The sequence below is a fragment of the Muriicola marianensis genome (genome assembly GCF_014638095.1).
Lineage (GTDB): Bacteria > Bacteroidota > Bacteroidia > Flavobacteriales > Flavobacteriaceae > Muriicola > Muriicola marianensis.
On record NZ_BMFH01000001.1, the window covers coordinates 461,374 to 692,059 of the forward strand.

The following is a 230,686-nucleotide window of genomic DNA, read 5'->3' on the forward strand; positions in this document are numbered from 1 at the left end:
CCCTTGGCATACCACTGGGCCATCCTGGCTGATGTACCCGTACCACAGGGTGATCTGTCAATGGCTTTTTCTCCGTAAAAGACCGCATTCCGGGCTGTGGAAGTCAATGCAACCGGCTCTCCCGTCCACATGAGATGACTCACATCCCTGATCGTTGGATCTTCCGGATGAACAAACCGATCCGGGTACTTTTCATTGATCTTTTGGCGGATAAGTGGACTGAGCTGGACGAGCTGGCTCGCAGTGAAATGAGATAAGCCTTTATAATTCTCCTGCGGATCTATGATCACATAGAAATTGCCCCCGTAGGCCACATCAAAGATCAGCCTACCCAAGACAGGGCAATCGACCTCTAACTTTTCAGCGGCGAGGTAAGAAGGTACGTTCCTGAGTTTTACCCAGGCTACTTTTCCTTTCTCCATACCGTATTGTGCAACAATGGTACCGGCCGGGGCCTCCATCCTGACCTCCCCCTGGGTTTTCGGAATCACCACCTTTTCCTCTATCGCCATCGTGATGGTCCCAATGGCACCATGGCCACACATAGGCAGGCAACCGCTGGTCTCAATGAACAGGATCCCAAAGTCGTTTTCGGGATTGGCAGGTGGGTAGAGGATACTTCCGCTCATCATGTCATGACCCCGGGGCTCAAACATCAGGCCTTTTCTTATCCAGTCGTATTCCTTTAAAAAATGTTGTCGCTTTTCACTCATGGTGGCCCCCTTGAGGTCCGGGCCTCCTTTCACCACCAGCCTGACGGGATTGCCGCAGGTATGACCGTCTACGCAGTAAAATGTCTGCCTCGCCATGGGGTATTATACTTTGTCCCGGGTAAGTTTTCCATTGACCCGCCTTAGTAAACTTAAGGGGTTCGCATTTTGAAGTGCCGGTGGCAGGAGGGAATCCGGGCAATTTTGAAAACACACCGGCCTTAGCCAGCGATTGATCGCATCTTCCCCAACGGCCGTAAACCGGTTATCTGTAGTGGCCGGGTATGGTCCGCCGTGATGCATGGATGCACAGACCTCTACTCCTGTAGGCACTCCATTAAAGATAAGTCGGCCGACCCTTTCCTTTAGTTGCCTTAACAGGAAATCATATCCTGCCAGTTCCTCGGGAGTCCCGATCACTGACGCAGTGAGTTGCCCTTCGATCAGAGCAACCGAACGTTCAAGGTCCTCGATGTTCTGACATATCACTAATAAGGAAAAGGGACCAAACACCTCCTGGTGCAGCCTTGGGTTCTCCCTGAAATCAGCGGCTTTTACTTTCAGAATGGTAGGTCTGCCCACATTGGGTTTTGCTGTATCACTCAGTTCTGCAATGATGGAGGTACCTTTTTGTTCTCTGGCCTGTTCCCTTCCCCGGTTGTATTTCTCGGCGATGTCCGGGTGGAGCATGGTGGAGGGTGATATCCTGAGTATTTCCTCCGAAAGTAATTCCGTAAAGCGATCCAGGTCCGAATTCTCAATCCCCATCAGGATCCCCGGATTCGTACAAAACTGCCCGCTCCCCAGAGTTACCGAGCCGGCAATGGTCCTGGCCCATGAATCTTTTTCCTTCTTCAAGATCTCCGGCAGAAGGATCACGGGATTGACACTTCCCATTTCAGCAAATACCGGGATGGGTTCTTCCCTCGATGCGGCCAGATTGAAAAGCGCACGCCCGCCCCCGTGGCTGCCGGTAAAGCCAACGGCCTTGACATGAGGATGTTTTACAAGTGCTTCCCCCACCCCATGTCCTTTGCTGTTGAGATGCGAAAACACCCCTTCCGGCAGACCGTGTTTTCTAGCAGCTGCGGCAATGGCTGATGACACTATATTCCCGGTTCCTGCGTGCATAGGGTGCCCTTTGACGATCACCGGACAGCCGGCAGCTAGTGCACTGGCCGTATCCCCACCGGCGGAGGAATAAGCTAATGGGAAATTGCTGGCTCCAAAGACCACAACAGGTCCTACAGGTACCATCATTTTCCTGAGATCCACTCTGGGATTGGGTTCACGATGTGGGAGGGCGGTATCAATACTCGGTTGAACATAGGAACCTTCTTCCACGAGCTTGGCATACAATTCTAATTGTCCGACGGTCCTGCCCCGCTCCCCTCTTGCCCGGCCTTCAGGCAAGCCCGATTCGGAACAATACAGATCGATCAGGTCATCACCAAGAGCCATGATCTCTTCAGCTATGGAGCGAAGAAACCTGGCCCGGGTCTCCTTGCTGGTTTCCGCATAAAAACCGGCAGCACTGTGCGCAAGGCCTACGGCCTCCTCTACCTCCTCCCGCGAGGCTTCGTAAAAAACGATCTCATTCTCCTTATTCAGTATGGGGTTTATCGTCCTGAACGTGACATTTCCCCTCTGGGTCCTGTCATATCCTATTATATTCTTTCCGTCTAACATATCAATGCTTCTATGAATAGGTAAGCTGAGACAAAACAGGCCTGTTGGCGAGGGCCGTCTCTATGATCCGTAATACCCTTTGCCTCTCTTCTCCCTGAAGCGGGAGCCTTGGTGCCCTCACATGCTCACTGCCAAGTCCGGTGGCCACTTCTGCCAACTTGATATTCTGAACGAGCTGGGGATTGATGTCCAGTTCCAGTAAAGGCATGAACCAGCGATAAATAGCCAGTGCTTCCTTGAACTGTCCAGCTTTAGCCAATTTGTAAATGGCAACCGTCTCTTCCGGAAAAGCACAGACTAGTCCGGCTACCCATCCGTCGGCTCCTGCGACCATGCTTTCGAAGGCCAGGGTATCCACTCCGCACAATATCTTTAATCGTTCCCCGAAGCTGTTGCGCAAACGCGTAATATTGGTAATGTCGCGCGTGGATTCTTTAACCGCCTGAATATTCCTGAATTTGAGCAGGGTATCAAACATGTCAAGAGTTACCTCTATCCCATAGTCTACCGGATTGTTATAGATCATGATCGGAAGATCCGTACTGCGTGCAACTTCCGAGAAATAGGTAACAGTCTCATGTGCTGTGGCCTTGTATCGCATTGGGGGCAACATCATCAGTCCGTCCGCTCCAAATTGTTGAGCATTCTCAGCTGCCAGGATAGCTCCTTTGGTAGATTGTTCTGCTATGTTGATGATTACCGGTACGCTCTCCTTCACATGAGCCACCGTTGCCCTTACCAGTTCTTCCTTTTCGCCATCCTCGAGGGTGCTGGCTTCTCCAAGTGTCCCACCGAGAATGATCCCGCTAACTCCCGCCTTTAACTGGGCCTCAATATTCTTCAGAAAGAGATCCAGATCCAGGGTATCTTCTGTTGTAAACTTTGTGGTCACAGCTGGCATGACCCCTTCCCATACTACCTTCATACTGAAAAGACTTAGGCTGCAAAGTACATTTCTTTCTTTGCAAACACAAGGAATCTCCTATGTGAATTCAAATTGAAAAACACAGATAGAAACACTTGATTTTCAGCACCTCACAAGTGATCAGAATTCGAATTTTAATATCCCTTTGATACTTTTTCTGATAGTTTTACCTATTTTTGGGCCACTCAGAAAAATTGTTATGACAAAGTACTTACTTCTAACAGGCCTCCTCTGCGTGGCGGCCTGCAATTCGACCAGCAAAACAGCCAGTGCGCCTGTTGCTCAAACATCTATGGCAGACCCTGTGACCTACGCAGCTACCATCACGGAAAGCGAACTCAAGGATCACTTGTATACCTATGCCTCTGATGAATTTGAGGGCAGAGAAACAGGAACTGAAGGCCAGAAAAAGGCTGTCAATTATCTGCGTCAGCATTATATGGATTTAGGGATTCCTGCAGCCCAGGAAAACGGGGATTACTTTCAGAAGGTTCCTCTCGAAATGGCTAAACTACCCAAAGGATCCATAAAGGTCTCTGGGAAGGAATTTACGCTCGGGGAGGACTTCATTGCCTTTTATCCTTTTGAGGGAGAGTTTGATGAGGTAGTTTATGCCGGGTATGGGATAGATGATGAAAAGTATTCAGACTATCAGGGCCTGGATGTGAAAGGAAAGGTGATCCTTGCGCGCTCCGGAGAACCCATGTTGGAAGACGGGAATTATCTTCTGTCGGGAAATAATAAACCATCTTCCTGGGGAAATATGTCTGAGGGAATTGAAAAGAGAGTCGATGCAGCTCAGTCCAGAGGCGCCAGAGCAGTTCTTCTCATAGATGAAGACAATTTTAAGAGATACCTGAGGTACTACGAAAGGATGAAGGATTCGGACAGGGGTCGTCTCGGTTTTGCAGACGACAAGGAAAATCCTTCCCTCGTCCTGGTGAGCGAGGATATGGCCAAAGCAATTTTTCCAAAACTGGAATCCCTGAAAGGAAGTTATACTGAAGAAGTTGAGCTGTTTGCCAACCTGCAGAATTCCAATGAGCCTATTCCCACAGAAAATGTAGTGGCTTACATCAAGGGATCCGAGAAACCTGACGAATATATCGTGATCTCCTCCCACCTCGACCATATTGGGGTGTCGCGGGACGGAAGCATTAACAATGGAGCAGATGACGACGGTTCTGGATCCGTCGCCATGCTCGAGATCGCGGAAGCATTTCAAAAAGCTGTGGAGGCAGGCAACAGACCTAAACGATCTGTCGTTTTCCTGCATGTTACAGGCGAAGAAAAAGGATTGCTAGGATCTCGGTATTATACAGACTATGAGCCGATTTTTCCGCTGGAGAAAACTGTTGCCAACCTCAATATCGACATGATCGGAAGGATTGATCCGAAGAGGGAAGGTGACCGAAATTATATCTACCTGATCGGTTCTGATAAACTGAGTTCAGACCTGCACCGCCTATCTGAAGAGATTAATGACAGGTATACCAAGATCACCCTGGATTATACCTACAATGATGAAAATGATCCCAACAGATTCTATTACAGAAGTGATCACTACAACTTTGCCAAGAACAATGTGCCCATCATATTCTATTTCAATGGTACACATGCCGACTATCACCGCCCTGGTGACACGCCGGACAAGATCAACTACGATCTGCTTACCAATCGCGCCCGACTGGTATTCCACACGGCCTGGGCTGTGGCCAATCGGGATCAAAGGGTCATGGTAGATAAGCTCTCAAAATAAGGATTCATCGAATCAACAAAAAAACCCCGCTAAACTGCGGGGTTTTTTCTTTACTTCATTTAGGCTGTTGCAAAAAAAAGTCCCGTTCTCTAAAACGGGACTTTGTTCTTTCGGGTGGAAGACCGGGCTCGAACCGGCGACCTCTGGAACCACAATCCAGCGCTCTAACCAACTGAGCTACAACCACCATAGCCAAGCGGTCGCAAAGGTAATTTTTTTTACCCAATGCATCAACATAAAACGATCGTAATTTTCTTCAGATTTTTAGGAACCCCTGATCGAGGTTTACCCTCTAAAGGCCCCTGATCGCGCTAGTTTTTCCGCCCAAACGTTCCTAAACATCGATATAACACACAAAAAACGGCATTTCACAACAATTATTAGAACAGGCTTCACCTCGGAATTATTTTTATAAATGCTTGATAACACAGGTATGAGTCAACGGGACATTTCTCTTTCCAGCCTAGCCGCAAGGTACTTCAGTACTTTGTGCTGTATTCTCGTTATGCTCTCCGGTGTGCAGAGTGAAGCCCAGGAAACCCGTGCAGACGAATTGAACGCCAGAATTAAAAAGCAGAAATCGCGTGCCAATTTCAGTGTTACGGACACCGTCTACATCGATCTGCTAAATGAACTTGCCAGGGAAATCCGATTCTACGATACAGACAGCTTACTGAACCTTTCCAAACGAGCACTTGAATACAGTAAAAAAGCTGAATATGCCAGAGGGCAAAGTGTAGCATACCTCCGTCAGGGGGATTATTTTTCTGATAAGGGGGAACGGGATGCTGCCATCAACAACTTTACAAAAGCACTGGTTCTCGCTAAAAATCTGGATGATAGTGCTCTTACTCTCCGCATCATCAATAACCTGGCGACAGAATACGCCTATAACGGGGATTACGCCAAGTCTTTGAACCACTATCTGGAAGGGGTTGAGATGGCTGAACTTAAGGGCGAGAAGGAAATGCTCTCCATTCTGAATGAGAATATAGCCGGGTTATACGAATCCCAGGAGGATCATGAACAGGCCCTTGTATTTTATCAAAAAGCAAAAAAACTGAATGACGAGCTGGGTGATGACATAAATTCTGCCATGACCATGAGCAATCTGGCCTCCCTTTATGCCGATATGGGTAAACTGGATTATGCCATGTTTAATGTGAATCGCAGTATTTCGATCTTTGAAAAGCATCGAGTCATGGACTGGCTGGCCTATGCCTATGAGACAAAGGGAAAGGTCTACCTGGAACAGGACAAGTATCAATGGGCCCTTTACTGGTACCGGCAGGGTGAATTGCTGCACGAAGACCTGGATGATGACCGGGGTAAGATCGACCTGTACAATGGCATGGCCAAAGCTTACCTGGGAAAGGGAATTGACAGTCTCTCCCAGCGTTATGCCATGCAGGCCTTCGATATATCTAATGACATCAAGTTTCCTGAGGGAACCAGGGAATGTGCTTATACTCTATATCTCGTCAACAAGAAAAACGGTAATTTCCAAAAGGCCCTGGCCTTTCACGAGATCTATGAAGAAATTGCAGAAACCCTGCATCGACTGGAAAACAAAAAGAGTCTTACTCTGTTAAAGACACGGTCTGAATACGATCAGCAAAAACAAGAACTGATCGAAGCCAATGAACAAGCCCTGGCCAGGCAGCGTGGTCTGATCTATGCGGCCATCATCGTTCTTATCATCTTTGCGATCATTACCTTTTTTATCAAAAGGGCTGAAAAGATCCAGAAAAAACTCAATGCCGAATTACAGGCCAAAAAGGAGATCCTGGAAGAGCATGAGGCTGCTTTGGTCGACAGTAATGAAACCAAGACGAAGCTCTTCTCTATTATAGGTCACGACCTCAGGGGGCCTATCGGCTCTCTGCAGGGATTGCTGCAAATGTTCAGTGATGGCGAAATGACCAAGGATGAATTCTTCCAGTTTATCCCCAAACTTAAAAAGGATGTAGACCATATATATTTCACCCTGAATAATCTGCTTTCCTGGGGAAATTCACAGATGAATGGTGCCACCGTAAAACCTTCTGTTTTTGCCTTGGAATCCCTGGTAGACGACAATATCAACCTGCTCTCGGAACTCGCCAAATCTAAGTCCATTAAGATCGTCAGTGAACTGGCCGGGAATACCTTGATCTGGTCAGACAGCAATCAAATTGATATCGTCATCAGAAACCTGATCAGCAACGCCCTGAAATTCACCCCGGAGAACGGGATGATCACCATTAAGGCAAGAGAGAACAACGACCTGTGGGAAGTGTCTGTAAGGGATACCGGTGTCGGTATGGACAAGGTCACAATCGAGAAACTCTTCAAGAAAAACTCCAATATCTCCACCTATGGTACCAACAATGAGAAAGGTACCGGACTCGGTCTTTCACTTTGTAAGGAAATGGTGGAAAAGAACGGGGGTTCTATCTGGGTAGAAAGTGTGCTGAGAAAAGGAAGTACTTTTTTCTTTACGCTGCCTAAAGCCGAAGACAAATACAGCCAGGCGAGCTAGAATATATCGCTTAGACTATTGACACCTACGAACCGTTCGACGGTAAATCCTTCAGCGTGCTCCACCCCGACAATCCTGCCCAAGTCACGAGCCCTGTAAGCTACACTGTCTGTAAAATTCTTGCTGCTGATGGGTGTGCTGGGTTCTTTGCTGTCAGGATCATAGAACTGGGAGGCATATGCCCCGATCGATTCCATTTTTTTGTCGATAAACCCGGTAATATCAACCACGAAATCGGGCTTTAGATTCTTCCATTGTATGTAGTGATAGACCTGTTTCGGACGCCAGGCATCCTGCCACTGATCATCCCCTTCTGCCATGGTATCAATCTTTACCAAACCACTTAAAAAACAGGCATGACTAACCAGTTCGCTGGCCTTCGCATGATCTATATGCCTGTCGTGTACGGCATTGCAAAGGACGATTTCGGGTCGGTAGGTCCTTATTTTCTTGATCAATGCCATCTGGTGCTTCCTGTCATTGACAAAAAAACCATCGGCAAATTCCATATTTTCCCGTACACTCAGGCCCAGGATCTTCGCTGAGGCTTCGGCTTCCCTGTCCCTGATCTCTGCGGTCCCACGGGTCCCGAGTTCCCCACGTGTCAGGTCGATGATCCCTACCTTCTTACCGAGGGATATCTCCTTGGCAATAGTTCCTCCTGCGCCCAGTTCCGCATCGTCTGGATGGGCACCAAATACTAGAATATCTAATTTCATAGATTCAAAAGATTAATGGGAATGAGCGGTCACTCCTTTTTTCCTGACCGCCAGTATGGCCTGTTCAATATCGTCCATCAGGTCCTGAACTTCTTCTATACCAACAGAGAAGCGTATAAGACCATCTCTTATCCCCTGCTTTTCCCTCTCCTCCGGACTCAGCAATGCATGAGAGGTCTGGGATGGGGACAGTACCGTACTCTCAACACCGGCAAGGCTCATAGAAGATTTTATAAGTTTCAGGGATTTTTGAAACAGGGATGCATCTATTTCTTCATGCAATTCAAAAGACATCATTCCCCCAAAGCCGTGCATTTGTTTTGCAGCGATATCGTGATCCGGATGATCCTTCAGCCCGGGGTAATACACCTTACTGATATGCGGATGCCGGTTCAGCCATTCGGCCATTTGCTGCGCATTTTCGTTTTGTGCCTTCACGCGGATGCCCATGGTCTTGATACTCCTTTCAAGCAACCAGACCGTGTAATCACTAAGGCTTCCTCCCAGATTTTTGGCCAGATTAAAGATCCGTTCCATATGAACTGCAGAGCAGGCTACAGCGCCTGCAAGGATATCCGAATGACCTCCCATATATTTGGTGGCGCTGTGAATGACTACATCGATACCAAAATCGACAGGGTTCTGGTTCACAGGGCTTGCAAAGGTATTGTCGATCATTGAGACGATGTTGTTCGCCCGGGCAATATCGGCGAACGCCTTAATATCCGTAATTGTCAACAAGGGGTTGGAAGGAGTCTCAATGTAAACCACACGAGTGGTGGGTCTTATGGCCTTTTTAAAAGAATCCGGGTCTGATCCGTCTATAAAGGTATATTCAATACCGAACTTCTCGAATTGCTCGGTGATCAGGTGATAGGTACCCCCGTAAAGCATGCGCTGCAGGACCACGTGGTCTCCTGCTTGCAAAAAGGCCAGCAATGCCGTACTTATAGCTGCCATGCCACTCCCGAAGATCATGGCTTCCTCAGCGTGTTCAAGGGCCGCGATTTTCTGAGAAAGGGCCATTTGGTTGGGGGTATTGAAATACCTGGGATACCGCTTGATATCCACATCCTCAAAAGCGTAGGAGGTACTCATGTAGAGTGGTGAGACAGCGCCTTTGAACAAGGAATCCTCTAGCTCTCCCACATGGGTACAAATGGTGTTAAGTCCCTTTTTCTTTGTCTTCATATGGCCAATGTTGATGCGGCTAAAGTTACAAAATTAGCTTAAACCACGGTCTGCTTCCAGTATCCTTTCCGGAACCAGATCACGGCCATAATAGAAAGGAGGACTTCGGCCAGAAGGATAGCGAGGTAGACCCCGAGAACCCCCCAATCCAGGTAAAGGGATACGAGATAGGCAAACGGCAGCTGCACGAGCCAGAACGCGATAAAGTTGATCTTGGTCGGCGTCTTCGTATCCCCCGCCCCGTTGAACGCCTGGGTAACCACCATACCATAGGCATAGAACAAATACCCGGTTGCTACGACTTGCAGGCAAAGCGCACCATTCTCTATCACTGGGACCACATCGGAGAAAAGGGCGATGATAGGCTTAGCCAGGAGCAGATATACAAGAGAGATCAGGAACATAAAGATGGCATTGTACTTGCCTGTGATCCAGACTGATTTCTCTGCTCTGTCCGGCTTTTCCGCCCCCAGATTCTGACCTACCAGGGTAGCCGCGGCATTGCTCATCCCCCAGGCAGGCATAAAGGTGAACATCATCACCCGAATAGCGATCGTATAACCGGCCAGTGCTTCACTTCCAAATTCGGACATCAAGCGCATGAGGAATACCCAGCTGGAAGTGCCGATCAAAAATTGGGCGATCCCTCCAAGGGATACCCTGATCAGGTTGAACATGATCTTAACCCTGAGGACCAGATCAGACAGGGCCAGCCGGATCCTGCTCCCTCCCTTAAAAAGAATATAGAGTTGAAACAGTACTGCACTCCCCCTGCCTATATTGGTTGCGATCGCTGCACCCGTGACCCCAAATTCAGGAATGGGGCCTAAACCAAAAATGAAGATGGGATCCAGGATGATGTTAAGCCCGTTGGAAAGGATCAGTGTCCACATGGCGACAGATGCGTCACCAGCTCCACGGAACACGGCATTAATCAGGAAGAGAAGTACTATTGTGATATTCCCTCCGATCAGGAACTTGGTATATCCGTGGCCTTCGGCTATCAGATCAGAGGACCCTCCCATAAGGGACAGTATTTCCCTGGAATAGGTGAGTCCTATCACCCCTATGATCACCGAGATCAGAATTCCAAGGAAAATAGCCTGAACGGCCGCACGGGCAGCTTCTTTTTCGTCCTTCTCCCCTATCCTCCTGGCCACCACGGCCGTTGCAGCCATGCTCAACCCGATGGCAAGGGCATATACCAGGGTGATTACAGACTCGGTCAGGCCTATCGTCGCCACCGCATTCACACTCACGCGGGAGACATAGGCTATATCGACGATGGCAAAGATAGATTCCATCATCATTTCGAGGATCATAGGAACTGAAAGCATGAAGATGGCCCTTCGGATACTTCCACTGGTAAACTCTGTCTGCTTACCCCTTACCGCATCCATGAAGATTTTGAAGAATTCTGTTAAGGGATTGCCGGTTTTGGATTTCGGATCCATAATGAGATCGTACTTGTTTGGTTGATTCGCAAAACCAGATGATAACCGGAATCAAAAGCCGGAGTTCGGGATTGCAAGTTGTAAAGTTGCAAAAAAAAGGGTTAAGAAAGGTTTGTGATGCCTTAATCTGAATAATTTACCCTGTACCTCCAGAAGCTCAAGCCCCCTAAGACCAGTACTCCAAGGAGGGTGTACCAAATAAATGACGGGGTTATCACCTGGGCTCCGCTCGCATAGCTATGAAGGCCGACCAGGTAAAAATTCACTCCAAAATAAGTCATCATGATGCTCGAAAAGGCAATAATACTCAGGAAATTGAATGTCCATCTACCCCTCAGGCCTGGTACAAGCCGCATGTGGATAACGAAGGCATAGACAAAGATGGAAATCAGGGCCCATGTCTCTTTGGGGTCCCAGCCCCAGTAACGTCCCCAGCTCTCATTTGCCCACTGGCCTCCCAGGAAGTTACCAATGGTCAGCATGATCAGACCAACGGTCAGGGCGAGCTCATTGATGATGGTGAGCTCTTTGAGGTTGAGGTCCATTTTGGCCTTGTTCTTTTTGTTAGTAAGGATTATGAGCAGGAGGGAAACCACCCCGAGGATCATCCCCACGGTAAGCGGACCGTAACTTCCCACGATCACCGCCACATGGATCATAAGCCAGTAACTGTCTAGTACCGGGACCAAGTTAGCGATAGCGGGATCTACCCAGCTTTGGTGGGCTATCCACAGAAGCATGGAGGTGACGAAGGTCGATGCCGCAATGGTCATGTCGCTCTTTCTTCCCAAAGAAATACCCATTGCCAGGGTAGCCCAGGAAACATAGAGGATACTTTCGTAAGCATCACTCCAGGGGGCGTGCCCGGAGATATACCATCTCAGGATTAGACCGGCCGTATGCCAGATAAAAAACAGATAGATCACTCCCTTAAAGAAATAGGTCGCGATCTTCCAAATCTCCCTGTCCTTGAAAATCCTGAAGATGAGCACGAAAAACATAAGGATACCCACCAGGGCATAGTACTTGTAAAGTCTGTTGAAGATATCCAGTTTATTGTAAATAGTCTCGGCCTCGATTCTGTTATCAGAGGGTAGCACTTCAGAACCGTTGTTCTTCTGGTTTTGAGTAAAGGCCTTTACGATCTTGTCAGCTTCTGTATAATCCCCAGACACTTTCGCTTCTCTGAGCGTCATCAGGTAGTAGGGAACCACATTGCGGATAAAATTTGCGTAAAGAGTGTCGCCTACCTGGTACTGCCCACTTCGGAATTCGGTAGCCGAGATCCACTTGTTGTTTTCATCATTGAGCAGGGGGAAGATCTTGAGGATCTCACCACTTAAGGTTCTGTCCAGCAAACTCAGCCGGAAATAGGCGTCTTTGAAGTCCTGTTGAAATTTATTAGGGGTATTCGTGGCAAAGGCTTCCTGAAGATAGGGTCCCAATTTATTCCTCCCCTGGGTATCGAAAAAGTCGGTCGCCTTGATATATTTCTGGCCTTCCGGAACGCCTATGATTTTACGGATACTGTCATTCTGTGCTTTTTTATCGAGGGCGATAAAATCCGTATTGTACCACAGGGCCGGATTGAGCATCATGGAAATAAAGACCTGGTCTGCATTGAGGTCTTTATATGAGTCCTTGAGACTCAGCTTCCTGAGCAACTCTGAGGCAAAGGTGTTGATCGGCTTCATCCGCCCTCCTTCATCCTGTATGATCACCTTCCCGAATTTGGCAGCGTGCTCATCCGGGATAGTCGTGGCCCGGAGTAAAGAATCAAGGTCGGCCTCACTCGGCCCGGTAGAATGAATATGCCCGGGGACCTGGGGCGCCTCCTGGGCGTTCAAGGGTAAAAGCATCGCAAAAGCGAAAACCGCGGTCAGGGCTGCTTTTTTCTTCTTTAATTTCTCCAGGGATTTCGCGAGATCTTTGAATCTTGTTTTACCAAAAAACATAATGCCAAGGAGTCCCAGGTACAAAAGAAAGTACCCGGCATATGTTATCAGCGTTCCGGGACGGTCGTGGTTTACCGAGAGTACGGTTCCCTTCTCATCCGGGTCGAAACTCGCCTGGAAAAACCTGTAACCTTTGTGATCCAGGACGTGGTTCATGTAGATGTCGTAGTCAAAAGGCCGCTCGTCCTCCACAGTGATCTTACTCATAAAAGAGGCATAGGCCTTTTCTGTACCCGGGTACTTTTCAGCAATAAAATCGTTGAGTTTAATACTGAACGGCAATTCATAGACCTTTGAGCCATAACCCAGGGTGAAATCGAGGCCTCCCAGGGAGAATTTGTCCATAAAATTGCTGATGCCCTTTCCTCCGAGCACTTCTTTCCTCACGGTTTCACCATTGGTGGTAATATCGAGGATCAGGGCATCCTGGGTGTTATTATCCTGTTCTTCTTCAGGTACCTGCACTACCCCGTAGGAACCTTTGATCACCGGTTCCGGGAAAACGAACTGCATGGTGCCCATGGAGTAAAGGGAACGCAACTGGAGGGTCTGAAGGCTATCTTTTTCAAGGTTTCCCTCGAATTGATCTGCCATGCGCATAAAACTTGCCTCAAAAGGGGATTTGATCTGGTAATTAGCGCCGTCCCAAAAAATATTCACCGCTCCTTCGGTCTCCTGATTGAGCGAGAAAAGAACATTATGTACACTGGTCACCTTTCCTTCTTCCAAATAGTGCTCATGCCTGTTTCCATCACCTGACTCAACGATCTTCAGGAAATTCGCCCCGTTCTCATCCGGTACCAGGCTTTTCTTAGCCCCTTTGATAAATCCGGCGTAAGCGATCTCAAAATCCTGCCCATTGAAATCCTCGCGCCACGGAAGGGTGGATTTCATGCCCTCGGGTGTTACGATCAGGTCGTCCTGCAAGGGCTTTCGCTTCAGCTCTCCTTCCATCTCACCATCTACCAGTACGGTGAGGTAGGTCTTATCTGAGTAGAAAACATTCTCGGTACTCCCTTCCCGTATCGGCATCATTCCTTCAAACCCTATGTAGCGGGTAACTCCGGCGCCAATAATGATGAGGATCCACGACAGGTGCAGGGCAAGCACAGGCCATTTTTTCCATTGAAGGAGTTTATACCTGAACATGTTGCCTATAAAGTTGATCACAAAAAAGACCATAATGATCTCGAACCATCTGGCATTGTAGATATAGATCTTGGCAGTTTCAGTACTGTACATGCTTTCGACGAAGGTACCAATGGCCATGGCGATGGCAAAAACTAGGAAAAGGACGGCCATGAGCCGGGTCGAGAACAGGATCTTCTTCAAAGTCTCTAACATAAATGTTATGCGCTTTATCGGATATTCAGCCGCAAAAATACAGCCTTTTTAGCGTTTAGGCGGTCCTATTTCCCCAGAAAAAGTTAAACATTAATGTTAATTATTTTGAAAGCAACACCCTCCCAAAAAATTGTACTTTTGGGCATGCTCAAACTTATCCTCATAGGGACAGGAAACATTTCCAGGTTTCTTTTTGATGTCCTTGTAGACCAACCCGATGTTTCTGTAGTGCAGGTCCTGGGAAGGAATATTCAGGCACTGGATTATTTCAGGGACAGAGCTAAGGTTAGCAGCGATTTCAAAGCGATAGAACAAGCGGATCTCTATATCCTCGCCGTCAGTGATGAAGCTATCAGCGAAGTTTCTCGCAAACTGCAAATTGAAAGTGGTTTGCTGGTGCATACGGCCGGGAGTATTTCCATGGACGCGCTCCCCAAAGAAATGAGGCGGGGTGTGCTCTACCCTCTTCAGACCCTGAGCGGCATCTTACCGGAGAAGATGAAAGATATACCATTGTGCGTGGAGGCTGGTTTTGAAGAAGACTACCTCCTCCTGGAAAAACTGGCGCGTCTTATCTCTGACAGGGTAGTGCGTATCACTTCCGAAAAGCGGAAATTACTGCATCTTTCTGCGGTTTTCGCAAATAATTTCAGTAACCACCTCTTTTACCTCTCTTCTGAGATCTGCGAGGAGCACGGAGTTGATTTCGACCTGATCAGGCCCCTGATAAGGGAAAGCTGTACAAAAGTGATGAACCAAAATCCCTTTGATGCCCAGACCGGGCCGGCACGCAGGGGCGATCAAAGGACCCTGGAAGAGCACCTTGGGATGCTCACCTCAGCACGACTTAAGGAGATTTACAAAGTATTAACCAAATCAATCCAACATACCTATGGAAAAGAGTTATAAGACTCAGCTCAAGCACATCAACACCTTCGTTTTCGACGTAGACGGAGTACTGACAGACGGACTCGTACTGGTAACCACCGATGGGGAATTGCTGCGGAAAATGAACGTGCAGGACGGGTATTCCATAAAGACTGCTATTCAGAAGGGATACCACATCTGCATCATAACAGGAGGCACTAATGAGGGTGTGAGCAAAAGACTTCGGGGTCTTGGGGTAAAAGATGTCTTCCTGGGGGCACATGATAAGAAAAAGATCCTCTCAGAATACCTCGAAAGGCATTCCATCGACCCGAATCAGGTATTGTATATGGGTGACGACATCCCGGACATCCCTGCCATGCAGATGGCGGGATTGCCCTGTGCACCTCAGAATGCAACGCCTGAGGTTAAAGCGCTCTGCCGCTATGTTTCACATAAAAGTGGAGGCGAAGGATGCGTGAGGGACGTGATCGAGCAGGTCCTGAAAGTCAGGGGGGATTGGTTCCAGAATTTCAGCGCTGCCAATGATTGAGAATCCGCTCAGTGTCAGACTCATAGAATACAGGATACTTCTGGCCTCGGGTTCCCCCAGGAGGCAGGAATTCCTCAGATTGATGGGAATTCCCTTTCAGGTGATCAGGAATGAGGTAGACGAGCATTATCCTTCACATCTCAAGGAGGCTGAGATCTCAGATTACCTGGCTGTTTTAAAGTCAGAATCCCTTAAAAAAAACCTCAGCACCAGGGAAATCCTGATCACAGCAGATACGGTGGTCTGGTATAATGGAACCTCCCTGGCAAAGCCAAAAGACGTGGAAGAGACCTGCAAAATGCTGGAAACGCTTTCCGGTCAATGGCACAAAGTAATCACCTCAGTATGTTTTACCACCCTTGATGCACAGCGAGTGGTGAACTGCACGACCGATGTGCGATTCAGGAAACTGGAAGCAGATGAGATCCGGTATTACGCTGAACACTTCAGTCCGCTAGACAAGGCCGGTGCCTACGGGATACAGGAATGGCTGGGGATGGTCGGGATTGATGAAATCCGAGGCTCCTACACCAACGTGGTTGGCTTGCCTACCCATATAGTTTACAAAACGTTAATGGCCATGGCGAGGTAAATCCTGTTGGGTACCTTCGCGAAAAATTTGACCATGACGCCCATAATTACCAGAATCTCACTTATTTTCTTAAGTCTATTAATTGGATTATCATCCTGTCGGAAAGTAGAAAAAGATGCGGTAAGTGAAGATAAACAAGACATAACACAAAAGGCAGATCCTAAACCGCTGACAAAATCTTTCAAGGATTACTGGTATGCAGGAGAGGCCGAGATCACCTCCTACGAGCTGGAGCAGGCACGATACGGACAGATTCATCCCGGCAAAGCAGTTCTCATTTTTGTGACAGAACCCTTTAATCCTGATAAACAGGTAAAAGCAGACCAAAGCTCCCCTACTAATGTCTCAGTTTTGAAATTGAATGCGACCAAGAATTTCCTGACCGGGATATACCCCTACTCTGTGATGAGCAGCACCTTTTACCCGGTGGGAGACAATCAACACGCTATCAAGGTGACCTCCTCTATACAGGAGTGGTGCGGGCAGGTTTTTGCCCAGTTGAACAACAGGGATCAGTTTGAGATAAGGTCCTTCTCTTATTTTGAATCAGAGGGAGACCAGGATCTGCAACTGGATAAAGCACCACTCGAAAATGAAATCTGGACACAGATCAGGATAAGGCCGGAAAGCCTGCCTACGGGTGAGATTTCTATGATCCCGTCCTTTGAATACCTCAGGCTCATGCACAAACCGGTAATGGCTTACCGTGCGGAGGCTCGGCTCGAACAGGATCAGGGGAACAATACATATATACTCACCTACCCTGAACTGAAACGGGAACTCGTGATCCGTTTTAGTGAAACTTTCCCCTACTCCATCGAAAGCTGGGAAGAGACCTATCCCAGCGGCTTTGGTCCTTCGACCGAGGTACTTACCACAAAAGCCAGGAAAATTAAATCCTTAAAGACCCCGTATTGGCGACAAAATGGAAATGAGGATGTATCTTTGCGCGATACATTGGGAATTTAGAAACATGGAAGAGATTATCCTTGAATACAGCAATGAGCTGCTGAGCTCCGCGATCATTCTTACCGTAGTGGTAATTCTCAGGTTCCTTACCAACAAGGCCGTGAGGAAAGTGGGCAGTATCAGCGATCTTAACGAGGCGCGAACCAGGCTTGTCATCAAATACATCTCCTTCGGTTTTACAGCGCTCGCCATTGTGGCTTTGGTACTGATCTGGGGAGTAAATATCAAGGAGCTCGGATTGATCCTGTCATCCATCTTTGCTGTGATCGGTGTGGCTCTCTTTGCCCAGTGGTCTATTTTAAGCAACGTAACTGCCGGGATCATTCTGTTCTTTTCCTTTCCCTTCAAGATTGGGGATCGCATACAGATCATGGATAAGGATCTGGAAACCTCGGGAAACTATGTGATCGAAGACATCAGGGCCTATCACATCCACCTGAGAAAAGACAATGGACAATTGGTCACCTATCCCAACAACCTTATCCTTCAAAAGGCGGTTTGTGTGATCTCGGACGAAATAATTGAAAATGAGGGAAGTGATGCGGTTTAAGCTGTTAAAGAAGTCGTAAAAACCGATTATAGCTTCCATAACTTTCTATCTTTGGGGACCTGTCAAAACTAAATTTATGGGCCTGAAATTTCGTTTGTTTCTTTCCTTTTTCGCAGTTTTACATCTGATTTACGGCCAAAGCCCGTCAAAACCTTCCTCGACAGACATCTATCACAGCCTTCAAAAGCTCAATTTCCTGGGATCGGCCATGTACATAGCTGCACACCCGGATGATGAAAATACAAGGTTAATATCTTATCTGTCTAACCAGGTCCACGCCCGCACAGCTTATCTCTCCATCACAAGGGGAGACGGTGGTCAGAATCTTATAGGCCCCGAGCTCAGGGAATTACTCGGCGTACTGAGGACGCAGGAATTGCTGGCCGCAAGGCGAGTTGACGGAGGGACGCAATTCTTCACCAGGGCCAACGACTTCGGCTACTCCAAGCATCCGGATGAAACCCTGAAAATCTGGGACAAAGAAGCCGTGCTGGGGGATGTGGTCCATATCATCCGCGAATTTAAACCAGACGTGATCATCAATCGTTTCGATCACAGGACCCCGGGTTCAACCCATGGCCATCACACTTCTTCGGCTGTTTTAAGCGTAGAAGCTTTTGACCTGGTCTCAAATCCTAAGGCTTATCCCGAACAATTGCAGGAGCTGGGAACCTGGTCTCCAAAACGTTTGTTCTTCAACACCTCCTGGTGGTTCTACGGAAGCCAGGAGAATTTTGAAAAAGCGGATAAGTCCAGGTTGATCGAACTAAACACAGGTGTATTTTATCCCGTACTGGGGATGTCCAATAACGAGATCGCCTCCATCGCCAGCAGTCAGCACAGATGCCAGGGATTCGGGAGACCGACCACCAGGGGTAACGAAGGGGAATACATAGAATTATTAAAGGGTGAGATGCCGAAGCAGCAGGCAACAGACCTTTTTGAGGGGATCGATACTTCCTGGTCACGGATCGAAGGGGGTGAAGCTATCGGTAAGATACTTTACGAAGTTGAAGAGAATTTCGATTTTAAGGATCCATCCAAGCACCTGAACTCCCTGTTAAAAGCCTACCAACTTCTGCAAAATGTCAGGGATGAGCATTGGAAAAGCATTAAACTACCCGAGTTAAAGGAATTGATCACCCATATCACCGGCTTGTATCTGGAAGCTTCTTCGGATTTTGCATATTCTAATCCGGAAAGCTCTGTAAATGTGGATATTGAATCGGTTAACAGAAGTGATGCTTCAATTGTTTTGCAGCAGATTTCGATCGGTGATCTCACTCAGATTAATCCGGGTGTCTCCCTTGAAAATAACGACAAAAAGAATTACACCCTTACTTTTGAAGTGCCTCCTTCCACTTCATACTCCAGCCCATACTGGTTGAATAAAAAAGGGAGTCTGGGAATGTACAGGGTTGAGGATTTCGACCTCATTGGGCTCCCCGAGACCCCTCCGGCTTTTGAGGCAAAATTCCTGCTGGAGGTAAACGGTGTTCCCCTTGAGATCACAAGGTCTGTGGTCTACAGATACTCTCGTCCGGAAAAGGGAGAACTCTATAGCCCCTTCAACATCCTTCCTCCTGCTTCTCTGTCGATACGCGACAAAGTACTGATCTTCGACAGCCCGGCTCCAAGACAGATCGATGTCGTCGTAAGGGCGCTCCGAGACAAGATTGAAGGAAGTTTGAAACTGGATGTACCCCAAGGCTGGGGAATAGACAGAAATGATGTTACGGTAAGTCTTCAGAATAAAGGAGAAGAAAGGATCTTCTCATTTATGGTCACCCCACCGGAAGGCGAGAGCGAAGGGATCATAAGTCCGGTTCTGATGCTCGATGGGGAAAAGCTCACTCAGGAACTGGTAACCATTGCCTACGATCATATTCCTACCCAGGAGGTTCTGCTCCCATCAGAGACCAAGGTGGTTAGGCTCGACATAAAAAAGGTCGGGCAGAACATAGGTTATATCATGGGCGCCGGTGATGAGATTCCCAGCAGCCTCGAACAAATTGGCTACACCGTACACGAACTCAAACCTGAGGAAATACAGATGGGAACTCTCGGGGCCTACGATGCCATTGTAGTGGGTATCAGGGCATATAATGTTATTGATGAGATGCGCTTCAAACAAGATGCCCTTTTGGACTACGTGAATCACGGGGGCAATCTGGTTGTCCAATACAATACCTCTGGGAGAAGCGGACTGGATTTTGACAATCTCGCTCCCTATCCAATCCATATTTCCAGAGACAGGGTCACAGAGGAAGATTCACCCGTTGAAATTCTCAACCCTAATCACCCCCTGATGAGTTTTCCAAACAAGGTGACCAAAGCTGATTTCCAGGGATGGGTTCAGGAGCGTGGCCTCTACTTTCCCGATACCTGGGATAAAGCCTTCACTCCTGTCCTTTCTATGGCCGACCAGGGAGAATCTCCTAAAGAAGGTAGTCTTTTGATTGCCTCCTACGGAAAAGGAACGTACATTTATACCGGACTCAGTTTTTTCAGGGAGTTGCCGGCCGGAGTGCCGGGAGCCTTTAAGCTTTTTGCGAATATGCTTTCTCAAAACAAGGCAAAACTCCAACAAGAACCACCAGTAAAGGGCAAGTAATGGAAGAAGTAAGAAAATGGAAAAGGGAATATTCCCTGGTGATCATCCTGAATATCGCCTACGTTCTCATTTTTTACTTCATCATGATATCAAACGCCTGACGCATGGGGAATCTAGACTGGTTCGTACTCTCCGGGACCCTGTTGTTCATTGTATTCTACGGAGTCTGGAAGACCCGCGGAAGTAAAGACGTCAGCGATTATGTCCTCGCGGGGAATCAGGCGCGATGGTGGACCATAGGTTTATCGGTCATGGCGACCCAGGCCAGTGCGATCACCTTTCTTTCTACACCCGGACAGGCCTTCCACGACGGAATGGGGTTTGTTCAATTCTACTTTGGTTTGCCCCTGGCGATGATCGTCATCTGTATGGTCTTTGTTCCGATCTACCACAAGCTCAAGGTTTACACCGCATACGAATTCCTGGAAAAACGCTTCGATCTCAAGACGAGGTCCCTTGCGGCCATCCTGTTCCTCATACAGCGAGGTCTCGCAGCGGGAATAACGATCTACGCCCCTTCAATTATTCTGTCTGCAGTGCTGGGATGGGACCTGTTGACCCTGAACATCATCATCGGGATCCTGGTGATCATCTATACGGTCTCCGGCGGAACCAAGGCGGTCAGCGTAACCCATAAACAGCAGATGATCATCATCATGACAGGGATGTTCATCGCTTTCTTCTTTATTCTCGGTGCCCTGCCTCCTGAACTCAATTTCGGGAATGCCCTCAAGGTTGCAGGAGCCAGTGAAAAATTGAACATCCTCGACTTTGATCTGAATACCTCCAGCCGGTATACCTTCTGGAGTGGGATCACCGGTGGATTTTTTCTGGCCCTCGCCTATTTCGGGACCGACCAGAGTCAGGTGCAGCGTTATCTCAGCGGTAAATCCGTGCGCGAGAGTCAATTGGGTCTAGTCTTTAATGGGCTGTTGAAGATTCCAATGCAATTCTTTATCCTTCTGGTGGGCGTCATGGTATTTGTGTTCTATCAATACCACCCTTCCCCCCTGAATTTCAATCCGGCTGCGAGCATAGCGGTAGAGAATTCCGAATACGCCGATGATTACAGGGAACTGGAAGAAAGACACAGGGAGATCGAGACGGAGAAGATGATGGCTCAGGACGAATTCTACGCCGCCCTGAAGCTCAAGGAATACGCTGCAACGGTAGAGGCAAAACAGCACATTCTGGCCGCCAATCAAAAGGAGAGGGTAAACCGTGAAAGGGCCAAGCTGCTGATCTCACAGGCAGACAGCCTCGTGGAGACCAACGATAAGGATTACGTATTTATACATTTCATTCTCAATAATTTACCCCGTGGCCTGGTTGGTCTGCTTCTGGCCGTCATCCTCTCAGCAGCCATGTCTTCCACGGCATCCGAATTGAACGCTCTCGGTACTATTACTGCGTTAGACTTGTACAAACGGAATAGAAAGGTAGATCTGACACCCAAGCACTACGTACTCGCATCCAAGGGCTTTACCCTGGTATGGGGGATCATAGCAATTGTCATAGCCGGGGTGGCCGATCTCTTCGACAACCTAATTCAACTGGTCAATATCATTGGATCCATCTTCTATGGAAATGTGCTGGGGATTTTCCTGCTGGCCTTCTTTCTGAAATTTGTAAAAGGCAATGCAGTATTTGTTGCCGCCATCATCACGCAGATCGTAGTGATCTTTGGTTTTATGGGCGACTGGATGTCTTATCTCTGGCTGAACGCTTTCGGTTGTACGCTGGTCATAGTCCTCGCAATGATCCTTGAAGGGTTTGACAGGGTACTTCGAAACCCAGCCGTAGAGATATAAAAAACCCCTGCACAAAGGCAAGGGTTTATTGTTTTACCTATTTAGAACTTTACATTGCACCCCATTCCTTCAGGGAATCTTCATTCATCTTTACGTAATCGGCGTTATTTGCTGCCTTGGCGGCCGCCAGGGATCTTTTGGCCGCTTCAATTGCGCCTTTCTTATCCCCCATCTTGGCATAAATGAGTGATTGTGCCCTCATCATCCAGAAGGCATTGCTGTTCATGGACACTGCCTTATCTATCCATTTCTTGGCTTTTTCAAGGTCTTCCCCTTCCTGGAAATAGAAGGTAGCCGCAGCGAAATAATCATTAGCTGATGGCCCGCTCATTACGGACTCTATACTTTTCATGGTCATTTCCTTGGCAGGAACCGTGAACGGTACTCCCACATAGGTGTTTTCCCAGAGCATACCCAGGGTAGCTCCATTGTTGTGAAGATCATCCAGGGTAATAGTAAATGTCTCTACCGGCATTTCCATGGTCATTACCTCAGCCGTGTAAGTGGCTGCAACCTTATCTTCTGCCCATTCCTGAGGTGTTCCCCAATTATTGGTATCTGTGTAGAAATACACTTCCCAACTGGAGGCAGAGGGCTTGGTAAAAACAGCATACGTACCTGCTTTCAGAGTCTTATCCCCTACCATAGCATCGGTACTAAAGGTGATCATGGTGTTTTGGTTGGCACCGGTTCTCCATAATTTGTCGAAAGGCACGAGATTACCCATAATAGTCCTGCCCCTCATGGATGGACGGGAATACTCAACAGTTACATCGGTCAGACCTACTTTTTGCATAAGCTTTGAGGCCGGACTGGGTTGAGGCGACTGGATCTGAGCGATCAATGGAATAGACACCAGCATCGCCAGAGTGATTGCGATAAATTTTTTCATTTTTTGTCGGATTTTAGGTTCTTTCAAAGTTAGGGATAATTGCCTTAAATCCACGCAAAAAAACAGGGTGGTATCCCCCGGTATATTCAAGTTCTGAGAGGCCGAGAATAGAATCATTGTAGACCTAACTTTACTATTTGTTTAACAATAATTATTTTTTATTGAACAAAAATGCCGTTAATTTTGTTAAAATTGACTTCATGAGCATGTATCGCCTTTCGGCAAGCCAGTCTTTCCCCATTTCCAGGGAGATCGCCTGGGAATTCCTCTCAGACCCTGCTAACCTGAAGGTCATAACACCCCCATCCATGGGATTCAATATTCTGAGCGGGGCAGATCGAAAAATGTATCCCGGACAGATCATTCAGTACAAGGTGAACCCCTTTCCCGGTTATAGCACGAAATGGGTCACAGAAATCACCCATGTGGAAGAAGGACGTTATTTTGTGGATGAGCAGCGCTTCGGACCTTACGCGATGTGGCACCACAAGCATTTTATTAACGAGATCGACGGAGGCGTGGAGATGGAGGACGTGATCGACTACAAACTCCCGTTTGGATTTTTAGGGGACCTGGCGCACCCCTTGCTGGTTCGAAAACAACTAGTCTCCATTTTCAGCTACAGGGAAGAACAATTGATCAAAAGGTTTGGTGCCTTTGAAGGCAAATCGAAATCAATAAACATTCAAAAAATATAAACATGAAAAAGAATATAGTATTAATAGGCGGATCGCATGGGATCGGATTGGAACTGGTCCGCCTGCTACACGAGTCACACAATGTCTTTGTGGCATCAAGAACAGCAGATGACCTCGATGCCCTTAATGTCACCCATCTTCCCTTTGACGTGACGAAAGATGAACTCGACTTGACTCAGTTGCCGGAGAAACTTCACGGCTTTGTATATTGTCCGGGCAGCATCAACCTGAAGCCCCTGAAAATGATGAGCATGGATGCCTTCCGGGAAGATATGGAGATCAATTTCTTCAACCTGGTAAGAGTTACCAAAGAGGTGATGCCCAGGATGGCGGAGGATTCCTCTGTAGTCTTCTTCAGTACAGTAGCCGTGGGAATGGGTATGCCTTTCCACACGAGCGTGGCCGCCGCCAAAGGTGCCATTGAAGGATTCGCAAAAGCACTGGCCGCCGAGTACACCCCAAAGGTCAGGGTAAATGTGATCGCCCCTTCCCTCGTAGACACTCCCCTGGCCTCCAGATTATTGAGCAACGATAAGAAAAAGGAAATGATGGCAGAGCGCCACCCTCTCAAAAAGGTGGGTACTCCCGCTGATATTGCGCACATGGCAGCCTTCCTCCTCAGGGATGACAGCGGATGGATGACAGGGCAGATCCTGGGCGTTGACGGGGGCATGTCTACCTTAAACATATCCTAAATGAAAAAAGCTTCAGTATTCTGGTTCAGAAGGGACCTCAGGCTTGAAGACAATACTGGGTTGGTGCATGCTCTAAAGGGAGATGCTCCCGTGTTGCCCGTCTTCATCTTCGATCCTGAGATCCTCCAGGAATTACCGGAAAACGATGCCAGAGTAAGTTTTATTCATTCCACCCTGCAGGATCTTAGAAATCGACTTAAGGAAGGTCACGGTTCTTCCCTCGCCCTTTATCACCAAAAACCCCTGGACGCCTTCAAGGAGCTTTCCGCGCAGTATGACCTTGAGGCCGTGTACACCAACAGGGACTACGAGCCTTATGCAACCAAGCGGGATAAGGAGGTGTCAGAATTCCTAAAATCAAAAAGTATTGCTTTCCACACCTTTAAAGATCAGGTCATTTTTGAAAAGGATGAGGTGGTAAAAGACGACGGTGACCCCTATGTGGTCTACACCCCCTTTATGAAAAAGTGGAAGGAGCATTTTGAACAGGAGCAACCGCTGAAAAACTGGAATCCTGAGTTGGAAGGTTCTAATTTCTTTAGTGATAAAGAACTTCCCAACGTCTCCCTGGCCGAAATGGATTTTGTAGAATCTGAGATCAAAGTACCGGAATACGACGTGTCGACTTCTATGATTAAGGATTATGAAAAGACCCGAAATTACCCTGCAAAGGAGGGAACTTCCAGATTGGGACCCCATTTGCGATTTGGGACGGTTTCCATCCGCAAAATGGTCGACAAGGCCATGGCCGAAAAGAATGAGACTTTCCTCAATGAGCTTATCTGGAGGGAATTCTTTATGCAGATCCTCTGGCATTTTCCTCATACTACTCATAAGGCCTTCAAGGAGAAATACGACCATATCAAATGGCGCAACAAGGAAAAGGAATTTGAAAAATGGAAGTCGGGTCAGACCGGTTACGCCCTGGTGGATGCGGGAATGCGCCAGCTCAATGCCACCGGTTATATGCATAACAGGGTGCGCATGCTGGTGGCCAGTTTCCTCTGTAAGCATTTGCTGATCGACTGGCGATGGGGAGAGGCCTACTTTGCATCCAAACTACTCGATTATGAGCTCAGCAGTAATGTCGGTAACTGGCAATGGGCAGCAGGCAGCGGGGTAGATGCCGCCCCCTACTTCAGGATATTCAATCCAATGACCCAGATCGACAAATTCGACAAGGACAGGAAGTATATCCGGGAATGGGTGCCTGAGGCAGATACGGAAGATTACGTTTCTAAAATGGTAGATCACAAGAAAGCCCGTGAAAGATGCCTTGAAACCTATAAGGCGGCTTTGAACTGATACACTCACCTGAATTTTCATGGCCGATGTTGATCAGGTTTTGCTATATTTAGTACCTAACCTATAAGATTGAGTCCTTCATGAAATACTTCGCTTTATTCGTTTTATCATTATTTGTGATCCCGGTGACCGGACAAAAGGTCAGTGGAAATAAAAAGGCCATCCTCTCGTCCATAGAAAAGCACCAGGACAGGCTGGTCCAGATCAGTGACTCCATATGGGCCCTGGCGGAAACAGCTTTTGAAGAGACAGGATCCTCGAAGATCCTGGCTGATTACGCAGAGGCGAATGGGTTTAAGGTAGAGCGCGGCGTTGCCGGAATGCCCACGGCCTTTGTGGCCACCTACGGATCAGGAAAACCGGTCATCAGTGTGTTGGGAGAATTCGATGCCCTTCCGGGCATATCCCAGAAAGCCCAACCTACCAAATCTCCTCTTGAAGAAGGGGCAGCCGGCCATGGATGCGGCCACAACCTTTTTGGTACTGCCAGCCTGGGCGCAGCCATAGCGGTGAAAGAGCTGATCGCCTCCGGGAAGATCAAAGGCACCGTAAAATTCTTCGGTACACCCGCGGAAGAAAAATTTTTCGGCAAGATCTGGATGGTGAAAGAAGGCTTGTGGGATGATGTGGACGTCAACCTGAGCTGGCACCCCAGTGCAGATACAGAGGCCGATGTACAAAGCACACTCGCTTTGATTGATTTTAAGGTTGAATTCTTTGGCCAGGCGGCCCATGCCTCTGCGGATCCCTGGAACGGACGTAGCGCTTCAGACGCACTGGAACTATACACCACCGGGATCAATTACTACAGGGAACACATCAAACCCACCGTACGAATTCACTACCACATACAGGACGGAGGGCAAGTGGTGAATGTAGTACCGGACTACGCCAGGCTTTGGGTAAGAGTTAGAGACACCAAACGCAGTGGGATGATGCCCGTTTATGAAAGGGTCAGGGCCATGGCCGAAGGGGCAGCCATCATGGCAAACGTTGACTATAAAATTTCACTGATCTCAGGGATCTACGAAGTACTGGTCAACCGGGCCGGAGGAGAGGTCATGCAGAAAAACCTTGAACTGCTTGGGCCGATCACCTACACCGATGAAGAAATGGCCTTCGGGAGAAAAATACAGGAAGAGACCGGTAAGCCCCAGGTTGGTATGGTAAGCGATATCCCACCCCTGAAGGAAACCAAGGAGAATCCCGGAGGTGGATCCACAGATGTAGGTGATGTCAGCTGGAATGTACCCAACATCAACCTCGGAGTGACCGTGGCGCCCAAAGACACCCCCTGGCATTCCTGGGCTGTCGTAGCCTGTGGGGGGATGAGTATAGGGCACAAAGGGATGCTCCAGGCTGCCAAAGCTCTGGGCATGACCATGGCCGACCTGTTCGAGAATCCAAAACTGGTAGAAAAGATAAAAGCAGAATACAGGGACCGCAAAGGCGATGAAGTATATGAACCTATGATCCCTGAGGGTCCGCCCCCCATTGGTAACAATTAAGTTAAAAACTATGTTCGGCCTATTTAAAAAGAAGAGTCCGCTTGAAAAACTGGAAGCGGAATACAAGAAAGTGATGAAGGAGGCCTTTGAGCTTTCCAAGGTAAACCGCAGTGCAGGAGACGATAAATACGCTGAGGCTGAGGAGATACAAAAGAAGATCGAAGCACTGAACCAAAACAAATAAGGCCGTGGCAGAAAGAGAAATTGTCAAAGAATACGGGCGGGAAGACCTGACTGTAATTTGGAAACCCAAAAAGTGTATTCACTCAGAAGTATGTGTAAAAACGCTCCCGGGAGTATACAAACCCAATGACAAACCCTGGATTCGTCCGGAAAATGCTTCGGTTGAAGCCCTGGTCGATCAAATCGACAGATGCCCATCCGGGGCCTTGAGCTACCGGTTGGCAACAAAGGATAAAAAACCTGAATTAAAAACAGAAAATATGAGTCAGAAAGTAGAAGTGACCCCCAACGGGCCCCTGATGGTCCACGGAGAGATTGAGATCAAAATGGTGGACGGATCCACCGAAACCAAGAAACGCGCAACAGCCTTTTGCCGCTGTGGGGCATCAGACAACAAACCCTTTTGTGATGGCAGTCACAAAAAAGTTGATTTCGAAGACTCATAATTCTCACGATCTTTTTACCTCAAGGATAAAAGTCCCTGCAGAAAGTATTTTATGAGATCTCTATGGACCCTTTCCTTACTGCTAACCGCCTTTCTCTATGCCAGGCCTCAAGACCCTTCCGTGATCTCACGTCTGGAAACATATGACCTGTCCACCGGACAGCGTACTGTGGTACTTGAGGAACAGGCCCACTTTGAAGCTCCCAATTGGAGTTCGGACGGTAGGTATTTTATTATCAATCAAAACGGATTGTTGTTCAGGGTATCTCTGGATGGCAACTCGAAAGAGAGGATCCCTTCAGGGGAAATCCGGAATTGTAATAATGACCACGGGATCTCCCCTGACGGTACCCTGATCGCCCTGAGCAACAATGACCCTGATGAGAATGCTCCTTACGGTTCGTCCCGAATCTACTCGATTCCCATTTCCGGAGGTACTCCTAAACTGATCACCCCGAAAATGCCTTCCTACTGGCACGGCTGGGCCCCGGATGGGAAGTCCGTCCTCTATGTAGCCCATCGCGGAGAGGACTTCGACATTTACAGCAAAGACCTCGATAATCCCGAAGAGATCAGGCTTACTTCAGATCCCGGCCTCGATGACGGCCCGGAATACAGCCCGGATGGAAGTTTTATTTATTACAACTCCTTTCGCTCAGGGATGATGGAGCTCTGGCGGATGCGTCCGGATGGTACCGAGAAGGAACAACTGACGGATGACGCGTATTCCAATTGGTTCCCCCACCCTTCCCCGGATGGAAAATACCTTGTTTTTATCTCCTACCTTGAGGATCAGGGGCAGGCTCATCCCCCTATGAAGAATGTAGCACTCCGACTGTACGATCTCGGGAATAAGAAAATACAAACACTGTGTTCATTTACAGGTGGACAGGGGACGATCAATGTGCCTTCCTGGTCCCCTGACAGTACCAAATTCGCCTTTGTATCCTATCAGGCTGTGCATTGAAACCCGGTCCAAATAAAAAACTTCAAAATGAAATACACCTTTTTTATCGCACTGATGCTCTCTATCCAAGTAGCACTAGCCCAGGAAATCTCCTTTCGGATCGACCATTATTCCATGGTGGTGAAGGATCTCGAGAAAACAGGCGACTTCTATGCCTCAGTCCTGGGTTTGAAGGACATCCCCCACCCCACTCGTGCCGAAGGTTTCCGATGGTTCACAATTGACGGTGTAGCCCAGCTGCACCTGATCAGGAAGGAGAGCATTTTGGGGAACCGGTCTAAAAGCGAACACCTGTGCTTGTCCACTGCAGGATTGGATAACCTTATCGAATCTCTGGAGCGTCAAAATATCCCATTCTGGGATTGGGAAGGAAATTCAGGAAAGGTGACGCTGAGAGCAGACGGGGTACGACAAATCTACCTGCAGGACCCGGAAGGAAACTGGATAGAGGTCAACGATGCGGCACAATAGCTGCTGATCCCTTAACATATCTATAAGACTGGGGAAACCCAGCAATACTTAATTTTGGGGCTAAACTGATTGACATGCCCAATTCCATAAAGAAGATATTTCCCCTGGGATTTCCCTGGGAAACCGAAGATCCCTTTCTGTTTTGCGTCTACCATCTGGATCACTATCCCAAAGGCAATGATGAGATGGGGCCAGCGGCCTCCCTGGAGGGGAGAAATCTCGGAAACGACTTTACCCCTAACGCTCTGGGGTGGCGAATGTACCACGGGCATACCGTTCCCGGTTTCCCTTACCATCCCCACAGGGGCTTTGAGACGATCACCATTGTCAACAAGGGCTTCTGTGACCATTCGGATTCCCTGGGTGCTGCCGGTCGTTTTGGACAGGGAGACGTTCAGTGGATGACAGCCGGCAGAGGCGTACAGCATTCCGAAATGTTCCCCCTGCTCAGACAAGACAAAGACAACCCACTGGAACTCTTCCAGATCTGGTTGAACCTGCCGAGGGAGAAGAAAATGGTAGATCCTCATTTTAAAATGCTGTGGCATGAAGACATCCCCGAAATACACGAAAATGGAACACGGCTAAAGATCATTGCCGGAAGATACTTGGAATCGAATGCTCCTGCACCAGCCCCGGATTCCTGGGCGGCTTCTGAGGAGAACCACGTGGCCGTTTGGAACCTCCACCTCAACCCCGGGTCGAGTTTTACGTTCCCGGAGATTCCTGACGGCGTGAATCGGACCTTGTATTTCTATGAAGGAGATTCAGCCGTTATAGAAAGTACCCGTATCAGGCCCGATCACGGCATCACTTTGAATACAAATGCTGTTGAGTTGACCAACAACGGACTGGAAACGGGTCATTTTCTTTTGCTTCAAGGAAAACCCATAGGAGAACCAGTGGCCAAATACGGCCCCTTCGTCATGAATACAGAAAGGGAAATACAGCAGGCCATGGATGAGTACAGGCTGACACAATTCGGAGGTTGGCCCTGGCCCTATCCCGACAATGTTCACGACAGGGACAAAGGAAGGTTCGCCAAATATCCCGACGGTACACTGGTAGAAAAGTGATCATGGCAGACGTAACTCGACTACTCCTGGATTTTGGTCTTTTCGTGCTGATCTGGATGGTACAACTGATCGTGTATCCCAGTTTTATCCATTTCTCTAAAAATGGTCTGGCTGAGTGGCATAAAAAATACACCCCGCGCATTTCCTTTCTCGTCATACCCCTGATGCTTGGTCAGCTTATGGTCTACGGTGCATTATTGCAGGAAGCAAAGACTTTTTACACCATTTCCTGCTTCATCCTGGTCCTGTTGGTATGGCTGGTGACATTTACCGTTTTTGTCCCCCGGCACAAAGCGATTACTGCAGGGAATTACACTGATAAAACCCTTAAAGAGTTGGTGAATTTCAATTGGGTGCGTACCGTGATTTGGTCTGCACTCTTCTTCTGGACCTACGCCATTCTCTAGAGATTAGGAGCCTATTTGAAACCCCGGAGCTAGTAAGCCTTCGGCTTTTTTGGGATGCCTTTTAAGAAAGGCTGCGATGAAAGGACATAAGGGCGCCATCTTAAGTCCTTCGTTCCTGATATGATCCAATACCTTGTTTACAAGTGCACTCCCTACACCTCTCCCTTCTAGTGATGCCGGCACCTCTGTATGGGTCAGATAGATTGTCCCCTGTTGATTTAACAGGTACTCCACATAGGCTGTGCCCTCATCGAGGCGCAATTCAAAACGGTGCTGATTTCCTACCTTATTCTTGACTATAGGAATGTCACCTGCCAAACCCTTCATCAGACTCTGGTAATATGGGCTCCGATGGCCCTTAATCGGGTATCTATGGATTCGTATCCCCTGTCTATCTGTTCGATGTTGTGTATGGTAGAGGTCCCCTTGGCAGACAGTGCAGCGATCAGCAGGGAGATCCCTGCCCGGATATCGGGAGAGGTCATGACGGTAGATTTAAGGGTCGACTTAAAATCGTGACCGATCACTGTAGCCCGGTGTGGGTCACACAGGATGATCTTTGCTCCCATGTCAATGAGCTTATCCACAAAGAAAAGTCGGCTTTCAAACATCTTCTGGTGGATCAGCACCTCCCCTTTCGCCTGGGTAGCGACCACCAGGATGATACTGAGCAGGTCCGGGGTCAGGCCCGGCCATGGAGCATCAGCAATGGTCAGGATGGACCCGTCTATGTAATTGTGGATCTTGTATCCTTCGGTATGGGCGGGAATATGGATGTCATCTTCTCGCCTTTCAAGGGTGATTCCCAACTTGTGAAAGGCGGTAGGGATCTGTCCCAGATTTTCCCAGCTCACATCCTTTATAGTGAGTTCACTTTTGGTCATGGCGGCCAGGCCGATCCAGCTACCGATCTCGATCATATCGGGTAACATGGTGTGGGTAGTCCCCTTCAGGGAATCTACCCCTTCGATGGTCAGCAGATTGGAGCCAATACCACTGATCTTTGCTCCCATCCGGTTCAGCATCTTGCAAAGCTGTTGCAGATAGGGCTCACAGGCTGCGTTGTAGATGGTAGTTGTGCCTTCCGCCAGCACGGCAGCCATCACGATATTGGCGGTTCCTGTAACCGAAGCCTCGTCCAGGAGCATATAGGTCCCTTTGAGTTTTTCCGCTTCCACGCCGTAAAAATGTTCTTCTCTGTTGTACCGGAATTTGGCACCCAGTTTAATAAAACCTTCAAAGTGCGTATCTAAACGTCTTCGACCGATCTTATCCCCACCGGGTTTGGGGATATACCCTTTCCCAAATCTGGCCAGCAGGGGCCCTACTAACATGATGGAACCCCTTAATCCCCTGCCGTCTACCTTGAACTGGTCTGAGAGCAGGTAATCGAGGTTTACATCATTGGCCATAAACGTATAAGATCCTTTTCCCTTTTTCTGGATCTTGACACCCAAATCCTCTAAAAGAGCAATTAGTTTATTGACATCTACGATGTCAGGAATGTTGTTTATGGTGACCTTTTCAGGGGTGAGCAGAACCGCACACAAGATCTGAAGTGCTTCGTTTTTAGCTCCCTGGGGCGTGATGCTTCCGTGTAAGCTGTGCCCTCCTTCTATAGTAAATGTACCCATGAATTACGCAGGAATTAATAGCGTTTTTTACCTCTATTGCTGCGCTGTTTCTTGCCGGATCCCCCGGATCGGTTGCTTTTCGCCACCCTTTGTTTGAGAAACTGACCACTTTCGGTGAGGTTCTCCCCATCAGAGGCCAGATCGATCTGACCATCGCTCAATTCATACAGGTGCTGGAAAATCGCTTTGTCATCCACGGTGTCCTTGTTCCAGTTCAGGTAGCACTTCTTCATGTGGTTTGCAATAGCGTATTCGAGTCCATCGCGCTTGTCGCCTTTTTCCCATTTTACGGCCACGTCTATCATCCTTTTGATGTTGTTGCCATAAAAGCGGTATTTCGGGTGGTTCTGAGGATACTCAAGGGGTTCAGGACGAGCCTGAAGCATCTCTTTGCTCGTGATTGGAAAAGGAGAATCGACGTCCAGCTTGAAATCGGACATGATAAACAGCTGATCCCACAATTTATGCTGGAAATCAGGTACGTCGCGCAGATGGGGTTGAAGATTTCCCATGACGGAAATGATGGACTGTGCCACCCTGTTCCTTTCCTCCCTGTCCTCGATGGACACGGCATAATCCACCATTTTCTGAAAATGCCTGCCGTATTCGGGAATTATCAGATGCGGACGTTCAGTGTTGTATTCTAGATTTTCTACAGAATTCAATGTAAAATATTTAAGTTGATGATCGGGTCTGGAAGTAAATGATTTCGAGGGCAAATTACTAAAATTCCAGCAGACAACCTACCTCAGAGGGAGATTACCCCTTCTACCTTGGCCACTTCCTTGTAATGGCTGATCACGGCATCCGGATCAGGAAGGTTGACGGTTACGGAAAGGCTGGTGTATTTCCCCTTGCTGGATTTTCGGGATTCAATGACAGCTCCTGTGTTATCAAAAATGACCTGAATAGCTTTGATCTTCTCCTCATCGGTCGGTACGATAAATTTATAGAGATAATCAGAAGGCCAGGAAGACGTTCTCAAAAGCTCTTCCTTTAACCGCTTGTAAAATTCATCGCTACTGTCGTTATTCATGCAATGTCTTTTTGCAAATATAATGGGATTCATCCTATTTTACTGCGAGGCAGGTAATGATTACTTTTGTTTAAGAATAAAGCGGAAACATGCCAAAGAGGATTGTGATAACAGGCGGACCAGGAACCGGGAAGACATCGGTGATCAGGGAACTCGAAGAAAAGGGATTTTTCTGTTTTCACGAGGTAATCCGTGACCTGACATTGGAGGCCAAGCGTAACGGCGACCCTAATTCCATCCATTCAAATCCGCTTGCTTTTGTGGATGATCCGTTCAGGTTCAACCTCTTTCTGCTGGAATCCCGACTGGAACATTTCAGGGCCGGAGAGGACATGGATCACAAGGTGGTTTTCTATGACAGGGGCCTGCCAGATGTATTAGCCTATATGAAGTATTTCCGGCAGCAATATCCGGATGAATTCGCAGCCTATTGCCAGGAGTACAAATATGACAGGGTAGTGGTTCTGCCGCCCTGGGAGGATATTTATACCCAGGATGAGGAACGCCTTGAAAATTTTGACCAGGCCCTGGAGATCCATCAGGAACTCGTCAGGACCTATACAGAATTCCAATACTCTTCAGTGACAGTCCCCAAGGGCACCGTGGAAGAGAGGGCTTCATACATCATAGAACAAGTCATCCCGGAACTATGAAAACATCACCGGCAGAGGTCCTGAGTAAACATTGGGGGCATACTTCCTTCCGGGGTTCCCAGGAGGCGATCATTGAGGCCGTCCTGAACGGAAAGGATGTTCTGGCAATGCTTCCTACAGGAGGCGGGAAGTCTGTTTGTTACCAGATCCCTGCTATACTCCAGGACGGGATCTGTATTGTAGTGTCTCCCCTCGTGGCCCTGATCAGGGATCAGGTAGCAGGGCTGAAAAGGAGGGGAATCAAGGCCGTGGCTCTCACCGGGGGTATTTCTTTCAACGAGGCGAGTACCTTGCTGGACAATTGCCTATATGGAGGGTATCGCTTCCTTTACCTCTCACCTGAAAGATTACAACAGGATTGGGTACAGGAACGTATCAGTCATATGAATGTGAACCTGATCGCCATAGATGAAGCCCATTGCATCTCACAGTGGGGAATAGATTTCCGACCTGCCTATCTGAAATGTTCTGTACTGAGGGAACTTCATCCCTCTGCACCCTGTATCGCATTGACGGCCACGGCTACCGCGCGAGTAGCCGGGGATATCCTAGAAAACCTTTGCATGACATCTCCTGAGGTATTCAAGGATTCTTTCGAGAGAAAGAACCTGATCTACCGGGTGATCAAAAAAGAGAATAAACTGCAGCAGGTCCTGCAACTGTGCGAAGGAGTTAAAGGATCTGTCATCATCTACGTAAGGAGCCGGAGAAGAACTCAGGAGCTAAGTCGGGAACTGACCCGGCACAGTACCGAGGCTATGGCATTTCACGGAGGCATGACGCGTAACGAAAAAGACGACCGGCTCAGGGACTGGCTGCGTGACCGGGTCCGGGTGATGGTTGCCACCAGTGCCTTTGGCATGGGGATAGACAAGGCCGATGTGGATCTGGTGATCCATTATGAACTCCCTGAAAGCTTGGAGAGTTATTTCCAGGAAGCCGGAAGGGCCGGGCGTAACGGGGAGCGGGCAGATGCTATACTGCTTATCCATCCGGAAGACGAACAGCGGCTGCGCCATCAATTTATTTCCGTTTTGCCCGATGTCTCCTATGTAAGGCTTTTGTATAACAAACTGAACAATTATTTTCAGATCGCCTATGGCGTACAGGAAGAAGGGACCTTCCCGTTTAATTTCAATACTTTTTGCGATACCTATAGCCTGAATCCGGCCCTTGTTTATAACGGACTGCGTTTGCTGGACCAGAATTCTGTCATCGCTTTGACCCAGCATTTTTCTCAGAAGACCACCGTTTATTTTACGGCTACCAAAGGAGAGATTTTCGAGTACCTCGATGCACATCCCGGCAAGGCGGTCATCCTTCAGGCGCTGCTCAGGACCTATGGTGGAGTTTTTGATTTTGAGACTACCGTTAACCCGGTTTTAATAGCCAGAAAAGCAGAAACCACAGAAGATGAAGTGGTTGCCGTTCTTCGAAAGGCCAGGGCGGATGGTATCCTGGAATTTGTCGATGAACAGAGGGATACCGAAATAACTTTTCTGGTGCCAAGGGAAGACGACCGTACCATCAATACCTTTGCCCATAAAATAAAGGAACTGAATCAAATTAAAATTCAGAACGTGGAAGCCGTCCTCGACTACATAAACGACGATTCCCAATGCCGTTCTGTGCAACTCCTCAACTATTTTGGGGAAATTTCGGCACAGGCGTGCGGTTTATGTGATATATGCCAGAGGAAAAAGACCGTTTCAGGTAAGGACCAGGCTGCTTTGGATACTCATATCCTATCTCTTGTCCGCGAAAGAGCCCTCACCTCTCAGAGCCTGATCGATACTCTGGGTAAGGAAAGGGAGATCGTCCTCAGGGAATTGCAGTACCTGCTGGAAGAAGGAAAGATCAGACTCACCAATAACAACGAATACACCGCCTTGTCATGAGAGATCTCAGAATAGTCTTTATGGGTACACCCGATTTTGCCGTGGCCACTTTGGATGCCCTCATCAAAAACAATATCGAGGTAGCAGGCGTGATCACTGCCCCGGACCGGCCCGCAGGCCGGGGTCAGGCCCTTAGACAATCGGCTGTCAAACGCTATGCGATGGAACACGGACTCAAAGTCCTTCAGCCCACCAATCTTAAGAACGAAGACTTCTTAAAAGAACTCCGGGATTTGAAAGCGAATCTCCAGATCGTTGTGGCCTTCAGGATGTTGCCGAGGGTGGTCTGGGATATGCCTGAATACGGTACGTTCAACCTCCACGCCTCCCTCCTGCCCGATTATCGGGGCGCCGCGCCTATCAACTGGGCCATAATAAACGGGGAAACTAGGACAGGAGTCACCACTTTCTTCATCGATGAGAAGATAGATACAGGTGGGATCATCATGCAGGAAGAATGTGCGATCACCAGGGAGGATACGGCAGGGATGCTGCACGACCGACTAATGGTACTCGGAGCCGAATTGGTTCTGAAAACCGTAGACCTGATTGAGCGGGAAGAAGTAAAGGTCATGCCGCAAAAAGAACTCGAGACCGAAAAATCGGCCCCCAAACTGACTCGTGAAAATTGTGAGATCAATTGGAACTTGCCGGGTGGTGAGATCTACGACCACATACGCGGCCTGAGCCCCTACCCCACTGCCTGGACCACACTTCACAACGGAGAGGAAGCTATCTATTTGAAAGTATTCGGGGCGAGTTATATTCCTGAAAGACACACATCTTCTCCGGGCCAGATTGTACCTCATCATAAATTACGGGTGGCGGTGGATGGGGGTTGGATCGATCTCGAAGAAATACAACTCCCTGGCAAACGGAAAATGGCTTCAAGAGAAGTCCTGAACGGGTTAAAATTGGAATCAAATGCACATGTCCGCTAAAGTCCCGTCTTTATTGGGCTCAAAGAATTCCATAAAATATTGCAAGTTTATCAACAAAGCGTTCAAGTTATCAACAAAAACCCTGATTTCCCTTGATTTTACTTGCGTTAACGGCAAATCCGTCTAATTTTGTTTGAGCTTTAAAATATTTAACAACAATTAATTTACTTCCATTATGAACAAAACAGAATTAATCGATGCCATGGCAGCTGACGCTGGTATCACAAAAGCAGCCGCTAAAAAAGCTTTGGAATCTTTTCTTGGGAACGTTGAAAAGTCCCTCAAAAAAGGAAACCGTGTTTCTTTGGTAGGATTCGGATCTTGGTCAGTATCTAGAAGAAGTGCAAGAGAGGGTAGAAACCCTTCTACTGGTAAAACCATCCATATTAAAGCAAAAAACGTAGTTAAGTTCAAGGCTGGTTCTGATTTGAGCAGCGCTGTTAACTAATTTTTGTTTTGTACAATATACCGAAAGCACCCCGCACAGGGGTGCTTTTTTTATTATGGCTTTTTTGTAGTTCTGGACTTTTATTCTATTTTAGAAAAAAGGTTCTTTCCTAATGACCAGTTTAAAACCAAAAAAAGGGAAGCTTTTGATCGCTGAACCCTCATTGACAGGAGATGTATCCTTCAACAGGTCGGTGGTCCTTCTTGCAGAACACAACGAAGAAGGTTCTGTGGGTTTTATCCTGAACAAACCGCTGGATTATGATATCAGCGAACTGGTCACCGAAATTCTGGTCCCTTTTCCCGTTTTTAACGGGGGGCCCGTAGAACAGGACAATCTTTACTTTATTCACAAGGTCCCACATCTGATCAGTGGCAGTATTGAGATCTCAGACGGTATTTTTTGGGGAGGTGATTTCGATATAACCATCAGCCTGATCAACAAGGGAGTGATCACCCCCAAGGATATCCGATTTTTTCTGGGCTACTCGGGCTGGTCGTCATTACAGCTTGACAAAGAACTGGTCTCCAAATCATGGATCGTTGTAAAAAACCAGTACGAAAGCGAGATCATCGAAAAGTCTGCCATTTCCTTCTGGAAGGAAAAGATGATGGAACTGGGAGGCGACTACCTCCTTTGGTCCAATGCTCCTGAAAACCCCAGCCTTAACTGAACCTGGCTGCTGCGTTGAGTTTTCCCAAAATACTTATGGCAATTTCATTTTTGAACTCCGTTCTTCGGTAACGAGATACGGATTGTATCCCACTGGAAATCTCGGTTATAAACAGTTCGTCTGCCTTTTGCAGTTCGAAAGGAGAAATGGATCCTTCCTCGATTTCATACTCCTTCGATTTTTCGATCAGCTCTATCACCTTTTTCCTGAGTACGTTATTATCGCATCCGTCGGACAGTGGCGGGGTTTTTATCTTGTTATTCCCTACCAGAAACAGGTTGCCCTTTAAGGTTTGCACTACATTCTTTTGATCGTTCAGAAGGATGCAGTCGGCATATCCATTCTCCAGAGCATAAACGGTTCCAATGGATTTTAATACAGAACTGACAGTAGGCAGGGTAGACAACATTCCGGCCTGAATGTAAAAGTCTTTGTAGAGGTCAACCTCATAATGGGAATCCTCATGAAGGTAAAAGGGAGAGGAAAGGGGTTTTAACTGGATAAGATAGGTCGCAAGTCGATCCGGATCACCCGGACCGTCACTATTCTTGGGGAAAACGTAAATTCTAGCTATAACGGCCTTGTCGTTTAAACCGGATTGGTCTATGGTCTTTCTTAGTTCCTCTTCGAGAAATTCCATGGTGAAATTCATAGGGATCTCCATCCTTAAAATTCGCATGGATGCCATGAGTCGGAGGTAATGTTCTTCCCAGAAGATCACTTTACCCTGCAGTACTCTTACGGTCTCGACCAGCCCATCTCCACGGGCAAACACACTATTCTCAGCGTTGAGGTAAAAGGAAGAGTCAGCAACCAGCTGACCATCAATATTGATCATAAAAAAGCCTTGAAAAATTCGAGGCCAAAGATAGGGCATCCTATCCGAAAACTCATTTAGAACCGAGCACCTGTTTCAGGTCCGAGATCTGGTTTTCCCATAGCATTTTAGCCTCATCTAATTCGTCCTCTTCAGCAAAGTCCGTTATGAAAAGAGAAACATCCCCGGTGATCTCGTCTACTCTGATACGCATTTCAAAATACGTATCATCCTCGATGTCCTCCCATGCAAATCGAACAAATTCGTCACTCTTGCGTTTTAGAAGTTTTGCCCCCTCTTCTGAACCATCCCAGATAAAATTGAATCGCTCCCCCCTAGAGTTTACGTTGTCCGCAAACCATTCTGAAAGCCCGGAAGGGGTTGAGAGATACTGGAAGAGAAGCTGCGGGGAGGACTGTATGACGAATTCTAATTCAAACTTGATCTTGTCGGACATTTGGGGTATTCTTTAATACGGGTAATATATATATTTCTATATGATAAAAAAATATTCTCCCCCAATTAATTTTGGAACCCGAATTTTGATTCAGCGAAAATTAAAGATTATATTTGCACCCGCTTAAGAAACCAATGGCGAGGTAGCTCAGGTGGTTAGAGCGCAGGATTCATAACCCTGAGGTCGGGAGTTCAAGTCTCCCTCTCGCTACAAAAGAAGACCACGTTTGTGGTCTTTTTTTTACCCTCAACGGTATTTGTTCCATACTTCTGCGCCCTTGCAGAATGCCATGAGCGTCATTCACTTTTTTATTATATATACCGGCTCAGCCGGTAAAAATTCTCCTATCCCTTCACTACGGCCACGGGCCTGAGTTTTGCCACTCTCTTCGCAATGCCGGATTCCCTTACCGTATCGACCACCATGTTAACATCTTTATACGCGATGGGTGCTTCCTCTGCGATTCCTTTAAAAGATCCTGCTTCTATAAATATACCTTCATCTTTAAGCCTCTCCTTGAGAACAGGAGCATTGACCTGCTTCTTTGCTGCTGTTCTGGACAAACGTCTTCCCGCTCCGTGACAGCACGAACCAAAAGTGAGCTCTCTGCTTTTTGCTGTGCCGGCAAGAACATATGAACAAGTTCCCATACTTCCAGGGATGATCACCGGCTGTCCATGATCTTTGTAGATTAACGGCAGTTCCTCGAAACCAGGTCCAAATGCCCTCGTCGCACCCTTTCGATGCACGATCACCTCGGCTTCCTGCCCGTTAACCTTATGTGTCTCGATTTTAGCGATATTATGGGCTACATCGTACATGAGTTTTAAAGGGATATCAGGTCCAAAGATGTTCTGCCACGCTGTTCTGACTTCCCAGGAGATCACCTCCCTGTTGCACCAGGCAAAATTGGCGGCCGCACACATCGCCTTGAAATAATCTTGTCCTTCGGAAGAATTAAACGGAACGCAGCAAAGTTCCCTGTCCGGAACTTCGATATTATAATTTGCCATGGCCGACATCATTTTACGGATGTAATCTGTAGCTACCTGATGTCCGAGTCCACGAGACCCCGTATGTATCAACACCACAACCTGACCTTCGTAAAGTCCAAATGCTTCGGCTATATCATCATCGTAAATTTCCTCGACGTAATCGACTTCTACGAAGTGATTCCCCGATCCGATTGTACCTAGCTGATTCGATCCCCTTTTTTTCGCCATGTCAGAAACCATAGAAGGGTCAGCATTTGGCAGCCTTCCCTTACTTTCCATAAAAGCGAGGTCTTCTTCCGCTCCATATCCATTGGCAACTGCCCATTGAGCTCCTTTTGAAAGTACAGTATCCATGTCCTTAGACGATAGTCTTATTTGTCCGCCCTTTCCCATTCCGGACGGGATCTGAGCGTATAATTCTTTGGCCAGCTCTTCCAGATTATCCCTGATTGTATGAATCTTCTGATCGGAAACCATCAATCGCACGCCACAATTGATGTCATAGCCAATCCCACCCGGAGAGATGGCTCCTTCAGGATAGGAAGTAGCTGCCACACCTCCGATGGGGAATCCGTAGCCTTCATGAACGTCAGGCATCACAAGGGAGGCCCCCACAATGCCAGGCAAGGAAGCCACGTTGACCAATTGTGCCAGAGACCTGTCCTCCATGATGGCATCCAAAAGAGGTTCAGAGGCCAGCACCCTGGCAGGTACCCGCATCTGTGGCTTAAACGACTTCGGGATCTCCCACAAGTAATCCTCCAGTTTATTGATATGGGCTTTAGTGATCTTCATAATTCAGATATCAAATACAACCACGGACTCCCAGAGCCCTTCACACTTATGTACGTCAGCCTCGTGATAGGTGACCGCCTTTATTTCCTCTTCGAAAACTTCTACACGCATACCGTGTATTTCTGCCAATATTTCGGAAGAATCCAGTGTCAAGAAATCGACCTTGCAAAAAATTGACTTTTCAGTATAGGATGCCGATAGTACTTCTGATAAAAAATCGACAAGTAAACAAGTCGTGTCCGACGACTCGACATGAATCTTTAAGCTTAAATCAGAAGACATGCGTTTTTCACAGAACCCTTCTTTTAAGATATGGCCCATCCCTATTATTCCATTGCGGAACAAGGTTTCCAAGGTCTTCCCCCTGATTTTCATTCGAATGTCTGCCGTATGGGGTAAATATTCTATCCACATATTTCCGTTGCTTTGACAACGTAGAGAGTTATTATGTACCCCCACGGGAAACCTACCCAATTCCTGGTCTAAAAGGCTGTTCGTGAATAAGATACCCTCATATTGTCGCCTATCTTAAAGATACACAATTTCCAGGAGGCAAACGATGCTCAATTGCAATAGAGAGAAAATACTTGTCGATCTATAATTGGTGACCAGGGATGGGAGGAGTTAATCTTCCAAACACAAGAAAAAAGACCACAAATGTGGTCTTTATTATTAGGTCCTGCGCAGGATCTAGAATTAATTTATTCTTTTGACAGATCTATTCTAATATCTAGTTTTTCTGTCACTTAAGGAGCTTATAGAAAGTTGAGCACGTTATTTTCAATCCGCTTTTTAATATCACTGATATCAGCGGGACGGAATACCTCACCAGTAATGTTTTCGTACAATTCTATATACCTGTCTGAAACGGTCTTGATGTATTCATCAGACATCTCAGGCACCGTCTGTCCGGCCAACCCCTGAAACCCGTTCTGAATCAGCCACTGCCTGACAAATTCCTTGGATAGTTGCTTCTGGGCCTCGCCTCTGTCCTGTCTTTCCTGATACCCTTCCGCATAAAAATATCGTGAGGAATCCGGGGTGTGGATCTCGTCAATCAGAACGATAGTGCCGTCCTTCATCTTTCCGAATTCATACTTGGTATCTACTAGGATAAGTCCGCGTTTCGCAGCAATCTCCGTACCTCTTTGAAACAGGGCGCGGGTGTATTTTTCCAGCACCACGTAGTCGGCCTCAGAGACAATTCCTCTTCTCAGGATGTCCTCCCTGGAAATATCCTCATCGTGATCCCCTTTCTCGGCTTTAGTGGCCGGGGTGATAATGGGTTCCGGGAAGGGGTCGTTCTCCTTCATCCCCTCCGGCATGGGCACCCCACAGAGTTTTCTCTTACCGCTTTTGTATTCTCTGGCGGCATGACCCGACAAATATCCCCTGATCACCATTTCCACCTTAAAAGGGGTACAGGCATGACCAATAGCTACATTTGGGTCCGGGGTGGCGATCAGCCAGTTGGGCACCAGATCGGAAGTATCGGCCATCATCTTTGTCGCAATCTGGTTGAGGATCTGACCTTTATAGGGAATCCCCTTTGGCATCACCACGTCAAAGGCAGAGAGGCGGTCCGTGGCGATCATGACCAGGATGTCATTCTCCAGAGTATACACTTCCCTCACCTTTCCCTTGTAGACCTTTTTCTGGCCGGGAAAAGTAAAATCCGTGCTGATGATGGTATTACTCATGTAAGATTAATTCTGATGCTCAATGTTCTTGTAGGCATCGATGACTTTTTTGACCAGTTTGTGGCGGATCACATCCTTGTCGTCCAGGTATATCATCTCTATCCCCTCGATGTTCTTCAGGATAAGCAGGGCCTCCTTCAGGCCTGAGATAACCCTTCTCGGAAGGTCGATCTGACCGGGATCACCCGTGAGCAGAAACTTGGCGTCCTTACCCATACGGGTCAGGAACATCTTCATTTGAGCATGAGTGGTGTTCTGGGCCTCATCCAGGATGACAAAGGCATTATCAAGAGTGCGCCCCCTCATAAAAGCCATAGGCGCAATCTGGATGGTGCCGTTCTCCAGGTAATGGGCCAGTTTTTCCGCTGGGATCATATCCCTGAGGGCGTCGTAAAGCGGTTGCATATAGGGATCTAATTTCTCCTTGAGATCCCCCGGCAGAAAGCCGAGGTTCTCCCCTGCTTCCACGGCAGGCCTTGTCAGGATGATCCTTTTCACCTCCTTGTTCTTTAGTGCCCTCACAGCCAGGGCCACACCTGTATAGGTCTTCCCGGTTCCGGCAGGACCTATCGCAAAGACCATATCGTTTTTTGACATGGCATCCACTAGTTTGCGCTGGTTGACGGTTTGCGCTTTGATATACCGTCCGCTGACTCCGTGAACCAAAATGTCGTTGCTGTCCTTGGTTGAGGACAACTCGTCCTTCCCGGTGCTCGTCAGCACCCTTTCAATGACATTTTCATCCAGCTTGTTGTATTTCGCAAAATGGGCAGTCAGCATGCGGAAACGCTTGTCGAATTCGTCCAGCTGTTCATCGTCTCCATAGACTTTGATCTTGCTGCCCCTGGCAACAATCTTCAGTTTGGGGAAGTATTTTTTCAGGAGATCAATATGTTCATTCTGATGCCCAAAAAACTCTCTTGGGCTGATTTCTGTGAGTTCTAGCGTGAGTTCGTTCAATGAAGTTTATCGTTAATTATATGAGCGTATATAAATTTCGCCACCCTGATTTTTTGATTAATTTTGACGTACAAACTTACGTATAAATGAGTTTGGACACCCAAAAAAATATCAACATTGCTGCATGGCGATCATTACCTTAACTACTGATTTTGGCTATAAAGACCATTTTGTAGGCGCCATAAAAGGGACCATTTACTCCGAGCTTGAAGACGCGAAAATTGTTGATATTTCCCACGCCATAAGTCCTTTTAATATCCAGGAATGTGCTTATATCCTTAAGAATTCCTACAAGGCCTTCCCCAAGGGAACTATCCATATAGTAGGGGTAGATGCCGAGTGCACGGAGGAGAACCAGCACCTGGCCGTCTATGTAGACGGGCATTATTTTATCCTTGCCAATAATGGTGTCAGCAGCCTGATCACTTCGGAGATCAAACCCGACAAGATTGTGGAACTCAAGATTCCTAATCCCCAGCCCGGAGCCTTTCCGGTTCTGGAGATCTTCGTGAAAGTCGCTTGCCACATCGCCAGAGGTGGAACCCTGGAAGTGGTCGGAAAGAAGTTCGATGATCTGAAGGAGCTCAAGGAATTTGCACCTCGCATCACTAATGACGGGAACACCATTGCGGGGTCCGTCATCTATATCGACAATTACGGCAATGTTGTGACCAATATTCAGAAAAGCCTTTTTGAAGCTTATCGCAAAGGCAGGAACTTCGAACTACTGGCGAGGAACAAAAAACTGACAAGGATCGAGAATAACTACAGCGACATCATCGACTTCAACCTGGACAGGAATCAGCGGAAAGGCCCCGGTGATTTGCTGGCCCTATTCAACTCGGCTAATTACATAGAATTGGCCATTTACAAAAGCGACCCAAATACGGTAGGAAGTGCTTCCTCCCTGCTCGGCCTGGATTACAGGGATACGGTAACCATTAATTTCCTTTGAATGATCACACGCATCGTTAAGCTCCATTTCAAAAAAGAAAATATTAGTAGTTTTGAGCGCATTTTCGGGGAAACCCGAGATGTGATCAGAAATTTTGATGGTTGTGTACTCCTCGAGTTGTATCAGGATACTGCTGATCCTTCGACTTTCTTTACATACAGCAAGTGGGAAACCGAGGAGGACCTGGAGGCCTATCGCAATTCTGATTTTTTTAAAGTGGTTTGGGCTAATACCAAAAAACTGTTCCGGCAAAAAGCCGAAGCCTGGAGCGTTCAACATGTTCACAAGTAAAACGTAGTCCTATGCTCTCGATCTTAAAAAGGGAGATAACATCATTTTTCGCTTCAGCCACCGGGCCCTTGGCCCTGGTTCTTTTTCTGCTGATAAATGGCCTGGTGCTTTGGGTTTTCCAGGGTTCTTTTAATGTATTCGACTATGGTTTTTCGGACCTGTCGGCCTTTTTTATGGTAGCTCCGTTTGTATTTCTCATCCTGATACCGGCCCTGACGATGAAAAGTTTTTCCGAGGAGAGAAAACTGGGTACCCTTGAACTCTTGCTGATGAAACCCCTTCCCGCCTGGAAACTCGTTCTGGGTAAACTCCTGGGGGTGATCACACTCGGGATCATTGCCCTGATCCCTACCCTGGTCTATGTGTGGTGCATATCCGCACTGGGCACAGAGGCCGGAAATTTTGATCTGGGTCTGGTGTTCGGGGCATATTCAGGGATGATCTTACTCCTGCTCGCTTATACGAGCATAGGGGTATTTTCTTCCTCCCTGACCGAGAATCAGATTGTGGCTTTTCTGTTTGCTGTGATCATTTGCCTCTTTATGTATCTGGGATTTGAAGCTATTTCGGGATTATTCTCTGACGGTATAATCGCTCTCTTTTTAGAGAATTTGGGGGCCATGGCCCATTACGAACGAATGGGAAGAGGGATATTAGACACCCGGGATGTAGTGTATTTACTGTCTATTTCGTTCTTTTTTGGCTTTCTGACTGTGATTCAATTAAATCGACGCGCATAGGGTGAAGAAACGGAGTTTAAAACATTTAGGACTAGGGATCGGGATACTGATTGCGATCAATCTTCTGTCTGGTTTCTTCTACCTGCGAATCGACCTTACCGAAGACAATCGATTCACCCTGAGTGAAGCCAGCAATGATATCCTGGAAAAAATCGATTCCCCGGTGATCGTCGATGTCCTGCTCGACGGTGACCTTCCCCCGGAATTCCAACGCCTGAAACTGGAGACGGAACAACTCTTGGAAAATCTCTATAACAGGAATGATAAAATCAAATACGGATTCGAAGATCCTCTTGAGGATCCAGCTCAGGCAGAGGCCACCATCGCGCAACTCCAACGTATCGGCCTGACCCCAGCCAATGTGACCACGGAAGAAGAAGGGCGGGTTTCCCAGGAACTCGTCTTCCCCTGGGCCATGGTGACCTACAAAGACCAAACGGTGAAGGTGCCCCTTCTCAAAAATAAACTGGGTGCCAATACGGCGGACCGCATCAATAATTCAATTCAAAACCTGGAGTATGCCTTTGCCGATGCTTTGAGCAAACTAGTGGTCACAGAAAAAAAGAGAGTGGCCGTGATCAAGGGGAACGGGGAACTCGAAGATCTCTACCTGGCCGATTTCCTCACTTCTATCAGGGAGTATTACAACATCGGGGCCATCACCCTCGATTCAGTGGAAACAAATCCCCAGAAGGTCCTGGATCAACTTAATTCATACGACCTGGCGCTCATCGCCAAACCTACCCAGCCTTTTACAGAGACGGAAAAATACATTATGGACCAGTTCGTGGTCAACGGGGGTCGATCACTTTGGCTGATAGACCCGGTGGCTATGGAACTCGACAGCCTGTTCAACGAAGAGGGCCGGGCACTTGCTTTGCCACGCGACCTGAACCTGAATGATTTCTTCTTCAGATACGGGGTACGCTTGAACCCGGATCTCGTGGATGATTTATATTGCGCCCAGATCGTCCTGGCCAGCGGTGAGGGAAATGCTTCGGAGTACAACCCCCTGCCCTGGGTGTATTACCCTATGGTGTTTTCACAAAACAACCATCCTGTCAATGTTAATATGGAGGCCCTGCGATTCCAGTTTGCGAGCACCATAGATACACTGGAAAACGACAATAAAAAGACCATCCTGGTCCGCAGCTCACCCTTGTCCAAAAAAGCTATGGCCCCGAGGACCATCAGTTTCGACATCCTAAATTCAGCCCCGGACAGGGACTCTTATATCGAAGGAAATTATCCCCTTGCCGTGCTTATTGAAGGCGATTTTCAATCGGCCTACCGCAACAGGATCAAACCAGTGGATCTGAATGGAGAGAGGGAGCAGGGGGGTGAAAATAAAATGATTGTCATTTCAGACGGGGACCTGATAGCCAACCAACTGAGGAATGGAAGGCCGTTGGAACTGGGGTATGATAAGTGGACGAACAATTTCTTCGGAAACAAGGAATTCCTCATGAATTGCGTGAATTACCTCCTGGATGATACCGGACTTATAAACATTCGAAATCGAAAGGTAGCTGTCCCCGTGCTGGATCCAGAAAAGATCTCAGCTCAAAAAACCCGATGGCAGCTTATAAACATTGGAGTTCCGCTGATATTTGTTGCAAGCATATCCTCCCTTTTCCTCTTCAGGAGAAAGCGGCGCTTTGGCCGTTAGGTGTTAATAAGTAAGTTTTAAGGAAAAGCGCAATTGGAATATATTTGTTTGAATCCAACATCGGGTCGTTTTCAGCTATTCCCGGCCTTTTATGAATGTCATCTTCGGAAGGTCATTCCCTAGGAAATGAGAAGACGAAATCCGACTCAATTAACGAACTAAACAAAAGACTTGTGAAATTCATCGTTTCAAGTACATATCTTTTAAAGCAATTGCAGGTGTTAGGCGGGGTCATCAACAGCAGTAACACCCTGCCCATCCTTGACAATTTCCTTTTTGATTTAAAAAAGAAACAGCTCACTGTATCAGCCTCCGATCTGGAAACCACCATGAGTGCTGAACTCGAAGTAGAATCAGATAATGAGGGCGTGATAGCAGTCCCAGCCCGGTTGCTGTTGGATACGCTTAAGACCTTTCCCGAACAACCCCTGACCTTTGTGGTGGAAGACAACAACACGGTAGAGATCAGCTCAAGTTACGGGAAATACGCCCTGGCTTATGCAGATGGTGCCGAATTTCCGAAGGCTGTGGAGCTCGGTAATCCCAGTTCCACAACTGTAATGGGTGATATTCTGGCCACGGCAATTACAAAGACCATATTTGCAGCCGGCAATGATGATCTCAGACCGGTGATGAGTGGAGTATTCTTCCAGTTTTCCTCTGAGAACCTAACCTTCGTCGCCACCGATGCGCATAAGCTGGTCAAGTACAAACGAACGGATGTCAAAGCTTCGGAGGTAGCAGAATTTATCATGCCTAAGAAACCCCTTAACCTGTTAAAGGGTATCCTGGCAGGAAGCGAGGAAGAAGTGAAGATCGAATACAACGACAGCAATGCCAAGTTCAGTTTTGACAATGTAGAACTTATTTGCAGACTGATAGATGGGAAGTACCCTAATTACGAAGCGGTCATCCCGAAAGAGAATCCGAATAAACTCATTATATCCAGGAACCATTTCCTGAGTTCTGTACGCCGTGTATCCATTTTCTCAAACAGGACCACCCACCAGATCCGCCTCAGGATCGCAGGTGCCGAGCTCAATATCTCTGCCGAGGATATCGACTACAGCAACAAAGCCGAAGAGCGTCTCACCTGTTCTTACCAGGGCGATGATATGCAGATCGGTTTTAACTCCCGTTTTCTCGTGGAAATGTTGGGTAACCTTTCTTCGGAGGAAGTGTCCCTGGAACTCAGCCTGCCCAACCGCGCCGGGATTCTTACCCCGGTCGATGGCCTGGATGAAGGGGAGCATGTGACCATGCTGGTGATGCCGGTGATGTTGAATAATTAGGATAACGTTCTATCCTTTAAACTAATTGAACCCAATTAAGCGGGCTCACCCCTATCTATACATTTTATCCCATTTATCCGCCTTTTATCGAGGATCAGGACTAATTGAATATTCCCGAGCGTTTCCTATGAGTCTATATTGACTCTTAGCCCAAATCTACCTAAATGATGAAAAAAGTAACCCTTAGCCTGTTGGGATTGTTATTAGTGCTTTCCTGTCAGGTCGATGAATTGGACCAAAGCGGGGATGACCTCAACGCCGTCTATTCCAGAACCGATAAAAAGAACCCAAAGGACGAAAAGGAATTAATTTCTATATGTCATAAGCTAAACATCGGTAACGACTGGAAATTCATCACCCTCCATCTGCCCGAAAATGCCATTCGCGCACATTTAAACCACGGAGACTCCTTGGGAGAATGTCCTGAAAATGACTCGGATGTAGATAATGGATTTAATGATTGCAATTGCAGCGGAAATGTCACCCGACTCGACCTGCGGTACAATGGAGCCAGGGATGCCGTGATTAGCGTCAGGGGTGTAACAGGAAACAAAGTACTTTACAAGGAACAACTTCGTCCTGGAGACATGTTTACCCTCCACGGTTTTGAAAAGGACGGTACGATGGGTGCCGAGATTCATCTTTCAGTGGATGGCAAACAAAATGCCGTCATTGATACCAGTTGTACCGAACCGAACATACTGGGATATACCTATAGCGACTTTACTGTAGAAGGGGGTGCAAGCCTCAATGGGGGAGAGTTTTGCCAGGGGTTGGTGATGTGACATTACTTTAGAATTACAATTGATAAAAAATCCAATCTTTAAAGATTGGATTTTTTGCTTAGGGTTTAATTGACACAAGGAATGGTCAAAAAATATTTCTGAGATTTTTGTTTTCTAATCTATTTTAGCAACTTTGATATTGAAAGAGGAGTATGAGAAAGTCTTACCCTTTGAAATTATGGAGGTTGAAATACCGAATAGGATCAGCTTCAAATTCTTGGTTGTAATGATGTGAATCTACCCATCGAATGGGTATACGTGGAAATCAGCCTCTCAAACCGTGTGGTAATCCTAACTCCTGTGTACCGCCTACATAGAATGGTACATTATCCTGCCAGAGATGTTGAATAATTGATTATGAGGTTTCCCGATCTTAGAAAGGAGTATTCCATAAACGCATTACGAGGAGAGTATTTTATAGTAATCTGTGGTATAGTCCTATTACTGCTTTGTGGCTCTATTACTGTCTTCTTTGACGTCCCCTTCAATGTGATGTCTCGGGATCCCCTGGCAGTCATCGATACAGATCTGTTGCCTCATATCGGCATGCTATCTAATATCGGGGCCATCCTATGGAGTGTTGGAGCAGGTATCAGCTTTTTCAGCTATGTCGTTTTTTATGACATAAATGAGGTGACTAACCGGCACTTTCTTTTATACTCCTGTCTCTTTACCTTATTGGTTCTGACTGATGATTTATTTATGCTTCACGATATCATTTTGCCGCAGTTTTTTCAGATTAAGGAGGATTATCTATACCTGTTATACCTGGCCTTGATGGGTATTTACCTGTTTAGATTCAGATCCCTTCACCTGAAGTCAAAATACATCTTATTAATCCTGGCCATCACTTGTTTTGCATTTTCCATATTTGTCGATCAACAATTTCAGGGAAGGTGGCATCCGGCCCGGCATTTTGTCGAAGACGGATTTAAATTCATGGGAATTGCGTTCTGGACCAGTTATCTCTTCAACATTTCTAGGACTTATGCCCTGAGGCAGAAGGAAATTTAATTATATCGAGAACGTCCTTTAAACTCGTCACAAAGTATTTCGGTGATTCCATTCTGTCTTTGTCAAAATTCTGAGGGTGTATATTTCTTTCATCTCCGACCAGACAGATGGTACCCCATCCCAGTAGATTGGGGGCAATGAAGTCCTTGCTCGTATTGTCACCAATGTACCAGTAATCACCGTCTCCGTATAGTTCTGTAAAGTGTAAAAAATTTCCTTTCTCCGGTTTTTCAGAGCCGAATTCCTCAGAAATGATTATCTCGTCGAAAAAATTATCCAGACCCAGTGACTTTATTTTATTTCGTTGCTGAAGAGATCTCCCATCTGTAATCAGACCTATTTTATAAGCGTGATTCTTAATGAATTTCAGAACGTAACTGGCATGTGAGGTAAGTGAAATGTCTGGCAAGTGTTCTCTATACCATGTCAGAAGATCCTGGACTCCCCTTTTCAATTGGAAATGCTCTATAGTATCCTGAAAAACCTCCGCACCCTTCTCGTACCTTCCCATCATATGCAAATAGATGGCGGTAAAATCCAGGTCATTTTCAGCAGCAAGTTTACGTGCGATCTCCATAAATGCAGAATATAAAAATTCGACCTCCGGATAAAGCGTATCATCCAGATCAAAAACGACAATAGTCCTATTTGAATTCATGAATCAGCAACTCACTGTCATACCTCAGCATCAGCAGATTTTCCTCCCAATCTTCAAAATACTCGATCTCCTGATTGAGAATGTATTCCTGTATGGCCCATTTAGGATAGTTTGCCCCTGCAAAATACGATAAGGGATATCCTCCGCCGAATCTTGCGTTGATCTCTACCCCTTTAATATCGGTGTCTGAACTTTTATGCGCGAAAAATTGTGCCGTCAGGCAACCCCTCGCTCCGGGGATGTGAGATAATTTATCTTTCACGAATTGGATTAGATGATTTTTTCTGGTCACACCCTTACTGCTTTCCCCGCTCCGTACTTCCAGCCTGATCCTTGGAACCACACATTTCAGTTCGCCTTCCCGTGAATAATAAAGGTCACAGGTATATTCTTCATAGTCTTGAGGGGAAATATATTCGAAGAATGCGAGTCGGGTGTCCTTTAAAAAATGTTCACAAAGAAAGGCCGGCTCCTTCACTACATAGTTATCCTTAGACGCGCTTCCATCTATGGGTTTTACATACAAAGGAAACTGATACGCGTCCTTGGTATAGATCTTTGGCGCATCGATACCCATCTCATCAAAGAAATTCGTAGTTACGATCTTACTGTCAAATATCTCAATGAGTTTCTGATCCGAAATAAGAATGTGAATACCCGCTTGTTGAAACACTTGTATATGCCTAGATAAAACCAGTAATTCAGGATCCAGCGTTGGGATCAATAATCCAATCTCATGTTCTTCACAAAGGTTGATTAAATAGGGAATAAAGTTTTTTTCCGTAATTCGTGGCGTTTGAAAAAAATCATTCGCCATCATGGATCCGGCAGAGAGCCCTGGATTAGAATCGGTAGCGAAAACCTTGGAGCCGGGTATCAATGCCTTTAATTCGAGCTCAAATGCCTTGATAAGGGTCACACGTCTCCCGGCAGAAGTAATTAATATATTAGTTTTGGTTGGCACAGTATTTTTTCTGGTCAGAAATTGAATCTCATGGACAGGCTTCGATATCCATAAAATACTAGACGTAAAAGATATTTATTATTGATTACAGGAACAAGGATTTTATAACTCAAAGCGGGGTAATCTTCACTGATAAAATTACGCAAGGGGTAGGCATCATACGCTTTTAATCGGTTCAAAATAGAAATAATCTCGTCATAGCTCATTTTAGATCTGAGGGCCCGGATAATTAAAAAGAATGAAAGAGACTCCTGTCTGATTTTTAATCTTTCAATGGTTTCTGCAGAACATGACCTGGCGAGATTTCCCAGAATTTCTGTGTGATAGACCGAAACCGCATGGACATTATCATGAATGACCTTGAGGTAGTGCTTTGTTTCTCTGTTGGTCATCGCTGAAAAGGGAACCCTCACATGGCGGTGAACATCTAAATTCGTTTTTAAAATTCGCTTAGCCTTTAAAAGGATCTGCGCTGTAAGAATGGCGTCTTCCATCCACCGCCCTTCAATAAATCGAAGATCATTCCTGATTAGGAAATCCTTTTGTACCAGATACCACCAAATCTCATTTTTGAATTTGTACTTGGAGATATAGGTGTCTCCATCGATTATCTCCTCGTTTTTTACCTGCTCCCCGGAAATTTGAGAAGCTGACAGGTCATATTCCTTAACAGACTTTGAAGAAAACGTTAAAACTTCAGGACGGTTCTCCTGCAATAACAGGAGCAGCATGCGTAAAGTTCCATCTGCAATATAATCATCGGGGTCTAGGAAATAGACATAGGCTCCTTTAGCCAGACTTAGCCCTCTGTTTCTTGTTGCTCCCACTCCCATGTTGGGGTGCTGGTAATAACTCACAAAAGAATGTGCCTGCTCATATTGTTTGCAAAGTTCACCACTGGTATCAGTAGATCCATCGTTTAACAGGATAACTTCCCACTCCTCGTCTGATAAATTCTGCGCTGACAAACTACCCATGCAGTATGGCAGGTAGTTGGCCGAGTTATATATGGGAATAACCACGCTAAGAATCATACTAAGTCCTGTTTATTTTATACAGACCGTAATTCTTTCGGAAGGATCTTGTCAGCAACCTGGGGCGATATTTACGCAATTTCCTGATCAAGCTCTTAAAGTATTCTTTGCTGAACATTCTGTACTTGGCATTGTAAGCTTTTGCTTGTTGAACGGTCATCAAATGGTTTTCCCCGTTACCTATACTGTATACAACCGCAGGATAAGGAAATGGAAGCAGGTCTGCCTGATCCGTAATCCTTATTTTCTCATGATGGTAGTACTTCAATGGTTCTTCACTGATGAAGGCTTTGAGATACCGGGGTTTTACAATAATACTGCTCCCGCATAGGGTATGGAAATTTTGCAGATTTTGAAAAGCAATATTAGCAGATTCCCGGTAAATGTACCCCTGTTTCATATACCATCCGGGGACGTCCCGTCCGGAATTCAAGGTTCGTTCTACCAGATTTTTGTGAACACAATCATCAGAGTCCAGTACCATCACATATTCCGGATCAAATTTCATTGCGACTGAAAGTCCTTCGAGTATTTTTCGGGCCTTATCATCTTCGCGGGTTCTGTTTTTCTCCTCCGCAGATAATCCATCTAGAACGGGTGATGGAAAGGACACCTGATGAAATATGAGTTTGTCACTACTGTAATCCAGTGTAGGAATCTCATGGCATGAAATAATTACCTTGAAATTGGGATTGGTCTGTCCTACCACAGATCGCAGTGTTCTTTCCAAAAGTTTGGAGAACAGGGCCCAATCATTAGAAACTACTGAGCTTTTTACGGGGATTACAAATACAAACATGAGCTATTTTAGCGCTTAAATATTTTATGTAGTTAAGATCATTGATTAGCCATACGTTGTAAGAAATAATTCTGCAGGTTGGGTACCACAATAATAAAGAAAAACCATCAGTCACCTGATGGTTTTCGAACGAACTATGCTACTTCTAGATAAATCTAATCGTCATGAAATAACTAGGCCCTTCCCCATTGCTCGCCCTGACCGCATTGACGATGGGCAGCACGAAACCTAATATGATCACGCCGATAATTCCGAGGATGCCAAGGCCCAGGAGCAGGATGGCGGGGATGCTCAGGATAAAATACAGGATAAGGCTCAGTTGAAAATTGATGATCGCCTTCCCGTGCTCATCCATGCCCACCACTCTGTCTTTTGAAGTTAGCCATATAATGAGAGGTACGATGAGTCCCCCAAACCCAATGATATAGGATAACAACTGCGTTAGGTGGGTCACAACCAGCAATTGCCGGTCTTCCCTTAATGTAGTAGTGTTGATGACTTCCATGACTGTTGAATTGATGATTATATTTTATATGTCTGATTTTCTTTGAATTTGTTACATCTCTTATATTCCGGATACAACCCTCCTTTTCCCTATTTTTGCAAAAATTTCTCCGTGATCACACAGGATACCATAGTAGCACTAGCCACGGCCCCGGGAATGGGAGCCATCGCCGTGATTCGGGTATCCGGCCCGGAGGCTATTTTGAGAACCTCTGAAGTCTTTACGACCATAAGTGGTAAATCCCTGGAAAAAGCTTCAAGTCATACAGTACACCTGGGGTATATTAAAGATGGAGAACGGACGATAGATCAGGCTCTGGTCACCGTATTCAAGGGGCCCAATTCCTATACCGGTGAGAACGTGACAGAAATCTCATGCCACGGTTCCCCCTATATTCAGCAGGAGATCATTCAGTTGTTCCTAAGAAAAGGATGCCGAATGGCAGAAGCAGGTGAGTTCACTCTCCGTGCTTTCCTGAACGGCAAACTCGATCTGAGTCAGGCCGAGGCTGTGGCCGATCTGATCGCTTCTGAAAATTCGGCTTCCCACCAATTGGCTATGCAGCAGATGAGGGGTGGATTCAGCGATGAAATTTCCAAACTGAGGCAGGAACTCCTCAATTTTGCTTCTCTAATAGAACTGGAGCTCGACTTCTCAGAAGAGGATGTGGAGTTTGCAGATAAGAAGCAGTTCTCAGATTTACTGGATCGGATCCAATCGGTCTTTAAAAACCTCACCGATTCCTTTGCCCTTGGCAATGTGATCAAAACGGGAATCCCCATTGCCATCGTGGGAGAACCCAATGTAGGTAAATCGACCCTTCTTAACGCCCTTTTAAATGAGGAAAGGGCCATCGTGAGTCCTATCCCCGGAACCACCCGGGACACGATCGAAGACGAACTCGTGATCGGGGGCATCGGCTTTCGTTTCATAGATACGGCAGGAATCAGGGATACGGAGGACGTGGTAGAGTCTATTGGGATCCGAAAAACCCATGAGAAAATTGGAAAAGCCCGACTTGTCATCTATTTGGTCGATGCGGAAGAATTGCTCTCCTACCCTTCCAGAAAAGAAGAAATCCAGCAACAATTTACCCGACTTCGCGAACAGTATCCCTCAAAAGAATTATTGCTCGTTATCAATAAGGTGGATGCGCTCAATGAACCATCCTATTCAGAAATTGAGAAAAGTTTTCCTGAGGCCATGATGATCTCGGCAAAGGAAAACAAGGGTCTGGACGCCCTGAAAGACCAATTTCTGAGTTTGGTCAATACCGGGGCCCTCGCCTCGGGAGACACCATCATCTCCAATTCCCGTCACTTCAACGCCCTGGTCAAGGCCACCGAGGAGATCGCTAAGGTAAAGGAAGGCCTGGAGGCCGGTCTTTCAGGCGATCTGCTAGCCGTGGATATCCGACAGGCCCTATATCATCTAGGGGAGATCACCGGGGAGATCACTACAGACGATTTATTGGGAAATATTTTTGCCAACTTCTGCATCGGGAAGTAGGTAGTTTTGGTGTAATAAATCGACCTTCTTTTCGTTCTAACCGTGTATTTTATCGATTATTTCTCACGTTTTGTCGATGTATAATCTGACAAAGCGAAGAAGATCGGACCAAACCAAACTTAACCATGCTTATAAAAATACACCGGATCTGCCTTTTGGCATTCCTTTTTATCTCTGTTTATGGATCTGCGCAGGTACAGGTCACCGCCACAGCAGGAACGGCAAGTGGGAACTACCCTACCCTGAAATCTGCCTTCGACCAGATCAACAACGGTAACCACCGAGGGGATATCACCATTGAAATTACATCAGACCTCATCGAAACAAGCACGGCCACGCTTGACCACAGCGGATCGGGGCCCAGTAATTATTCAAGCATTCTAATCACTCCCTCCGGAGGTGCGACCAGGACCATTTCCGGGAATCTAGGGTCCAGCGGACTCATACACTTCAACGGGGCAGATAATGTGACCATTGATGGACTGAAAGCATCCGGCAATGCCCTAACCTTTAGAAACGACAATACGGGTGCCCCCACTATTCGTTTCTCCAGTACCAACAATGCCACCCAGGATAATATTATAGAAAACTGTACTGTTTTGGGTTCAAATACTTCCTCAAGCTCCGGAGTTATACAACTTCAATGGGCTAATTCCAACCAGATAATCAACAACGAGATAGGACCATCAGGATCCAACTACCCTACCAACCTCATTTATGCCGGTTATTACTATTACGGGGACAGTGACAACAATACAATCTCAGGCAATCATCTGTTCGACTACGGAAATCCCAATTCAACTCAGGCCGCCGCGGTATATGCCCAATATGCTATACATTGGTCCATCACGGACAACCGGATCTACCAGTCAACTCCCAAATCTTTCACTAATACCAATTTCAGGTTGTATTATGGGATCTATCTACGGGACGGGTCAGGACATCAGGTAAATAATAATATTATTGGATATGCTGACGCAAGTGCCAACGGCACCACAGATCTCAACTTCACGGGAGCCAATTCTTCTGTTGACATTTACCCTATCTTCCTGACCTCAGATGGTACCGACCCATCGACCATTGATGGAAATACCATATCCGGCTTTGCGGTCAATGGCAGTACAGAACATATCAACATCTATCCTATTTTTTATGAAGGTACCTACGGATCATCATACACGACGCTCCGGACCGCCTCTATCGCTAACAATATCATTGGCTCTGCCACCAACCCGAACGCTATAACATTGAGCACCACGGGATATATGAGGATCCGGGGGATCATGCTTGGAAATCCCGGCAGTTCCCTGAACTACCTGTACGATGTGGATATTACGGGGAATTCCATTGGAGGAATCAGCATCCCCACTACTGCCAGTCCGCTTGGGTATTTCAACGGTATCAGCACCAAGGGGTACCAGGGATCCACCGTGACCGTTAGCGGAAACACCATAGGATTTCCGGGAGCACCGGTGGAAATTGGGGATACCCCTACAGCCAATCAATTCAGCTATTCCGGGATCTATGTAGCCTATATGGGGTACGAACACGTGACCATTGACCAAAACCTGGTACAAAACCTGAGATCGTATTCCACGACCTACGATTCTAACGGGATCGAACTGTTCAAATACAACCCCTCTAATGCCTATACCATTACGGGCAATACCATCCGCGACCTGCAAGGTGAGGACGACCTGTCCGGGATAAGGTCGCAATACAACCCTTCTGGTAGTCTGTATTCAGGCAACACTGTTTATAATTTATCTTCTACCAAAAACGCCTACGGCCTATACCTGGGAGAAAAAAATTCCATAATCGAGAATAACATGGTCCACAGCCTGGTTACAACCAGTGGAACGGGGGCCGTCGCCGGGATCTATATGCGGTCTTACCAGTCGCCCGTAAATACCGTGAAAAATAATATTGTCAGTCTTGGGCAGGACGTGAACGGAACGCCATTAGAGAACGTCAATATTTATGGGATCTTTGATAATACCAACGGGGCGAGCAGCGATTACTATTTCAATACGGTTTCCATCCACGGGTCCGGGAGTACCGGCAACCTGAATTCCTACGCCTTTTACCGCCTTTACAGCAACTACAACTCCGTGGTAAAGAACAACATCTTTGCCAATTACAGGACCAACAACGGGGGAAGCGGCAAGCATTACGCTATCCGTTTGAGAAACAACATGTCCATGACTTTGGACCACAACCGATATCACGCAGCGAGCCCGGATGGCGTTTTAGCGGATTTCAACGGAACAGACCGGGCTACCCTGGCCGACTGGCAGGGGTCCACCGGACAGGACTCGAACAGCTCGGAAGGAGACCCTCAATTTGTTGAGGAGACCAGTATCGATCCTTTTGATTACTTCCCGGGAAGTGTTCAAGCGGGTGAGACCATAGCGGGTATATCCACTGACTTTAAAGGGGCTCTTAGAAATGATCCTCCTTCGGTGGGCGCAATCGAAGGACTGTATACGATAAACTCGACTATCACGGTAACTCCGGATACTTTGCCGGCAGATGGAAGCAGCACGGCTTTGGTACTTGTCCAGCTTATCGATGAAAACAACACTCCCCTGGCCACAGGAGGAGCGGTTGTGGATGTCACAGCTTCTCTGGGGACGCTCTCACCGGTTACTGATAACGGAGATGGCACCTATACGGCGACCCTTACGAGTCCGCTTACCACAGGGACTGCCACTCTTACCTTTACCGTCAATGGTTTTAAGGGAATGAACTCAGCATCCGCCACATTCACTGCAGGGTCCCCTGATACCGTTACTTCGACAATTACCGCAACCCCAATAAGCGTTCCGGCTGACGGACTTAGCACCTCAAGTATTTTGGTACAGCTATTTGACAGCAACAGCAATCCCATAACCTCAGGAGGGGAAACCGTGGTGGTCTCTTCTACCCTTGGGACCGTGAGCGCTGTGACCGACTTGGGCGATGGATCCTATTCGGCTGTTTTGACGAGCGATACCGTCGCTGGAATTGCAGAAGTATCATTCACTATAAATGGCGACACAGCTAATGCCTCTGCCCAGGTGGAATTCACGGCGGGTACCCCTGACCCAGCTACTGCAACCATTACGGCTAGTCCGACCAGCATCGTGGCGGATGGAATGAGTACTGCAAATATCTTGATCCAGCTTTTTGATACCCACAACAATCCAATCCTTTCCGGAGGGGAAACTGTGGTGGTTACCTCTACCCTGGAAAGCATAAGTGCGGTGACCGACCTGGGTGATGGCACCTATTCAGCCGTCCTAACCAGCGGCACAGCTACGGGTAATGCCGAACTCTCCTTTACCATCAACGGAGAGGCGGCTACGGCCACAACAACCGTGGAATTCACTGCAGGTGCTCCCGATCCCTCGACAGCCACCATTTCGGTCAGTCCGACCAACATCGTGGCAGATGGAATAAGTACTTCAAACATCCTGATTCAGCTCTTCGACAGCAACAACAACCCCATCTCATCCGGAGGGGAAACGATAGCGGTCTCATCAACGCTCGGGACCGTAAGCGATGTGACCGATCTGGGCAATGGTTCCTATTCGGCTGTCCTGACCAGCGGTACAGTAACGGGTAATGCCGAACTCTCCTTTACCATCATCGGAGATACGGCTACAGCCACAGCATCCGTGGAATTTACTGCAGGTGCTCCCGATACCTCGACAGCCACTATTTCTGCCAGTCCGACCAACATCGTGGCGGATGGAACGAGTACCTCCAATATCCTGATACAACTCTTTGACAGCAACGACAATCCCATCTCATCCGGAGGGGAAACGATAGCGGTCTCATCAACCCTCGGGACCGTAAGCGATGTGACCGACCTGGGCAATGGTTCCTATTCGGCTGTCCTGACCAGTGGAACGGTTGCAGGGTACGCCGAGGTGTCTTTTTCAATCAATGGGGACATGGCCACAGCCACCGCAGTAGTGGAATTCATCGCGGGAATACCCGATCCAATGACAGCTAATATCACAGCCAACCCGACCAGTATCACTGCTGATGGTACGAGTACCTCCAATATCCTGATACAACTCTTTGACAGCAACAACAATCCCATCTTATCAGGAGGTGAAAACGTAGTAGTCTCCTCTACCTTAGGGGCCATAAGCGATGTAACCGACCTGGGGGATGGCTCCTACTCAGCCGTACTGACCAGCGGTACAGTAACTGGAAATGCTGAAGTATCTTTTACCATTAATGGGGACCAGGCTACAGCTACAGAATCTGTGGAATTCACTGCGGGTGCTCCCGATCCGACTATGGCCGCGATCTCGGCAAGTCCGACCAGCATCATGGCGGACGGTGTCAGCACTTCTGATATCCTCATCCAACTCTTTGACAGTAATAACAATCCTATTACATCAGGCGGTGAAGCTATGTTAGTCTTCACTACACTTGGTTCCGTAAGTACTGTAACCGATTTAGGTAATGGTTCCTACTCGGCCGTCCTGACAAGCGGAACTGTTGCCGGCGATGCGATCCTTTCTTTTACAATCAATGGTATAAATTCAACCTCTACAGTCACAGTAACATTTACCCCTTACGACAGTGACGGGGACGGGATCCCGGATAGTGATGATAATTGTCCGGATAGCTTTAATCCAGCACAGGAAGACCTCGATGGGGACGGACTTGGGGACGGCTGTGATCCCGATATGGACGGGGACGGAGTACTGAATACAGAAGATGAGTGTCAGGCATCCGCACCAGGTGTGGCGGTAGATGCCCGGGGATGCGAAATCTTTACCCTACCGGTCTCTAACTATCAAATAGAAGTAGCCAGTCCATCCTGCACCCTGGAGGGCGATGGGGCTGTGGAGATCAGGGTTCAGGATACGCAATACACCTATGTGATCACGATATCGGGTAGAACACCTATTCAATTCGATGCCAGCCTTTCTTCTACCCTGCAGGTGAGCGGACTTACTACCGGCACCTACCAGGTCTGTATCGGTGTGATGAGCCAACCTAATTATGAAGAATGTTTTGAGATCACCATACAGGAGCGTTCGCCTTTGGATGTGAGCTACAGCATAGACAAAGACAGCCGGGAACTCTCATTGGACCTTAGTGGGGCCGATAACTATCGCATTCTTATCAATGGCGTGGAAGAGATCTCCACATCTAACCGATTCACTAAGATCCTGCCAAGCGGTTTACATCATGTAGAAGTTTTCACAGACTGGGACTGTCAGGGCAGGTTCGAGGCCAAAGTATTTGTCCCACTTCGAGTTACAGCCCACCCCAACCCTACCAGCGGACCCACCCAGGTCTATATTCCCGGAACGGATACCTCAGTGTCCATCTACGTATACAATCCTGAAGGAGTCATGGTTTCTGGTCGGTCGTACCAGATCTCAACTACGCGATATGTGGATTTGAATCTTGCAGGACTTGCAAGTGGGATCTATGTAGTCCATATCAGAAGCGCTTCTCTGAATCAGAATTTTAAGATCATAAAACAATAAGAATAAAATATTGGTTCTCAGGAACCGGCAACTCACCCCACACGTTTAACAAAACCCCGGAATATATCCGGGGTTTTTAGTTTGATAATAGAGCTGTGTAACCCTTGTCACATTGGCCGTGAACATGATAATTATCATAAAAATCCACTGGTCATAGCTGTAATTTCACCCCTAAAATATGCATCGTGGGATGCTAAGTAATTAAACCATGGAAACAGACACAACAGTGAAAACAAGGGTATACCGATTCGGGGACAAAAAGGCCGATGGGAACAGCAAAATGAAAAACCTCCTGGGGGGGAAAGGAGCCAATTTGGCTGAAATGAGTAGGATAGGAATACCTGTCCCACCGGGCTTCACGATCACCACGGAAGTCTGTACTGAATACAATGAACTGGGCAAATCCAAGGTCATTCCGCTGATCAAACACGAGGTGGAAGAGGCCATTCGTGATATCGAGAAGACCATGAAAACGAAGTTCGGTGACAATGAAAACCCCTTGTTGCTCTCTGTAAGATCCGGTGCCCGGGTTTCCATGCCGGGAATGATGGATACCGTACTGAATCTCGGACTTAATGACGTTGCTATAGAGGGGGTCATCCGCAAAACCAAAAATGAACGCTTTGCCTGGGATTCCTACCGCAGGTTCATACAGATGTACGGGGGCGTGGTCATGGGGATGAAACCCGAGAATAAGGACGATGAAGACCCCTTTGAGGAGATCATAGAACACCTGAAGGAAAAAAGGAAGATCAAGCTTGATACCGAATTTACCGTACAGGACCTTCAGGACCTGGTATACGATTTTAAGGATGCCGTCAAAAAGAAAACAGGAAAGAACTTCCCCACTGATCCCTGGGATCAGCTATGGGGGGCAGTGATCGCCGTATTTAACAGTTGGAATGGGAACCGGGCCATGTATTACCGGAAGATTCACGGGTATCCGGCCGACTGGGGTACGGCAGTGAACGTGCAGGCTATGGTCTTTGGCAACATGGGGACCGATTCCGGTACCGGTGTTTGCTTTACCCGGGACGCAGGAACGGGGGAAAATGTTTTCAACGGGGAGTATCTCATAAATGCGCAGGGAGAAGACGTGGTAGCCGGAGTACGCACTCCCCAGCAAATTACCCGTTTGGGCTCAGAACGCTGGGCAGAGCTCGCCCAGATCACCGAAGAGGAACGGATTGCCTCCTACCCTTCCCTGGAGGAACTCATGCCTGAGATCTTTGCAGAACTCGACGGGTATCAGAGAACACTTGAGGACCATTACCGCGATATGCAGGATATGGAGTTCACCATACAGCAGGGTAAACTCTGGATATTACAGACCCGGAATGGTAAACGAACCGGAGCCGCCATGGTCAAGATCGCCATGGACCTTTTAGAAGAAAAAGTCCTGAACGAAAAAGAGGCCTTGATGCGCATCGATCCTAACAAACTGGATGAGTTGCTGCACCCCATATTTGATCCAAACGCCCTGAAAGACGCAGAGATCATCGCGCATGGATTGCCAGCCTCCCCGGGGGCTGCGACCGGGCAGATCGTTTTCTTTGCGGAGGATGCCAGCAAATACAAGTATACCATTTTGGTACGCACAGAGACCTCTCCGGAAGACCTGGAAGGGATGCACCTGGCCAAAGGGATCCTGACCGCCAGGGGCGGGATGACTTCACATGCCGCTGTGGTGGCACGAGGCATGGGTAAATGCTGTATCTCAGGTGCCGGTGCCCTGAAAATCAATTACAAGTCGCGTACCATGACCGTAGATGGAAAGGTTTTCCACGACGGAGACTGGATCTCCCTCAATGGATCTACAGGAAACATCATCGAAGGAAAGGTCGCTACCCGGGAACCCGAACTAAGTGGAGAATTCGGGGAATTGATGACCCTGGCCGATAAATTCGCGACCATGAAAGTTCGAACGAATGCGGATACGCCCAAAGATGCTTCTGTCGCCAGGAACTTTGGAGCGCAAGGCATCGGCTTGACAAGGACGGAACACATGTTCTTTGAAGTAGACCGAATCAAAGCCATGCGGGAGATGATCCTGGCAACCACTGTCAAAGGCCGAAAACACGCTCTTAAAGAACTCTTGCCTATGCAGCGAAGCGACTTTGAAGGCATTTTCGAGGCTATGCAGGGACTTCCGGTGACCATCCGGTTGCTGGATCCACCTCTTCATGAATTCGTACCTCACCAGTTGGCCACTCAAAAGGAACTGGCAGAAGAATTGCACATCTCCCTGGACGCTGTTAAAAGTAAGGTGGCAGAGCTGGACGAGTTTAACCCTATGCTGGGCCACAGAGGCTGCCGTTTGGGGAATACCTACCCTGAAATTACCGAGATGCAGGCCCGGGCCATTATTGAAGCGGCCCTTAACCTGAAAGAAAAAGGGATAGAGACCCATCCCGAGATCATGATCCCTCTGGTGGGTACCGTCAATGAATACGTTGAACAAGAGAAAGTGATACGGGAAACCGCAGAATCTATCTTTACCAAAAGGAAGAACAAGGTAAATTACTCCATAGGGACTATGATCGAGATTCCCAGAGCTGCCTTGCTGGCCGATAAGATCGCAGAACATGCCGATTTCTTCTCTTTTGGCACCAATGACCTTACCCAGATGACCTTCGGGTACTCCAGGGACGATGCAGGTAAATTCCTGCCTATCTACCTGAAAAAAGGCATACTGAAAGAGGATCCGTTCGAAGTCCTGGACCGGGAAGGTGTGGGTCAGCTCGTGAAGATGGGTACAGAACGAGGCCGACAGACCAAGCCTCACCTGAAAGTGGGTATCTGCGGGGAGCACGGAGGCGAACCCAGCTCGGTGGAGTTCTGCCACCAAATGGGTATGAATTACGTGAGTTGTTCCCCCTTCAGGGTGCCCATTGCTCGTGTGGCTGCGGCACAGGCGGCGATTGTATCAAACCAATAGCCAAATGCCGGCTGTAATATTTAAAAGGGAAGTTTAAGAACCTTGTATCTCACTCCGAGTCGGATAGGGATTAAAGCTCCTAGAAATAACCATTTCCTGTTAAAGAGAAATAAGGATAGTTTGATCTTAGGGTGATGGTACTGCCCCCCAATAAGATTGTCGACGGGATACACCCCGAGTTGCCTTAAATGGGACAAAAGTTCATTGATCCTGGAGATAGGGACCGATGAGCGAATAATTTTAAAAAACATAAAATACACATTCACGCTTTGCACATAACGTATATGCTCACTGACCTCACCAGGGTGGTCTTGGGCGATGGATTCTTTTAAAAGACTGTTTATTCGCTCGATCAAACTTCGATAATCTGTCAGTATTCTCTCCAAATGCTCTGATTCCGTATTATTCATGATCGATTTTGGGAAAAGTACGTACCTATGAATATCCTCGGGCCGGAAAACGATCCGTTTTGAAGCCCAAATCGCCTTTAAGGTAAATATCACATCTTCCATGAATTTACCCTCTTCGAATTTCAGATTGTTGTCCAAAATGTGAGATTTCCTGATCAAATACCACCAGGCTTCAAATCTGTGATACGGATATGCATTAAAAAATTCAGTTCCGGATAGAACAGCACTCGTCCTTCCTTCCGTCTGGGTTTCCGAGGAAAATAAATCTAATTGCCTGGTAACCTGTGTTTTGAAACCAACCATATCGAGATCGTTTTCCTCTGCCAGGCGAAGGATGTCTCGCATTTTTCCATAGGCCAAATAATCGTCTGCGTCAATAAAATAAATGTATTTCCCCTGGGCCAGGGTGATGCCTATATTCCTGGAGGCACCTAATCCTCTGTTTGTTTGATTGACGATTCTAATTTGAGGGTACTTCTCCGCAAGGGCCTCTGCCGTAATTTTGGTGCGGTCTGTGGAACCGTCATTAATTATAAGAATCTCGTATTGATCTGGATTTACATCCTGATTCAGGAGACTTGTAAGGCATCTTGGAAGGTGAGCCTCTCCATTATAAACAGGTACAATGATACTGAGCTTTAATGGCAAATTTATTCTGTATTAAACGATCTTAAAAGATCGGTAAAACCTGATTTATACAAATATGTAGGAGACAGTAACACTGCAATATTCATAATACTTGTTGATCTAACACATTTAATACCTCATTATCGATCTCCTGATTAAATTTTCTGGCGAATAAACAATTAGAAACAAGAAGCTCCTCTAAATTTTTCATTTTAAAAACGACAGGTGACGGAACTTTCTGACCCTCCCACCTCACATGAGTCAGACTGGGCATCACCCACTTTGGGTCGATAAATTCAGCTATGATTGTATGAACAAATATTTCATCCGGTACTTGGGTATATCTATGAAATTTTAAAACATCTGGATGTTCGTTTACGAAGTCGAGGATCTTTCTCAAAGTAGTGAAGGGCAATGCCCACCATTGAGATCCCCCATAGAACTCCCTATGAACCTCCGAGTATTTCCTCTTTGAAAACAGAGTGATACACTCTCCCCTGATCGGTGAAAGCAAGAGTTTCAACAAAGGCTTGATATTCCCAAGCCTGCAAAATTCGGAAGTCCGCAATGAAGGTATCGTGATGGGCGATTTCGATCCCTTATATGGATGGAAATTATAGCATTGTATGCGGTCCCAACCCCCATTACGCCAGGTCTCTATTGGGAATTTCTGGGAGGTAATGAAGTGTATCCCGGCATTTTTGCGAAAGAAATCAGTAATGAATTTATTGCTCTTTATAGGATAATCCTGTCCGCTCATTAAAATTCCATATCCTTCTGCATCGCCGGAAATTTCTAAAGACTTTTTGATTAAGGCCATCGTTGCCTCAACCACGGATACATCTCCCCAGAATACGTCAATCCTGTTTTGATCGCCCACAAAATAAGTTCTCTCTTTCGTTTGAAGCTTTTCTTTAAAGGGAGTACTATCTGTCGATTTATCTACGTGAATAATGAAATTAACATCAGGTGCGCTCAATCTTTCCACGAGTCGGAGTAGCTGTTCGGGTAGCTGATGCACCAACAATAGGTAGTTAATTATCATACTTTATATTCGTCGAATTCGCGATCCAGGGTGATGTAATTTACTGTTTTATCCGAAGCTGATAAGTAAGTCCGACCCTTGGATTAGTAAAATACACAATATCTTCTACGGCCGTATCGGAACAGTGGAAATAATATTACTTTTAAATATCCCATTTTAAGATAAGCAGATGATTCAATGCCTTAAAACTTTAAATACAAGACCTTGTTCGGGGTTTCGGCATAGGTTCCCAATTCCGGATACCTCCACGAGAAAAAAGAGTAACACATGAAGAATTTTCAACGTGATATCAGGTTCAACACTTCGGATAAAGAGGCAAAGGTTGTGTTTTATCTTCCCCTTTGGATCTCGGGAGCCGTATTTCTTCTTTTGCTGATTCCCGTAACCAGGGATTTCGGATTCTGGATGTTAAAGGAAAATCATCCCGTAGAAATTGGCACTTTCCTTTTGTTCTTTTTCGGTGGGCTCTACGGGATCGTAAATTTTATCCGGCACAGAAAAACAATATCAACACCTGCAGTCATCTTTTACTGCCTTTTTGCCTTCTTTTTTGTTTTGTTGGCCATGGAAGAGATCGCCTGGGGCCAATGGTTCTTTAAATTTCAGACACCTGAAAATTGGGCTGCAGTGAATGTACAGAATGAAACTACCCTGCACAACCTCGAGATGATGCAGGAAAACAATGACCTCCTCCGTTTAATCTACGGTGTTGGCGGACTTATCGGCATATTTTTCGGAACTTCTAAATTCTTAAGAGAGCTGGCAGTGCCTAAATTTTTACTGCTCTGGTTTATCATTATTGCAGCACATTCTGTACTGGATATTGTAGTAGATTGGTCCGAAAAGGACTACAGGATCATGAGGCCAATCATCCGTTTTAATGAAGTTACTGAATTCCTGATCGCGTTTAGCGGTGTACTGTACTTGCGCTACAATCTCATCAGGATAAAGGCATCCTCAAAGAGCCTTTGATGCAAAGCAGTGTGAGCTTGTATGGCAGTACGTTTTTGAAAGGTGATTAAGGTCACCTCCGGCCTTCGACTGCCCTGTATACCCGAAACACATAGGCAAAAATCAGGCTCATACTCAGCAATTCTCCCCCGTCCTCCAGCACGCCCATTTTTCCTTTCCAAAAAGGCAGAATAACATGGAACATATCCACCACTACGCCAAAGAATCCCAGTATGAGTACTAAAAACAAGAGTTTTCCGGAGAATGACTTCCCGGATCCATCAGCATTCTTGTAAGCTATCCCGATGATTGAAAAGAAAAAAAGGGCAGCCATGAGGGAAAGTATTAATTCTCCCATATCTTCCTTTCTAAGGCCCAATCGGGAGTCCAACTGCAGCAGATCGGCAAGGTGCGCCCCTATATTTTCGTGAATTGACAAAGAATCATCCATCAAGAAATACAGGAACAGAAATGACCATGCCATAAAGATGAATTGCCTTTTCTTAAGATATAGCCCTCCTAAGATCAAGAGAATACAGAGTTCCTTGCCATATTGATAGAATTCAGCATATCCCCCATCCATTTCGACCGACCACATGGGGTTGCCCAGTAGTCCGTAATAATGAAAACAATGAACGGTAATAAAGAACAGATCTAATAGGATCAGAGTCCATAATAACTTCGACTTGTCAAAAATCCTGATCTTATAAGATGAAACACCTTCGCTCAAAATATTCTTCTTTGCTGTCAATTGCCAGACGCAAGGTAAATAATATGCGATTAGGAATGCTCTGATATCGTTTAGGAACTGTTTTTTACGATTTTATAACAGGACAGATGATGTATCTTTGATTTAAATCTTAACGGGATGTTCACCTTCTTTCAGAAAAAACGTTTCCTGGTCGACGCGTTGGCCGGATATGTTGACATCCACAACCATATCCTGCCGGGCATAGATGACGGGGCCAAGACGGTGGAAGACTCACTGGCCCTTATGAAGGAATTTGACTCACTGGGGATCCGTCATTTCATTGCGACACCCCACATTATGGCAGAATATTACCCGAATACTCCTGAAACGATTCGAAAGTCTCACGAAGTGCTCAAAGCAGCCCTTGTTGAACAGGGAATGACAGAGGTCTCCCTCCTGGCTGCGGCAGAACATATGATAGACCTTAACTACGAGCTTGCCCTGGAGGGCCGTGAGATCATGCCCATAAAAAATGAGTATCTCCTGGTAGAAATGTCATATTTACAACCTTCCCTTAATTTCCGGGAGGCCGTGATCAAAAGCATGAGGGCCGGCTATCACTGTATCCTGGCCCATCCTGAACGCTATGCTTACCTCTATCACCAGAAAAAAAAGTATAATGACTACAAGGCTTTGGGAATACACTTCCAGCTGAATTTATTGTCTCTCGGAGGATATTACGGCAAGCCTGTGGAGAAAATGGCCCGGGAACTATTGCACAGAAACATGGTGGATTTTGTGGCTTCTGATGCCCATAAACTCAAACATCTCAAAGCACTAAAAGAGATCAAACTGGATGCCGGCACCTATGAAAAACTGACCTCAGCTGTCCGGCATACGATCCGCACATTTCTCTAATTCGATCTAAACCACTTTTTCTTTTTGGTAGGGCTGTATCCGTATCCGTATACCCCTCCATAACCAAGGTCGTCTTCGGCTACCCCATTCACGACGAAGGAAAGGTTTTTCAATCTGCCTTCTTCCTTGAGTTTTAATGGGAAATTCAGGACCTTTTTGTCTGTCTTGCCCGAGCGAGCTACGTAAATAATGTGGTCTGCATACTTGGAAAGTACCAGGGTATCAGATACACCAAGCATAGGCGCTGTGTCTACAATAATATAGTCGTACTCCCCGGCTAATTCCTGAAAGAATTCCCCGGTTCGATCTCCCATCAGCAATTCTGTAGGATTGGGCGGGGTCTTTCCTGAAAATACAAAATCCAGGTGGGTCTCATTAATCACATCCGATTTGATGATGTCTTTTACCTTCAACTCGGCACTGTGGAGGAAATCCGTAAGCCCTTTGGGTTTTGTAGTGGAATCCTGTGTTCTGTACTTCTGGTTCTCCGAGAGGAAGACACGAATTTTGGGATTGCGTATATCGGCACCGACGAGCAATACCTTGTGTTTAGCCTTGGCCAGCAGGTAGGCCAGGTTAGTAGACAAAAAGGTTTTGCCCTCATTGGCGATACTGGAGGTGATCATGACCACCTTGCCTTTGTCGCTTTTCTTTCCTCCCGAACTCAGCACGTAATAGAGGTTGGTCCTCAGGATACGCATGGCCTCGGCCAGGACGGAACGATCATCTTCTACCACCAACTTGGATTCTTTTTTAGATAATTTCGGTAACTCTCCAATGATGGTAGCCCCGGTAATGATGCGCTCCAGATCGAGTTTGTTGTGGATCTTGGTATCCAGGAGTTCTTTCACATAGATCACGGAGAACGGAATAAACAAGCCCGCCAGCAAAGCCCCCAGATACAGGGTTATCGGGTCTGCACCTTCCGGATAGTTTTTTAAGGCAAAGGCACGGTCGATGATCTTCAAATTGGGCTCTGCCTGTTTAAAAGCAATCTGGGCTTCCTCCCTCTTTTGCATGAGGTAGAGATAAAGTGCTTCTTTAGTCTCTTGTTTTCGGTTGATATCCCTCAGGGCCCGGGTGTTGCCGGGGGTAGAATACAGGCGGGAATTGATCTCAGAAAGGCGCTGACTAATGCTGTTGGTCTGCAGGTTCAGGTTGTCGGTCATGCTCGAAAGGCTGGCAGTCATACTGCGTTTCAGCGCTTCGAGTTGCTGATCCACATCCCGTACAACGGGGTTGTCCTGATTAGAACTTTCCAGTAAGCGCTTGCGTCGGGAGACTAACGCATTATACTCCGCAGTGGTCGTATTTATGGCTTCATTTTCTATGCCGATATTCGATGGCATAACCTCATAACCACTACTGTTTTGCAGCCTGTTCTTCATGGAATTCGCAATGCTTAGTTGGATCTGAGCATCCCTGAGTTGTGCCTCTATGGCCGAGCTTTCGCTTAAGTTGATCCCACTTTGAGATTCGATATCTGTAAGTCTGCGGGATTGTTTAAAATCCTCTTCCGTCTCGTCCACTGAAGCCAGTTCCGTGTATATCCCATCAATTCGTTCATTGATAAAGGAGGAGGTCTCATTGGCGATCAATTGTCTCTCTTCGATAAAATTGTCAATATAGACATCCACGAGTGTATTAATGACATCCTTTGCCTTTTGCAAAACGGGATCTTTTAGTTTGATTCTGACCACATTCGACCCCTGTTCGTCCGGATATAAATCGATTTTCTCGTAGTATTTCTGTGCGCGATTTACCAGTGAGCTGTTCTCAACCCGATAGGTTCTACCGGCATAGTTTGAAAGGTCTGGCAGATTCGTTGTAATCACCGTCTGCCCTATGGGCGTTTCAAAGCGTTCACCAAACTGAATGGGTTTGAAAGAGCCATCAGGGGAAGTGCCATATCCAAAAGAAAGATTATCACTGATCCGGAGGTAGAACTTACCGCTCGTTGTGTTTACCAGGGAATCGGGTTCCGCAAAATTGACGGTAAAGGGTCGGGGCCGGTAGATCTCCGTGTCCCGTATATTCCCTAAAAGGAACACCTCAAGATTCAGATCCAGGCGATCTGCTACCTCGATGAGATTCGACCTGGATTTAAGGATAAAGATCTCTTCCTCCACCTCCGTCGCATTCTCACCGGAGAATACTTCCAGATCCTGGAAGACATTTAACTCAGACCTTCCCGGAGATTCAATGACTTTTACGCTGGCTTCTGCCTCGAATTCCGGGATTTCATATCGTTTAAAGACATATGCTGCGGCGAGGAAGACCACTGTACTGAGAACAAACCATTTCCAGTTCTTGACATATCCCTTAAGGATAGACTTTAAATCAAAAGGTTCACTAGAGACCTTATTTTCATCAAAATTCATAGGCTTGATTCGTGTAGATCCAGGGGTCTGGTTTATCTTCTTGTTTCAATGATCAAATAGCTGGTGATTGCCAGGGAGATCAGGGAAAAATACAGGCTCACCCTCCTGTCTGTTACGGATTCCACAATAGCCGATTTGTTCGGTTCCACATAGACCACATCATTCTGGTTCAGATAAAAAACCGGAGATTCCATGGCTTTTTTACTGGTCAGATCGATCCGATTATAGACTTTGGCCCCGTTAAAATCACTGATCACCAGAATATTGTCTCGTCTTCCCTTCAACGCCAAATCGCCGGCAAGACCCAGGGCTTCTAAAATGGACACCTGTTCCCCTACCACGGGATAAGTTCCGGGCCGGTTGACAGCCCCCAGGACGGTTACTGTAAAATTACGGAGGCGGATATTGATGATGGGGTCTTTGAGGTAACTGGATAGTCTTCTCTGTAGTAGAGAGCGTAGTTCATCCGGAGTCAGCCCCACCACTTTGATCTTGCCCAGAACGGGAAAATCGATCTCACCCCGTTCATCCACCAGGTAGCTTACCTGGCTGGGTTCTGTCTCGCTTCCACTCTCTCCAATCCTGCGGTACAGGTTAAAAGGAACGCTGGCCTCAGGATTCAGAGTGGAAACAATGATGCTGATCTCATCATCGATCTTAAATTTGGTCTGGGAATTGTTCTGGCTGACCAGGGTCTCAAAATTGGTGGCATCCTGGAAATAGACTACATCTTTTTTTGAACCACAGGAAAAAAAAGTCAGGATCAGAATGGGCAATACTGCGTAAACCAGGGTACTTTTTAACCTTCTTTGAAAACTATAGAACATAAGCCATCGTAATTTTAGTGGTTCTTGATCATTTCTTCCGGTTCAGCTGCTTCCTTTGCCTTGTCAAATTTACTCAACTCGGAATTATTGGAGATGTATTCCGGAACAATTTCTTTCATCAGTACCACCGTATTGCCATTAAAGAACATATTGGTGACACAGAGTTCGTCGATTCGTGTTCGCATTTGCTGGTAGTCCACATCCCGGGTCTTGGAGATCATGATTTTTTTATGGTGGGTAGGCAGGGTGTTCTCTCCATTGGCCAGTAATTCTTCGTATAGTTTTTCTCCGGGTCTCAGGCCGGTTACCTTGATGTCGATATCTTCCGGATACCTCAATCCTGAGAGTTTGATCATGTTCTTGGCCAAGTCGAAGATCTTTACGGATTCTCCCATGTCAAAAATAAAGATCTCCCCTCCTTCTCCCATCACAGCCGCTTCCAGTACCAGCTGAGATGCTTCCGGGATGGTCATAAAGTAACGGGTTACCTCTTCATGAGTCACCGTCAGGGGTCCTCCCTTTTCAATCTGCTTCCGGAACAAAGGGATCACAGATCCATTGGAACCCAGGACGTTGCCAAAACGGGTCGTGATGAATTTGGTCACCCCGTCCTGTTGCTTGCAAGCGGCGTAGATCTCAGCAATTCTTTTAGTGGCTCCCATCACGTTTGTAGGATTCACGGCCTTGTCTGTTGAGACCAGTACAAACTTGCCTACCCGGTGCTGCACGGCCAGATCAGCCATGGCCTTGGTTCCGGCCACATTGATCTTGATCGCCTCATAGGCATTGTATTCCATCAGGGGTACGTGCTTGTAGGCGGCAGCGTGGAACAAGATATCCGGTTTGTGCTCCTGAAAGAGGGCATTCATTCGGTTTTTATCCCGTATGTCTCCCACGATGGGAATAAAATTATGCCGGCCATCCTGTTTGAGTTCCTGCTGCAGGTCGTATAAGGCTGATTCTGCCTGGTCTATAATCACCAGGGACTTATAACGATAGGAGGCGATCTGGCGGACCAGTTCACTGCCGATGGAACCGGCTCCTCCCGTAACCACAATCGTCTTACCCTGCAATTCATTGCCGATATGAGGATTTCGGATATTGATGGGAGTCCGCTCCAATAAGTCCTCGATCTGAACCTTTTTGATCTGGTTGATGTTCAGTTCTCCGTTGATCCAGTCCTGGATGGGGGGGACAATCTTTACCTGCACCGGCAAATCCACCAACTCCTCTACCAACCCCCTTAATTTTTTGGAACTGATATTTTGAATGGAAAAGATGATCTCGCTCACGCCCCTTTGCAGGATAAAGGCTTCGGTGAGGATTTCTTTAGGGAATACGCGTACTCCATTGATCTGCTTGCCGATCTTCCTTTTCGAATGATCGATATACCCCGAAACACGTATATTCTCCCTGGACTGACCTGTAAGGGCATTATAGGTCAGAATACCGGATTCCCCGGCCCCGTATATGATCACATTTTTGGTTGCCGTATTCCGATTAGACAGGCTGTAATACATGCTTTTGAAAACATAACGGGAAGCTACCAGGACCAGAAATGCAATAAGGCTGTGTATAATTATGATTGACAGGGGAATGGTAAACCCATCGATCATTGTCAATTCCTTATTAACGATCAAAAAGGTGATGGTAATGATACTTGCCAGGCAAATGGCGTTAAAGAGGTTGTACACATCCTTTACGCCTGTATGCCGGACCACCCCTTTATAAGAACCCGTAATAAGAAAGGCGATCGTTGAGATGATCATGACCATAGGGAGCTGAAGCACCAGCCATTCTACCTCAAAATCAAAACTCAGGTTAAAGCGAATAAAATAGGAAAGGGTAAATGCGAAAGCAACGATCAGCACGTCGATGGCCAGGACCAGCCATTTGGAAGCGTATTTGATCATTTGCAGGGCGAGGTATCTTCGTATCATACTAAGGCCTTTTTGACGTGATATGCCACCAGTTCCAGGTCTTCTTCCCTCAGGTTGGAACCGCTGGGAAGGCACAGACCGGTGTCAAAGAGTTTTTCAGAAGTGCCGTCGGAAAAATGAAGGGCATCCTGAAAAACGGGTTGCAAGTGCATGGGTTTCCAAAGGGGCCTGGATTCTATGTCTTGCTCCGCCAGAGCTAATCGAATCTGCTCTCGTACCTGATACGAGGGAGTTAATATACAACTTAACCACCGATTGGCATAAAAATCCGGGTGTTCTTTTTGGAATGTAATATCAGTAATATCCTGGAAGGCGTCCTTATAATACGCGTAATTTGAGCGTCTGGCGGCCACCCGCTCGTCCAATACTTCCATCTGTCCCCGACCGATCCCGGCCAGGACATTGCTCATGCGGTAATTGTGCCCTATTTCACTGTGCTGGTAATGAGGGGCTTCATCCCGGGCCTGAGTGGCCAGAAACACCGCCTTTTCCTTCTGCTTTTGATCCCTGGTCAGGAGGGCCCCACCTCCCGAGGTGGTGATAATTTTGTTTCCATTAAAGGAAAGGATGCTGAGATCGCCTAAACTACCGCATTTTTGACCCTTATAGGTACTGCCCAGGGCTTCGGCGCTGTCTTCCAGGACCGGAATATCGTATTTCTCTGACAGGGCCCGGATCTCATCTGCCTTGTAAGGCATACCGTAAAGGTGAACGGCAATGATGGCCTTGGGCTTTTTCCCTTTAGCCAGTCTGTCTTTTATGGCCTTTTCCAGTAATTCCGGAGAGATGTTCCAGGTATCCGTCTCACTGTCAATAAATACAGGGGTCGCCCCCAGATATACTATGGGATTGGCGGAGGCAGAAAAGGTAAAGCTCTGGCAGAGCACCTCATCCCCCCTGCTCACTCCAAGAATTTTTAACCCGAGATGGATGGCGGCCGTACCACTGCTGAGTGCTGCGGCGAACATATCTCCCCCAACATAGTTTTCAAGAGAGTGTTCAAAGGCGGAAACATTGGGACCCAAAGGGGCGATCCAGTTAGAATCAAATGCTTCCTGTACGTACTGCTGTTCGGTTCCACCCATATGAGGGGAAGAAAGCCAGATTTTGGTTTTAGCTATCAAGCGTTTAAGTTTTGCGGTAATTCAGGATGATAAAAGTACAAGCAATCCGTCAATTCTGTAAGAAGCTACTGTTATATTTCGATTAATAAGGTAGTTTATCGGATAATCGGCACTTGCAACATTCTATGCTCAAGGTGACGTTATAATACATCTATTTATTTGACCGTACATCCAGTCTATTTACTACGAGTGTGCCATTGCAAAAAAAATGTCATCTTTGTATACTCATTATCAGACCAGGGAATTCTCGTTAATTAGCATTGCAAATTGATCTGTCATTACCCCTTTGTCTGAATTAGTAATTAGCTGTGAGCGAAATCAAAAACATTTGCTGTATTGGGGCCGGATACGTCGGCGGGCCTACCATGGCCGTCATAGCAGCCCAGTGCCCCCACCTGAAGGTGACCGTAGTGGATATCAACGCAGAGCGAATAGACCGGTGGAATGCGGAAGACCTGGACGAATTGCCCATATACGAACCCGGACTCAAGGAAGTGGTCGGGAAAGCCAGGGGTAAAAACCTCTTCTTTTCCACAGAGGTAGACCGGGCCATTGATGAGGCAGAAATGATCTTTATTTCGGTGAATACCCCTACCAAGACCTATGGGAAGGGAAAGGGACAGGCGGCAGACCTTAAATTCATTGAGCTGTGTGCCCGGGACATTGCGCGGGTGGCCAGGGAAGACAAGATCGTGGTGGAAAAATCTACCCTCCCCGTCAGGACAGCCAGTGCGCTTAAGGAGATATTGCAAAACACCGGCAAGGGAGTACATTTTGAGGTGCTTTCCAACCCTGAGTTCCTGGCCGAAGGCACGGCTATCAATGACCTTCTGCATGCAGACCGTGTCCTAATCGGAGGGGACGATACCGCTTCCGGAAAAAAAGCCAAGGATCAATTAAGTGCTATCTATGAAAACTGGATCCCGAAGGAGCGTATTTTGCAGACTAATGTTTGGTCTTCAGAGTTGTCCAAACTCGTGGCCAATGCCTTTTTGGCACAGCGGGTATCCTCTATAAATTCCATATCGGCTTTATGTGAGAAAACGGATGCTAATATAGGGGAGGTAGCACGGGCGATAGGTTATGACAGCCGGATCGGCCCTAAATTTCTCCAGGCTTCCGTAGGGTTTGGGGGTTCCTGCTTCCAGAAAGACATTTTGAACCTGGTGTATATCGCCCGGAGTTTTGGTTTGGAAGAAGTAGCCGACTACTGGGAACAAGTGATCCTGATCAACAATTATCAGAGAAATCGTTTTGTGGATAAGATGATCACCTCTATGTACAATACGGTAGCAGGAAAAAAGATCCTCTTACTGGGATGGGCTTTTAAAAAAGACACCAATGATACCCGGGAGTCTGCCGCCATATATGTGGCAGATGCCCTGATAGAAGAAAGAGCCTCTTTGGTCATTTACGATCCCAAGGTTTCCGAAAAGCGGATCCTGCAGGACCTGGATGCCCTGGGCACCCGTTCTCCGGAGGAAAACCGCAAGGCCCTCACTGTCATTCAGGATCCTGTCCTCGCCAGTGAACAAAGTCATGCCATCGCTATCCTGACGGAATGGGATGAGTTTAAGACTCTGGACTGGGAGTCTGTGTATAAAAAAATGTTGAAACCGGCCTTTGTATTTGACGGTCGCAGGATTCTGGATACTGAGCAGATGGAGGCCATAGGTTTCTCCTGCTACACCATCGGGCAATAATGAAGATCTTAGTGACCGGGGCAGCCGGGTTTATAGGGTTCCATCTTAGCAAGGCCCTCCTCTCCAGAGGGCATGACGTTGTGGGCCTGGATAATATCAACGATTATTACGACGTAAACCTCAAATTTACAAGGCTGGCAGAACTCGGTATATCCAGGAAGGACAGTGAACGATTCGGCAATCTGGCAGTCAGTGAGAATACAGACCTCCCCTTTCGCTTTGTACGCATAAACCTGGAAGACAGGGAACACCTGCCCCAGTTATTTGAATCGGAGAACTTTGATCTGGTCTGCAACCTGGCCGCCCAGGCCGGAGTTCGGTACAGCCTTGAGAATCCGGAATCCTATATAGATAGCAATGTAGTAGGCTTCCTGAATCTCCTGGAATGCTGCCGCCACCACGCGATCAAACACCTGGTCTATGCCAGTAGTTCCAGCGTATACGGGCAAAATGAAAAAATACCCTTCGAAACCTCAGACCGGGTAGACCACCCCATCAGCTTGTACGCGGCAACCAAAAAAAGCAATGAGCTCATGGCTTATACCTACAGCCACCTTTACGGGTTTCCCACTACCGGACTCAGGTTCTTTACCGTCTATGGACCCTGGGGCAGGCCGGATATGGCGATGTTCCTGTTTACCGAGGCCATCCTGAAAGACCAGCCCATTAAGGTATTTAGCCAAGGAAAGATGGAAAGGGATTTTACCTATATAGATGATATTGTAGAAGGGGTGGTCCGTATCCTGGAAAAAGATACTTCGGCCAGGCATCCCCATGATCTTTATAAATTATACAATATAGGGAACAACCAGAGTGTAAAACTCACCGACTTTATAGAGGCCATTGAGAAGGCCCTGGGCAAAAAAGCCGAAAAACACCTCCTGCCCATGCAGCCCGGAGATGTGGAACGCACCTGGGCCGACGTGGCTGACCTGATCCGGGATTACGGGTATCGGCCCCACACACCTTTAGAAAAAGGTGTAGAGTCTTTTATTACATGGTTTAAAGAATATTACGGCTTATAAAATATCCTTCAAATTATAATCCATAGGGTATTTACTGAATAGTATGAGGATATTCTTTCATCGGGAATTTGAGGAGTTAACATAAAATATTCGGTAAAATCCTACGGATATACCCATCTTTACGGCGCTAAATACAAAACCATGCCAGACACTTACCTCCCTGATCCCTCTCTTGCTGTTCTTGTGACCGGGGGCGCGGGTTTTATAGGATCAAACCTCTGTGAAGCCTTGCTTAAAAACGGAAACAGCGTACGGTGCCTGGACAACCTGGCTACGGGCAAACGCAAAAACCTGGAACCCCTCATGTCCCAAGCCGGCTTTGAGTTTATGGATGGGGATATAAGGGATCACAATACTTGTATGAAAGCCTGTGAGGGCCAGGATATGGTGTTGCACCAGGCAGCTTTGGGTTCTGTACCGAGGTCTATCAAGGATCCTATTACTTCCAATGAGGTCAACGTCAGTGGATTTCTCAATATGCTGGTGGCAGCACGGGACCAGGGTGTTAAGAGGTTTATCTATGCGGCCAGTTCTTCTACCTATGGAGATTCCCAGGGCTTGCCCAAGGTAGAGGACGTAATAGGAAAACCTTTATCACCATATGCCATCACCAAATACGTTAACGAATTATACGCAGATATCTTCCATAAAACATACGGGTTGGACACCATCGGTCTTCGATATTTCAATGTATTCGGCCGAAGGCAGGACCCTAACGGCGCTTATGCGGCGGTGATTCCAAAATTCGTGATGCAACTGATGAAACTGGAGTCGCCAGTGATCAATGGTGATGGCACCTATTCCCGGGATTTCACCTATATAGACAACGTGGTGGAGATGAATCTGAGGGCGATGACCGCTGATAAAAGGGAAGCTCTGAACCAGGTCTACAATGTGGCCTATGGAGAACGCACCAACCTGAATGAACTGGTCCATTTGTTAAAGGAGTATCTGAAAACCTATAATCCTGACATTGGGCAGGTAGCGGTGACCTATGGGCCTCCCCGCCAGGGAGACGTGCCTCATTCTCTGGCTTCTATCGAAAAAGGACAACAATTACTGGGGTATGCCCCAGCATACGATATAAAATCAGGCTTACGGGAAGCCGTGGCCTGGTATTGGAAAAACTTACAATAATTATGGCGGTAAAATCAATTGGCATCATCGGCCTGGGTTATGTAGGCCTGCCTCTGGCCAGGCTCTTCGCAACCCGTTTTCCTGTGGTAGGGTTCGACATCAATCCCAACAGGATCAAAGAATTACAGAGTGGAAAAGACAGCACCCTGGAGGTAGAGGAAAAAGAATTGAAGGAGGTTATTACAAAGGAGATCCCTAAAGGAAAGGGACTTTTCTGCACCGATCAGCTTCCTGATCTCGAAGGCTGTGATGTGTATATCGTGACGGTACCCACACCTGTGGACAAGAACAATCGTCCCGACCTGACACCTCTGATCCGGGCCAGCGAAACAGTCGGGAAGGTGTTAAAGAAAGGAGATATCGTGATCTATGAATCCACGGTCTATCCCGGAGCAACAGAGGACGACTGCGTCCCGGTCCTGGAAAGGATGAGCGGGCTAGTCTTTAACCGGGATTTCTATGCGGGCTACTCCCCGGAGCGGATCAACCCGGGAGACAAGGAACATACCGTGGAAAAGATACTGAAAGTAACTTCGGGCTCTACGCCTGAGGTGGGCAGGGTCATCGATGAGTTGTACAAATCAGTGATCAAGGCCGGTACGCATCTGGCTCCCAGTATCAGGGTAGCCGAAGCGGCCAAGGTAATCGAAAACTCCCAGCGGGATATCAATATTGCCTTTGTCAATGAGCTGGCCAAGATCTTTAACCTGATGGACATCGATACCCATGCGGTTCTGGAAGCTGCCGGTACTAAATGGAATTTTCTGCCTTTTAAACCCGGCCTTGTGGGCGGGCATTGCATAGGGGTAGATCCCTATTACCTGGCCCAGAAGGCACAGGAGTTCGGCTACCACCCGGAGATTATCCTTGCAGGCAGACGTATGAACGACAGTATGGGACAATATGTAGCCTCGGAAGTCGTGAAACTCATGGTACAGCACGATATCAAGATCAAGGGCAGCGACATCCTGGTGTTGGGGATCACCTTTAAGGAAAATTGCCCGGATGTACGGAATACACGTGCCGTGGATGTAGTGAGAAATCTCCAGAGCTATGGGGCTGAGGTGGATATCTATGACCCCTGGGCCTCCCCTGAAGAAGTGATGCACGAATACGGCCTTACGACTCAGGTAAACTTGCCTGAAAAATGTTATCACGCCATCGTACTGACGGTTTCCCACAATGAATTCAAGCAATTATCAATAAAGGACATGCTATGCGAGAGCGGGGTGGTCTATGATGTTAAAGGCGCCCTGGAAACAGCCTATAATAAACGTCTTTAATGAAAATTGATCAGCTAAAAGGGGGAGCTGCCTTGTCGTATGTCAATATCTTTTTGACAAATATCATAGGACTGCTTATTACCCCTTTTATCATACGCTCCCTTGGTAGCGCTGAATACGGGTTATACACCATGATCGGGGCCCTGGTGGGCTATATGAGCGTGCTGGATTTCGGACTGAACAATACGGTGATCCGTTATGTGGCCAAATACAGGTCGCAAAAGGACAGTAAAGGAGAAGAAAATTTTCTTGCTCATAGTCTGATCATGTATGCCTGTATTTCCACCTTAATTGTCGCAATCGGGATTGTTATTTATTCGCAGCTGGAGCTTTGGTATCAGGATACATTAACAATCGAGCAAATTCAGAAAGCGAAGATCATGATGCTGATCCTGATCTTCAATCTTGCGATTTCATTACCTGGAGGGACTTTCCGGGCAATCTGCAGTGGGTATGAGGAATTCATTCTGCCCAAAGTAGTAAATATCATAAGATACCTGCTGAGGAGTATTCTGGTCGTAGGGTTGTTGTATTTAGGTGGAGATTCTATAGGCCTGGTTATCCTTGACACTATAATGAATATTGCTATCATCATAGCGAATGCTTTCATTGTTTTTAGAAAATTAAAAGTGACATTTAAACTGCATCAATTCAATATTCGATTATTTAGGTCCATTCTCGGTTTTTCTCTCTGGATCTTTGTATTTGCCTTGGTACATCAATTGCGTTGGCAGGCCGGGCAAATGATCATAGGTTTGTATTATACTACCTCCATTGTGGCTATATATGCCGTGGGAATTACACTGGGGAATTATTACGGTGCCTTTTCAAGTGCCATCGAATCTGTTTTTTTACCAAGAGCAATTCAAATGACTGTCAGGCAGGAATCCAAGAAGTCTATGACGGAAATGTTTATAAAAGTTTCAAGAGTGATTTTGATTGTATTATTATTCATTTTCGGAGGATTCGTGTTAGTGGGGCGTGATTTTATCTACTTCTGGGTCGGACCGGAATATATGGAAGCCTATTATTATGTTGTTTTGATGATGATCGGCTTAACACCTATTTTAAGTCAAGGGTTCGCGAATAATATATTAGAAGCGAAAAACCTATTGTCTTATCGTGGAAGACTACTCTTAACCCTTACAATAGTAGGAACTATATTAGCTACTCTTATGGTACAGGAGTATGGGGTGATAACATTTATCTGGGTTACGGTTATTTTTATGATTATGGAAAGAATAATCATGATTCCTTATTATACCAAATATGCAAATCTTAACATGAAGAAATACTATAAATCAATATCTCCTCTCGTCATTTATTGTTTTATCCTATTGTTAGTATTTGTACCCCTGAACCAATTTATAACGGAACACAACGTTTATTACTTTTTAGGTAAAATATTAATCTACAGCTGTTTTTATGCATTTTTTTTAAAACAGGTTACAACTTCTTTTGAAAAAGATCTCATAAATAAAGTAAAAATGAGAATACTTACAATTGGTTTGCTTCAACATAAAAAGAAATCTTAAGTCTTCGAGGCATATTTTTAATGATTTTATATGAGTTCTAAACATAAAATAGTAATGCTAGTTGGAAATGACCATAGTTCCTACTACTTCTATAATAGCTTATTAAGAGATTATGATATTTCCGCCGTTATTTTAGAAAATGCACCTGATAAAAAAGCATTTCTGAAACGGAGAATAAAAAAAATGGGGTGGTTCAAAGTCTCCGGACAAGTTTTGTTCAGAATATTAATCGTACCCCTATTAAATATAGAAACCAGAGAGCGCGTCAAAGACATCATAAAGAATAATCAACTAAACAAAGACGATTTTAAAAAAGAACACCTTATACGAGTTCCTTCTGTAAATTCGGAAGAGTGCATCAATTTGCTTAAAGAAATTCAGCCTAAGGTGGTTGTGGTACAGGGGACGCGTATAATTTCAAAGAAAGTTCTCAATTGTATAGATGCCACTTTTATCAATACACATGCCGGAATTACTCCATTATACAGAGGAATTCATGGAGCCTATTGGTCCAAGATCAATAAGGACGGTCATTGTGGCGTAAGTGTTCATCTGGTGGACCCCGGTATAGATACAGGAGGTATTCTTTATCAGGAGAATATAGAGACTATTCCTCAAGACAATTTTATTTCGTACACCTATCTCCAACTTGCCAAGGGCATAGAATTGATGAAGCTCGCCATACAAGACGCCCTAAATGATGACTTGAAGGTGATCACCAATGATCTGGCAAGCAAATTCAGAACGCACCCCACCATCTGGTTCTATATCAGAAATCGAATTTTCAAAGGGGTTAAGTAAATCTCATTACAACATTTTCATTATAATGATTAATATAATAAAACATCTTATTCCCTTCAAAGCAAAAACAAAATTTTGGCTGACAATTCTTTCATTAAAGAATAAGGATGCATTTACATTTATGGCCAAGGGTCTAGAAAGACCTAAGGTATTTATCTTTCTTGCTGCTGACTATGGAAATTTAGGGGATGTGGCCATTACGTATGCTCAACATAAATTCTTGCAAAATTGTTATCCAAATCATTTAGTTACCGAGATCCCCATCAGCAAGACGCTTGATGGTATCGCATTTGTAAAAAAAACAAGGACCAGTAAAGATATCATGACCATTGTTGGAGGTGGGAATATGGGGGACCTCTACCCCATGATAGAACATTTCAGGCAGTTAGTGATCCAAAATTTTCCTGAGAACAGGATCATATGCTTTCCTCAGACCGTCGATTTTTCGGAAACCCCAAAAGGCCAAAAGGCTTTGAAAAAAGCGATACGGGTCTACAGTAAGCACCCCGACCTTACGTTATTGGCCCGGGAAAAGAAGTCCCATCAATTCTTTAAAGAACACTTTCCAAAAAACAAATCCCTATTAAGCCCTGATATCGTGATGGGACTGGACAGGTCCGAATCTAAATTTGGAAGAAAAGGAGCTCTGATTTGTTTAAGGGAAGACAAAGAAAAAAAAAGGACACAGCATGAGGAGCAAGTGCTTTTAGAAATTGTAGACTCATACTTTGGCAATCATATAAACAGAGACACTCATATTGGTGGGAGAGGCTATCCATTAATCGCTCGTGTCAGAGCTCTTTTCAGAATCTGGGAGGATTTTAAAAAAGCGGAACTGGTAGTTACAGACCGGCTCCACGGGATGATCTTCTGTTATATTACACGTACCCCTGCATTGGTATTCCTGAATAACAATCACAAAGTCAAATCCTGCCATGCCTGGATACAAGACGCTCATTGGATCTCCCTTCTAGAAAACTGGGACTCCGAAAATATAAAAAAAGCCATCCAGTCAGTCACATCGGATAACAGTAGTTTCACTGGTACATCCGTTCAGAATAAATTTCAGGAACTGACACGAAATCTTAGAGAGTCATGAATCCCCCCCTTTCCATTGTCATTCCCGTTTACAATGTAGAAGTCTATGTGGAAAAATGTATCCGTAGCTGTTTTGACCAGGATGTTCCCTCAGGGTCCTATGAAGTGATCGTGGTCAACGACGGTGCAACAGATAACAGCTTGGCTATTTGTGAAAGACTGCAACAAGAATTTCCATCCATGATCATCATCAGCCAGGAGAACAGGGGGCTGAGCGGGGCCCGCAATACGGGGATGCGGCATGCAAAAGGCGACTATATTTGGTTTGTGGATTCAGACGACTGGATTGAAAAGGATTGCTTGAAAGAAATCATCAGTAAATTAAAAAACACCAATCCTGAAATTCTATGGATGGGCCATGACGTGATATACCAAGGTGAAACGGTAAATAAATATATCCCTGAAAAAGCGAACCACCCATTAAACGGACCGGAGTTGTTTTTGAATTACTTGAATTACCAGTATTACATTTGGAAGTTCATATATAAAAGTTCATTTCTACATGAACATTCTTTAACCTTCTACGAAGGTATTCTATACGAGGACCTGGAGTTTACACCTCGGGCTTTATTTTTCGCAGATTATTGCATTATTGAACCCAAGATACATTATCATTATCTATTGAGACAAGGCAGTATAGCGAACAAAATACGACCCAAAAACGTTGAACATCGTTTCTGGATTATTGACAGAATGATAAACCAATGGGAAGTAAATAGAGAAAAGTCAACATTTACACAGGCATTATCTCAATCCATTCTTGAATCCTTTAGCAGTACACTGAATACCGCTGCGAGAACAGGAATATCATTACCAAAAACAGGGCTTATGCTTATAAAAAAAATCCGCTCGACGCCCGAATTAAAAAAAAATCTGAGACAATCCGTAAAAATTGGTCTCTACTTTCCTAAATCATATTGTAAATGTTATGGCCTGGCATATAAAGTATATTCTGGTATCAAAAATTTAAGATCATTATGAAAAGAATTCTTCAGGTAGTAGGTTCTATGAATAGAGCAGGGGCTGAAACCATGGTTATGAATTTATACAGGGCTATCGATCGGGAAAAATTCCAATTTGATTTTATTTACTTTACTAAGAAGGAATGTGCATTCGACAAGGAGATAATCAGCTTGGGCGGTAGAATTTTTCATATAAATGAAAAAGATTCAAAATCCCCATTTTTACGAACCTTGCAACTATATAAGATAATAAAAAAGGAAGGACCTTTCCATGCTGTTCATTGCCATCAACTCTTCAGTAATGCCTTTCATTTAATGGCTGCCTATATGGCTGGAATTAAAATGAGGATTGCTCATTCTCACAACACGAGCGATGCAAATAGTAGCAGCATTTTAGGCAGAATCTATCAACGATTATCCAAATGGATCATTAATCTGTTGGGTACGGATTTTGTCGCATGCGGCGATTTAGCGGGAAAGTATTTGTTCTACAGATCGCGAGAAGTCTTGCTCATCCCAAATGCTATTGATATCGATAAATTTATCTTCTCACAGGAAAAGGTCGCAACCGATTATTTTAAGTTGCCTGAAGTAGACGATAATACATTGTTTATCACTCAGATAGGCCGATTGATGCCCGTAAAGAATCATAAATTTTCAATTGAGTTTGCAGATTTTCTAAAGAGTAAAAATATTGATTTCCGAATGCTATTCATAGGGGGTGGTGAACTGGAAAGTGAACTTAAGAATTTAGTAGAGAACAAAGGATTGACCTCAGAAGTTGCTTTCCTGGGTGTAAGAAGTGATATTGATCAAGTTTTAGCGAATTCTGACATAATGATTATGCCATCCCACCATGAAGGATTCCCTGTCATCCTTGTTGAAGCCCAAGTAGCAGGATGTCCTAGTTTGATCTCCAATAATATATCACCTGAGGTAGATCTTAAATTAAATTTGATTGAGTTCTGTGGGCTAGATGAATCAATGGATACTTGGCTCGGTAAAATGAATGAGCTTACTAAGAGACCAAAGACAGACGAGAGGCTTATCCGTGAAACAATGCGCAAAGAAGGGTTTGATATAGACGTTAGTGTTAAGCGATTGGAAAGACTTTATGAAAAAAAGTAAATGATATGGATTTTCTTCACAAATCCATTATCTAGGCACTAAGTATATTCAGCTATTGAATCACAAGAAATTCTACAAAATAAATTGATTTAAATGTTTGATTTTATTTCAGTCGAATTTTATACAGAATTTTACTATCAGGTAATTTTGATTATTTGCCTTATTTCCCTTTTACATACCTCAATTCTGGCCGGAAATGAGCCTCAAATCCAATTTTTAAATAAAACTGGTGCTTTTACATTATTGATGTTTGTAGTCCTTTATATGGGCTTGCGTCCAGTGGACGGCGAGTTTATCGACATGACAACTTACGCCCGAATTTTCAATCGTTATGCAAATGGAAATTTCGAGGTAATTGGAGAGGATATTGGATTCAGTTATTTTGTCTATTTGTGTTCTCAGATCATGAATGAAACCTGGTTTTTCTTTCTATGCGCATGCATTTATACACTTCCTTTATATTTTGCATGTAAGAATTGGTTCCCCAATTATTACTTTTTCGGATTTCTTCTACTTGTCGGGTCATTTTCATTCTGGGGATATGGGGTAAATGGAATAAGAAATGGCATGGCTTCATCCTTATTTCTATACGCCATATCACTTGACAAAAGAAATAATCTGATGATGGGGCTGATGATGTTCCTTTCATATAGCTTTCATTCCAGTATGATTTTGCCAATATTAGCCTATGCTTTGGGATTTTGGATTAAGGATACTAAGAAGTTTATCGTTTTATGGATTTCATGTATTTTCTTGTCCCTGGCATTCGGCGGAGTTTGGGAGAATTTGTTTGCTTCCCTAGGATTTGGAGATGAGCGACTGGCGAGCTATTTGACTACAAGGGCACAAGAGGGTAAGTTTAGCAGCACAGGATTCCGATTTGATTTTTTATTCTACGGAGCTGCTCCTATCGCTTTAGCCTACTATTATAAATTTAAAAAGGGTTTTGAAGATCCAATTTACAACAGAATACTAAACACATATTTAATTGCAAATGCGTTTTGGATTCTCATCATTAGAGCTAATTTTTCCAATCGATTTGCTTATCTATCCTGGTTTTTGATGGCAATCGTTATTACCTATCCTTTATTGAAAAAGCATTTCATTAACAAACAATTCAAGTTCCTGGGTTTGGTGACAATTGTTTATTACGGATTTACATATGCTATGTATTATATTCTAATTAAGGACTAATGATATATTGGATGAATATGAAAATAATAAGCAGTATAATAGAACGTTCAATCAATGAATAATTGACATCTCTAAGACTATGAAGGATAAAATATATGTAACCATAGGCCTCCCATTTTACAACGCAGAGGATTTCCTAGAAATGGCAATAAAATCAATATTTGCTCAAACTTATCCTTATTGGGAGCTGATCTTGATGGACGATGGATCCACAGACGACTCATTGGCGATAGCGAAATCGATCAGTGATTCCAGGGTCAGGGTGATCTCTGACGGAAAAAATAAAAAACTCGCAGCCCGACTCAATGAGATAGTTCGCATCGCAAAATATGATGTTATTATGAGGATGGACGCTGATGACCTGATGAGTACCGAAAGGCTGGAAAGACAAATAGAAGAATTAGAAAAATATCCGGAAGTGGATCTTATAAGTACAGGCACCATTTCCATAACCAATTCATTACAATATATTGGATCCCGAGGGCAAGATATTTCCGATATATCTTTACAGGATTTATTAAGCAGAAGAGCTTCACCTTTGCACGCAAGTATCGTGGGTAGAAAAGCTTGGTTTTCCCGAAATTCGTATGATGAAAAACTGAAAATAGCCCAGGACTATGACCTTTGGCTTAGAAGCAGTGCTAGTGGTGATTTTAATATTAGGATTATTTCTGACCGTTTATATTATTACCGTGAAGAGAATAACGCAACGGCAAAAAAAGTTTTAGCGGCATATAAAAATGAACGTCAAATGTTTAAAAAGTATGCCATAGGGGGACACTTATCTTATTGGCTCAAATCTAAGGTAAAATCCTTTGCTGTGTACTTTATAGCTCTTCTCGGTAAGGAAGATTGGTTGTTAAAGAGAAGAAGCCCTAGTAAGTTTAATGAAGAAGAGAAACGGAAATATTTAATGGAGGTTGAAAAAATTAAAAGGTTTGAACTACCCAAAAAATAGTCACTTAAAGAGATCTTTTAATCTATTTTATATGATTATGATTTTGTATAAATGAAAGGTCAATTTATAATATCACTGGATTTTGAAATACATTGGGGTGTTTACGACGCCCTATCGTTGGATCAATACAGAGAAAATCTACTGGCTGTTCCGGAAGTAATTAAGAGCATCATGACCTTGGCTGAAGAGTATGGTGTTAAACTTACCTTCGCAACCGTAGGATTTCTGTTTGCCAGGAATAAGGAGGAAATTTTGAAATTCAGCCCCGGCAGCAAGCCAAGTTATCAAAATCTTGCATTAGACCCATACTTATTGATCGATGATATAGGTCCTTGCGAAAATGAAGATTCACTGCATTATGCAATTTCCATAATTGATAAGATAGCGAATTCGGAATTTCATGAAATAGGTAGCCACACTTACAGCCATTATAATTGCTTTGCACATGGACAAAGTATTGAACAGTTTGAAGCTGATATCATAGCCGCAAAAAGTATTGCTGAATCCAAAGGGATCGAGCTAAAAAGCATTGTGTTTCCTAAAAACCAGGTGTTGGGCCCTTATTTAAAAGTATGTGAAAAACACGGTTTCACATCATTCAGGGGCAATGAGAACAGTATCTTGTACAATGATACCTTTGGAAAGATCAAGGCGAAATTTCCTCTTTTTAGAATGTTGCGCATGGTAGATGCATATGTTAATATTTCTGGCTACCACACTTATCAGTTATCAATGGTCCAAAAGGATGGCAATCAAATTCTCAATTTACCTTCAAGCCGATTTCTACGACCCTATCTCAATAAATTTTCATTTCTGGAACCCCTTAAGATCCGAAGGATTACTAAAGCCATGGAACATGCTGCCAGAAAGAATGAAATGTATCATTTATGGTGGCATCCTCATAATTTTGGTGTGAATATTCGTGAAAATCTGACCAACCTCAGATATATTTTTGAAAAATATAAAGAGTTGCACGATAAATATGGCTTCCAAAGTGAATCGATGACGGGGCTAACAAATAAATTAATCTCCAAGTCCCAATAATGGTCAAACCAAAATTTCTTCTGGTCTCAACGGTATCTTTGACTTTATACTTTTTTAAAGGACAGGTCCGATTCCTCAACCAATATTTTGATGTGGAGGTTGTTGCCAGCCCTGACGAAAAGCTGGAGAGCTTTGCCAAAACAGAAGGAGTTATATATCATGGACTTCCCATGCGTCGGGAGATATCCTTATTCCAGGATATAATGAGCTTGTTAAAAATGATTCGGCTGGTTCATAAAACAAAACCTGAGATCATACATGGCAACACGCCTAAGGCTGGATTAATTAGTATGATGGCCGGATGGCTTATGAGAATTCCCGGACGTATTTATTACGTCCACGGCCTGAGATATGAAGGGGCTTCTGGTCTGAAAAAACGATTTTTAATGTTGATGGAAAGTCTATCCTGTCATTTTGCAACAGAGATTTTTAGTGTTAGCTATGGTATTAAGGAAAAACTTGCTTCTGATAAGATTACCTCAAAGGAGGTTTCAGTTATATCTAATGGTAGCATCAACGGCATAGACCCCAACTTTTTCAATCCCGCATTATTCTCAAAAAAAAACATAAGGGAAAAATACAACATCCCTTCCACAGCTGTGGTATTGGGTTATGTGGGTCGACTTGTGGGGGATAAAGGAATAAATGAACTGATTGAGGCATTCCTTGGCCTAAAACAAGAAAGAGAAAGACTATACCTTCTCCTCGTCGGGAATTTTGAAGATCACTTAGATCCTTTGAAATCTTCAACCAAAGAAACTATTGAGACCCATCCGAATATTAAAGCTGTAGGATTTCAATCAGATATAAGACCCTTCTTATCAGCAATGGATCTCTTCGTTTTTCCAAGCTACAGGGAGGGTTTTGGAGTTTCTCTTATGGAGGCAGGTGCCATGGGGTTGCCTATAATTTCAACTAATATTACAGGTTGTAATGAGATCATTCAACAAGGATCAAATGGTTTTCTCGTACCCTCAAAATCTAGTTTGGAACTGATAAGTAAAGTATCTGGAATACTCAATGGCACACAAAATGTATCCTGGGATGCGCATCAGATAAGGAACCATATTATCACAAAATACGATCAAAATCGCATATGGAATGAAGCGTATCAATACTATTCCAAGGTACTAGGTAATTAGGAATAAGTGCATGAAGTAAGAACATAAAAAAACCTGTTATCGAGAATAACAGGTTTTCTAATTCTTTAAGAATTCTTCTAATTGGATCTGTTCACTTCATTATTCCTAAGCACTATGTTCTGGCTTTGGACAATTTCAAAATCTGTATTACTCAAATTGTTTTCAAACAAAATGTTTTTTGTATTGTCCAGATAAATATTGAAATTCTGGTTATTAAAACTATTTAATGTGTTACCTGTAAAGGTAATTTGGAATTCAGTTGAAGAACTACCAGCATTAAAATTAATAAAACTAATGGGCCTGTTTCCTACATTAATGTCTTCACCGCTGATTGAAATATTATTTATATTATCCGCGTTTGGTGCATTTTTATATCCGTAACTAATTCCTGCGGAATTTCTTATTGTGTTATTTCTGAAGGTAGTGTTATAAAGGTCACTAGTTAATTGAATACCAATTTCGCAATCTAGAATGGTATTATTTTCAACTAGATGATCCCTTGCAGCCATTTTAATACCATCCTCATAACCTTTAATCGTATTACCTCTGATTACATAATTGTAATTAAATTCAGTATTATTCCTGATATACGATTGAATATTAATACCAAATGAAATATCAGATGATCTTGCTTCAAATACATTGTTGGTTATTTCGACATCGAAAGAGGCAAAATTGGCCACCCATTTATCGAAATAATTATTATCTATTTGGACAGAGTTTGCAGTGTATACAACAATATCTCCTTGTTCATTCCCGGTAAACCTGGAATTTTTAATAACAACGTTTTCAACTTTGTTGATCTCGTTTATAGATCCATCATTGTTTACATATCTTAAAGCTTCAAGATCAATACCATAACGGGGTGCGGTACCAGCGCTTGTAGCAACCAGGTCGCCGTTTGCATCTCTTGTTTGTTCCCCATTTCCACATTTATCAATGATGCAATTATCAATCACTACGCCATTGGCATCTACGACCGCAATATTATTTCTTCTGTTCTCAGAGACAAAACAGTCCTTGATCAAAACATTCTCACTAGTTCTATTTCCGTTACTCAGCGAACCATCAGGGTTCCTTATAGTCTTAGAATGCACCTGAATACCTTCTCCGATCGCTTCTTTAACTGTGACATTCTGAATCAATGTATTATGAGAGCCTATTACCCAGATCACATGACCATATCCATGGGTATCGCGCCTAACACCTACTATATCCACGATTGGAGAATAATCATGCTCAAATCGATCTCCGAATAAATTACCCCCTGAGATAGTAGTATTGTCTGTGGTATATAGAGTAATTAAGGCATAGGCAGGAAAGTTATTTGGCTGAACCCTGAGGAAGGTTTCATCGGACATCTTCAAGTGGAAATTCGATGGAATGCGTATTGACCTTTCTGCACAATATTCTCTATTTACCTTATTCGCCTTTACATTAAAGTAAGCATCCACGCGACCAATATTGAATTCGGTACCACCGAGAGATTTTACCAGTTCAATCGCGGAATTAATATTTTCTCTATTGGTCAATGCGGTTTCCTCAGAAACAATGCCTTCTACTATTTCCCATCTGGCCGGATCAAAAAAGAAATTATCTTCCTTTAGAGAAACATCGCCAATTACATCCAAGGTTATGTTTAAAAGTCTACCGTCTATGGTACCACCGGAAAAATTTAAAGTACCATTGGTAATTTCACCACCGTCGAAATCCAAAGAAATATTGGAAGGTAAATTAATGGTTGATCCATTGAGGTCTAATGTACAATCAATAATGACTGTTGAATTGGCCTCCAGACTTGTAGGATCAAAAGTACATGGGACTTCATTGATGGGGTCGAGGGGTTCACCCACCGAGGTATTCGTAGTATTTTCTTCTATTTCCTGACTAATTGTTTCTTCGAAAAGATCCTCATCAGAACAGGAAAAGGAGAGCACTATTATGAATAATAAAAGCACAGAAGTTTTAGGGAAAGTTACTTGTAATTTGCTCATAGCCGTAGGTTTAGGGTTCTCAAATATGAGAATTTTAAGAATAACAACGTTAAAATGAATGTTTTTTTCGATGAAATACACCCTTTAGCTACGGGTCAAAAATAACTCCGGATTACAATTATAGTTTTTTTAACAAAATAATCGATGAAATGCAGTTTTTCCCCAAATTATAACTGGTAACATGAATATTTACTTGCAGAATATATTTGATTGTAATCAAAAACAATTCGTAGAAGTTTATTCTCAATTAGAAAAAAAGTTCATCATTTCTTTCTAACAATGTCATTAATCGTGATTATTTTCCGAACAGCCGTAAAATTTTATAGCTATTTTAATTCGTGCGATATTTCGAAAAATTGTATCGATACAAGACGGCTCTAAATCTCGAAATCTGCCGGAATGTCTTATTCCTTCTTAATTTTTACCCGAGGAAAGTACAATTTCCTAAGGAAACCTTAACTTTGTTGTGGAAGAACCCAATATATATTGGGTGAAGACCAAACCTACATGGAGACTAAAACAAAAAAAAATCAAATTATAATTTACGGTGCAGGGGGGCATTCCCAGGTGATCCGGTCTGTTCTGGAACTTTCTGATTGCTCGGTTTCCCAGATGTACGACGATAAAAAATCGGGCTGGCACCATGCCGCCACCGATGTGAACCCGGGTATACGAGAAAACCTGGACAATTTTCCTGTTACGGATGCGCCCGTGATTATCGCTATAGGCAACAACCTGGAGCGTTCTGAAATCGCCGGGATGATGGAAGGCAGTAACTTTATCAATGCCGTGCACCCTTCCGTGATCGTAGACAAGACCTCTGTGCTGGGCGCAGGCACAGTGGCCTTCGCCGGTGTCATCGTCCAGGCCAACACCCGAGTGGGCAAACATGTGATTCTCAATACCGGAGCCAGCGTGGACCACGATAACGTCATTGGGGACTATGCACATATCTCTCCCAAAGCCGTATTGTGCGGGCATGTGGAGATAGGGGAAGGAACCCATGTAGGGGCCGGGGCTATTGTGATCCCAAGCGTTAAGATCGGCAAATGGTGTACCATAGGAGCCGGTGCCGTTATTATACGGGATGTTCCCGATTATTGCACCGTAGTAGGTAACCCCGGCAGGGTCATCAAGACCGGAAAGCACAGGTAAGCCCCACATAAATTACCAATCTAAATATCCCAATCTTGAAACATACACCGTACGACATCCTCTATGTAGGCGCCGGAATCGCAACCAGCTTTTCCCTCCTCAAATTATTGGAGAACCTGAAGGAGCATCCGCCTCAATTCCCCATTAGCATTGGGGTTATAGACAAATATTCTGAATTCTTTAAGGGCATTCCCTACGGAAAACGCTCAGGGGATTCCGTGCTGCTGATCAATGCACTGCAAGCCTTTCTCCCCCAGCCTCAGCGCGAGGCTTACGTAGCATGGCTCAACGCCCATAAGGAGGAGCTGGTGTCTCATTTCCTCCAAGCCGGAGGGTCCAGGGCTCAAAAATGGCTGACCGATAACCAGGCCTGTCTCGAGAAAGGCCAATGGGATGAACTCTTTGTTCCCAGAAGCTTTTTTGGGCAGTATATTGAGGAAAAGGTCTTGAATGCCGTTGCTGAAGCTGAAAAGTCGGGCCGTGTCAGTATAGATTATCATGTAGGCGAGGTGTCCGATATTGAAAAAACTTCAGGAGGTTTTGATCTGATCCTGGACAACGGTTCTATGTTACATAGCAGGAAAGTAGTCCTTTCGATAGGGTCTCTCCCCAATACCCGTTTGCCGGGAGTGGAGGTGTCCGACAAGAAAGGGGAATTTATGACGGTCCATAGCATTTATGACTATGAACTTGACCACGTCCTGACAGAACTACAGACATTTTTAGATAACAGGCAATCACAAGAGACGAATGTCCTGGTCATAGGAGCCAATGCCAGCGGACTGGAAACCCTGTATAAATTCACGGATCTTCCCTCTCTGGATGAAAAGATCAGCCGGTATTTTGTGCTCTCCACCCACGGAGTGATGCCCGATGCAGAGATCGACCCCGAGGGTATGGATTCCTTTGTACCCAAGCATCTACAGGCACTTCAATCCAGGGAATCACTTACGGCAAAGGAGATCGCAGAGGCCACCTTTAAAGACCTCGACCTGGCCGAGAGCATCCCCCTGGGTGCTGCTACGACGGTGGGGATCATTTCCCGGGGATTCGGTTCATTATTGTCTAAACTCAGCCCTGAGGAGCTGGCCAATTTCGCCTGCTTTTACGGGAATGAGATCGGCAGGAGACAGCGATGCGCAGGGCAGCATTACATCAGTTCTGTGGAGGAGTTGAAGAAGGCGGGAAGACTTACCCATATTGCCGGCCGATATGAGCGCCTGAAAGGAGACAATAAAGGACATGCCATTCTTACGTATACGGATACACACAGCGGGAAACAAGTGGAACTCGAAGAACCATTGCACCTGGTTATCAACTGTATCGGAAGCACCAATCTCACCAGAGAAGACATCCCTCCCCTGATGTCCAACCTGATCAGAAAGGGGTACATTAAACCCAACGCATCCAACATAGGAATCAGCGTAAATGCCCAACTGGAAGCATCCCGGGGCATCCATGTAATAGGACCCATGCTCGCGGGCAATGTGGTAAAGGGATCAGCCCTCTGGCACCTCGAGCATTGCGGCAGGATCATCTGGACCTCAGAGCTCTTAGCCGACATTGTTACGGAAAAGATGAAGGAGCTGCAGATCAAGTAAATTAAGGGCATTAACTTTTTATTTTTCAGGGTTGATGGTGGTGCATTTCGTCGATTGTGCTTTTTATCGATTGATGTAGGCGTTGAACGTGTAAACGAATCCTGTTTTTTATAAAAACAATATTTTTACTTAAACCGTCGGAAAATTGTACAGAACATTTTTTAAGAGAAGCCTGGACCTTGTTTTTTCCCTGAGTTTGCTGGTAGTATTGTTTCCTGTTATCCTGATCATTTCGGTCATCCTTTTGGTCACAACAGGGGATTCTCCATTTTTTAAGCAAGTCAGGCCCGGAAAGGATGAAGCCCTGTTTTCCATCTTTAAGTTCAAGACGATGAATGACGACAGGGACCGGGATGGGAATCTCCTGCCGGATCGGGACAGACTCACTGTCCTGGGATCTTTCCTTAGAAGATCCTCTCTGGATGAGATCCCGCAATTGTTTAATGTGCTCATAGGAGATATGAGTTTTGTAGGTCCCCGTCCCCTCTTGCTGGCCTATTTGCCGTATTACACGGAAGAAGAACGAAAACGACACCAGATCAGACCCGGAATTACCGGACTGGCACAGGTTTCCGGCAGAAATCACCTCGGGTGGGATGAACGGCTGGCCATTGATGTGAAATATTTCGACAATATGAGTTTTTGGCTGGACGCGAAAATCATTCTGCTGACCATTGGTAAGGTACTGGGCTCTAAAGATATTGTGGTCGACGGCTCCTCCCAGGTACGCCTGGACGACGAGAGACGGCTGACCCTGGTACCAGAAAAAAAAAGTGACGAATACTTCTCAGGAAGTTATTTAAAGGTAGTGTAACCTATGTACGCAACATTTTTTAAGAGGATTCTCGATATCATAGCAGCCCTGGTAGGGCTGATCCTGTTATCGCCCATTTTTCTGATCACCTGGGTCGTCCTCCTTTTTGTCAACAAGGGAAAACCCTTCTTCTATCAGAGCAGGCCCGGGAAGGACGAGGTACTCTTCGATGTGATTAAATTCAAGTCGATGACGGATGAGACTGATAAAAACGGTGAGTTGCTGGATTTTGATAAGCGCCTGACCAAAACAGGGATCTTTATCCGGAAATATTCCATAGACGAGATTCCTCAGCTGATCAATGTCCTGAAAGGAGATATGAGCCTGGTGGGACCCAGGCCCCTTTTGATACAGTACCTGCCGCTTTACAATGAATTTCAGAGGAGACGGCACAGTGTAAAGCCCGGAATTACAGGGTGGGCTCAGGTCAAGGGAAGAAACGCCATCTCCTGGGACGAAAAATTTACTTACGATATATGGTATGTCGACAATATCTCTTTTTTAACTGATATCAGGATCATATTAATGACCATAAGGAAGGTATTGCTAAAGGAAGACGTCAACAGTGCCGAGAATTTAAACATGCCCTATTTTGAAGGGAATTCTTGATAATAAAAGCAGGAGATGACCAAGGTTAATTTACAGGTATTGGATCTGTATACGCTTGACGGCCGTTTGAGGTACAAAAAGGCCTTAAACGAGATCAATCCGGACAATCCGTATTATCGTACGGAGCTGCTTTTTATTGATTGGAACCCACGCAAACACCTCCGGTGCTTCGTCTATGTAGAGGACTATACACCTAAGGTGATTATGCCTTTCTACCTTATTCCTATTCCGGTCATGATAGACTCCCTCCCCTATTTTGATATGGCCAGTCCCTGGGGACATAACGGTCCACTGTACCAGGAGGGAACAGATCCTGTAATTTTTACTAATTTTTGGAAACTGGTAGACGAGTGGTACCGGCAAAACAACGTAATTACAGAATTTATCCGATTTGGATTTAACGGCAACCACACCTATTACAATGGCTCCCTGAAGGAAACACTGATGTGCGTGAATGGGCAGCTAATCGATCGGGAACCGCAATTTGCCAATTTCAAGCCCAAGGTGAGGAACAACTACCGCAAGGCTCTTAAGAATCAATTGACCTTTAAGCTTTTTGTCTCGGAATTCCCTGAAGAGATCACCCGTGCCTTTTACGATATCTTTACGCATACTATGGAACGGTTGCGCGCGGAGGAGCGATATTTTTTTCCTTATGATTTCTTTGTATCATTGGTAGAAAAGAATCCTGACAGTTGTGCCATTGCGATGGTCTATCACGAGGGGACTCCAGTTTCAACAGAACTACTGTTGCTTTCCAAAAGCACTATCTATTCGTTTTTAGGGGGCACGCGGAGCGAGTTCTTTGATTTGAGGCCTAACGACTTTCTGAAGATCAATGTCATGGATTGGGGAAGAGAACAACTTTATGAGAGGTATTTCCTCGGAGGGGGGAAAGAAGACCGGGACACCTTATATCAGTATAAAAAATCTTTCTTCCCCAAAGAGGCCGACAGGCCTTTCTACACGGGGAGGAAGATTATCAATAAGGAAGCCTATGATCACATCCTTAGGGAGATGCCGGTGCAAGGTCATGATGTCATTAAACTAGAACGAAAGAAAGAATCCTATTTCCCTCTGTACAGGACCGTAGAGAAGGCAATTTAAAAATGGAAACCCTGGAGGAAACATATTCGGTACGGTGTATTCAGGATAAACCTGGATGGAAAGAGGCTTTAAAAGAGTTCTCCTGGTACGATTGTTATCATACCTACGATTTCAATCACAGTTCTAAAAGGAGTGACGAAATCCCTGTCCTGTTCTCCTTCTGCCACAACGACGCCTGTATTGCTATTCCCTTTTTGAAGAGGCCGATTCCGGGCTCAAGGTATAATGACATAACTTCTGTCTGGGGCTACGGGGGTCCCATCAGCAAAAACCTCAATGAACTCAGCATCCCCCTTTTTAAAGAGGCTCTTCACGAATTCTTTATCGAACAAAAGGTCGTCAGCGTCTTTTCCAGGCTAAACCCCTATTTGAATAATCAGGAAGAACTATTGGCCGATCTGGGCATTATTGAAGATATCGGTCCGGTCGTCAATATAGACCTTACCCTTCCGTTAGACTTACAGAGACAGGTTTTTTCCAAAACTACCAAGCGTTATATCAATAAGGGCAGGAGGCTGTGCCATGTAAGGCGAAGCAAGGAGGGAAAGGACATCCTGAAATTCATCAATTTGTATTATGAAAATATGGACAGGGTGGATGCCAAGGACTCTTATTACTTCAATAAGGATTATGTTTTCGACCTCTTGTTCAGCAAAGATTTTGAAACAGACCTTTACATAGCCGAATTGAAGGAAAGCGGAGAGATGATCTCCGGTGCCATGATGATCAAAACCAATAACATCATTCAGTACCATATGTCGGGGACGGCAGACAAGTATCTTCACCTCACCCCTATCCGGCTCCTGCTGGATGAAACCCGGCTGGATGGCACTGAAGCGGGTTATACCTATTTTAACCTGGGGGGCGGACTCGGCGGAAGGGATGATTCCCTCCTGCATTTTAAATCTTCGTTTTCCAAGGATCACAAGATGTTCAAGGTGTGGAAATATATCGTGAACCGGGAAGAATATGACCGGCTTTGTTTAAAAAACAAGGGCAGGACATTTAAGATCTCTGAGACTGATTATTTCCCCGCTTACAGAGACAAGGATTAAACACTAAAAAATCCTGTGATTTAGCTAAGAAGTTACTTGCCTGAAGTGATTCATGTGGCCGCTACCCGCGGGTTCAAATCTGATCTTCCGGTTAAAGAGGAGCCACCGTTCGGTGCGAAGGAGATATGGGGCAAACCCTGAACGTTTACACCCTTTTAAGGACGGGATATTGTGAATATCCACAAAGGTAATGATGTAACGGGCTCCGATATCGTTCCCCTTTTCTGCAATCCTCGCCATGGCCGCAGGCATGATCCGTTTCCCCCTGAATTCTGGTCTGCTAAACGCATTTTCCAGCAAGGCCTCATCAGGTGCCAGTACCGGAAATGAACCCTTCCAAAATGCCTTTATTCCCGGATTCTGATCTGATCCCATCAACCATTGCCGATAGGCCGGGATGCCATCTTCATTTGTGGCTACATAGCAGGTTTGCAAATTTGCCGATATGATCCCATGATTATAATTGTCTGCATTGAAATACGCATCATCCTCCTTTTTTGCGCGCCTTATAGAAATAGGAATCAGGGCTTCAGGATTTTTAAACGGAACTGAAAGGTCCCTTTTTAACCCATAGGCCTCGTTCTTTGAATACAATCGTTTCTTAATCCCCTGTAGGATAAAGGAAAAGTTACCCTCCCGGGCATGTTTGATCAATTTAGTGATCCCCTGCATTTTTCTTGGATTGGATTGTTGAATTCCCGAAGAGTCAATATATGACATCTCATACAAATGAGTCGGATTTCCTCTTATTACTTACATTTAATCGTTTATTTTCAACCTTTCTTGGAACAAATCAAATAAAAAGCGTATTCCTTACCCCCGGAAGAAACTTCATTTTGTTTATGGGTAGTAACTATTTCGAATCCTGTTTCTTCTAACATAGGAATGACCATTTCCATTTTAGGCCACCATATCGGGTGTTGGTTCCTGCTAAGAAAACCCTTGTTAAACCTGCCATTTAAGGTGAGTTCAGGCAAATAGTATTTTGATGTTTTCCGGAAGGTGAAAAACCTTACGCTGTTGACGATCAGGCTCAGGAGGGGATTGTACTTACGGGCCCTCCAGTCCATAAAACTGAAGATGTAAATACTCCCCGGCTGACCAATTCGGAAGGCTTCCCTCAGGGCTTCTCCCAATTGATCTTCCGGGATCATAGAAAGTACTTGTTGCAAGTAAACGAGATACTGAAAATGATTATCCGGATACAGGCTCAGGTCACAGGCATCTGCATGCCTGAAGCCGATTTTCGAAGTATTGATCCCGGCTTTCTTCTCAGCTTCATCTATCATGCGTTTGCTGAGGTCGAATCCGTGTATATCTTCAAACCCTTCTTCTTCCAGATAAAAAGCAATCCTTCCTGACCCTGTGCCAGCGTCACATATTTTTGCCTTCTTGTCCTTTAGAAATTTATCTAATAAAACCTTCTCTGCCCCGTACAGGTTTTCTCTGTCCTTCCATACCTTCACTACTTGGTTTTCAAATTCTTCTGAATAGAATTCCGGAGGTTTACGAGGCATGATTCTGTTTATTTGATCATTTTTTAGTCAGCAAGAAATTACCGATTACCAAAGCATCCAGGCCTGTGGAAAAGAAGCATCTTACCGCATCCTGGGGAGATTCCACCACAGGCTCCCCCTGGATATTAAAACTGGTATTCAATACTACAGGGACTCCGGTCTTTTCCCCCAGCTTCTGGATCACTTCGTAATACCTGGGATGGAGTTCCTTACGCACTGTCTGCAGCCGGGCACTGCCATCTACATGGGTTACAGCCGGAATCACGGCCTGTTTATCCGGAAGGACATTACACACCTTAAGCATAAAGGGAGCTTCAACTTCCAGGTCAAAGAACTCATCCTTGGCTTCCAGGATGGATGAGGGGGCGAAGGGTCTGTAAGCCTCCCTGAATTTTACCTCGGCATTGATCTTGTCCTTCATATCAGGAAAGGCAGGGTTGGCCAGGATGCTGCGACTACCCAGTGCCCTGGGGCCTATTTCCATGGCGCCCTGGAACCAGCCGATGATCTTTCCTTCCTGAAGCAGACCGGCTGCCTTTTCTGAGATATCTTCAAAATGTGTATAGTGCAGTTTAGCACCCTTCAGCACCTTCTCTATCTCTTCATTGGTATAGCTTGTGCCCACATAAGGATTCAGATGCACAAAATTCCTGGGGTTTTTCAGGATCCCATTATAAAGATAATAGGCAGCTCCTATAGCCGTACCATTATCTCCTGCAGCCGGCATCACATATACGTCCTTAAAGTTGCTCTCCCTTATGATCCTGCCATTCATCACGCTATTCAGAGAAACTCCTCCGGAAATAACCAGGTATTCTGCCTTTGTCTTTTGGTGAAGCACTTCACATATCTCCAGCACACGATCTTCTAAAACCCGTTGAAAAGCTGCTGCCATGTCTTTATGGCGGTCTTCAAATTCACCTCCCGGTTTTCTGGCTTCCCCGAACCGCTTGTAGAATTTGGGGGACAACCGTTGCCAGTGCATGTTCTGAAAATTGAACCAGCTCAGGTCGAGTGTCAATTTGCCATTCTTATCAACTGCTACCATTCCGGCAACCTCCTCGTAATAGGTCTCAGGATTACCCATGGGAGCCAGGCCCATGGTCTTTCCTTCATCGTAACTGGTCTTAAAGCCGCAGAATTGGGTAACCGCTTCGTAAAACGAGCCCAGTGAATGGGGAAAAAAGCTCTCCCCCAGGCATCGTACTTCATTGCCTTTGCCCTGCCCCAGCCAGGTGGTGGCCCATTCCCCTGAACCGTCAATCCCAAGCAAAGCTGCATCCTCATAAGGGGAAACAAAGAAGGAGCCCGGAGCATGGCTGTAGTGGTGGGGAATAAAGTGAACCTGAGGTCCACTTTTTTTGTCCCCATACTGATATTTATACCACCCCCAAAAGCTCTTTTGCTTGTTATGGGCGTGTACAAATTCGTGGTTGATAAATGTTTTAAAGGTGCCCGGCCTTTTGATCCCATACCACAATTTTTTTCCCAGGTTATGGGTAGGTTTTATGGATACGGCTATATGATCGATATCCTTGTAATGGAGGTTCGCCATTTTCAGGCAGCGCGCAATAGCCTTGTGAGGGAATACCCGGGTGTGCTTGTCCCGGTTTAGCCGTTCCTCCTCAATGGCCGCTACTAACTGCCCATCCACCACAATACAAGCAGTAGAGTCGTGAAAATAGTAATTCAGCCCCAGGATTACCATATAAGATCAGAGTTAAAGTTTGATGTTGAAAGTCGGAGCATTTTCACCTAGTTATCTTTAGAAACAAAGCGGTAAATGTAAACTTTTATAATCATCGATCGAATTAATAACCCTGAATTGCGGAATAAGTCGACAGAAAACCCGCATGAATGAAAGACCAAAGCCAGAAGCAAGTGTGTATTTCCAAAAATCTAACCATCTTTGCAATGCATTCAAACAATGTGAGCCTAATCCATCCAACCATGGGAACACTTAAAGAACTATTACCAGTAATTATTGAATGTGCCCTTAAAGCAGGAATGGAAATCCTAAAGGTATATGACCTGCCCGATTTCGAGACCGCCTTTAAGCAAGATGATTCCCCTCTTACAAAAGCCGACCTCGCCTCTAACAAAGTCATCAACGCCTATCTGGAAAAGACCCCTTACCCTATCATCAGCGAGGAAAACAAACAGATCGAATACCATACACGTAAAACATGGGCTACCTGCTGGATGGTCGACCCCCTGGACGGGACCAAAGAATTTATCAAACGCAATGGGGAATTCACCGTAAATATCGCCCTGATTCAAAAAGGTGCGCCCGTTTTGGGGGTGATCTATGTGCCTGTTACCCGGGAGATCTATTACGCGGATATCCCTTCCGGGAAAGCGTATAAATCTATGGCCGGAAAAGACCACACTTTGCCCGGAACCCTCTTTTCTGAAAAAGACAGGATTTCTCCTACTCCAAAGGCGGGATCTACTGTGAGGGTGGTTGGCAGCCGCTCCCATATGAACCAGGATACCCTGGACTACGTGGATTCAATAAAAGAGGAAGGAAAGAAGGTAGAGGTAGTCTCCAAAGGGAGTTCCCTGAAGTTTTGCCTGGTCGCAGAGGGCAAGGCAGATGTATATCCCCGCTTTGCGCCTACCATGGAATGGGATACGGCCGCCGGGCACGCCATTTGCAGGGCGGTCGGACTTAAGGTCACCGACCAGCAAACGGGTAAAGAACTCATGTACAACAAAAAGAACCTGCTCAACCCTTATTTTCTCGTCTCTCCCTGATGGCAACCTCTTCTTACAAAAGGCACCTGGCCAAGACCATCACCTGGCGGATCGTCGGGACCCTGGACACCATTGTGCTGTCCTGGATCATCACCGGTAACCCTTTAACAGGCCTGAAAATTGGGGCAGCAGAGGTGATCACGAAAATGTTACTTTACTATCTGCACGAAAGGGTCTGGTTCAATATAGGGATCAAGGAAAGCCGGAAAAGGCATATTTACAAGACCTTTACCTGGAGGGCCATCGGCACCCTGGACACCATTTTGTTGTCCTGGTTTATTTCCGGTAATCCGCTTACCGGGCTTCAGATAGGCGTGGCGGAGGTCATCACTAAAATGATTTTGTATTATTTTCACGAACGAACCTGGTACCGGATCAATTTCGGGCTCGACAGGCGGAGGGAACGCAAATCATGGAAAAAAACATCGTAAAACACCTATTCAAAGTCACACCCGAGGATCGCCGTCAGAAAAATGGTCACCATTCTTTTATGGTGCTCTTTACGGGACTGTCAGGTTCCGGGAAATCCACTATTGCCAACGCCCTGGAAATGAAATTACAATCCCTGGGCATACACACCTTTATCCTGGACGGGGATAATATGAGATCGGGGATCAACAAAGACCTCAGTTTTAGTCCGGAAGACCGCTCGGAGAACATCCGTCGCATAGGGGAGATAGGAAAACTCTTTGTAGATGCAGGGGTTGTGGTGCTGGCTGCCTTTGTCGCCCCATATGAAAAAGACCGGAATCACATACGGAATATTGTCGGAGTTGATACCTTTGTAGAGGTTTTTGTAAATACGAGCTTGGAAATCTGTGAGAAAAGAGACGTAAAAGGGCTGTACAAAAAGGCGAGAAAAGGAGAAATAATGAATATGACGGGGATTTCCGCCCCTTACGAGGCACCCTCTTCTCCCGCAGTTACAATCACCGAAGAACATTCGGTGGAAGAAGCTGTAGAAATGGTCTATCGCACCATTGAAACCAAATTAAAACTGAGGACCCATGAGTAAATATTACCTGAGTTACCTGGAAGAGCTCGAATCTGAGGCCATCTTTGTCCTCAGGGAGGTCTGGGCACAATTCCAGAATCCGGTGATCCTGTTCTCCGGAGGGAAGGATTCTATTGTAGTGACCCATCTGGCTAAGAAAGCGTTTTATCCCAGCAAGATCCCTTTTGCCCTCATGCATGTGGATACGGGACACAATTTTCCTGAGACCATCGCTTTTCGGGACAATCTCATAAAAGACCTGGGCGTACAACTCATCGTAGGATCGGTCCAGGAATCCATTGATCAGGGACGGGTGGCAGAGGAAAAAGGAAAAAGTGCCACGCGCAATGCCCTGCAGATCACCACCTTACTAGACGCCATAGAAGAGCACAAGATCGACTGTGCCATTGGTGGCGGGCGCCGGGATGAAGAAAAAGCCAGAGCCAAGGAGCGCTTCTTTTCCCACCGGGATGATTTTGGCCAGTGGGACCCCAAGAATCAACGACCCGAATTATGGAACCTCTTTAACGGAAAATACTTTGAAGGGGAGCATTTCAGGGTTTTTCCGATCAGCAACTGGACAGAAATGGATGTCTGGAACTACATCCTGCAGGAAAACATCGAAATACCGTCCCTCTACCTGGCCCACGAACGGGAAGTGGTCTGGAGGAACAATTCCTGGATCCCGAATTCCGAATTTTTAACACTGGATGATCGGGAGGAAGTGGTAACAAAAAAGATTCGGTTCAGAACCCTGGGAGATATTACCATTACCGGGGGAATCGAATCCGAAGCCGATACCCTGGAGAAGATCGTACAGGAGGTCTCCGCCATGCGACAGACAGAGCGAGGCAACCGTTCGGATGACAAACGATCAGAGAACGCCATGGAGGACCGAAAAAAAATGGGGTATTTCTAAACGAGAATTGAGCGAATGGAAATAGAACGCAACGAATTACTGAGATTTTCTACCGCAGGGAGTGTCGATGATGGGAAGAGTACCCTGATAGGCCGACTGCTCTACGATTCCAAATCGATCTTTGAAGATCAATTGGAAGCCATTGAAAGTACGAGCCGGAAAAAAGGACACGACGGGGTGGACCTCGCCCTCTTTACAGATGGGCTGAGGGATGAACGTGAGCAGGGGATCACCATTGATGTGGCATATCGATATTTCACGACCCCAAAAAGGAAATTTATCATAGCTGATACGCCCGGGCACGTACAGTACACCCGGAACATGGTCACAGGGGCGTCTACGGCCAATGCAGCCATCATCCTTATCGATGCGCGCCATGGCGTCATCGAACAGACCAAAAGGCATGCCTTTATCGCCTCCCTCCTGCACATCCCCCACGTCATTGTCTGTGTCAATAAAATGGACCTGGTGGATTTCTCTGAGGAAGTTTTTACCACCATCAGGAGCCAATTTGAGGCATTTGCAGCCAAACTGCTGATCCGGGACATACGGTTTATTCCGATCAGCGCCCTGCTGGGTGACAATGTGGTGAATCGGTCCGAAAACATGCCCTGGTATCAGGACGGACCCCTTTTGCACACGCTCGAGACCATGCATATCAGCAGTGACCTCAACAAGGTAGATGCACGGTTTCCTGTACAGACTGTATTGAGGCCCCAGCGTGAAGGTTTTATTGATTACAGAGGTTACGCAGGTCGCATTGCCAGCGGATTCTATCGTGTGGGAGATCAGGTGACTGTATTGCCTTCTGGCTTTTCATCCCGCATCAAATCTATCAAGGGTCCGAACGGTGAGCTTGAAGAGGCCTTTGCCCCTATGTCTGTCGCCTTAGAACTGGAGGATGACATCGATGTAAGCAGGGGAGATATGATCGTTCGTTCCAACAATATGCCAGAATCCTCCCAGGATGTGGAGGTGATGTTGTGCTGGTTGAACAACCGACCCGCCCAGCCCAGGGCCAAGTACACCCTCATGCATACGTCCAACGAACAGAAGGCCATGATCAAAGAAGTGATGTACAAATACGACATCAATACTATGGAGAGGATCAAGGACGATGTAGAGTTGAAGATGAACGACATCAGCAAGGTGAAGCTCAGGACCACCAAGCCGCTCCTTATCGACGCATACAAGGACAATCGTTATACCGGAAGTCTGATCCTGATCGATGATCAGACAAATGAGACCGTCGCTGCAGGGATGATTATTTAAATCCTCGTCTTACCTTATCTTTTCCGGGGATTAATCAGATAAAGGGTTGATGATCCGGATGGCGGTAATATCGGATCTGCGATTTTCTCCATGCTGTTGTGCTGAACAAGGAACCCCGTCTACGCAACCATTTTTCAATTTTGATTCCCCGTGGCCAAATCCTGTCAGCCTCGATTCGGATATTCCTTTGGAAATCAAATAGTCAACCGTACGTTGTGCCCTTCTCTCAGACAGCCATTGATTGTAGTTGGCCGGACCTCTGGAGTCTGTATAGGCATGGATCTCGAAATGAAATTCCGGGTATTGGGACATGAGTGTGGCCACCGCATCTAAGGTGCCTTTGGAAGCTTTGTTGAGATAGGAGGAATCAAAGTCGAAATAAACGTCACCAATACTCTCCAGGGATTCCCGAAGAGTATTATATCGTACAGTTTTATTCTTCTCCTCAGTTGCCAGTCTTGCGGCTTCTTTCTCCTTCTCCAGTCGTTCTGCAAGTAACCTGGCCTCTCCTTCAGCTTTTTGCACAGCAAGCATGGAATCTTTTCGCATTTGCTGTTCCTTATCCATCTTCTGCTGCATAAGTAAGGCCTCCTGGTCTTTTTCACTCAATCCCTTTTCCATTCCGAACCGGTACACTACCCCTGCCGAATGCTGTAGCTGTTTTGTAGAACCTTGCTTAATACCCCATTTGCCGACGGTATTAAAATTAAGACCCCAACGGTCGTTAAACCAGGTATTAAAACCAAAACCCCCATTGGCGGTCATCCGACCCAGGTCATCGATGGAAGAGTATCCTGCACCTACATGCAGATAGGGATCAAACCAGCGGGTATCACCAAAAAGAGTATTCAAATCATAGCTGATCTTCGCGTCCAGGGAATAATAGGTCTGTGGGGCGTCTATAATGACCCCATCAACTTTCTTGCCTTCGGGATAGCGATTATAGCTTCCAATGGCTTCCACTCCCCATCCATTGCTGAAGAACCTTCCGATGCTCAGACGGGAAGGATAGGGGGCAAAATTCCAGGTTTCCCGAATTTTCAGGAAATCTTGTCCGAAAGGGGTTGCAGAATCATCCACGATATTCATACCTATCCCGATCACCCAGGAAGAATGGATGATAGAATCATAGGTAGGATTTTCAGCCGGGTTTTGGCCATAGAGGCTGAAGCAGCCGATCAATAGCACTCCCAGGTACAGGGGAAGGTGATTTTTCATGGTGACAAGATTTGGGATCCTGAACCACAAAATTACAGGATATGAGCTCCGGGAACCAATTGCTCCGTCCTACGTCTCGAAGATTCGATCAAAGGCAAAAAATGGATGTTCTTTATAACGATGAAGTACCCGAAACACTAAAGATTCCCCGGTTTCCCAAAATGTTTTATAAGAAAAGTGTAACAACAGCTAAAAATGGCCGTAAATCGTGAGAATTGGCAATAGACCGAAATTCGATACAGAAATTTCCCTCACTGAATTCTAAAAACTAGATTTATGATCCAAAATTCAAAAAAACCTAAATTAGTTTACGAACATCATGATCACAGAAGTAGCCACCAAACAAAAAGTAAAAGACTACATCCTTAAGGAAACCCTCGCGGATGTCGACCATATCTCCGACGATACTTTAATCTTTGAAACAGGCCTCCTGGACTCCATGGGGCTTCTTTTCTTAATCGAATTCCTCAAAGAAGAATTTGGAATAACCGTGGAGGATCATGAATTAGTCGTCGAGAATTTCCAGTCTATTGAGAATATCGTAGCTTTTATCGACAAAAAGCTGTAAAAAAGCTCACAATCCTTAGCCTATGTGCGGAATAGCCGGATTTTACAACGCCGGAGGCCAAACGGACAGCCGGAAGGAGATTCTGCGCCATATGCTTACGCGTATCAAGCACAGAGGTCCGGACGAGAGCGGTGTCTATCTCAACGAACAGGTAGGTCTGGGGAGTGTTCGCCTGAGTATCATAGATCTCAGTACGGGCACCATGCCACTCTGTAATGAAGACCACTCTTTCTGGATCGTTTTCAACGGCGAGATCTTCAACTATATCGAGCTCAAAGAAGAATTGGAAGCTTTGGGTCATCGTTTTGAAACTTCCAGTGATACGGAGGTCATCGTGCATCTGTATGAAGAATTTGGCCCGGATTTTCTGCATAAACTCAATGGGCAATTTGCCATTGCGATCTGGGACAAAAACAGATCGGAGTTATTTCTGGCCCGTGATCGGGTAGGTATACGGCCTTTATTCTACACCACACAGGGTGATACTTTCATCTTTGCTTCTGAGATCAAGGCTTTACTTGAATATCCGGACCTCGAACTGAAATTAAGTCCGAAAGCAATCGCTCAATACTTTACATTCTGGACGGCTTTGACCCCCACTACGGCTTTCGAAGGAGTGTACGAATTACCTCCTGGAAGTTATATGGTTGTAAATGAGCAGGGTAAGACCGTAAGACGTTTCTGGGAGCTCCCGACACACAAGGAGGACTCCTGCGTCTATCACAATGTGGAGGACGCAGCAATTGCCTTTGAAAAAATATTCAGGGACGCCGTGCGCCTGAGGTTGCGCGCTGATGTACCCGTAGCCGCATATCTGAGCGGTGGGATCGATTCAAGCGTAACCACATCGTTTATTAAGAGTATTTCCCCGGATAACCTCAGGACCTTTTCTATCGGGTTTGAAGAGAAAGATTACGATGAATCTTCCTATCAGAACCTGGCATCTGAATATTTTCAGACCGATCATTCCGCGGTTACCTGTTCTTCCAGAGATATTGCACAGGAATTTGAGGTAGTGGTGTGGCATGCGGAGGCACCTCTGCTGAGGACAGCACCCGCACCGATGAGCCTTTTGGCCAAAAGTGTGAGAGATCAGAATATAAAGGTTGTGATCACAGGTGAAGGGGCCGATGAGCTCCTGGGGGGGTATAACATCTTCAAAGAAACCAAGATCAGGAGATTCTGGGCGAAGGACCCAAATTCTAAGTTCAGGTCACTGTTGCTGAAGAAGCTGTATCCTTATCTCCCGCAGATGAAGAATGCGAACAACAATGTCCTGAAAATGTTCTTTGGCTACAGGTTGGGCGAAACCGAACATCCTTTTTATTCACATCTTTTGAGATGGAACAATACAGGGAGGATCAGGAACTACCTTTCTCAGTCCTTTAAGGAAGTATGTGAAGGATATGACCCCATGGACGATATCCAATCACATTATCAGAGTAAACTCGAAGGACTGGATTCTCTGGCAAAAGCCCAGCGATTAGAAGTCGACATCTTTATGTCAGGTTACCTGCTATCTTCCCAGGGTGACCGCATGGCCATGGCTCACTCAGTGGAGGGCCGTTATCCCTTCCTAGATTACCGGGTCATAGAATTTTGCATGTCCCTCGATCCGGACCTGAAACTGAATGGCCTGAATGAAAAATATCTTTTAAAGAAAATGATGAAGAACCGGATCCCCGATCCCATCCTGAACCGTCCCAAACAGGCGTACAGAGCGCCCATCAAGAGCGTTCTGGCTGCTGAAGATGGTCCGGAGTATTTCAAGGAAATGCTATCAGGTCCGGTACTGGAAGATTTTGGCATATTCCATCCTAATTATGTCGATCAGCTCTTGAAAAAAATGAGGACTAAAAGTGTGGTATCGGAAATCGACAATATGGCTCTAACCGCAGTGCTTTCAACTCAAATACTGCATGATAAATTTGTCAAAAAGAATATTCCGCAGTTAAAAACAGAAAACCTGATTACTTTAAATAAATTCATCGTCGAAGACGCAATCGTAAAATCATAAAATATGAAATCAACCGTACAAAAAAAGGCTTTTTCTAAAGATATACTCCACCTTGAAAATATTGAGGAGGTATGTGAGAACATCATGAAAAAATTAAGGACAGATGTCGCCCAGAAACTGCAGCGAAGAGGGGGTGTGGTTGGGATAAGCGGAGGAATCGATTCTTCTGTGGTGCTGGCCCTGACCTCAAAGGCACTCGGTCCGGAAAAAGTCCTTGGCGTGATGCTCCCTGAGCGGGATTCAAGTGATGAAAGCCGGCTCTTTGCTGAGAAACTGGCAGCGAAGTTCGGGGTGAAGACTTTGGTGGAAGACATCACAGGGGCCCTAGATGGGTTTGATTGTTACGGGCGCCGCGATGAAGCTATTGGAAATGTGATCCCCGACTTCGATCCGAAGCGGGATAAATCCAAGATCGAGATCAAACAAAATATCGGACAAAATATCCCGGCTATTTTTTCTATCACAGTGATCAAACCCGATGGAGAGGTGATCAGCAAATTGTTGCCGGCCAAGGAATACCTGCAGATCGTAGCAGCCTCCAATTTTAAACAGAGGAGCCGAATGTCTATGCTCTATTACCATGCCGAGCGACTTCATTATGCGGTTATTGGCACGCCGAACAAACACGAAGTGGAACAAGGGTTCTTTGTAAAATACGGAGACGGCGGGGCCGATGTGATGCCTATCGGGCATCTCTTCAAGACTCAGGTTTACCAGATTGCCAGGTATATGGGGGTACCTGAGGAAATTATTTCCCGTACTCCTACCACAGATACATATACCGCGGAGCAAACTCAGGAAGATTTCTTTTACCAGCTTCCCTTTGAAGTAATGGATCTTATCTGGTATGGATGGGAGAACGGATATCCTGCAGAAGAGGTAGCCCCCGTTATGGACAAAACAGCAGAGGAGATTGAAAATATCTACAAGAGTTTCGACAGAAAGAAAAAGACGACCGAATACCTGAGGATGAAGCCCATTTTTTAATGTTACAGGGATGAATGTTTTTGATTACTTTTTCGATTCGATCAAAGACTGGGAAAAGCCTTTTATTGCAAATGCCAAAAGGCGTGTTACCTTTAATTCCCTCTATCAAAATAGTTCCAGACTGGCCTCATTTCTCTCCAGAGAAGTGGGTTCTCAGCAAAATATCCTCCTGGTCAGTCCTAATTCGGAGTATTTTATTACCGTATATCTGGCTATCCTCAAATCCGGCAATGTCTGTATCCCCCTGAACCAGGGGACCGAACAGGAGAATCTGAATTACATTCTTACCCAGACCGAAAGTCGGATCATATTTTCGGTTCCACAGCTGAAACTCTCTGAACGGGTCCCTGATTCTGTCAGCGTACTTGAAGAAAAGGATGTAGAACAGATTACTACTTCAGAATCTCCTGTCGAGACCCAACCGGCATTTGATCCGGACCGGACCGCCGAGATTATTTTTACTTCCGGGTCCACAGGCGAACCCAAAGGCGTCATGCTCAGCCATGGGAATATCATGGCCAACACGGATTCTATCATCGAGTATCTGAAGCTCGGGGAAAACGACCGAATGTGTGTGGTACTTCCCTTTTTCTATTGCTACGGACTTTCTTTGCTTCATACCCATTTGAGGGTTGGAGGCTCTCTTGTTTTAAATAACAGTTTTATTTTCCTGGGGTCAGTACTGAACGATCTTAAGAACTACCGGTGTACGGGCTTTGCAGGGGTCCCCAGTCATTTCCAGATCCTGTTAAAAAAATCGGACTCCTTCAAAACAACTCAATTCCCTGATCTCAGATATGTAACCCAGGCCGGTGGCAAATTGCACGATGTCTTTGTTCAGGAGTTCGTTAGCGCATTTCCAAAGGTCGAGTTTTACATCATGTACGGCCAGACGGAGGCCACCGCGAGACTATCTTATCTGCCTGCAGAAGAGATCAGGAGAAAACCCGGATCCATTGGGATTCCCATACCGGGAGTAGAGCTAAAAATCATCGATTCCATGGGTAATCCATTGCCGGCAGAAAAAGAAGGAGAATTAATTGCGAGGGGGAAAAATATTATGAAGGGTTATTATAGGGATGAAAAAGAAACTTCAGTGACTCTGAAAGATGGATGGCTTCACACCGGGGATATTGCCAGAGAGGATGCAGACGGTTACTTCTATATCACCGCAAGAAAGAAAGAGATCATTAAAGTAGGTGGGAAAAGAGTAAGCCCCAAGGAGATAGAAGAGGTCATTCTCGGCTTACCCGAAGTTATTGACTGCACCATCTCGGCCCAGGAGGATCCACTGCTGGGGGAATCTATCAAAGCGTCCATCGTACTTGATAAGAATCATGACGAAGAGAAAATGAGGGAAAGAATCACGAAACACTGTTCTCAACATCTCGCCTTGTACAAGATTCCTCAATCTATCGAGTTTCTAAAATCCATGGAATTGAGTGCCACGGGCAAAAAGATCAAACAGTAAAAGCTGTTCCGGGTTTAATATTTGGCGTATTTCATCTAATTTGACCCTGTCCTTTTCTATTTTTGACAGGGGTTCCCTAAATTAGGTCGCCTACCTATGTATTGCATGCTACAAATAACCAACTGAATGCGCTTTTTCAGATTTTCTAAAATTTACTTCTCGCTGTTGCAATTAGGATTCCTGCTCTTCTTTGCTGCGTCTTGGGCCCAGGTAACCTACGAAGAAGCCTTCCCTAATCTCACTTTTCAGTATCCTGTTGAAATTCAGCCCTCTGTGGATGGAACGGACAGGATTTTTGTGGTAGAACAGCCCGGGCGGATCGTGGTCTTTCCCAATGATCCTGGCGTGACAACTGCCCAGAAATCCGTGTTTCTGGACCTTACAGGTGTCGTCAGCTACAGCAGCGGACAGGAGATCGGTTTACTCGGACTCGCCTTTCACCCCAATTACAATGTAAACGGCTATTTCTATGTGTATTACACGGCCCCCAGTTCCGTTTCAGGGATCAACGTGGAAATTGTTCTCGCGAGGTACCAGGTGAGCAATACAGATCCGGACAGCGCCAATCCGGGCAGTGAGCTTATCTTATTCAGTTTCGATAAAAACCAATCCAGTTCTAACCACAATGGTGGTAAGATCGCTTTTGGCCCTGATGGGTATCTGTACATTTCTGTCGGAGATGGCGGCGGTGCAGGAGACCCGAATAAGAACGCCCAGGATCTGGATAATATATTCGGCAGTATTCTCAGAATCGATGTGGACGTTGACGGGAGTAACCCGGTAGAGGCCAATCCCGACCTTCCGGATGGGAATTACGAGATACCTGCAGACAATCCAAGGGTGGGTCTTTCCGGCCTGGATGAACTTTATGCCTGGGGTATTCGAAATACATGGAAGCTGTCTTTTGACCCCCCTACCAACAGACTATGGGGTGCGGATGTGGGCCAGGGGGATTACGAGGAAATCAACCTTATCACCAATGGAGGTAATTACGGATGGGATCGGTTTGAGGGGAATTCCCTGGAAGATACCTCCACCTCTTTGGTGACCACTCCTGACATAAAGCCCATCTTTGAATACGATCATCTCAACGGGGACGTGTCCATAACAGGTGGCTACGTCTACAGAGGTACCAGCACAGATCCTTTGTTACAAGGGAAGTATATCTATGGAGATTACATTTCAGGACGGGTTTGGTCATTGGATTACAATGAATCTTTGGGAACTGCCACATCAACTGAGTTATTCGACCTGAGTGGTCAGTATATCTCGAGTTTCGGACTCGACGAAAGTGGAGAACTCTATTTCAGCAATTATGGAAATTCTGCCAGGATTTACAGGATCACGGGGGGAACCGGAGGGGGAACCAATACTCCCGTTAACGGCTTTGGCAAATGGTATACCCTGGAGAGTGGTGTAAACGGCGTAGTGGAAAGCCTGTCGGTCTTATCGGAGGACGTGGTGTATGTGGGGGGCGATTTTACCTCCGCAGGGGGGATTTCTACTGTGGATATGGCAACCTATTCTCCCCAAAATGGCTGGAATGCGTTTGGGGGAGGAACAAACGGAAAAGTGAATAGCATAGCGACAGACAGTAACGGCAATGTTTATGTGGGAGGAGAGTTTACTCAGATCGGCGGGATCACTGCCAACAACATTGCCTTTTGGAATGGGACTTCCTGGAATGCCATGGGTACCGGCACAGACGGACCGGTTGCCAAAATCGGCGTAGACAGCGCAGACCGGGTATATGTAGGTGGAGTATTTGTTACAGCCGGAGGGATCACAGTTAATAATATCGCTTTGTGGACTGGTAGTTGGTCTGCCCTTACAGACGCCGGCAATAGTTTAATCGGCACTAATAATGAAATCAGAGCAATTGCATTCGATGAGAATGATGTCCTTTATGTCGGAGGCAATTTTGATTCGGCAGGGGGAAATTCAGCTCCGAGGATCGCAACCTGGGATGGAACCAATTGGGGCACACTCGGTCTGGGAACCAGTGGGTTTGTGCAGGCCATAACCATAGATGCCGGTTTTGTTTACGCAGGGGGAAACTTCGCTGAGGCAGGCGGTCTGACAGTTAACAGGATCGCGAGATGGGATAGGAATTTACTGGTATGGGAAGCACTAGGTGTCGGGCTTAGCGGCAATGTACGTTCCCTGATTCAGAATGGATCGTACCTATACGTGGGCGGTAGTTTTGAGACGGCAACCGATATACCGGGAACGAATAAGATCGTCAATAATATTGCCCGATGGAGTGAAGGAACAGGATGGGAAGCCCTGGGCACAAATACGAATGTAGGGGTCAGCACCCAGATCAATGCCCTCGGGTTTTCATCGGAAGGCAATAATCTTTTTGCCGGAGGTAATTTTACTTCGGCAGGTCTCACAAGTGCGCTGAATATAGCCAGGTGGAACGCTGTGGACTGCGCTTCTACTCCTATAACCATCGAATACCAGAGAAATAGTGGCAGTTGGACAGTAGCCGGAAATGAGATTCAGGTTGTGGAAGGTGAGGCCATCGGCCTTAGCACAGTAGAAAGCGATACTGATTTTGAAATCACCCTTCCTGACGGCACGAAAGTCACAGGCAATTATACCATCCCGGGTATTATGGAGTCAGATGAGGGGATGTATCTCTTTACTTTGAGCAATGGTTGTTATGAGGTCTTGTCCATAATCGTCAATCCACCCGGAGATGATGATAACGACGGGGTAGACAATACGGTGGACCTCTGTCCGAACACACCTGCTGGTGAATACGTGGATGCGAATGGGTGTTCCCAAAGCCAGTTGGACGATGATAACGACGGGGTTAGCAACGACCTGGATCAGTGTCCGAATACTCCGGCAGGGGCCTCTGTAAATTCTGAGGGTTGTGCACAAAGTCAGCTTGACGATGATAACGACGGAGTGAACAACGATCTGGATCAATGTCCCAATACGCCGGCAGGAGCCACCGTGAATTCAGTGGGTTGTGCTCAAAGTCAGCTTGACGACGATAACGACGGGGTCAGCAATGATCAGGATCTGTGCCCAAATACGCCGTCAAACGAAACGGCTGATGCAAATGGCTGCTCACCCTCCCAACTGGATGACGACAACGATGGGGTAAGCAATGCTGTGGATCAGTGCCCAAATACTCCGGCTGGGGCTACGGTCGACCAGTTTGGATGCGAGGCGGGCCAATTGGATGGGGACAATGATGGAGTCACTAACGACCTCGATCTTTGTCCGAACACTCCCAACGGAGAATCTGTAGATGCTGATGGATGCAGTCAAAGTCAGCTGGATGACGACAATGACGGAGTCTCCAACGATCTTGATCAATGCCCGAATACTGCTCCGGGTATTGCGGTAGACAGCACAGGATGCCCGGTGACGGGTCTTCCTTCGGATAATTTTGTGATCGCTGTCACCTCCAATTCTTGTCCTGGACAGGCCAATGGGCTTTTGAACATCTCGGCAGTTCAGGCATTGTCCTATACAGCACAGATCACCTCGGCGAGTTATTCACAAACCTTCAATTTCTCTCAGAACCTGGAGGTTACCGATCTGATTGCAGGAACCTATGAAATATGTATTACCGTTAGTGAGATTCCTGCATATGAATTCTGTGGCAGAGCAACTGTCTCGGAACCTGAGGAGCTAAGTGTAGATTCCTCAATCAATTCCATCGACGGTACACTGACCCTTCTTTTCTCAGGGGCGTCTTTGTACACGGTCGAATTCAATTCTCAGATTTTTAAGACAGGATCCGACAAAATGACTCTCGAGCTTAAAAAGGAGGTCAATACCGTAAAAGTATATACAGAACAGGACTGCCAGGGGGAATATATGGAGACCATTTATCTGGCTGCAGATGCGGTAGTATTTCCGAATCCGTTTCAGGATGAGATCCATGTTCAGATCAATCGGCCTGACAGCAGAACTGTCCAAATCGATGTATTCGCAGAAAATGGAAGTCTTGTGGTCTCCCAGGAAAACGAGGTCATTGATGGACTGATCACCCTTAATGCAAGCGCGCTGCCAGGCGGGATTTACTTTATAAAGGTGAGCACACCTAATTTTGTCAAAAACTTTAAAGTGATAAAAAAATGAGGCCACTGATAGGATTCATAGCAAGTCTGATTCTCATACTGGCATCCTGTGGCAAGGACAGGGATCTGGCTTCGCTGCTGATAAGTCCGGATGCCGCCTCTTTAGTATTTCCGGAAAACCTGACCGAATGTTATGAAGGTACGCTGATTTCGGCAACGCTTAGTGAGGTTACTCTTCAATGGAATGCCTCAGCCAATACAGATCGCTATGAGCTTCATATCTCACATCTAATCAATGGCTCCAAGGATATATATACCACTGAAAATGTCAATTTTACAGCCCGTATAGAGAGGGGAGTGCCCTATTCCTGGTATGTAGTGTCATTGGCTGATGGTTCAAACGCCACCGCGACCAGCGATACCTGGTCGTTTTACAATGCCGGAGACGCTATCACTTCATATGTTCCTTTCCCTGCAGAAGCCTTAAATCCGCTGCCTGGAGCATCTTTATCTGGTATGAGCTCGGTCAATCTGACCTGGCAGGCTGCAGATCTGGACGATGACATTGTGGAATATGATGTATATTTTGGAAGTTCAAAGCCTCCGGTAATGTTTGAACAAGATCTTTCGACTGCCTCCCTCACCTCTGTCCCGGTGACTTCGGGCACAACTTATTTTTGGAAGATCGTCACAAGGGACGCAATTGGTAATGAATCCGATTCGGAAGTATTCAGCTTTTCGGTAAATTAACCAGAGGTGGCAATATGTTGAGAAACACCTCCCTTTACTTTCGTGAAGGAGTAATTTTATCGTAGAATTCAATCATGTCAGTAGAAAGATCGCTAAAAGTAACTTTCTTTCTGAACAAGAACCAGTTTTCAGTTCTCATGATATAGGGCTTGAAACCTGCATAATAGCAAGCTTTAATTGAATTGACGTTGTCCTCTGGAGAAAAAGTAATGACGAATCGGGCATTGAATTCTTCAGCCTTTTTTGCAACTAGGTCCATTGCGTGAGGCATGACCCCAAATCCCCTGTATTTAGGTAGTGTAAATGCATTTTCTATAAGAGCCTCATTGCTGGCGAGAACCGGGTAGGAGTCTCCCCAAAAGTCCCTTATCTTATCATTTTGGGATGAACTTATGAGCCACTGACGAAAACATGGGACCCCATCCTCGGTCACTGCGACATAGCAATACGGGATGTTCCGTTCAACAATGCCAAAATTTTGATGATCCATCTCAAAATGGGAATGATGTTCGGGCCTGGCAACTTCGATCCTAACTTTTTTCAGAGATCTCACGGGCTTTATGGGAATCGTAAGATCCCTTTTCATACCAAAGGCACGCTGACTGGATTTAATGCGTTTTGCAATTCCTTTTATCAGAAATTGGAATTCCCCTTCTCGCAGGAGATTATAAATCAATCTGAGTTTATCCAAATGTTTTGAAAATCAGTTTTACGCAATAAAATAAATATCATCACCGTAGAGATGAATTCTTACAGGGTAATAATTCCCTACGTAGGACCAATATTACTGAAATTTTTCGTCCAATCAGTGTGAGCAATGTAAAGTAAATTTACTCAGTGTCGAACAATGATTCGCTATAACGACCAGAATGAAGTTGAATTTCACAATCCAGGACGGATTGTGTTTTGATACCGTCCGAAATTTACGGCGGAATCATTCCACACTTTTGAAATATTCCCTGTAGGCCTTCTCATACAAATCCTCATATAGCGGCAGCACGTGTTGCAGATCGAACTTCAGAGCCGTCTTGTAGGCGTTCATTTTAAAGCCTTCCAGGGTCTTTTGATCTTTCAGGATGTGCAGTGCGTTTTTGACCATGTCATCCACATCCCCAACATCACTCAGGAAGCCGGTTACCCCGTGAATATTGACCTCCGGGATCCCGCCGGTATTGCTGGAGATCACGGGTACCTTATTGATCATGGCCTCCAGGGCCGCCAGTCCGAAACTTTCCGACTTGGAAGGTAGCAGGAAGAGATCTGAGAAACACAATATGCGGTCTATCTCAGAACTCTGACCGAGAAACACTACTTTTTGGGTAATTCCCAATTCATCAACCAGCATTTCCGCCTTCTCTTTTTCAGGTCCTTCCCCTACCATGATCAGTTTGGCGGGCATCTCCTTCTGGATCCCGTAGAATACCTTGATCACATCCGGGATGTGCTTTACCTTCCTGAAATTACTGATATGGGTGATGATCTTTTCATCCTCCCCAGCCATGAGGGAGCGCTGGCAATCGGTAAATTCAGCACTGTACTTACGCGTGTCTATAAAGTTGGGAATAACCTCGATCTCCTTATCAATCTCGAAGAAATCCAGGGTCTTTTGCCTCAGGTCTGCCGAAACACTGGTCACTACCTCGGATTTATTGATACTGAATGTGACTGCCGGCTTGTAAAAGGGATGGTTCCCCACCAGGGTGATATCTGTCCCGTGGAGGGTGGTGATCATGGGAATGTAAATCCCCTCCTCTTCCAATATCTTCTTGGCCATGTAGCCCGCGTAGGCATGGGGGATGGCGTAATGTACATGCAATAGCTCTATCCCGTGTAGTTTGATGGTGTCTACCAGCTTACTGGAGAGGGCCAGTTCATAGGGCTGATAATGGAACAAGGGATATTCAGGGACGTGCACCTCATGGAAATGAATGTTATTACTCAGCAATTCCAGCCTGACGGGCTGACGGTAGGTCACGAAGTGGATCTCATGCCCCCTGTTGGCCAGGGCTATCCCGAGTTCTGTGGCTACTACCCCACTCCCACCAAAAGTGGGATAACATACGATGGCGATCTTCATGACGTAAACTTACATTTAATTTCCCTTCCTAATTGATAATGGAATCATAAATAGCCTGCTGGATACGGGTCCGCAATTCGGATTTGATCAGGAGGTTATTGCTCGATGAGGGATAGGTACGGTTCGACAAAAAGACATAAACGATTTCCTCATCGGGGTCGGCCCAGGTATAGGTGCCTGTGAAGCCACTATGGCCAAAGCTCTTGCGACTTACACAGCCACAGGTGGGCCCGTGTTCTTCGAGCTGTGGTTTGTCGAACCCCACCCCACGTCTGACATCCTCCTTGCAGAAATAACATCTGTTGAATTTCTCGATAGTCCTCGACAGCAGCAGGCGATCCCCTCCGTAATACCCCCCTTGCAGGTACATTTGCATGATCTTGGCCACATCCCTGGCATTGCTGAACAATCCGGCATGGCCTCCTACCCCGCCCTGCATGGCCGCTCCCATGTCGTGCACATATCCCTGTACGGTCTGGTACCTGTAATAATTATCGATCTCCGAAGGTACGATCCGTGCCTTATCGAAATATTCCAGGGGCTTAAAGCGGGTATTGTCCGCCCCCAGGGGTTTGTAGAACTCTTCCGTAGCCAATTGGTCAAGGGTTTCTCCCAGAGTTTGTTCTATGTATTTTTTCATCACGTAATACGCCACATCGCTGTACCTGTAACGATTCGATTTTAGAGACTGTCTCCCTATCCTGTTGTAAATGGAATCCTGGTAGGCATCACTTAGATAGAGATTGTCTGTTACCTTGATGGAATAACCCGGACCCGGACGGGCTCGGTAGAATTCGGGGGAGGGCTTCCGGTTCTTATCCAGGGTTGCCAAATAGAACGCGATCCAGGAAGGCAGCCTGCCGTAATGGCTGAGAGCTTTAAGCACCGTAACATCCTTGAGTTTTGTCGTGTCATAGGCCGGGATCAATTTTCCGAAAGTATCGTTCAGGGAGATCTTACCCTGCTCCTCCATAGACATGACAATAGGAAGGGTAGCCAGGATCTTGGTAAGGGAGGCCAGATCATACAGGTGTTCTGAGGTAATGGAGTCCGCAGAATCATAGGTGGGTTTCCCGAAGTTCTTTTCGTAGATCACCTTCCCTTTGCGGGCCACAAGTACTTGTGCTCCAGGAAACATCATGGAATCTATGCCGTTCTGTACGAGTGTATCTACCCTCGCCAGTGTTTTTCGGTCCATACCCACCCTTTCGGGGATGCTGAAGCCTAACCTACCTAGCGACTTCCCCAGGATACCTGTCCCTGCAGGATGACCAGATCCAAGAGATACCGGTAGCTTCCCTCTGGCAGGAATGGCCCCGAAAATGATCTCCGCTGTCTTTTCCTGTGCGATCTCGCTGTTCTGATAGCTCAGCACCAATGCATCCAGATCGTCATAACTTACCACATCCAGCAATGCATAGGGCCTTGCGAATACGGAAAGTACCAGGTTGAAACTTCGCTGCCTGCCCAATTCTGCCAGCCAGTACAGTTCTTTTTCAGTGAACTTAAAAGGCTTCCAGGGGCTTTCATTACTCTTGTGAAACCCAACGATAACCACATTGTAGGGCTCCAGGTTTTTTTTCAACGTCCCAATATCCTTGCCCTCCACAGGGGTTACCTCTGTATATCTCTTCAGGGCACTTAAAAAAGACTCCCCCGAATCATCCCCCATGGCTACATATGCGATCTTCTTGTTCTCCAGGTTCTTCACCGGCAACAGGTCGACGTTGTTCCTTACCAGGGTGATGGCGTGTTCAAAGGCCTCTTCGTAAAGCAAGGTATCCTCAAGGGCATTGAGGTCATCATTCAGCCCTTCGAGAGGAATGGGTTGATAAGCGTGCAAACCCGATTTGTATTTAGCCATCAATATCTTCCTGACAGAAGCTGAAAGACGGGATTCGGTGATCAACCCTTCCCGATATGCCTTTAACAAGGCTGCTCTTGCCCCCATCAGGTTTGCCGGCATGAGAAGTATGTCATTCCCGGCGAGGAAGGCCTGCAATGCTGCATTGTCTTCCCCTGCAAAGTTGGTCACACCTTTCATATTCAGGGCATCCGTAAGAACCAGGCCCTGAAACCCCAGCTCCTGTTTCAATGTCTGGGAAATGATGTTTTTTGAGAGGGAAGATGGCCTCTTCTCTTCCAGTTCAAGGGCCGTTACATTCAAATGGGCTACCATCACCCCGGAAACCCCCTCCTTTATTAATCTTTTATAGGGATGGATCTCAATACTGTCCAGTCTTTCTTTTTCGAATGGAATCACAGGCAGGTCCTTGTGTGAATCGACCTCCGTATCCCCATGTCCTGGAAAATGCTTGGCACTGGTTAAGACTCCGGCCCTGCTCATCCCTCGGACGAAGGCTGCTCCTTTTTGAGCCACGTTCTGACGCTCTTCTCCAAAAGACCTGTTCCCAATGATGGGATTCCGGGGATTGATGTTGATATCCACATCCGGGGCAAAGTTGATATGCACCCCCAGGCGTTTTGCGTGGGTTCCTATCCTAAAGCCTATCTTTTCGATCACACTTGAATCCCGGATGGCCCCCAGGGTCATGTTCCAGGGATAGGCAAAAGTGGAATCGAGTCGCATAGCGAGACCCCATTCCGCATCCATCCCAATTAGCAAAGGGATCCTGGATATCGATTGATACTCATTGGTGAGTTTAGCCTGCCTTACAGGTCCGCCCGTCGAAAAGATTAGTCCACCGAGATGCTCCTCCCTGATCAGATCTTTTATCCTGTCTGTGGATTCCTTATTCTGATCTGAAGCGACCAACACCATAAACAATTGCCCTATCTTCTCCTCCAGGCTCATTGTACCATAGATTTCGTCAACCCACTGCTGTTGGGCCAAACTGTCTGGCGTAAGCAATGGGTTTCCCTGAGCCAAAATCACAGCCGGGAGAATCAGTAATAAAAGGGAGGATATAATAATTTTCCGCATAGGCGATCTGAACATTGAATCTAACTGTGATGCTTGAGAATTATTGCGTTTTTAACGGTTAACGCCCTGAATTTGTGGTGAATGCACTAAATGAACCGGCCATGCCAGCTTTCTGAGGCAGGTACCTCCCAGTGTTCGAGGTACTCCTGCTTGTTGACCACAAGGTTGTTGAAGACGATGGTGTTTTTTGAGATAGCCTTGGCTTTGGCCATTTTCTTAAAATCCGCCATGGACTTGTACGTGATATAGTCGCCCTGTTTAAAGGATACATTCATCCTGTCGAGCAGCTCGACCCCGAATCGTTTCTCCAGGCCCTGAATGAAGTGAACGGAAGCATCTATACTACACCCGGAAGCTGATGCCTGTGTCTGGTCGAGCCCAAACACAATAAAACGCTTATATCTTATCTCATAACCGGCATGGAGTGACGCTCCATGGGCCGTCCACTGGGTGAGGAATTGCGGAATCAATTCGTTGAGTTCTTTTAACTCGGCTTCGGAAAAATTCCTGTCGGCCTGATAGACCCAAATCCTGGAAGTATCAGGCAATTCTTCAAATGCCACTAACATAGTTGTCCTTTATTCATATTCATCTTCATTCTACACTAAAATCGTTCCAAAAATACCTGGATCAAAGATCCTCGGCCTTAGACATCAACTCTGCAATATCCATCACCGCGATCGCACCTTCTTTCTCCTTATTTTTCACCCCATCTGTCATCATTGTATTACAAAAAGGACAGGCGGCAGCGATAATTTCCGGCTGGGTCTCCAGAGCTTGCTCAGTGCGTTCAATATTCACCTCCTTATCGCCCTTTTCAGCTTCTTTGAACATCTGGGCTCCTCCGGCACCACAGCACAAGCCCCTCTGTTTGCAATTCTTCATCTCCACGAGCTCTGCATCCAGCTTGCGAATAAGCTCCCTGGGGGCTTCGTATACATTATTGGCTCTCCCGAGGTAACAGGGGTCATGAAAGGTGATCCTCTTGCCCCTGAATGTTCCTCCCTGAAGTGTGAGACGTCCTTCCTCCAGAAGTTGCTTCAAGAACTGCGTATGGTGCATCACCTCGTAATTGCCTCCCAGGCCCGGATACTCGTTTTTAAGGGTATTAAAGCAATGCGGACAGGCTGTGACCACTTTTTTGATACCATACCCGTTCATTACTTCAATATTGGTGACCGCTTGCATCTGGAAAAGGAATTCATTGCCGGCCCTCTTGGCAGGATCTCCCGAGCAGCTCTCTTCTGTACCCAGAACCGCAAAGCTTACCCCGGCCTTTTCAAGAAGTTTTACAAAGGCCTTGGTGATCTTTTTTGCCCTGTCGTCAAAACTGCCGGCACATCCTACCCAGAACAGAACTTCCGGTTCTTTGCCTTCGGCGAACAGGGATGCCATGGTCGGTACATTCATTTTATCCTCTTTCTATTGTTATGCTGTTTCACTGGCCCAGTTAAGTCGGTCCATCTGGTTGAAAGGCCACGGGGCTCCGTTGTTCTCTATATTTCCCATCATCGCGTTCAACTCCGCAGGTGCAGCAGACTGTTCCATCACGAGGTATTGTCTCATGTCCATGATGATAGACAGGGGGTCAATGCTCACCGGGCAGGCTTCCACACAGGCGTTGCAGGAAGTACAGGCCCACAGTTCCTCCCGGGTGATATAGTCGTCGAGCAGTTGCTTCCCGTCATCCACAAAGGTTCCCTTATTCTTATCCATATTCCTGCCGACCTCTTCAAGACGATCGCGCGTGTCCATCATGATCTTCCTGGGCGATAGCTTTTTCCCGGTCTGGTTGGCCGGGCATTCGCTGGTGCACCTGCCGCATTCCGTGCAGGTATAGGCACTGAGCAACTGCACCCATTTCAGGTCTTTAACGTCTGAAGCTCCGAACTTATCCGGTGGTGTTGCATCTTCTGCAGGAGCTGCAAACGGATCGGCATTGGGATCCATCATCAACCGCACCTCTTTGGTAACCGCATCGTTGTTGCTGAACTGGCCCTTGGGTTTAAGATTTCCGAAGTAGGTGTTAGGAAAGGCCAGTAAAATATGGAGGTGTTTGGAATAATACAGGTAATTCAGAAAGAACAGTATTCCTGCAATATGCAGCCACCAGGCAGACCTTTCAATCAGGACCACCGTTGAAGCGGACATGCCTTCAAACAAGGGTGTGATCCACTGGCTGACCGGGAATGAACCCGCTTCCGTGTAATGGGCTACTTCCATACGTTGCAACTGAAGGTCTGACGCATTCATGGTCAGGAAGAGCGCCATTAGTATAAGTTCAATATAAAGGATCCAGTTTGCATCATTTTTAGGCCATCCCTTCATTTCGGGCTTTACAAAGCGAGCCAGTTTCAGGGCATTCCTTCGGAGCCAGAACACCACCACCGCCACGATGACCAGCAGGGCCAGGATCTCAAAAGAGGCGATCAGGAAATCGTAGAACCCTCCCATAAAAGCAAAAACCCGATGGGTTCCAAGGAGGCCATCAATGATGATCTCCAACACCTCAATGTTGATGATGATGAATCCCAGATAGACGATGATGTGCATAAGTCCGGCTATGGGTCTGACCACCATTTTGCTCTGACCCAGGGCGATCCGCATCATGTTCTTCCAGCGTTGAGGCTTGTTATCCGACAGGTCTATATCCCTGCCCAGCATAATATTCCTCCTTAGTTTTTTTACGTTTCGTGTAAAATAGCCGATGCCTGCAATCAATAGGACAGCGAAGAGGATATTGGGAAGGTATTCCATTAATTATTCGTTGTTGATTAATGCAGGATCGTTCTCTGGAAGGGAATATTCGATCTGTTTCTTGCCAAAAACCGAAACATTCACATAGCGCTTGGGATTCAGACGGAAATCCTGCAGAAGTAGATCCAGTTCCCTGGATGCCTCGGTCAGATTATTATACAGGTCTTCGTCCTTCATCAGTTTGCCCATGGTGCCTTCTCCTTGCTCGATCTTTGCCAGGATATCGTTGAGATTGTTCATGGTCGACTCAAGGTTTCGAATGGTCTCTCCGAGATTGGCCGCTGCCAAAGAGTCTGAAAGCTGTGCAAAATTGGTGGTAAGTCGGTCTACATTACTCAGGGAGCTGTCTATGTGTGCTTTGTTCTTGTCGAGCATCTCGTTGAGAGTGCCTGCGCTTTTCTGAAAGCTCTCCATTACAGCAGTGAGGCCTTGTATGCTTTCCCTCAGGTTTCTCTTGGTTTTGTCGTCCAGCACCTCATTGACATTCATCAACAGGGTATCTGCATGGGATACCGCCCCTTCTACTTTTAATTGAAGGGGGGTCAGTTTTTGCTGGACCAATTCAGTTAGACCCGGGCGTGTATTGGTTACCAAAGTATCGCCGGACTGGGCCATGGGTGCCCCATCAAACATCGGTACAATCTGTATCCCTTTCCCCCCGATGATCCCGGTATCAAACAGTTCGGCCTTGCTGTTCCTGGAAAATTCAAAACTGTTAGCCACGGAAAAAGTTACGACGAGCTTGCCGCTGTTGTCCTTAAATTGAATGTTGTTGACCTTGCCTACGCTAAAGCCGTTAATGGATACCTGTGTGCCGGTTTGGAGTCCGCCCACATTGTCGTATATCGCATAAAAGGTCTTGCTGTCATCGAACAGGGGCGTGGCTTTGAGGTAACTGTATCCCAGGATGAACAAGAGTATACCTCCGATAACGATGATCCCTGTCTTGATTTCCCGAGATAGTTTCAACTTCACGTTTTTAGGTTCCAAACAAAATTAGAAATAAATTCGGAAGGCAGGTCATTATTCATCCTCGTATTTCAAGGCTTCCTGCAGGGGTATGCGCTTCCCGTCCTTGTAGGCCACAATGTAGGAGGTGGTAAAGCCTTTCATATCGGCGTTATTCTTAAGTAGTTTTGCCCCCATGTAGGTGTCTGTTTCCCCATAGAGGTAACGAAATAAGTTGTTTACCGGTTCTTTGGATATCTTGTTCAATCCCTTGAATTCAGCCGAGCCGGGAGCCAGGTTCTTGGAACTCGCCATGATCTGTACCTTAAAGGTGACTCCCTCACGGGCTACCTGCATTCTCACCGATTGGGACTCCTGTTCCTTCTCTGCTTTTGAAGCAACAACAGTCTCAGATTTGCCGGATCCGGGATTTTCTGTACCCGTCTCAAGGGTCTTCTCCGTTTTCAGATCAGGATCTGCCGGTTTGGGGACGTCCCGTACAACAGGAGGTGTCTTTTGAGGAGTTCCGTTGGAGATCACGGTCTGTTCATCGGGTATGCTGTTGCGGTATTTAAGGATGGCTTCGGCGATTGCCTTGCCCATTTCTGTCTGGCCTTTGGGGGAATTGAGATATCTGCCTTCCTCCTTGTTCGTTAAAAAACCCGTCTCGATGAGGACACTGGGCATAAACGTCTGGTGGAGAACTATGAATCCGGCCTGCTTCACCTTTCGGTCGTTACGTTTTAGCTTTGAAGTGAAATTATCCTGAATGAGTTTCGCGAGGAGGATGCTCTGGTCGAGGAATTCCTCCTGCATGATGGTCATCCCGATCACGGACTCCGGGGAATTGATATCGTAGGCTGCATAACGTGCCTCGTAATTGTCCTCCAGGTAGATCACGGAGTTCTCCTTTTTGGCTACCTCGAAATTCTGTTTGTTGGCATGGAGTCCCAGGACAAATGTACCTGCCCCATGGGCGTTGGAGGTATGGGAATCGCAATGTACGGAAACAAACAGGTCGGCATCCGCCTTGTTTGCGATCTCACCGCGAACGAAGAGGTCTACAAACGAGTCGTCATCCCTTGTATACACCACCTTGACCCCAGGTATTTTCTTGAGCTCCTCCCCTATTTTGAGTACGATATTCAGGGCAATATTCTTCTCCATATAGCCGTTTCCCAGGTTTCCGGGATCATGGCCGCCATGGCCCGCATCAAGGACCACAACAAAACCTTCATCCCCACGGCTTGCCGGAACAGGATCGGAGGCGGAAAGAGAGGCTGTCAAAATGAAAGAAAAACAGACAGCAAAAAGCAATTTTTTATTCATGGCAGTAGGCAAAATAACGCTCCTAATCTTAGGTTAAAAATATCGTTCTCCTCCACGGGCAGAAGAAAAATATATGTAAGTTTGACTTATGAAAATCAAGCCTTATCACTACAAAAATAGGATATATAGCTTTGCAATCAAATAAACGGCTTTTTCTTTTCGCGGGTTTGTTTTTCTCGGTTGTGACCTTGGTTTTTGGACAGGAGGACAAGATCAGGCCCCTACCTATCAGGGCTGTGGAAGACAGCATTCAGGCTCCTCCCCTTCCCCCAACCCTGGCGACAGATACCGTTAAAACCGATACCGTGAACGCGGAATCCGTACCCCAAAAGCCGGCTCTTCTCCTTGATAAGATCAAATATAAGGCCAAAGATTACGTAAAGCTCAGCCAAAAAGACCAGAAAGTCTACCTCTACAATGAAGCTGAGATCTATTACCAGGACACCGAACTCAAGGCCGGGATTATCATTCTGGATTATATAAAGAATGAGGTCTATGCCGGTCGGATAAAGGATACCTTAGGCAATTATTCCCAGCTTCCCTATTTCAAACAGGGGGAGAATGTGGTCATCCCGGATTCCATCCGTTTTAATTTCGACACCGAAAAGGCCGTTATCTGGAACTCCCGGACAGAACAGCAGGCGGGACTAGGCCAGCTGGGCAGCGATGCCATGAAGGTCTATGCCGAGCGGACCAAAAAAGAGAACGACTCGGTCTACTTTCTAAGCGAAGGGAAACTCACCACCTCCAAGGATACGATCGACCCGGATTACTACATCCGGGTGCGCAAGGCGAAGTTCGTGCCTAAGAAGAAAGTGATCGCCGGGTTCAGCAACCTGTATATCGTGGATGTCCCCACACCCATCGCCCTGCCCTTTGCTTATTTTCCGCTTACCGTGGGACGGACTGCGGGGATTATGATGCCCACGTTCGGGAATGACCCGGACCGGGGGTATTTTTTACAGAATGCAGGGTATTACCTGCCCATCAATGATTATGTGGACCTCACTCTTACGGGCGACCTGTATACTAACGGGAGTTATGGGATCAGGGCACAATCTGTCTACGCCAAAAGGTACCGGTACCGGGGTAATATCAACTTCAGGTATGAGAACCAGATTGTTAGTCAGAAAGGCTTCGATGATTACAGCAGGGGGACGATCTACAACATACAGATCTCCCACTCACAGGACCAGAAAGCCAACCCCAACAGCAGACTATCGGCCTCGGTAAACCTCGGGAGCAGTCAGTACTACAGGAATTCCTTATTACAGCAGAACCTGGCCCTTACACAAACCAATAACCTGTCGTCCTCCATCTCCTACTCAAAGACCTTCCCGGCTTATCCTTCGGTGAATATGAGCCTTACGGCCACCCACAACCAAAACACGAACACCAATGTAGTAGACGTTACATTACCCACCCTTCAGGCCGCCATGGAACGGGTCTTTCCGTTTGCCAAAAGGGATGGGATCAAAAAAGGGGCGATCCAGAACATCAACTTCCAGTACGATCTGAATGCACGGAACAGTATCCGTACCAACGACGAGGATTTCCTGACCGCAAAAATGTTTGACGACGCCAAGGTAGGGGCCCGCCACAGGATCCCGATCAGCACCAACTTTAAGGTGGCCAAGTATTTCAGCGTGACTATGGGCGGGAATTATGAGGATATCTGGACTCTGCAAACCTTTAACCAGCGGTTCGATCCGGATACTCAGACGGTGGTCACGGATACCATCAGCGGTTTTGACCGTTACAACCAGTATAATTTCAGTGCAAGTATCGGAACTACGCTTTACGGAACCTTTACCTTCGGAGAGGATAAGAAATTCCAGGCCCTAAGGCATGTCATGAGACCTACCGTAAGCTACGGCTATGCTCCCTCCTTTGAACAGTATTATGACGAATATCTAAATGAGGTGTCCGGGAATATCGTACAGTACTCCCGCTTCCAGAACACTATCTACGGAGCGCCCAGGCTGGGAAAATCCAATGCGCTTACTTTCTCCCTCCAAAACACCCTGGAAGCAAAGGTGAAGGACAAGGACTCCACGGCAACTGAGCCTAAGAAGATACAATTGCTGAACAGTCTCAATTTTTCCACGGGGTACAACTTTGAGGCCGACTCCCTTAAACTGAGTCCGGTAAGTATGAGCGGGGGTACCAACCTGTTTAAGAACAAGATGTCCGTGAACTTCGGGGCCAGCCTGGACCCCTATGCGATCGACAATAATGGACGGCGTATCAACACCTTCAATATTAATAACGGAGGTAGCCTTTTCAGGCTCACCACCGCCAGGGCCAATATGAGTTATAACATCAGCAGCAAGGATTTCGGTCGAAAGGAAGAGGAAGAGGAGGAAGAACAAGACCCCTATGCGGGACAGACCTATGTCGCTGCCAGTGGCGGAAGGACGGACGACCTGTTTGGCTCGGCTGATAATTTCAACGACAGCAGTTTTAAGAACCGGGACCCTGACGATATTGAAAACCCGAGGTACGGCGCAAAGATCCCCTGGGACCTGCGGTTGCAGTACGCAGCCACCTACAGCAACAGCAACAGGCAGAACGAATTTTCCAACCACTCCCTCATGTTTTCCGGGAATATTGAGTTATCTCCCCGCTGGAGGGTTGGAGCTTCCTCGGGATACGATATCAGAAGAAAAGGTTTTACAGTCACCCAGCTCAGGTTTGAGAGGGACCTCAAGAGTTTCGTCATGCGTTTTAACTGGACCCCTTTTGGAGATTTCAAAAGATGGTACTTCTTTATCGGGATCAAGAGTTCCATCCTGCAAGACCTGAAATGGGAGAACCGGAGTCAGCCCGTCAGAAGATAACCCTTTATATAAAATCATATGAGCAGCAGAAAGATCATCCACACGTCTAAGGCCCCATCCCCCATCGGGCCTTACAGTCAGGCCGTCATGGCAGGGAACATGTTATTCATCTCAGGTCAGATCGCCATGGATCCCAATACGGGAGAATTGATCTCGGGCGATATCAAAACGGAGACCAGGCAGTGCATGGAAAACCTGAAAGCTATCCTCACCAAAGCCAGCATGGGGTTTGAGCAGGTTGTCAAAGCCTCAATCTTTGTCAAAGACATGAAGCAGTTTGCTGAGGTAAACGAGGTATATGGATCTTATTTCGACGCCGCCACGGCCCCGGCCAGGGAAACGGTTGAAGTAGCCAATCTCCCCAAGTTCGTGAACGTGGAAATTTCTATGATCGCGATCAGATAGTCTCCTTGTGGAATTCGACAAGACCATCAATAGGTCTTTGGCGGATCACACCCGTGATCAGGTCATTCCGCTCCAGGACCATTTTTAGTTCATCTCGTAGGAACCAGGCGATGCTGCCCACAAAATGGACGGGCACTTTGGTGGCCAGTTCAAACTGCATGATGTAATTGTTCACGAATTGCTGCAGGCCTTTATCGATGACGCCTTTGCAATAAGGGTGGTCCTTGTTTTCGATCAGAAATCGCGCAAAGGTTGCCAGATAGGTATTCGGGTTAGGCTGTTTATATAGGTTCTCCTTGATCACATCCGGATCGAGATTGTACTCACTGGCAAATTTCAGACCCAGTGCCTGTGGCATTTTGTGGAAGTAATAATCACGGATGAGTTTTCTGCCAAAGAAGTTCCCGCTCCCGTCATCCATGGGGATATACCCTAGGGAGATCACTTTCTGAAATAATTGATGGCCGTCGTAATAACTGCAATTAGACCCGGTTCCCAGGATACAGACGATCCCCTGATGGCCAATCTTTGTGGTGGAGTAGATAGCGGCATAAGTATCTTCCTTGACTTCAATTTTTGCCTTGTTGAAAAAAGACTTAAAGATGTTCCGCAGGAATTTCTTCATACGATCTGTACCGCATCCTGCACCGTAGAAGTAGAGTCGGCTGACCTTATGCCTGTTCTTTGAAAGCTCAAAATTGTTTGCGAGCCTGTCTTCAATCACCTCACGTGTAAGTACCTCTGGACTCAGGCCGAGGGTCTGGGTCATAAACATCTCATTCCCCTTCTCATCCAAAGCTATCCAATCTGCTTTTGTTGCTCCGCTGTCTGTAATTAATATCATAACGATCTAAAAAAGGAATCCTTAAAATAAGCAATATTTACCTATTCCAAGGATTCCTCAGCCTTAGTTTTACTACCTAGAGGGAATGGATATATTGTGCCAGGTCTACCAATTTATTGGAATAACCCGCTTCATTGTCATACCAGGATACTACTTTAAAGAATCTGGGGTTGAGTTCAATCCCTGCTCCTGCATCGAAGATGCTGGTCCGTGCATCCCCGATGAAATCCTGAGATACCACTTGTTCTTCAGTATACCCCAAGATCCCTTTGAGTTCTCCTTCAGACGCCTTCTTGAAGGCCTTTTTGATCTCTTCGTAAGACGTTTCTTTTTCCAGTCTTACTGTCAGGTCTACCACAGAGACATCCGCTGTGGGTACCCTAAAGGCCATACCCGTCAGTTTTCCTTCCAGAGCCGGGATCACTTTGGTCACCGCTTTGGCAGCTCCTGTGGAAGCCGGGATGATGTTAAGCATTGCGCTCCTGCCTCCCCTCCAGTCTTTCTTTGAGGGGCCATCTACCGTAAGCTGGGTAGCCGTGGTTGCGTGAACCGTGGTCATCAGGGCCTCTTCGATCCCAAAGGAATCGTGGAGAACCTTGGCGAGAGGAGCAAGGCAGTTAGTGGTACAGGAGGCGTTGGAAACGATCTTATCCGAAGCCTTTACCTTTTTGTGGTTGACTCCCATCACAAACATGGGGGCATCCTTTGAAGGGGCGGAGATCACGACCTTTTTGGCCCCTCCGTCTATGTGGTACTGGGCTGTTTCCATGGTGGTGAAGATCCCGGTACATTCAGCGACGATGTCGGCTCCTACCGCATCCCATTTGATATTTTTTGGATCCCTTTCGGCAGTGATCCTCACGGTCTTCCCATTCACCACGAGATTTCCGTTCTTCACGTCCACCGTGCCGTCGAAGCTACCGTGAACAGAATCGTATTTCAGGAGATAGGCCAGGTGTTCCACATCGAGGAGATCATTGATCGCCACGACCTCAATACCGTCTCTTTTTACAATCGACCTGAAGACAAGTCGACCTATTCTACCAAATCCGTTTATTCCTATTTTCAATGTTGCCATGTTTACTTTTTTTTAAGTGGACATTATATCGGATACTCTGATGAGCTCCTTGTTGATTTTCGTTTTTCCTTTGATCGCTTCACTGAGTGGGGTAAAGGCGATGTCGTCGTCGAGTATCCCCACCATTAGGTTTGTCTTGCCTTCCAGCAAGGCCTCAACGGCTTTAACACCCATCCTGCTGGCCAAGACTCTGTCGAAACAGGTGGGAGCTCCTCCCCTCTGCATATGACCCAGGACACAAACCCTGACATCGTAGATCGGAAGGTGTTCTTCTACGTATTCCTTGAGTTGGAAGACATTCTTTCCTGTGGTTTTATCTCCTTCGGCTACTACAACGATACTGGATGATTTCCCGGTGAGCTTACTTCGCTTCAGGGATTCCAGGAGGCGTTCCAGGCCCAGGTTCTCCTCGGGAATGAGGATCTCCTCGGCTCCTGCTCCTACCCCGGCATTAAGAGCGATGTGTCCTACATCCCGACCCATAACTTCCACAAAGAAGAGGCGGTGGTGAGAACTCGCCGTATCCCGGATCTTATCGATCACTTCCATGGCCGTATTGATGGCCGTGTCGAAACCCAGGGTATATCGGGTTCCAAAAATGTCGTTATCTATCGTTCCGGGAATACCGATGACAGGCATTCCAAATTCTTCATTGAAGAGGAGGGCGCCGGTAAAGCTTCCATCTCCGCCGATGACCACCATGGCGTCTACACCCTGTGATTTCAGCTGATTATAGGCTTTCTGCCTTCCTTCATGTGTTCTGAATTCCGGACACCGGGCAGATTTCAGGATAGTTCCTCCCTTGTTGATAATATTATTCACACTCCGGGCATTCATAGGGAGAAAATCCCCTTCGATCATCCCTTCATATCCCCGGTAAATACCCACGCAATCAATTTTCATGTAGGCGCAGGTCCGAACCACTGATCGAATGGCGGCATTCATCCCGGGTGAATCTCCCCCGGATGTAAAGACCGCAATCTTCTTGATTTTAGTATCCATAAAATTTATCGAATTCCAAAAATAGCAAAGAATTGGCAAATCAGTGTCCCGGCCTGCGTTTAATTGCTTTTTACTGCCTAATCAAACGATGTAGTTTAAAAAAAATCAAATTTCAGGACCTAATTTTGCGAATCCGGTGATGACGGATCCTGGTCCTTTACGGGGAGTGTCTTGGGTTTCTGATAAAATCTAACCACGCTGTCCCTGCCCATAGTCCCCTGAGTGGGACGGGGTCTTGCACCAGACTTCTCGGGTTGTTCCTTAGGCTGAAAAACCTTTCTTAGCAGTTCGTTGAAGGTACTGAAATCTACTTCGTATGACAGTCCCACCCCCTGGGTGTATCCTGTCTGGTTGGCCAGGAATTGCTGGATCTCGTTCTCCCGGTTGAAGATCTTGGCCCTCAGGGTTCCCTCTTCGTTCAGCAGTACCTGCACTTCCACATCCCCGGCTACCACGGTCTCACTCACCCCTCCAACCGGTACCCCGAACCGGCCGTTGAGCAATACACGGTCACTAAGACGGGTCGAAACGGTAACCCCGAGCCTGTTTTCCGTTTGAACCTGACTGGGATCCAGGGTTCCCTGCTCCAGGGAAAAACCAAAATCGAATTTGTCATTTCCGCCTCCCAGGAGGGAATTCACAAGTCCGGATGCGGTCTGGATAAGGTTTCCGGTCACAGCCTGCTGATTAAGGCCGCTGCCCTCATCCACAAAAGTACCCTGAGCAAGGAGGAAAAAGGCATTTCTCTCTTCTACCGTAGGATCCTGGAGCTTGTACTCCAATTCCGATTGTACAATGGAACTCGTCCCCGGAAATTCGATATTGAAATCAATAGTGGGTCTTTCCAGTTCCCCTGTTAGCTGGACCACCACGTTGGTAGGAATGCGCCTGGTGACCCCGGAATTGTCAAGCAGAGGTGCCGGGTTGGCATTGAGGGAATAGACCGCTTCCATATTCAGCTGGGCTGCCAGAGGGGTTCCGTCCCAGACAATACTCCCCCCGGGTTTTACGGTGAAGGATTTGTCGATCACCCCGCCAAAACGGTAGTTGTAGGTACCCGTCACGACGACAAAGTCCCCGAACATATTGAATTTCCCATTGGTATTGATCTCTATCAGCAGGATGCCTTCCCCTGTGCCCCTCAGGGAGGACCCTGTTTTCTGGTCGACCACGATCTCTACCTCAGCATCCGGGGTGACATCCAGGTCGAAGTTCAGCTCCAGCCCTTCATAATCCTTTAAGGTCCGTTCGATTTCAAAGGTCCGCTCGGCTTGCTTATCTATAAAATTGATAAAGGAATAATCCCCTATCGATGCTACGTCGCTCAACGGGATCTTTAGAGAGGTCCCTTCAGCGGTTTCTCCCTCCACTTTGATTGTCAAGGCCCTGGTCGGACCAAAGATGCGACCGGTACCCCTTAAAAATCCGGTACCGTAATAGAGTATCTCTTCCTCAAAGGGCGTATTGAGGATCAAAAGTCGGTCGCCTGCCGTATCCACATTGAGATCCAGGCTCCAGTCGTCCCAATACTGATGCCGGATGGTCCCATCCAGGGTAGCCGTGGTATTCATGGCCACATCCGTAAGCTGTATGTTCTCGAAATCGAAGGTCTGATTGTACAGTCTTACACTCGAATTCGGACCAAAGCCGTAATCTACATTCAGGTAAGGGATCGCAATACCTGCCCGGTCGAGGAACAACTGCCCGCTGATGTTCGGGTTCCGGAGATCTCCCCGGATCTGGGCTGAACCATTGATGAGGCCTCGTATATTGGTGATGACCCCTTCACCAAGGGGGCTAAAAGGTTCCAGGGTAAAATCAGTGAAATTGGCCATCAGGTCTGCCATGGGCACCTCATCCCGATTCGTAAAATTCCCCAGCAGGCTGAATTTTTCCCTACCCTCCTCCGTGATCTGGGTGTTCACCACGTACTCAGTCAGATCGCGGTTACCCACGATCCCAATGCTCAACTGGCCCAGGGTAATATCGTTAACACCGAAATCCGATATCTGCAGATTACAGGAAGGCAGGTATATATCGTCCTTTTGGAGGATGTTGAGGGTTCCGTTGATCTCACCCGAAAGGCTTAGGCTGTCAATGGCCGGGGCGATCTTGTTCAGGGAAACCAGGCGGAAATCAAGCTGTAGATCCTTGTAGGTAGAATCGGCCAACTCCCCCCTGAGCCGGATCTGCTCCCTGTTGTCGTTGTTCATGACAATCTCCTCAATCTGAATGCTGTCCAGTGACCGGTTGATGATCACCTTATTTTTTCGATCCCCATCCTTGTTGAGGACCCAGGTATTTCCCTTAAAGTTTACATCAGACCGTTTGAGGCCGATCACCGATCGGTTCTGGGCGTTAAAGGTGTGGTAGAAATTCAAATTGTAACTGTCATTGTATTCACTACCTCCTTTGAATTCCGTCCTGAAGAAAAGGGTATCCGCCAGGGTGGTATTGATAAGGTTGAAGTCCTTTAAGTCATAATACACGGAATTTACCTCGGCAACCGATACATAGGTATTGAAAAGAGGGTTTTTATTGTCGATCTTCACGTCAATACTGTCAAAGACGTTCTCGTAGGCCGCGATTCGGGGCGACTTAAAATTGAGTTTGAAATCCCCTTCATCTGCAACGATATTCCCACGGATAAAGGTGTTGGGATCAAAGGCGACCTGAGGAAAAAAGACGTCTACGATCTTGTTGTAGATCTTGAAGTTAAAATCGAGCGTCTGCCCTTCGGAGATCTCAAAAGGCCTGAAGTTAGTATAGATACTACCGATTGAGTTCCTGAGGAGTTTGTCGAGTTCCTTTACCTTAAAACGGCCCCTCATAAATCCTGTTATGATGTCCGGAGAATTGATCCTTATGGTTCTAACACTATCAGCATCAAAGGAGGAGACCACATTAAAATCTTCAAAGTAATAGGTATTGTTGATGTTCTGGTAATTCGTGCTATTGAAGGAAATGTTCCCGACCACATCGTCGAGATCACTCCCCGAAATATCCATCTGCACATTCCCTTTGAAGATGGAAATACTGTCGTTGATAAAATTCAGCAGTTTCAGGTCGGCGTATGCAACGGCAGCATCGAAGTTGAAGGTATTCACAGTACCTCCAAAATCTGCTAACCCCTTGAATTCAAAATCAAAATTGGGATCCTTACTGACCAGGGAACCGTCAAAAAGCTGATCCTTCAGGATACCTGAAACCGAAATATCCCTGTAATTGTATTTGTTGAACTCCAGGCTGTACACCTGTCCTATGACCTCCGTATTGAGACTGGCCTGGGCAAATCCCTGTCCTTCTACATTTACGTCCATAGAGGCCAGACCCAGGTTGTCGTCCCCCGCAAACTTGCCGAGATTGAAGTCGATGAGGGATACGAAGCCCTTATATCTGGCATTGTCAATCTGATCTACATCGGTCAGTGTAAGATCTACATAGCTATTTCCCAGGCTGCTGTTGATATTGACCCTGGACTGAACAGAAGTTTCAGTGATCGTGGCATCGCCCCGAATGGTAAATTGTCCCAGCCTTGAAAAGGTGGAGGGTATATTGTTTCCCAGGACCTCTGGCATCAGGGAACGCAATTCATAATAGCTAGTGGTGATGTTTTTGATCCCTGCATTCAGGATAAATGGAGTGTCTTTCGCGAAAAGATGCCTGAAATTAAAATCGCCCCTGATCCCTGTATTTTCCGTGGTGAGTAATACATCGTTCACATTGAGATCGTTGAGGACACCATTGAAGGAGGCCGAAAAGAGCACTTCTTTTTCTGTTCCAAATTGTTTGCTCAAGGTGTTGACCTCGTCCAGGGAAATCCTAGAATCTACAAAATTGGCCGATAGGTTCACTTTGTTCAGGAAGTCGGCGAAGTCTTCCCGATTGTAATCGAAGACCAGGTTGCCCTGCAGGAGGGATTTTGGAGTCTCGATCTGCAGGGAATCGAACCTCATCTGCTGTTTGGTGTACTTAAAGGAAGTGTCGAGCCTGTTGACCTCAATGCCTGATTTACTCACAAATGCGAGATCCCTTATCTCTGTGGTCACTTCAGGCCCCAGGATCTGAAAGTCGCCTGCTTCGAGGTTCAGATTCATGAAATTGAGAGTTTCCTGCGTTTCCAGATTCTCATCAATCAGGCGAAACCTGCTATCGGTGATGTGTATCTCAGAAGAAGAAAGAAAGAAAGGAGGGCTTCCGGGTTCACGGGGTTTGTTGTCGTCTAGCTTGGCGACAAACACATCGAGGTTGGTGCTGGTCTCCCCCTCATAGGTCTTCAGCTTGAAATTGAGTCCATTGAGATCGATATCCCCGAATTCAAGGCGACCTCCGATAAGATTCCTGACACTGAGAATGGAGGTGTTGAGCTCTTCGATATAGATCAGCGTATCCTGGCGGTAATCCTCGATATAGATCCCTTTGAGGGCAGTGTCCCAGGAGATAAGGGAAACGCGCAGGCGGTCAATGTTGATATTGGTCCCGAACTCGTCGTTGATTGACCTTGTGGCGTATTTTGCCAATCGGGTCTGGACAGCAGGTAAGGAGAGAATGATAGAACTCAGGACCAAGACCAGCAATACTGCGAGCAGTACTCTAATCCCTATTTTTCTCAATTTTTTGATAGGACGATATGATTTACCTTTGTGCGACCAATAATTATTCCAAAGCTAGGTGAAAAATCAAAATATATACATACTGGCTATCGAATCTTCCTGTGATGACACTTCAGCCGCTGTGATGTGCAATGACAGCGTGCTTAGCAACGTGGTTGCCACACAAAAGATTCACGAGGAATACGGAGGTGTGGTACCCGAACTTGCATCAAGGGCACACCAGCAGCATATTGTACCTGTGATCCACCAGGCCCTGGCTAAAGCAAATATCGACAAAAATCAGCTCTCGGCCATAGCTTTTACCCGTGGTCCGGGACTTCTGGGATCCCTGCTGGTGGGAACATCCTTCGCCAAATCACTTTCCCTGGGCCTCGACATACCCCTCATTGAGGTGAATCATATGCAGGCCCATATTCTGGCACACTTTATCAAAGATGAAGCAAGCACGAAACCTGAGTTTCCATTTCTCGCCATGACCATCAGCGGGGGACACACTCAGATCGTCCTTGTAAAGGATTACTTCAGCATGGAGATCCTCGGGGAAACCTTAGACGATGCTGTGGGCGAGGCCTTCGACAAGACCGCGAAGATCATTGGCCTGCCCTATCCCGGCGGGCCCCTGGTAGACGCCCTGGCCCAGAAAGGCAACCCAAAAGCTTTCCCTTTTCCCATACCCAAGGTGAAAGGACTGGATTTTAGTTTCAGCGGACTCAAGACCAGCATCCTGTATTTCATCCAAAAACAAACGGCAGAGCAGCCGGATTTTGTCGAACAGCACAAGGAAGATATCTGCGCCTCCATCCAATACACCATCGTTTCCATCCTGATGGACAAACTCAAAAAAGCGGTGAAGCAAACCGGGATCAAAAGGGTAGCTATAGGTGGCGGGGTGTCGGCTAATTCCGGGATCAGGGCAGCGGTACAAAAGGCCGAGAAAGAAAAGGGATGGACCACCTTTATCCCAAAATTTGAGTACTGTACAGACAATGCGGCCATGATCGGTATTGTAGGATTCCTGAAATACAGGGAAGGCGACTTTACGGATCAGAGTATCTCGGCAAAAGCGAGGTACAACATCCCAAATCCATAGGTCTTTGCCAAACAGACCTTTTCTGAAAAAGACCTATCTTTAATTTTCAATAATTTCAGCCTTAGAGAAATGCCTTTTGACGCCACCCTCGCAGAAAGGGTCCGGACTGGTCTGCTAACCCTGCCATTACCTATCCGCACAGACATGACAGAGAAAAACATGTTTGGAGGGATTGCCTTCCTTTTACGTGGTAAGATGACTGTAGGAATCATTGGGAAAGAATTGGTCGTGAGGGTCCTGGCTGAAAAAATGGAAGACCTGCTGAAGATGGATTTCATCCGGCCTATGGATTTCAGCGGGAAGCCCATGAAGGAATTTGTCTACGTCTCTCCGGCCGGACTGGAGAAGGAGGAACAGATCGAACACTGGATCGCCCTGGGCATTGAACACGCACGCTATAAACTCAATATCTGAACACTCATCGTCTCATGCAGCTATTTTATCATCCTGACCTTACAGAGGAAACTAAAGAATTTGAGCTTTCTAAAGAAGAGAGTAAACACCTTCAGAAAGTCCTGAGGAAAAAGGAAGGGGACACTTTCCATGTCACCAATGGCAACGGATGGTTATTTGAAGCCAGGATTGAAAAAATAACCCCCAAGTCCCTGCAAGCTCATGTCATTTACTCCGAGAAAAGACATCGAAAAATGTATTCTCTCCACATGGCTGTCGCCCCGACCAAGAGCAACGATCGATTTGAATGGTTCCTGGAGAAAGCCACAGAGATAGGGGTACACGAGATCACGCCCATCATCTGCAAACGCTCTGAGCGGAAGACAGTAAAAAGAGAACGGCTGCAGCGGGTGATACAGGAGGCCATGAAACAATCACAGAGGACCTACCTCCCAGTTCTTCACCCGGCCGTGACCTATGAGAAGTTTCTGGAAATACCCCATAAAGGGCTTCGTTTTATTGCCCACTGTCATGAGGAGGAAAAAATGGAGTTAAAGCGCCGCATTGCCCCTGACAAGAGGATCACTATCCTGGTAGGGCCCGAAGGTGATTTTACTGAAGAAGAGGTGGATCTGGCCTATGAAAAAGGGTTCCTGCCGGTATCCCTGGGAGACAGCAGGTTGCGGACAGAAACAGCTGCTATTTACGCCTGTACGGCCGTTGCTGTTTTCAATACCAGGTAATTCCCGCCATTCACTCAAGACCGAATCCCATTGTCGGATACTACCAGAAACTCATATTGTGTACCTTTGATTCTCTTTGAAAAACCTTATATGCGCCTACTGCCGGTCCTCATATTGATCATTTCAGCTCTCGTCCCTCTGACTGGGTCCTCTCAGGATATAGCGGTACTGAAGTACAAGGGAGGAGGCGACTGGTATGCGAATCCGACCGCCCTGCCCAACCTGATCCGATTCTGCAACCAGAATATACAGACGAGGATCAATCCCAAACCTCAGACCGTTGAGCCGGGCAGTTCCCTGTTGTTCCAGTATCCATTTGTCCATATGACAGGTCACGGAAACGTCTATTTCAGTGAGGAGGAAGCGAGAAACCTCAGAACCTACCTTCTCGCAGGGGGATTTTTGCACATCGACGATAACTACGGGATGGAACCCTATCTGAGAAAGGAACTCAAGAAAGTATTTCCGGAGAAGGATCTCGAGGAACTGAGTCCGGAACACCCTCTGTTCAGTCAGCAATTCAAATTTCCCGATGGCCTGCCCAAGATCCATGAGCACGATGGCAAAAGGCCTCAGGCACTTGGGATTTTTGACGAAGACAGGCTTGTACTCCTCTTCACTTTCGAAAGCGACCTTGGGGATGGATGGGAAGATCCCGAAGTGCACAACGACCCAGAGGAGGTGAGATTAAAAGCCCTCCGGATGGGTGCCAATATCATCCAGTATGCATTTAAGAACTAGCTTATGAATTCGAGAACGATCGCAAACGGTATTTTGCAGGCAGTAGGCATCCTGGTTGGCCTGGGGGTATTGCTCTACTTTCTCTATGAGATCAGATCGGTGCTTGCTTACCTCGCCATGGCCGCCGTAGTGGCACTCATAGGTCGCCCCGTAGTGCTCTTCCTCCGGAGAAAGCTCAAATTCCCCAATACCCTAGCTGTGATCTTCACCATGGTCCTCATGATAGGAACAATGGCGGGTATCATTGCGCTCTTCTTTCCCCTGGTGGCCGAGCAGGCAGCCAACCTGTCCCTGCTCAACATAGATGAGCTAAAGAGCAACCTGATGACCCTTTATCAGGAGGTCGTTGTGTATTTTGGAGCATCCCCCGACCAGGTCAATGACCTGATCAAAGGTACCGACCTGGAGAAACGCCTTTTCAGCGGACTCGACATAGGCTTTATCCCGAACATCCTCAATACGTTCTTTAATACCCTCAGTGCGGCAGGGATCGGTCTTTTTTCAGTTCTGTTCATCTCCTTCTTTTTCCTCAAGGACAGTTCCCTTTTCCAAAGAGGGTTGCTCACCTTTGTCCCGGATAACAAAGAATCGGGAATCACCAAGTCCATCGATAAGATCAACGGGCTCCTCTCCAGGTATTTCGTCGGTCTCCTTTTCCAGATCCTGATCCTCTTTGTGATCTATACCATAGTACTTCTCATCGTAGGGATCCCCAATGCGATCGTGATCGCCTTTTTGTGCGCCCTGTTCAATATCATCCCCTATGTGGGACCGATTATAGGAGCTGTACTGATGGTTACCCTCTCCATGACCTCCAACCTCGGAGCGAGTTTTACCGAGATCATACTTCCCAAAACGGGTTATGTACTCATCGGATTTGTGATAGGGCAGCTCGTCGACAACTTCTTTTCCCAGCCCTTTATTTTTTCCAACAGCGTGAAATCACACCCCCTGGAGATCTTCCTGATCATCATCATTGCGGGATTGCTTTTCGGAGTGGTGGGAATGATCGTCGCCGTACCCGGATATACGGCTATCAAAGTAATATTAAAGGAATTTCTCTCCGAGAACAAGATCGTTAAGAAACTGACCCATAACTTGTAGTATTAGTTTGAATAAAAATATTTTAAAAACTGGTGTACAGGAATTTATAGATAAATATTACAATACTGACATCATGTCAGTATTGCTATCAAAACCCGCTTTTGACGATATTTCATCCAAAGAACTGGCCCAGCAACTTTCGGGCAAGAAAAAGGCGAAGGACAAACTCCCAACCTGGTTCAGGACACCGGGAATCTACTATCCTCCGGGGATCAACCTGGAACAGACTTCCTCAGAGATCACTGCTCGTTACAAGGCCAGATTGGTAAGTGGCAATAAGATGGCTGACCTGACCGGGGGATTTGGTGTCGATACATTTTTCTTCAGCGAACAGATACCTGATCTGATTCATTGTGAATGTGATGAAGAACTCCACCAGATCGCAAAACACAATGCAGTTGCCCTTTGCCAGAAACAGACAGATTTCCTCTGTGCAGACGGGATGGCTTTCCTGCAGCAAACAGAAAAGACCTTCGATTGGCTTTTCCTGGACCCGGGGAGAAGGGATGCGGGTAAAAAGAAGGTGTTTCTGCTGTCGGAATGTGAGCCGAATGTAACTCTTTATCTCGACCTCCTCCTGAGCAAAGCAGAACGGGTGATGATCAAGGCTTCACCAATGCTCGACCTGTCGGCCGGGATCAAAGAACTACAACATGTGAGGTCCATCCACGTGGTGGCCGTAGAGAACGAGGTCAAGGAGATCCTCTGGATACTACAAAAAGGTTCTGCCCCCGAAGAGATCAGCGTCAAGACGGTCAACCTGACCAAAGACCGGGAAGAGAAATTTGATTTTAAGTGGCAGGAAGAAGCTGTGACGGACGCAGACTTCTCCCCTCCCCTGAACTATCTGTATGAGCCCAACAGCGCCATCCTCAAGGCAGGTGCCTTTAAATTAATTGGCAATAGCATGAGGATTTACAAACTGCATGAACAGAGCCATCTCTACACCTCTGAGCAACTCGTCCCATTCCCGGGCAGGGTTTTCAAAGTGGAGAAAGTGATGCCCGCCAACAAAAAACACCTGGGTCCTTTAAAAGGCCAGAAGGTCAATGTCACCACCCGGAATTTTCCGATGACTGTGGCCCAGATCAGAAAGAAATTCTCTTTCAAAGATGGAGGGGATATCTATTTATTTTTTACTACAGATTACCTGGGTAAAAACATTGCTATTCAGTGCTCTAAGATCATAGAGGAGGACAGTTCCAAGTAAAATTAGCCACAGGATCCCTGGAGGCTTTTCCCAGGTTGTAATGCCACCATTCAGTACGTACAGACCAAAACCCGTGCTTCTCCATGACGCCTTTCAACAGGGCCCTGTTGTCTAAGATCTCCCGGGGTAATTCCAGATTGTCGTGATGCGCCTCCCTTCCGAAAAAATCGAAGTCTGTTCCCATGTCGAGCACTTCTCCCTCCAGGGTCTCCAGGGTAATATCCACGGCACCTCCGCGATTGTGGATTGAACCTTTGACCGGGTTAGCCACGTATTGAGGATTGGGATAGATCTCCCACATCTTGTACTGCACGGAATTTGGCCGGTAGCAATCGAAGAATCGGATGCGATACCCTTTTTCCATGAACTCCCCATTGGCAGCGATCAGTGCCTTTGCCGTTTTCTTACGCGTGTAGCACTCGGCACATTCGTACACCTTGGTCTTCAGAAAATTGTCCTCAGTGGCATACCTCAGGTCATAGGTAAAGTCGGCAGAGTAATCGGCCAGGCGCACGAACACGGTGTCTTCCAATGACTCTAAAGGTGGCACTGGGTCTTTTTCGATTTGTGGAGAAAGGGTATCCCTTTTTACCACAACAGCTTTTTCGGGAGTTTTCTCGATCTGTTTGCGTTCTTTTTCCATGCATCCCACCAGCATGAAAACCAGAAGGATCCCAATCCACGGTTCACAACCGTTCATCTTGATAATGTATTTCATTTCTCCTCAAAGATAGGGCCGAAAATCGTATCTTTTCTCTGTCAAATCCCAGAATAATGAGCCCGATAAGATTCATTTTTGTTGTTCTTGTCTTTTTATACAGCAGCGCGGTAAGCGGGCAAGACCCATGGCTCCTGGGCTTTGAGAAGCCTAAGCAAAATCCCATTCTCACGGCAGACAGTACTGCTGTGTTCACTGATCCGTTGAGTGGATCTGTTGTTCATTGGCAAAAGGCAGATGTGTTCAACCCAGGGGCCATCGTCAGGAATGATACCGTATTCTTGCTGTTCAGGGCCGAGGACGATCCCGATGCCATTCTGGGAGGCAGAACCTCCAGAATAGGCCTGGCATACAGCACGGACGGATTGCATTTCGAAAAATACCCGGATCCCGTATTGATCCCGGATACTGATGAATTCGCGATCTGGGACCAGCCCGGAGGGGTGGAGGACCCCAGGGTGGTTGAACTCCCGGACGGGACCTATCTGATGCTGTACACCAGCTGGAACAGGAAGGTCGCACGGCTCTCAGCGGCGGTCTCTTCAGACCTGAGGAATTGGGTGAAGAAAGGGCCTGTTTTTAATGGGGCCTATGGAGGGCGTTTTATGAACTCCTGGAGCAAGTCGGGTTCCGTAGTCACGGAGCTGGTGGATGGCCGACTCATCGCTAAGAAGATCATGGATAAATACTGGATGTACTGGGGAGAACTTTTCATGAATCTCGCAAGTTCGGAAGACGGAGTGCACTGGACGCCTTTATTGGATGAAAATGGTGAATTGTTAAAGGTCTTCGAACCCACCCTTAATGATTTTGACAGCCATTTGGTGGAGCCGGGTCCGCCAGCCCTTTACACAGAAAAGGGGATCCTGGTCCTGTACAACGGAAAGAACCTCAGCGGAGAAGGGGCTGGTAGTTCGGTGCCTGAAAACACATACTGTGGCGGGCAGGTCCTCTTCGGGAAAGAAAATCCCGCCAAGCTGATCAAGAGGCTTGAAGAACCGTTTATTTGTCCCAGCCTGCCCCATGAGGTAAGCGGGCAATACAAGGCCGGTACTACTTTTATTGAGGGACTAGTGTATTACCGGGATCGCTGGTTCCTTTACTACGGTACTGCGGATTCAATGGTCGGAGTTGCTGTTGCCGGTTTTGAATAGAAGGAGGTTATCTTTTCACTGCTTCCTTTAAAAACGCCAGACTTTGAGGTACCTGTTGCAGGACCCTGGAAGACTCGTCTTCTATAAACATGTATTCAATACCCAGTTCACCGGCCTTGGCAACAATAGTACTTATATCAATTTGTCCCGTCCCTAAAACCACATTGGTTTCCACATCTTCATGACCAGTGTAATTGCCGGTTACCCCTTTCCTCATGTCTTTTAAGTGTAAAAGCACGATCCGGTCTCCGTATCTTACCATCAGATCCAAAGGGTCTGCTCCCCCATGGAAAGCCCAGAACACATCCAATTCAAAGTAAAAATCTTCCGCATTTTCAGCCATATAATCAAAAAGGGTTCCCCCTCCATAAGGTCTGAATTCATAGCCGTGGGGATGATAGACAAGAACAAGGCCTTCCTGACTCAGGATCTTGCCGGCATTGTTGAATACCTCTACCGCCTTCTGTGTGTCTTCTATCGTAAAATTATCGCCATCATGGGGGATCCAGGCACACATGACGTATTTGGCGTTAAAATCCCTGGCCTTTTTTATCACCCCTTTGAGGTCTCCGGACAAATCTTCGTAAGAGGCCCCTATACTGACTACATCGAGGTTATAATCAGAAAGTAGCTTTCGGAATTTTCCCGGAGGCACGTCGTAATAGTCCCCTCCTTCAACCTTGGTGATACCCCAGTCGTGTATGGTCTTCAGGGTGCCTTCCACATCATTTTTAAACTGGTTCCTGAGGCTGTAGAACTGCAATCCGACCTCCTGTGCGATGGTTGACTGAAGGGCCATGCCCGCCATAAGGACCAACACGAGGATGTTTTTTACTTTATTCATTAGTTCTTTTTTTAACTCGATTTTCGAGGATTGATAATTTCACATTCAGGTAAGGAGGTTTCCGTTCTCATCCCACCGGGCGATCTCACCTCTCTTGCTCTGGTCCACACATTTGGCCAGCCATTCTTCGTCGTAGGATACTCCGTGCTGTTCGAGGACGTCTTCCGGCACCCCGTCCCAGATATTGGGCATGTTTCCTTTGTAACCCAGATCCTCTATGCCCACCTTGGAGGTGTAGTACCCGGTGAGGGTCAGGTTGCGCATCAAATTAAAGAACTGTATCTCCAGAGGATGCTCATCCATGGGCACTTCAGAGTCGTAAAAGGCGATCGCATCCAGGATCTCCTTTTGTGAAGCTTCTGGGGTGATTTTGAATTCGGTGCCGTAGTCCGTGTTGCTTTTATGGTCGAGCCACATAAGTCCGCCCCTGAGGGTCGTCTGCAGTTCCGGAATGTCCTTAGCCATGAACTCGATGAAGTCGGGCACGCCCGCCTCGGTGGGCCCACCGTTCTCATTGGGGGGAAGGATCAGATTGCTCAGCACTTCAATGGTCTGCAACTCGTGCTCATTAAAGAACTGTTCGGCGTTGAGTTTGGCGATCTCCTCCAATTCTTCCGGGGTCCGGCCAAAATATTTATCATCCTTCGCGAGCTCCTGGGCGAGGGCTTCCTGTTCTTCGCCCGGCTTACAGCCGTGAAGGGCCAATCCGCCGGCAACGGACCCCAACAGGATTGATTTGATACTTTTTCTTCTGTCCATGGCTTAGATATTCTGTTTCTTCAATTGTTCTACGATATAATCAGATGCCCTCCAGGAAAGGGCCAGGATGGTCCACGTGCAATTCTTGTCGGCTTGTGAAACAAAAGGACCTGCATCCGTGATAAATACATTATCTACATCGTGCAGTTGCTGGTATTTATTTACGACAGACCGCTTAGGGTCATCTCCCATCCTGGTGGTTCCTACCTCGTGTATGATCATTCCCGGGGGTAGCAGGCCGTAATCCTGTTCTTTGGTGGGCGTATCCCCCAGGACCTCCCCTCCCATGCTGTGGATGAGTTCTTCAAAAGTCTCCTGCATGTGTTTTGCCTGTTTTTTCTCAAAATCAGACCATTGATATTTAAAGCGGAGCACCGGGATACCGAATTCGTCCACCGTGGTCGGATCGATCTCGCAATAATTGTCCTCCCGGGCAATGGCTTCTCCCCTGCCCCCGAAACCAATCACGGATCCGTAATATTTCTTGACATCCTTCCTGAGGTCCGGACCATAGCCTCCGGTAGGCAGGCCAAAGAATTTGTTGAAGTCGTTGGGGTTAAAGCCAAAGCCGTAGTTGGGCATGCCTATGCCTCCCCAGACCTCGATATGGTAACCCCGGGGAAAATCCAGATCCTTGTTGTCAAGCCACCAGGGCGTGTATACATGCATTCCACCTACCCCGTCTTCGTTGTACATTTTCCGGTTCATCAGGCCCGGGATAAATCCGGCCCGGCTGCTGCCGGTGGAGTCGTGAAGGTATTTCCCCACCAGGTTGCTGCTGTTCCCCAGCCCATTAGGGTGCTGGGCGCTTTTGGAATTGAGCAGGATGCGGGCCGAGCTGCAGGCCGATGCCGCCAGCACGACCACCTTTCCTTTCAACTTGTATTCCTTCCTGTCTTCCTTATTGATATAGGATACCCCTGTAGCCCTGCCCTCTTCATTGGTGGTCACTTCCCTGACCACGGAATTCACGTACAGGTCTATCTGCCCGCCGCTTTTCTGAGCCGGAAATATCAGGCAGGACCCGGAAGAAAAGTCGGCATACACCTGACAGGCCCTGGAACACTGCCCGCAATAGAAGCAGACCCCCCTCTCATTGTTGATCTTTTTGGTGAGCATGGACATCCGGGAGGGGATTACGGGAATATTCAGGTTGCGTGCCCCTTTGATATAAAAGAGTTCGTGCAGCCTGGGTTTGGGTGGCGGGAGAAAAAACCCGTCCGGGTCATTTGGCAGGCCTTCATTGGTCCCGAAGACTCCAATGAGCTTATCTACCTTATCGTAATATGGTTTTACATCCTCATATCCTATGGGCCAGTTCTCGCCGAGTCCGTCCACATCCTTATGCTTGAAATCCTTAGGTCCAAAACGAAGGGAGATCCGCCCCCAGTGGTTGGTCCTGCCGCCCAGCATGTGGGAGCGGAACCACCAGAAGTTCGTATCGTCTTTCTGAGTGTAGGGCTCTCCTTCGATCTCCCAACCACCGTAAGCCATATCGAACTCACCAAATACCCGTGAAGTACCTGCACCCCTCCTGGGGGATTCATAGGGCCATTTGAGCTGGGTCATCTGTTTCGGGTCCGCAGGATCGAAATATGGCCCGGCCTCCACCACGGCGATCTTGAGTCCGGCATCGGCAAGGACCTTTGCAGACATTCCGCCACCAGCCCCGGATCCGACAATAATGGCATCGTACTGGGTAGCGGTCTCTTTTATTTGCATAGGGAATGAATTATGGATCAGTAGCCAAGGTAAAAAAATAAACAAGACAAAAAATAATCACCTCTAAACGACGGACCTTGATAGTCCACATATACCTTTAAAAGCCCCTTTGAATCCTATGCGTTTACCGTCAACACAAATGTGGAATTTTGAAAATTTTTGTCTCATCCTGTAAAGGCTTTCACATAATTTTATTAATATTATACTTATTTCATAATTTTTTTAACATTTCTTCGAAATCGTTGTAGAAGAATTATGACCCGACTCACGCGAAATCATTAACTAACTAAACGAGACACGATTATGATTCGACGAATTAACCAACGCGGGATAAAGCCCGTAAAGTGGAGATCTTTATTCCACTCCACTGTAGCAGGGGCTTTTTCTCTGCTCTTGTTTTTTTCGGTACTACTGCCGAATGCGGCTTATGCTACTGAAGACAGGGCAGAAAGTGTACAACAAACCATTACGGGAACGGTAACAGACGATCTGGGAGCTCCCTTACCAGGAGCCAACGTACTGGTAAAGGGTACCACGAATGGTACTCAAACCGATTTCGATGGTAACTACACCATCACGGCAGATGCCAATGCGGTTCTGGTCTTTAGTTATATCGGCTTCGCCAGGCAGGAAGTCCCTGTCAATGGCCGAAGCAGGATAGACGTCCAGATGGCAGAAGATGCCAGCCAGCTCTCCGAGGTGGTCGTAACGGGGTATGCTGCCCAGACCCGGGGAGATATCACTGGATCCGTGGCATCGGTAGACATAGCCGAAGCTACCAAGGTACCATTGGTGAACGCCGCCGAAGCCCTCGAAGGTAGGGTTACAGGGGTAACGGTGACCAATGCAGGTACACCCGGTGCTTCTCCTAAAATCGTAATCCGTGGTTTCGGTACCAGCAACAACACCAACCCTCTTTATATCATCGACGGGGTCCAGACGGACAATCCCAATATCCTCAACAGTATTAACCCGGGGGATATTGAGCAGATGAACGTCCTGAAGGATGGTGCTGCCGCGATCTATGGGGCAAGGGCCTCCAACGGTGTTGTGATCATCACCACAAAAAGCGGTAAATACAATCAGGCGGAGCCTACGGTAACCTTTAACGCATATACCGGTGTCTCCAGGGCTACCAACCTGCCCGACCTCCTCAATGTGCAGCAGCACGGGGAGATGATTTTCCAGAGTCTGAGCAATGATGGCGCTCCGGTGACCCACCCACAATACGGAAGTGGAGCTTCACCAGTGGTGCCTTCAACCGTTCAGGGTTATACCCGGGTGGACTCATATGACCCTATTACACGGGCACCCCGGACTGCTACGGTAAACCAGCCTAATGGTACTGATTGGTTCAATGAGATCACCCAGAATGCACCTACTCAGAATTTTGACCTGTCCATCTCGAATGGTAACGAAACAGGAAGGTATTTCCTCTCTGCCAATTACCTGAACAGGGAAGGTATTTTGAATGATACCGGGTTTAAGCAGGGGATCACCAGACTTAATTCCGAATTTAAAATAGGAGAAAGAATTACTATTGGGGAGCACCTCAACGCCTCCTTCTCCCGCCAGCAGGAAGGTACGCTGGAAGCCATCAACATGGCCTACCGCTTTACACCACTGGTTCCTGTCTTCGATGACGAAGGGGATTTTGCCGGATCAGGAGGTCCCGGGCTGAGTAATACCCGGAACCCTGTAGCCTTGTTATCCAGAGGTTCAGACAACTACAACAAGATCTTCCGGGTATTCGGAGATATTTATTTACAGGCCGAATTATATGAAGGGTTAAGTTTCAAGACCACCCTCAGTGGAAATATTGAAAATTTCGCCCAGAGAAGATTCCAGGCATTAGATCCCGAATTCATTGAGCCGCTCTCGACCAATACCCTGTTCGAGCAGGACATCAACAACTATTCCTGGACCTGGAACAACATCGTCTCATATAATGGTGTATTCGGGGATCACAGCATCAATGCCCTTGCCGGGGTGGAGGCTGTTGAAGAAAACAGCAAGGGAAAAGGCCTCAGCAGGAATGGATATCTCTTTGAGACTCCAGATTTTTATTTGCTGAGCAATGGTAGTGGTACCCCGAATGTCGACTTTGCTTTCGACGGCGGGAACACCCTTTTCTCCATCTTTGGTACTGCCAACTACTCCTTCAAAGGAAAATATTTCGCCACGGTAACCCTCAGGAATGATAAGTCGTCTCGCTTCCTGGGTGATAACCAGAGTCAGACCTTCCCTTCCTTCAGTGCAGGCTGGCTGGTCAGTGACGAAGATTTCTTCCCGCAAGACGGGTTTATTAACAGGTTAAGGGTAAAAGCCTCTTATGGTGAACTGGGTAACCAGACCCTGCCCGCCAGTAACCCTACGATCAATATTTCAAACCTTAATGAAACGTTGGCAAACTACAGTTTTGACGGTAGCAGTATTTCAACAGGTGCCATTCTTAGTCAGGTCGGGAACCCCAACCTGAGGTGGGAAACCAGTGTCACAACCAACTTCGGTGTGGAAATGGTCATGTGGGACAATGCGCTCACTTTCTCCTTTGAAGTGTTCGACATCGATACCCAGGATTTGATCACACGGGATTTCAGTCTGATCAGCACCACGGCCATTGATGCCACCGCACCACTGGTCAACCTTGGAGATATTCAGAATACCGGTTTTGACCTGTCTATTGGCTACAACCATGAAACAGATTACGGACTGAACTACGCTATAAATGCCAATATTTCACATTATAAGAACGAGGTGAAAAACCTGATCTCCGACTTCCAGGTAGGTCGAACCGACCTTCGCGGTGGGGCCGTGACCCGTACAGAAGTGGGTCGAGCCATCTCCGAGTACTACGGTAGAAGGGTGACCGGTTTTGACAGCAACGGACGTTTTACGTATGAGGATGTAAACGGTGATGGTACGATCAACGATGAGGACAGGACCTATATTGGTTCACCACATCCTGATTTCACCTACGGTGTGAACCTGAGCATGGGATACAAAGGATTTGATATGTCAGCCTTCTTCTCCGGTTCAAAAGGAAATGACGCCTACAACTATCAGAAGATCTTTACTGACTTCCCTACATTCTTTGATGGGAACAGGAGCACCAGGGTACTTGATTCCTGGACGCCCTCGAATACCAACGCTACCCTGCCGGCCCTGAGCCAGACCATCCAGAACGCAGAGACCCAACCTAATTCCTATTTCGTGGAAGACGCTTCCTTCCTCAGGTTGAAGAACCTGCAGGTCGGATACACTTTCGATGAAAATATAGCAGGAACCCTTGGTTTGGATATGCTGAGACTGTATGTACAGGGAACTAACCTGTTCACTATCACGGACTATGAAGGGCTAAACCCTGAAGTAATTTCAACAGATAACTTATCTTTGGGTGTCGATGGACCAAACCCGGTCTTCCCATTGGCCCAGATACTTACTATAGGTATTAACACAAAATTCTAAAAAAAATGAAAAAGAGATTTTTAGTTTATTTATCCTTATTCGCTATCATATTTGCTTGTAGCGATGACTTTACCGATGTCCCGGCTATCGGGGCACTCAGTGATCAGACCCTGCAGAATGAGCAAGGGGTGAACCTTCTGCTTACCGGAGCATATTCTGTCCTTGACGGAATCAGAAACAACCAACCCGGTGCGGACTGGACTGTGAGCGGTGATAACTGGTGGTTTGATGTTCTGACAGATGATGCTCACAAAGGGAGTACAGATGGTGATCAGGCTGATCTCTACTTATTGGAGATCTACGATTGGACATCAGGCAATCCTTACTTAGCCGTTTGGGATGGACGATTCGCCGGGGTGAACCGTTCCAATGCCGTTATCTCTTTGATCAATAAGATCCCTGAAGGCGATTTTACAGCTCAGCTGGCTGAAGCCAGGTTTTTAAGGGCACATTTCAATTTTGAGTTACAAAAGATGTTCGGAAATGTTCCTTTTATCTCTGTGGAGAATTATGACGCCACGGAGTTCAATCAACCTAACTCAGGACCGATCTGGGATCAGATTGAAGCCGACTTTCAGTTCGCGATAGACAATTTGCCAACTTCGCAGGCCGATGTGGGCAGACCTACTTCCTGGGCGGCTAAAGCCTATCTCGGTAAAGCTCATATGTTCCAGTCTGAATATGCAGCTGCAGCAGCCCTGTTTACTGATGTGATCAACAATGGACCCTATTCCCTCCTGCCGGAGTTCGTGGATAACTTCCGCCTGGCGGGTGATAACAGTTCGGAATCCATATTTGCTATCCAATTCACCACAGATGGTGGCCAGTCTTTGAACGGAAACAGGGGAGGTACGCTGAACTTCCCCAACCCGGGACCATTTGGCTCATGTTGTGGATTCTACCAACCTACCATTGACCTGTCTAATGCCTTTAAGACAGACGGAACCGGGCTACCATTGCTCGACACTTTTAACGACAGTGATATTGCCAATGATTACGGCGTGGAAAGTGCTGATCCTTTCGTCCCTGAGGCAGGGCCACTTGATCCAAGGATAGACTACACAGTGGGAAGAAGAGGGATTGATTACAACGGTTACGGTACCCATATAGGGAAGGACTGGATACGTGCTAGTTTTGCGGATATCTCAGGACCCTACCTGCCCAAGAAAAATGTATACTATGCAGGCGAGGGTGCAAATATCGGAACCGGTGGATGGGGACAGCAACATTCGGGAATCAACTATCATATCATTCGATATGCAGATGTACTCTTGATGGCTGCTGAAGCCGCCGTGGAAACTAATGACCTGGCTACAGCACTGGGTTACGTAAACCAGGTGCGAAACCGGGCAAAGAACAGTTCGTATGTTCAGAACGAATCAGGAACCGGCGACGCTGCGAACTATCAGATTGAACCTTATGCAAGTTTCCCAGACCAGGATTTTGCACGTAAGGCAGTGAGGTTTGAGCGAAGGCTGGAACTGGCCATGGAAGGACACCGTTTCTTCGACCTTACCCGTTGGGGAGTCGCAGAAAGTGTGCTCAATGAATATACGCAGAATGAAGCCCGTGCTATCCCCAATTTCGGAACAAAAGTGGGCACATTTATGTCTAACATGAATATCCTGCCTATCCCGATAAACGCAATCGACCTCAGTGGTGGAGTGCTGACACAGAATCCGGGATACTAGGAACAAACCGACCATCCATCAAAAACAGGGCATGTTAAATGCCCTGTTTTTTGTTTTTTGGCATCATGGCAATGTATATATTTATGGGATGAGAAGAAGTCTGCCCATGCGTTATATTAGTGTTTCCATTGCTTCGGTTTTTCTGTTACTGGCCTGCTCAGAAAGTAAGTATAAGATGCCACCCCTGTTCAGGCAACTCAATGAGCAGCATACCGGGATCGCCTTCGAGAATAAACTCACGGAGAGCGATACCCTCAATTATTTTACCTACGCCTATATCTACATGGGCGGCGGGGTCTCAGCCGGGGACATCAATAACGACGGTCTGGTAGACCTTTTCTTTACAGGTAATATGGTGCCCAATAAACTCTACCTGAACAAAGGGAATATGCAGTTCGAGGATATTTCGGAGGCGGCAGGCGTTTCAGGAGACGACCGCTGGTATACCGGGACCACAATGGCCGATGTAAACCACGACGGACTGCTCGATATCTACTGTTCCGTGGGCGGGCAAAGCGGGAAGCGGATCAACCAGCTCTATATCAATAACGGAGACCTCACCTTTACGGAGAGAGCAGCTGAATACGGCCTGGCCGATCCCGGAAACAGCGTACAGGCGACCTTCTTCGACTATGACAAGGACGGGGATCTCGATATGTACCTGGCCAACTACCCCCCTACCCGTTTCGACGCACCTAACAGCTTTTACCTCTTTAAGCAGCAGTATCCAAAACCTGTTGAGACGGACAAACTTTACCGTAATGACGGAAATACATTTACAGATGTCACCAGGGAGGCAGGGCTCGCCACCTTCGGGCTCTCCCTGAGCGCCACCATCGGGGACCTCAACCAGGACGGCTGGCCGGATATCTATGTCTCAGACGATTTCTCCACCCCTGACTACCTCTTCATCAACAACCAGGATGGGACGTTCTCCGAAGTGGTAAGGGAGGTTACCAAGAACACGGCCTTTTACGGGATGGGTGTGGACATTGCCGATTTCAACAATGATGCCCTCCTGGATATCCTGCAGGTAGACATGACAGCCAATGTCAACCGGCGTTCCAAGGCCAATATGGCGAGTATGAACCCCGACCTGTTCTGGAGTACGGTTAATTCCGGATTTCACTACCAGTACATGCAGAATGCTCTTCAACTCAATAACGGCTTGTTACACGATACCCTGCCCGATTTCAGCAATATTTCCAGGCTGGCCGGGGTTTCTTCCACCGACTGGAGCTGGGGACCCTTATTTGCAGATCTCGACAATGATGGGTGGAAGGACATCTTCATCTCCAACGGTACACGAAGGGAGATCAACAACCGGGATTTCTTCCTCAACTGGGAGAGGGAAGGCAGACCCATGGACAACCTCCTGGAACGCTCCCTGGCCATCCCCTCTGAACCCATAGACAACTTTGTCTTCAGGAACAACAAAGATCTCACGTTCTCACAGGTAAATACGGAATGGGGGATCTCCTTTGAAGGTTTTTCCAACGGGTCAATTTATGTGGATCTCGACAATGACGGCGACCTGGAGATCGTCACCAACAACATCGATGATACGGCTTCTGTGTTTGAGAATCTCGGTTCGCCTGGTTATAGTACCCTGAAGCTACGATTCAAAGGTCCCGAACTGAACCCATTCGGGGTAGGCGTGCAGGTGAGTACCTTACATGAGGGAGAGCAACAGTTCCAGGAAATGACCCTCACCCGTGGTTTTCAGTCCTCTGTAGCCCCTGAATTACACTTTGGCTTCGGGAACCTTGAAAAACTGGACAGCCTCCTTGTGCAATGGCCAGATGGGATGGAACAGGTGCTGACGGGTGTCGACCTGAATGCTGCGCTGACCATAGATTACCGGGATGCAAAACCTGCTTTGGAAAGGGAGAAAACAAATAAAGGACACCTGTTTGCAATGGAAGATCCATCGAAATTGGGAATCGGCTTCAGGCATGAAGAGAATTATTACAACGACTTCCTGAAAGAGATCCTCCTCCCCCACCAGACCTCCATGTTCGGGCCCGGGATGGCGGTTGGGGACCTCAACGGGGATGGAGAGGACGACTTTGTGGTTGGGGGCGCCTCGAATCAGCCTTCAGGGATCTATTTTAAAACATCACGAGGCTTTGAAAGACAGGTCCTGCCCTCTGTCGCCAGAGATAGTGTTTTTGAGGATATGGGCGCCCTTATCTTCGATGCAGACGGGGATGGGGACAACGACCTGTATATGGTCAGTGGGGGGAATGAATTTCCCGCCGGATCCGAATTATTACAAGACAGATTATATGTCAATAACGGCAAAGGCCGACTTGAAAGGGCCGTAAGATCTTTACCCTCCATGTTGAGCAGCGGTTCGCGGGTGAAGGCCGCTGATTTTGACAAGGATGGGGATCTCGACCTCTTTGTGGGAGGCCGGCTTGTCCCCGGACAGTATCCCTTGCCGGCGGCAAGCTATATTCTGGAAAATGTCAGTACTGCGAAAGGAGGCGCCCTGTTCCGGGATATTACGGACGATATCGCCCCTGTACTCAACGACCTGGGAATGGTCACAGATGCCATCTGGACGGATTACGACCAGGACGGGTTATTAGACCTTATGGTTACCGGGGAATGGATGCCCCTGACCGTGTTGAAAAATGAAGGAGGTACCTTCAGGAATGTGACCGCTGAAACCGGACTGGACAATAGTACCGGATGGTGGTTCAGTATTCAGGAAGGAGATTTTGACGGGGATGGGGACCCGGACTACATTGCCGGTAATCTCGGCCTCAATTACAAATACAAGGCAAGCGAGCAGGAGACCTTCGATATCTATTATCACGATTTTGACAGGAGTGGGACTTCAGACATCGTGTTGAGCTATTTCAACGGAGGCAAAAAATATCCCCTGAGGGGAAGGGAATGCTCTTCCCAGCAAATGCCCGGGATCAAGAAAAAATTTGAGGATTACGCCTCTTTTTCAACAGCTACCCTGGAGGATGTGTATACAGAGGAGTACCTGGAGGATGCGCTCCATTACCAGGTGACCTCCTTTGCCAGTGTATATGTAGAAAATACCGGAACAGGGTTTGTGACCCACAACCTGCCCAACCTGGCCCAGCTTTCCAGCATCAATCAGATCCTGGTTGACGACTTTGACGGGGATTCCCATCTCGATGTTGTCATAGCGGGCAATCTATACAGCTCTGAGGTGGAAACACCCAGGAATGATGCCAGTAATGGTTTGTTTCTCAAAGGGGATGGAAAAGGTGGGTTTACAGCCGTCACGAACAGGGAGAGTGGATGGTTCACACCGGGGGACGTAAAAGACATGGCTGAGGTCATCATCGATGGTGATCAGTACGTTTTGGTGGCAAGAAATAGCGATAGCTTGCAGTTGGTGAGAATCAATTCTTCCGGAAGTCCTGCAATTGCTGCAAGGCTTCCATAGTCGTTTTTACAGGTCGTTTGCAGGTATTGTTCGTGCAGACGTAGATCAACGTCTCATTTTCGAAGAACCGGTCCTTGAACAAGGCCAGGTCGCTGGCCACTGAACTTCCTACTACCAAGGCGTTGGGAATAAATTGACCGTGTAACTCTGTGGTCAATGCCTCCGCCTGATTGCCAACAGATACCACTTCGTAAAAACCCCTGGTTTGGGAAAGCAACAGGTTTGCCCATAAGGCGTAATTCACAATGGCTTCGCTCACTCTCGGGCTCAGGGTTTTTATCATTTCATCTGCCCGCTCCAGATAGGTCTTGTCGTATTTCAGGTGTCCCAGTTTGACCAAGGTCTCGGCAACAACCGAGTTGGCGGAAGGAATTACCCCGTCGTCCACTTTGATAATCTTTGAGATGAGAGCAGAACTGTCATTATATTCATACATGCCGGACGCTTCATCATAAAAATCAGACATGATCGTCTCCATCAGCCCGGTAGTAAAGTCGAGGTAAACCGTATCCAGGGTCACTTCAAAGAGCCCAAAACTTGCACGGGCCAGGAAAGCGTAATCTTCCAAGAAACCCTCCTCCCGCGTACTCCCGGTCTTAAAGGAGTGAAGGAGTCGTCCGTTGATGTAGGCATCAGACCTGAGCGTTTCAAATATACCCTTGGCCCGGTCGAGATAGGAAGGGGCGCCGAAAGCCTTGTACGCATCCAGGTAGCCACTGATCAGCAAGGCGTTCCAGGAGGTGATGATCTTGTCGTCCTTCCTGGGGGCCTCCCGTTCGCCCCTCGCCTGCAACAGTAACTCCTCCCACTTGTTAGTCTTTGTACTTAACTGTGAGAGGGAAAGATTGTGTTCCCCGGCAAAGTCAGGGTCTGATTTCCTCTTGTATAGCACATACCGGTCCTTTTCCCAGGCGAATGCAGGCGATACGGAAAAGTAGTCAGCAAACAGCTCGAATTCACTCCCAAGCAACGCTTTAAGCTCCTGCATTTTCCAGGTATAGAAGGCGCCTTCCACTCCCTCGCTGTCTGCATCAATGGCAGCAAAATAACCTCCCTCTTTCCGTTTCATCTCCCGTTCCAGGAAAGCCGCGGTCTGTTCCACCACCTCTTTGTAGGCAGGTTCATTGTAAATGGCATACGCCTTCGAATAAATGCTGAGCAACTGGGCGTTGTCATAAAGCATCTTCTCGAAATGGGGCACCTTCCAGTCGGCGTCCGTGCTGTAACGAAAAAATCCACCCCCCACATGATCATAGATCCCTCCCTGTATTATCTTATCCAGTGTATTTTTTACAAAGACATCCGCTTCCAGGTCATCTTCCAACCTGAAGTAATCCAACAGGAAATCCAGTTTTATGGGAACAATAAACTTCTGCTGCCCCATGTCTCCCCCTTTTTGCATGTCCCACTGCGCCTTCCAGGGCGCAAGTGCAGTGTCAAAATATCCTTCCGGCAAGGGAGTTTCGGAGGTTACTCTCGGGATAAAATTCACTTCTGCCACTCCTTTCGCAACCCGATCCGCATAATTCTCCGCCCCGGCCTTGTCCTCATTATACTTGGTATTGACATTATTGAGCACCTCCATCCATTGCTTTTTGGTGTGATAGGTTCCCCCGTATAAAGGCTTGCCATTGGGCAGGAGGATCACATTCAGGGGCCATCCGCCGTTTCCGGTCATCAACTGTACGGCCGTCATATAAACCTCATCCACATCGGGGCGCTCCTCCCGGTCTACCTTGATGCTGATAAAATGCTCGTTCATAAGTTCGGCCACTTCCTCATCCTCAAAGGTCTCCTCCTCCATCACATGGCACCAGTGACAGGACGAATAGCCTATGCTGACAATGATCAGTTTCCCCTCCTCCCGTGCCTGCTCCAGCGCCTCCTCACTCCAGGGAACCCAGTTTACAGGGTTATGGGCATGCTGTAGCAAATAGGGGCTCGACTCGTTCACCAGGGCATTGGTATAGGCGTGTTCTTCCCCCTTTTCGGCTTTGTCCTTACAGGAGATTCCCAGGACAAAGAGTCCTGATATGATGAAAATGAACAGAAAGTTTCGGGTAATTCGATGCATGATACAATCCCTGTTGGAGTTCCGAAAATACGATTATTCCAAGGATCATCAATCCCGTTTTTGTGAAACCATCCAGTCGTACAGGCCTTCTGTCTGGTACGCCTGTATCCAGGAGTCGTGCCCCACCCCTTCGTAGATCGTAAAGGTGACGTCATAGCCCATTTCCTTCAGGGCGGCTACCATGTTCTCTGATTCTGAAAACGGGATGGAGCGGTCTTCCGTCCCGTGAAAGACCCAGATAGGCAGGTCCTTGTCTATCCAGGAGGCATAAGGAACGGGCGCCATCCCGCAGACCACTGCCAGGGCCGCAAAACGGTCCGGGTATTGCACGGCCAGGTCCCAGGCGGCACTCCCGCCCCTGCTCAAACCGGAGAGGTAGATACGCTTCGGATCCACCCTGTGATGAGCCATCACGGAATCCAGGAGCTGCATCACGGCGTGTACATTCCACCATTTCTTTTTATGAGGATTCTGGGGCGCCAGGACCATAAAGGGAAATGGATAGCCTTCGGCCAGCATTTTTGGCGGACCGTTCTTCTTCAATTCTTCCAGGTTTTCCCCTGATTCCCCTCCCCCGTGAAGGAAGAGCAAGAGAGGGAAAAGCTGATCGGTGTCTTCCTCATAGTCTTCAGGGAAATACAGGTAGTACTGGAGGTTTTCCCTGAGCACTGTTTCTTCTTCAGCCTCAATGAGTTGTTTTTGGGGAATACAACTTTGGGTGATCAATAGAAAAAGTAGAATGAAATGTGGTAGTCCCCGGCAAATCATACGTTGAAATTTTTGTTTAAAGATAGGCAACCAGATGGGGAGATGATATTAGGGTTTAAAAAATTATCAGGATATCCTGGATTTATGCCTGTCACAAAAATTAAAGAGTATTACCTCATAAAAACCAGCCGGAAAGGTAATGGGAAGGGTCGGAAAAGAATTTGGAACCATTCGTCCTTATCCCTATCGGGTATATCTCAAATTCCTTATATTTAAGAATATAAATAACCACTAAAACCAATTCATTATGTCTGCTCACACCATTTACCTATTTGCAACCACCAATAATCCAAGTCCGCCTTATATGTCCCAGGACGGTGGGGCAACCTGGAGTAACACGGACGACGCCGACTTCACGACTGAAGTTGATGCCGGGGATACCGTGCAATGGCGATTTGATCTCAATATGAATGGTCAGACCAATAATATTTCTGCGATTAACAGTATATCCCCGACCACGTATTTCAAACCAAGTAAATCACCAAACGCCAGCAACCAATTTACCGGAACCATAAATAGTGGAAATCCTCCTAATGGGGTTCAGCCCTATACCATCAGATATAACGTCACAGGTGCCGGACCTCAATCCCAGGATCCAAAAATTCAGATGAAATAGACATTCTTTTGAGAGGTAACCTTTCTTATTATCTAGCCTATATTCTTATAGGCTTTTTTTTCATTGGCCCGGTATCCATATTCGGACAGGATCAACAGGTCGCTGACAGCATAAAACAGCTCCTGTCTTTTGAGGGTTCTGTGGACTCTTTGTACCTCCACAGGTTAAAAATTGTCGCTGAGGAAGAGACGGACCCTATTCTCAAAAAAAGTTTTGCCGAGGAGTTAATTCTCTTAGCTCGTGAGAACTCATCACCATCCCTAACCATCGATGGATACCTCCAGAGAGGGAATGCAGAACGACTGCAAGGGAACTATACAGCTGCTCTCCAATCATATTTTGAAAGCCTGGGCTCGGCGAAAAATCTTAATGACCTTTCGGCTGAAGGTAAACTATATACGTCTATTGCAGACGTCTACTCCGAAACCGGAAATACAAAAAACGCAATGGCTTACTATAACAAAGCCATCCAGACACTCAGACAAACTACAGACACCATATCACTCGCAGGAACCTTGTTAAATGCAGGGGATACTTACTTCTATTCTGAAAAATATGATTCCGCATTGATTTACAATCAAGAAGCAGGTCAACTGTATAGAAAACTCCGCTTCGCAATAGGATCGGCTTATACCCTGGGGAATACCGGAATGGTCTATGCGGCCCTGGGCAACAACACTGAGGCAGAGGCCGCCATTAATGAAGCCGTTGAAATATTGATGGAAATGGAAGACTATTACCCCATCACGGTCTATTTGATCTATACGGCAGATATCTACCTGGAAAGAAATGACGTCAAATCTGCCAAGGACTATGTTGAGCGAAGCCTGGAACTAGCCAAAAAACATGGATTAAAAGATCAGATCAGCCTGGCCCATCTCAAACTCTCTGAAATTTTTGATCTTTTGGGAGATACGGCTTCGGCCTACAGCCACTTTAAAGAACATATTGTCTATAAGGATAGCGTAAACAATATTGCGGCGGTCCAGGAAATGGCTGATATGCGCACGGACTATGAGGTATCTCAAAAGCAGATCGAACTGGACCTGACAGAACAAAGACGGATCAACCAGCGGAACATCTCCATTGCTACCGGAGGAGCATTGCTGTTGATCGGATTTCTGGCTTTTGGCCTGTTTAGGAGGAATCAGTTTATCAGGAAGACCAAAAAGATCATCGAAGATGAGAAAGAACGCTCAGACCAGCTCCTGCTGAATATCCTCCCGGAAGAAACGGCTCAGGAACTCAAGGAACACGGAAAGGTACAGGCCCGGAAATACGATTCTGTGACCGTACTCTTCACAGATTTCAAGGGTTTTACGAGTTATTCCGAAAAACTGTCCCCTGAAGAATTGGTGAAGACGGTGGATTTCTACTTTTCCAAATTTGATGCGATCAGCGAGAAATACGAGCTTGAGAAAATCAAAACCATAGGAGATTCGTACATGTGCGTGGGCGGGTTACACGACCGGGATTCGGACCACGCTGTCCGCATGATCTCAGCAGCCCTGGAGATCGTGTCCTTTGTAGAGGAGACCAAAAATGATATGACCGCCAGCGAGCTGAGTTTCGATATCCGCATCGGGATCAACTCCGGGCCAGTGGTGGCTGGGGTGGTGGGCACCCATAAGTTCGCCTATGACATCTGGGGCGACGCCGTAAATGTCGCTGCCCGCATGGAAAACATGTCGGAACCCGGAAGGATCAACATCAGTGAGAATACCTATGAGTTGGTAAAAGAAGAATTCCGGTGCACCTCCAGAGGGGAGATCGAGGTAAAAAACAAGGGCAAGCTGGCCATGTATTTTGTAGAGGGGAGAAAAGAAGCTGTCCGGACCTGAATCAGGTTTAAACCCAAGTATTTAAGTGGAATTACACAATCCGCAAATTCCCGGGAAAGACACCGCAAAATTTAACTTTCCACAGGTACATCAGACTGACAAATATCATTGGAAATCTCATTTCTTGCTGTTACATTATTCCCTGCAGGGTGATTCAGACTAAAGATTCGCCTGTGAGCAACCTTTAAAATATAGAGCCATGAAAAAAGTAGGGATCTGGATGGATAAAGAGAAAGCGCATGTGGTCACTTTGGAAGGTGAAAAGGAATCTTTTAAAACCGTGTTCTCTGACCTCGAATTCTTTAAGGTCAAAGGAGGTTCCCGCTCCAAGACCCGCTGGGGCCCCCAGCAGGTAGTACAGGACAGCAGGTACCTAGAAAGGGAAAAACACCAGCTGAGGGAATTCTTCGGCAATCTGGCAGAAGCAGTAAAAAAAGCCGATGTGATCTCCGTCTTCGGCCCGGCTGAGGTCAAGGAGAAGTTTGCGAAAGAAATGAATGAAAGGTATGCCGATATAGGCGCCAGGATCAAGGCTGTGGAAACGGCCGACAGCATGACGGACAACCAGGTAGTCGAGCTGGTGAAGGAACATTACGGATGGGAAAGGCCATGAGGTCAGACCCTGCCGAAGGCTGTGTTTATAAAACAAAAAGAAGAAAGTCCACCCGGGTGGACTTTCCTCATATAAGTATTGGTCTGGTTTCTGAATAATTAGGTAATACCTGGAGGAGTTACAATCCGCTGATCTTAAAATTCACTCCCCCGTTTTGCTTGAACAGGCTGGTCACCTTTAACCTCTTTTCCGAGGTGGGGTCATCGCAATCCCAGGTCAGCTCAAAGATATCCAGGTTGCGGACGGCGTCATCCACCCAGGTGGTGATCTGCATATTGTTCGCAGTAGAGCCCTCTACATAGGTGTAGTAGTCAAAATCATAAAAGGGGTCGTCTTCGATCAGCTCAAAAGTCCCTTTCAGATTGATGTGCAGATTGCCCCTGTACTCTTCCATACAGAGGTTGGAATAGATCAGGTCCCAGTTTGGAAGTGTGTAGACCTCTACGGCAAAGTCTTTGGATTGGGCCAAAAACTGTGCTTCTCCATTGGGTAATATGTGCAAATCGATGGGAGAGCGGTAGTAACCATTCTCATCGATCTCATAGACACAGACCACGTTTTGGTCGTCTCCCCCGCAGGCTACAAAATCTCCTCCGTTTCTGATAAATATCACTCCATGACCATTGGCCTTAGCTGTGCTTTCTGATTTGAATAAACGCGTTAAAGATTGCCGTCCACTTTCAGTGTCTAGCATGCTCGCCAGGGGGTGTTGGGAGGTGAAAGATTGCCCCTCCTCGATCCGGAGGTCGGTCCCTTCCTCAGTGGAACATGAGAAAATGATCAATAACGTACACAGTGAAATCAGTGCTCTTGTTTTCATAATACAGGTGTTTTAAAAGTTGTTGTGTAAAATTCCCTAAAACCAGAAAAAGAGTACTTCACCCATGTGGCGGATGCTTTAAAATTTTTTTGAAAGCGTTAAATTATGATGTCATTCACTTTCAGGGAGTTGCATTTTTATTAATCAGCCGAAACCTTTAACTTTAAGAAACACCTAATACACGTTTTACCTCGTGAATGCGTCAGATTTTATTTCCCGGGCAAGAGAGATCGTCCTAGAAAACCTCCTGAACCCCCAGTTCGGGGTGGAGATGCTCGCCAGAGAAATGGGAGTAAGCCGCTCCGAGCTCTACAAGCGGATCAAGAAACACGAGAATAAGTCGGCCAGCCAGTTCATCCGGGAGATCCGACTCGAAAAAGCGCTCGAACTCCTTAAGACAGACTCCTATTCCGTCGGGGAGATCGCTTATATGGTGGGCTTTCACAGCCCTACTTACTTTTCCACCTCCTTTAAGGAATACTACGGGTATTCACCCAGCAGTTCCAAGGAAAAAGATCTGGAGCCTGTAATAAAAACAGAACCGCACCCGGGGAGAAGGACCGTCCCTCTGGTCCTCGGGGGTGTACTGATCCTGGCCCTCGTCTTCTGGTCCCTCAGTGCCCTCCAGGGATCACAGGCAACAGGAGAAAGCGTCGACCTTTCCGTAGACCGGCAGACCAGCCTGGAAGCTTACCGCCTATACCTGGGAGCCTATGAACTCGTCGAACAACGAAAAGACAGTGCTTTTCCCGTTGCGGTGGAACTTTTGGAGAAAGCCATTGAGCTCGACCCTTCCTTCGCAGAGGCTTATGCCGAGATGTCTTTTCTGTACGGGCAGTGGCATTATTACGGCAGCCTGAAGAAAACAGACCGGGACAAGATGATGAGGAAGTATCTGGATCTGGCCATTAGCCTCGACTCGGCAAGTCCGGAGGTATTGCTGGCCAGGGCCGATTATAATTGGAAGCATCGAAATTTTCCTGAGGATTCTACCGAGATCCTTTCAGGTTTTCAAAGCGTTCTGGAAAAGGACCCCGAACATGACAGGGCACATTATCGTTTGCACCAGGCAAGGCGGGCCCTGGGTCAATACGAGGTTGCACATGCCCATTTAGAGAAAGCATCCGCACTTAAGCCAAAAAATTACTTCTACAAAACGGTACTGGCCAGAGACTTATTCTGGAAGAGAGGAGAACGAGGAAGGGCGATGGAAATGATAGAAGAGGTAATCAATAACAGTGATCGTCCCGGAGGCGTGTATTTCAAGTCAATGTTTCTGACGGAAAGTTCCAAAGACGGCCATGTGCAGGCTTTTAAGAATTTTCATAAGGCGCTAAAGGATTTTCCCTTCCTGTATGGCTATATGTACTGGAATACCGTAATCTCATTAGACCTGGACCTCCTTCCTCTGGCAGAGCGCTACAGCCGACTGATCCAAACACGTTATCCCGAGAATACGTTCTACACATACAATCACGCCTATGATATATTACTTGCAGAGGAACGATACGATGAGGCCATGGACCTCACCATCATCTGGAATACCAACAAGGGGTTGAATGACAAATCGGCCATTGCTAACATTGCCAGAGCACATTTACTTAAAGGGAATCCGGAAGGCAGCAGACAGATCCTGCTTGAGCAATTCAGTGATCTTTTTGAAGGGATCGCTGGTGGTGGATACCCGACGGTATCAATAACAAATCCGGAGATTCGTGCTATCAGGACTTATATCGATGTGCTGAGAGAAACAGGGGAAAGTGAAATAGCCATACCTCTGGCAGATTTTATCTGTTCCTATTATGAGGAGTTTCATGCGCGAGCATTTTTCGCTAAAAAATTCGATCGGGTCGACTGTTACTATCTACAAAATGATCTGGATGGTTTCGTAAATTCCCTCAGGGATGGGTATTTTAATGGAGGAAACAGGCTAGGAGTATACCGGGACCTGAAGTTAATGAGATACCCTGCCTTTGAAGATAAACCGGCATACCAGGCACTGTTCCGCGAAATTGAAGAAGATACCCACCGCATGCGTGCCCAGGTGATTGAATACCTGAAGGAGGAGGGCGACTGGGATCCCGCATGGGATAAAAGACTCAATCTCGCTGACGAAGACGTTGCCTTGCGTTGATGAGAACCGAGTTTCCTATCATTTGGATACCCCCATAAACGATACTTCCAGCTACGTAATTTAATGCCGATCACAGAATAATTCTCCCCTTGTATTTATCTTTGTCGAGCTAAACGACCTAATGCAGAGATCGATGGAAGTAGCCAACGGCTTGTCACACATCGTATACAACGCCTTATTAGAAGCTGGACTCAGCGAGACCCTGGCATCTTACCTCAACCTGCTCATCCTCCTGTTGAGTTCGGTCCTCTTTGTGTGGCTGCTCGACTTTTTGATCTGGAAAGGCCTGCGGTGGATCACCATAGTAGTCGCCAAAAGATCCAGGACAAATTTTGACAATTTCCTGGTGCTCAACCGGGTGCCCAGGTACATCGCCCATATTATCCCCCTGGTAGTACTGTTCGAACTGATGCCGATCGCCTTTGTCGACTTTGAACTAGGAGCCCTGATCGCCAAAAAAGTGCTCAAGATCCTGATCGTTATCCTGACCATCTTTACAGCCAGGGCCTTTTTAAGAACCATTCGGGATTACCTGAAGACCAAGGCCCAGTACAAGGACAAGCCCATTGACAGCTTTATTCAGGTGTTTATGATCCTGGCCTGGATCGTGGGACTCTTCGCGATCTTCGCTATCATCACCCAACTGGAGATCTGGAAGTTTTTTACAGCCCTCGGAGCCGGATCGGCCATTATCATGCTGATCTTCAAGGATTCCATCCTGGGCCTGGTGGCCAGCATACAGGTAAGCATCAATGACATGGTGCGCATAGGCGACTGGATCACCTTTGAAAAATACGGGGCAGACGGAAATATCATCGAGATCACCCTGGCCACGGTGAAGGTGCAGAACTTTGACCGCACCATCACCACCATCCCCACCTACGCCCTCATTTCGGATTCATTTAAGAACTGGAGGGGGATGCAGGACTCCGGGGGCAGGCGGATCAAAAGGGCAGTGATCATCAGCCAGAAAAGCGTGCGATTCCTGTCAAGTGAGGAAATTGATGAACTCAAAAAGATACAGCTCATCAGCAGGTACCTATCAACACGAAGCAATGAGATCGATGCCCATAACGCCCAGCATGAAATAGATAAATCACTCCCCATCAATGGCCGGAATATGACCAACCTGGGGGTCTTCAGGAAGTACGTCCTGACCTACCTGGAAAACCAGCCCGTGATCAACAAACAGATGTCCCTGATGGTACGCCAGCTGGATCCTACTCCTCAGGGCATCCCCCTGGAGATCTACGCCTTTGTGAAGGACAAGCGGTGGGAGAATTACGAGTACATTGTCTCCGACATCTTTGACCACCTCATATCCGCCCTGCCATACTTCAAGCTGGAGGTGTATGAACTGCCTGTGGCGGTGAACAGGCAGAAGTAGAGAGATTTAGGGGGTTAACGGAGTTGATGAATACAGGATTAACTTTGTTGATGATTACAGGATTAACTTTGTTGATCCTGACAGCGCTCCGCGCTGAAATTCAAAAAAGCCGTTGGAGTAAACTAGGATTACTGTGTTGATAAATACAGGATTAACTGCGTTGATCCTGACAGCGCTCCGCGCTGAAAATCAAAAAAGCCGCAAAATAAAAAAGCAAGCTATTCATTTTGCTTGCTTTTTTGATTTATTCGTGATCGCGCCAGGATTCGAACCTGGGACCGTCTGCTTAGAAGGCAGATGCTCTATCCAGCTGAGCTACGCGACCATAATTTAATTTTTTCTAGTTCAATGCCCTTGGGACCGTCCCGCCAAGGGCGGGATACTCTATCCAGCTGAGCTACGCGACCTTGCCTTGCGAAGCTGCCTGTCCGTCCGAAACGATGTGGAGGCAGAAGCTACGCGACCTGTTTATTTCGCCCGGCAAATATACTAATGTCCCCCGGAGTAAAAAAGGCAATCTGTTCAATATTTGAGGCCTGTGTTCCGGAATCAGCTCAAAATAAACTTCAACGGACTTTTTAAATTTAGTATACGGCATACTAATACGCTATAAATAACGATATATAGTATATGAACTTAACTCAGTGCATACAGGAGAGACCCTATGAAAATAAATAAAACCAAGAAAAAAATCATCCTCGCTGCGGTAGAACTCTTCAATGAGTCCGGGATACACAGCGTAAGAAACCAGGATATTGCCGAAAAAAGCGGGATCAGCCTGAGTAACTTCAACTACCACTACCCTACTAAAAAAGACCTGGTCTTGGCCATATTCGACTATATGACCCATGTACTGGTGGAAGACGTATACGGCAACCGGAAGTTTATCATGGAAGGGGAAGGCCTGTTGATCACCAAGAGCTTTTTTGTTTTCCAGCAGCAATTCAGCTTCTTTTTCCTGGACACTCCCAATATCATCAAGGCCTTTCCGGAGATAAGCAAACTGATCAGAGAACAGGTAGAAGAGGCCTTTAAGATGATCAAAGGCGTGAATTACCTGGCCATTGGAATGGGATATATGAAGCCGGAACCGCCCGAATTTCCAGGACTCTATGATGAATTGGCGGCCCACCAGTGGAGGAATACCCACTTCTGGATATCCTATGCAAGGATCAAGGGAATGGAGGATGACCTTATCCTGAAAGGGATGGAATCCCAGTTTAGTTTGATCTACCCATATCTAACTGAAAAAGGCATTGAGGCCAACAAGAGATTTCTCAAAAAGCTGGAACAAGGTGAGGTCTGAAGCTTATTTCATTGGTCTAAGGCAAACTTCCATTCGTCTACACTTATTTTCCATTCGTCTTCAGTTTGCAAAGCGGAATTATGTAAAACCGGATCTTAGGCAATTACTTAACCCTTACCGCGATGAATATACTCTTCATTGAAGACGATGCTATTGAGTCGTTGAAACTCAACAGGACCATTTCGAAATGGCCCGTCAAACACAAGATCATACAGGCCAAGAACGGGGAAGAAGCTCTGGACTTCCTGAACGGACCCGAAAAGCTTCCCGATATCATTTTGCTGGACCTGAATATGCCCAGAATGAATGGGATCGAATTTTTGCGAATCCTGAAGGACGATGCGGAACTCAGATATTTGCCCACTGTGGTGCTCACCACATCACAGAACCGGGCAGACCTCCTTGAATGTTATCGTATCGGGATAGCCGGTTATATCATAAAACCGCTGAAATACGAGGATTACGAAGACAAGATCCAAAAACTGATCGCCTACTGGGAGATAAACGAACTGATCAAAGCCTAATGAAAATCGATGTTTCACAACATATTTTTTTCATCAGGTCTTAATTTTCCTACATTGTGAAGCATTAGATTAAGTTATGAAAGGCATTGTTTTTACCGAATTCCTGGAGATGGTCGAAGAGACCTTTGGCCTGGAAGTTACCGAACAGATCATTGAAGAATCCTCCCTTCCCTCGGAGGGAATTTACACCTCGGTGGGGACCTACGACTTTAACGAAATGGTCTCCCTGCTTACCAACCTTAGCAAGACAGTGGATATCCCGGCGAATAAATTACTTCATACCTTCGGACTTTATCTGTTCGACAGCCTGGGCAGGGCACATCCAGATATCATCCAAAGCTATAAATCACCGCTTGCCTTACTCATGTCTATTGAGGACCACATCCATGTGCATGTAAAGAAGCTCTATCCCGATGCCGAACTGCCCACCTTCACCATCGTTGAAAAGACAGACAATTCCCTGTCCATGATCTATAACTCTTCCAGGGGGTTATACTGCCTGGCTCAGGGACTGATGGAAAAATGCTTTATTCATTTTAACGGTTCAGCCCGTATCTCCTACGAACTGCTGAAAGAAGACGGGACCCAGGTAAAATTTGATATCCTCCAGCATGGATAACAAGGAAGTCGCCTTGCTGAAAAAGGCGCTGGAACGTCAGAAAAAAGCGCGGCGGCAAGCAGAAAGTATCCTGGAAGAGAAATCCCGGGAACTCTACGAGACTTCACGCCAACTGCAGGAGACCAACGACAGACTGGAAAACCTGCTCAGTGAAAAAACTTCAGAACTCGAAGGTGTATTTGTCAATATCGTAGACCCTTATGTGGTCATGGACCTGGATACCAATGTGATCAGGATGAATTCGGCAGCCGTAGAATTCCTGGGATACGATCACACCAAAGAGCCCCTGAACCTAAGCACACTGGTGCACCCTGATTTCAAGGAATACACCCTGAATTCCTTAAATCAGCTTTTCAGTGCAGGTTCCTTAAAAAATTACCGGGCCAGGATCTTCATCAAGGACGGGTCGACCCGATTTGTACAGATCAACAGCAGTATGATCTATGACAAGGACCGCAACCCCATCGCCGCCCAGGGGATCATTCGCGACATCACTGGAGAAATGGAGGCTGAAGAACAGATCCGGGCCTCCCAGAACCGCCTGTCTACATTGATCTCCAACCTGCAAACCGGGGTACTGCTCGAGAGCGAGGACCGAAAGATATCCCTGACCAACCAAATGTTCTGTGACCTTTTTCAGATCCCGGTACCCCCGGATCAATTGAAAGGGGCCGACTGCTCCAACGCTGCTGAGGAGAGTAAACACCATTTTACGGATCCCGAAGGCTTTGTCAAAAGGATTGATGAGATCCTGAAATCAAAAAAACTAGTGCTTTCCGATGAACTTGAAATGAAGGACGGGAGGATCCTGGAAAGAGACTACATCCCCATTTTCAGTGACGGGAAATACAAGGGTCACCTCTGGACCTACCAGGATGTGACCCTCCGGAAGAACTACAAGAAGAACATCGAAGCTCAGAAAGAGAAGTACTGGAGTATCATCGCCAATATGAACCTCGGGCTTGTAGAGGTTGACAACGAAGACACCATCCAACTGGTCAATCAGAGTTTCTGCTCCATGAGCGGCTACTCCGAAAAAGAATTGCTGGGCTCCAAGGCTGCTGATCTGCTCAAGGTCCACGAAAAAAACCTGATCCAGAAAAAAGGGAAAGAACGCCTTAAAGGCAAGTCGGATTCATACGAAATAAAGGTCCTGTCTAAATCCGGGGAGGAAAAACACTGGCTGGTGAGCGGGGCACCGCGATACGATGAAACCGGAAAAGTGGTAGGTTCCATCGGTATCCACCTCGACATTACCTCCCAGAAAAACCTGGAGATCCAAAAGGAAGAACTGCTCTCAGAACTGGAAGCCAGTAACAAGGGCTTGCAGGAATACGCCCATATCGTTTCCCATGACCTGAAATCTCCCCTGAGGAGTATCAGCACCCTGGCCACCTGGCTTCACGATGATTACAAGGACAAACTGGACGAGGCGGGGATCTACAACCTGCAGATGATGCAGGAAAAGGTGGAAGGCATGGACAAACTGATCGATGGCATTTTGAAATATTCCAGTATCAAGAGCGAGACCCTGGAGAAATCTCCTGTAGACCTGAATACCGTCGTGAATGAGATCAGGGAGATCATTTACATTCCCGAACACGTCAATGTGATCATTATGGATCCCCTCCCCACTCTTGAAGCGGATGCCACTAAGATGCATCAGCTCTTTCAGAACCTCATCGGCAATGCCGTTACCAATATCGACAAGGAAGAAGGGATCGTGGCCATAGGAGTCAGGGAAGAAAAGGATCACTGGGAATTTTATGTCAGGGATAATGGCGTGGGCATCCCTGAAGAATACCATGAGAAGATCTTTAAGATATTTCAATCCATCGGGAACGAAGAACGCTCAACGGGGATCGGATTGTCTATAGTTAAGAAGATCATCGACCTCTACCAGGGCGAAATCTGGCTGGAAAGCGAGGTAGGTCAAGGGACCACCTTCTTCTTTACGCTAAAAAAATAAATATGGAACAACCCAATCTCTCCTATATCAAACAACTGGCCGGAGGTGATACCGCTTTCGAAGATAAATTTATCACTATCTTGAAGGATGAATTCCCGGGGGAGAAAAAGGAGTATGAAAAGGCCTTGCAAGAGAAACGCCTGCATGATACGGCCCTCATAGTTCATAAATTGAAACACAAACTGAATATTCTGGGGCTGGAGCAGGGTTATGGTATAGCTGTTGACTATGAAGAGAGGTTGCGCCGAGGAAATTCTGACCTGTCCGGAGCCTTCCGGGAGATCCTTGAAACCATTGAAAAGTACTTAAAGACCATTTGACCATGACATGCATTATCATTGACGATGAAGCAGCTGCCAGGGCTATTGTCTCCCAGCTCTGTGCCAAAACCCCGGAACTCGATGTCATCGAAGAGTTTTCCAACGCCATCGACGCCATCAAATTCCTCAACCAACAAAATATCGATCTCGTCTTCCTCGATATCCATATGCCGGGCTTTACGGGGATCGACTTTGTACAGACCCTCAAGAATCCCCCAATGGTGGTCCTGACCACTTCCGATACGAATTTTGCCATAGAGGCCTATGAATACGAAGCTATTGTGGATTACCTGGTCAAACCCATCACCCCGGAACGGTTCGCTAAGTCCATCCAAAAAGTAAAGAATTCCCTTACCGCCCAACCGGTGCAGGGTGCTGATACCGCCTCTTCAGGGGTTGGAAATGAACTTTATATCAACATCGACCGCCGCCTGATCAAACTGAAATTTGAGGATATCCTTTTTATTGAAGCCAAGGGCGACTATATCGATGTGAAGACAACGAAGGAAGACTATCGGGTTCACAACACGCTGAAAAAGATCAAGGAGAAACTACCTGCTGAACTCTTTTTACAGATCCATCGGTCTTACATCATCAACTTCACCAAGATCATCGACATTGAGGACAACAGCGTCCTTATTGAGAAGAATGTGATCCCCATCAGCCGATCCAACAGGCCGGAGCTCATGCGAAGATTGAACCTCCTCTGACCCTAAAGACGGGCGAGCATTTTCTTGTAATACAGGGGGACTTCGCTGAGGTTCCACCTGAACGCGATCCCTATCTCTGTAAATTCAAAACCAGCAGCAGTAGCCGAGGCTATATTGCTGTACTTTCCGTACAACTCAGCACCTAACCTCTTGGAAAACCGGTGCTTTACTCCGGCTTCCAGCCTGAAGACCGCGGATTGAGGGTCATCCTCTACCTGCTGCAGCCCAACAGCCCCGTTGAATCTGAAATTTGTCGATTCCGATACAGACCCATTGACTTCCCCGAACACCTCTACAGCCTGGTATTTCTCAGGACTGAAGTAGAGTTCGGGCAGCTGCTCCGCAAATGATATATACTGAAAGTTGATCCCAGTTTTTACAGCCGGGAGCTTCATGAGATTGTAATAGAGGGAGGTAAAAAGCAGGTTACGGCTGTTCCCATCGGTTTGCGCGGTATGCATGATCTGCGTATACCATCCCAGGCCCATCGTGGTACTGAGGTTGTAATTCAGTCCCAGGTGGTTCATCACGATCTCCCGCTCAATGAGATCGGCATTGAAATTCTGCACCTCCCTGCGATATCCGAGCTCCGCATTTTGCAGTCGAAAGGGCTTGAACTGTAAGCGGAGGTCGACCACCGGCTGGGTGTATTCCCCAAGATCAGATCGGGACGTGTTAAAACCGGCATTAGCTTTTATCCGTGTATTGGGCATGAGTGTATAGGTGAGTCCGCCCATAACCACATGAGAAAGGGCCCGGTTTCCGGAAAGTGTGTTCTCGGTCTCCCGGTAGAGGTACGAAAGTTCGGTCGCGAACCTGGTTGAAAATGGGATCTGCAATTGCAGCTGATTCCCGAAAGCAATGTTATTGCCATTGTCAAAAGTGTAGAAGGGCTTGTCTTCAACAGCGGGAATATACTTTTCATTGATCTTTTCGATCAAAGCCTGCGCATCGGCCTGGCCAGGGAAATAGGTCAGGGTCCTGAAAGCAGCCCGGTAAGCCGGAACAGGGCGGTCTGAGGCGAAAAGTGCATTGGCATTGCCCAGATTGCCATCAAATGAGGTGCTGTCATTGAGTAATATATCATTGTACTCGTTTATAGCAACATCAAACTTTCCGGTGTACATTCCCAGGGTGGCTCGAAGGGCCTTAACCCAGCTTTCTTCTGGCATAAGCTGTTCCAGGCTGTCGATCTGTTTTTCTGCCCGGGTATACCTGCCATTCCATATCAATGCCTGCACGTAACGCTCGCGGGAGCGCTGACTGAGTTCCACATCTGTTATACTCCGGGATTTCTCCAATCCTTCAGCGGCAGTTCGGAGGGCCTGTTTTTCGTCCCGATCCAAATGGGCCACCAGGGATAGTCCGCTAAGAGCCCTAACGGAATCCTGAAGAGTAGTTGCCATTTCGATAAATGTCCGCCTGGCCTTATCCGTTTCCTTCTTCATCAGGTAGAGGTTGGCCAGACTGATCAACGTTTCACGGTCTGAAGGGAAATCTATGAAATTCTCCTTGAACAATGCTTCAGCGCTATCATACTCCTTGTCCTTTATCTTTTTGTCTGCATACCCTAGTTTGATATACTTCCTGGAGATCCTGGCACTGGCATTGGAGCTGTCCAGAGCGATGGCCTTATCGATCCACTTAAGGGCCTGGGGATATTCCCCGAGATTGCTGAGTGTATTGGCATATCCGAGGACAGAGGCGAAAGATTCGGGGTATTCCCTGACGAGGGATTCGTAAAGTGGTCTGGCCTTTTCGTATTGGCCATCCCATAAAAAAGCCTCGTTAAAATTAAGGTCGACCTCCAGATCACCAGGGTACTGTTCTTTCAGGGTTTCAAAAAGAGAGATCGCCTTTGCGGGATTTCCGTTGAGTCCGACAGCCCTTCCGTAACAGATCAGGGCCGTTTTGTTCTCAGGTGCTTCCAGGAGATATTCGTCAAAAAATTCCTCTGCACCGGCAAAATCCCCGGAATCCAGAAGGTGGAAGCCCTCATTCATATTCCCCTGCCCGAACAGGGTAAAGGCAGAGATAAGAAGAACTGAAATTGTCAGGTAAAGTCGCATAGGTTAAGTTTTAAAAGTTGGCGCAATCGCTGTTTTGGGTCTTACGCCACAATGGGTTCTTTAAAATGGATGTTCACGATAAAAAATTTTGAAGGGTACCTAAAATGGTCATTGCGTCTAAGATCAATGTCAGGAGGAGCCTCAAGACAAATTGAAATTGCCGCCCCTTGTACAAATACCCCAGAACTACAGATGACATAACGTTCCTTTTTTAGTGAATTAAATTGATATGGTAAAGTTACGGCGACTCCTTCCGCACCGGAAGTGCGAGAATGCCCATTCGTCTATAGTAATCCGCCGTCCGTCTTAGAGGACTAAAAAAAGACGTCAGTTCAGTGGATCTTTGGCATCAAATGTTCAAGAAGTACTTAACCTAAATTCCTATAGTTATGGCTTTAATGATCACAGAAAAGAATAACATGATCAAAGTTTGGGGGCATCTCAATGCCCAGAACATGAACAGTCTCAGCAAGCATCTGGAACAATCAAAAAGAAGGAGTGAGTACCTGGTACTTTCCCTGGATCATGTTGAAAGCATAGACCCGGCAAGTACCAAAGTTCTGGAGAACGCTTATTGTGATACGGCCGCGAATAACCAGGTCCTGACCATCATTGGGAGGCATAATACAGCTGTAAGCTGGGTAATGCGGAGTACTAATACATCTTATATCCTCAGCAATGACCGCGTTTAGACTCATCCTGAAAAAAGTAAGCCCTGAACAACTCTTTATGGGAAGCGTCCTCCTTGTCAACGGAGGCAATTACCTGTACAACCTGTTGTTGGGAAGGATCCTCGGCCCTGAAGCCTATGCGGATGCGGCCCTGCTGGTGACCCTGCTTCTGGTTTTCTCCTTCCTGGGGATGACGTTTCAACTGGCTACCACTAAGTTTGCCGTACTTTTCTCAGGAAATGACTGGGAATCATTCCTCAACAGAACCTATAAACAGGCCATTGCGGTAGGGATTTTTGTCGCGGCGGTCTTTGTTTATTTTGCCAAGGACCTGCAGGAACTCTTCCATACATCTTCTCCCTATATGTTTGTGGCCCTGGGATTTGGCATCCCTCTTTATTTTGTGATGAGTGTGAACCGGGGGACCTACCAAGGAAGACAAGATTTCAACCTGCTCTCGATTACCTACCAGACCGAGATGTGGAGCAGGCTGCTCATTACCCTGGCCTTCGTGATCTTCAGTCCATGGGATCCAGGAATTTCTGTAGCCCTGGGTATCGCATTTTCATTTCTATTTGGTTTGATCCCCTCAAATTTCAAAGGGATCTCTATTGGCAGGCCCTCTCTTTTGGCAAAACCGCTCGCCCTAAATGTTAACCGTTTTATGGTACTGACTCTCGGTTACGAGATCACCCAGATCATCATCAATAACAGCGATGTACTGATGGTCAAACACTATTTCGAAGCTGGTGAGGCCGGTCTATATGCCTCCCTGGCCCTGATAGGAAGGGTCGTCTATTTTGTGGCCTGGATGTTTGTAATGCTCCTTTTGCCTGCCGTAGTCCAGAAAGAGAAAAACAATGAAGCCACAACTCCTATCCTGTTCAGGTATGTGGGCTATGTGGGATTACTTTCTGTTTCGATCATCACCACCTGCTATTTCTTTCCCGAACTGATCATTCAGCTGATGTTCGGAGAGGCCTATGTGTCTATGGCAGACCTCCTATGGCAATACGCCCTGGCCACTGCCCTTTTTGCTATCGGTAATATCTTTACCTACTATTTTTTGTCCCTGGACCGGTATGTTCCCGTGATCATTTCCGGATTGCTGGGACTTTCCCAAATCGCAGGCATCAGCCTGCTCCACCGTTCCCTTGAACAAGTCGTTCACGTTCAGATCGGGATCATGCTATTGCTGTTGGGTTCGCAATTGCTGTTCTTCATTCTGAAGAAGGGATAATAGGGGAAAATTCCCCTTTATGAGAAAGGATCAGTCATAAGGATTGCGGACTGGTCCTTTTTCTTTTTTTAGTAACTGAGTGAAAGTAATATCCAGGAGTTATAAAAACCGTTTACCGACATTGATTTTCCATTCGTCTACAGCAGCCCTGCATTCAACAGATATCGCCCATTTCAATGTTACTTATAAAGGATATTTGTCCTGTAAAAACAAGTAAAATACTTAACCTATGAAACTAGCAATTGTAACCGCCTATCCCCCGAGTAAGGTCACCCTTACCGAGTACGGCTATCACCTGGTAAAGCATTTTCGCCTGCAGGAAGAAGTCGACGAGATCGTACTGATCACAGATCGTACGGCAGAGGAAAAGGACTTATCCTTTGAAGAGGAAGGGTGTAAGATCACTGTCCGGGAAGCTTGGGATTTCAACAACTACTTCAGTCTTTTCGGAATTCTGAAGACGGTGAGGCAGACCAAACCCGATGCCGTCCTGTTCAACCTCCAGTTCCTGAAATTCGGGGATAAAAAAGTACCTGCGGCACTAGGTTTACTGGCTCCCTTCTTTTGCAAGATCCAGGGGATCCCGACCATTTCCCTCATCCATAACATCCTGGAGCAAGTCGACCTGGAAAATGCAGGGATCACCCAGAACAAAATCCTTCAAAAGGTCTATAACTTTATCGGTGGAATGTTGACCCGGTTTGTATTGGCCTCTGATGTTGTCGCTGTGACCATCAGTAAATACGTGACGATTCTGGAGAAGAAATACAAGGCCAGAAATATTGCCCTGATCCCACATGGGTCATTCGAAACTCCACCAGAGCCGGATTACAGCCTTCCCGCAGGGCCTAAACAAGTGATGGCTTTTGGCAAGTTCGGAACCTACAAACGCGTAGAAGTCCTGATAGAAGCTGTGGAAATGATCAGGAAACGAAGTACGGAAGACATTGAGATCGTGATCGCCGGTACAGATAGTCCCAATACACCCGCATATTTGCAGGAAATGGCTGAGCGATATGCACATGTACCTCAACTGAGATTTACCGGTTATGTTGCCGAGGAAGATGTCCCCACCATCTTTGGGGAGAGTGCCGTTGCCGTATTCCCCTATACCTCCACTACCGGTAGCTCGGGAGTACTTCACCAGGCCGGGAGCTATGGCAAGGCTGTTGCCCTGCCCGACCTGGGCGACCTGGGGATCCTCGTACGGGAGGAAGGGTATGCCGGAGAGTTCTTCGAACCGAATAACACAGCCTCCCTTGCCAATGCCATTCAAAAGATCCTGGAAGATGATGCTTACAGGGTAGCCCTTGGAAAGACAAATTACAAGGCTGCCTGTTCCCTGCCCATGTCTGAGATCACAAAGATGTACACGGATTATTTTAAAGCGATCCGATTTAAGAACCTGCCTGAAAAATTATCTCTGGACTCCACTATAAAACAAGAGGAGCTGAAACCGTACTAAACGCAAAGGTTAGGTTAAGTAGAAGTGGGTGTCATTCTAGTAATGGCGCCCATTTCATTTTTGGGAAGAAGATACCAGCGCACCAAAGGCAGGTTTTTCCCTTCCGTTATTGTCTATGAGACCAAAATGACGTTGAGGTGCTTTCCGCCAGGGCAGGCGACCCACCACCTCCGCCGGGACCTGATCAAAATCATAAAGCGTCCAGGAAAGGAAGGGAAGATTCTCCCCCTGAAGAGATATGACCATTTTTTGATAATAGTCTACCTGAGATTCTTCTGAACCTGTAAAGAAATTCCAGATACCACTGTAGGACGAGAAACCGATCTCGCTGATCACGACCTGTTTGTCTCCTATTTTCTCCTGCAGTTTTTCATGATATGAGACAAACATGTCCGGATCTTCGTAAAAATGGTATGAGACAAAATCCAGGCGTTCATGGAGATTATCAGCTGCCGCCGGGGAAGACCACCCGATCGTCAAAGGATGTACTTTATCCCACTTCTTGACTTGCCTTACCATTTCTTCCAGCCAGGCCATGACCTCTGCCCTGCCCCTGGATTTGAAGTCGAGATCAGGCTCATTCTTGATGTCCCACCCCAGCAAGGCAGGGTGCTCCTTCAGGGCCCCTACAAGGGTCTCAGCATGCCTGTGTGTACGAGTCCAGTCCGCCAGGTCGTAATTCCCGTAGAAATCGAAAAGGGTCACCAGAACCTTTAATCCGGCTTCATCAGCCAGGTCCATCAACCTGACCAGCTTTTGAAGTTTTTCCGGCTTTACAGTAGCTGCCCCGAAATCCTCATAGGGAATGAATACTCGGAGGGTGTTGAGTCCCATGGCACTGACCTTTTCAAAATCCCCTGCAAGCGTTTTTGGATCGAAATCATCCCCAAAAGTATCCCAGGGCGACCGGGCAGGATAGTAATTCAGCCCTTTAATTTGCCCTATACTGGCAGGGCCAGTAATTCTCTCTGGAACAGCACCGTTGCTCGGATTTGGTATCTCCTCCATATGCCTTACCCTCCAGAAACCGTCTTCCAGTAGCATCATGACTCGGTAAGAAGAAATGAGTGGTCCTGATGCGAGTTTTTGTTCTCCTTTCCGAATCTCCTGGAACCATTCCATCCCGGTATCTGTAAATACGACTAGCTTTCCATCGAGGCTGTAAAATTCGAGTGACAGGTGATGATTCAGGGTGGAAAGTGAAATCCGCGTATCCTGGTCCTTATTCAATTTAATGATTTCCGTGAGTTTACGGTAAAGACTGTCCGTGTAATAATCCTTCAGCCCATACGGGTCGAGCTGATCAAATGCAATACTGCGTACATACCACGAGCGGATATAGTCCCTTTCTATGTCCTGCAGGGTCTGGGATTCCATGGGCCTCCCGGGATTTTCGAGGTTTCTCCATTCAGTATCAGGAAGATAGGTATCTTCCGTTTCTGAGGCGATATGGAGGATGGAGGTCTTGTCTGCCCCGGAATTCATATACACCCAGACCGCGCCTATCCCAAAAAGGAGGGCTGCATTGACCCCCAGGAAGGAGATCAGCAACAGGGCCCGGTATATGTTCTTATTCCGTGTCTTCATCTGTCAGTTCAATAAGCATTTCATGTGACTGTCCTCCGATCTCTACCCTGGTAAGGTATCGTCCTGCAGACAAGCTAAGATTACCCAGGTCAAAACCTGCATACCCATCAGACAATTCAGCATCTCGATTCATTACATTGACTCCCTTCTCATTGAACAGTGTCAGGGTAACCCTGAGTCCATCCGGTTGGAACTGGTCGAGAAAACCATCGACCGGTCCTACGACCACAGTGCGGGAATCAGCCTTCCATTCCAGGTCGAAGTCCCGGATCACCGGGAGGAATTCTACCTCTAACTCCTGGCTTCCGGCCACTCCTGCTAGATGGGCCGTCACGGTCCACGTATCCCCCCGGTCAGGATGCAACATGCGGGCCTCAGCCACTCCGTTCAGGGTTGTGCCCTGCGTTCTGAGTACCTTGCCATCTGCATCGATAACTGAAAACGAAACCATAGTACCGTCACTGACGATATTCCCATAGGTATCCTTCAGGGTTGAAGTCGAGAAAGTGATCACCTGGTTCCCGTCTGCGTACGGATGGAATCTTGCGTATTCAATCTCAAAGTCTTCCGGCAAGGCCGGGTGAATATCATAGGTGAGTTCTTTGGATGTACTCCCTGCAGCACTGACCGAAAGGAATGCCCTTGAGGCCTTCTCCTCTGCGTAGATGCGATCCCATGCCAGCATTCCCCCGGATTGGATCTCTTTGCTGTCATATTGCTCCGATATCTGCTTTTGAAGCTCCAGAACAGTACCATCCGGCATGGGGTTTCCAAACTTGTCTGAAGGCACGGTTACGAGCATGGTATGGTCAACTGGACCTGCGATTACATTCCGGGGCCCGAGATAGGTCTCTATACGCTCGTCTATAGCCAAAGGTTGAATTTCTATGACACCTGAGCGGAGCACGGAATCTGCCAGCACCAGCGACCAGTGGCAGGGACCTGATTTTTTTGAATACGGTCCCGGCAGGGTGAAGCGGAGGCGTTCACCTTCATCCCGGCCTTCCAGAACACTTTGACCCAGAGAATTCCTCAGAAAGAGTATAGGTCTACCCTTTCCCATGCCTTTGAAATCCAGGGAGATCTGTTCCCCTGCGTTCGCCCGATCAGGAACCTCCATAATCTGGAGGGAATAAGTAGATACGGGCACTGCCGGATCTGAACAGGCCAGCGCGAGAATACAGAGTACTGTGAAGGCGAGTTTTCTCATCTATTTGGGATTACCTATAAAGTGATCCGTTTCTATCTTAATAAACCCATTAACGCCGTTTTTCACGGGTTGCAAGAGTGGCCTTTTGCTGTCCTCTCTTCCTGCCGATAGCCTTTTTCGGGCGATCTCATCATTGGGGAGTCCATTGACAAAGCAATTGGACATATCGGGCGATATCACTTCCAGATCTTCCAGGTTCGGCAGCGGATGTTCAAACGCCTGTACCCGTTGCACCCTGATCCCGTCTTGCACAAAGGACTGGTCTACCCAAAGAAGTTCTCTGTTGTCGTCATAATACGATATGAGCACCAGGGGAATGGTTACCTCCTGCACCCCACTGTTAAAGAGGGTCCCGCGGATTTCCTTTTCCGAAAATTCTACTCTCTGAACAGCCACGTCCTTGTAAAGTTCAGAGGTTGCGATATTGGCAGCAGACTGGAGGTTGAACCTGACGGGGTCTTCCTCAAGGACCACGGGGTCGAACTCGTCCGGGTTAAAGGTAGCCGGCATGGTATCCTCCTTTGTTCGCCAGGAAATCTTTTCAAAATCGATCCTGAAGGAAGTAACCTCCATAGGCATCAGTTTATGCTTCATGTGGTATTTCGCATTATAGGAAGCCAATACTTTGCTCCTTTCATTGTACAAGGTGGCAGAAAGCGTAACGTCTGCCGGAACACGATCGATGTTCTGCACTTCCCCAACGATGGCAAACCGGTCTCCAAACCTTACCAGGCGGGCTGTGAGAATTTCCAGAACCGGCTGTTCGAGCACGTCTTCATGATGGGTTTGCTGGGTGGTGATCTTCCTCCTGCCGTGATTGTAATACCTGGTGACATTCGAGGAAAAGAGCTGATCTGAAGGTATGTCCCTTTGAGGCGGGTCCGGAAGGAGGTACCACAGTCCGTCCTGCTTCACAACCTGTTTCCTGTCTGTTCTCCTGATAGTCTCCAGGGGGGTGATCCAGACGGTCTCTACCTCCAGGGATGTTGTATTTCCGGATCTTGAGAGTTCCTTCACGCCCAGGGAATCTAACTTGGCATAGGAACTCAGGATCCCGTCCGTAACTGCTACCTCCAGCATATACTGTTCCAGGGAGATGGCCTCGGAGGGGGCCAGGTAAGAATGTGCCCTCTCGAATTCCTTGAAATCAAGGGCATCATAATAGGCTTTGACCACATTCTCAGGTGATCGTTGGGTATTGTTCTCCAGGTAAAATTGATATCCGGCATAGGCGAACAACAGGGATAACAGGAGTGCCCATACAGCATTCAGCCTGATGAGCCCAGGCGAAAATCCCCTGAGCGTATTGCCCGATTTCATGTAGGCGGCTTCCGTTTGGGTTGTGAACTTCAGGACCCTCACCCAGATCAATCGGATATTCAGTAAAAACGCGATCAATACTGTCAACACCGGCAGCGTACCCCACATGAGTTTGAGGTAAACCGACACGTCTTCTTTGGGGATTATTGTGGGCAAGGGAGGCACGTTCAGGCGTTCCCAGACCATGATACCGTTTTCGAGTTGTTGCAAACGCTGCCAGCCGCAGAAATAGAGGACGGGATCATAAAACTTGTCATTGGAGAAGATGTACTTCAGGTTGTATTTCTCAGGGACCACCAGGAATTGCTGCAGTGACCCGATGCCTTCGACTCCCCGGAATTTGGAATTTTCCAGTCTTTCAATAGCCTTGGTGGTCAGTTCGGGCAATCTCCTTGCCGAGTGGTAATTTCCATCAACGGTCGCTGCACGGGTCTGGGCAGACAACCAGGCCATCTGATCGCCGAAACCCAGGGTGAGATACCGCCACTGGTCGTGCATGTCCTGATTGAGGAAATTCACGATTGGCAGTATATTGATCTTCTGCGGTTGGGAAGGCCTGAAATATCCGAGACTCATGGAAAAAATGACCATAAAGAGGATGCCTCCTGCCAGGAGACCTCCGGTAATGCGGTGAAGGACCGATCCAAAGCGCTGTTCGAGGCTTTCTTTGAGATCCCCTTCCACGAGGCGGTACATAAATTCTCCAAAGAGCGGCAATGCCATGATCGTCGCCCAGAGCGTAAACCTGTCCAGGGTCAGGATATTGAAGGCCGTTTCCCCCAGGAGCATCCTTGGAATGGGAGTGGTGCCCCCGGTACCCAACAAGGTGAGCAAACTGAAGGACAAGCCGAAGAAAAGGTATCTTTTGCTGAAGAATCGATAAAAAAGGTATGGAAGCAGGAATAGGAGTATCCCCCAGGGAATAAGGAAGAACACGAGGCCCGAGGAGGTCACTTCCAGAAAATTGTCCCTGGATCCATGAGGGATGGGGATCTGGGTGATGGGATTCTCCCTGGAATTGATCCAGTAGGGAAGGATACAGAAAATGATCAGAAATAGGGATCCTGCTCCAAAAGCCACGATCCTCCAAAACAGTTTTTGAAAGGACCGGAAGAATACTTTAAACGTTATCTGCTTACTTTCTGAAACCGTGGTCCGGGCATCATCCATGACGGCCATCCCGATAAGGGGAAAGATAAAGAACACCATCCCGAAGATGGGTGTTACATGGTGCGAAGTCACGGTAACGGCAATCAGGGAGAAGGCCAACCCCAGTTTTATCAGTTTCCCGGTTCTCAGCCATTCGTAAATTTCGGGTAGGGAATGGAGTAAAACAGAGAGGCCAACGATACTAGGAAGCTGTCCAAACAGGTGGAGCGTCTCAATAAAAGTAGATGAAACCACCGCCAGCAGGGCCGCATATCCGGCGATCCTCCGGTTCCCGGTCATAATCAGCCCAAATCGGTACACCCCGGTTATAAAAAGAACTATGGCCGTCAGTGCAACGACGTACAACCCAAATTTGAGTCCGCCCAGCAGAGACAAAAGCGCCATCATCTGGTGTACCAGAGGGGGATATCCCATCACAGTAAATCCTGTGTACCACCTGTAATCCCAGGGTTCCCACCATTGGGTAGCGTAATGATCTGCAAAGAACAGATGGATAAGGGCATCGTAAGTAGACTCCAGGGTAAAGAACAGAGCAGAACCATGGAATGCCAGCCCCAGGAACAGTGCGAGCAACAGCAGTAAATTAGATCTTTTCATGTCTGATCCCTGTAGGAAAATATAACAGTTCAAAGGTAGATATATTGTGGTATTGATCGATAATCGGCCACAGATACTACGGGTCTGTTCGTCTACAGAAATCCGTCATTCGTCTCCGGCCACCCAAAATGAAGGTCTCCCCCGTTTACTTTTGTGTCAGAAATCGGAATAATAGCCGGTCTCTCTTAACCTTTAAACAATAAATACTTAACCTATGAAAATCCTAGCTATTGACGATCAGCAGCTTATCCTGCTATCCATCGAAAAGAAACTCACCGAATCAGGCTTTGATGTATGCATTTCCGATTCCGGAGATAAAGGCATTGTACTCTATGATCAATTTAAACCGGACCTCGTCATTGTCGATATCAACATGCCCGGGATGAGCGGACTGGACGTCGTGAAACACATCCGCCTCAACAAAGCCGATGAGACCCCAATCTTGATCCTGTCCGGCAATACAGACGAACAGGTAATCATCGACGGATTCGATCTGGGGATCAACGACTACATGAAAAAACCGGTCAGCCTCAATGAGATGGCCGCCAGGGTAGACCGCATCCTTGGGATCCGCAATTTACCCGAAAGGAGGATCCCAGCGAAAACCAATCAAATGCTCCAGCAGTATTGCGTGGGTATCGTGATCCCCTGCTACAACGAAGAGGAGCGCCTTACGAGTGCTGCTTTCCAGGAGTTTGCCAACGAAAACCTGGGGTATCACCTGTGTTTCGTCAATGACGGAAGTACAGATAACACCCTGGAGGTCCTGAATAAGCTGAAGGAAGGGAACGAAGACCGTATCAGTGTCTACAATTGCGAGAAGAACGGTGGGAAGGCCGAAGCGGTAAGACAAGGAATGAAGCACCTGGCCAAAGACAAACAGTTCGATTACCTCGGGTACCTCGATGCCGATCTTTCTACGGATTTCAGGGATTTTGATGAACTGGTCAGGACCCTGGAGAATTCAGACTTCAAGATCGTCAGTGGATCGCGAATCAGTCGGATGGGCGCGAACATCACCAAAGAATCTGCCCGAAAGATCATCAGTAAGACCATCAATATGATCATTCAGACCATCCTTGGTATGCCTTTTAAGGATACTCAGTGCGGGGCCAAGATCATGACCCGCGATATGGTGGAACCGATCTTTGAAGATAAATTCATCACCCGATGGCTGTTCGACGTGGAGATCTTTATGCGAATGAAGGGGTTCTACGGGAAGGAAAAGGCGAAAAACCTCATCTGCGAACAACCTTTGAAAAGGTGGATACACGCAGACGGATCTAAACTTTCCATGAAGGATTCGGTCAAGATCGTAGGACAGCTCGGCCAGATCGCGCTCTATTACAAATAGAATAATCAACCTGCTTAAAGGCCCCTTCTCACGAAGGGGTTTTTTATTTGCCTATAACACAGATAAAAACAATGTGTTCCCGGATTTAGTTCTGTTACTGGAATATCCTTAGATCTGCAGCCAAACTTTATAGGTTCAGGTGAGGAGGGTGTCTTTCAGATAAACGATAAAAGGGTCTTTTTCGTTCCTGGTATCAAACAGGGTGTCGTAGATCATCACCGCCCTTTCGTAGCACTGCATCTTGTACCGTATCCCTGCTTTTTCATCTACAACCTGGTAATGGGTTTTTGAAGCTTCGAGGTCGCCCAGATAAATATTGGCCTCGGCCATGGTCACAAACTTGGGCACACTGTCGTAGGGATACTGGTCAGCAGCACTTAAAGCAATGGCTGCGTACTCCCGCATCTCTCTTTTGCTAAGGTCGAGTTTTGCCAGCATAAAGGCGATCTTTCCCGCGTTGGTAAAGACCTGTTCCTCATCTTCGGTCTTCACCGCCAGCGCATAGGCTTTTCGGTAGATCTCCAGGGCTTCTTCCCCCTCTTTCTGCAACCTGTGTTTCAGGTAGTGGTTTCGGTACAGGTCGCCGAGGGTCTCCATCAGGTCGGGGTCTGATTTCGTCCTCTTATTCCGGTTAAGGGCCTCTATGGCATCCTCTACCCTGCCCACGGCCTCCATGGATTTGATCAGTTTGATAAAACTGTCCTCATCCAGGGCCCCTACATTGGGCTCAAATTCTGCGATGATGGATTCGTGATCCTGGGCATTTCTTGGGAAGTGACTCAGGATCAGGTTCTCAGACATCTGGGTTTTGAAATAAGGGGTCTGAACCACGGCGTTTCCCTCTTCATCTTCACAATTAGCGGCCATACGCGGAACTTCGTTAAAGATGTATTCCACCACATCCATCATGCTGACCTCCGGTTCGGTAAAGGGCCTCACATGCCTGCCTGCCAGTACGTCCAGCAAGGCCCGGGTAAAGAAACTGTGATCGCCATAGCCGTACGATTTCTCATTGTCCTGGCAGGATGCCATGATCCAGATGCCCTGCTCATCATTGAGTTTCTGGGCCATGCCGTAAAGCCCCTTGATCCCGCTCTGTACCATCCCTTCTGCGTGGCAGCAATCCAGGAATAACACCAGCTTATTGGAAGGGAGATCGTTGATCTTGTCCCTCAGTTCTTCGGCCGTGATCATGGTCTCCATAATATTGTCTGCTGTCATGTCTGAGGGTTGAAGGAAGAACTTATGGCGGTCGCTGTATTTACCACCATGACCCGAATAATACAGGAGGATGGTAGATTCTTCGTTTGTCTTTTCTTTGAGTTCGTCAAAAGCCTGCAGGATCCCCGCCCTGGTCGCCTCTTTCTCGGTCCTCAGGATCACATTCTCTTCGGGATAGCCAATCAACTTGTCATCGATCAGGCTTTCCTGCAGCATTTTGGCATCGTTGACGGTGTATTCGATCTTATCACCCCCAACCCCAATGATCAGGGCAAAATTGTTCTCTGAATTGTACATCGGTTATTTGTTATCCCCCCGCAGAGGGTGTTGGTTATTCACATTCGAAGACTGCTCGCAGCCTTTGCCCTACCCTTCATTCCAGAAGTTCAGGACCTTCCTGAATTCCGGGGATGCCTTCAGTGGCTGAAAAAGGTAATCATTATGAAAGGTGGTGCTGGTAAAGCGTTTTCCCGCTGCTACTGCCTGTAATAAATACTTTAAAGCCACTTCTTCTTCTCCCTTAAAAGCGTGAAACCGGGCCAGGTTGTAGTCCACTTCTCCAAACTGATATTCTGAACGCATCTCACTCACCTCCAACATAGCGTTCTGTGCTTTTTCCTCTTCCCCATTCTTCAGATAGGCCATGGCCAGATAGGTCTTCATACCGAGGGGATCGTCACTGTCGGGCAGCAAAGCCTCCAGCAGTGCACCCGCCCTGTCATAATCTTCCATGTAAAAAGCTGTTTCAGCCTGTAGTTCCCTTTCGGACTGACTAAGTTGACGGCCCCTCTGTTCCTGAAATGCAGTTACACCGGTCAGATACTTCATGGCCTCAGCCTTATTTCCGGTCTTCATGTATTCCAGTCCGGTTTTCAGCATCATCAGCTGCCAGTACTCTATCCGGCCCAGGAGCCGGATGTGCTCCATTAGGTCAGCAACGGCAGCGTGATCTCCTTCCAGGACATAGGCTTTCATCAACACCTCCTTGATCCACTCCTGTCCGGCTGTGTTGGCATAAGGTTTAAGCATTTCAATGGTCTCGGCAACCCTGCCCAGTTCCAGGTTTGCCATCCCCTGTACAAAGTCGCGATATTCACAGGATATACAATTGTCCAGGTCGAAGTCTTCCTGCGGAATGACGGCGTAGATCGTATCCACAGCCTGAGGCATGTTCACGAATTGCAGAGCCAGGACCATCATGCTGAGGTTCATCTCAATTTCCTTTGGGGCGCTGTTGTATTCTTCCTTATAGGTTTTGAAAGCCGTTCTGTTATCGCCTTTAAAACAAGCCTCGTAATGCTGTATCATATTGAGCTGTTCCCTCTTTGTCCCGGTTTCTGCTGCCAGGACTTGCAGGAGTGAGTCGGCTATGGCAAATTCATCACGGTTGTAGTAATAAGCGACCCTGTCTAATTTAGGTCTGAAGAAACTGCTGTCGGCGGCGATTGCCTCATTGATAGTCCTCAGCTGATCCGGGGACTGGATCTGTTGGAGGTCATAACTTTCCAGCCAGAGTTTATACGCATTAAAGTTCGGGGGTTTTTCTTCGATCCCGATGATCTTTGTCCCTCTCGAGCCCAGATACCCAAGTACCCGCTGCTTCACGTTTTCAATACAATCCAGGGGACTATCGGCATCACACTCTACCTGCTCAAAAGAGACCAGCGTCCGGTTCATATTGCCGTTCATAACCGAACACTGAAGCAAGAGTCGACCGTTATTCAGATAATAGGTACCCTTCACCACCTTGGATGGTCTGAGATACTCTTTAAGGACCCCGTTTTCTTCGCTGGGGATCACAGCTGCTTTGAGGACATTGGTATAATCCTCCACGATCTGGGGGGAGATCACCTGCCCCACCTTATTCTGGGTGATCCCGTGCATGATCCAGTCCACAGCCATATTCCCGATCACATCCAGGTTAGGATCTGCGGTGTTATTTTGAAAAGTAAGGACCGCGATCCGGTCATTATCCGGTTCATCAGGAAAGGTAAAGGCGCTCATGTCTTCCTGTTCGATGAAGTTGGCGCGGACGATCAGGGATGCCGAGAGCAAGACGACCAGGCTGATGACGAAGAGAGCTGAAAAGTACATCCTCTGAAAGGGACTCAACAAACGAACCCCCGGCAGGTGGACCTTCTTTTTTTTAAGCCCGTTTTCATCTTCAGGTCCATCCGAGGATTTTGAAGTCACCTTTATTCCGTCCCGGTTTTTATACCGGGTCTCCAATGGTTTTAGCCGGTAGCGCCATAAAAGGTAAATATAAAACGGAAAACTGATCAGTAATGCTAAAAGAAGATAGGTCATGCTGATCTTCGGTAACCCTATGGGCTCGTAGATCTCAGAGAAAACCTGGATCAGGACCCAGCTGGAAACTATATAAATAGAGAGATTCTTAAAGACCTCTTTCTCATGACATTCCTTGATGAAGTCCTTTAGGTTCATGGATTAGGTACACTATGGGATTTACGTAGAAAGCTTAACTCTATAAGTTAGGAATCCTCCTAGTTTTTCACTAATATAGTGATAAATTAACTCTAAAAACTTTAAGCCATGGGGACCACAAAACCAAAGGTATCATCCAAAGAAGGACATGTACCGAAAACCAAAGCGACTTCTAAAGAAGGTCATGTACCAAAAACAAAGGTTACCTCCAAAGGGGGAGGACACGTGCCTAAGTGATCAAAGAAGTAATAGAAAGTTTTCTGCGATTGTGAGATAATCGCATCAAATCCGGTTGTTTTTCCTCCGGATTTTTTTTGTGCAAGCCACAGGCAAATGAGACCTCGAAATGTCGAAATTTAAGTCCCTCCTGAAGTTATAGGAGTGTTTAATTCTTCCCGGAAGTACTTTCAGGATTCGAAACAGCCCATGCTCGTTCCCGCTGCAAGGCTTTTAGTACATTGACATCAAATCGAACTCCATCCACATGCATATCTGCCAGAGGCAGTTGACTCCTTAAATCTATTCCCTTTTTCATAGCAGTTTTTTACACCCTCAAGATAACGAGTTTTTGTTTAACTATTATATATAAAAAGTTAAACATTTTATAATGTACTCTGTATTTTTTCGATTGTCATCCAATTTTTCTATTGTATAAGTGAGAAGAGACAAACCTTCTATTCGATTCTGTATGAGGTAAGTCAGACCTCTTATCTTCTATAAGGATTTAAGGGGTATTTCAAATCAAAAAAACAATATGAAAAAGAATTTATTTATTAAGTCGATTTTTATTTTCACCCTTATCCTGGTGATTTCGTGTAAGGAAAAAACTCCCAGTACTGAGATGGTCTCAGTTTCCACTTCGTATCGAACATCCCTCGACTACGACCGCACTGTGCTGCAGATCCTCGACCAAAGTCCGGTTTACAACAGTTTTCTCAAATTGGTAAATGCCGTAGAATATTTCGACGAGATCCGAAACATGAACAATGTAATGGTATTTGTACCGACAGACGAGGCTTTTGGACCCAGTAAGTACCTCATCAACGAGTTGAGTTCACCGGAAAATCTGGATCGCCTTGTCGACATCCTTGAATACCATTTTGTCCGCGGAGATCTGGATGCAGAGAATCTGCAAGCCGACCTCTCTGCGGCGAGTGGGCCTATCCGCTTGAAAACGATCAATGGAGGCTATCTCGCTTTTAGAATGCAGAAAGGCAAACTCAGCATTCTGGACGAAAGCACTGGGGTAGCTTTTATTTCTAAGTCGAGCATCCGTGGTAGCAACGGGGTAGTATTTACGATAGACCGTGTATTGCGTCCTAATCGTGACAACACGACCAAGCCGGGTGTGGCCATGTCCCGTAAATAATATGAACTATCCCCTTGGGATGAGGGATTACACTTCCTCTATGTCGTACCTCATTATCGGGCTAAAATCCCTACCCCATGTTCTTAATATTTTATCCAAAAACTCATGAATGTAATTTCCAGCAACAAAAGATTATTAAAAGTTTACATGAACTCTGCGGATCCCAATGACAGGGAGGCCAGAGCCTATTTATCTTCTGTTCGTAAACACATATTATTCGTAGACCTCAGCGTGAGCCCCCTGACCCAGAGGCAATGGGCCGGAGTGATAGAAAAACTGGACCTTCACCCAAGTAAAATAACAGATCCAAATCACAAACTTCTTAAAAACGAACGGGGCGAGCGGGTGTTTCTTTCTATGGATGATTGGCTGAATGTCCTGGCCATCTCCCCGGAGATCGTCATGGGCACCATAGTCGTGGAGGGAGATGAAGTCCTGTACTTCAGGTCCCCCAAAGACCTCATTCAATACGTAGTTGCCAAACCGGTAAGTAAGAATAATTCAAGAGAATAACCCCTTCCGGTCAATGCCAGAAGGTCAGGACGTTTTGAAAAGCATCCAAGTCCCTATAAGGCCTCATTAGCACATCGTCGTGAAATGTCCCGGGGTTGTAGCGCTTTCCGGCGGCAACGGCCCTGATAAGATGCTGAATGGTAAGATCCGTGTTTCCCGTGAAGGCATGGTAACGGGCCTTGGCATAGTCTATGGCACCGTATTGATAATCCGTACGGAGTCCTTCCAGCTGTTCCAGCACCTCTTCCGCTTTTTCCACTCCGCCCGTTTTCCAGAGTGACATAGCCAGAAAGGCATTAAAGTCGATATCATCTGGGTTCAATGAGACAAGCTCCTCCAGATGTTTCACAGCCCTGGGGTAATCTCCCTTGTAAAAATGAGCCATGGCCATTTGTTCTAACTCGACTTCGGTCAGTTCCTTGTCTGACATTTCGAAGGACCCCAGCAGCAAATCCAGGTAGGAATCCGAGACTTCCTTTTTCCCCTGAAGCAGGAATTGTTTGCCTAACAGCAGACATTTATCCCGCCATATTTTATTATTTCCCGTGAGTTTTACGGTGGTAAGGATCTCATCGACCTTATCCCGCTCCCCCGTTCTCACAAAGGCGTACAGCAGGACGTCCTTTACCCAGTAGAATTCCTTGACGGTGCCATATTTACCAAACATTTCAATGGGAACCTCGGGCCTGCCTAAGGCGATGTCGGCCATGCCCTTGGTATAGAACCTGTATTCACATGTAAGGCAGTTCAGGCTGTCTATCTTTTCCATGGCCAATTGTTTAGTGTAAATAGAGTCTACCGCCTCCGGCCTGTTGACGAACTGCAGGGCTACGACCATGGTACTGCTATTGTTGTTCAGATCATCAGGCTCCCAATTGTATTCCTTTTTCAGGTAGGTGAAGGCCTTCTTATTGTCTCCCCTTACCAGGGCATTCCACAGTTTGACGATGTTTTTTTGCCGGCTGCCTTTCAGGTCATCCCTGGCCAATGCCTGTATAAGGGAATCCGTCTTTCCGAACTCTCCTATATTGTAGTAGTAGGTGATCCGGTGCATTTTAGGTTCAAAATAATTGCTGTCCAGGGCTATGGCCTCGTTCATGATCCGCAGGTACTCCGGATCGGTATTGTCAACATTTTCGGCCTCCAGGATCATTTTGTAGGCCTCATAATTGGGGGGTTCTTCTTCATAAAGGGTCCACCTTTCCTTCTCACCCAGGAGAGAACCCAGCAGTCGCTGTTTGAGTTCTTCAATACATTCCAGCGGATTGTCTGTGGCGCAGGAAACAGGCTCTATGGTCTCCAGTGTTTCATTCATATTTCCGTCGAGGATGGCACACTGGATGAGCAATTTGCCGTTACTGAGGTAGTATTTCCCCGTAATCACCTTTCCCGGTTTGAGAACTTCCGTAAGAATGCTGTTCTCGTCATCAGAAACAATGGATGCCTTCATGACGGTATTGTATTGCTCCAATACCTTGGGAGAGATCACCTGTCCCATCTCATTTTGTGTGATCCCGTGGATGATCCAGTCGACCGCCATTTTCCCCACCACATCCAGATCTGCATTCATAGTATTATTCTCAAACGACAGTACGGCTACCTTGTCATTCCTGTCTTCGGATGGAAAAGTAAAAGCCCCCGGATCCGGTTCTGTGATGAAATTGGCCCGCACGATCCAGGAAACGGAGCCCAGTGAAAGGAGGAAGATAAACGTGAGAAAGGCGAAATACATCTTTTGAAAGGGACTGTAGAAACGTATGCCCGGCAGATGTTTCTTAGTTTTATCGGTTGGATTTTCTTTCGGATCAACATCCTCTCCCCTGACTATCTTCAGGTTATTGCTGCGGTCCGAGTCCTGTTCTGCGGGTTTTAGTCGGTACCGCCAGATGAGATAGGTGTAAAAAGGAAAGCCTGCGATCAAAACCAGGAGGAGGTAGGTCATGGAGATCTTTGGCAGGCCAAAGGGTTCACGGATCTCGGAAAAGACCTGTATCAGGACCCATCCGCTCACGATGTAGATGGAGAGATGCTTGAAAACGTCTCTCTGATGACATTCCTTGACGAATTCCCGAAGTTGCATGGTGGTTGGTATTCCTACTCAAGATAAGAATAAATTGAGAAGTAATGTTTGAATCTATTCCATAGAATCCTTAAATCCAAACCATTGAGTCAGAGGTCTCTCTTTTTTTGGTACCTTTCTGAAGCCGGGATTGGTCACCCACCTACTATTCAAATCGAATCACAAAACGCCAAAACACCATGAAAAAATTAAAGAAAGAACAGATCATGCAGGAGGTGTTCGACCTCTACGATGCCTATGCGCATAACAAGCTGCAAAGGAGGGAATTCATAGAAAAGCTGTCGGTGTATGCGGTCGGTGGGATCACGGTGGCCTCCCTGATGAGCTTTCTGATGCCGAATTACAGGGATACCCTCCTGGTAAAGCAGGACGATCCTTCCCTGGATTCAGGTTATATTACCTATAACTCCCCGAATGGCGGAGGCGAGATCCGGGGATTGCTCTCCATGCCTAAGAAGCGGGAGGGCACCCTGGGAGGTATCGTGGTGGTCCATGAGAACCGTGGCCTCAATCCCTATATAGAAGATACCGCAAGAAGGGCCGCCCTGGCCGGGTTTGTGACCCTGGCCCCTGATGCTTTGTGGCCCCTGGGTGGATATCCCGGAAATGACGATGAAGGCAGGGCTATGCAGCGTGAACGCGACCGGAACGAGATGCTGGAGGATTTTATCGCAGCTTTCAATTACCTGAAAGGTCATGAAGCCTGTAACGGGAAAGTTGGCGTTGTCGGTTTCTGTTTCGGGGGATGGATCTCCAATATGATGGCCGTGAAAGTACCCGATCTGGCAGCTTCTGTACCCTTTTACGGGGGGCAGCCCAAGGAGGATATCGATAAGATCAATGCACCTCTTATGCTGCAGTTTGCCGGACTGGATGAACGTGTCAATGCCGGGTGGCCTGCCTATGAAGAAGCCCTGAAAAAGCACGGGAAGGAGTACGTGGCCTATACGTATCCGGATGTAAACCACGGCTTCCACAACACCAGTACACCCCGGTATGACAAGCCTTCGGCCGAACTGGCCTGGGGCAGGACGATCGAATTTTTTAAGGAGAAGCTCCGGTAAGCTAGTTCAGGGACCTGAATTAGTCGGATACTTTATAAGAAAAAAAACCTATCAAAACCAGAATCGGAAGACGGGCATTTATCAGGAACACTTGTCTGGCAGGGGGCGGACTCATGCTGGGAATTAGTTGGCTGAATTAACCCCTATCTTTACATATACCCCGCAGGTATAGGTCTAAGCCTATTCCCCTTATTTCAAAAGATGGGAGATCATTAAACAGGCTGACTTGTACGGCTTGAAATAAGGAAATCATGGTCGTGATCGTATTAGGTTTACCGGGATCAGGCAAGAGCTATTTTGCCGAAAAACTTGCCGGGAAGATTGAGGCAGAATATATCAGCAGTGACCGATTGCGAAAGGAACTATTCGCAGAACGCACGTATTCCAAAGCAGAAAAGGCCCGGGTGTACGAAGAGATGCTCAAGAGAACGGAACTGGCTATTTCTAACAATAAGCCTGTAGTTCTGGATGCTACTTTCTACGAGGAGGAAACGCGGGAAATGTTCCTGGAAAATTTAGGAATACAAACTTTTATCGTTGAAATACAGGCCTCCGAATCCCTTATCAAAGAGCGGCTAAAGAAAAAACGGCTTTACAGTGAGGCGGATTTTGAGGTATACCAGATGATCCGCAACAAATGGATTGAAGTAAAACAGCCGCGTCTCATCTTAAAATCTACTGATACCAACGTTGACGATATGCTCAACAGGGCTTTAGAATACCTGAGTAATGACACCGGAACAGATCCATAAACTAATTACCGAAGGGGAATTCCCTGAATTCTCTTCCGGACGGGAATTGATCGAGACCCATATCTCCTGGGTCATTCTGTGCGATGAATTTGTGTACAAGATCAAAAAGCCGATCAGGTATTCCTTCCTCGACTTTCATTCCCTGGAAAAGCGGAAATTCTTCTGCGAAAGGGAACTGGAGCTAAACAAGCGATTTGCCAAGGACATTTACCTGGAAGTATTGCCTATCTACGAGGTCAACGGAACATTAAAGATAGGCGAACACCGTGGATCCCTTGTCGATTACACTCTGAAGATGCGCAAGCTCGATCCTGACAAGCGACTGGACAAACTGCTCAGGCGGGGTGAAGTCAGCGCCGATGACATCAAATCCCTGGCATTGTGGGTTGCAGATTTCCACAATAAATCGGCCGTGATCCGGGAAAAGAACATATTGGACGTGGGAGTAAAATTCAACGATCTGACGACTCAAAAGGAATTGATTTCTACCGGACTCGGGGAAGCCCGGGCCCGGATCATCGACTGGTCTGTCGAGGTTTCCGATATGTTCTTGCAGAAAAACGAAGCCTTGCTGACTGAACGTCTGAAAGCCGGCTTTTACAGGGATTGCCACGGTGACCTGCATGCGAGGAACATTTTTATGTTGCCGGCGCCCCAGCCGTTTGATTGCCTGGAGTTCAATGACGACTACCGACAGATGGACGTGCTCAATGAGATAGCCTTTCTCTGCATGGACCTGGACGCCTTTGAAGAACACAGCTTGTCAGATTTGTGTATCCAGCACTACAATCTTTATTTTCCCGCGATACGGACGACAGAAGAACGGGATCTTTTTGAATACTACAAGGCCTATCGTGCCAATGTGCGGGCCAAGGTCAACAGCCTCCGGGCAGGGAGTGAATCAGACATGGACAAAAAAGAAAAGATGCTGGCCGAGACACAAAAGTATTTGGGGATGATGGAAGGGTATCTTCAAGCCCTTACCATTGCTTAAAAGTAACTAAGGCTTCTTTCCCTTTAGTTCTTCCCTCCTTTTTCCTTGAGCTGTTGCCTCTCAAGCTTCCTGAAATAGCCACGGGTGAGGAAGTTGTGCTTCAGGGCCTCCATATTCTGGTTGAATTTTTCCACCCCCTCTTCTACATTTTTCACCGTGTTTTCCAATTGACGAACAAGGAGGGTATCCTGGGTCAGGTAACGCACGGCCCCTCCTTCCCTGTCGATTCCCGTCATAAGGGTATCCAATTTAATCACGACATTTTCAAGGCCCTGGCTCGAAGATTCCAAATTATTGATAACGCTTCTGATCTGATTTGTTGTAAGGCTGTCTGCCAACAGCAGTCCGGCTGCGCTTTGCTCAAAATCGATCTTTTGCATGATCTTGTTTAATTCTGACAACGCCGCATTCGCCTGGCTACTGGTTTGTTTCAGGTTGGTTATGGTCTGTTGAAGGTCACCGGCCATCACCGTGTCGTTCAAAAGTCGGCCAAAGGTACCTTTCCCCCTTACCAGTGCCTGTGATACCTTTAGCAGATCGGCAGTCAGAAGGGCGGCATTTTCATTGGTGGTATTCAGGGTACTGAGAATATCCTGAGTCGCGATCTTGCTATAGGATCTCAGTTGATCTCCCGGTTCAACGAGGAGTGTATCCCCTTCGGAAGGCACTATATTGACCAGCATACTACCCACCAGTCCGTCCGTACCTATCATGGCCACAGCATCTTTTCTGATATGGTCGCGCATTTTGTCGTCTATGATCATATACACCTTGATGGTAGTGTCGTTGATCATTTCGATGCGATTGACTGTCCCCACATTGATCCCGGAAAACCGGACATTATTCCCTTTTTGCAGGCCGCTTGCATTCTTAAAATCGGCGTTGAGCTGAAACGTATTTCCGAAAAGGTTTTGCTGATTCCCGATCAGGTAAGCTGCTATCACCAATAATACAGTTCCAATGACCACAAACACGCCAAGTCTTATATTGTTTGCCCTTGTTTTTTCCATGGTGTTACTTTTTAAAGAATGCTTCTACTTTCGGGTCTTTGTCGGAGGATAGTTCGGCATACGTTCCTTCGGCATAATTGATACCATCAACCAGTAGGACCATGCGTTCGGATATGACCCTGGCACAGTCAACATCATGAGTGATAATAAGCGAAGAGGTGTTGTATTTCTTCTGAATACTCCGCATAAGTTCAATGATTTCCTTGGCTGTTATAGGATCGAGTCCGCTCGTTGGTTCATCATACAGGATCACTTTGGGTTTCAGTATGAGTGTACGGGCCAGGGCCACCCGTCTCTTCATCCCGCCCGACAATTCCTCAGGCATAAGATCGAGGGTATGGGCCAGCCCCACATTTTCAAGGGCTTCCAGTACCATAGGTTCCGTATCAGCAAAAGCACCTAGTTTTTCCTTATGCCTGCGCATGGGAAATTCCAGGTTCTCTCGCACCGTCATGGAGTCATACAAGGCACTGCCCTGAAAAAGAAAACCGATATCCGCTCTCAGGGTATCGAGCTGAGCCCGGTCCAGAGTGTTCACTTCCTTACCCAAAACTTCGATATAACCGCTATCTGCCTGCATCAGTCCAACCAGGCACTTGATCATCACAGATTTGCCCGAACCTGATTTACCCATGATCACCAGATTCTCGCCTTCGTAGAGTCTCAGATTAAATCCATTGAGCACATGGTTATCCCCAAAACTCTTCCGCAGATCCCTGATTTCTATGACCACCTTCCTACCCTCCGGATCTTTTTGTAAGGTCCCGTTTTTTACATATGGTATGTGGGTTCTCTGGTTCATACTACAATTCGTAAAAAATATCGGATACAAAGACAGCGATAAAATCCACCATAAACAGTAAAAGTGAAGCCGTGACCACTGCCGTGTTGGCAGCAATCCCCACTCCTGCCGTTCCTTTTTTGCTGAAATATCCCTTATAACAGCCTACCAGACCGATCACAAAACCAAAAAAGAAGGACTTGACCGTGGCAGGTATCAGGTCGCCATACCCAAGTGCATTAAATACCGTATTAAAATAGAGCTGAAATGAAACATCACCTTTCAGATTTTCTACCAATGCTGAGCCAAAGAGGGCTACCAGATCTCCAAAAACGACCAGCAGGGGAAGCATGAGGGTGGTAGCCAAAATACGGGTCACCACCAGAAATTTGAAAGGGTTGGTTCCGGAAACCTCCATGGCATCTATTTGCTCCGTCACCCTCATAGACCCCAATTCTGCTCCCATCCCGGAGGCGACACGCCCGGCACAGATCAGGGCTGTGATCACAGGACCTATCTCGCGAACGATAGAGATTCCCACCATGTTCGGCATCCAGGAAACCGCTCCAAATTCTATGAGGGTCGGCCTGGATTGCAGGGTGAGCACCAGGCCGATGATAAAACCGGTGACCACGACCAACATCAACGATCTGTTACCAACATTGTAACACTGCCGAAGCAGTTCCCTGAATTCCATAGGTGGTTTAATGACTTCTCTGAAGAAACGGGCGGCGAAATAAGCAAGGGCACCTGTTTCCTGAAAGAAATTCATCACGGCCCCATAAAATCTGTTGGCCAAGCGTCTTTGAGTCTGTTGCCCGACAGTCATAATCTTAAAGGTAGTTTATCACTCTGAATTGAAAAATGATATTGATCATGCCGGGAATTCACTCTTTCTTAGTGCCAGAACGTACAATTCAATATCTTTATCTCAGGATATTCTTACCGTGGAGATGGAGTTGAAGAACTGAACTCCCGGACATGGCTGGTGTTTCGGGATCGGTGATCCTGAAGGGAGAGAATCTGCAGTAAAGTGAACCTGTTCGCTGCGCTCAAACAGTTTCTTTCCTAACTTAAAAAAGGATTACGCCCGGAAAGTAGAGCATAGCTCACTTTCGGGCGTGATCCTGAAGGGGGGAGGTGACAGTAAAGTGAACCTATTCGCTACGCTTACTTTGTTTTTTATTTTCCTGACTCTCATCAGAATGAATTCCACTCACTTCAGGAAAATAAAAAACCATCGCCTAAAGACGATGGTTCTACTTTACTGTCGGGGTGGCAGGATTCGAACCTGCGACCTCCTGCTCCCAAAGCAGGCGCGATAACCGGGCTACGCTACACCCCGAGGCAGCTATTGCTGCATATACCAAATTAAGAACATATTTAGGCGGACGTGTCCGCCGGAGCTGCGTTTTAACACAGCGGAGGCGGAGAGACTGGGACTCGAACCCAGGCGACACTTACGCGTCGACAGATTAGCAATCTGCTCCGTTACCACTCCGGCACCTCTCCAAAATTTCAATCACTCAAAAATGATCTTACGATTCATCAATGAAGCGGGTGCAAAAGTACTTTTTCAGTGGTAATAACGCAACTTTTTCAATCGATTTTATCAAAAAAGACTTCAATGCTTCCCTGCTTTCCATCCTGGGTGAAGACGGTGGCCTCCAGCCTTATCTGGTCGAGGGCAGTAGACTCAGGGACAGGTATCACTACCTCACCGTTTTTATCCGTTCGCAGTTCTGGGCCCCAGAAGATTGTGGTTATGGATGCATTGCGTTTTCTTCTGACACGAGTATCCGTCCCTAGTTCATCAAATGCAATGGATTCATGGTATCCCTGTAAAGGTGCCTGGGCATCCTTTCTTGCCAGATAGTCGAGGTCTGACCCCGATCTCGTTTTAATGGAGATCACCCCTCCGGCCGACCGGGTACCGTAAAAAGATGCCTCCCCACCCATCAGGATCTCAATTCGTTCCACATCCGTAAAGGGAACCAGGTTCATGATATCCACCAGGGTTGTACTCTGGTCGAGCAGGAAGCCATCCAAGATCCATAAGAGCGGACCTAAACGTGCTGCTCTCGGGATTGATAAGTACGGATATGGAGAGCCTAGTCCCACCACCTGTACCCCGGGAATATTGAGAAACAGCTGATCTATGGGCCTGGGTCTTTCCGGATCCTGTTCAATGGCTTTGGTAGCCATGAGAGCGAATTCCGGAATCTTGGATTTACTCAATTCCCTCGTGGCCACCACCGTTACCGATTCCAGGGAGATTGTCCTTTCTTTTTCTTCCCGGGTGGACTGGGCTGAGAGCAATTGGCCTGAGCCTGGTGAGTCGGTATTAGCCATTTTTTGCAGGCCCTTCCTCCTCCCTTCCGGGCTTGCCAACAGAGGGGTTTCATATTCAAAAGGGATCACCTTCACCAGTTTGGCCGCACTCTCATCTCCCGCCGTCCTGAAGACCAGCGTTGCATCGCCGAGGATATCCAGCCCGCTCAATGTAAACATACCGTCCTGGTCTGTCACTACCTCCTGTACCGTGACCTGGTCCCCATTCTCAATGAGGATCTGCATCTCGCTGTTTACTAAAAGTTCGTTATTCAGGTTATAGGCTTGCCCGATAAAGTCGAGCCCTTTTTGAAAATCGAACACGATCCTATCCGGGACCCGCATACGCGGAAGGATGTTTGTCAGGTTGGTATGTTTACCTGTCAGCACCCGCAGGTCTTTCAGGAAGGCTGTATTGCGTTCCTGCTCGCGTTTCTCTATGGACTCTACAGTGCTGAAACCTGCTGTTTCACTTGAATCATCTCCATTAACGCTAACAGATAATGTTGTCGATACCGGATTCTGATCCCTGTCTGTTACTCGTAATAAAATGGATTCTGATCCATCCTCATTTATCTGCTTTTGGGCATTGACACGCAATTCATTCTTTTCAATGAGTACGGGCCGGTGCGCCCAAATCTGTCCTTCTTCATCCGCGATATACAGATCCAACAGTCCATCGGGTATCTCAGCCCTTGAGATCTCAAAAGAGGCGACATTACCCCCTTCAAATTCAATGTTCTTATCCACATAAGTGACCTGGTCGTATCTCCCTTTCAGGTATACCGGCTTTTGAAGAAGAGATTCGGTCACTTCGATACGGATGAGGATTTTTTCAGGTTGAAGATTATTGACCTGCAGGCTGTATCCGTTTTCCATGACCTCCGGTAAGGGGAGTAGCCTATTATCCGGCAGCCGGATAGAATATTGTTGTCCTGCTTGAGGAGTCAGTCTGAAAGATCCTAGTTTACGGCCGTATTCTTCCACTTTTGCGACAACCTCTCCCTTTTGATTTAGTACCGGTATCCTGTTAAGCTCATGGTTGCGGGACGACACTACCACCTGCGTCATCAGTCCGTCTACAAGTTGACCACCTTCTGGTTGGATGCTAACTTCCTGCTCCGGCAGGAGGACCGGATCGTTATCTCTGCGATCTTTGATCAAAATCTCCCGGGCAGGCAAGAAATGAAGGCCGTAATTCAGCATCCAGCGGGTATAGGCTCTCAGAAAATAAATCCCTGATTCCATTTTTACAGGCACTTCTATGGACCCGGCACTACGCCCATTCGTGATCCGGTGTACCTGCTTCTTGATCAGGTTCCCACTCTGGTCCAACAGCTCTACCCTGAGTACCTCACTGGCGCTAACCCTGAATTTTTCTGGGCCTGTGAGGATATTGGCCTTGAAGAACAGTGTTTCACCTGCACGCAATTCCTCCCTGTCTGTCTGGAGTGAGACCTGCTCCTGCCAGAGCCACAGGGAATCAGCCATCATTTGAACTGCACCTGCATCAATGTAAGAACGGGAGGCAGATTTTGTCAGGTCAAAAGGACTGGAGGTGCCCTGAGCGCGTAAGCCGCTAAGCGAGGTCAGGAGAATTAAAGCAAAACTGAAGGAGAGGTGCAAGTATTTCATAATTTTGATAGTAATACTATTATTTTATAAAAGTATCACCTTTAAAATAGGATTTGATGACGGGACAGCCAAGCAATTTAGGACTTCCTTAACTCCTTACTCCGGGTACTCCACCCTCAGATGGTAGATGTTGGTCAGTTTTTGTTTGAGGACTTTTTTTACCATCTCGATCTCCTTAAAGGTGATATTGGCGTTGAGGAACTGGTTGGATTTCATCTGTCCGTTCACGATCTTTTCAACAAATTCCTCGATCACTGGGTAGGAAGGGTTTACCAGGCTCTTGGAAGCGGCCTCTACCGAGTCGGCCATCATCAGGATCGCGGTCTCCTTTGAAAACGGAATAGGCCCCGGATAGGTGAAGTCGGCTTCCTCCGCCTCCGGATTGTTTTCCAGTTCCTTTTTGTAGAAGTAGTACACCCTTGTGGTGCCGTGGTGTGTTCGGATAAAGTCGATCACCCGGTCTGGCAGATTGTTCTTCTGAGCCAGTTCTATCCCCTCGATCACATGGTTGATTATGATCTCAGCGCTTTCCTTTGGGTTGATATCGTCATGTGGATTCACATTGGTCACCTGGTTCTCCGTAAAATAGGTGGGGTTGTTCATCTTCCCGATATCGTGGTACAGGGCCCCTACCCTGGTGAGCATGGCATTGGCACCGACCGCATTGGCCGCAGCTTCGGCCAGGTTGGCAACCTGCAGGGAATGGTGGAAGGTCCCGGGTGCCTTATTCGAAAGTTCTTTGAGCAGCCTGGAATTTGTATCAGATAATTCCAGGAGAGAGACGTCCGATATCATCCCAAAGATCTTCTCGTAGATGTAAATAAGAGGCTGAGCAAAGAGAGTGATCATTCCGTTCAGGATAAAGATCCCGAAGGTATATATGTTTATGTCCTCCAGAGTCCCCTCGTGAATGATATGAAAGGCGAAATAACCCACGATGTAGATCAGGGTGATCTGCCCTACCGAAATAAAGAGGTTGGCCCTTTTGTACAATTCGGATACCGTCAGGATGGTGACGATACCGGCGATGATCTGCAGGAAGGTATATTCAAAACTGTTGGGTACCACAAAACCCAGGATAAGGACGGTCAGCACATGAACGAACAATCCGAGACGGGCATCAAAAAAAGTCTTGAGGATCAGTGGCAGGATACAAAGGGGGACCACAAAAACATAGGTCTCATCATACTTCACCACCAGGGTGGTGAGAAAGACCATCAGCAGGACGTTAAAAAAGATAAAAGTGACCTTTACGTTGTTCCGGTAAATAGCAGGCCTGTACTTCTGCAGGAAGAGGAACAGCATCATCAGCACCAGGGCTACGAGGATGGTATAACCAAAAAGGATAAAGTACTGGCTGTTCTCAGACCAGAGTTCCGACTCGTATTCTGCCTTAAGGGAATTGAGGATATTCAGGTTTTCAGCCTCCACCACTTCCCCCCGCGCGATGATTAGCTTGCCCTCATCAACGTTGCCTCTGGTCGTGGAGATCCTTGACAATTCGTCTGCCAGTTCCTTTTCCGACAACTCAGCGTCATAGGTCACGTTGGGTTTCAACGCATTGAACAATACTTCCTGGTAAAGGGGGTAAAACTGTTCTGCCCTTCTCGTATTCAGGATTCCCCTGACCACTGAATCTACCTGTGAAAGGGAATACAAGGCATCCGCTCTTATCCTGCTGGCTTCATTATTCCTGACAAGATAAAGATCATCCGGTGTGTCCCTGCCAGAGGCCTTTTGAAGTATCCCGTTCTGGTAGAGTTCTACCAGTACCTCCTCCCCTATGCGGGTGAGGCGACCTTTCTGACTATCTGATAGTTGCTCATCCTCCAGACTCTCCTGAAAATCTAAAAGGAAATTCTGACTCACCTCCTCAACTACTGCGGTATCGTAGGTGTAGTAGGGAATTTGGCGCTCTCTAATGGCCTGTTGCTCCTCAGCGATCTCAGCTTCTCCTTTCCTGATGGAAAAATCAAACGGGGCGTATAAATTCTCATATTGCCAGGGCTTCCCCTTCTGGAATTCGTACTTGAACTTCCCTCCCCTGGGAAAAAAGAAGACGATGCAACCCACCGTCACAACATACAGGATGTACTTGTAGATCAGGCCCTGATTCTTATACAGCTTATCTAATGAATCTTCCATGCGTTGCTGAGCTGGGATAAAAATAGAAAATATAATGTCAACCCTCTTCTTTTATATCCATCGGGTGATCCATTGGCGCATAATTTCTTAATTTCGCGACAGAACTGAACAACTATGAAAGAAGTCGTAATCGTATCCCTCGCACGTACTCCCATAGGGAGTTTTATGGGAGCATTATCCGGAATACCAGCACCTAAATTAGGAGCTGTCGCGATTAAAGGAGCGCTGAAAAAAATTGGTCTTTCACCTGATAAGGTGGAAGAAGTTTTGATGGGAAATGTGGTGCAGGCAGGAACAGGCCAGGCCCCTGCGCGTCAGGCGGCCATATACGCCGGCATACCCGATACTGTCCCTTGTACCACCGTGAACAAGGTATGTGCCTCCGGGATGAAGGCCATCATGCAGGGGGCCCAATCTATCGCTCTCGGAGATACCTCCATCGTCGTTGCCGGTGGAATGGAGAACATGAGTTTGATCCCGCACTACGTGCACATGCGCACCGGGCAGAAATTCGGACCGGCCACCCTGGAAGACGGAATGCAGAAAGACGGTCTGGTTGATGCCTACGATCAGAATGCCATGGGAGTCTGTGCAGACCTGTGTGCCGTGGAACACAAATTCAGCAGGGAAGACCAGGATGCCTTTGCCATACAGTCTTACCAGAGATCAGCCAGGGCATGGGCAGACGGAAAGTTCGCTGACGAAGTAGTCCCTGTAGAAGTACCACAGCGCAGGGGAGAGCCCCTGATCTTTAATGAAGATGAGGAGTTCAAGAACGTAAAAATGGAAAAAATACCCGGTTTGAGGCCAGCCTTTTCAAAGGACGGCACGGTCACCGCGGCCAATGCCTCCACTATCAATGACGGAGCGGCAGCCGTAGTACTGATGAGTGCCGAAAAGGCAGCGGAATTAAACCTCAAGCCCCTGGCTTCCATAAAAGCCTATGCAGATGCGGCTCAGGAACCTAAGTGGTTTACGACAGCCCCTGCCAAAGCCCTGCCCAAAGCGCTGGCAAAGGCAAATTTGAAAATCGAGGATATCGACTTTTTTGAGTTCAATGAGGCTTTCTCCGTAGTGGGATTAGCCAATATGAAGCTCCTCGGCCTTAATGATAAGAATGTAAACGTAAATGGAGGTGCCGTTTCCCTGGGTCACCCCCTGGGATGTTCCGGAGCCCGTATCGTGATCACCCTCCTGAGCGTGATGCAGCAGAACAATGGTAAATACGGAGCAGCAGCCATATGTAACGGAGGAGGCGGCGCCTCGGCCCTTATCCTGGAACGTAAATAAGCATACTTGCAAAAAAACACCCATCACTACGGGCTCTGTGCCCAGAGTATTATCCCGGTTCGCGCAGCGGCAAGTGCTTCCGGAGAACAGGTCACCCAGCTGCTTTACGGGGATTTGTACAAGGTGACCGACCACCGTAAGGACTGGGTTAAGGTACGGGTAACCTGGGACGGAACGGAAGGATGGATCCCTAAAAACCAGTCGTACCCCCTGGAAAAAGAAAGTTACAGGGAATTCAAAGGCACCAAGGAACCGGCCCATGCCTCAGACCTGATCGCTTTTGTCAGCTCAGGTAAAAGCCAGTTGATTCCCATACTCCTGGGTTCCGTGGTTCAATTTGCCCGCTCCATGAACCATATCTACGAGGGGGAACTGGTCAGGGGAAAGCTGGAAAAATCCAATTTACTCAACACGGCCCTTCAATACCTCGATGCCCCATATCAGTGGGGAGGAAAAACCCCTTTCGGGATCGATTGCTCGGGCCTCACCCAGATGGTCTACAAGATCAACGGGTATTCCCTGCCCAGAAACGCATCAGACCAATCGGCCCTCGGCGAAGTATTGAGCTTTGTGGAGGAAAGCAGTCCGGGCGACCTCGCTTTCTTCGACGACGAAGAGGGAAGGATCACCCATGTGGGCATCATCATGAAAGACAACCATATCATACACGCCCATGGAAGGGTACGGATAGACAGGCTCGATCAAAGCGGGATCTATGACTCTGATCAGGGGCGGTATACCCATAAGCTGAGAGTGATCAAAAAGATCCTATAAAAAAACCCGGCCTTTGAAGACCGGGTTTCTTACTTCTAAAAAGAAATCTTATTCTCCGAGGAGCTTTTTGATCCTCATGAAGTTCTCATTGTCGCCCAGCGCCCCGTAGATATTCTTGAGCTGGGTCAGGATGCCCTGGTTGTCAGGATTGTTCTTAAGAGCGTCCTCGAGTACGATGGCTCCTTCTCTGAACAATTCATCCTTTTGTTTTTTGAGCTCCTCGTAACGGGCGATGTCGGCCCTGGAATTACCCAGGCTGTTCATCTCATCGATCAGGCCGTTACCCTCGTTTACGTATGTGGTTGAGAGGTTCAGCTGGGCATTCACATATCCCGGATTGATCTCGATAGCCCTTTTGTAGGCAGTTCTGGCTTCTTCGAGGTTCCCCTGTTCCATATTGATCACCCCGATGTTGTACTGCAGGTCAGGATTGTCAGGAGCCATAGCTGAGGCCTCAGCCATCAGAGACTTGAACTTATCCTTGTCGCCCAACTTGTAATATAAGTTAGCTTCGTTCAGCACGAGATTGACGTCATCAGGGTTTTCAGCCCTGGCATCTGTGTAAGCCTGAAGAGCCTTTTCGTCCTGTCCTAACTGAGTGTAGATCAGGGCGATATTCTTGATGATCTCCGACCTTTTAGAAGGGGTCCTTTCCATCACCGGGTCTTTGTAGGTACCGGACTTTACCATGATATCCATCTGGGTCTTGTCGTTCATTTCCTCTACTTCACCCGTCTCAATGTTGGTCGCTTTATAGGACATGGTGCTCCCGTCATAATTGAGTTTTTTCAACTCCTCGTAGTATCCGAGAGCCTGCTCGTAGTGCTGTCCGTTAACAGCACTGCTGGCAGCGTAATACAGGTAGATGGTATCCCTGGGGCTCAACTGGTAAGCCATGTAGAGTTTATCTGCACCTTCCTTGTATTTCTTGTTATTGTTGTCGTCCACTGCAGCATTGATCAGGTCTGAAGTCATCCCTGCCAGCATCTGCCGGCTATCAGAGCTGTATTTCGCTTTCCCGCTGGCATCCTCGATCTCTATCACCTTCTGATAAGAAGAAATAGCTTCATCAAAGGCACTGGCCTGTCCTTTCTTGGCGAGATCTGCAAATACCTGACCTCTTACAAAATAATATTGGGCCTGGGTACGCTCATCAGCTCCACCGATCATCCCGGAAATGGATTCCAGGCTTGACTTGGCAGCTGTCGCATCTCCGTTCTTAAGGGCTTTCTCCGCATCTTTCAACTCACTCTTTTGGGAAAAAGCGAGCGTGCTAAACATCATAGCCATTAAAATGAATAGTTTCGTTCTCATTGTTTCTCTCTTTTGTTTAGTGTTTATTAATTATTGTTCTGATTCCGGTTCCTGAGTATCAAGAGCCGTGCCATCTTCTGTTTTTACTTCTATATCCCTCACATCTACTTCCTCGAGGTTATCCTCGTCCTTCATGACCTTGGCCACCGCAGCGATAGAATCGTTGTCCTTGAGGTTGATCAGTTTAACCCCCTGGGTTGCCCTTCCCATTGTCCTCAGGTCGTCCACGCTCATGCGAATCGCGATGCCCGATTTGTTGATGATCATCAGATCGTCTGAATCGGATACGTTCTTGATGGCGACCAATCCGCCTGTCTTCTCAGTAATGGAAATGGTCTTCACTCCTTTTCCGCCACGATTGGTAATTCGGTAGTCGTCTATGCTGGACCTCTTGCCATATCCGTTCTCGGAAACCACCAGGATGTCCTCTTCAAAGTTATGGACAGAGATCATTCCGATCACTTCGTCATCGTCGTCTGCCAGGGTGATACCGCGAACACCGGAGGCACTACGGCCCATAGGTCGGGTTTTGCTCTCCTCAAATCGAATGGCTTTCCCGGACTTAAGTCCCAGGAAGATCTGGCTGGTACCTGTAGTGAGCTTGGCTTCCAGCAATTCGTCACCTTCCCGCACATTGATCGCAATGATTCCATTTTGTCTCGGCCTTGAATACTGCTCCAGGGAAGTTTTTTTGACCACACCTTTTTTGGTGGCCATGATCACGTAGTGACTGTTCACGTAATCATCATCCTTAAGGTCCTGGGTACAGATAAAGGCTTTGACCTTGTCTTCGGTTTCTATGTTGATCAGGTTTTGTATCGCCCTTCCCTTGGAAGTCCTGCTTCCTTCAGGGATCTCAAAGACCCTCATCCAGAAACACTTACCGCTCTGGGTAAAGAACAGCATGTACTGGTGGTTGGTCCCTACAAAGAGGTGTTCCAAAAAGTCTTCGTTACGGGTAGCAGAAGCTTTCTGCCCTACCCCTCCCCTGTGCTGGGTCTTGTATTCAGTAAGGGGTGTTCTTTTGATATACCCGGCATGGGAAATGGTGATGACCACCTGCTCATCAGGGATCATGTCTTCTATACTCAGATCCCCTCCGGCAAAGTTGATCTCCGAACGCCTATCGTCTCCGTATTTCTCCTTTACCTCCAGGAGCTCCTCCTTGATGATCTCCATCCTTCTCTCCTTTCTGGCGAGGATATCCTTGAGATCTTCAATGGTTTTTAGGATCTCTTCGTATTCTGATCTGAGTTTATCCTGCTCAAGACCGGTGAGTTGCCTCAGTCGCATCTCCACAATGGCTCTGGCCTGAATTTCTGTCAGTTCAAAACGGTCGATCAGGTTTTGCCTTGCTGTATCTGCATCTGATGAGGCCCGGATGATGCTGATCACCTCGTCAATATTATCAGAGGCTATGATCAGACCTTCCAGGATATGTGCCCGGTCTTCGGCCTTCTTCAGGTCGTACTTCGTCCTGCGGACCACTACCTCATGCCTGTGCTCCACAAAGTAGGAGATGATCTCCTTTACATTGAGTAACTGGGGACGTCCGTTGACCAGGGCGATATTGTTCACGCTGAAGGACGACTGCAGGGCTGTGTATTTGAAAAGCGTATTAAGCACAATGTTAGGAATAGCATCCCGCTTGAGGATGTACACCACACGCATCCCTTTCCGGTCACTCTCATCCCGGATATTGCTGATCCCTTCTATCTTTTTATCATTGATCAGGTCGGCCGTCTTCTTGATCATATCGGCCTTGTTCACCTGGTACGGGATCTCCGTCACGATGATGCACTCACGCCCGTCTACTTCTTCAAAATGGGCTTTGGCCCTCATCACGATTCGCCCGCGACCGGTGTGGAATGCTTCCTTAACTCCATCGTATCCGTAGATGATCCCCCCGGTTGGAAAATCAGGGGCTTTGATGTGAGTGATCAGTTCGTCTATTTCGATCTCGGGATTATCGATAAAGGCCACGGTCCCATCCACCACCTCCGAGAGGTTATGAGGGGGCATATTGGTAGCCATCCCTACGGCGATACCGGACGCACCGTTGATCAAAAGGTTGGGTATCCTCGCAGGCAATACGGTGGGTTCCTGAAGGGAATCGTCAAAGTTGAGCTGATGGTCGACGGTCTCCTTTTCTATGTCCGTCAGCATCTCATCAGCGATCTTCCTCATCCGCGCCTCCGTATATCGCATAGCAGCCGGACTGTCACCATCGATGGAACCGAAGTTACCCTGTCCGTCTATGAGCATGTACCTCAGGCTCCACTCCTGGGCCATACGCACCATGGTATCGTATACCGAGGTATCTCCGTGCGGGTGATATTTACCTAAAACCTCCCCGACAATACGGGCAGATTTCTTATGGGCGCTGCTGGATCTCACCCCCAGTTCATGCATTCCGTAGAGCACCCTTCTGTGCACTGGTTTCAACCCATCCCTGACATCGGGGAGGGCACGTGACACAATGACCGACATTGAATAATCAATGTAGGCAGATTTCATTTCATCCTCTATGTTGATCGGGATCAATTTTTCTCCTTCTGCCATATAAAAATCCTATTGCTTATCAGTGGTTAAAACATCGGCCCAATATACACAAAATGATAGGTTAAGGCGCACAAAACATTGACTTTATTGCAGAATTTATCAACATGACAGATAGGCGTTTTCGTTGATAAAACGCCTGTTAATTATTTTGTAAATCGGGCATTTTTTCGTCATTTAGACCAACTTAATCTAATATAGGTACGGTATTTGACGTTCTTATGGTAAGTTTTACTAATTTTAAAGTGATTTAAGGAATTCCTATGGACGATAATTTTTCACCAAGAGTAAAAGACGTAATTGCGTACAGCAAGGAAGAGGCCCTGAGGCTTGGTCACGACTTCATCGGGACCGAGCATTTGATGCTGGGATTACTCCGGGATGGCAGTGGCAAGGCCATTAGTATCCTGGACGCTTTGGACGTGGACCTCGATCATCTGCGCAGAAAGGTGGAAATCCTGAGTCCCGCAAACCCCAATCCCGGGAACACACAAAAAGACAAGAAGAACCTGCATCTCACCAGGCAGGCAGAGCGCGCTTTGAAGACTACCTTCCTGGAGGCAAAACTGTTCCAGAGTTCTTCCATCAATACAGCACACCTCCTCCTCTGCATCCTGAGGAATGAAAATGATCCCACCACCAAATTACTGCACAAGCTCAAAGTGGATTATGACGGGGTGAAAGAACAATTCAAGTCTATGATCACCAGCGAGGACGATTATATAGATTCCCCCACCTCCGAATCCTTCCCCAGTGACTCAGACGAGCCCTCTGAAGGAAAGGAAGCCTCTTATGGAGGTACTTCTGCCCAGAAAGGAAGCAAGAAATCCAAGACCCCGGTCCTGGATAATTTTGGGAGGGATCTCACCCGCCTGGCGGAAGAGAACAAACTCGACCCGGTTGTAGGACGCGAAAAGGAGATCGAACGCGTCTCCCAGATCCTGAGCCGTAGAAAAAAGAACAATCCCCTCCTTATCGGTGAACCCGGTGTAGGAAAGAGTGCCATAGCGGAAGGTCTTGCCCTTCGTATTATCAACAAAAAGGTATCCCGTATCCTTTATAACAAAAGGGTCGTGACCCTCGACCTGGCATCTCTGGTTGCCGGCACCAAATACCGCGGTCAGTTCGAAGAGAGGATGAAGGCCGTGATGAACGAGCTGGAAAAAAATGACGACGTGATCCTGTTCATTGACGAGATCCATACCATCGTCGGAGCCGGAGGAGCCACAGGCAGCCTGGACGCTTCCAACATGTTTAAACCGGCCCTGGCAAGAGGAGAGATCCAGTGTATTGGAGCGACCACCCTTGACGAGTACCGCCAGTATATAGAGAAGGACGGAGCCCTCGAGCGAAGGTTTCAGAAGGTAATGGTTGAACCTACCACGGTAGAGGAGACCATAGAGATCCTCAGGAATATCAAAGGGAAATACGAGGACCACCATAATGTCCACTATACGGACGATGCCATCCTGGCATGTGTAAAGCTCACAAACCGGTATATGACAGACCGATTCCTGCCGGACAAGGCTATTGACGCCCTTGACGAAGCAGGCTCCCGTGTTCACATCGTGAATATGGATGTGCCCAAGCAGATACTCGAACTCGAAAAGCAGCTAGAGGACGTGAGGGAACTCAAGAATACCGTGGTAAAAAAGCAGCGGTACGAAGAAGCAGCCAAGTTGAGAGACGATGAAAAACGCCTCGAAAAAGAACTGGCCGTAGCCCAGGAAAAATGGGAGGAGGACAGCAAGCTGCACAGGGAGACCGTCACCGAGGACAACGTGGCAGACGTGGTATCCATGATGAGTGGCATACCTGTGAATAAGATCGCACAGACCGAAAGCAATAAACTGGCCGAATTGCCCGCCCTGATAAAAGGGAACGTGATCGGACAGGACGAGGCCGTAGCCAAGGTGGCCAAGGCCATACAGAGGAACAGGGCCGGACTCAAGGACCCCAACAAACCTATTGGCTCCTTTATCTTCCTCGGACAAACCGGGGTTGGTAAGACCCAGCTGGCGAAAGTTCTGGCCAAGGAACTCTTCGATTCCGAAGACGCCCTTATACGTATAGACATGAGCGAGTACATGGAGAAATTTGCCATCTCCAGACTTGTGGGAGCCCCTCCGGGGTATGTGGGTTACGAAGAAGGGGGACAGCTCACTGAGAAAGTGAGGCGCAAACCCTATTCTGTCATCCTCCTCGACGAGGTGGAGAAAGCTCACCCCGATGTCTTTAACATGTTGCTACAGGTGCTGGATGACGGATATCTGACAGACAGCCTGGGGAGGAAGATCGACTTCAGGAACACCATCATTATCATGACTTCCAATATCGGAGCCCGCCAGCTGAAGGACTTCGGACAAGGCGTTGGTTTTGGTACGGCGGCCAAGAAATCCCAGGAAGACTCACATCAGAAAAGCGTGATCGAGAATGCCTTGAAAAAGGCTTTTGCACCGGAATTCCTAAACAGGATAGACGATGTGATCGTCTTCAATCCCCTGGAAAGGGAGCATATCCACCAGATCATCGATATTGAGCTCGCCAAACTGTACAGCAGGATCAAGGACATCGGCTATGACCTGAATCTTTCGAATAAGGCAAAAGACTATATCGCAGATAAAGGATTTGACAAACAATACGGCGCAAGGCCACTGAAAAGGGCTATCCAGAAATATATAGAGGATGCACTTGCCGAGGAGATCGTCAATTCCAAGCTGGAGGAAGGCGACAGCATCTTCATGGACTACGATGGAAAATCGGAATTACTGTCCATTAAGATCAAAAAGGCTAAGAAGTCTTCCGAGGCTTAGATTGTAGGAAATAATTCTATTGAGGGTGTCATTAAACTGACACCCTTTTTTTTGCCGTTTAATCTCATTCCTGCCCATGGGGAGCACATCATGTCGATTAAACGATTTTTACGCCTTTAATCTAATATTTTTCAATCCCGATGGCCTTCCGAATACTTTCGTATTGAACACTACAAAACTACATGGGGATGAAAGTAAGGCCGATAAAAACACCGGTTGTCGTAAAGGAGTATGTGCTGGATATAGGAACCGTGCAGGTCTTCGATGACTATATGGTGGCCGTTTACAACGAGGGAGTCACTGTGACTCTGGAAAGGGCTTACCAATTGATCGGGATCTCCGAGATCCATTACAGGGACAGGCCCTTTGGTTTTATCAGCTACCGAAAGAATTCTTACGCTATAGACCCAACGATTTACAACTATGTTCGGGAGTTGCCAAATTTAAAGGCATATGCTATTGTCTCTGTGAAAGAAATGCACATGCACAATTTCACCATAGAGAAGATGTTCTACAAAAAGCCGATGAAATTCTTTATCGACTACAACAATGCCCTCACCTGGGTCAAAAGACGGGTAGCCAAAAATTAAGTTACTCCCCTTCCTCTTCGTTACTTTGGGTTGAATCTTCCAGGTAGAATTCCCGGAAGGCTGTTCCAAGTTGTATTATAATATCCCCCGCTGTAAGGGATTCCATACTTTGTGCTTGCAGGCATAGGTCTCCTGCCCTGCCATGTACATACACCCCCATAAGTGCGGCCTCCAGGGGGGTGTATCCCTGGGCGAGCAGTCCGGTGATCACCCCCGTAAGGACATCCCCGCTACCGGCAGTGGCCATCCCCGGGTTCCCCGAGGTATTCACATAGCCTTTTTCTTTATCGAGTACTATGGTATGCGCTCCCTTAATGACAAGGATGCAGCCTACCTTCTTCACGAATTCCCTGGCCATCTCCAGTTTTTCGAATTCGTTTTTCCAGGAACCGATCAGACGTTCCAGTTCGCCGGGATGAGGGGTCAGCACGGAGAGTGGGGGCAGAAGTTTCAACATGGCCTTTTCTTTAGCCAGCATATTCAGTCCATCAGCGTCAACTACTACAGGGGATGACCATCCCTCCAGGAAGGACCTGAATGCTGCTAAGGAAGGTTTGGAAGTGCCCATACCCATCCCGATACCGACAACTGTTGGTTGAAAGGGAATTTTTATTTCCCTGATCTCCTTTTCTTCTCCATCGGTCAGAACCATCACTTCCGGGATACTGGATTGCAAGGGGTTCAGCCCACAGCCCGGCACATAGGCCGTAACGAGTCCGCTCCCACTTCTTAGGCAGGCCTCTGCTGCAAGTTTTATTGCACCAATTTTACCATGAGACCCACCAGCAATTACGGCATGACCAAAAGTACCTTTATGAGAAAATTTACTCCTGAATCGATAGAGAGGTCTGATCTCGTGGTAACCTATCAATTCATAATCCGTATCCAGGGAATTTATAAAGGCCTCATCCAGACCGATATCCAGGGCCACCCACTGTTCACAAAAACTTCCTGTGGATGGCAGGAAAAAGACCAGTTTCGGGTGTTGAAAGGTCAGGACGTAGTTGGCGTGAATAACCCGGCCCAGATCAGAAGGTTTGTCGAGGAACATCCCGGAGGGTATGTCTATGGAAACCAACAGGTTCTTGCCAGAGTTCAAGTCTTGCATGAGTCGGCCCACCCATGGACTTGGCTCCCTGTTCAACCCTGTTCCGAAGATAGCATCCACTACTATATCACCGTCTTGTATGTCGGGCATGGGACTTTTCTCCTTTAAAATTTCAGGCCATACCTTTTGCTCCTTGAGCCTGTCAAAATTGATCAGGAAATCCTGCGACCTTTTGTCGCTATAGTTCACGACGTACACTTGAATTTTATACCCGTGTTCCAGCAGATGCCTTGCTACGACCAGTCCGTCTCCCCCATTATTGCCGATCCCGCAGAATATGTGCAAGGTGACGGGAGAACCATTCAATTGCTGGTGCAACCAATTGAAAATGGTGATCCCGGCCCTTTCCATAAGCTCTTCACTCCGGAGGTTCTGGCTTTGTATGGTATAGGCATCAGCAGCCCTGATCTGTTCCGCGGATAGTATTTTCATTTCATTAGGTTCGGATATGATACGTCACACCTCTAGGGATCATCAGCAGGATCCTGATAGAAAGTTCACACTTTTTCCCGGTGTCTGTATGAAATCCGCAAAAAAGCTCGAGATTCTCCTGCATGTCCTCAAAAATCCATTGATTTGTTTGGGCGGCTAGGTAAAAATACTACATTTGAACCGTATGAGATCGAATCCCTTTTCATTCTTGCCAATCCACTGGGTGGTAACCTTGTACCCTTTTCAAAAGGTGGTGACCACCATCACCCCATGGGGGTAGTCTCACATCATTCTCAGCAGTCCCATTTCTCTTTAGTTTCCTTAATTCCTTATTACGATGAAAGTTTTAAAATTTGGTGGTACTTCCGTGGCCTCTGCCGACGTGATCAAGCAGGTCAGGGACATTTTGAATCACACAGATACAGACAGGGTAGCCGTGGTAGTCTCTGCCCTGGGGGGGATCACTGACCACCTGCTCGATACTATGGATATCGCTTCCCGCCAGGATGCCGCATATCGAAAATCACTCAAGGGCATAGAGAACAGGCATTTGGAAGTGGTCAGGGAGCTGATGCCGATGAAATCCCAAAGCGGTGTGCTCAGCAAGGTAAAAAGCGAACTCAATGTGCTGGAGACCCTTCTGGATGGCGTATTTTACATTGGTGAGATAACTCCCCGGTTATCAGACAGGATCGTCAGCTTTGGAGAGTTGTTGTCTGCCTTTATCATCAGCGAGTATTTTAAGTCGAGCGGGTTAAACGCCGTATTTAAAGACTCCCGGGAACTCCTTCTCACCGACCAAAGCCATGGGAAGGCCGCAGTTGATTTTAAGGAATCCAACAAACGAATTCGGGAGTACTTTGAGCAGGAGAAGGCAGCCGTAGTGGTACTTCCAGGTTTTATCGCTTCCTCCGAGGACGGCAATGTAACAACCCTGGGAAGAGGGGGATCAGATTTCACAGCCTCAATCCTGGCCGCAGCTGTGGAAGCGGAGGAATTACAGATATGGACCGATGTGAGTGGGATGTATACCGCGAATCCCAGGATCGTGAAACAGGCCAAGCCCATCGCCCATATATCATATGAAGAGGCCATGGAACTATCGCATTTTGGCGCCAAGGTGCTCTATCCGCCCACGGTGCAGCCCGTCCTGGCGAAAGGCCTCCCCATTCTGATCAAGAACACTTTCGATCCCGCTGCCACCGGAACGCTGATCACGAAAAAGTCACCGGAAGAAGGGAGGACAGTCAGGGGGATCAGTTACATCCCGGGGATTTCCCTCCTCTCCCTGGAAGGTCCGGGCATGATCGGTATCCCCGGTATCTCCAAGCGTTTATTTGAGGTACTTTCCGCAGCCAGTATCAGTGTGGTCCTTATCACCCAGGCTTCTTCGGAGCACTCTATCTGCATCGGTATTGCCGATGAGGACGCCTCAAAAGCGATCAGGGAGATCGACAAGGCTTTCAGTTACGAACGGTCTCAGGGAAAGATCAAACCCGTAATCCACGAAAAAGACCTGGCCATCATCGCCCTGGTAGGGGATCAGATGAAGAACCACCAGGGGCTGAGTGGCAGGATGTTCAGCACCCTGGGGAAAAACAACGTAAACATCAGGGCCATTGCCCAGGGGGCTTCTGAGAGAAATATCTCGGCTGTGATCCGAAAGGAAGACGTGAAGAAGGCTCTGAACACCCTCCACGAGACATTCTTCGAGGAGAACATCAAACAGTTAAACCTTTTTGTGCTCGGGACGGGGAATGTAGGAGCGAAACTACTGGAGCAACTCAGGAAACAAAAGAAGTACCTGAAGGACCATCTGAGGCTCAATGTCAGGGTGCTCGGGATCTCCAACTCCCGAAAGATGTACTTCGATGAGCAGGGCATTCCGCTTCAACAGTGGCCAGATCTCCTGCAAACAGGTGCGAAAGCAGACCCCAAGGAATTCTTCAAGACCATTCAGCATATCAATGCCCGCAACAGCATCCTGGTCGACAACACGGCCAGCGAGAAGGTGGCTGAGCGCTATCCCCAGTATCTAAGGGAAAGTATTTCTGTCGTCACCTGCAACAAGATCGCGTGTTCCTCGGCTTTCAGCAATTACAAACAGCTGAAGGGCCTAGCCTCAAAGTACAGGGCACCTTTCTTATTTGAGACCAATGTGGGGGCGGGGCTGCCGATCATAGACACCCTGAAAAATCTGATAGCCTCCGGGGATGAGGTCAGGGAGATCAAGGCAGTGCTTTCAGGCAGTCTTAATTTTGTCTTCGACCATTTCAATGAGGACACCACCTTTCACGACGTGGTGAAACAGGCCCAGGAAGAAGGATATACTGAACCTGATCCTAAGATCGATCTCAGCGGGATCGACGTGATGAGAAAGATCCTGATCCTGGCCAGGGAAAGCGGATTCCAACTGGAACTCTCCAAGATCGAAAACCGGTCCTTTCTTCCGGAGGAAGCTTTGAAAACCAAGGATAACGACAGTTTTTTCGCCGCTCTGAAGAAACACGAGCCCGGTTTCCAAAAACTGGTAAAGGCAGCCAAGGCAAAAAAGTGCAAATTAAAATTTGTGGCATCCCTCAAGGACGGTAAAGCCAGTGTGGGACTGGAGCACATCCCCGCAGGGCATGATTTCTATTCCCTGGCGGGCAGTGACAATATCGTCCTTTTCTATACGAAGAGGTATCCTAAACAACCGCTGATCATTAAAGGCGCAGGTGCCGGGGCCGATGTCACAGCATCGGGTATCTTTGCCGATATCATCAGAGTTGGGACGTATTAACCGCACTCACGGTGTTTAAACAAAGATTTTGTAGTAGTTTCGAACCAGGTATTCGCAATTCATGATACAAAACGAGATCAAAGTATTCTGTCCAGCCACCATCGCCAATATATCCTGTGGCTTTGATGTCCTCGGCCTTGCCCTGGGATCGGTTGGGGACGAAATGGTGATCAGAAAAACGGAATTACCCGGTATTGTGATCACCCGGATCACAGGACAGGATCTCCCTTTGGAAGCCCAAAAAAACGTCGCCGGTGTGGCCGGGTTGGCCATGCTGGAATCCCTGAACTATCAGGGTGGTTTTGAGCTTGAGATCCATAAAAAGATCAAAGCCGGTAGTGGGATCGGGAGCAGTGCGGCAAGTGCCTCCGGCGTGGTATGGGGCATCAATCAGCTCCTCGGCGAACCGTGCACGGAAGAACAACTGGTCCGCTTCGCCATGGAAGGCGAGAAACTGGCCAGCGGTACACCCCATGCAGACAATGTGGCCCCAGCCATCTACGGGGGTATCACCCTCGTGCGGAGTTCTGACCCCCTGGATGTGGTCCGAATCCACTGCCCCTCCGAGCTCTACGCTTCCGTCGTGCATCCCCACATAGAGATCAAGACGGCAGATTCCCGCAAGATCCTGAGGACGAGTATTTCCCTGGCCGACGGGATCAGGCAGTGGGGTAACCTCGGTGCCCTCATCGCCGGTTTCTACAAAGAAGATTACGCCCTGATCAGCAGATCCCTGGAAGACCACATCATTGAACCCATCCGATCTATCCTTATCCCGGGCTTCGACGAGATCAAGCAACAGGCCCTGGCTGCAGGTGCCCTGGGATGCGGCATATCGGGATCGGGGCCGTCCATTTTTTCCCTCAGCAAAGGTGAGGAAACCGCCCAAAATGCAGCCCGTGCCATGAGTGATGTGCTCAGTAAACTCGACCTCGAGCATGATGCCTACGTTTCCGGCATCAATACCGAAGGAATAAAACTCATCACTGGTAAAGGAGTAAGCCCCTGAAGATGAAGTACTACAGTCTCAACAGAAGGTCACCCTCGGTCTCTTACAGGGAAGCGGTCATTCGCGGGATTGCTCCGGACGGCGGACTTTACTTCCCGGAAGAGATCCCAAAGTTTAAAAAGGGATTCATCGATGAGATCAGGAATCTCTCACCTGTGGAAATCGGGATGGAGGCCATGAAACCTTTTGTCCAAGAGGAAATACCTCCTGATGTCCTCGAAGAGATCTTAGACAAAGTACTGGATTTCAAATTTCCCCTGGTTTCTTTGGATAAAGGAATCTCCTCCCTGGAGCTTTTCCACGGCCCGACCATGGCCTTTAAGGATGTAGGCGCCCGTTTTATGGCACTCAGCCTGGGATATTTTTTCAGGAACACCGATCAGGAAGTAACCGTACTCGTAGCTACTTCAGGGGATACGGGCGGGGCCGTCGCTAAAGGATTCCTCGGTGTACCCGGGGTGAATGTGGTTATCCTCTACCCGGACAAAAAAGTAAGCGACATTCAGGAGCGGCAGCTCACCACCCTGGGCCAGAATATAAAGGCCTTAAGGGTCAAAGGTACTTTCGACGATTGCCAGCGCATGGTAAAAAAAGCCTTCGTCGATGAGGCCCTCTCTAAATCCGTACAGCTTACCTCGGCCAACTCTATCAACGTGGCACGCTGGCTGCCACAAATGCTGTATTACCTGATAGCCTACAAGCAGAGAACCGAAACAGATAAAAATCTGGTCTTTTCCGTGCCCAGTGGTAATTTCGGTAATATATGTGCAGGGATGATGGCCCAGCAGATGGGGTTGCCGGTCGGCCATTTCATTGCCTCAACCAATGTAAACGACACTGTTCCCAGATTCATGCAGACATCTCAGTATGAACCCCACCCCTCTACTGCCACTATCTCTAATGCGATGGATGTGGGAGATCCGAGCAATTTTGTCAGGATACTGGAATTATACGACAACGACTTTTCACGCCTGGAGCAAAATCTGAGTTCCTATTCTTTTACCGACTCTGAAACCAAGTCGGCAATGACCCGTCTATTTAAGCAATACGATTATGTGGCAGACCCTCACGGAGCTGTGGGATATCTGGGGCTGAAAAAATATATGGAGACACATCCGGAAACTGATGGAGTCTTTTTGGAAACAGCGCATCCCGTAAAATTCCTGGATGTGGTACGGTCTACTCTGCACATAGAAATCCCTCTTCCCAGGCAGATCCGTGAAGTGATGGATCGCGAAAAGGTTTCTGTTCCTCTGCAGACCTATGATGAGCTCAGGGACTTCCTGATGTCGTGAACCTTCTCCCCTTTCAAAAAAATGGTTAAAACTTTTACGCCGGAAAGTGGTCAAGACTAATTTTCAATACCTTTGCGCCACATTGAAAAAAGCGCATCATGAAGACCATCACGCTGAATGAACTCCATGTTTCCCTGGGGGCAAAAATGGTCCCTTTTGCAGGTTATTCCATGCCTGTTTCCTACGAGGGGGTTACTGTAGAACACGAGACCGTCCGCAAGGGAGTCGGGGTCTTTGACGTATCCCATATGGGGGAATTCCTGATTGAAGGACCCAATGCTCTCGAGCTGGTACAGAAGGTCACTTCCAATGACGCTTCCAAACTTGAAGTCGGAATGGCTCAATACAGCTGTATGCCCAATGAGACGGGAGGGATCGTGGACGACCTGATCGTCTACCGGGTCAAAGAGGAAACATATCTCCTGGTGGTCAATGCATCGAACATAGAGAAAGACTGGGAACACATTGCAAAGTACAATGTGGAGATCGGGGCGGTGATAAAGAATATCTCAGACAACTATTCCCTTCTCGCCATTCAGGGACCCAAGGCCGTGGAAGCCATGCAATCATTGACCTCCGTCGACCTTTTATCGATCAAGTTCTACACCTTCGTGGTGGCCGATTTTGCAGGCATCCCTCACGTGATCATTTCCGCAACGGGATACACAGGGTCCGGGGGCTTTGAGATCTATTGCAAGAACGAAGAAGTGGAACAGGTCTGGAAAAAGGTACTGGATGCGGGGAAAGAATACGGTATAAAGCCTATCGGGCTGGCCGCCAGGGACACGCTGCGCCTTGAAATGGGGTATTGCCTCTACGGCAACGATATTGATGAGAGTACGTCTCCGCTGGAAGCCGGACTCGGATGGATCACCAAGTTCGCCAAAGAGGATTTTGTCAATAAGGAAGGCCTCGAACAACAGAAAAAAGAAGGCATCAAAAGGAAGCTGGTGGCTTTTGAATTAAAGGATCGGGGGATCCCGAGACAGGGGTACCCTATCCTCGATTCGGCCGGTAATGAGATCGGGCAGGTGACCTCCGGTACGATGTCCCCTTCTCTGGGAAAAGGAATAGGTCTTGGGTATGTACCCATCGAACATGCTTCAGCCGGTTCCGAGATCAGGATCCAGATCCGGAAAAATGCCATGGAGGCCTCAATCGTAAAACTACCCTTCTACAAGGGCTGAGAGGATAGAGGGAAGCAGGAAGGAACGGTGCAAGTAGATTCAAAGAAAATACTGATCTTAGGTGCGAGCGGGTTCATTGGGAATGCGCTGTACAAGGAACTGTGTAATTACTACGATACCTATGGCACCTATTTCTCTTCCAGAAATGGCTTTGCCTCCAACAAGCAATTCTTCCAGTACGATATGCAGGAAGACGATGTGTATCAGCTTCTTGAAAGGATTCGCCCCAATATTGTGATCTCAGCGCTTCGCGGGGATTTCCCAGCTCAGGTACAGGCTCATGAACACCTGGTGGAATACGTGGCAAAACACCCCTGCCGACTGTACTTTCTCTCCTCGGCAAACGTTTTTGACGCCTATAGTAAATTCCCTTCCTACGAATATGACAAGACCCTTTCCGAAAGCATTTACGGAAGGTTGAAGATCAAGATCGAGAATATGTTGCTAAGGCTTCCAAAAAAGAAAGCGTGCATCCTGAGGCTGCCGATGGTCTTTGGAAACGCCTCCCCCCGCATACGGGAAATCAAACAGGCTATCTGGAACAATGAACCCATTGAGGTCTTCCCCAACCTGATCATCAACGTGACGGATGACAACAAGCTCAGCCAGCAGGTCCACTATCTGGTCAACCGGAATAAAACCGGGATCTTTCACCTGGGCAGTTCTGACCTCGTACACCACGAGGATTTCCTCAGGGATATCATAGATCGGGTAGGGAGTTTCAACCCAATCTTCAAACGTGTCTTTACCACGAATGAAGAACGCTATCTGGCAGTGCTGCCCAAAGACAATCTCCTCCCTAAAAACCTCCGCTTTACTTGCCAGGAGATCATCGACCATCACGTCATGGGATAATGAACATCCTGTGAACCGTTCCCTTTAAAGGTTTTTACTCGTATCTTAGAGGTGATCCCTCTTTCGGCAAGAGAGGCGATTTGTCGAATAAAATAAAATCAAAACCATGGAAAAACTACAGCCCGCTGACATCGAAAAAAGACTGCAGTCATTGGATGGATGGGAATTCAACGACAACGCAATCGAAACCTCTTTAGAATTTAAGAACTTCAAGGAGGCCTTCACGGTCATGACGCGCATCGCCTTTGAATGCGAGGCACAGAATCATCACCCGGACTGGAGCAATGTGTATAATTCCCTCCAAATCCGCCTGAACACACATGATGCAGGAGGGGTAACAGAGAAGGATTTTACCCTGGCAAAAGCCATTGAGAACATCATCGAGAGCGAGTGATTACAGAGATCTCACCCCCTTGAGATAGCTAAAATAATCATTACATTTGCCCCGGTTTTTACTGAGTTTTTATCCTATGGGAAGAGCATTTGAATTCCGAAAAGCACGTAAATTAAAGCGTTGGTCAGCCATGTCGAAGGCCTTTACCCGAATCGGGAAGGATATAGTCATGGCGGTGAAAGAAGGAGGACCTGATCCCGATTCGAATTCCCGTCTTCGTGCTGTGATACAGAATGCGAAGTCTGTGAACATGCCCAAGGACAATATTGAAAGGGCTATCAAAAGAGCTACGGATAAATCACAGGGCGATTACAAGGAAGTCCTTTTTGAAGGCTACGCCCCTCACGGGATCGCCATCCTTATAGAAACAGCCACGGATAACAACACGCGAACCGTAGCGAATATTCGCAGTTATTTCAACAAATGCAACGGCAGCCTGGGAGTCTCCGGATCGGTGGAATTCATGTTCGATCACACCTGTCACTTCCGGATAGATCCCGGGGATTTGGATCCGGAGGAACTGGAACTCGACATGATCGACTTTGGGGCCGAAGAGGTCTTCGAGGACGAGGATGGCATCATGATCTACGCTCCGTTCGAGAGTTTCGGGGCCATACAGAAAGAACTGGAGGCAAGGGAAATAGAGATCCTCTCCTCGGGCTTTGAGCGCATTCCCCAGGTCACCAAGGAACTTACCCCGGAAGAAGCAGAAGACGTGGAAAAACTGCTTGAGAAGATCGAGGAGGACGACGATGTCCAGAACGTCTACCACACCATGAAGGAATAAACCCCTGCATCTTCATTTCGACCTTCATATTCCAAAGATTTTAAAGAATCTGCTGCATATTTATTCTTCCGGCATGACGGATATCATAGGATAGTATTCCGGTAGGGATTAGCTTTGATTTTGTATACCGAACCCATTACCTTCCTGTAGGAAGGAAGTTGAAATTCCTGATTAACCCAAAACCATGGACCATGAAATGGAAAACCCTTTTACTCCGGACCATGGCCGTTTTTGTCATCTTCTTTATCGCCGGATGTGATTCCGGAAATGGGGATGATCCCAAGACTGATTGTGGCCCCAGCTACTGTATCAGTGACCTGGCCGGTACATGGAATGCCACTGAACTGACATTCTCAGCTTGCAGTGGAGAAGGCTTTTTTGACCTCATCGCAGAAGGGGGTTCTGCTTCCCTGGTCATTCAAACGAATGGAAGGTTCACACTCACAGTCACTTTCCCGGATGGGAGCGAAACGTTTACCGGAAGGATGTACTTTGAAGACAGTACCTTTTTTGCCATTCAATTTGATGAAGATCCGCCAGACGATCCAACGTATTTCGGAGACACCCTCTCTGGAAATACCTTTAGGCTGAACGGTGGACCAGAGACTGCAGAATTCGACTTTAACGATGATGGGAATGATGAATGTGCATCTGTTGACCTCACTGTAGTTAAATCTTAAGAGGGGCACAGCTGCCAATGAGAACATACCCCCAACTCTGATGATTATTTCCCTGAGAGTTGGGGGTACTGTTTATTCACCCTCTCGGCGTACTTTTCCCCTTACTCCTTTGTAGAAAGTCATATAATCAGAAATATCTTTATCAGGATCTCCTGTAGGAACTACGGGATCTGAGATCCTGACCTGCTTTTTTCCGTAATCGAAGGCGATCATAACAATGGGAACCCCAGCCCCTAAAGCCATATGGTAAAAGCCTGTTCGCCATTTCAACACCTTCTTGCGGGTTCCTTCAGGAGCCAATGCCAAACGAAACTGCTCTTTTTCCCGGAACAGCCTTATCACCTGGGCGACCGTATCCTGATTGGAATGCTGGTCTACGGGTGCTCCCCCCGTCCATCTGAAAAACCACCCGAAAGGGCCAGAGAAGAGGCTTTTCTTCCCTATATAATTTACCTCCAGATTTAGAATTTTACGAACGAGAAGCCCCAGCGGAAAATCGACCCAACTGGTGTGAGGAACTACAATGATCACGCACTTATCCAGATCAGGTGCCTTGCCCATGAGCTTCCATCCCATGATCCTGAAATATATAAATGAGGCAATTTTGCGCATAAATCTGGCCTTTCCGGGTCAACGTCCCTGTTAAAAATGCAAATTTAGTAAGCATTCTCGGAATTTGTCAGATCTGCTGGAAAATCCTTCTCAGATGTTCCGGACCAACTTTGGAATTCCAGTCTTTCCCCAGGGCATTTTCCCACAGGGGTTTCATACTGAGGGAAACAGAGATCATCGTATCCATCTCAGTTTCAGAAAGCGACTTGCACAGTCCGGTGGGTAAAGATATGCGGTGCTTGTTCATCATGCTGTTGAACATTTCCACTCCTGCCGGGTAGTATTCCTCCAGGTGCCGGAAGACCAGACAATTTCCGATTCCGTGCTTGACTCCCAGAACATAGGAGAGACCATAACTCAATGCATGAGCAACACCTACCTGAGAATAGGCAATACTCATCCCTCCATGCCAGGATGCCATCATGAGCTTATCCCTGGATTCTTCCTCGGTGAGATCTCCCAGAAAGACCTCTTTACAGAGGTCGAAGGCCTTTTCCCCATAGCTCTGGCTGAAGGCGTTTAGATAGGTCCCGTTGAGAGACTCTACACAATGAATAAAACAGTCCATCCCCGTATAGAACCACTGGTCTTTCGGGACGCCTTTGGTGAGATCGGGGTCCAGGATCACCTGGTCAAATGGCGTAAAATCCGAATTGATGCCGAGTTTTCTGTTGGGCCCCAGCAGGACGGCCGTTCGGGATACTTCTGCCCCGGTCCCGCTAATGGTCGGTATTCCGACATGGTAGACTCCGGGCTTTTCGATCAGATCCCACCCCTGGTATTGATGGGCACTCCCCTTGTTGGTGAGCATGAGGGCGACAGCTTTCGACAGGTCGAGCAGGGTACCACCCCCAATCCCGACAATCCCCGATGGAAGCTCCGAGTATTCTTCCCTGATAAGGTCTACCAGAGCGTCGACCTGTTGTGTTTTGGGTTCCTCTTCTGCAGAGACAAAGATGATCTTATCGTTAAACATCAAAGGTACTCGGGCAATCAGATCTCCCCTTTCGAAGACCTCATCGATCAGAAAGATGACGGGCGCTTCCGCATTTCGCCTTTTGGGCAACAGGATATCACCTAACTGGTCAAAACTTCCCTTTCCAAACACCACACGGGGGACCATTGGAAAATTCTTGTAGCCAATCGACTTAGTTCTATTTGTATTGCTCACTGCTATGTTTTTCTTCACGTCCATAAATCGGCTACAGATATTTTAGGAGTTCTTTGATCCCATTGAGGGTAAGGTGATTATTATCATGCGAATCAGGGTCGACTTCCTCATGAGCCCACGTAGTATGGAAGGGAACGTGTACCGCTGTCCCTCCAAGGGCGAGGATCGGTAATACATCAGACTTTAGTGAATTCCCGACCATCAGGAATTCTTCGATATCTATTTCGAGATGATCCAGTAAATTTTTGTAATTCATTTCCTTTTTATCGCTGAGCACCTCCACGTGATGGAAGTATTTCGAGAGCCCGGATCGTTCCAGCTTCCTTTCCTGATCCAGCAGGTCGCCTTTAGTCAAAACGATCAACCTGTACTTTTCTGAAAGCACGCTGAGGACCTCTTCCACGTCATCCAGTAACTCCACCGGGTGGGCGATCATCTTTTTACCCAGATTCAGGATCTTGGATAAGGTTGTCTGGGAAACCTGGTTATTTGAAAGATCGAGGGCCGACTCGATCATGGATAGTGTAAAGCTCTTGATTCCGTATCCATAAAGATCCAGGTTGTTGATCTCTGTCCTGAACAACTCCTGATCGATCTTATTCTTGGTCTCATAGTGTTCCAGGAGGGAGGTAAATTCTTCTTCGGCCTCCCTGAAATAAGTCTCGTTCACCCAAAGGGTGTCATCGGCATCAAAACCGATCACTCTTATCTTTTTTAAGTCTATCTCCATGCCGCCTTCGCTTTTGCCAGGTCCTCCGGGGTATCAATCTCAATACCGGTTACACGGGTTTCGACCATTTTTATCTTTTTGCCGTATTCCAAAAACCTGATGGCCTCTATTTTCTCCGCTGCCTCCAGAGGAAGCATGGGCAGTTGAGCGAAGTCGAGGACGGCCTGTTTTCGGAAAGCATATACTCCCTTGTGTTTGTAGTAGGCAGGTGAAAAATCAACCGCCCTCGGATAGGGAATCACCGACCGTGAAAAATAAAGGGCGAAATTACGCTTATCGACGATCACCTTCACGGTATTGGGGTTCTCTATATCGTCCTTTTCCGTAATCCTGGTCATAAGGGAAGCAAGGTCGATCTCACTGTCTTTGTCCTTCCTGAATACCTCTATGAGCCCGGAAAGGCTCTCCCGGTCCGTAAAAGGTTCATCGCCCTGTACATTGACCACGATGTCTATGTCCATTTCCTGAACGGCCTCAGCGATCCTGTCACTTCCGCATTCGTGTTCCTTAAGGCTCATCATGGCCTTGCCTCCGCAATCGACAATGGTATCATATATCAAAGCGCTGTCGGTGACCACATAGACCTCGTCAAAGAGACGCGTTTTCACAGCTGCCTCATAGGTCCTGACGATCACGGGTTTCCCCCCCAGGTCCTGCATGAGCTTTCCCGGGAAGCGGGAGGCCGCATATCGCGCAGGAATCATGGCTATTATCTTCATAGTCTGCAAAGGAATGGATTATTTTTTACTCAGCCTCGGCCTCAATTTCCTGTAGATCGTAAAGATAAAGATCAGCAGGATAATAACGAGGACAGAGGCTATTACTGGTGCCAGGATGGATACGACCGAAAATAGCAGGGATGTGATCGTTTCTAAAAAAGAAATAACAGGGTTCCCGAATCCCGCCGTTGTCGCAGTTGAGGTGAGTCTTCCTGTAGCCGAGGCGCCCTTGATCGCTGCAGCGGTCCCACCCCCGGCTATGATGGCCAGAGACCAGGTAACCAGGGGATCCAGATCTGCGACTGTGGCAACCATAACGGCTGTCCCCGCAATCGTTGCCAGTGGCAGCGCTATACTGTCCAAAAGGTTATCCACATAGGGTATAAAATATGCGAATATTTCCACAGCGGTAGCCACCCCCAGAGTAACCAGTGCCGGGATGCTGCCAATCCAGTTCCAACTGTCATTAAGCTCCCATAGACCAAAATAGGATGCCAGGCTGAGGGCAAAGAGAGGCAGGAAGACCCGAAACCCCACCGAAGCGGCCAGGCCAACTCCCAAAAAGATACTGATCATGGTCTCTGAGGTCATCTGCGTCCTATCTACCCTCTAAATTAACGTATTATCAGTTGACAAAAAAATCGTCCTTAAATCCTATCAAATAAAGCTTTTCCCGGGCTCTGGTCACCGCAGTGTACAGCCATCGGAAATACTCCCTGTCGGGTCCGGAAGGCAAATAGGGCTGTTCCACAAAGACCGTATGCCACTGACCTCCCTGTGATTTATGACAGGTGATGGCGTAGGAAAATTTTACCTGGAGCGCATTAAAGAAGGGATTGTTCTTCACGGCGAGGAATTTCTTGTATTTTGAGGTCTCCTGAGCGTAGTCCTTGAGCACCTCCTGATACAGCCTGTTGCCGTCCTCATATGAGAGAGAAGGGGTTTCTGCCGTCAGGGTATCGAGCAGCAAAACGGTCTCAAAAGGCTTTTGTTCCGGGTAATCAGACATCCTGACCTTAACCTCGGCGAACCGGAAACCGTACAACTCCTTAAAGGCAAAGATCTCGAGTACCTCAATGATATCCCCGTTCGCTATAAAACCAGCGGCCGACTTAGGGTTCAGCCAGAAGTAGTTATTCTTGACCACCATGAGGTAGTCCCCGGGTGAGAGATCGTGTTCCAGAAAAAGGATACGCTTTCTGATGTTCTCATTGTAAAGATTGGCCCTTTTATTCGACCGGACAATAAGGGCTGTCTCCTCCTTTCCCTGGGAGGCATAGGCATCTTCAATGGCATCCTGAATGGCATACCCATCCACCAGCCGAATGATATCGGTAAAGGATTGCAGCTTGAACCGAAAATTGTCAAAGATGGAAGCGTCCAGATCCTCCCTCAAACGTGTGGCGTTGTCCAAAATACCGGAATCCTGTACCTGCCGCACCACTTCATCGAGTTCAATGGCAGTGACCTCCTTTGAGTAACGCGACTTAAGCTGATGCTCGTCCAGGGCCGGACTCAGAGTGAGCTTTACCGGAGGTAGCTGGGCCGTGTCTCCGATAAGAATGAGTTTGCACTGGTGTCCGGAGTACACATACTGGATCAGGTCGTCCAGGAGGGAGCCATTTTCAAAAAGTTTGCTGTCTGCCGGGGTATCCGGGATCATGGAGGCTTCATCCACTATAAAGACCGTATTGCGATGCTTGTTGGGAGCGAGTACAAATTGTACTCCCCCACCCTTCTGCTTTTTGGGAAAATAGATCTTCCTGTGGATCGTATAAGCCTGGGTCTTGGCGTAACCGGCCATCACCTTGGCCGCCCTTCCCGTCGGCGCCATCAATACAGCCTTGAGTTTGGTGTTCCAGAGATTGGTGACGAGATCTCCTACTATAGTGGTCTTTCCCGTACCTGCAAAACCTTTGAGGAGGAATAAGGTATCAGGGCTGCGATCCAGTAAAAATTCAGACAGGAGTTGCAGGGTAATATCCTGTTTGGCGGTGGGATTGTGCGGAAATTTTTCCCTGAGTAAAGCGTAAAATGAGGCCGGGGTGGTGGTCGCCATAGAAGCTCAAAGATAAAGAGGATTTTCTACCTCAAACCCTTTTGCGATTAAAAAAAAATTGTAGTTTTGTTGGAACCGCTAAATCTAACTAACAAAAGTTCTGATGAAAACCATAATACAGATAGTACTTTGGATAGCATGTATATTTTTAGGTTACCTGATCTATAAATCTGTTACCGGACCTATAGAGTTTAAGAAAGTCAAGGAGCAACGTTTCGCAAGGGTCATTTCGGTCATGAAAGACATCAGGAACTCTCAGGAAGCTTACAAAACGGTAAATGGAAAATTCGCCAATGATTTCCAGAGCCTCATCGCCTTCGTCGATACCGGGAAATACACCATCACTCAGCAGCGGGATTCCTCCTATATGGAATTTGACAGGAATTACGGGATCGACCTTCTCAAAGAGATCACCATTATCGATACCCTCGGATTTGTTTCCGTAAAAGATTCCCTCTTCAAAGGGGATAACCGCTACAAAACTATGATGAATGTTCCCTTTGGTCAAAAAGGGGAGACCTTCGAAATGAAGGCAGAAATCATAGAGAAAAGCGGATACAAGGCACCCGTATTTGAAGTCAAGGTGAAAAAAGACATCATTCTCTACGATCAGCCAAAAGACCTGCTTGCCAGGGAAAATTCCCAGGTGAGTGTTGAAGAGGTCAACGGATCTGAGATCAAGGTTGGCTCACTCACTGAGGTAAGTACCAATGGAAACTGGCCCCCTATTTATGACAAAAAAGGAGACCAATAATAACTCTCGGGAAGACTTAATTCTAGAAGATTATTACCACTTGTCCATTCAGGTTAGCCTGAATGGACTTTCTTTTTGCATTCTGGATTCCATAGGTAAAAAGATCGTGAGGACCGGTTCACAGCGGTACAGCTCACGGCTTAATCCCTTTGAGGCAGAAAAGGAACTTAAATCCTTCATTAAAGCCGAAGGCATTACAGATTACGCCTTTTCTGAGGTGGTCGTCGTCCACAGGAATGATCTTTTCAGCCTGGTCCCAAAGGTTCTCTTTGATCCCGGGGAATTGCCAAACTACCTCAAGTACAATGCAAAGATCCTGGCCAATGATCTTCTCGAATACGATGAGATCCCTTCTTTTGACCTGATGAACGTGTACGTACCCTTTGTCAACATCAATAATACCATCTACGATTTTTTCGGGGATTTTGAGTTCAAGCACCACGGTACGGTGTTGATTGAGTCCCTCCTCGGCAGTGCTGCGGGAAGCAACGAAGCGGTTTGCTACGCCTATGTGACCCCGGAAGAATTAGACCTTATCGTCCTTCAGCAAAAGAAACTGGTATTCTACAACAACTTCACCTATAACACGCCCGAGGGCTTCCTGTATTACATCCTGTTCACGATGGAGCAGTTGGAACTCGACACTGAGGAAGCTAAGCTAAGGGTATTTGGTTCCATAGAAGAAGGGGATGAGCTGTTTGATCTGTGTCAGGAATATATACAAAATGTATCCCTCTACCTCCCGGATCTTCCCGCTGAGCTCTCCGGAGAAGGAATTGAATTTCAGCACAACTACCTGGAAATAAACGCATTGTAAATGAGGATCATCTCCGGG

Annotated in this window: 189 protein-coding genes and 5 tRNA genes (2 of these 194 running past the window's edge); 114 read left to right on the forward strand and 80 right to left on the reverse strand. The window is 47.1% G+C overall.

What is annotated here, in order from left to right:
* The 3 genes in view from IEV19_RS02200 to IEV19_RS02210 are tightly spaced (at most 10 nt apart) and all read right to left on the reverse strand, a layout consistent with a single transcriptional unit that may run on beyond the window.
* Positions 1-809: the 5' portion of a 4-hydroxyproline epimerase gene (locus tag IEV19_RS02200; RefSeq protein ID WP_188369068.1), read on the reverse strand. Its footprint begins 199 nt before the window's first position; 809 of the gene's 1,008 nt are visible here — the first part of the coding sequence; its start codon is at positions 807-809; the stop codon falls past the left edge of the window.
* A 6-nt stretch (positions 810-815) separates the two neighbouring features.
* A complete protein-coding gene (locus IEV19_RS02205) occupies positions 816-2,399 on the reverse strand; it encodes an aldehyde dehydrogenase (NADP(+)) (RefSeq protein ID WP_188369069.1) in 1,584 nt (527 codons plus the stop codon).
* A gap of 10 nt (positions 2,400-2,409) precedes the next feature.
* Positions 2,410-3,324 carry a dihydrodipicolinate synthase family protein gene (locus IEV19_RS02210; RefSeq protein WP_188369070.1) on the reverse strand — a complete coding sequence of 305 codons (915 nt, stop codon included), beginning with the start codon at positions 3,322-3,324 and terminating at the stop codon, positions 2,410-2,412.
* Between the two features lie 199 nt (positions 3,325-3,523).
* On the opposite strand from IEV19_RS02210, the gene IEV19_RS02215 reads away from it, so the two are divergent.
* Positions 3,524-5,083, forward strand: coding sequence for a M28 family metallopeptidase (locus IEV19_RS02215; protein WP_188369071.1), 1,560 nt, complete (start codon positions 3,524-3,526; stop codon positions 5,081-5,083).
* A gap of 112 nt (positions 5,084-5,195) precedes the next feature.
* Here IEV19_RS02215 and IEV19_RS02220 read toward each other — a convergent pair.
* Positions 5,196-5,271, reverse strand: a tRNA-His gene (locus IEV19_RS02220).
* A gap of 245 nt (positions 5,272-5,516) precedes the next feature.
* On the opposite strand from IEV19_RS02220, the gene IEV19_RS02225 reads away from it, so the two are divergent.
* A complete protein-coding gene (locus IEV19_RS02225) occupies positions 5,517-7,604 on the forward strand; it encodes a tetratricopeptide repeat-containing sensor histidine kinase (RefSeq protein WP_229732455.1) in 2,088 nt (695 codons plus the stop codon).
* On the opposite strand, the gene bshB1 is transcribed toward IEV19_RS02225, so the two are convergent.
* The 4 genes from bshB1 to IEV19_RS02245 all read right to left on the reverse strand — a co-directional run bounded on the left by bshB1 (position 7,601) and on the right by IEV19_RS02245 (position 14,267).
* The gene (bshB1, locus tag IEV19_RS02230) at positions 7,601-8,323 is read right to left on the reverse strand and encodes a bacillithiol biosynthesis deacetylase BshB1 (RefSeq protein WP_188369072.1); all 723 of its coding nucleotides are present in this window, start codon (positions 8,321-8,323) and stop codon (positions 7,601-7,603) included. The two genes, IEV19_RS02225 and bshB1, sit on opposite strands and share 4 nt — an antisense overlap.
* 12 nt (positions 8,324-8,335) lie before the next feature.
* Complete coding sequence (locus IEV19_RS02235; RefSeq protein WP_188369073.1) at positions 8,336-9,514, reverse strand: trans-sulfuration enzyme family protein; 1,179 nt, start codon at positions 9,512-9,514, stop codon at positions 8,336-8,338.
* A 38-nt stretch (positions 9,515-9,552) separates the two neighbouring features.
* On the reverse strand, positions 9,553-10,968 hold the full coding sequence (locus IEV19_RS02240) for an MATE family efflux transporter (RefSeq protein WP_188369074.1): 1,416 nt from the start codon (positions 10,966-10,968) through the stop codon (positions 9,553-9,555).
* Between the two features lie 122 nt (positions 10,969-11,090).
* Positions 11,091-14,267 (reverse strand): cytochrome c biogenesis protein CcsA, encoded by a 3,177-nt coding sequence (locus tag IEV19_RS02245; protein ID WP_188369075.1) that lies wholly within the window; start codon positions 14,265-14,267, stop codon positions 11,091-11,093.
* Between the two features lie 144 nt (positions 14,268-14,411).
* On the opposite strand from IEV19_RS02245, the gene IEV19_RS02250 reads away from it, so the two are divergent.
* The 7 genes from IEV19_RS02250 to IEV19_RS02280 all read left to right on the forward strand — a co-directional run bounded on the left by IEV19_RS02250 (position 14,412) and on the right by IEV19_RS02280 (position 22,223).
* Positions 14,412-15,176, forward strand: coding sequence for a Rossmann-like and DUF2520 domain-containing protein (locus IEV19_RS02250; RefSeq protein ID WP_188369076.1), 765 nt, complete (start codon positions 14,412-14,414; stop codon positions 15,174-15,176).
* Positions 15,160-15,687 carry a KdsC family phosphatase gene (locus tag IEV19_RS02255; RefSeq protein ID WP_188369077.1) on the forward strand — a complete coding sequence of 176 codons (528 nt, stop codon included), beginning with the start codon at positions 15,160-15,162 and terminating at the stop codon, positions 15,685-15,687. The genes IEV19_RS02250 and IEV19_RS02255 overlap by 17 nt, the downstream gene beginning before the upstream one ends.
* Positions 15,680-16,279, forward strand: a complete 600-nt coding sequence (locus IEV19_RS02260) for a Maf family nucleotide pyrophosphatase (RefSeq protein WP_188369078.1) — start codon at positions 15,680-15,682, stop codon at positions 16,277-16,279. The genes IEV19_RS02255 and IEV19_RS02260 overlap by 8 nt, the downstream gene beginning before the upstream one ends.
* A gap of 33 nt (positions 16,280-16,312) precedes the next feature.
* Entirely contained in the window at positions 16,313-17,248 is a 936-nt protein-coding gene (locus IEV19_RS02265; RefSeq protein ID WP_188369079.1) for a septum formation inhibitor Maf, read from the forward strand.
* A gap of 4 nt (positions 17,249-17,252) precedes the next feature.
* The gene (locus IEV19_RS02270) at positions 17,253-17,798 is read left to right on the forward strand and encodes a mechanosensitive ion channel domain-containing protein (protein ID WP_188369080.1); all 546 of its coding nucleotides are present in this window, start codon (positions 17,253-17,255) and stop codon (positions 17,796-17,798) included.
* A 76-nt stretch (positions 17,799-17,874) separates the two neighbouring features.
* Positions 17,875-20,412, forward strand: a complete 2,538-nt coding sequence (locus IEV19_RS02275; protein ID WP_188369081.1) for a PIG-L family deacetylase — start codon at positions 17,875-17,877, stop codon at positions 20,410-20,412.
* Between the two features lie 104 nt (positions 20,413-20,516).
* The gene (locus IEV19_RS02280; protein WP_188369082.1) at positions 20,517-22,223 is read left to right on the forward strand and encodes a sodium:solute symporter family protein; all 1,707 of its coding nucleotides are present in this window, start codon (positions 20,517-20,519) and stop codon (positions 22,221-22,223) included.
* Between the two features lie 49 nt (positions 22,224-22,272).
* Here IEV19_RS02280 and IEV19_RS02285 read toward each other — a convergent pair whose 3' ends face one another.
* Positions 22,273-23,115, reverse strand: coding sequence for a DUF2911 domain-containing protein (locus IEV19_RS02285; protein WP_188369083.1), 843 nt, complete (start codon positions 23,113-23,115; stop codon positions 22,273-22,275).
* Between the two features lie 200 nt (positions 23,116-23,315).
* On the opposite strand from IEV19_RS02285, the gene IEV19_RS02290 reads away from it, so the two are divergent.
* The 10 genes from IEV19_RS02290 (at position 23,316) to IEV19_RS02335 (ending at position 30,870) form a co-directional block, all read left to right on the forward strand.
* Positions 23,316-23,813 carry an SRPBCC family protein gene (locus tag IEV19_RS02290; RefSeq protein WP_188369084.1) on the forward strand — a complete coding sequence of 166 codons (498 nt, stop codon included), beginning with the start codon at positions 23,316-23,318 and terminating at the stop codon, positions 23,811-23,813.
* A 2-nt stretch (positions 23,814-23,815) separates the two neighbouring features.
* Positions 23,816-24,508 (forward strand): SDR family NAD(P)-dependent oxidoreductase, encoded by a 693-nt coding sequence (locus IEV19_RS02295; RefSeq protein ID WP_188369085.1) that lies wholly within the window; start codon positions 23,816-23,818, stop codon positions 24,506-24,508.
* Positions 24,509-25,813 carry a cryptochrome/photolyase family protein gene (locus IEV19_RS02300; RefSeq protein ID WP_188369086.1) on the forward strand — a complete coding sequence of 435 codons (1,305 nt, stop codon included), beginning with the start codon at positions 24,509-24,511 and terminating at the stop codon, positions 25,811-25,813.
* Between the two features lie 80 nt (positions 25,814-25,893).
* Complete coding sequence (locus tag IEV19_RS02305; RefSeq protein WP_188369087.1) at positions 25,894-27,321, forward strand: amidohydrolase; 1,428 nt, start codon at positions 25,894-25,896, stop codon at positions 27,319-27,321.
* A gap of 10 nt (positions 27,322-27,331) precedes the next feature.
* Complete coding sequence (locus IEV19_RS02310; RefSeq protein WP_188369088.1) at positions 27,332-27,505, forward strand: Lacal_2735 family protein; 174 nt, start codon at positions 27,332-27,334, stop codon at positions 27,503-27,505.
* A gap of 4 nt (positions 27,506-27,509) precedes the next feature.
* Positions 27,510-27,950, forward strand: coding sequence for a (4Fe-4S)-binding protein (locus IEV19_RS02315; RefSeq protein WP_188369089.1), 441 nt, complete (start codon positions 27,510-27,512; stop codon positions 27,948-27,950).
* Positions 27,951-28,001: 51 nt separating this feature from the next.
* Positions 28,002-28,916 (forward strand): TolB family protein, encoded by a 915-nt coding sequence (locus IEV19_RS02320; protein WP_188369090.1) that lies wholly within the window; start codon positions 28,002-28,004, stop codon positions 28,914-28,916.
* Between the two features lie 27 nt (positions 28,917-28,943).
* Positions 28,944-29,387, forward strand: coding sequence for a VOC family protein (locus tag IEV19_RS02325; protein WP_188369091.1), 444 nt, complete (start codon positions 28,944-28,946; stop codon positions 29,385-29,387).
* 74 nt (positions 29,388-29,461) lie between these two features.
* Positions 29,462-30,463, forward strand: coding sequence for a pirin family protein (locus tag IEV19_RS02330; RefSeq protein ID WP_188369092.1), 1,002 nt, complete (start codon positions 29,462-29,464; stop codon positions 30,461-30,463).
* A gap of 2 nt (positions 30,464-30,465) precedes the next feature.
* Positions 30,466-30,870, forward strand: coding sequence for a hypothetical protein (locus tag IEV19_RS02335; RefSeq protein ID WP_188369093.1), 405 nt, complete (start codon positions 30,466-30,468; stop codon positions 30,868-30,870).
* A gap of 3 nt (positions 30,871-30,873) precedes the next feature.
* Here IEV19_RS02335 and IEV19_RS02340 read toward each other — a convergent pair whose 3' ends face one another.
* From IEV19_RS02340 to IEV19_RS02355, 4 genes are all read right to left on the reverse strand, one after another.
* The gene (locus tag IEV19_RS02340) at positions 30,874-31,197 is read right to left on the reverse strand and encodes a GNAT family N-acetyltransferase (RefSeq protein WP_188369094.1); all 324 of its coding nucleotides are present in this window, start codon (positions 31,195-31,197) and stop codon (positions 30,874-30,876) included.
* Entirely contained in the window at positions 31,197-32,504 is a 1,308-nt protein-coding gene (gene murA / locus IEV19_RS02345; RefSeq protein WP_188369095.1) for a UDP-N-acetylglucosamine 1-carboxyvinyltransferase, read from the reverse strand. Before murA ends, IEV19_RS02340 begins: the two co-directional genes overlap by 1 nt.
* 14 nt (positions 32,505-32,518) lie before the next feature.
* Positions 32,519-33,169 (reverse strand): DUF4290 domain-containing protein, encoded by a 651-nt coding sequence (locus IEV19_RS02350; protein ID WP_188369096.1) that lies wholly within the window; start codon positions 33,167-33,169, stop codon positions 32,519-32,521.
* 83 nt (positions 33,170-33,252) lie between these two features.
* On the reverse strand, positions 33,253-33,540 hold the full coding sequence (locus IEV19_RS02355; RefSeq protein WP_188369097.1) for a DUF493 family protein: 288 nt from the start codon (positions 33,538-33,540) through the stop codon (positions 33,253-33,255).
* Positions 33,541-33,629: 89 nt separating this feature from the next.
* Between IEV19_RS02355 and IEV19_RS02360 the strand changes: the two genes are divergently transcribed.
* From IEV19_RS02360 to IEV19_RS02380, 5 genes are all read left to right on the forward strand, one after another.
* Complete coding sequence (locus IEV19_RS02360; RefSeq protein ID WP_188369098.1) at positions 33,630-34,193, forward strand: AAA family ATPase; 564 nt, start codon at positions 33,630-33,632, stop codon at positions 34,191-34,193.
* A complete protein-coding gene (locus IEV19_RS02365) occupies positions 34,190-36,091 on the forward strand; it encodes a RecQ family ATP-dependent DNA helicase (protein ID WP_188369099.1) in 1,902 nt (633 codons plus the stop codon). The genes IEV19_RS02360 and IEV19_RS02365 overlap by 4 nt, the downstream gene beginning before the upstream one ends.
* Positions 36,088-37,032, forward strand: coding sequence for a methionyl-tRNA formyltransferase (fmt, locus tag IEV19_RS02370; protein WP_188369100.1), 945 nt, complete (start codon positions 36,088-36,090; stop codon positions 37,030-37,032). Before IEV19_RS02365 ends, fmt begins: the two co-directional genes overlap by 4 nt.
* 175 nt (positions 37,033-37,207) lie before the next feature.
* A complete protein-coding gene (locus IEV19_RS02375) occupies positions 37,208-37,480 on the forward strand; it encodes an HU family DNA-binding protein (RefSeq protein WP_188369101.1) in 273 nt (90 codons plus the stop codon).
* A gap of 112 nt (positions 37,481-37,592) precedes the next feature.
* Positions 37,593-38,153 (forward strand): YqgE/AlgH family protein, encoded by a 561-nt coding sequence (locus IEV19_RS02380; protein ID WP_188369102.1) that lies wholly within the window; start codon positions 37,593-37,595, stop codon positions 38,151-38,153.
* Here the strand turns inward: IEV19_RS02380 and IEV19_RS02385 are convergent.
* Entirely contained in the window at positions 38,146-38,991 is an 846-nt protein-coding gene (locus IEV19_RS02385) for an aminotransferase class IV (RefSeq protein ID WP_188369103.1), read from the reverse strand. The two genes, IEV19_RS02380 and IEV19_RS02385, sit on opposite strands and share 8 nt — an antisense overlap.
* Positions 38,992-39,043: 52 nt before the next feature.
* Positions 39,044-39,427, reverse strand: a complete 384-nt coding sequence (locus IEV19_RS02390) for an START-like domain-containing protein (protein ID WP_188369104.1) — start codon at positions 39,425-39,427, stop codon at positions 39,044-39,046.
* A gap of 136 nt (positions 39,428-39,563) precedes the next feature.
* On the opposite strand from IEV19_RS02390, the gene IEV19_RS02395 reads away from it, so the two are divergent.
* A tRNA-Met gene (locus tag IEV19_RS02395) sits at positions 39,564-39,637 on the forward strand.
* A gap of 134 nt (positions 39,638-39,771) precedes the next feature.
* Here the strand turns inward: IEV19_RS02395 and IEV19_RS02400 are convergent.
* From IEV19_RS02400 to IEV19_RS02415, 4 genes are all read right to left on the reverse strand, one after another.
* The gene (locus tag IEV19_RS02400) at positions 39,772-41,217 is read right to left on the reverse strand and encodes an RtcB family protein (protein WP_188369105.1); all 1,446 of its coding nucleotides are present in this window, start codon (positions 41,215-41,217) and stop codon (positions 39,772-39,774) included.
* A gap of 3 nt (positions 41,218-41,220) precedes the next feature.
* A complete protein-coding gene (locus IEV19_RS02405; RefSeq protein ID WP_188369106.1) occupies positions 41,221-41,631 on the reverse strand; it encodes an archease in 411 nt (136 codons plus the stop codon).
* Between the two features lie 341 nt (positions 41,632-41,972).
* Positions 41,973-42,917 carry a phosphoribosylaminoimidazolesuccinocarboxamide synthase gene (locus IEV19_RS02410; protein WP_188369107.1) on the reverse strand — a complete coding sequence of 315 codons (945 nt, stop codon included), beginning with the start codon at positions 42,915-42,917 and terminating at the stop codon, positions 41,973-41,975.
* Positions 42,918-42,923: 6 nt separating this feature from the next.
* Positions 42,924-43,877 carry a PhoH family protein gene (locus IEV19_RS02415; RefSeq protein WP_188369108.1) on the reverse strand — a complete coding sequence of 318 codons (954 nt, stop codon included), beginning with the start codon at positions 43,875-43,877 and terminating at the stop codon, positions 42,924-42,926.
* A 124-nt stretch (positions 43,878-44,001) separates the two neighbouring features.
* Here IEV19_RS02415 and IEV19_RS02420 point away from each other — a divergent pair, with 124 nt between their 5' ends.
* The 7 genes from IEV19_RS02420 to IEV19_RS02450 all read left to right on the forward strand — a co-directional run bounded on the left by IEV19_RS02420 (position 44,002) and on the right by IEV19_RS02450 (position 50,623).
* On the forward strand, positions 44,002-44,832 hold the full coding sequence (locus IEV19_RS02420) for an SAM hydrolase/SAM-dependent halogenase family protein (RefSeq protein WP_188369109.1): 831 nt from the start codon (positions 44,002-44,004) through the stop codon (positions 44,830-44,832).
* Entirely contained in the window at positions 44,833-45,123 is a 291-nt protein-coding gene (locus IEV19_RS02425; protein ID WP_188369110.1) for a putative quinol monooxygenase, read from the forward strand.
* Between the two features lie 11 nt (positions 45,124-45,134).
* Positions 45,135-45,863, forward strand: a complete 729-nt coding sequence (gldF, locus tag IEV19_RS02430; RefSeq protein WP_188369111.1) for a gliding motility-associated ABC transporter permease subunit GldF — start codon at positions 45,135-45,137, stop codon at positions 45,861-45,863.
* 1 nt (position 45,864) lies between these two features.
* Entirely contained in the window at positions 45,865-47,532 is a 1,668-nt protein-coding gene (gene gldG, locus IEV19_RS02435; protein WP_188369112.1) for a gliding motility-associated ABC transporter substrate-binding protein GldG, read from the forward strand.
* Between the two features lie 173 nt (positions 47,533-47,705).
* Entirely contained in the window at positions 47,706-48,824 is a 1,119-nt protein-coding gene (gene dnaN / locus IEV19_RS02440) for a DNA polymerase III subunit beta (RefSeq protein WP_188369113.1), read from the forward strand.
* 164 nt (positions 48,825-48,988) lie between these two features.
* Positions 48,989-49,609, forward strand: a complete 621-nt coding sequence (locus IEV19_RS02445) for a hypothetical protein (protein WP_188369114.1) — start codon at positions 48,989-48,991, stop codon at positions 49,607-49,609.
* A gap of 357 nt (positions 49,610-49,966) precedes the next feature.
* Positions 49,967-50,623, forward strand: coding sequence for a DUF8692 domain-containing protein (locus IEV19_RS02450; protein WP_188369115.1), 657 nt, complete (start codon positions 49,967-49,969; stop codon positions 50,621-50,623).
* Here IEV19_RS02450 and IEV19_RS02455 read toward each other — a convergent pair.
* The 5 genes from IEV19_RS02455 to IEV19_RS02475 form a co-directional block, all read right to left on the reverse strand.
* The gene (locus IEV19_RS02455) at positions 50,589-51,281 is read right to left on the reverse strand and encodes an HAD family hydrolase (RefSeq protein ID WP_188369116.1); all 693 of its coding nucleotides are present in this window, start codon (positions 51,279-51,281) and stop codon (positions 50,589-50,591) included. The two genes, IEV19_RS02450 and IEV19_RS02455, sit on opposite strands and share 35 nt — an antisense overlap.
* Entirely contained in the window at positions 51,268-52,245 is a 978-nt protein-coding gene (locus tag IEV19_RS02460; RefSeq protein WP_188369117.1) for an ATP-grasp domain-containing protein, read from the reverse strand. Before IEV19_RS02460 ends, IEV19_RS02455 begins: the two co-directional genes overlap by 14 nt.
* A gap of 14 nt (positions 52,246-52,259) precedes the next feature.
* The gene (locus IEV19_RS02465; protein WP_188369118.1) at positions 52,260-53,279 is read right to left on the reverse strand and encodes a glycosyltransferase; all 1,020 of its coding nucleotides are present in this window, start codon (positions 53,277-53,279) and stop codon (positions 52,260-52,262) included.
* 1 nt (position 53,280) lies between these two features.
* On the reverse strand, positions 53,281-54,078 hold the full coding sequence (locus tag IEV19_RS02470) for a glycosyltransferase family A protein (RefSeq protein ID WP_188369119.1): 798 nt from the start codon (positions 54,076-54,078) through the stop codon (positions 53,281-53,283).
* Positions 54,079-54,223: 145 nt separating this feature from the next.
* On the reverse strand, positions 54,224-54,583 hold the full coding sequence (locus IEV19_RS02475; protein ID WP_188369120.1) for a DUF4870 domain-containing protein: 360 nt from the start codon (positions 54,581-54,583) through the stop codon (positions 54,224-54,226).
* Positions 54,584-54,694: 111 nt separating this feature from the next.
* Here IEV19_RS02475 and mnmE point away from each other — a divergent pair, with 111 nt between their 5' ends.
* The 3 genes from mnmE (at position 54,695) to ppdK (ending at position 64,531) form a co-directional block, all read left to right on the forward strand.
* Positions 54,695-56,092 (forward strand): tRNA uridine-5-carboxymethylaminomethyl(34) synthesis GTPase MnmE, encoded by a 1,398-nt coding sequence (gene mnmE, locus IEV19_RS02480; protein WP_188369121.1) that lies wholly within the window; start codon positions 54,695-54,697, stop codon positions 56,090-56,092.
* Positions 56,093-56,217: 125 nt separating this feature from the next.
* Complete coding sequence (locus tag IEV19_RS02485; protein WP_188369122.1) at positions 56,218-61,593, forward strand: invasin domain 3-containing protein; 5,376 nt, start codon at positions 56,218-56,220, stop codon at positions 61,591-61,593.
* 208 nt (positions 61,594-61,801) lie between these two features.
* Positions 61,802-64,531, forward strand: a complete 2,730-nt coding sequence (gene ppdK / locus IEV19_RS02490; protein WP_188369123.1) for a pyruvate, phosphate dikinase — start codon at positions 61,802-61,804, stop codon at positions 64,529-64,531.
* Between the two features lie 20 nt (positions 64,532-64,551).
* On the opposite strand, the gene IEV19_RS02495 is transcribed toward ppdK, so the two are convergent.
* Both IEV19_RS02495 and IEV19_RS02500 read right to left on the reverse strand, forming a co-directional pair.
* On the reverse strand, positions 64,552-65,589 hold the full coding sequence (locus tag IEV19_RS02495; protein ID WP_188369124.1) for a glycosyltransferase: 1,038 nt from the start codon (positions 65,587-65,589) through the stop codon (positions 64,552-64,554).
* Positions 65,590-65,671: 82 nt separating this feature from the next.
* Positions 65,672-66,613, reverse strand: coding sequence for a beta-1,6-N-acetylglucosaminyltransferase (locus tag IEV19_RS02500; RefSeq protein ID WP_188369125.1), 942 nt, complete (start codon positions 66,611-66,613; stop codon positions 65,672-65,674).
* Positions 66,614-66,880: 267 nt separating this feature from the next.
* Here IEV19_RS02500 and IEV19_RS02505 point away from each other — a divergent pair, with 267 nt between their 5' ends.
* Positions 66,881-67,585 (forward strand): hypothetical protein, encoded by a 705-nt coding sequence (locus tag IEV19_RS02505; protein WP_188369126.1) that lies wholly within the window; start codon positions 66,881-66,883, stop codon positions 67,583-67,585.
* A 52-nt stretch (positions 67,586-67,637) separates the two neighbouring features.
* Here the strand turns inward: IEV19_RS02505 and IEV19_RS02510 are convergent, their stop codons facing one another.
* Positions 67,638-68,294, reverse strand: coding sequence for a DUF8692 domain-containing protein (locus tag IEV19_RS02510; protein ID WP_188369127.1), 657 nt, complete (start codon positions 68,292-68,294; stop codon positions 67,638-67,640).
* Positions 68,295-68,432: 138 nt separating this feature from the next.
* Here IEV19_RS02510 and IEV19_RS02515 point away from each other — a divergent pair, with 138 nt between their 5' ends.
* The gene (locus IEV19_RS02515; RefSeq protein ID WP_188369128.1) at positions 68,433-69,173 is read left to right on the forward strand and encodes a tyrosine-protein phosphatase; all 741 of its coding nucleotides are present in this window, start codon (positions 68,433-68,435) and stop codon (positions 69,171-69,173) included.
* Here IEV19_RS02515 and IEV19_RS02520 read toward each other — a convergent pair.
* Genes IEV19_RS02520 through IEV19_RS02535 form a run of 4 tightly spaced genes read right to left on the reverse strand, consistent with a single transcriptional unit; the run spans position 69,170 to position 75,445 of the window.
* Complete coding sequence (locus IEV19_RS02520) at positions 69,170-71,554, reverse strand: GumC family protein (RefSeq protein ID WP_188369129.1); 2,385 nt, start codon at positions 71,552-71,554, stop codon at positions 69,170-69,172. The two genes, IEV19_RS02515 and IEV19_RS02520, sit on opposite strands and share 4 nt — an antisense overlap.
* A gap of 32 nt (positions 71,555-71,586) precedes the next feature.
* The gene (locus IEV19_RS02525) at positions 71,587-72,381 is read right to left on the reverse strand and encodes a polysaccharide biosynthesis/export family protein (protein ID WP_188369130.1); all 795 of its coding nucleotides are present in this window, start codon (positions 72,379-72,381) and stop codon (positions 71,587-71,589) included.
* A gap of 14 nt (positions 72,382-72,395) precedes the next feature.
* Positions 72,396-74,321, reverse strand: coding sequence for a polysaccharide biosynthesis protein (locus IEV19_RS02530; protein WP_188369131.1), 1,926 nt, complete (start codon positions 74,319-74,321; stop codon positions 72,396-72,398).
* Positions 74,318-75,445, reverse strand: coding sequence for a DegT/DnrJ/EryC1/StrS family aminotransferase (locus IEV19_RS02535; RefSeq protein WP_308418520.1), 1,128 nt, complete (start codon positions 75,443-75,445; stop codon positions 74,318-74,320). The genes IEV19_RS02530 and IEV19_RS02535 overlap by 4 nt, the downstream gene beginning before the upstream one ends.
* 308 nt (positions 75,446-75,753) lie before the next feature.
* Here IEV19_RS02535 and IEV19_RS02540 point away from each other — a divergent pair, with 308 nt between their 5' ends.
* The 13 genes from IEV19_RS02540 (at position 75,754) to IEV19_RS02600 (ending at position 90,455) form a co-directional block, all read left to right on the forward strand.
* Positions 75,754-77,148: a nucleotide sugar dehydrogenase gene (locus IEV19_RS02540; RefSeq protein WP_188369132.1), complete on the forward strand. Its 1,395-nt coding sequence runs from the start codon at positions 75,754-75,756 to the stop codon at positions 77,146-77,148.
* Entirely contained in the window at positions 77,148-78,173 is a 1,026-nt protein-coding gene (locus IEV19_RS02545; RefSeq protein WP_188369133.1) for an NAD-dependent epimerase, read from the forward strand. The genes IEV19_RS02540 and IEV19_RS02545 overlap by 1 nt, the downstream gene beginning before the upstream one ends.
* A gap of 141 nt (positions 78,174-78,314) precedes the next feature.
* The gene (locus tag IEV19_RS02550) at positions 78,315-79,310 is read left to right on the forward strand and encodes an SDR family oxidoreductase (protein WP_188369134.1); all 996 of its coding nucleotides are present in this window, start codon (positions 78,315-78,317) and stop codon (positions 79,308-79,310) included.
* Between the two features lie 2 nt (positions 79,311-79,312).
* Complete coding sequence (locus IEV19_RS02555) at positions 79,313-80,593, forward strand: nucleotide sugar dehydrogenase (protein ID WP_188369135.1); 1,281 nt, start codon at positions 79,313-79,315, stop codon at positions 80,591-80,593.
* Complete coding sequence (locus tag IEV19_RS02560) at positions 80,593-82,128, forward strand: lipopolysaccharide biosynthesis protein (protein WP_188369136.1); 1,536 nt, start codon at positions 80,593-80,595, stop codon at positions 82,126-82,128. The genes IEV19_RS02555 and IEV19_RS02560 overlap by 1 nt, the downstream gene beginning before the upstream one ends.
* A 213-nt stretch (positions 82,129-82,341) precedes the next feature.
* Positions 82,342-82,929: a formyl transferase gene (locus IEV19_RS02565; RefSeq protein WP_188369137.1), complete on the forward strand. Its 588-nt coding sequence runs from the start codon at positions 82,342-82,344 to the stop codon at positions 82,927-82,929.
* Positions 82,930-82,954: 25 nt separating this feature from the next.
* Complete coding sequence (locus IEV19_RS02570) at positions 82,955-84,028, forward strand: polysaccharide pyruvyl transferase family protein (protein ID WP_188369138.1); 1,074 nt, start codon at positions 82,955-82,957, stop codon at positions 84,026-84,028.
* Positions 84,025-85,008 (forward strand): glycosyltransferase family 2 protein, encoded by a 984-nt coding sequence (locus tag IEV19_RS02575; RefSeq protein WP_188369139.1) that lies wholly within the window; start codon positions 84,025-84,027, stop codon positions 85,006-85,008. Before IEV19_RS02570 ends, IEV19_RS02575 begins: the two co-directional genes overlap by 4 nt.
* Positions 85,005-86,117, forward strand: coding sequence for a glycosyltransferase family 1 protein (locus IEV19_RS02580; RefSeq protein WP_188369140.1), 1,113 nt, complete (start codon positions 85,005-85,007; stop codon positions 86,115-86,117). The genes IEV19_RS02575 and IEV19_RS02580 overlap by 4 nt, the downstream gene beginning before the upstream one ends.
* Before the next feature lie 93 nt (positions 86,118-86,210).
* A complete protein-coding gene (locus IEV19_RS02585) occupies positions 86,211-87,311 on the forward strand; it encodes an EpsG family protein (protein ID WP_188369141.1) in 1,101 nt (366 codons plus the stop codon).
* A gap of 79 nt (positions 87,312-87,390) precedes the next feature.
* On the forward strand, positions 87,391-88,269 hold the full coding sequence (locus IEV19_RS02590) for a glycosyltransferase family 2 protein (protein ID WP_188369142.1): 879 nt from the start codon (positions 87,391-87,393) through the stop codon (positions 88,267-88,269).
* A 51-nt stretch (positions 88,270-88,320) separates the two neighbouring features.
* Complete coding sequence (locus tag IEV19_RS02595) at positions 88,321-89,313, forward strand: polysaccharide deacetylase family protein (protein ID WP_188369143.1); 993 nt, start codon at positions 88,321-88,323, stop codon at positions 89,311-89,313.
* The gene (locus tag IEV19_RS02600; protein ID WP_188369144.1) at positions 89,313-90,455 is read left to right on the forward strand and encodes a glycosyltransferase family 4 protein; all 1,143 of its coding nucleotides are present in this window, start codon (positions 89,313-89,315) and stop codon (positions 90,453-90,455) included. The genes IEV19_RS02595 and IEV19_RS02600 overlap by 1 nt, the downstream gene beginning before the upstream one ends.
* A 77-nt stretch (positions 90,456-90,532) precedes the next feature.
* Here the strand turns inward: IEV19_RS02600 and IEV19_RS02605 are convergent, their stop codons facing one another.
* The gene (locus IEV19_RS02605) at positions 90,533-92,449 is read right to left on the reverse strand and encodes a right-handed parallel beta-helix repeat-containing protein (RefSeq protein WP_188369145.1); all 1,917 of its coding nucleotides are present in this window, start codon (positions 92,447-92,449) and stop codon (positions 90,533-90,535) included.
* A gap of 507 nt (positions 92,450-92,956) precedes the next feature.
* Between IEV19_RS02605 and IEV19_RS02610 the strand changes: the two genes are divergently transcribed.
* The 6 genes from IEV19_RS02610 to IEV19_RS02635 all read left to right on the forward strand — a co-directional run bounded on the left by IEV19_RS02610 (position 92,957) and on the right by IEV19_RS02635 (position 98,790).
* Positions 92,957-93,604: an acetyltransferase gene (locus tag IEV19_RS02610; protein ID WP_229732457.1), complete on the forward strand. Its 648-nt coding sequence runs from the start codon at positions 92,957-92,959 to the stop codon at positions 93,602-93,604.
* A 35-nt stretch (positions 93,605-93,639) separates the two neighbouring features.
* The gene (locus IEV19_RS02615; protein ID WP_188369146.1) at positions 93,640-95,205 is read left to right on the forward strand and encodes an FAD/NAD(P)-binding protein; all 1,566 of its coding nucleotides are present in this window, start codon (positions 93,640-93,642) and stop codon (positions 95,203-95,205) included.
* Positions 95,206-95,350: 145 nt separating this feature from the next.
* Positions 95,351-96,019 carry a sugar transferase gene (locus IEV19_RS02620; protein WP_188369147.1) on the forward strand — a complete coding sequence of 223 codons (669 nt, stop codon included), beginning with the start codon at positions 95,351-95,353 and terminating at the stop codon, positions 96,017-96,019.
* A 3-nt stretch (positions 96,020-96,022) separates the two neighbouring features.
* A complete protein-coding gene (locus IEV19_RS02625; protein WP_188369148.1) occupies positions 96,023-96,628 on the forward strand; it encodes a sugar transferase in 606 nt (201 codons plus the stop codon).
* A gap of 15 nt (positions 96,629-96,643) precedes the next feature.
* The gene (locus IEV19_RS02630; protein ID WP_188369149.1) at positions 96,644-97,735 is read left to right on the forward strand and encodes a GNAT family N-acetyltransferase; all 1,092 of its coding nucleotides are present in this window, start codon (positions 96,644-96,646) and stop codon (positions 97,733-97,735) included.
* Between the two features lie 2 nt (positions 97,736-97,737).
* Complete coding sequence (locus tag IEV19_RS02635) at positions 97,738-98,790, forward strand: peptidoglycan bridge formation glycyltransferase FemA/FemB family protein (protein ID WP_188369150.1); 1,053 nt, start codon at positions 97,738-97,740, stop codon at positions 98,788-98,790.
* A gap of 24 nt (positions 98,791-98,814) precedes the next feature.
* On the opposite strand, the gene IEV19_RS02640 is transcribed toward IEV19_RS02635, so the two are convergent.
* The 3 genes from IEV19_RS02640 to IEV19_RS02650 form a co-directional block, all read right to left on the reverse strand.
* Positions 98,815-99,462, reverse strand: coding sequence for a GNAT family N-acetyltransferase (locus IEV19_RS02640; RefSeq protein ID WP_194419536.1), 648 nt, complete (start codon positions 99,460-99,462; stop codon positions 98,815-98,817).
* Between the two features lie 101 nt (positions 99,463-99,563).
* The gene (locus IEV19_RS02645; protein WP_188369152.1) at positions 99,564-100,307 is read right to left on the reverse strand and encodes a class I SAM-dependent methyltransferase; all 744 of its coding nucleotides are present in this window, start codon (positions 100,305-100,307) and stop codon (positions 99,564-99,566) included.
* 16 nt (positions 100,308-100,323) lie between these two features.
* Entirely contained in the window at positions 100,324-102,015 is a 1,692-nt protein-coding gene (locus IEV19_RS02650; protein WP_188369153.1) for a carbamoyltransferase family protein, read from the reverse strand.
* Positions 102,016-102,257: 242 nt separating this feature from the next.
* Between IEV19_RS02650 and cysQ the strand changes: the two genes are divergently transcribed.
* From cysQ to IEV19_RS02675, 5 genes are read left to right on the forward strand one after another with little or no spacing between them, the layout of a single operon-like run.
* Positions 102,258-103,064, forward strand: a complete 807-nt coding sequence (gene cysQ, locus IEV19_RS02655) for a 3'(2'),5'-bisphosphate nucleotidase CysQ (protein ID WP_188369154.1) — start codon at positions 102,258-102,260, stop codon at positions 103,062-103,064.
* Complete coding sequence (locus IEV19_RS02660; protein WP_188369155.1) at positions 103,064-103,495, forward strand: DUF2061 domain-containing protein; 432 nt, start codon at positions 103,064-103,066, stop codon at positions 103,493-103,495. The genes cysQ and IEV19_RS02660 overlap by 1 nt, the downstream gene beginning before the upstream one ends.
* Positions 103,477-104,079, forward strand: a complete 603-nt coding sequence (gene cysC, locus IEV19_RS02665) for an adenylyl-sulfate kinase (RefSeq protein ID WP_188369156.1) — start codon at positions 103,477-103,479, stop codon at positions 104,077-104,079. Before IEV19_RS02660 ends, cysC begins: the two co-directional genes overlap by 19 nt.
* Positions 104,072-104,977 carry a sulfate adenylyltransferase subunit CysD gene (gene cysD, locus IEV19_RS02670; protein ID WP_188369157.1) on the forward strand — a complete coding sequence of 302 codons (906 nt, stop codon included), beginning with the start codon at positions 104,072-104,074 and terminating at the stop codon, positions 104,975-104,977. The genes cysC and cysD overlap by 8 nt, the downstream gene beginning before the upstream one ends.
* Positions 104,978-104,992: 15 nt before the next feature.
* Positions 104,993-106,249 (forward strand): sulfate adenylyltransferase subunit 1, encoded by a 1,257-nt coding sequence (locus IEV19_RS02675; RefSeq protein ID WP_188369158.1) that lies wholly within the window; start codon positions 104,993-104,995, stop codon positions 106,247-106,249.
* Positions 106,250-106,279: 30 nt separating this feature from the next.
* On the opposite strand, the gene IEV19_RS02680 is transcribed toward IEV19_RS02675, so the two are convergent.
* The gene (locus IEV19_RS02680) at positions 106,280-107,467 is read right to left on the reverse strand and encodes an OmpA family protein (RefSeq protein WP_188369159.1); all 1,188 of its coding nucleotides are present in this window, start codon (positions 107,465-107,467) and stop codon (positions 106,280-106,282) included.
* 319 nt (positions 107,468-107,786) lie between these two features.
* Here IEV19_RS02680 and IEV19_RS02685 point away from each other — a divergent pair, with 319 nt between their 5' ends.
* The 6 genes from IEV19_RS02685 (at position 107,787) to IEV19_RS02710 (ending at position 117,306) form a co-directional block, all read left to right on the forward strand.
* Positions 107,787-108,035 (forward strand): acyl carrier protein, encoded by a 249-nt coding sequence (locus IEV19_RS02685; RefSeq protein ID WP_188369160.1) that lies wholly within the window; start codon positions 107,787-107,789, stop codon positions 108,033-108,035.
* 22 nt (positions 108,036-108,057) lie between these two features.
* A complete protein-coding gene (gene asnB, locus IEV19_RS02690) occupies positions 108,058-110,052 on the forward strand; it encodes an asparagine synthase (glutamine-hydrolyzing) (protein ID WP_188369161.1) in 1,995 nt (664 codons plus the stop codon).
* A gap of 3 nt (positions 110,053-110,055) precedes the next feature.
* Positions 110,056-111,039: an NAD(+) synthase gene (gene nadE, locus IEV19_RS02695; RefSeq protein ID WP_188369162.1), complete on the forward strand. Its 984-nt coding sequence runs from the start codon at positions 110,056-110,058 to the stop codon at positions 111,037-111,039.
* A 10-nt stretch (positions 111,040-111,049) separates the two neighbouring features.
* Positions 111,050-112,510, forward strand: a complete 1,461-nt coding sequence (locus tag IEV19_RS02700; RefSeq protein WP_188369163.1) for a class I adenylate-forming enzyme family protein — start codon at positions 111,050-111,052, stop codon at positions 112,508-112,510.
* Positions 112,511-112,675: 165 nt separating this feature from the next.
* Positions 112,676-116,617: a PQQ-dependent sugar dehydrogenase gene (locus tag IEV19_RS02705; RefSeq protein ID WP_188369164.1), complete on the forward strand. Its 3,942-nt coding sequence runs from the start codon at positions 112,676-112,678 to the stop codon at positions 116,615-116,617.
* Positions 116,614-117,306 carry a fibronectin type III domain-containing protein gene (locus IEV19_RS02710; RefSeq protein ID WP_188369165.1) on the forward strand — a complete coding sequence of 231 codons (693 nt, stop codon included), beginning with the start codon at positions 116,614-116,616 and terminating at the stop codon, positions 117,304-117,306. Before IEV19_RS02705 ends, IEV19_RS02710 begins: the two co-directional genes overlap by 4 nt.
* 34 nt (positions 117,307-117,340) lie before the next feature.
* On the opposite strand, the gene IEV19_RS02715 is transcribed toward IEV19_RS02710, so the two are convergent.
* From IEV19_RS02715 to IEV19_RS02750, 8 genes are all read right to left on the reverse strand, one after another.
* On the reverse strand, positions 117,341-117,997 hold the full coding sequence (locus tag IEV19_RS02715) for a hypothetical protein (protein ID WP_188369166.1): 657 nt from the start codon (positions 117,995-117,997) through the stop codon (positions 117,341-117,343).
* 243 nt (positions 117,998-118,240) lie between these two features.
* Positions 118,241-119,383: an N-acetyl-alpha-D-glucosaminyl L-malate synthase BshA gene (gene bshA, locus IEV19_RS02720; protein WP_188369167.1), complete on the reverse strand. Its 1,143-nt coding sequence runs from the start codon at positions 119,381-119,383 to the stop codon at positions 118,241-118,243.
* A gap of 28 nt (positions 119,384-119,411) precedes the next feature.
* Entirely contained in the window at positions 119,412-122,327 is a 2,916-nt protein-coding gene (locus IEV19_RS02725) for a serine hydrolase domain-containing protein (RefSeq protein WP_188369168.1), read from the reverse strand.
* Positions 122,328-122,413: 86 nt separating this feature from the next.
* Positions 122,414-122,896, reverse strand: a complete 483-nt coding sequence (locus IEV19_RS02730; protein WP_188369169.1) for an ABC transporter ATPase — start codon at positions 122,894-122,896, stop codon at positions 122,414-122,416.
* 61 nt (positions 122,897-122,957) lie between these two features.
* Positions 122,958-123,737, reverse strand: coding sequence for a (Fe-S)-binding protein (locus tag IEV19_RS02735; protein ID WP_188369170.1), 780 nt, complete (start codon positions 123,735-123,737; stop codon positions 122,958-122,960).
* An 18-nt stretch (positions 123,738-123,755) separates the two neighbouring features.
* Positions 123,756-125,084, reverse strand: a complete 1,329-nt coding sequence (locus IEV19_RS02740; RefSeq protein ID WP_188369171.1) for a 4Fe-4S dicluster domain-containing protein — start codon at positions 125,082-125,084, stop codon at positions 123,756-123,758.
* Positions 125,085-125,087: 3 nt separating this feature from the next.
* Positions 125,088-126,053, reverse strand: a complete 966-nt coding sequence (locus IEV19_RS02745; protein WP_188369172.1) for an MlaD family protein — start codon at positions 126,051-126,053, stop codon at positions 125,088-125,090.
* 54 nt (positions 126,054-126,107) lie between these two features.
* The gene (locus tag IEV19_RS02750; protein ID WP_188369173.1) at positions 126,108-127,361 is read right to left on the reverse strand and encodes an N-acetylmuramoyl-L-alanine amidase family protein; all 1,254 of its coding nucleotides are present in this window, start codon (positions 127,359-127,361) and stop codon (positions 126,108-126,110) included.
* A 182-nt stretch (positions 127,362-127,543) separates the two neighbouring features.
* On the opposite strand from IEV19_RS02750, the gene IEV19_RS02755 reads away from it, so the two are divergent.
* Both IEV19_RS02755 and IEV19_RS02760 read left to right on the forward strand, forming a co-directional pair.
* The gene (locus IEV19_RS02755; RefSeq protein ID WP_188369174.1) at positions 127,544-130,201 is read left to right on the forward strand and encodes a putative LPS assembly protein LptD; all 2,658 of its coding nucleotides are present in this window, start codon (positions 127,544-127,546) and stop codon (positions 130,199-130,201) included.
* Between the two features lie 18 nt (positions 130,202-130,219).
* Positions 130,220-130,606, forward strand: coding sequence for a RidA family protein (locus IEV19_RS02760; protein WP_188369175.1), 387 nt, complete (start codon positions 130,220-130,222; stop codon positions 130,604-130,606).
* Here the strand turns inward: IEV19_RS02760 and IEV19_RS02765 are convergent.
* From IEV19_RS02765 to IEV19_RS02780, 4 genes are all read right to left on the reverse strand, one after another.
* A complete protein-coding gene (locus tag IEV19_RS02765; RefSeq protein ID WP_188369176.1) occupies positions 130,599-131,450 on the reverse strand; it encodes an N-acetylglucosamine kinase in 852 nt (283 codons plus the stop codon). The two genes, IEV19_RS02760 and IEV19_RS02765, sit on opposite strands and share 8 nt — an antisense overlap.
* Before the next feature lie 76 nt (positions 131,451-131,526).
* Positions 131,527-132,528, reverse strand: a complete 1,002-nt coding sequence (gap, locus tag IEV19_RS02770) for a type I glyceraldehyde-3-phosphate dehydrogenase (RefSeq protein WP_188369177.1) — start codon at positions 132,526-132,528, stop codon at positions 131,527-131,529.
* A 12-nt stretch (positions 132,529-132,540) separates the two neighbouring features.
* Positions 132,541-133,530, reverse strand: a complete 990-nt coding sequence (pfkA, locus tag IEV19_RS02775) for a 6-phosphofructokinase (RefSeq protein ID WP_188369178.1) — start codon at positions 133,528-133,530, stop codon at positions 132,541-132,543.
* A gap of 119 nt (positions 133,531-133,649) precedes the next feature.
* Positions 133,650-138,143, reverse strand: coding sequence for a translocation/assembly module TamB domain-containing protein (locus IEV19_RS02780; protein ID WP_229732458.1), 4,494 nt, complete (start codon positions 138,141-138,143; stop codon positions 133,650-133,652).
* 58 nt (positions 138,144-138,201) lie between these two features.
* Here IEV19_RS02780 and tsaD point away from each other — a divergent pair, with 58 nt between their 5' ends.
* The 6 genes from tsaD (at position 138,202) to IEV19_RS02810 (ending at position 143,424) form a co-directional block, all read left to right on the forward strand.
* A complete protein-coding gene (gene tsaD / locus IEV19_RS02785) occupies positions 138,202-139,233 on the forward strand; it encodes a tRNA (adenosine(37)-N6)-threonylcarbamoyltransferase complex transferase subunit TsaD (protein ID WP_188369179.1) in 1,032 nt (343 codons plus the stop codon).
* A gap of 144 nt (positions 139,234-139,377) precedes the next feature.
* Positions 139,378-139,647 (forward strand): TfoX/Sxy family protein, encoded by a 270-nt coding sequence (locus tag IEV19_RS02790; RefSeq protein WP_229732459.1) that lies wholly within the window; start codon positions 139,378-139,380, stop codon positions 139,645-139,647.
* 14 nt (positions 139,648-139,661) lie between these two features.
* Complete coding sequence (locus IEV19_RS02795; RefSeq protein WP_188369181.1) at positions 139,662-140,369, forward strand: 16S rRNA (uracil(1498)-N(3))-methyltransferase; 708 nt, start codon at positions 139,662-139,664, stop codon at positions 140,367-140,369.
* A 90-nt stretch (positions 140,370-140,459) separates the two neighbouring features.
* A complete protein-coding gene (locus IEV19_RS02800) occupies positions 140,460-141,110 on the forward strand; it encodes a DUF4159 domain-containing protein (RefSeq protein WP_188369182.1) in 651 nt (216 codons plus the stop codon).
* Positions 141,111-141,113: 3 nt separating this feature from the next.
* Positions 141,114-142,214 (forward strand): AI-2E family transporter, encoded by a 1,101-nt coding sequence (locus IEV19_RS02805; protein ID WP_188369183.1) that lies wholly within the window; start codon positions 141,114-141,116, stop codon positions 142,212-142,214.
* Between the two features lie 73 nt (positions 142,215-142,287).
* Positions 142,288-143,424 (forward strand): class I SAM-dependent methyltransferase, encoded by a 1,137-nt coding sequence (locus tag IEV19_RS02810; RefSeq protein ID WP_229732460.1) that lies wholly within the window; start codon positions 142,288-142,290, stop codon positions 143,422-143,424.
* Here IEV19_RS02810 and IEV19_RS02815 read toward each other — a convergent pair.
* On the reverse strand, positions 143,399-144,142 hold the full coding sequence (locus IEV19_RS02815) for a M15 family metallopeptidase (RefSeq protein WP_229732461.1): 744 nt from the start codon (positions 144,140-144,142) through the stop codon (positions 143,399-143,401). The two genes, IEV19_RS02810 and IEV19_RS02815, sit on opposite strands and share 26 nt — an antisense overlap.
* 56 nt (positions 144,143-144,198) lie before the next feature.
* On the opposite strand from IEV19_RS02815, the gene IEV19_RS02820 reads away from it, so the two are divergent.
* Positions 144,199-145,296 (forward strand): glycoside hydrolase family 130 protein, encoded by a 1,098-nt coding sequence (locus IEV19_RS02820; protein WP_188369185.1) that lies wholly within the window; start codon positions 144,199-144,201, stop codon positions 145,294-145,296.
* A gap of 7 nt (positions 145,297-145,303) precedes the next feature.
* Here the strand turns inward: IEV19_RS02820 and IEV19_RS02825 are convergent, their stop codons facing one another.
* Genes IEV19_RS02825 through IEV19_RS02835 form a run of 3 tightly spaced genes read right to left on the reverse strand, consistent with a single transcriptional unit; the run spans position 145,304 to position 148,621 of the window.
* Entirely contained in the window at positions 145,304-146,140 is an 837-nt protein-coding gene (locus tag IEV19_RS02825) for a sugar phosphate isomerase/epimerase family protein (RefSeq protein ID WP_188369186.1), read from the reverse strand.
* A gap of 45 nt (positions 146,141-146,185) precedes the next feature.
* Complete coding sequence (locus IEV19_RS02830) at positions 146,186-146,899, reverse strand: gluconate 2-dehydrogenase subunit 3 family protein (protein ID WP_188369187.1); 714 nt, start codon at positions 146,897-146,899, stop codon at positions 146,186-146,188.
* 3 nt (positions 146,900-146,902) lie between these two features.
* Positions 146,903-148,621 carry a GMC oxidoreductase gene (locus IEV19_RS02835; protein ID WP_188369188.1) on the reverse strand — a complete coding sequence of 573 codons (1,719 nt, stop codon included), beginning with the start codon at positions 148,619-148,621 and terminating at the stop codon, positions 146,903-146,905.
* A 303-nt stretch (positions 148,622-148,924) separates the two neighbouring features.
* Here IEV19_RS02835 and IEV19_RS02840 point away from each other — a divergent pair, with 303 nt between their 5' ends.
* The 3 genes from IEV19_RS02840 (at position 148,925) to IEV19_RS02850 (ending at position 157,213) form a co-directional block, all read left to right on the forward strand.
* Positions 148,925-152,089 (forward strand): SusC/RagA family TonB-linked outer membrane protein, encoded by a 3,165-nt coding sequence (locus IEV19_RS02840; protein WP_188369189.1) that lies wholly within the window; start codon positions 148,925-148,927, stop codon positions 152,087-152,089.
* Between the two features lie 5 nt (positions 152,090-152,094).
* A complete protein-coding gene (locus IEV19_RS02845) occupies positions 152,095-153,780 on the forward strand; it encodes a RagB/SusD family nutrient uptake outer membrane protein (protein ID WP_188369190.1) in 1,686 nt (561 codons plus the stop codon).
* 88 nt (positions 153,781-153,868) lie between these two features.
* Complete coding sequence (locus IEV19_RS02850) at positions 153,869-157,213, forward strand: CRTAC1 family protein (protein WP_188369191.1); 3,345 nt, start codon at positions 153,869-153,871, stop codon at positions 157,211-157,213.
* Here the strand turns inward: IEV19_RS02850 and IEV19_RS02855 are convergent.
* Positions 157,170-159,287: a thioredoxin domain-containing protein gene (locus tag IEV19_RS02855; RefSeq protein ID WP_188369192.1), complete on the reverse strand. Its 2,118-nt coding sequence runs from the start codon at positions 159,285-159,287 to the stop codon at positions 157,170-157,172. The two genes, IEV19_RS02850 and IEV19_RS02855, sit on opposite strands and share 44 nt — an antisense overlap.
* A gap of 48 nt (positions 159,288-159,335) precedes the next feature.
* The gene (locus IEV19_RS02860) at positions 159,336-160,055 is read right to left on the reverse strand and encodes a carboxylesterase family protein (RefSeq protein ID WP_188369193.1); all 720 of its coding nucleotides are present in this window, start codon (positions 160,053-160,055) and stop codon (positions 159,336-159,338) included.
* A gap of 247 nt (positions 160,056-160,302) precedes the next feature.
* On the opposite strand from IEV19_RS02860, the gene IEV19_RS02865 reads away from it, so the two are divergent.
* The 3 genes from IEV19_RS02865 (at position 160,303) to IEV19_RS02875 (ending at position 163,125) form a co-directional block, all read left to right on the forward strand.
* On the forward strand, positions 160,303-160,671 hold the full coding sequence (locus tag IEV19_RS02865; RefSeq protein ID WP_188369194.1) for a hypothetical protein: 369 nt from the start codon (positions 160,303-160,305) through the stop codon (positions 160,669-160,671).
* A gap of 8 nt (positions 160,672-160,679) precedes the next feature.
* Entirely contained in the window at positions 160,680-162,512 is a 1,833-nt protein-coding gene (locus tag IEV19_RS02870) for an adenylate/guanylate cyclase domain-containing protein (RefSeq protein ID WP_188369195.1), read from the forward strand.
* 199 nt (positions 162,513-162,711) lie between these two features.
* Entirely contained in the window at positions 162,712-163,125 is a 414-nt protein-coding gene (locus IEV19_RS02875) for a hypothetical protein (RefSeq protein ID WP_188369196.1), read from the forward strand.
* A 118-nt stretch (positions 163,126-163,243) separates the two neighbouring features.
* Here IEV19_RS02875 and IEV19_RS02880 read toward each other — a convergent pair whose 3' ends face one another.
* Positions 163,244-163,945: a hypothetical protein gene (locus tag IEV19_RS02880; RefSeq protein WP_188369197.1), complete on the reverse strand. Its 702-nt coding sequence runs from the start codon at positions 163,943-163,945 to the stop codon at positions 163,244-163,246.
* Between the two features lie 193 nt (positions 163,946-164,138).
* Here IEV19_RS02880 and IEV19_RS02885 point away from each other — a divergent pair, with 193 nt between their 5' ends.
* Positions 164,139-166,079 carry a helix-turn-helix domain-containing protein gene (locus IEV19_RS02885; protein WP_188369198.1) on the forward strand — a complete coding sequence of 647 codons (1,941 nt, stop codon included), beginning with the start codon at positions 164,139-164,141 and terminating at the stop codon, positions 166,077-166,079.
* Positions 166,080-166,212: 133 nt separating this feature from the next.
* Complete coding sequence (locus tag IEV19_RS02890; protein WP_188369199.1) at positions 166,213-167,466, forward strand: mechanosensitive ion channel family protein; 1,254 nt, start codon at positions 166,213-166,215, stop codon at positions 167,464-167,466.
* A 251-nt stretch (positions 167,467-167,717) separates the two neighbouring features.
* On the opposite strand, the gene IEV19_RS02895 is transcribed toward IEV19_RS02890, so the two are convergent.
* Positions 167,718-167,791: transfer RNA gene (locus tag IEV19_RS02895), tRNA-Arg, on the reverse strand.
* Between the two features lie 339 nt (positions 167,792-168,130).
* On the opposite strand from IEV19_RS02895, the gene IEV19_RS02900 reads away from it, so the two are divergent.
* The 6 genes from IEV19_RS02900 to IEV19_RS02925 all read left to right on the forward strand — a co-directional run bounded on the left by IEV19_RS02900 (position 168,131) and on the right by IEV19_RS02925 (position 172,914).
* Positions 168,131-168,772: a TetR/AcrR family transcriptional regulator gene (locus tag IEV19_RS02900; protein WP_188369200.1), complete on the forward strand. Its 642-nt coding sequence runs from the start codon at positions 168,131-168,133 to the stop codon at positions 168,770-168,772.
* Between the two features lie 122 nt (positions 168,773-168,894).
* Complete coding sequence (locus IEV19_RS02905) at positions 168,895-169,296, forward strand: response regulator (RefSeq protein WP_188369201.1); 402 nt, start codon at positions 168,895-168,897, stop codon at positions 169,294-169,296.
* A gap of 76 nt (positions 169,297-169,372) precedes the next feature.
* Positions 169,373-169,915, forward strand: a complete 543-nt coding sequence (locus IEV19_RS02910; protein ID WP_188369202.1) for a heme NO-binding domain-containing protein — start codon at positions 169,373-169,375, stop codon at positions 169,913-169,915.
* Positions 169,908-171,884, forward strand: coding sequence for a PAS domain-containing sensor histidine kinase (locus IEV19_RS02915; protein ID WP_188369203.1), 1,977 nt, complete (start codon positions 169,908-169,910; stop codon positions 171,882-171,884). The genes IEV19_RS02910 and IEV19_RS02915 overlap by 8 nt, the downstream gene beginning before the upstream one ends.
* A 2-nt stretch (positions 171,885-171,886) precedes the next feature.
* A complete protein-coding gene (locus tag IEV19_RS02920; RefSeq protein ID WP_188369204.1) occupies positions 171,887-172,204 on the forward strand; it encodes an Hpt domain-containing protein in 318 nt (105 codons plus the stop codon).
* Positions 172,205-172,206: 2 nt separating this feature from the next.
* On the forward strand, positions 172,207-172,914 hold the full coding sequence (locus IEV19_RS02925; protein ID WP_188369205.1) for a LytR/AlgR family response regulator transcription factor: 708 nt from the start codon (positions 172,207-172,209) through the stop codon (positions 172,912-172,914).
* Positions 172,915-172,916: 2 nt separating this feature from the next.
* Here IEV19_RS02925 and IEV19_RS02930 read toward each other — a convergent pair whose 3' ends face one another.
* Positions 172,917-174,983: a tetratricopeptide repeat protein gene (locus tag IEV19_RS02930; protein WP_188369206.1), complete on the reverse strand. Its 2,067-nt coding sequence runs from the start codon at positions 174,981-174,983 to the stop codon at positions 172,917-172,919.
* Positions 174,984-175,402: 419 nt separating this feature from the next.
* Between IEV19_RS02930 and IEV19_RS02935 the strand changes: the two genes are divergently transcribed.
* The 3 genes from IEV19_RS02935 to IEV19_RS02945 all read left to right on the forward strand — a co-directional run bounded on the left by IEV19_RS02935 (position 175,403) and on the right by IEV19_RS02945 (position 178,359).
* Positions 175,403-175,675: a hypothetical protein gene (locus tag IEV19_RS02935; RefSeq protein ID WP_188369207.1), complete on the forward strand. Its 273-nt coding sequence runs from the start codon at positions 175,403-175,405 to the stop codon at positions 175,673-175,675.
* Entirely contained in the window at positions 175,662-176,894 is a 1,233-nt protein-coding gene (locus tag IEV19_RS02940) for an MATE family efflux transporter (protein WP_188369208.1), read from the forward strand. Before IEV19_RS02935 ends, IEV19_RS02940 begins: the two co-directional genes overlap by 14 nt.
* Before the next feature lie 229 nt (positions 176,895-177,123).
* Positions 177,124-178,359, forward strand: coding sequence for a glycosyltransferase (locus tag IEV19_RS02945; protein WP_188369209.1), 1,236 nt, complete (start codon positions 177,124-177,126; stop codon positions 178,357-178,359).
* A gap of 54 nt (positions 178,360-178,413) precedes the next feature.
* Here the strand turns inward: IEV19_RS02945 and IEV19_RS02950 are convergent, their stop codons facing one another.
* Genes IEV19_RS02950 through IEV19_RS02960 form a run of 3 tightly spaced genes read right to left on the reverse strand, consistent with a single transcriptional unit; the run spans position 178,414 to position 184,243 of the window.
* Positions 178,414-179,946 carry a cellulase family glycosylhydrolase gene (locus tag IEV19_RS02950; protein ID WP_188369210.1) on the reverse strand — a complete coding sequence of 511 codons (1,533 nt, stop codon included), beginning with the start codon at positions 179,944-179,946 and terminating at the stop codon, positions 178,414-178,416.
* Entirely contained in the window at positions 179,930-181,156 is a 1,227-nt protein-coding gene (locus IEV19_RS02955; protein ID WP_188369211.1) for an Ig-like domain-containing protein, read from the reverse strand. The genes IEV19_RS02950 and IEV19_RS02955 overlap by 17 nt, the downstream gene beginning before the upstream one ends.
* Positions 181,157-184,243, reverse strand: coding sequence for a hypothetical protein (locus IEV19_RS02960; protein WP_188369212.1), 3,087 nt, complete (start codon positions 184,241-184,243; stop codon positions 181,157-181,159).
* Between the two features lie 214 nt (positions 184,244-184,457).
* Here IEV19_RS02960 and IEV19_RS02965 point away from each other — a divergent pair, with 214 nt between their 5' ends.
* Entirely contained in the window at positions 184,458-185,597 is a 1,140-nt protein-coding gene (locus IEV19_RS02965) for a response regulator (RefSeq protein WP_188369213.1), read from the forward strand.
* Positions 185,598-185,732: 135 nt separating this feature from the next.
* Here the strand turns inward: IEV19_RS02965 and IEV19_RS02970 are convergent, their stop codons facing one another.
* The 3 genes from IEV19_RS02970 to IEV19_RS02980 form a co-directional block, all read right to left on the reverse strand.
* The gene (locus IEV19_RS02970) at positions 185,733-187,115 is read right to left on the reverse strand and encodes a caspase family protein (protein ID WP_188369214.1); all 1,383 of its coding nucleotides are present in this window, start codon (positions 187,113-187,115) and stop codon (positions 185,733-185,735) included.
* A 69-nt stretch (positions 187,116-187,184) separates the two neighbouring features.
* Complete coding sequence (locus IEV19_RS02975; RefSeq protein ID WP_188369215.1) at positions 187,185-189,263, reverse strand: tetratricopeptide repeat protein; 2,079 nt, start codon at positions 189,261-189,263, stop codon at positions 187,185-187,187.
* A gap of 385 nt (positions 189,264-189,648) precedes the next feature.
* Positions 189,649-189,798, reverse strand: coding sequence for a hypothetical protein (locus IEV19_RS02980; RefSeq protein ID WP_188369216.1), 150 nt, complete (start codon positions 189,796-189,798; stop codon positions 189,649-189,651).
* Between the two features lie 219 nt (positions 189,799-190,017).
* Between IEV19_RS02980 and IEV19_RS02985 the strand changes: the two genes are divergently transcribed.
* Positions 190,018-190,632, forward strand: coding sequence for a fasciclin domain-containing protein (locus IEV19_RS02985; protein WP_188369217.1), 615 nt, complete (start codon positions 190,018-190,020; stop codon positions 190,630-190,632).
* 147 nt (positions 190,633-190,779) lie between these two features.
* Entirely contained in the window at positions 190,780-191,145 is a 366-nt protein-coding gene (locus IEV19_RS02990) for a hypothetical protein (protein WP_188369218.1), read from the forward strand.
* A 10-nt stretch (positions 191,146-191,155) separates the two neighbouring features.
* On the opposite strand, the gene IEV19_RS02995 is transcribed toward IEV19_RS02990, so the two are convergent.
* On the reverse strand, positions 191,156-193,225 hold the full coding sequence (locus tag IEV19_RS02995) for a tetratricopeptide repeat protein (RefSeq protein ID WP_188369219.1): 2,070 nt from the start codon (positions 193,223-193,225) through the stop codon (positions 191,156-191,158).
* Positions 193,226-193,404: 179 nt separating this feature from the next.
* Between IEV19_RS02995 and IEV19_RS03000 the strand changes: the two genes are divergently transcribed.
* From IEV19_RS03000 to IEV19_RS03010, 3 genes are all read left to right on the forward strand, one after another.
* Positions 193,405-194,289, forward strand: a complete 885-nt coding sequence (locus tag IEV19_RS03000) for a dienelactone hydrolase family protein (RefSeq protein WP_188369220.1) — start codon at positions 193,405-193,407, stop codon at positions 194,287-194,289.
* Positions 194,290-194,540: 251 nt separating this feature from the next.
* Entirely contained in the window at positions 194,541-195,041 is a 501-nt protein-coding gene (locus IEV19_RS03005; protein WP_188369221.1) for a P-loop nucleotide/nucleoside kinase family protein, read from the forward strand.
* Complete coding sequence (locus tag IEV19_RS03010) at positions 195,019-196,035, forward strand: hypothetical protein (protein ID WP_188369222.1); 1,017 nt, start codon at positions 195,019-195,021, stop codon at positions 196,033-196,035. Before IEV19_RS03005 ends, IEV19_RS03010 begins: the two co-directional genes overlap by 23 nt.
* Before the next feature lie 23 nt (positions 196,036-196,058).
* Here the strand turns inward: IEV19_RS03010 and IEV19_RS03015 are convergent, their stop codons facing one another.
* The 7 genes from IEV19_RS03015 to IEV19_RS03045 all read right to left on the reverse strand — a co-directional run bounded on the left by IEV19_RS03015 (position 196,059) and on the right by IEV19_RS03045 (position 203,937).
* Positions 196,059-197,045 (reverse strand): MlaD family protein, encoded by a 987-nt coding sequence (locus IEV19_RS03015; protein ID WP_188369223.1) that lies wholly within the window; start codon positions 197,043-197,045, stop codon positions 196,059-196,061.
* 4 nt (positions 197,046-197,049) lie between these two features.
* A complete protein-coding gene (locus tag IEV19_RS03020; RefSeq protein WP_188369224.1) occupies positions 197,050-197,847 on the reverse strand; it encodes an ABC transporter ATP-binding protein in 798 nt (265 codons plus the stop codon).
* Between the two features lies 1 nt (position 197,848).
* The gene (locus IEV19_RS03025; protein ID WP_188370707.1) at positions 197,849-198,598 is read right to left on the reverse strand and encodes an MlaE family ABC transporter permease; all 750 of its coding nucleotides are present in this window, start codon (positions 198,596-198,598) and stop codon (positions 197,849-197,851) included.
* 498 nt (positions 198,599-199,096) lie between these two features.
* Positions 199,097-199,171, reverse strand: a tRNA-Pro gene (locus IEV19_RS03030).
* 83 nt (positions 199,172-199,254) lie between these two features.
* Positions 199,255-199,338: transfer RNA gene (locus IEV19_RS03035), tRNA-Ser, on the reverse strand.
* Between the two features lie 87 nt (positions 199,339-199,425).
* The gene (locus tag IEV19_RS03040; protein ID WP_188369225.1) at positions 199,426-201,792 is read right to left on the reverse strand and encodes a TonB-dependent receptor plug domain-containing protein; all 2,367 of its coding nucleotides are present in this window, start codon (positions 201,790-201,792) and stop codon (positions 199,426-199,428) included.
* 96 nt (positions 201,793-201,888) lie between these two features.
* Positions 201,889-203,937: an HD family phosphohydrolase gene (locus IEV19_RS03045; RefSeq protein WP_188369226.1), complete on the reverse strand. Its 2,049-nt coding sequence runs from the start codon at positions 203,935-203,937 to the stop codon at positions 201,889-201,891.
* Positions 203,938-204,051: 114 nt separating this feature from the next.
* Between IEV19_RS03045 and IEV19_RS03050 the strand changes: the two genes are divergently transcribed.
* Together IEV19_RS03050 and IEV19_RS03055 are read left to right on the forward strand one after the other, a co-directional pair.
* Positions 204,052-205,227: an acetyl-CoA C-acyltransferase gene (locus tag IEV19_RS03050; RefSeq protein ID WP_188369227.1), complete on the forward strand. Its 1,176-nt coding sequence runs from the start codon at positions 204,052-204,054 to the stop codon at positions 205,225-205,227.
* A 6-nt stretch (positions 205,228-205,233) separates the two neighbouring features.
* Entirely contained in the window at positions 205,234-206,001 is a 768-nt protein-coding gene (locus IEV19_RS03055; protein ID WP_188369228.1) for a C40 family peptidase, read from the forward strand.
* Between the two features lie 48 nt (positions 206,002-206,049).
* Here IEV19_RS03055 and IEV19_RS03060 read toward each other — a convergent pair whose 3' ends face one another.
* Both IEV19_RS03060 and gyrA read right to left on the reverse strand, forming a co-directional pair.
* Positions 206,050-207,315: a tetratricopeptide repeat protein gene (locus IEV19_RS03060; RefSeq protein WP_188369229.1), complete on the reverse strand. Its 1,266-nt coding sequence runs from the start codon at positions 207,313-207,315 to the stop codon at positions 206,050-206,052.
* A gap of 30 nt (positions 207,316-207,345) precedes the next feature.
* Positions 207,346-209,877, reverse strand: coding sequence for a DNA gyrase subunit A (gyrA, locus tag IEV19_RS03065; RefSeq protein WP_188369230.1), 2,532 nt, complete (start codon positions 209,875-209,877; stop codon positions 207,346-207,348).
* Positions 209,878-210,137: 260 nt separating this feature from the next.
* Here gyrA and IEV19_RS03070 point away from each other — a divergent pair, with 260 nt between their 5' ends.
* Both IEV19_RS03070 and IEV19_RS03075 read left to right on the forward strand, forming a co-directional pair.
* Complete coding sequence (locus IEV19_RS03070) at positions 210,138-212,687, forward strand: ATP-dependent Clp protease ATP-binding subunit (protein WP_188369231.1); 2,550 nt, start codon at positions 210,138-210,140, stop codon at positions 212,685-212,687.
* Between the two features lie 188 nt (positions 212,688-212,875).
* Positions 212,876-213,277 carry an STAS/SEC14 domain-containing protein gene (locus IEV19_RS03075; RefSeq protein ID WP_188369232.1) on the forward strand — a complete coding sequence of 134 codons (402 nt, stop codon included), beginning with the start codon at positions 212,876-212,878 and terminating at the stop codon, positions 213,275-213,277.
* 1 nt (position 213,278) lies between these two features.
* Here IEV19_RS03075 and IEV19_RS03080 read toward each other — a convergent pair whose 3' ends face one another.
* Positions 213,279-214,817: an NAD(P)H-hydrate dehydratase gene (locus IEV19_RS03080; protein ID WP_188369233.1), complete on the reverse strand. Its 1,539-nt coding sequence runs from the start codon at positions 214,815-214,817 to the stop codon at positions 213,279-213,281.
* A gap of 337 nt (positions 214,818-215,154) precedes the next feature.
* Here IEV19_RS03080 and thrA point away from each other — a divergent pair, with 337 nt between their 5' ends.
* From thrA to IEV19_RS03120, 8 genes are all read left to right on the forward strand, one after another.
* Positions 215,155-217,599: a bifunctional aspartate kinase/homoserine dehydrogenase I gene (gene thrA, locus IEV19_RS03085; RefSeq protein WP_188369234.1), complete on the forward strand. Its 2,445-nt coding sequence runs from the start codon at positions 215,155-215,157 to the stop codon at positions 217,597-217,599.
* A gap of 61 nt (positions 217,600-217,660) precedes the next feature.
* Positions 217,661-218,608 carry a homoserine kinase gene (locus IEV19_RS03090; RefSeq protein WP_188369235.1) on the forward strand — a complete coding sequence of 316 codons (948 nt, stop codon included), beginning with the start codon at positions 217,661-217,663 and terminating at the stop codon, positions 218,606-218,608.
* 2 nt (positions 218,609-218,610) lie between these two features.
* Complete coding sequence (gene thrC, locus IEV19_RS03095; RefSeq protein ID WP_188369236.1) at positions 218,611-219,903, forward strand: threonine synthase; 1,293 nt, start codon at positions 218,611-218,613, stop codon at positions 219,901-219,903.
* A gap of 98 nt (positions 219,904-220,001) precedes the next feature.
* Positions 220,002-221,090, forward strand: a complete 1,089-nt coding sequence (gene gcvT, locus IEV19_RS03100) for a glycine cleavage system aminomethyltransferase GcvT (protein ID WP_188369237.1) — start codon at positions 220,002-220,004, stop codon at positions 221,088-221,090.
* Positions 221,091-221,117: 27 nt separating this feature from the next.
* On the forward strand, positions 221,118-221,945 hold the full coding sequence (locus IEV19_RS03105) for a sugar nucleotide-binding protein (protein ID WP_188369238.1): 828 nt from the start codon (positions 221,118-221,120) through the stop codon (positions 221,943-221,945).
* A 106-nt stretch (positions 221,946-222,051) separates the two neighbouring features.
* Positions 222,052-222,339 (forward strand): 4a-hydroxytetrahydrobiopterin dehydratase, encoded by a 288-nt coding sequence (locus IEV19_RS03110; RefSeq protein ID WP_188369239.1) that lies wholly within the window; start codon positions 222,052-222,054, stop codon positions 222,337-222,339.
* A 76-nt stretch (positions 222,340-222,415) separates the two neighbouring features.
* Entirely contained in the window at positions 222,416-223,126 is a 711-nt protein-coding gene (locus tag IEV19_RS03115) for a YebC/PmpR family DNA-binding transcriptional regulator (RefSeq protein ID WP_188369240.1), read from the forward strand.
* A gap of 191 nt (positions 223,127-223,317) precedes the next feature.
* Entirely contained in the window at positions 223,318-223,806 is a 489-nt protein-coding gene (locus IEV19_RS03120) for a hypothetical protein (RefSeq protein WP_188369241.1), read from the forward strand.
* A gap of 72 nt (positions 223,807-223,878) precedes the next feature.
* On the opposite strand, the gene IEV19_RS03125 is transcribed toward IEV19_RS03120, so the two are convergent.
* The 6 genes from IEV19_RS03125 to IEV19_RS03150 all read right to left on the reverse strand — a co-directional run bounded on the left by IEV19_RS03125 (position 223,879) and on the right by IEV19_RS03150 (position 229,097).
* Positions 223,879-224,418 (reverse strand): 1-acyl-sn-glycerol-3-phosphate acyltransferase, encoded by a 540-nt coding sequence (locus IEV19_RS03125; protein WP_188369242.1) that lies wholly within the window; start codon positions 224,416-224,418, stop codon positions 223,879-223,881.
* A 67-nt stretch (positions 224,419-224,485) separates the two neighbouring features.
* Positions 224,486-225,613 carry an iron-containing alcohol dehydrogenase family protein gene (locus IEV19_RS03130; RefSeq protein WP_188369243.1) on the reverse strand — a complete coding sequence of 376 codons (1,128 nt, stop codon included), beginning with the start codon at positions 225,611-225,613 and terminating at the stop codon, positions 224,486-224,488.
* 7 nt (positions 225,614-225,620) lie between these two features.
* Positions 225,621-226,319: an HAD family hydrolase gene (locus IEV19_RS03135; protein ID WP_188369244.1), complete on the reverse strand. Its 699-nt coding sequence runs from the start codon at positions 226,317-226,319 to the stop codon at positions 225,621-225,623.
* The gene (gene kdsB, locus IEV19_RS03140) at positions 226,310-227,038 is read right to left on the reverse strand and encodes a 3-deoxy-manno-octulosonate cytidylyltransferase (protein ID WP_229732462.1); all 729 of its coding nucleotides are present in this window, start codon (positions 227,036-227,038) and stop codon (positions 226,310-226,312) included. The genes IEV19_RS03135 and kdsB overlap by 10 nt, the downstream gene beginning before the upstream one ends.
* Positions 227,039-227,056: 18 nt before the next feature.
* Positions 227,057-227,629 carry a DUF4126 domain-containing protein gene (locus IEV19_RS03145; RefSeq protein WP_188369245.1) on the reverse strand — a complete coding sequence of 191 codons (573 nt, stop codon included), beginning with the start codon at positions 227,627-227,629 and terminating at the stop codon, positions 227,057-227,059.
* Between the two features lie 34 nt (positions 227,630-227,663).
* Entirely contained in the window at positions 227,664-229,097 is a 1,434-nt protein-coding gene (locus tag IEV19_RS03150; RefSeq protein WP_188369246.1) for an ATP-dependent DNA helicase, read from the reverse strand.
* A 103-nt stretch (positions 229,098-229,200) separates the two neighbouring features.
* On the opposite strand from IEV19_RS03150, the gene IEV19_RS03155 reads away from it, so the two are divergent.
* The 3 genes in view from IEV19_RS03155 to IEV19_RS03165 are tightly spaced (each overlapping or abutting the next) and all read left to right on the forward strand, a layout consistent with a single transcriptional unit that may run on beyond the window.
* Positions 229,201-229,851: a hypothetical protein gene (locus tag IEV19_RS03155; protein ID WP_188369247.1), complete on the forward strand. Its 651-nt coding sequence runs from the start codon at positions 229,201-229,203 to the stop codon at positions 229,849-229,851.
* Positions 229,829-230,668 (forward strand): DUF3822 family protein, encoded by an 840-nt coding sequence (locus IEV19_RS03160; RefSeq protein WP_262890081.1) that lies wholly within the window; start codon positions 229,829-229,831, stop codon positions 230,666-230,668. Before IEV19_RS03155 ends, IEV19_RS03160 begins: the two co-directional genes overlap by 23 nt.
* A protein-coding gene (locus IEV19_RS03165; protein WP_188369249.1) for an RsmD family RNA methyltransferase crosses the window boundary here: on the forward strand, positions 230,669-230,686 show its beginning. 525 nt of this gene lie beyond the right edge of the window; the window shows 18 of its 543 coding nt (coding positions 1-18); the start codon lies at positions 230,669-230,671; the stop codon falls past the right edge of the window.

Coding starts and splice junctions, on each gene's coding strand:
- IEV19_RS02205 (WP_188369069.1), bottom strand. CDS start 2,399: ATGTTAGACGGAAAGAATATAATAGGATATGACAGGACCCAGAGGGGA.
- IEV19_RS02210 (WP_188369070.1), bottom strand. CDS start 3,324: ATGAAGGTAGTATGGGAAGGGGTCATGCCAGCTGTGACCACAAAGTTT.
- IEV19_RS02215 (WP_188369071.1), top strand. CDS start 3,524: ATGACAAAGTACTTACTTCTAACAGGCCTCCTCTGCGTGGCGGCCTGC.
- IEV19_RS02225 (WP_229732455.1), top strand. CDS start 5,517: ATGAGTCAACGGGACATTTCTCTTTCCAGCCTAGCCGCAAGGTACTTC.
- bshB1 (WP_188369072.1), bottom strand. CDS start 8,323: ATGAAATTAGATATTCTAGTATTTGGTGCCCATCCAGACGATGCGGAA.
- IEV19_RS02235 (WP_188369073.1), bottom strand. CDS start 9,514: ATGAAGACAAAGAAAAAGGGACTTAACACCATTTGTACCCATGTGGGA.
- IEV19_RS02240 (WP_188369074.1), bottom strand. CDS start 10,968: ATGGATCCGAAATCCAAAACCGGCAATCCCTTAACAGAATTCTTCAAA.
- IEV19_RS02245 (WP_188369075.1), bottom strand. CDS start 14,267: ATGTTAGAGACTTTGAAGAAGATCCTGTTCTCGACCCGGCTCATGGCC.
- IEV19_RS02250 (WP_188369076.1), top strand. CDS start 14,412: ATGCTCAAACTTATCCTCATAGGGACAGGAAACATTTCCAGGTTTCTT.
- IEV19_RS02255 (WP_188369077.1), top strand. CDS start 15,160: ATGGAAAAGAGTTATAAGACTCAGCTCAAGCACATCAACACCTTCGTT.
- IEV19_RS02260 (WP_188369078.1), top strand. CDS start 15,680: ATGATTGAGAATCCGCTCAGTGTCAGACTCATAGAATACAGGATACTT.
- IEV19_RS02265 (WP_188369079.1), top strand. CDS start 16,313: ATGACGCCCATAATTACCAGAATCTCACTTATTTTCTTAAGTCTATTA.
- IEV19_RS02270 (WP_188369080.1), top strand. CDS start 17,253: ATGGAAGAGATTATCCTTGAATACAGCAATGAGCTGCTGAGCTCCGCG.
- IEV19_RS02275 (WP_188369081.1), top strand. CDS start 17,875: ATGGGCCTGAAATTTCGTTTGTTTCTTTCCTTTTTCGCAGTTTTACAT.
- IEV19_RS02280 (WP_188369082.1), top strand. CDS start 20,517: ATGGGGAATCTAGACTGGTTCGTACTCTCCGGGACCCTGTTGTTCATT.
- IEV19_RS02285 (WP_188369083.1), bottom strand. CDS start 23,115: ATGAAAAAATTTATCGCAATCACTCTGGCGATGCTGGTGTCTATTCCA.
- IEV19_RS02290 (WP_188369084.1), top strand. CDS start 23,316: ATGAGCATGTATCGCCTTTCGGCAAGCCAGTCTTTCCCCATTTCCAGG.
- IEV19_RS02295 (WP_188369085.1), top strand. CDS start 23,816: ATGAAAAAGAATATAGTATTAATAGGCGGATCGCATGGGATCGGATTG.
- IEV19_RS02300 (WP_188369086.1), top strand. CDS start 24,509: ATGAAAAAAGCTTCAGTATTCTGGTTCAGAAGGGACCTCAGGCTTGAA.
- IEV19_RS02305 (WP_188369087.1), top strand. CDS start 25,894: ATGAAATACTTCGCTTTATTCGTTTTATCATTATTTGTGATCCCGGTG.
- IEV19_RS02310 (WP_188369088.1), top strand. CDS start 27,332: ATGTTCGGCCTATTTAAAAAGAAGAGTCCGCTTGAAAAACTGGAAGCG.
- IEV19_RS02320 (WP_188369090.1), top strand. CDS start 28,002: ATGAGATCTCTATGGACCCTTTCCTTACTGCTAACCGCCTTTCTCTAT.
- IEV19_RS02325 (WP_188369091.1), top strand. CDS start 28,944: ATGAAATACACCTTTTTTATCGCACTGATGCTCTCTATCCAAGTAGCA.
- IEV19_RS02330 (WP_188369092.1), top strand. CDS start 29,462: ATGCCCAATTCCATAAAGAAGATATTTCCCCTGGGATTTCCCTGGGAA.
- IEV19_RS02335 (WP_188369093.1), top strand. CDS start 30,466: ATGGCAGACGTAACTCGACTACTCCTGGATTTTGGTCTTTTCGTGCTG.
- IEV19_RS02340 (WP_188369094.1), bottom strand. CDS start 31,197: ATGAAGGGTTTGGCAGGTGACATTCCTATAGTCAAGAATAAGGTAGGA.
- murA (WP_188369095.1), bottom strand. CDS start 32,504: ATGGGTACATTTACTATAGAAGGAGGGCACAGCTTACACGGAAGCATC.
- IEV19_RS02355 (WP_188369097.1), bottom strand. CDS start 33,540: ATGAATAACGACAGTAGCGATGAATTTTACAAGCGGTTAAAGGAAGAG.
- IEV19_RS02360 (WP_188369098.1), top strand. CDS start 33,630: ATGCCAAAGAGGATTGTGATAACAGGCGGACCAGGAACCGGGAAGACA.
- IEV19_RS02365 (WP_188369099.1), top strand. CDS start 34,190: ATGAAAACATCACCGGCAGAGGTCCTGAGTAAACATTGGGGGCATACT.
- fmt (WP_188369100.1), top strand. CDS start 36,088: ATGAGAGATCTCAGAATAGTCTTTATGGGTACACCCGATTTTGCCGTG.
- IEV19_RS02375 (WP_188369101.1), top strand. CDS start 37,208: ATGAACAAAACAGAATTAATCGATGCCATGGCAGCTGACGCTGGTATC.
- IEV19_RS02380 (WP_188369102.1), top strand. CDS start 37,593: ATGACCAGTTTAAAACCAAAAAAAGGGAAGCTTTTGATCGCTGAACCC.
- IEV19_RS02385 (WP_188369103.1), bottom strand. CDS start 38,991: ATGATCAATATTGATGGTCAGCTGGTTGCTGACTCTTCCTTTTACCTC.
- IEV19_RS02390 (WP_188369104.1), bottom strand. CDS start 39,427: ATGTCCGACAAGATCAAGTTTGAATTAGAATTCGTCATACAGTCCTCC.
- IEV19_RS02400 (WP_188369105.1), bottom strand. CDS start 41,217: ATGAAGATCACTAAAGCCCATATCAATAAACTGGAGGATTACTTGTGG.
- IEV19_RS02405 (WP_188369106.1), bottom strand. CDS start 41,631: ATGTGGATAGAATATTTACCCCATACGGCAGACATTCGAATGAAAATC.
- IEV19_RS02410 (WP_188369107.1), bottom strand. CDS start 42,917: ATGAGTAATACCATCATCAGCACGGATTTTACTTTTCCCGGCCAGAAA.
- IEV19_RS02420 (WP_188369109.1), top strand. CDS start 44,002: ATGGCGATCATTACCTTAACTACTGATTTTGGCTATAAAGACCATTTT.
- IEV19_RS02425 (WP_188369110.1), top strand. CDS start 44,833: ATGATCACACGCATCGTTAAGCTCCATTTCAAAAAAGAAAATATTAGT.
- gldF (WP_188369111.1), top strand. CDS start 45,135: ATGCTCTCGATCTTAAAAAGGGAGATAACATCATTTTTCGCTTCAGCC.
- IEV19_RS02445 (WP_188369114.1), top strand. CDS start 48,989: ATGATGAAAAAAGTAACCCTTAGCCTGTTGGGATTGTTATTAGTGCTT.
- IEV19_RS02450 (WP_188369115.1), top strand. CDS start 49,967: ATGAGGTTTCCCGATCTTAGAAAGGAGTATTCCATAAACGCATTACGA.
- IEV19_RS02455 (WP_188369116.1), bottom strand. CDS start 51,281: ATGAATTCAAATAGGACTATTGTCGTTTTTGATCTGGATGATACGCTT.
- IEV19_RS02465 (WP_188369118.1), bottom strand. CDS start 53,279: ATGATTCTTAGCGTGGTTATTCCCATATATAACTCGGCCAACTACCTG.
- IEV19_RS02470 (WP_188369119.1), bottom strand. CDS start 54,078: ATGTTTGTATTTGTAATCCCCGTAAAAAGCTCAGTAGTTTCTAATGAT.
- IEV19_RS02475 (WP_188369120.1), bottom strand. CDS start 54,583: ATGGAAGTCATCAACACTACTACATTAAGGGAAGACCGGCAATTGCTG.
- IEV19_RS02485 (WP_188369122.1), top strand. CDS start 56,218: ATGCTTATAAAAATACACCGGATCTGCCTTTTGGCATTCCTTTTTATC.
- ppdK (WP_188369123.1), top strand. CDS start 61,802: ATGGAAACAGACACAACAGTGAAAACAAGGGTATACCGATTCGGGGAC.
- IEV19_RS02500 (WP_188369125.1), bottom strand. CDS start 66,613: ATGATAATTAACTACCTATTGTTGGTGCATCAGCTACCCGAACAGCTA.
- IEV19_RS02505 (WP_188369126.1), top strand. CDS start 66,881: ATGAAGAATTTTCAACGTGATATCAGGTTCAACACTTCGGATAAAGAG.
- IEV19_RS02515 (WP_188369128.1), top strand. CDS start 68,433: ATGTTCACCTTCTTTCAGAAAAAACGTTTCCTGGTCGACGCGTTGGCC.
- IEV19_RS02520 (WP_188369129.1), bottom strand. CDS start 71,554: ATGAATTTTGATGAAAATAAGGTCTCTAGTGAACCTTTTGATTTAAAG.
- IEV19_RS02525 (WP_188369130.1), bottom strand. CDS start 72,381: ATGTTCTATAGTTTTCAAAGAAGGTTAAAAAGTACCCTGGTTTACGCA.
- IEV19_RS02530 (WP_188369131.1), bottom strand. CDS start 74,321: ATGATACGAAGATACCTCGCCCTGCAAATGATCAAATACGCTTCCAAA.
- IEV19_RS02545 (WP_188369133.1), top strand. CDS start 77,148: ATGAAGATCTTAGTGACCGGGGCAGCCGGGTTTATAGGGTTCCATCTT.
- IEV19_RS02550 (WP_188369134.1), top strand. CDS start 78,315: ATGCCAGACACTTACCTCCCTGATCCCTCTCTTGCTGTTCTTGTGACC.
- IEV19_RS02555 (WP_188369135.1), top strand. CDS start 79,313: ATGGCGGTAAAATCAATTGGCATCATCGGCCTGGGTTATGTAGGCCTG.
- IEV19_RS02560 (WP_188369136.1), top strand. CDS start 80,593: ATGAAAATTGATCAGCTAAAAGGGGGAGCTGCCTTGTCGTATGTCAAT.
- IEV19_RS02570 (WP_188369138.1), top strand. CDS start 82,955: ATGATTAATATAATAAAACATCTTATTCCCTTCAAAGCAAAAACAAAA.
- IEV19_RS02575 (WP_188369139.1), top strand. CDS start 84,025: ATGAATCCCCCCCTTTCCATTGTCATTCCCGTTTACAATGTAGAAGTC.
- IEV19_RS02580 (WP_188369140.1), top strand. CDS start 85,005: ATGAAAAGAATTCTTCAGGTAGTAGGTTCTATGAATAGAGCAGGGGCT.
- IEV19_RS02585 (WP_188369141.1), top strand. CDS start 86,211: ATGTTTGATTTTATTTCAGTCGAATTTTATACAGAATTTTACTATCAG.
- IEV19_RS02590 (WP_188369142.1), top strand. CDS start 87,391: ATGAAGGATAAAATATATGTAACCATAGGCCTCCCATTTTACAACGCA.
- IEV19_RS02595 (WP_188369143.1), top strand. CDS start 88,321: ATGAAAGGTCAATTTATAATATCACTGGATTTTGAAATACATTGGGGT.
- IEV19_RS02600 (WP_188369144.1), top strand. CDS start 89,313: ATGGTCAAACCAAAATTTCTTCTGGTCTCAACGGTATCTTTGACTTTA.
- IEV19_RS02605 (WP_188369145.1), bottom strand. CDS start 92,449: ATGAGCAAATTACAAGTAACTTTCCCTAAAACTTCTGTGCTTTTATTA.
- IEV19_RS02610 (WP_229732457.1), top strand. CDS start 92,957: ATGGAGACTAAAACAAAAAAAAATCAAATTATAATTTACGGTGCAGGG.
- IEV19_RS02625 (WP_188369148.1), top strand. CDS start 96,023: ATGTACGCAACATTTTTTAAGAGGATTCTCGATATCATAGCAGCCCTG.
- IEV19_RS02630 (WP_188369149.1), top strand. CDS start 96,644: ATGACCAAGGTTAATTTACAGGTATTGGATCTGTATACGCTTGACGGC.
- IEV19_RS02635 (WP_188369150.1), top strand. CDS start 97,738: ATGGAAACCCTGGAGGAAACATATTCGGTACGGTGTATTCAGGATAAA.
- IEV19_RS02640 (WP_194419536.1), bottom strand. CDS start 99,462: ATGCAGGGGATCACTAAATTGATCAAACATGCCCGGGAGGGTAACTTT.
- IEV19_RS02645 (WP_188369152.1), bottom strand. CDS start 100,307: ATGCCTCGTAAACCTCCGGAATTCTATTCAGAAGAATTTGAAAACCAA.
- IEV19_RS02650 (WP_188369153.1), bottom strand. CDS start 102,015: ATGGTAATCCTGGGGCTGAATTACTATTTTCACGACTCTACTGCTTGT.
- cysQ (WP_188369154.1), top strand. CDS start 102,258: ATGGGAACACTTAAAGAACTATTACCAGTAATTATTGAATGTGCCCTT.
- IEV19_RS02660 (WP_188369155.1), top strand. CDS start 103,064: ATGGCAACCTCTTCTTACAAAAGGCACCTGGCCAAGACCATCACCTGG.
- cysC (WP_188369156.1), top strand. CDS start 103,477: ATGGAAAAAAACATCGTAAAACACCTATTCAAAGTCACACCCGAGGAT.
- cysD (WP_188369157.1), top strand. CDS start 104,072: ATGAGTAAATATTACCTGAGTTACCTGGAAGAGCTCGAATCTGAGGCC.
- IEV19_RS02675 (WP_188369158.1), top strand. CDS start 104,993: ATGGAAATAGAACGCAACGAATTACTGAGATTTTCTACCGCAGGGAGT.
- IEV19_RS02680 (WP_188369159.1), bottom strand. CDS start 107,467: ATGAAAAATCACCTTCCCCTGTACCTGGGAGTGCTATTGATCGGCTGC.
- IEV19_RS02685 (WP_188369160.1), top strand. CDS start 107,787: ATGATCACAGAAGTAGCCACCAAACAAAAAGTAAAAGACTACATCCTT.
- asnB (WP_188369161.1), top strand. CDS start 108,058: ATGTGCGGAATAGCCGGATTTTACAACGCCGGAGGCCAAACGGACAGC.
- nadE (WP_188369162.1), top strand. CDS start 110,056: ATGAAATCAACCGTACAAAAAAAGGCTTTTTCTAAAGATATACTCCAC.
- IEV19_RS02700 (WP_188369163.1), top strand. CDS start 111,050: ATGAATGTTTTTGATTACTTTTTCGATTCGATCAAAGACTGGGAAAAG.
- IEV19_RS02710 (WP_188369165.1), top strand. CDS start 116,614: ATGAGGCCACTGATAGGATTCATAGCAAGTCTGATTCTCATACTGGCA.
- bshA (WP_188369167.1), bottom strand. CDS start 119,383: ATGAAGATCGCCATCGTATGTTATCCCACTTTTGGTGGGAGTGGGGTA.
- IEV19_RS02725 (WP_188369168.1), bottom strand. CDS start 122,327: ATGCGGAAAATTATTATATCCTCCCTTTTATTACTGATTCTCCCGGCT.
- IEV19_RS02730 (WP_188369169.1), bottom strand. CDS start 122,896: ATGTTAGTGGCATTTGAAGAATTGCCTGATACTTCCAGGATTTGGGTC.
- IEV19_RS02735 (WP_188369170.1), bottom strand. CDS start 123,737: ATGAATGTACCGACCATGGCATCCCTGTTCGCCGAAGGCAAAGAACCG.
- IEV19_RS02740 (WP_188369171.1), bottom strand. CDS start 125,084: ATGGAATACCTTCCCAATATCCTCTTCGCTGTCCTATTGATTGCAGGC.
- IEV19_RS02750 (WP_188369173.1), bottom strand. CDS start 127,361: ATGAATAAAAAATTGCTTTTTGCTGTCTGTTTTTCTTTCATTTTGACA.
- IEV19_RS02760 (WP_188369175.1), top strand. CDS start 130,220: ATGAGCAGCAGAAAGATCATCCACACGTCTAAGGCCCCATCCCCCATC.
- IEV19_RS02765 (WP_188369176.1), bottom strand. CDS start 131,450: ATGATATTAATTACAGACAGCGGAGCAACAAAAGCAGATTGGATAGCT.
- gap (WP_188369177.1), bottom strand. CDS start 132,528: ATGGCAACATTGAAAATAGGAATAAACGGATTTGGTAGAATAGGTCGA.
- pfkA (WP_188369178.1), bottom strand. CDS start 133,530: ATGGATACTAAAATCAAGAAGATTGCGGTCTTTACATCCGGGGGAGAT.
- IEV19_RS02790 (WP_229732459.1), top strand. CDS start 139,378: ATGACAGAGAAAAACATGTTTGGAGGGATTGCCTTCCTTTTACGTGGT.
- IEV19_RS02795 (WP_188369181.1), top strand. CDS start 139,662: ATGCAGCTATTTTATCATCCTGACCTTACAGAGGAAACTAAAGAATTT.
- IEV19_RS02800 (WP_188369182.1), top strand. CDS start 140,460: ATGCGCCTACTGCCGGTCCTCATATTGATCATTTCAGCTCTCGTCCCT.
- IEV19_RS02805 (WP_188369183.1), top strand. CDS start 141,114: ATGAATTCGAGAACGATCGCAAACGGTATTTTGCAGGCAGTAGGCATC.
- IEV19_RS02810 (WP_229732460.1), top strand. CDS start 142,288: ATGTCAGTATTGCTATCAAAACCCGCTTTTGACGATATTTCATCCAAA.
- IEV19_RS02815 (WP_229732461.1), bottom strand. CDS start 144,142: ATGAAATACATTATCAAGATGAACGGTTGTGAACCGTGGATTGGGATC.
- IEV19_RS02820 (WP_188369185.1), top strand. CDS start 144,199: ATGAGCCCGATAAGATTCATTTTTGTTGTTCTTGTCTTTTTATACAGC.
- IEV19_RS02825 (WP_188369186.1), bottom strand. CDS start 146,140: ATGAATAAAGTAAAAAACATCCTCGTGTTGGTCCTTATGGCGGGCATG.
- IEV19_RS02830 (WP_188369187.1), bottom strand. CDS start 146,899: ATGGACAGAAGAAAAAGTATCAAATCAATCCTGTTGGGGTCCGTTGCC.
- IEV19_RS02835 (WP_188369188.1), bottom strand. CDS start 148,621: ATGCAAATAAAAGAGACCGCTACCCAGTACGATGCCATTATTGTCGGA.
- IEV19_RS02840 (WP_188369189.1), top strand. CDS start 148,925: ATGATTCGACGAATTAACCAACGCGGGATAAAGCCCGTAAAGTGGAGA.
- IEV19_RS02845 (WP_188369190.1), top strand. CDS start 152,095: ATGAAAAAGAGATTTTTAGTTTATTTATCCTTATTCGCTATCATATTT.
- IEV19_RS02850 (WP_188369191.1), top strand. CDS start 153,869: ATGAGAAGAAGTCTGCCCATGCGTTATATTAGTGTTTCCATTGCTTCG.
- IEV19_RS02855 (WP_188369192.1), bottom strand. CDS start 159,287: ATGCATCGAATTACCCGAAACTTTCTGTTCATTTTCATCATATCAGGA.
- IEV19_RS02860 (WP_188369193.1), bottom strand. CDS start 160,055: ATGATTTGCCGGGGACTACCACATTTCATTCTACTTTTTCTATTGATC.
- IEV19_RS02865 (WP_188369194.1), top strand. CDS start 160,303: ATGTCTGCTCACACCATTTACCTATTTGCAACCACCAATAATCCAAGT.
- IEV19_RS02875 (WP_188369196.1), top strand. CDS start 162,712: ATGAAAAAAGTAGGGATCTGGATGGATAAAGAGAAAGCGCATGTGGTC.
- IEV19_RS02880 (WP_188369197.1), bottom strand. CDS start 163,945: ATGAAAACAAGAGCACTGATTTCACTGTGTACGTTATTGATCATTTTC.
- IEV19_RS02890 (WP_188369199.1), top strand. CDS start 166,213: ATGGAAGTAGCCAACGGCTTGTCACACATCGTATACAACGCCTTATTA.
- IEV19_RS02900 (WP_188369200.1), top strand. CDS start 168,131: ATGAAAATAAATAAAACCAAGAAAAAAATCATCCTCGCTGCGGTAGAA.
- IEV19_RS02905 (WP_188369201.1), top strand. CDS start 168,895: ATGAATATACTCTTCATTGAAGACGATGCTATTGAGTCGTTGAAACTC.
- IEV19_RS02910 (WP_188369202.1), top strand. CDS start 169,373: ATGAAAGGCATTGTTTTTACCGAATTCCTGGAGATGGTCGAAGAGACC.
- IEV19_RS02915 (WP_188369203.1), top strand. CDS start 169,908: ATGGATAACAAGGAAGTCGCCTTGCTGAAAAAGGCGCTGGAACGTCAG.
- IEV19_RS02920 (WP_188369204.1), top strand. CDS start 171,887: ATGGAACAACCCAATCTCTCCTATATCAAACAACTGGCCGGAGGTGAT.
- IEV19_RS02925 (WP_188369205.1), top strand. CDS start 172,207: ATGACATGCATTATCATTGACGATGAAGCAGCTGCCAGGGCTATTGTC.
- IEV19_RS02930 (WP_188369206.1), bottom strand. CDS start 174,983: ATGCGACTTTACCTGACAATTTCAGTTCTTCTTATCTCTGCCTTTACC.
- IEV19_RS02935 (WP_188369207.1), top strand. CDS start 175,403: ATGATCAAAGTTTGGGGGCATCTCAATGCCCAGAACATGAACAGTCTC.
- IEV19_RS02940 (WP_188369208.1), top strand. CDS start 175,662: ATGACCGCGTTTAGACTCATCCTGAAAAAAGTAAGCCCTGAACAACTC.
- IEV19_RS02945 (WP_188369209.1), top strand. CDS start 177,124: ATGAAACTAGCAATTGTAACCGCCTATCCCCCGAGTAAGGTCACCCTT.
- IEV19_RS02950 (WP_188369210.1), bottom strand. CDS start 179,946: ATGAAGACACGGAATAAGAACATATACCGGGCCCTGTTGCTGATCTCC.
- IEV19_RS02955 (WP_188369211.1), bottom strand. CDS start 181,156: ATGAGAAAACTCGCCTTCACAGTACTCTGTATTCTCGCGCTGGCCTGT.
- IEV19_RS02960 (WP_188369212.1), bottom strand. CDS start 184,243: ATGAAAAGATCTAATTTACTGCTGTTGCTCGCACTGTTCCTGGGGCTG.
- IEV19_RS02965 (WP_188369213.1), top strand. CDS start 184,458: ATGAAAATCCTAGCTATTGACGATCAGCAGCTTATCCTGCTATCCATC.
- IEV19_RS02970 (WP_188369214.1), bottom strand. CDS start 187,115: ATGTACAATTCAGAGAACAATTTTGCCCTGATCATTGGGGTTGGGGGT.
- IEV19_RS02975 (WP_188369215.1), bottom strand. CDS start 189,263: ATGAACCTAAAGGACTTCATCAAGGAATGTCATGAGAAAGAGGTCTTT.
- IEV19_RS02980 (WP_188369216.1), bottom strand. CDS start 189,798: ATGAAAAAGGGAATAGATTTAAGGAGTCAACTGCCTCTGGCAGATATG.
- IEV19_RS02985 (WP_188369217.1), top strand. CDS start 190,018: ATGAAAAAGAATTTATTTATTAAGTCGATTTTTATTTTCACCCTTATC.
- IEV19_RS02990 (WP_188369218.1), top strand. CDS start 190,780: ATGAACTCTGCGGATCCCAATGACAGGGAGGCCAGAGCCTATTTATCT.
- IEV19_RS02995 (WP_188369219.1), bottom strand. CDS start 193,225: ATGCAACTTCGGGAATTCGTCAAGGAATGTCATCAGAGAGACGTTTTC.
- IEV19_RS03000 (WP_188369220.1), top strand. CDS start 193,405: ATGAAAAAATTAAAGAAAGAACAGATCATGCAGGAGGTGTTCGACCTC.
- IEV19_RS03005 (WP_188369221.1), top strand. CDS start 194,541: ATGGTCGTGATCGTATTAGGTTTACCGGGATCAGGCAAGAGCTATTTT.
- IEV19_RS03010 (WP_188369222.1), top strand. CDS start 195,019: ATGACACCGGAACAGATCCATAAACTAATTACCGAAGGGGAATTCCCT.
- IEV19_RS03015 (WP_188369223.1), bottom strand. CDS start 197,045: ATGGAAAAAACAAGGGCAAACAATATAAGACTTGGCGTGTTTGTGGTC.
- IEV19_RS03020 (WP_188369224.1), bottom strand. CDS start 197,847: ATGAACCAGAGAACCCACATACCATATGTAAAAAACGGGACCTTACAA.
- IEV19_RS03025 (WP_188370707.1), bottom strand. CDS start 198,598: ATGAATTTCTTTCAGGAAACAGGTGCCCTTGCTTATTTCGCCGCCCGT.
- IEV19_RS03040 (WP_188369225.1), bottom strand. CDS start 201,792: ATGAAATACTTGCACCTCTCCTTCAGTTTTGCTTTAATTCTCCTGACC.
- IEV19_RS03045 (WP_188369226.1), bottom strand. CDS start 203,937: ATGGAAGATTCATTAGATAAGCTGTATAAGAATCAGGGCCTGATCTAC.
- IEV19_RS03050 (WP_188369227.1), top strand. CDS start 204,052: ATGAAAGAAGTCGTAATCGTATCCCTCGCACGTACTCCCATAGGGAGT.
- IEV19_RS03060 (WP_188369229.1), bottom strand. CDS start 207,315: ATGAGAACGAAACTATTCATTTTAATGGCTATGATGTTTAGCACGCTC.
- gyrA (WP_188369230.1), bottom strand. CDS start 209,877: ATGGCAGAAGGAGAAAAATTGATCCCGATCAACATAGAGGATGAAATG.
- IEV19_RS03070 (WP_188369231.1), top strand. CDS start 210,138: ATGGACGATAATTTTTCACCAAGAGTAAAAGACGTAATTGCGTACAGC.
- IEV19_RS03075 (WP_188369232.1), top strand. CDS start 212,876: ATGAAAGTAAGGCCGATAAAAACACCGGTTGTCGTAAAGGAGTATGTG.
- IEV19_RS03080 (WP_188369233.1), bottom strand. CDS start 214,817: ATGAAAATACTATCCGCGGAACAGATCAGGGCTGCTGATGCCTATACC.
- thrA (WP_188369234.1), top strand. CDS start 215,155: ATGAAAGTTTTAAAATTTGGTGGTACTTCCGTGGCCTCTGCCGACGTG.
- IEV19_RS03090 (WP_188369235.1), top strand. CDS start 217,661: ATGATACAAAACGAGATCAAAGTATTCTGTCCAGCCACCATCGCCAAT.
- thrC (WP_188369236.1), top strand. CDS start 218,611: ATGAAGTACTACAGTCTCAACAGAAGGTCACCCTCGGTCTCTTACAGG.
- gcvT (WP_188369237.1), top strand. CDS start 220,002: ATGAAGACCATCACGCTGAATGAACTCCATGTTTCCCTGGGGGCAAAA.
- IEV19_RS03110 (WP_188369239.1), top strand. CDS start 222,052: ATGGAAAAACTACAGCCCGCTGACATCGAAAAAAGACTGCAGTCATTG.
- IEV19_RS03115 (WP_188369240.1), top strand. CDS start 222,416: ATGGGAAGAGCATTTGAATTCCGAAAAGCACGTAAATTAAAGCGTTGG.
- IEV19_RS03120 (WP_188369241.1), top strand. CDS start 223,318: ATGAAATGGAAAACCCTTTTACTCCGGACCATGGCCGTTTTTGTCATC.
- IEV19_RS03125 (WP_188369242.1), bottom strand. CDS start 224,418: ATGCGCAAAATTGCCTCATTTATATATTTCAGGATCATGGGATGGAAG.
- IEV19_RS03130 (WP_188369243.1), bottom strand. CDS start 225,613: ATGGACGTGAAGAAAAACATAGCAGTGAGCAATACAAATAGAACTAAG.
- IEV19_RS03135 (WP_188369244.1), bottom strand. CDS start 226,319: ATGGAGATAGACTTAAAAAAGATAAGAGTGATCGGTTTTGATGCCGAT.
- kdsB (WP_229732462.1), bottom strand. CDS start 227,038: ATGAAGATAATAGCCATGATTCCTGCGCGATATGCGGCCTCCCGCTTC.
- IEV19_RS03145 (WP_188369245.1), bottom strand. CDS start 227,629: ATGACCTCAGAGACCATGATCAGTATCTTTTTGGGAGTTGGCCTGGCC.
- IEV19_RS03150 (WP_188369246.1), bottom strand. CDS start 229,097: ATGGCGACCACCACCCCGGCCTCATTTTACGCTTTACTCAGGGAAAAA.
- IEV19_RS03155 (WP_188369247.1), top strand. CDS start 229,201: ATGAAAACCATAATACAGATAGTACTTTGGATAGCATGTATATTTTTA.
- IEV19_RS03160 (WP_262890081.1), top strand. CDS start 229,829: ATGACAAAAAAGGAGACCAATAATAACTCTCGGGAAGACTTAATTCTA.